The following is a 225,773-nucleotide window of genomic DNA, read 5'->3' as shown; positions in this document are numbered from 1 at the left end:
CGACCGACGACGAATCCGACAACCGCGGCCGCGACGCCGACCGCGACCGCGGCGGCGACCGCGACGCCGAGCGGTTCGGCGACCGCGAGGAGCGGCGGCCCGTCGGCGGCGAACGGGCTAGCGTACGGCGCCGGTCCGACCGCGCGGAGCAGCGTCCCGGCGAAGGGACCGTACGCGAGCAGCACCGTCGGGAGCGCGCCGCCGCCGGTCGCGGCGAACGCGAGCGCGCCCAGCGCCGTCACCGCGGCGAGTCCGCCGGCGGTTTCGGCGGCGCCGATCCCGACCGCGGCGGTCGCGTCGAAGGCGACGTACGACAGCGCCAGTCCGACCGCGCTCCAGACTGTCGCGCGCTCGAAGCCCGTCTCGCCGAGGAGGATCCGGCGTAGCGGCGCGGTGCCGGACTCGGGGGGTTCGGACCCGGCCGCGCCGCCCTCGGTCGCGTTCCCGTCGGTCATTCCGGTCGCGTCGCGCCCCGTCCCTCGCGGTCGGGGGTGAGGTTGCCGTGTTCGTCGATCTCTCCGGCCACGATCCGCGTCGAGGAGATGCGTTTGCCGTCCTCGGCCGCGACGTGGTCGACGATCTCCAGTTCGAGCGGGTCGTGGCCCCGCTCGGCGCGGATCTCGTTGATCCGCTCGCCGCCCGCCTTCGTCTCGGGGGAGACGACGAGCGCGTCGAACTCCGGCTCGACCGCGATGCCGGTCGGCTCGGTCAGCTTCCGGATCTCGTACTCGCGCCCGTGGCGCTCGGCTCGCGGGGCCAGCTCCGCTTCCAGGTCGCGCTCGCGCCGGTCGTAGGGACGGACGTACCGCTCGACGTGTCGGGTCTCCGGCGCTAAGTCGTCGGAAGTGAGTCCGACGGTAACGTCACCCAGCTCGAACGCCCGTTCGAACAGCTTGCGGTGGCCGTCGTGAACGGGGTCGAACGTACCCCCAGCGCGACGTTCATGTCTCTCCGTTGCGCGGGTCGAACTTAAATGGTCCCGAACCGCGGTCGGTCGGCGCTGAAGGGGGTCGCGGTCCGTCTCAGTTCTCGGATTCGCGGTCGTCCGCGTCGCCGCCCTCGTCTTCGTCCGCGTCGCCGCCCTCGTCTTCGTCCGCGTCGTCCTCACCGTCCGCGTCGTCGATCTCGGTTTCGTCCTCGTCGCCCTCGCCGTCGACGGAGATCTGAACCGGTTCGCTGTCGCCGTCGGGCGACTCGCCGCCGAGGCGCCGGTCGAGGTTGAAGACGGCGTTCAGCTCCGCCTGGACGTCGCCGACGACGCCGCGGACCAGCTCGCTCGGCGCGATGGCCTCGTACTCGTAGGGGTTGTTGCCCGCGCCCTCCGCCTTCCGCTTGCCCCGCTCGACGGTGCCCTCGTCGTGGAGTTCGGCGAGCGCCTCGCGGACGGTGCTGGGGTAGAGTCCGGTGCCGTCGGCGACCTCGTCGCTCGTGCTGTGGGGGTTGTCCCGGAGATAGACGTAGATGCGCGCTCGGGTCTCCGTGTCGAGGACCCACGCGAGCAGGTCGACGACGTTGTCGTCGAACCCCTTTACGGCTCGGTCGGCGCCCTCGCCGAGCCGCTCTTTCGTCTTCCGAAGCTCCTCGCGGGTCCGTTCCGTCGGCGACTCCTCCGCGTCGTCTCCCGGCTCGGCAGGTGAATCGTCCGTGGTCATGACGGAAACTGGGGGCTACGCGGGCAAAAGGGTTTCTCGTCGCTTTCGTTCCGACGGAACTTCCCGGCACGGGCGGCCCGCGCCGCCCCTCCCCCGGCGTCAGGCCCGGACGAGGAGGTCCTCTCGCAGCGCGTCGGCGCCCGACTCCTCGCGGATCCGGCGCTGGCGCGCGGCGCCGCTCTCCGCCTCGTACACCTCGCGGATGCCGTCGATTCCGAGTCGGTCGCACTCCGATTCGACGATCTCGCCCAGCGGGGTCGTCCCCTCGCCGTCGCGGTCGACGAACGAGGCGTCGTGGCCGTGCCGGATCGCGCGCCACTTGTTCTCGTCGAGCAGCTCGCGGCGCAGCGTCGTCGGGGACTCGCCGTCCTCGTACCGCGCCGCGTAGTCGACGACCAGCGCGCGGACGTACTCGACCAGGGCGAGCGTCACCTCCGGGTCGCGCTGCGCGTCGGGCGCGCGCACCTCCACGGTGCCGTGACCGGTGTGGGGGCGCACGTCGAACCACAGCTCGCCGCGGTCCGCGATGGAGTCCGTCTCGACCATCCGGCGCTCGTAGCGCTGGAACGCGTCGAAGTCGTCGAACGCAGAGGGAATCCCGGTGTTCGGGAGGTTCTCGAACACCTTCGCGCGGGCCGAGGCCAGCCCGGTGTCGAAGCCGTTCCAGAACGGGGAGTTCGCCGATACGGCGAGCAGCACCGGGCAGTGCCATCGCAGTCGGTTCGCGATCCAGACGGCCTTGTCCGCGTCGTCGACGCCGACGTGGACGTGGAGTCCCGCGGTCGTGTTCCGGTGTTGGGGGTACTGGATCCGATCGAGCTGGGCTTGGTATCGAGGTTTCTGAACGTGGTCGAGTTCGCGCCACTTCGCCGCCGGATGGAGTCCCGCGGCCGCGATGCCGTACCCGTCGGCGTCGGCGTGGTCGACGAGCGCCTCGCGGACGGTCGCGAGTGCGTCTTCGGCCTCCGACGGGTCTTCGATCAGTTCCGTTTGCGCCTCTATCGTACACTCGAACAGCTCGTGGTCGAACCCCTCCGGCACCGCCGCGGGCGGGTCGCGGCCGTACACGAGGTCGTCAGTTCCGGACGTGGGGTAGCCGTCGGCATCGACGATGTAGAACTCCTCCTCGATGCCGAGCGTCCCCATCCGGGAGAACGCGTCCCGCGAACCGAGTTCCATTACGCCTCTGTTCCGCCCGCGCGGTCTTATATGGATTGGAACCCGAAACGGAGCGCCGGTGTCGCGAACGACTATTTAAATGATTCGCGCAGTCGACTCGTCAACTTATAAACGGCGGGCGGTCGCGGTGGCGCGTGCCTGCGAGCGGCCGCCGAAGGCGGTCGCGAGCCAGCACGCGCGAGGGAGTCGGCGGTCCGGAGCGAAGCGGAGGACCGCCGACGAGGCTGGGGAGGCGTGAGGCTGCGGTGCTGTGCTGGGCGGGGCGGGACTCAAAGGGGCAGCCGTGAGGCCGCAGTAGGCGACGTAAGCACCGCAGCGAGCGAAGCGAGCGAGGAGCGCAACGAGCGTACTGCGGTCTCACGGCTGGGGCTTTGGAGGTGTTCGCCGCAGATCCGCTGTTCGCCATTTATAAACGAGCGGCTGGGGCTTTGGAGGTGTTCTCCGTAATCGGGTCTCCGTACTCACCGCGACAGATTGTAACGCCGGCACTCTCCGTCACAAAACCGAGCACAAAAAACGAATCAACGACACCGCGCTTCAACTATCGAAAACGAGTCGGCGGCGCGCGGTCACGCGCCAGATTCCCTCGCCCGACACGGTCCTCGCTTACCCAAGGACGTACCGGAGCGCCGGGAACTTCTCGACGAGCGCCTGCCCGCCGACCTCGATCCGCTCGATGTAGGCGTCCAGCCCGAGGACGCGGCCCGCGCCGAACGCAGCGACCGTGAGGAACACGATCGCGTACACCAGCGTCGAGTCGAACAGGGCGAGGACGTCGCCGCTCCACCCGCCGAGGTAGAACAGCGTCATCTGTAACGCCCCGCCGAGCGCGGCCAGTCGGACGAACGCTCCGGCAATGAGCGCGAGACCGATGAGCAGCTGCGTCGCGGGCACGAACACGTTGACGAACTCCATCAGCGCGGCGTTCGAGGCCATCGCGCCGAACAGCCCGCTGACCGGACTCGCGGGGTCGACGTTCGCGAGGTAGCCCGCGGCGTCGAACGGCCACTCCGAGACCTTCCCGAGACCCGCGAACAGGATCATCCCGCCGATGGTCGCCCGAAGCAGGACGATGAACAGCGCCGACAGCGAGTGCGCCTTCCCCAACAGCGTGATCCCGCCGATCTCTCCGCCGAACTCGTTCGTGTTTTTGGTGGACATTGTGTCTCTCCTCACTTACGGATACGCCGGATAACTGTATAAATCGAGAAGCGAGTTCCCCGTCGCTGGGACGGATTCGACCGGTTCCCCTCATCCGCAGGGTCTTTAAATACTACCCGCCGAACGTCATCGGTCTCTCCCTGTTTCCGTCTCCTACCACGCCTCGCCGCTCGCCAGGTCCACGTCGCCGTCGCCCTTCTCGGAGGGGCAGACGTCGGCGAGCGCGCAGTCCGCGCAGTCGGGGTTGATCGCGGTCCACGTCGCACGGCCGTGGTCGATCATGAGGTGCGTGAACTGCTGCCAGTCGCTCTCGGGGACGATGTCGAGCAGGTCCTGTTCTATCGCCTCCGGGCGCTCCTCCTCGGTGATTCCAAGCCGGCGCGTGAGTCGCTGGACGTGGGTGTCGACGACGATTCCCTCCACAACGTCGTGGCCGTGCTGGAGGACGACGTTGGCTGTCTTGCGGCCCACGCCGGCCAGATCCGTCAGTTCCGACATCGTGTCCGGGACCTCGCCGTCGTGCTCTTCGGCGATGTCCGCGCACGCCGAGCGGATGTACTTCGCCTTGTTGTTGTAGTAGGTGATCGAGTTGATCGCCTCCGCCAGCTCTTCTTGGGGCGCGTTCGCGTACTCCTCGGGCGTCTCGTACGTCTCGAAGAGGTCGGCACACACCTTGTTCACGCGCTCGTCCGTACATTGTGCCGAGAGGATCACGGCGATCAGAAGCTCCAGCCGGTTCGAGTAGTTGAGCGAGATGGTCGAGTCGGGGTACTCCTCGTACAGTCGGTCTAAGACCTCGCCGACCTGCTCTGCCCGCGAGTCGAGTGGCGTTCCCATACGGATCCCCTCCGGCCGGGCGACATTGAACGATCCGACTGCGGGCGTTCTCCCGTCGACGAAAGCGGACGACGGATTCCCCGGCCGAGTAGTAAGACAGTTACCACGCGCCGCGTTTGAGGGCGTATGGACGTACTCGACGTCGCGGCGCGCGCGACCGACACCGGGCCGGTGTGCGACGCCTGTCTCGGCCGGCTCGTCGCCGACCGGAGCTTCGGGCTGTCGAACGCCGAGCGCGGGTCGGCGCTTCGGGTGTCGCTCGCGCTGCGCGACGACGAGGACCACGAGCCGGTCGAAACGGCAGAGTGTTGGGTCTGTGAGGGGCGCTGCGCCGAGTTCGACGAGTGGGCCGACCGCGCCGCGAAGGCGGTCGAGGGTGTCGAGTTCGCCACGTACAACGTCGGCACGCGCCCGCCGCCGCTGATCGAGGAGAACGAGGCCCTGCTCCGCGCGGACGCCGGTCTCGACGAGGACGCGGGCGAGCCGTTCAAATCTGAGTTCAACCGCGAGGTCGGCAAGCGGTTCGGGCGACTCACCGACATCGAGGTCTCCTTCGACCGGCCCGATATCCAGTTCACGATCGATCTGGCCGACGACGAGGTCGACGCGAAGGTGAACTCCACGTTCGTCTACGGCCGGTACCGCAAGCTGGAGCGCGACATCCCGCAGACCGAGTGGCCCTGCCGGGAGTGTAAGGGGTCGGGCCGGCAGGGCGCGGACCCCTGCGACCACTGCGGCGGCTCCGGCTACCTCTACGACGACAGCGTCGAGGAGTACACCGCGCCGGTCGTCGAGGACGTGATGGACGGGACGGAGGCGACGTTCCACGGCGCGGGCCGCGAGGACGTCGACGCCCTAATGTTAGGCACCGGCCGCCCGTTCGTGGTCGAGGTCGAGGAGCCGCGCCGGCGCCGGGTGGACACCGACCGCCTCCAGTCGGACATCAACGCGTTCGCCGACGGCGCGGTCGAGGTCGAGGGACTCCGGCTCGCGACCTACGACATGGTGGAGCGCGTGAAGGAACACGACGCCGCGAAGCGCTACCGCGCGCAGGTGACCTTCGACGCCGACGTCGACGCCGACGCGCTCGCCGAGGCGGTCGCCGAGCTGGAGGGGGCGACCGTCGAGCAGTACACGCCGAACCGGGTGGACCACCGCCGCGCGAGCATCACCCGCGAGCGCGACGTGTACGAGGTGACCGCCGAACGCGACGACCCGCGCCACGCGACCGTCGAGATCCGCGGTGAGGGCGGTCTCTACATCAAGGAGCTGATATCGAGCGACGAAGGCCGGACGGAGCCGAGCCTCGCCGGCCTGCTCGGCGTCGGCGCCGAGGTGACCGCGCTCGACGTGCTCGCCGTGGAGGGAGAAGACGAGCCGTTCGAGCGCGAGGAGTTCTTCCGAGAGTAATGCCAGTCTTCCGGGAGTAATGCCAGTCTTCCGGGAGTGACGCCCCGAGGCTCCCGGCGCTGGGCCTCGCGGCGCGAGCGCTCGGCCGGAACGGGACCGGAACCAACGGGATTTATCTGACGAGCGTCAGACGTTCGCGTATGAACGGGAGCGACGCCGACGGTGGGAGCACCCGAAACGGCGGGACCCGAAACGGCGGCGCCCGCGGTGGGTCGAGCGAGTCGACCGCGAGCGGCGGTTCCGCCGCGGTCGACTCGCTCGCGGTCGGCGACTCCGTGATCGGACCCGCGGTCGACGACGCGGGCGACGTCGCCGCCGCGGCCGACGTGTCGCTGAACGGCGCCGACCGCGCGGAGCGTCCCGACCGCGTCTCCTCGGTCCTCGTCGCGGTCGGTCCCGGCCCGCACTCGGGAGCGACCGTCGACGTCGCGCGGGAGATCGCGGCAGCGACCGACGCGTGGCTCGAACTGTTCCACGTCGTCCCCTCGGACGCGGCGCTCGCCGACGCCGGACCCGACGAGGACGCGAGCGGAACTGCCGCCCCCGCCGACGGTCCCGGCGACGCGGACGGCACCGACTACGTCGCGGCCGGCGAGCGACTCCTCGACGCGGCCGAGGACAGGCTCGGCGGGTTCGACCGCGCCGACCGGTGGCTCGTCGAGGACCGGACCGCGGCGGGCGCGGTCGTCGAGCAGTCGCCCTACTACGACCTGGTCGTCGTAGGCGCGCCGACGACGGGGACGGTCGGCCGGTTCGTCTTCGGCTCCACGACCGACACGGTCGTCGGCGACGCCGAGGTCCCCGTCGTCGTCGTCGAGGCCGACGGGTCGACCGCGCTCGACGCGGAGTAGAGAGTCAGCCGGCGTCCCGGTCTCGCGGTTTCTCGTCTGTCCTTCCCGCTCTCCTGTGTTCTCGTTGCGTGTTACCGATTCTCGTCTCGGCGACAGCGTTAAATTAGTGTACACACTTGTACATCACAACGCGGAATACTACATCGGTGGACACAATGAATCTCAACGACACGGTCGAGCGCGTGACGGACGGGACGGATCTGACCCTCGAGGAGGCGCGCGAGGCCGCGCGGCTCGTCTTCGAGGAGGCGACGGAGGCCCAGATCGGGGCGCTACTCGCCGCGCTCCGCACGAAGGGCGAGACCGAAGCCGAGATCGCCGGGTTCGCGCAGGGAATGCGCGACGCGGCGCGCACGATCGAACCCGAGCGCGAGCCGCTCGTCGACACCTGCGGCACCGGCGGCGACGACTACGACACGATCAACGTCTCGACGACCGCGGCGATCGTCGCCGCGGGTGCGGGTGTGCCGATCGCGAAGCACGGCAACTACTCGGTCTCCTCCTCGTCGGGGAGCGCCGACGTGCTAGAGGTCGCGGGCGCCGATGTCGAGGCCGAACCCCCGGCCGTCGAGGCGGCGATCGAGGAGGACGGGATCGGCTTCATGCTCGCGCCCGTCTTCCACCCGGCGATGAAGGCCGTTATCGGCCCGCGAAAGGAGCTGGGAATGCGGACGATATTCAACGTGCTCGGGCCGCTCACCAACCCAGCCGGCGCCGACGCGCAGGTGCTCGGTGTGTACGACCCCGACCTCGTCCCCGTCATCGCGCGGTCGCTCGCGCACATGCCCGTTGAGCGCGCCCTCGTCGTCCACGGCGCGGGGATGGACGAGATCGGGATCCACGACGAGACGGTCGCCGCCGAGGTCGACGGCGAGGAGGTGACGGAGTTCACCCTCTCGCCGGCGGACCTCGGACTCGACCGCGCCCCGATCGAAGCCGTCGCGGGCGGCACGCCCGAGGAGAACGCCGCGGACCTCCGCGGGATCGTCGACGGCTCCGTGACGGGACCGAAGCGCGACCTAATCTTGGCGAACGCGGGCGCCGCCATCTACGTCGCCGGCGAGACCGAAACGCTCGCGGCGGGCGTCGAGCGCGCCGCCGAGGCGATCGACTCCGGCGCGGCCGCCGAGAAGTTCGCGGCGCTGTGCGGCGACGGCAAAGCGGTTGCGGAGGACGCGGAGGCGACGACGGCGGAGAGCGCGGGGACGACCGCGGAGGACGACGACTGATGGCGCGGGTGAAGATCTGCGGGATCGCCCGGGAGGCAGACCTCCGCGCGGCGGTCGAGGCTGGGGCCGACGCGGTCGGCGTGATCACCGAGGTCCCCGTCGACTCGCCGCGCGAGGTCGACCCCGCGAAGGCGGCGGAGCTGCTCGCGGACGTCCCGCCGTTCGTCACCGCGACGCTCGTGACGATGCCCGACTCCGCCGAGCGCGCGGTCGAGCTCGCCCGGACGGTCGCCCCCGACGCGATCCAGCTCCACGGCGAGTGGACCGTCGACGAACTGCGGTACATTCGGGCCGAAACTGAGCGCAAGGTGCTGCTCACGGTCGACGCCGACGACACCGCCCGCGCCGAGGAGTTGGACGGCGCGGTCGACGCGCTCGTCGTCGACTCCACCGACGACGCCGGCGCGGGCGGCACCGGCGAGACGCACGACTGGCACGCGACCGGCGAGCTCGCCGCGCGGCTCAATACTCCGGTCGTGCTCGCGGGCGGACTCACGGCTGACACGGTCGCCGAGGCGGTCCGCGTCGCCGACCCCTTCGCGGTCGACGTCGCCTCGGGCGTCGAACTCGAGGGGGGCCGGAAGGACCACAACGCGGTGGCCCGGTTCGTCGCCAACGCGGGTCGGGAGATGGAGCTGGCATGAGCGACGCGTCCCCTCCCCTCGACCGCTCGAAGGCCGAGTTTGTCGATCTCGCGGCCGACGCCGAGAAGCCGGTCGTCGTCCGGGCGTCGGTCTCGCTCGACGCCGACGTGACCCCGCTCGGGGCGTACGCGACGCTGGTCGGCGAGGGACCGTACGGGTTCCTCCTCGAGTCCGGCGAGAAGGTCGCCTCCAGCGACCCCGACGGCGCGTTCACGTCGGGCGGGAAGGCGGACAGGCACGCCCGCTACTCGTTCGTCGGCTACGACCCCGAGGCGATCGTCTCGGTCCACCCGGACCGCACCGAGGTGACCGAACTCGGCCCGGCGGCCGAGTTCGTCGGGGCTGGATCCGCCGGCGACGAGGGATCTGCCGGCGACGAGGGGTCCGCCGGCAACGAGGGGTCCGAGGCGACCGCTCCCGGTCTCGGTCCCGAAGCGGGCGACGCGGTCGACCGCGTCCGCGCCGCGTTCCCGGACGTGAGCCTCCGCGGGTTCCCCGACACCGACCGACAGATACTCTCCGGCGGGTTCGTCGGGTTCCTCGCGTACGAGGCCGTCTACGACCTCTGGCTGGAGGAGGTCGGCGTCGACCGCCCCGAGACCGAGTTCCCGGACGCGGAGTTCGCGCTCACGACGCGCACCGTCGTCTTCGACGAGAAGGAGGGCGGCGCCGAACTCGTTTTTACCCCGGTGATCGGCGTCGACGACGACCCGGGCGCGGTGTACGACGACCTCGTCGCGGAGGCCGAGCGCGTCGCGACCGAACTGCGCGCGGCCGAGCCGCCGGACCCCGACGGGGTCCGCGTGCGCGAGGAGTCCGCTGACCCGCGCGAGGAGTACGAGGAGGCGGTCCGAACCGCCAAGCAACACGTCCTCGACGGCGACATCTATCAGGGCGTGATCTCGCGCAGCCGCGAGCTCCGCGGCGAGGTCGACTCGCTCGGGCTGTACGCGGCGCTCCGCGACGTGAACCCCTCGCCGTACATGTACGTGCTGCGCCACGACGACCGGACTGTCGTCGGCGCCAGCCCGGAGACGCTCGTGTCGGTGCAGGGCGACCGCGTCGTCTCGAACCCCATCGCGGGCACCTGCCCGCGCGGGACCAGCCCCGTCGAGGACCGGCGGCTCGCGGGCGAGATGCTCGCGGACGGGAAGGAGCGCGCCGAACACACGATGCTCGTCGACCTCGCGCGCAACGACGTGCGGCGCGTCTCGGAGCCGGGGTCGGTCCGCGTCGAGGAGTTCATGAACGTGCTGAAATACAGCCACGTCCAGCACATCGAGTCGACCGTGACCGGGACGCTCGCGGCCGACGCGGACGCGTTCGACGCGACGCGCGCGACGTTCCCCGCGGGGACGCTCACCGGCGCGCCGAAGGTGCGCGCGATGGAGATCATCGACGACCTCGAAACGACGCCGCGGGAGGCGTACGGCGGCGGCGTCGGCTACTACGCGTGGACCGGGGACGCCGACTTCGCGATCGTGATCCGGACCGCGACGCTCGACGAGTCGGGCGACGACTCGATCGTCGGCGTGCGCGCCGGCGCGGGTCTCGTCGCCGACTCCGACCCGGCCGCGGAGTACGAGGAGACCGAACAGAAGATGGACGGCGTGTTGACCGCGATCGACCGGATCCGCGAGGAGACCGGAGAAGGAGGCGACGCGGCCGATCCGGGCGACGACGAACCGCTCGCCACCGGTTCGGAGGCGGAGCGATGAGGGTCGTCGTCGTCGACAACTTCGACTCGTTCACCTACAACCTCGTCGAGTACGTCTCCGACCAGACGGTCGACGGCGAGTCGGTCGGCGTCGAGGTGTTCAAAAACACCGCGTCGCTCGCGGAGATCGAGGGCGCGGAGCCGGACGCGGTGATCGTCAGCCCCGGACCGGGCCACCCGAAGAACGACCGCGACGTGGGCGTGACGATGCCGGTGTTGCGCAACCTCTCACAACGAGTTCCGACGCTCGGGGTCTGTCTCGGGCTGGAGGCGGCCGTCCACGAGTACGGCGGGACGGTCGGGCACGCCCCGGAGCCGGTCCACGGCAAGGCGTTCGCCGTCGACCACGACGGGAAAGGGGTGTTCCGCGGGCTGGAACAGGGGTTCCGGGCCGGCCGCTACCACTCGCTGGCGGCCACCGAGGTGCCCGACGCGTTCGCCGTGTCGGCCACCACGGACCACGACGGCGAGTCGATCGTGATGGGGATCCGGCACCGCGAACACCCGATCGAGGCGGTTCAGTTCCACCCGGAGAGCGTGCTGACCGGGTCCGGTCACGACCTCATCCGCAACTTCCTCACCGCCGTCTGAGGCGACGGCGCGTCAGGCCTCTTCGCTCGCCGACTCGTCGTCGCCTGGCCCGTCCTCGCTTCCCTCACCGTCGTCGCCTGGCCCGCCCTCACCTTCTTCCTCGTCGTCGAGCCCGCGCCCGGCGAGCCCTGCGAGATGGCCGACCTCGGGGATGACGATCTCGTCGATCCCGAGCCGGACCGCGTTCTCGGAGCCGGGGAGACAGAACACCGGCGTCGCGGAGACGACACCGGCGGTCGCGCGCGACCCGATCGTGCGCGTCCCGACCTCCTCGTAGGAGAGCCGACGGAACAGCTCGCCGAACCCGGGGAGCGGTTTCGCGAACAGCCCGCGGACCGCCTCGGGCGTGACGTCGTCCGGCGTGACGCCGGTGCCGCCGGTGGTCACCACCGCGTCCGTGTCTTTCCGGCGAGCGAGCCTGTCGACGGTCCCCTGAACGCTGTCGTAGTCGTCCGGAATCAGCTCGCGGACGGCGACTTCGTGGCCCGCCTCCTCGAAGGCGGCCGCGACGTAGTCGCCCGCCGGGTCCTCGTCCACGCCGCGCGACGACGACACGGTGACGACCGCGACCGCGACCGAGTCGACGTCGTGGTCGTGGTGGTCGTGGTCGGCGTCCCCGTCGTGGTGATGACCGTGGTCGGCGGCCTCGTCGTGGTCGGCGTCTCCGTCGTGGTGATGACCGTGTTCGTCGGCCTCGTCGTGGTCGTGCTGACGGCCGTGATCGTCTTGGTCGTGTCCGTAACTGTGGTCCTGACCGCTGTCGTCGGCCTCGTCGTGATCGGTCATGGCTCCGCGTTCGTCGCCCCGGTCAAAACACCTCCCGGTCGCGGGCGCCGCGATGGCTCCCTCCCGGCGACCGCGACAGTTCTCCGCCGGGAGTTCGCACCGACCGCGGTTTAGGGCCAGTCGTCGCGGGCCTGCTCCTCGGGCGCCTCGTCGACCGACTCCCCGGTCGCGAGCGTCCACCCCGCGGCCTCGGCAGCGTCCTCGACGTGGAGGAACTCCCAGCCGGTCGCGTCGGCGACCGCCTCGTCCTCGTCGTCGACCCCCACGAAGACGTGCCGGTCCGTGTCGAACTGCCCGCTGATGTTCTCCAGGCTCTCTTCGACGCCGCGCGGCCCCGAGAAGAAGTCCTGTCGCACCCGGTGTTTCCGCGTGAAGTTCGTGACGACGTAGGTCGGCTTCTCGCTGACGACACCGACGTACTCCGTCCACTGTCGGGCGTTGTTGAACACCGCGTTGGGGTCCGCGAGCGCTTTCAGCGCCTCCAACTCGAACGCCAGCGTCATGTCTGTGGATCCGCCGCTGTCCATGCGCCCCGCTTGCTCCCGGCCGGCGAAAACAACTTCGCTTCCGCGCGGGCGGCGACCTCGACGGCTCACCGAGACCCGAGCGCCGCTACCGCGGCCCGGACGTCGTCACCGCGACCGAACGAGGTAGTATTCGGTGAACTTCACCACGTCCCCGTCGCCGAGGTCGCCGGTCTCCGGCGCCGTCCACGGCTCGCCCGCCAGCTCCCGCACGACGCCCTGCTCGTCGTCGTCCAGCTCGTCGTAGTGGCGGACCCGCGCGTCGGACGGGACGCGACCGGTGCGGCGGAGCCGTACCTGTCGCCCGGTGTCTCTAAGTGACATGTGGTACCGTACACCACGATTAATCATAAACGTTTCGCGGCGCGCGGCGATTCGTCGGTCTCGTCCGGCTCACGGACGCGACACCCGGGTCTCGGCGGTCGTCGCACGAACGAAGGAGAAGCGAGACCGCGGTCCGCGATTACTGCTCGGTCGGGGCCGCCGAGATCGTCGACCGAGAAGCCGGGCTCCATGAGGCGGTCCTTCTGGTCGCTCACGTCGCGGCCCTCGCGCATCAGCTGCTTGAACGCGGACTGCGGCGAGAGGTCGCCGATGAGCACGCCGCCGACGACCTTCCCGTCCTTCAGAGCGACGCGGCGCCACTCGCTCTCGGCGGTGGTCGCCTCCACGGAGTCGTCACCGAGCGTCGGGTGGCCGAAGGAGAGGAACGGGAAGTCGAAGTGCGTGATCGAGTACGAGGAGACCCACTCGAACGCCTCGCTGCCGTACTCGACCATGTTCCGGGCGGCGATCGTCCCCTGCTCTTTGGCCGATCCCCACGAGCCGTTCTTCGCCTGCTCGCCGAGGAGCAGGTCGTTGAACGTCGTGATGTCGCCCGCGGCGTACACGTTGTCGACGTTGGTTCGCATGAACTCGTCGACGACGATGCCGTCGTCGAGTTCGAGCGGCGTGTCCTCGACGAGTTCGGTGTTGAAGTTCAGCCCGATGGCGACGCCCGCGAAGTCGCACTCGTAGCGCTCGCCGTTCGGGTCAACTGCGGCCTCGACGTGGTCGTCGTCGTCGACCTCGAAGCGGTCGACGCCGGAGTCGAAGACGGGTTCGACGCCGCGCTCGCGCATCGCCTCGTGCATGATCTCCGCGCCCTCCTCGGAGAGCGCGTAGCGCCACCAGTTGTCGCCGCGCATCAGGTACTTCGCCTCGACGTCCTGCGCGCCGCAGATGGCCGCGAAGTCGATACCGAGGAGTCCGGCGCCGACGATGACGCCCTTCTCGGCGCCCTCGACGCTCTCTTTGATGTTGCGGGCGTCCTGGAACGTCCAGAAGTGGTGGATCCCGTCGGCGTCGGCGTTCTCGACCGGGAGCTGCTGGGGGGTGCCGCCGATCGCGAGCAGGAGGGAGTCGTACTCGAAGGTTTTTCCCTCGTGGGTGTGGACCGCGTCGTTCTCGACGTCGATGTCCACGACGACGGTGTTGAGTCGGAGGTCGACGTCGTGCTCGTCGTACCAGTCCTCCTGGTGGATCGATATCGGCGCCTCGGGGAGCTTCCCTTTCGCGTACTCTTTGATCAGAATCCGGTTGTAGAGGGACTCCCCCTCGTCCGTGAGAACCGTGATCTCGGCGTCGGGCGCTTCCTCGCGGAGCGTCTCGGCCGCGGACGCGCCCGCGATACCGTCACCGACGATCACGTACGAATCGCTCATGCCCCGGCGTTCGGATTCATGGTTAATGTGGGTTGTCATCCGCGTCGGTACCGTGCGAAAGAGACTCACACTCGCCGGAAAAAGCGCACTGGGACCGCTCTCGCGTCGGACGCCGCGGCCCACTCGCCGACCCCCGCTACCGGTCAGTGATCTGCGCTGCCGGTGAGTAATCTGCGCCGCCGGTCAGTGATCCGCGCCGGCCGGCTCCGCGGGGAACTCCTTTTCGCCCGCCTCGATGGCGACGTCGAGCCAGTTCTCTGTCGGGACGAGCGGACACTCGTAGGCGTGGTTGTACGCGCACGTCGGGTTGTACGCCAGGTTGAAGTCCAGCACCCACTCGCCGTCGACGCGGTCCCGTTCCGGCTCCAGATCGAGGTAGCGGCCCGCGCCGTACGTCGCCTCGCCGCTGGTCGCGTCGCGGAAGGGCACCCAAAATCGGTCGTCGCCGTCGGTGGGGCGGTACGCCTGAAGCGTCGCCGACTCCCCGTCGACCTCGAACCGGAACTCCCCCCAGCGGCGGTACGTCTGCTCGCCGTCGGCGGTCGTCTCGACGGTGACGGTCTCCTTCTCGTCGTGTTCGTGAAGCGGGAGGACGAACCGGTACGCCGGGTCCGGATCGAAGTACGCCAGCCCGGGAAAGGCGTCGCCCCGCATCGAGACCGGCAGCGGCGACCGCGCCGACTCGCGGAACTGCTGGGCCTTCGCCCGTCGCTGTGCCTCCACCTGCCCCGCCCAGTCGTCGTCGCCCTCGCTCGATGCCATATCTACGTCGATATTGTTCGCTGAGCGCAATAACAGTTCCGCGGCGCGGCCGGGGGCGTGCACGGCCACGGTTCCGGTCGGGGGGCGCACACGGCCACAGTTCCGGTCGGGGGCGCGCACAGCTCGGTCGGCGTCGCGGGGGGTCGCGACGCCACAGATTCAAGAGCGTCCCGGCCCAACCGGACGTATGAAAATCCGGCAGAACATCCGCCACTGGGCCGCCAAGAAGGCGTTGACCACGCCGGTGGTCGGCGACGTCGCCAACGACAAGCTCGTCGACCTCCACACGAGCATCTTCCTCAACAAGGCCGACGAGGACCGACGCGAGGAGCGTCGCGACCACCTCGACAGCTTCTTCGACGCGACGATGGACACGTACGTCGCCGCCCTGGAGTCCGGGTTCCCGGAGGCCGAGGCCCGCGAGATCACCCACGTCCAGGCGAACTTCGACTTCTTCAACCACGGCTGGACGGAGATGATGGAGATCCCGGGCGACGAGCTGGAGGCGCACTACCGCCGGTACGACTCGTTCTTCTCGGAGTACGGGATCACGATCGATGACCCGCTGGGCGAGTTCCGCCCGCCCGAGGGCGTCGTCGAGGCGCCCGAGACGCCCGAGAAGCTCGACTCGCCGGAGTACGAGAACGCGCTGGCCGGCTTCGCCGACGACGTGTACGTCGAGACCGACGACGGGGAAACGATCGCCGGCGGCGACACGGAAGAGCCGGACGAGGTCGACGCCGCGACCGCGCCCGGACTCGACGAGGACGAGGCGAGCGCCTGACCCCGGTCGACTCGGCCGGTTTCCGCCCGTTCTGACGTCGGTCCGCGCGACCGCGGCGTCGCGTTCGTTCCCGGGCACGTTTATAATCCGCCGGAGAGACGGAGGCGTATGAACCGCGGGCAATCGTTCCTGCTTCTCCTCATGGGGTCGGTGGCGCTGCTGACCCTCTTCGTCATCCTCCCGTTCGTCGAGTACGTGATCGCCTCGGCGATCCTCGCGTTCATCCTCTACCCGTTCCACCGCCGGCTCACCCGGTGGCTCCGGAAGCGGGTCTCACAGCGGTTCGGAGAGATGCTGTCGGCGATGGTCCTCATCCTCTCGTCTATCGTCGCCGTCATCCTCCCGCTCGCGTACATCACGTGGGTGTTCGTCCGGGACCTCACCGCCATCGCCTCCGGGGAGACCGCGATCGACGTCGCGGCGATAGAAGCCGAGATCGCGGCGTACACCGGGCAGGACCCGGAGATCGGTGACGCGCTCCAGACTATCGGCGAACTCCTCGTCCAGACGCTGTTCGGCGGGTTAAGCGGCGTTCTCACCACGACGATACGCGCCTCGGTCGGGCTGTCGCTCGCGCTCTTCTTAGTGTACTACACCCTCATCGACGGCCCGGCGTTCGTCAGGTGGCTCCGGGATACGAGTCCGCTCCCCCGGACGTCACCGCCGACCTCGTCGACCGCGTCGACGTGATGACCCGCGGCGTCGTCATCGGCCACATCTCGGTCGCGCTCCTTCAGGCCCTCGTCGCCGGTCTCGGGCTGTGGGCCGCCGGGATCCCGAACGTGGTGTTCTGGACGTTCGTGATGGCGGTGCTGGCGCTGTTGCCGCTCATCGGCGCCTTCTTCGTGTGGGGACCGGCGGCCGCGTACCTCGTGATCATCGACGAGGTGACGGCCGGAATCTTCCTCGCGGTGTACGGCGTCGCGGTGATCGCGATGGTGGACAACTACGCCCGTCCGCTCGTCATCGACCAGCAGGCGCACCTCAACCCCGCGATCATCCTCCTCGGCGTGTTCGGCGGGATCTACTCGGTCGGGTTCACCGGTCTCTTCGTTGGTCCCATCGTGATCGGCGTGCTCGCCGCGACGCTGGAGACGTTCCGCGAGGATTACGACACGATCTGAGCGATATTTAAGCCGTGACGCGGCCAACGACGGCCATGGCGACGACAGCGACCTCCCGACTCCCGGACCGACGCGACGTCCTCCTCATCGCCGCCGCGGCGGTCGGAGTCAATCTGATCGGCGCGCTCGGCGTCCCGTTCACGGCCACGGAGAGCGCGTGGTTCGCGGCGCTGGAACTGCCGGGATTTTACCCGCCCGGCTGGGCGTTCGGCGTCGTCTGGCCGATCCTGTATGCGCTGTGCGGCGCGGCGGCCGCGCTCGTCTACCTCGCCGGGCGCGACGGCGCGGCGCCGACCGGACGCGTGCGGACCGCACACGCGCTGTTCGGCGTCCAACTCGCCGTCAACGTCGCGTGGTCGCCGGTCTTCTGGGGACTCGAACGCGCCGACCTCGGACTCGTCGTCCTCGCCGTCCTCCTCCCCTTGGTCGTCGCGACGATCCGGGCCTTCGACCGCGTCGACCGGCGGGCCGCGGCGCTACTGGTCCCGTACCTCGCGTGGGTCTGTTTCGCGACCGCGCTCAACTACGCCATCTGGGCGCTCAATTAGCGCTCGGCTCCCGACTCCGTCGCGCCGTCGACCGACGGCGGCCCGCGATCCAGTCGCTCGGCGACGAACCGCCGCTCGGCGCGGCTCAGTTCCCCGTCCGTCTCGCGGAACGCCGCCATTCCGTCGCGGTATCGCTCGGGGTCGACGCGCGCGGGTCTCGCGGTCGGCCGTGCCAGCTCTAACTCGGCGAGTCCCGTTCGCTCGCCCGTGTACCCGAAGCCGCACTTGTGACACGCCTCGTACGCGAACGGGTTGTTCACGGCGATCTTCACGCGGTCGAAGCCGTCGGCGGCCAGGTCGGCGACGGTCTCGTCTATCAGCCGCGGGCCGATCCCCTCGCCGCGCCGCGCGGCGTGAACCGTGACGTACCGCAGCCGACAGCAGTCGGGGTCGGTCCGGTCGGGTGAGAAGGAGACGGCCGCGATCACGTCCTCGTCGAACGCCTCGGAATCGACCGTGTCGGGGAGCGGTTCGTCGGGTTCCCAGTCCGGCGCGGCCGGGCCGCCGCCCGGCGTTCGAATCACCGACTTCCCCGGCCCCCCGACGACGAACTTCCCGGCGTACGCGAACGCTCGGTAGTCCAGCCGCAGGGTCTCGCCCTCGTCCGGGCGACCCACGAGCGCGTACTCCATGGGCGTCGTACGGCGGCGAGCGGCTAAATAGGGTCGGTGGCTCTTTGTCCGCCGCGACGCTCGTCTCGCCCATGTACGGACTCGGTGACGTGGACTTCTTCGATCGGGTGGCGCCGCTGTACGACCTCGCGATGCCGCCGGCGGACGGGGAGGCGCTGGCCGACGGTCTCGACCACGCGACCCGGCCGATCGACCGCCTCATCGACGTCGGCGGCGGGTCGGGACGCGCGGCGGCCGCGCTGACCGGCCCGCAGATCACGGTCGTCGACGCCTCCGTCGAGATGCTCTCGCGGGCGCGTCGCGGCCGCGGACTCGACGGTCTCGCCGCCGACGCGGGGCGGCTCCCGTTTCGGGACGGGGGCGTCGACGCGGTGACGATCGTCGACGCGTTCCACCACCTGCCGGATCACGACGTGGCGCTCGCGGAGGCGGCGCGCGTGCTCGCGCCCGGTGGCGCGCTCGTCGTCCGCGAGTTCGACCCCGACCACCCGCTCGGGCGGCTGCTGGCCGCCGGCGAACACGCGATCGGAATGGACTCGCGGTTCCGGACGCCGGACGACCTCGCGGCCGCGATGGACGCGGTCGACCTCGATCCGCGGATCGTCGACCGCGGCTTCGGCTACACGGTCGTCGGCGTTCGGCGCTGAGTCGTCGCGGTCGCGGTCGACGCCGAATCGTCCCCAGCGATCGTCGATCCGAAAAAGTCCGCGTCAGTCCTGCGTCCGGCCGTGCGGTTCCGCGCCGCGGGTCGGATCCGCGCTCCCGCCGCCGTCCCCGTCGTGGTCGTGGTCGCCGTGGTCGTGACCGCCGTCCTCGCCGTGGTCGTGGTCACCGTGATCGTGGCCGCCGTCCTCGCCGTGGTCGTGGGCGTCGTTCGACCCCGTCTCGCCGAGCACCTCGGCGCCCTCGCCGTCGATCATGTCCATGTTCTTGAGGTTATCCCGCTCTTCGAAGTCCTCGACCGCCTCCATCACGTCCGCCTGCGTGATCGTCATCCGGTCCTCGGTGAGCGCGCCGAGGACGGCCTCCCGAAGCACCATCCGGAGGTCGGAGCCGGTGAGTCCGCTGGTCCGGTCGGCGACCTCCTCGGGGTCGAAGTCGGCGATCTTCATCTCCTTGGTCACCACGCGGAGGATGTCCGCGCGCATGTCCCGGTCCGGCTTGGGGAAGTTGACGATCTCGTCGAACCGGCGCCACGCGGCGGCGTCGAGCTGGTCCGGGTGGTTCGTCGCGCCGATGAGGAGCACCTCGTCGCGGACCAGCGACACCTCGTCGATCGACTTGAGGAGGGTGTTGACCGCGCGCTTCAGGGCGGCGTGTTCGTCCGAGCGGCGGGTCTTCGCCACCGAGTCGAACTCGTCGATGAAGAGGATGGCACGGCGAGAGTCGCTTGGCGACCTCGAAGCTCTTCTCGACGTTCTTCGACGTCTCGCCGAGGTACTGGCTCGTGATCATCGAGAGCTTCACCTCGACGAACGGCAGGCCGAGCTCGTGGGCGAGCGCGCGCGACACGGTCGTCTTCCCGGTCCCCGGCGGGCCGACGAACAGCAGCTTCCCGATCTCGCGGAGGCCGATCTCCGCGAGGTACTCGCGGTGTTCGATCGCCTTGACGATCTTCTGTATCTCGCCCTCCTGGTCGCCGGTCAACACGAGGTCCGCCAGTGTCGTCTCGATCTCCTCGGGCGCGCGGACGTTGACGAGATCGAGCATCTCCCCGTCCTCGTCCTCGTCGAAGTACTCCGAGAGCAGCGCGTCGATCCAGACGCGGTCGGCCTGAACCGGCCGCACGTCCTCTCTGGCCTCCTCGCGGCTCACCGGCGCTTCGAGGTCGTCCGCGGCCTCCAAGGCCGAGACGATCGTCGGGTTCCCGGCGATCCGGTCGTCGTCCGCGCGGTCGCGGTACCACTCCAGTCCCATCGCGGGCTGGGTCAGCGAGATCTCGCCCGAGAACTCTGTGCGTTGGGTGAAGAGGAGGTCCGAGACCGCGTCCCACGGCCGTTCGACACCCGTCGCGGTGCGGGCCGTCTCGTCGGTCGCCTTCAGCGGTCGCTCCACACCGCCGGGGGCGTCCTCGGCGGCGTCGGCCGACCAGTACACCTGCCGGAAGCGCGGGGGCAGGTCGTTCTCGTCGAGGTCGCGGTCCTGCGTGTAGAAGTGCGTCGTCAACACGAACTCGACGACGTCGAGCGCCGGGTTACTCATCCGCGCGAAATAGCGCCGGGACGCGGTTAAGAGCGTCGAAGCGCCGCCGGGTCAGAGGGAAAACGACAGGGTGTGAACGAAAGCGACGATGGGGTGCGGGCGGAAGTGACGGGTGGCGGGGACGAACGGACGCCGTATCGAACCCTTATTAGCCCTGGTCCGCGACGTAACGCGCATGAGTTCCGAAGACGCGGCCGCGCCGGGAGACCCCGCCGGCGACGGCGCGAGCGAAACCGGCGGCACGAGCGACACGGACCACGAGAACGCGCTTCAGGACGTCATCGCCGTCGATCCCGACGACGTCGAGCAGGGGACCGTGAACCGGCTCGACGCCCACACCGGCGACGGGATCCGCCACCGCGCGTTCACCTGCCTCGTCTTCGACAGGGACGGCCGAATCCTGCTGGCCCAGCGCGCGCCGAACAAGCGCCTCTGGGACGGTCACTGGGACGGAACGGTCGCCTCGCACCCTGTCGAGGGGCAGTCGCAGGAGGACGCCACCGAACAGCGCCTCGAGGAGGAGCTCGGCATCTCACCCGACCAGTACGACGACCTCCGGGTGACGGACAAGTTCGAGTACAAGCGCTACTACCCCAACGAGGGCGTCGAGTGGGAGGTGTGCGCGGTGCTGAAGGTCACCCTCGACGACACCGCGCTCGACCCGGACGACGAGGAGATCGGCGGCATGCTGTGGGCCGACTACGAACACCTCCACGAGAACCCCGCGCTGTACCGACAGCTCCGCCTCTGTCCGTGGTTCGAGATCGCGATGCGGCGCGACTTCGCCTGAGCGGTCGCGTATCGCTCGCCATCTGAGATCGGGTCGCGACTCGATCCCCACCGGATCTCGCCGCGTCGAAGCAGCGAGTTGAAGGCGCTCCCGCGCCGCGATCCGGTATGACCGTCGTCGCCCTGCTGGCGAACCCGCCCCGCGAGGGGCTCGTCGGAACCGCGATCGCCGAGTCGACGCCGCTGTCCCCGCCGAGGCGGCCGACCTCTACGAGGCGCAGTTCCGCGACGCCGTCCTCGCGGTCGACCGCTCCGGCGGCGAGCTCCTCGTCAACTTCCCCGACGAGGACGACCTCCCGGCCGACCACCGGACCGAGACGAGTCCGGAGGCCGAACTGCGGACGCTCGTCGCGGACACCCTCGGCGGCACCGACGAGGTCCGCTTCGAGCGGCAGGTCGGATCCTCGTTCGGCGCGCGCGCCGGGAACACCGTCACGCACCTGCTTCGCGAGGAGGGCGCCGACTCCGTCGCGGTCGTCACTCCGACCGCGCCGCTGTTCTCGCGCACGCTCGTCGACTCGGCGGCGATGAAGCTGCGGACGACCGAGGTCGTGCTCGGTCCCTCGTCGAACGGCAGAGCGTACTACGCCGGCTTCACCGAGCCGATCGATTTCGACGGCGCGTTCGAGGCGCCTGCGCTGCCGACGCTCGCGGAGCGCGGCCGCGACGCGGACCGCTCGGTGGACTTCGTCGAGCCGTCGCCCTCGCTGGAGACCGGCGACGACCTGCTCGATGTGGTGCCGATGCTGCGGGCGCGGTTCGCGGCCGAGCGCGTGGTGCCGGACTACACCGCGGCGTTCGTTCACGAGAAGGGGCTGGACGTGGTCGTCGAGGACGGCGAGCAGCGGTTGGTCCGGACTGATCGGTCGGAGACGGGCGATGCGGTCGAGTTCGTCGGATCCGACACCACTTAGTCGACCGACGCCGAGCGGTCACGTGTGGTGGGATGGCAGAGTGGCCCATTGCGCCTGCCTTGAAAGCAGGTAGCCTCACGGCTTCCTGGGTTCGAATCCCAGTCCCACCGTAAGCGCGCAGCGCACTTTCGCGCTGCGCGCGCTTCGTGCGGGATTCGAAGCCTGCGAGCGACCGAAGAAAGCGACCGATCTGGCGTGAAACCGGGTTCGGTTACTACCTCGTCCCGTCCGTCGATCACGGCTGATTCTTCGTTCGCACGCTCTTGATGTCCGGAACCGCAACCACACCGCTGATCGCCCGAAACGACCGGTACGGCTCCCGTCAGGTGTCGCGTGGTATCATGTACCGCATTATCTTTAACAGCGTTCCGACACATGTAATGAACAGGTGATACAAGCATGAGCTACGAACTCGATCCGCTGCCGTACGATTACGACGCGCTGGAACCGCACATCTCCGAGCAGGTGCTCGAATGGCATCACGACACCCACCACCAGGGGTACGTAAACGGCTGGAACTCGGCCGAAGAGACGCTCGAAGAGAACCGTGAGAACCACGACTTCTCTTCGTCCGGCGGGGCCATCCGCAACGTGACCCACAACTCCTCGGGTCACATCCTCCACGACCTGTTCTGGCAGAACATGTCCCCGGAGGGTGGCGACGAACCCGAGGGGGCGCTGGCCGACCGCATCGAGGAGGACTTCGGCTCGTACGAGGCCTGGAAGGGCGAGTTCGAGGCGGCGGCCTCCGCGGCCGGCGGCTGGGCACTCCTGGTGTACGACACGTTCTCGAACCAGCTTCGCAACGTCGTGGTCGACAAGCACGACCAGGGCGCGGTCTGGGGCGGTCACCCGATTCTGGCGCTCGACGTCTGGGAGCACTCCTACTACCACGACTACGGTCCGGCTCGCGGCGAGTTCGTCGACAACTTCTTCGAGGTCGTCGACTGGGAGGAACCCTCCAGCCGCTACGAGCAGGCCGTCGAGCTGTTCGAGTAAGCGCGTTCGAGAGGACGCGTTACGCGCGTCGAGATCCGCATTTTTCGCAGTACGTTGCCCGATTAGTGACCGCTCTCTGTGTGGTGGTTGCCTTGTAACCAGCCGAGACGAACACCTCCAAAGCCCCAGCCGCGAGGGCGGCGCACGTTCGCTGCGGTCCTCAGTCGCTCGTTTCACTCGCTCCTTGCGGTCCTTGCGTCACCTGTGCCGCCCTCGCGGCTGCCCCTTTGAGTCCCGCCCCGCACAGCACCGCAACCGCACCTCACGCCTCCCCAGCCTCGCGGCTCCCTCCGCTTCGCTCCGGTCGCCGCGTCCCTCGCGTGTGCTCCTCGCGGGCCGCTGGCCCGCTCGGAGGCACGCGCCACCGCATTGGACCGAGTGTTGTCAGATTCGATTCGAGTCGTATCGGCAGCGTTTACGGACGCGGTTGCGTACCCTCGCGCATGCCCGAACCGAAGTCGACGTTCGACGCCACCTACCCGTGCGACTTCTACGAGCCCGCCGAGCTGTTCGAGCCGGATCAGATGTACACCGTCCCCGAGATCGGTCGCCTCCTTCAGGGATTGGAGCCGGACGCCGAGGTCGACCCGGACACCGAGGCGGTGCTGGTCGACTGGGCGGTCCCGTGGGTGATGGTCCACGCCGAGGAGATGGTCGTCGCCGAGCCGCTGAGCGAGGACGGCCCCGGGTACTACGGACTCGCGACGGAGGGCGGCTCGGACTCGGACACCGATAGCGACGCGACCCCCGCCGACGAGTCCGCGTGACCGGGGAGCCGTCGGATCCGCCGGTGTACCTCGTCGCCGGCGGTACGCGCGTCGACGCCGGGAAGACCACCTTCTCGGCTGGGCTGGTCGCCCACCTCGCGGAGCGCGCGGGCGACGCGGTCGGCGTCAAGCCCCGCGCGGGCAACGACTACTGGTTCGACCACGACGACTATCTGGTCGCGACGGATTCCGGCCGCCTCTACGGGAAGGACGCGCGCACCCTCGCGGCCGCCAACACCCGCACGCTGGCGGCAGTCGACGAGTCTTCGCCCTCCCCGTCGCCCTCGGCGGTCACGCCCGAGTCGATCAACCCCGTCCACCGGCTCTGGCGCCCGACGCCGGGCCGGACCGGGATGCTCGGCGACGCCGACCGCACCTTCCTCTGTGACCGCGTGACGACCGCGTCCGGGGCGCGGTTCGTCGTCAACAGCGCGGCCGAAGACGCGGGACTGCTCCCCGACGACCTCGTCGAGCGCCTCCCGCTCGCGGACGCGACTCGCGTGCGCGACGTGCCGGCGTTCAACGAGATGATGGCGGAGGCGCACCTCCCGGCGATCGAGCGGCTCGCGGCGCGGGTCGCGCGGACCCCGGTCCCGGTCGTCGTCGAGTCGTACGCCGACGTCGCCGGGACGCTCCCCCGCGACGGGCCGGTCGCGCCCGACGCGGTCGCCGTCGTCGACCCCGGTCGCGCACGGATCTACGCCGGCGACCGGTACGCGAAGGCCCGCGCGGTCGCCGCCGGAAGCCCGCGCGAGGGAAGCCGCGAGGAGCACGTCGACGCGGTGACGGAGATGATCGAACCGCTGGCGACCGTCCTGCTCCCGGCGCTGTCCGGCGACGTTCGGGGCGATCCCGACCGCGTGGCGACACGCTACGAGTCGGCGTACGAGACGCTCGTCGGCGCTGTCGAGAACTGAGGAACTGCTTCGTGCGGCCCGCGCTCAGGCGTTCCGCTTCGTGTAGTGTTCCAGCGCGGACTCGATCGACGAGAGGTCGGCGCTCACCCGGCCGTCGGCGACGCGCATGAACCCGGGCGTGTACGACGACGAGTAGTCGAAGATGCGGTTGACGGCGCGCTTGGGCGCTGAGACGGCGTTGAAGTCGGTGACCGTGTACACTCGGGTGGTCGGAAAGGCGGTCCAGAACGCCCCGCTCGCCCACCGGTCGTCGTCCTCGAACGTCTCGCCGATGCGCCCGGTCGCGACGTACTCGTCGTCCGCGTAAAATAACAGGAGGTCGCCCGCCTTCATCTTCTCGAACGTCGACCCGTTGCCGCTGTCGTCGTCGACGGCCCACAGGCGGGCCTCATCGAGGTCCGCGAGGGGTTCGGGTCGGTCCGGGTAGTCGGTGAGATCGACGGGGGACCGGACCGTTCGGTCGAAGTTCTCCGGGTCGATCGGGACCAGGAAGACGTTCTCGCTCATTGTCCTCCGTTTCGCCGGGAGGGGTTTAAACTCGTTCGTTGATGTGTCCGGTCTGAGGCCGTCCGGTCACCCCTCGTAGTCGGCGTACAGGCGGTCCATCCGCGCCGCCATCACGAAGTCGGCGCGCGTCAGCCCGCCGACCTCGTGGCTCCAAATCTCGATCCCGACCTCGCCCCACGACAGCGCAATGTCGGGGTGGTGCCACTCCTGCTCGGCGAGTTCGCCGACGTCGTTCGTGAACGCCAACGCCGTCTCGAAGTCCGGGAACTCGTAGCTCGCCTCCAGGTGGTGGTCGTCGATCACCTCCCAGGCGTCACCGAGTTCGTCGAAGTAATCGGCGTATTCGTCGTCGTCGAGCGGCTCCGCGTCGTCGCCGGCCGGCTCGACCGGCTCGTCCGCGAGCGGTAAGGACATACCCCGTGTTGGGCGACGAGCGGTTTGTACCTTCCGCGGGCGAGGGCCCGGCGCGGCCGACGAGCGAGACCTGACGAGCGGGGAGCAGGGACTCACCGGAACCGCGAGACCGCGTCGCGGACTACCCGTCGAAGCCGAGCGAGGCGCCCGGATCCGCGGTCGTCGCCGCCGCGACCGTCGCCGTCGCGACCGTCCCCGTTCGGTCCCGTCGCGCCCGGGTCGGATAGCTTCCAACCGGCCTTCGCTGCGGCCTCGTCGACCCGCAGGAACTCGTAGCCGGTCTCCGTCGCGACGCGCTCGTCTGCGCGGGTGGTACCGACGAACACGCACCGCGGCGCGGCGCTCTCCTCGCGGATGTCCGCCAGCGTACCCCACTTGTCCCAGTTCGTGAGCGCGTAGTCGTTCTCGATCCCGTGGTCGCGGACGAACGCCGCCACTTGGTCCCCCTCGTTCGCGACGATGCCGACGTGGCGGCTCCACCGACGCGCGTCGGCGAACGCAGCCGCTGGGTCTGCGAGCGAGCGCGCGGCGCCGAGCGAGAAGACGAGCGTCACGTCGCCGTCGCCGGGGTCCGTCGCGTCGATTCCCATCTCGATCGGACCCAGACGGTCGGCGCCCTAAACGCTGTGGGGAGGCTTTTGTCGGCACGACCCCTCGGTCCCGACGATGGAGTTCGAATCCACCTTCGGCACGGCCGGGCCGCTCCTCGGCATGGTCCATCTCCCGCCGCTTCCGGGCGCTCCCCGAGCGCCGGACGACGGAAGCGAGGCGATGCGCGCGGCGGTCGACCGGGCCGCGAGCGACGCGCGGGCGCTCGACCGCGGCGGCGTCGACGGGATCGTGATCGAGAACTTCGGCGACGCCCCCTTCTACCCCGACGAGGTCCCGCCGCACGTTGTCGCCGGCGTGACCCGCGCCGCGACCGCGGTCGCCGGCGAGACCAGCCTCCCGCTCGGGATCAACGTCCTCCGGAACGACGCCGAGGCCGCCCTCTCGGTCGCCGCCGCGGTCGACGCCGAGTTCGTTCGGGTGAACGTCCACACCGGCGCCCGCGTGACGGACCAGGGGATCGTTCAGGGGCGCGCCCACGAGACGCTCCGCCTGCGCGACCGCCTCGGCGTCGACGTCGGCGTCTTCGCCGACACCGACGTGAAACACTCGGCGCCGCTGACCCCCGAGGGCTACACCGCCGAGTCGTTCGCGGACACCGCCGAGCGCGGCCTCGCCGACGCCGTCATCGCCTCCGGCTCCGGGACCGGCGAGGCGGTCGACGCGGACGCCCTCGAATCGGTCGTCGCCGAGCGCGAGCGACACGGACTCGACACGCCCGTCCTCGTCGGCAGCGGCGTCACGCCAGAGACGGTCGCCGACCTGCTCGGTATCGCCGACGGGGCCATCGTCGGCACCGCCCTCAAGCGCGGCGGCGAGACGACCGCGCCGGTCGACGCCGACCGCGTCGCCGACCTCGTCGCGGCCGCCGACGCGGTACGGTGACGCTCACGGGTCCGATCCGGGTCACCGACTCCCGGCCGGCCCGTCCCCGCGCTCCGCGAGGAACGACTCGACCTCGCTCCGGGTCGGAAGCCCCGGCTGCGTGAACCGGGCGGTACAGTTGATCGCGGCGACCGCGGCCGCGAACCGCACGCCGGGAGCGACGCCGTCGCGGTCGGCGAGCGGCTCCGCGGCGGTCTCGGGCGATCCCCCCGCGATCCACTGGTCGATCAGCCCGGCGGTGAACGCGTCGCCGGCGCCGGTGGCGTCGACGGTCTCGACGTCGAACGCGTCGAACCGGGAGACCTCGCCGCCGGCGACCGCCGTCATCCCGTCCGCGCCGTGGGTGAGGACGGCGCGGGGCCACGTCGGTCCTCGGTGTCCCCGCGGGTGTGTCGCCCGAGTCTGCGCAGCCGCGACCCGCTCGACCGCCGATTCCGCCGAGCCGAAGAACGCGGGGGCGGCGACGCCGTCCGCGACGAACAGGTCGGCGCGGCCGAGGAACCGGTGGATCGTTTCCGGCTCGGTCCCGCGTCCGACCAGCTCCTCGACCGGGCCGGAGAGGTCGAAGACGAGCGCGGGCGGGTCCGTCTCCGGACTCTCAGCGGCACCCTCCCGGAGCGACTCGACCCGGTCGAGAACTCGTCTCGCGGCGCGATCCGGCGCGTAGGCGGTGAGGAACACCGCGTCGGCGTCGGCCATCGCGGCGAGCGCGTCGTCGTCCAGTCGGAGTCCGCGGAAGCTCTCGCCCGCGGTGACGATGGCGCGCTCCCCCTCCGGGTCGCGGAGGATCAGCGACCGCGTGTGGGGGTCGTCGCCGACCGCGACGTGGGTCGCGTCGACGCCGGTCTCGGCGAGGTACTCCAGCGCGCGTCGCCCGTACTCGTCGTCGCCGACGCGGCTGATCAGCCCCGGGTCGCGGCCGAGGCGGTCGAGCGCGACCGCGACGTTCGCGCCGACGCCCCCGAACGCGGACGTGACCTCGCGGGCGAACGCGCCCCCGTCCGGCTCCGGGAGGTTGCTGACCGCGTACCACTCGTCTATCGCCGCGGCGCCGACCGAGAGGATCGCGGGGGAGCCGCCGGTCCGGACCGCTCCCTCCGTCCTCGCGGCGTCGTCCCCGTCCCCGGAGTTCGATTCCGTCGTCACGGCTCGCCGAAGAAGGACTTGTGGACGCTCGTCGCGGCGTCGGCGGCGATCGGTCCCTCGACCGTCGTCTCGCCCTCGGCGCGCCGGATGACCTCTTCGCAGGGGATCGGCACCACGCCGCCCGAGAGTTCGGCCAGCGTCTCGCCGTCGACGCCGAAGACGACCCGATCGATCCCCGCGTAGTGGATCGCGGTCGCGCACATGGGGCACGGCTCCGTGCTGGCGTACATCGCACACGCCGCCGGCTCGTCGGCGTCGAGTTCGCGCGCGGCCCACCGCGCGAGCGTCAGCTCCGGGTGGGCGGCGACGTCGTCGCCGGTCCGGGTCTCGTTTCGGGCCTCGCGGACGACCTCGCCGTCGACGACGAGCAGCGCGCCGAACGGGGTGTCACCGGCCGCGACGGCGGCTTCGGCCAGCTCGATCGCTCGATCCACGTACTCGCGGTCGGTCGCGTCCGGCGGGAGGTCGGCCGCGGCCGGGTCGCCGAGCGCGTTCTCGTCGGCCATACGGGCACGTCCCGCCGCGGCCACCTAACGCTTCCTGCGGTCGTCGTCGGGCGGTCGCTCGCGGTCGCCGCCGGTCTCGGTTTCGCTCCCCTCACCCTTCTCGTCGGCGGGGGGTCCGGACCCCCGAACGTCGCGGAGGGCGTCGACCGCGTCGTCGGTGGCGGCTGCGGTCCGCGTCTCGGTCGCGGCCGCGGGGTCGAGTCCGTCGGGTTCGTCGGCGTCGCCCGCGTCGCTACCGCTCGATTCCGTTTCATCGCCCGATTCGGCCGCGTCGTCCGCCTCGTCGTCCGCGCCGAAGAGCCACGCGCGGACCGCGTCGATGAATCCCATTGGTCGGTGGTGTCGTCGTCAGTAGTTCTTGAACAGCAGCGCGCGCACGTCGTCTTTGGTTCGGGCGGTCTCGACGCTCCCGTCCGGCAGGTCGACCTCGTAGCGCGCGTCGCCGTCGGCCTCGCGCCACTTGTCCCCGTGGGTGTCGAGGAGGCTCATCATCGCGTCCAGCTGGCTGGCGCCGCCGTCGTTGCTGTCGTCGCTCGCGTTGTCGCCTGCGTCGGCGTCGTTCGTGTCGTTGTCGCTCGCGTCGGCCGACTCGGTTTCGTCGGCGTCGACCCCGTCGCGGTCGACTCCGGCGTCGTCGCCGTCGTCAGTCTCGTCGTCGTCGGGGTCGATGTCGACACGCGCGAACGGGTCGGCGGCGAGGGTCTCGGCCGCGTCGAGGATCGCGTCGACGAGTTCGGGCTTCGTCATTTCGCTGCGTCCCGTGATCTCGAAGGCGGCGCCGATGTCGGACAGATCCATCGGGTCGTCCGGCTCGGGGTCGCCGTGTCGTCGGTTCCGCGCCGCCAGCAGTTCTCGGGCGCGGTCGCGGTCGAAGGGCGCGTCGGGTTCGGTACCGCCCGCATCCTCGCCCGCCTCCTCGTCTCCGTCCGCATCCTCGCCGAGCGGCGGCGCCGCGAGGCGGTCGGGGTCGTCGACGGCGTCGGCGAGGTCGAGCAGGTACGCGAGCGCGTCCTCGCGGTCGACTGAGGCGTACGGGCCGGCGTGGGCCGCGGCCAGCTCCTCGCGGAGCGCTTCGATCCGGTCCGCGTGGTCGTCGGTGATGTCGAGCGTGGGCATGGTGTGGGTCCGATAGGGCGGTTACTGGTTCTCCTCGAAGCGCGCGAGCGCGTCCGCCCAGCTCTCGGCGAACTCCGGTTCCCCGGAGTGGTCGGCCTCGACGTCGGCGTAGCCGCAGTCGTCGCAGGCGACGGCGGTGGCGGCGCCAAGCGAGAGCGTCGACAGGTCGCCGCCGCAGCGGGGGCACTCGGGCGACACGGATTCTCGCGTCGAATGTCGTCGCCCGCCGTGAAAAACGCACGGGTCGGGTGGGGGACGCGGCGGCCGGGGGGTCGGCGAGGTCCCGCTCCGGTCGCCACCGCTCGGGGTAACAGTCATTACACTCGGCGGAAACGTTCGGACATGAGCGAAGCGGACGCCGAGAACGTCCTCATGGAGTACTACCGGCGGTACGTCGGTGACCCGGACCGAACGATTGACGTGTACGCCGGGTTCGGGCTGTTCTTCGCCGGTATCGCGCTCGGAGTGATCGGGGTCGTCGTGTTCCTCTACAGCGCGACGCTCGACCCGACCGCGCTCTCGACGTACGCGGTCCGCGAGGTCGCGGCCGTCGCGGGCGCGGTCGGTCTCCCCGCGCTGCTCTTCGGTATCGTCGTCCTCCTGCCGGTCGACCGCCGGATGCTGTACCTCGCGAGCGCCGGGGTCGCGGTCACGCTCGCCGGGGTCGGCGTGTTCACCTGGGCGTACCCGCACAACTGGAACGTCGTCGTCAACCCTGACTACAGCGCGCAGGTCGTCGCCGTCTACAGCGTCGGGCTGGTGGCGGTCATCGGCGCGACGGGCGGCGCCTTGGTCGCGCACCGCGTCGAGCGCGCGACGGGCGGGGCGGTCGCGAGCGGTGCGGGCGCCGGAGGCGGCGCCGCCGCGGGTGCCGGCGGCGAGGCGGGCGCGGGAGCGGCGGGCGGCGGCGAGGAAGTCACCGAGGAGTCGGTCCGCGCCGACATCGAACGCGAGCTGGAGGACGCGGAGCTGACGTGGGGCGGCGTCGAGCGATCCGAGACGCGCCGGCTGGAGCTGAACACGAGCGCGGTCGACGACGCCGACGTCGACACCGAGAAGCTCGCGGGGTCCGCGACCGAGACGCGAACGACCTCCGGCACGGTCAACGACGCCGTCTCCGAGCTACAGGGTCTCCAGGGCGGCGAGACGAAGACCGACAGCGGGCAAGGGACCGACGACCAGGCCGCGAAGCTCCGCGAACTGCGCGAACAGCAGCGGAAGGAGGCCGAGGCGGACGACGAGGACGGCTCGGTCGTCGACAAGATCAAGGGGTTGTTCGGCTGAATCAGGCTCACTGTGTTCGGTATTATTTATAAGAAGACGGCTCTGTCGAAATCCTCTTCTTCAGACAGATTCTCGCCTGAAACGTCTGGTCGATGAGAGTTGCGAATTGAATGACCATCCCACCGACATCTATATCAGTATGAACAAAGTATGAATAGGTATGCCCGAACACAAACGGAAAGTCGGAGATCGGGGGCAGGTGACGATTCCGAAGGAACTGCGGGACCGTCGTGGCATCAAAGGCGGTGACGAAGTTGAATTCGTCGAAGTGAATAACGAGATCATAATCAAACCGCCGACAGATGAAGAACGGCTTGCTGAAGGATATCGAAAGAGGGCCGAGCGGTCTCGTGAGTTGGCTGAAGAAATGGAAGAAGCATCCGCAGAAGCAACCGGGCATCTCGGTGACGCACCCGGCTGGAGCGAGTGAATTCTGGAGTCAAGTGTGCAGGTACGCCGCGGCGACATTGTCATCGTTGAACTGAATCCCACGAAAGGGAGTGAGCAGCAAGGAAAGAGCCGGCCTTGTGTTGTCATCCAGAACGATGTTGGGAATCAGTACTCACCGACAACCATCATCGCTCCGTTCACAACGCAGTACACGTCTGGAAACACGTACCCGTTCGAGGTGGAAGTACTGGCTTCGGATACTGCCCTCGATCACGATTCAGTGGCAGATCTCAGTCAAATCCGGGTTGTCGACATCGACGAACGTGTGAAAAAGAACATTGGATCTGTCCCGTCATCAGATATGGTAAAAATCGACTCGGCAATCAAAGAAAGCCTCGGCATTTGAGCGAAAAGTTTCGGCAGTGTATCGTCTGTATTGACCGAAACGGGGCCTGAATATATCACTTGCTGAGGATTTCAACAGAGCCGCTCTGTTGAAATCCTATTCTTCAGATATATTCTCGCCTGAAACAGCCGGCCAATGAAGCTGCGGATTTACCGAGACTGGAGTTGTTCGATGAATGTCACAGTTTGGTTCACCGTTCGCTCAAACCATGGCTTCTCGGTGAAAAAGAAGTGGTCGCCCGGTGGCGTGTGTAATTCGACATCCACACCAGCAATATTGAGTACGTCACGGTATGCCCGTGTTTCACGCATTGTGAGCCACTCATCGTCCTCCGCGAGATACAGCAGCGCCGGCGGATGTGCAGACGTGACGCGCTCTCGGGGGGACGCCTCACGGTATCGCTCGGGAATCTCGGTCGGTGATCCGCCCATGAAGTCTGCCGTTTCACCGTCTTTCTTCGCACCGAGTAGGTCATAGGGGCCATCGAAGCAGACGAGCCCATCGACTGTCGTTGCAGCGTCTTCGTATTCGTCATCGGGTGTCGACTCGCTCGTCGCAGTTGTCGCCGTTAACGCAGCGAGATGGGCACCAGCTGAGTGACCACAAAGCACTATTTGACGTGGTATGGTTCCAAACGGCTTCTCGGACCGAACCCATCGGACTGCACTTTTGACGTCCAATAGGGCGGCGGGATACGTCGCCTCACCGGATAGCCGATAATCAATCGTCAATGCGGGAAACCCCCGCTCGGCAAGGGCACGGCACCGGTCGTCGAAGAACGACCGGTCGCCACGATTCCAAACGCCGCCATGAACACAGATGAGGACTGTCTGTCTCCACTCATCGTCAGCTGGTAGAAACATGTTTGCAAGAAGTTTACGTTCAGGGGTTTGTTTGAACTCGATATCTTGCTTCGCAGTTAGTTCATTCATATAGTTTCTAATGAAATGACTGACATAAAATCCCACCGAGTGGTCGGCTAAATGGCCAAGCAAGTTCCATCGCGTGAGCAAGCGAGACCTCCGGTCTCGCCCTGTTCCTGCTCGCTTCGCTGCGCGGGCAGCGACTTCCGTGCTCCCGCTCGCTCCGTTCGCGGGAACGCACCTCACACCTCCCCAGCCTCGTCGCGGCCGCTTTTAAGCGGCCGCGACTCCCTCGCGCGTGCGGTCGCCGGACTACGTCCGGCTGCCAGAGGGACCGAAGGTCCCTCGCTGTTCGCCCCGCGGTGTGGCGCTCACCGGCACGCAGGGAGGCGCGACGCGCCTCTTACAGCCGGCGGCAGAGCCGCCGGCGACGCCACCGCACCGTGTTCATTTATAAACGCTCGCGATTCCATCACGCCGACGGCCGTCGCTCGCCCATTTATATAGTTCCCGCCGCGTAGTCCGAGCGTGTCCCGCGTCACCGTCAGTATCGACCCGCACGTCCACTCCGAAGGGAGCTACGACGGCCACGAGCCGGTCGAGCTGATTCTCGAACACGCGGCCGAGATTGGACTCGACGCGGTCGTCATCACCGACCACGACGTGATCCGGGAGTCGAAACGCGCCGCGGAAATCGCCTCGGAGTACGGGCTGATCGGCATTCCCGGCGTGGAGGTGTCGACCGCGCACGGCCACCTGCTCGCGATCGGCGTCGACCGGATGCCGCCGCGCGGCCGCCCGTACGCGGAGACGGTTCGGAAGATCCACGAGCAGGGCGGCGTCGCGGTCGTCCCCCACCCCTTCCAGCGCTCGCGCCACGGCGTCCGCCAGCGCAACATCCCGACGCCCGGCTCGGCCGACGAGACCGCCGACGGGACCCGGAAACCGGACCGAGGCTCCGACCGCGCCGATCCGGTCGCCGAGACCGGCGGCGTCGAGACGTCCGGCGCGGTCGACGAGGTCGACGCGATCGAGGTGTTCAACGCCTGGCTGTTCACGGGGTACCGAAACCGTCGCGCGCGGCGGTTCGCGGCCGAACACGGCTACCCCGGAATTGCCGCCAGCGACGCCCACCACCTCCAGTACGTCGGTCGGGCGTTCACCGAGCTGGGGATCGAGGGCCGGGAGTCGCCGGACGAGGTCACCGCGGACGACGTGCTGACGGCGATCCGTCGCGGCACGACGACCGTCGACGGCCGGGGCGCGCCGATCCGGATGGCGGCGAAACACTACGTCGGCGCCGCCGGGCGCCGGTCGGCGTACTACGCCCGGACCGGCGCGGTCCGGGGCGTTCGAGCCACCAAGCGGACCGCGGTCGATGGGGCGGTGGCCGCGAAGGTCGCCGCCCTCCAGTCGGCCCACCGCACCCGGCGGCTCCTCTCGTGGTTCGCCTGACGGGACGAGTCGAGAGGCGGTCCGGGACCCGGGAGCGCCGGCGGCCGCGAACGAGAGAGGGTTTTTTCCTGCGGTCTCGAAACGTCCGAGCATGAGCCACGACAGACCTGCCTCCGGGTTCGGGCGGCGAACTCGGGCGGACGGCGGCGGGGCGGCCGAACGGACCGACGCGCGGACGCCGCGGTCCGGTCTGACCGCGGGCACCCACGCTGGCGGCGCGGCCGCGGGGGGCACGGACGCATGATCGAGGGGTCCGACCGCCTCGCGTCGAGCGAGGCCCGAGAGACCGCGCTCGAATGTGTCGAGGCCGGCATCGAGGCCGGCCACCCGAGGACGGTCGTCCGGGAGGCCGTCGCGCTCGACGGGACGGACCTCCGGATCGCGGACGCGACCTACGACCTCAGCGAGTACGAGGAGGTCGTCGTCCTCGGCGGGGGGAACGCCGCGGCGCACGTCGCCGCCGCGCTCGAACGCGAGCTCGGCGACCGGATCGACCGCGGCGTTGTCGTCACGGACGACCTCACAGCCACGGAACGCGTGACGGTCCGCGAGGGGGACCACCCGATGCCGAGCGAGCGCGGGGCTGACGGGACTCGAGAGCTGCTCTCCGCGGCCGACGCCGCGGACGCTGACACGTTCGTCTTGGCGGCGATAACGGGCGGCGGGAGCGCGCTCATGGCCGCGCCCGCGGGGCGCGTCTCGCTGGCCGCCCTTCGGGACACGACCGACGCCCTGCTCGAGAGCGGGGCGGACATCCACGAGATCAACGCGGTCCGCAAACACCTCTCGGCGTTGAAGGGCGGTCGGCTCGCCCGCCGCGCCGCGCCCGCGACGGTCGTCTCGCTGGTCCTCAGCGACGTCGTCGGCAACGACCTGAGCGCCATCGCGAGCGGACCCCTGGTCCCCGACGAATCGACGTTTGCGGACGCGCTCGCGGTGCTCGAACGGTACGGGATCGACGCGCCGGACGCCGTCCGGACCCGTCTCGAACGCGGGGCGGCCGGCGAAATCGACGAGACTCCCGCTCCCGGCGACCCCGCGTTCGACGCCGTCTCGACCCACGTCGTCGCCGACGGGATGGCAGTCCTCCGGGCGGCCCGGTCGGCGGCGGCCGAACGCGGCTACGAGACGCTGGTGCTCTCCTCGCGGGTCCGCGGCGAGTCCCGGGAGGCGGCCACGACGCACGTCGCCGTCGCTGAGGAGGTCCGGGCGACCGGGACGCCGGTCTCGCCGCCCGCGGTGCTGCTCTCCGGCGGCGAGACGACGGTGACGGTCCACGGCGACGGGACCGGCGGTCCGAATCAGGAGTTCGCGACGAGCGCGGCGCTCGACCTCCGCGGCGACGGTCCGGACGCCGGCGTTCGGGGGAGATCGCAGTGGCCGCCGTCGACACCGACGGGATCGACGGCGCGACCGACGCGGCGGGCGCGCTGGTCGACGGAGCGACCGTCACGGATCCAGACGCGGCCCGCGAGGCGCTCGCCGACAACGACGTGTATCCGTATCTCGACGCCCGCGACGCCCTCGTGCGGACGGGCGCGACCGGGACGAACCTGAACGATCTGCGGGTGCTGGTCGTTCCCTAAAGGACCAGTCCCGCGGCGTTCCGGAAGACAGCGATCCAACAGTTGAACGCACACGGGTCGCGACCGATGTGTGGCGCCGCGGCACGTTCCGATCACCGCCGGACTCCGCCGGGGACCGCGCCCCGCGAAGGTCCGGGCTTTTTGCCCGCGGACGCGAAATTCACCCCCATGAGTCACGACAGACGCGAGTCCGGATTCAAGCGGCGGACCCGGGTCGCGGACGCGAGGGCGGCGCTGCTCGACGCCGTCACGCCGCACGACCGGACGGAGACCGTCCCGGTCGAGGCGGCCGACGGCCGGGTCGTCGCCGAACCGATCGACGCGCCGGCGCCGGTGCCGGGATACGATCGGGCCGCGATGGACGGGTACGCGGTCCGCGCGAGCGACACCTTCGGTGCCGGCGACCGCTCGCCCGCCGTTCTGACCGCTAAGCCCGCTGAGACCGACGCGATCGCGCCCGGCGAGGCGGCCCGCGTCCACACCGGAAGCGCGGTGCCCGAGGGAGCGGACGCGGTCGTGATGATCGAGCGGGTCGAGGCGGTCGGCGACGAGGTGGAGGTGTTCGACGCGGTCGCGGACGGCGAGAACGTCGGCGAGGCTGGCGAGGACGTCGCCGACGGCCAGCGCTGCTTCGAGCCGGGCCACGTCCTGCGGCCCTCCGACCTCGGTCTCCTGCGCTCGGTCGGTCTCGATCAGGTCCGGGTCAGAGAGCCGCCCGAGGTGGCCGTTATCCCGACCGGCGAGGAGCTGGTCGAGTCCGACCCCGGTCCCGGCGAGGTGATCGAGACGAACGGACTCACCGTCTCGCGGCTCGTCGAGCGCTGGGGCGGCGCGGCGCGCTACCGCGACGTCGTCACCGACGACCCGGACGCGCTGCGGGAGGCGGTCGCGGCCGACCTCGACGCCGACGTGGTCGTCACCACCGGCGGCTCCTCGGTCGGCGAGCGGGACCTTATCCCCGAGGTCGTCGACGAACTCGGGGAGGTGCTCGTCCACGGCGTCGCGCTGAAGCCCGGCCACCCGGTGTGTCTCGGCCGCGCCGAGGGGACGCCGATCGTCTCGCTGCCGGGGTACCCGGTCGCGCTGATCGTCAACGCGGCGCAGTTCCTCCGGCCCGCGACGAAACGGGCGGGCGGCACCGACGCTGAGCCGTTCCCGAGGCGGCGCGCGACGCTCGCTCGGAAGGTCGCGAGCGAACCCGGCGTGCGGACGTTCGCGCGGGTGACGCTCTCGGACCCGGACGGCGACGGGGCGTCGTCCGAGGAGGGAGTCGACGCGCTCCCGACCGCGACGCCGACCCGCGCGAGCGGCTCCGGGATCCTCTCCAGCGTCGCGCTCGCAGACGGCTGGGTCGTCGTCCCCGAGCCGCGGGAGGGACTCGACGCGGGCGAGACCGTCGACGTGGAGCTGTGGGAGGTGACGCCGTGAGCGACCGCAAGGAGTTCCGCGACCTCGCGACGCCCGCGGCCGCCCACGAGGCGATCGCGTCGCTCGACCTCTCGCCGGCGCCGGAAACGGTCCCGCTGCGGGAGGCGCGCGGCCGCGTCCTCGCCGAGCGGGTCGACGCCGCCATCGACGTGCCCGGCTTCGACCGCGCCTCGATGGACGGGTACGCTGTCCGCGCGCGCGACACCTTCGGCGCCGACGAGGCCGACCCCGCCGAACTCGACCTCGTCGGCGCGGTCCACGCGGGCGCGGCGCCAGACGTCGCGGTCGAACCCGGGACCTGCGCGGAGATATCGACAGGCGCGGTGATGCCCGACGGCGCGGACGCGGTCGTGATGGTCGAGCGGACGGACGAGATCGGCGCGGGCGATTCTGAGTCCTCACGGATCGCGGTCCGCACCTCGGTCGCGCCCGGCGACCACGTGATGACCGCCGGGACCGACATCGCCGCCGGCGCCCGCGCGCTCGGTCCCGGAACGCGGCTGACGCCCCGCGAGATCGGCCTGCTGTCGGCGCTCGGCGTCGACGAGGTCCCGGTCCAGGGACGCCCGCGGGTCGGGGTCGTCTCCACCGGCGACGAACTCGTGCGGCCGGGCGAGGAGCTCGACCCCGAGCGCGGCGAGATCTACGACGTGAACTCGACGACGATCGCCGCGGGCGTCGAGGAGGCGGGCGGCGAACCCGTCCTCTACCCCCACGCCGGCGACGACTACGACGAGATGGAGCGGCTGCTCCGCCGGGCGGCAGACGAGTGCGATCTCGTGCTCTCCTCGGGGTCGACCTCGGCGAGCGCGGTCGACGTGATCTACCGCGTGATCGAGGCGCGCGGCGAGCTGCTCCTCCACGGCGTCGCCGTCAAGCCCGGCAAGCCGATGCTCGTCGGGCGGCTGGATCGCGGGGGAAACGACGCGACAGGAGGCGATCGCGCCGGCGAGTCGGCGTACATCGGACTCCCCGGCTACCCGGTGTCCGCGCTCACCATCTTCCGGACGTTCGTCGCGCCCGCGATCCGCGAGGCCGCCGGCCAGCCGGAGCCGGCGACGGCGACCGTCGAGGGGCGGATGGGCGTCGGCGAGCGCTACGGCGAGGGCCGCCTGCGCCTGATGCCGGTCGGCCTACTCGACCTCGACGAGGCCGCGACGGAGGGGGGTGACGACCGCCCGCTCGTCTACCCGGTCGACAAGGGGTCGGGCGCGACGACGAGCCTCGTCGAGGCGGACGGGGTCGTCGCGGTCGACCCGGACACGGAGTACCTCGATGTCGGCGAATCGGTCTCCGTCGACCTGTTCTCGCCCGACGTGCGCCCGCCGACGCTGCTCGGCGTCGGCGAGGACGACCCCGCGCTCAACCGCCTGCTCGACCGGCTCGCGAACCCCCGGTACCTCGACGTCGGATCTCGGGAGGGACTCCGGCGCCTCCGCGACGGCGTCCCCGACGTCGCCGTGACCGCGGGACCGACCGACCGCGACGTCGACGCCGCGGAACTCGGCGGTTGGAGCCGCGAGTGGGGACTCGTCGTGCCCGACGGGAACCCGGAGGGAGTGGGCGGGCTCGCGGACCTCGTCGACCGCGACCTCCGCTTCCGGAACCGCCCGACCGTCTCGGGACTCCGCCGGAGCCTCGACGCGGCGCTCGACGACCTCGCGGGCGAGCGCGACGCCGACCGCCGCGCGCTCGCGGAGCGGATCGACGGCTACGAACGAACCGCGAAGGCGTTCGAGAGCCCGATCCGCGCCGTCGTCGCCGGCGACGCGGACGCGGGACTCGGTCTCCGCGAGACGGCGGACCGGATCGGCTGCGGGTTCGTCCCGCTCGGTGAGCAGTCGGTCGTCGTCCGGGCCGCTTCCGACCGCGTCGACCGCAGGCCGGTCGCGGCGCTGGCGGCGGAACTCGGCGGTGGCGCCGACGCCGACATCGACGCCGAGGAGGCGGGCGCGGCCGATAGCGCGTCCGACGGCCGGCCCGACCTCGACGCGATCCTCGCCGACCTGCCGGGCTACTCGCGGAACAGTCGGAACGAACCCTGACCGACGACGACCTCGGAGCGATCTTCCTCGGTCTCGCCGTCCCCCTCGGCCGCTTCGCCCCCGTTTCCGGCCGTGGTGACGGTCATCTCGCTGACCCCGATCGAGCCGCCGGCCCGCACCACCTCGGCCTCTGCGCGGAGGTCGCCGTCCGCGGGCCGGAGGTAGTTCGCGTTGAGGTTCACGGTCGCCACGCCGCCGGCGAGCGGGTCCTCGAACGTCGTGCGCTGGGCGACGCCGCCCGCCGTGTCGATCAGCGTCGCCGCGACGCCGCCGTGGATCGTCCGCCCGTCCGCGTTCGTGAGCTTGTCGTCGAAGGGGATCGAGAGGACGACGCGCCCGCGCTCGATCGTCTCGACCGACGTGTTCAGCCACGAGAGGTAGCCGTGTTCGTCCTCCAGCTTCTCCTCGACGTACGCCGTCGCGGCCGACGGGAGCGGATCCATCTCGGCGATCTCCGTGCGGTCCATATCTCGGAGATATCCCGAGACGGCTTGTAGCCCCCGCAAACGCGAGACAACCGGCGATCGATTGACGGTCTCGATCACCCGACGCCGAGCCGGATCGGGTCGTCGCTGGAGACAACCGCGACCGTCACCGACTCCCCGATGTCGAACTCGCTGTCCGGGCAGACGACCTTGACGCCGACCCGGTCGGCGCGCGCCGCGAACAGCGACAGCCCAACGACGCGCTCGCCGTTCGCGAGGACGTCGACGGGCGCCCACTCGACGCGCGGCGCGCCCGGTTCCGACCCCGCCTTCCCGCCGTGTCCGGCCGCGGTTCCGATTCGGGTCCCGAGGAGGGACAGCGAGTCGCCCGCCCCGGCGGACTCACCGACCGCCCCGAACGTCCCGCCGCCCGCGTAGTGCGTCAGCCCGCCGTCGAGCGGGACTCCCTCGTCGCTCGCGAGCGCCGCGAACGCCGGGCCGGACTCGGACCGACCCGGGTCCGCGCGCCGCGGCCCGTCGAGGACGACGTGCGCCGGGGCGCGCTCGACGACGGTTCCGGTCCCGTCCCACGCGACCGGCTCGACGGGGGCGTCGACGGCGACCGGGAGCGACCCGCTCGCCCTGTGCGGATCCGCGTCCGGCGGGCGGAAGCCGAGGTGGACGTGGTCGTCGACCCACCGGCCGAAGAAGCCGGAGCGCGTCGTCGGGCCGAGCGCGTCGCCGACGGCCACCCGGTCGCCGGGAGACACCTCGGGGATCACGTGGAGGAGCCGCGCAACGGTGCCGGGGGGAGCGCCGGCGCGGGCGCACCACTCGTCGGCGAGGTCGACGACGATCAGGTGGTCCTCGTCGGCCGCGTACGGGCGGTCCGGACAGCCGACGGTTCGGACCTCGCGGACGACGCCGGCGACCGGGGAGCGCCCGACGCCGTCGCCCGGGTAGAGGTCGACCGCCCGGCCGCGGTCGTGGGCGGGGTACGGGGAGTTGAACCGCGAGAACTTCTCGTACCGCTCGACGACGGCCGCGGGGAGCGAGACCGTCGCACTCGGCGGCTCCGACTCCCCGGTCGGCGTTCCGGTCACCCGTCCGCCGCCTCCATCCCCTCGATGGCGAAGCGCGCGCCGCCGGCGTCGGACTCGGCGACTGAGAGCGTCCAGCCGTGGGCCTCGACGATGTCGCCGACGATCGCCAGCCCCAGTCCGGTGCCGCCGCCGAGCGACACGCCGCGCTCGGTGACGCGCCCGCGCTCCCCGGGCGGGATCCCGGGACCGTCGTCGCCGACCGCGAGCGAGACCGCCTCGCCGTCCGACGCGATGGAGACGGTGACGGCGACGTCCTCGCCCGCGTGGTCGATCGCGTTGCGGAACAGGTTCGAGATCAGCTGTTCGAGGCGGTCGCGGTCGGCCAACGCGGTCGCGTCGCCGTCGACGGCCAGCGTCGCGTCCGCGGTTTCGAGCCGGGACCAGACGCGCCTGACCGTCGCGTCCAGCGAGACGCGGTCGAGGTCGTCGACCGTCTCCCCCGCCGTCGCCAGCGCGAGCAGCCCCTCGATCATGTCGTCCATCCGATCGTGGGCGTTCGCGGCCCGCTCTAAGGCGCCGTCCGGGTCGTCGCCGCGCTGGCGGGCCAGCTCGACGGCCGCGGACGCCGCGGCGAGGGGGTTCCGCAGGTCGTGGGAGACGACACCAGCGAACTCCTCGAGCCGCTCGTTCTGCCGTTCGAGTTCGGCCTCTCGCCGTTCGAGCGCCGCCTGCCGCTGTTCCCGCGCGGTCACGTCGCGGAGCAGGAACACGTGGCCGCGGTCGGTCCCGCGCGGGTCGGTTATCGGGTTCTCCTGGATGTCGAACTGGCGGTCGCCGATGATGATCGGGTGTTCGGAGCCGTCCTCCAGTCGCGGGAAGGCCTCCGAGAGCGACGAGCCGACCGCGTCGGGCGGGAGGAGCGCCTCGGCGGCCGGGTTGAGGTCGCGGATCCGGTCGTCCGAGCCGGAGACGATCACCGGGTCTTCGCATCACCTCGACGGCGGTGTCGCGCGCGACGACCGCGGCGTCCAGCGTGCCGAGCCAGAAGACGGTGCCGTACAGGAACACGCCGTGAATCACGAACGCCGTCGGCAGCCACGAGAGGTTCGCGTAGCTCCCGACGTCGACGAGCGTGGCGACGCTCGCCAGGAACGGGAACAGCGTGCCGAGCAGCACGACGAACGTCTGGAGCCGGTAGCGGTTTCCGGTTCGCTCGTAGAGGTCGACGACGAGGAGCGCGCCGGCGATGCACAGGCCGTACGCGAAGAGGACGAACGCCCAGCTCGCGGGACCGAGCCCGTACCCGAGCAGGGTGAACGGGCCGTCGGCGACGGGGGTCACCGAGCGCCGGGCCAGCCCGTGGGTCTCGCTCGACCATGCGAGTAGCACCCAGACGAACGCGGGCGTCGCGAGCGCGACGATCCGATTCTCCGTCCGCCAGCGGTCGTGCCCGGTGAACGCGAGCGCGAAGCAGATCCAGAGGACGGGGAGCGCCCCGAGGAGCGGCGTCGCTAGGTTGAGCGCGACCGTCATCGCGGTCTCGCCGGGTGCCGCGACCCGGAGGGCGTACAGGAGGGAGACGCCGCCCCCGCAGAGCAGGTAGAGCGCGACCTCGATCCCCCCGGCTCGTCGCGTTCCCGCCACGCGACCCGGCCGAGCCAGAGTCCGATGACCCCCGCCAGGAGGCAGGCGGTCAGGTACGCTCGGACCGGCAGCGCGCCCAGGTCGCTCATCGATACCTGTATCACTTTCAGGGCCGACAAAACTGTTGTGTCACGCGCCGACGAGCGCGGCGCGAGACGGGAGACCGCGACCGGCGACCGCCACAACCGGCGCAAAGTGCTTGTGCGCCCCCAACCTGGATCCGATCCATGCGCGTGTACAGGGGGATCTCTCCTCGCCCACGGCCGACCGCGCGCCCGTCGCGGACCTGCTCGCGTCGGCCGCGGAGGGCGTCCCGGCCGTGCGCGTCACCGCGCCGCCGCGACAGGTCGCGTTCGGCCGCCGCGACGCCCGCGAGGCCGGATTCGCGGAGGCGAAGCGCGCGGCGCGCGACGCGGGATTTCCGCCCGTCGAGCGGGACGTCGGCGGCCGCGCGGTCGCGTACACCGGCTCGACCCTCTCGGTCGGCGTCGCGGTGCCGACGGGCGACGGACGCGGGTCGATCGGGTCGCGGTACGAGGTCGCGGCCGAGACGCTCCGCGGCGCGCTCCGGGACCTCGGTGCGGACGTGGTACGTGGAGAGCCGCCGGACGCCTTCTGTCCCGGCGACCACTCGCTGCGGGTCGCGGGCGGCGGTGGTGAGGCGGGCGGGGCGGGCGTGACGGTCGGCGGGACCGGCGCGGACGGCGAGAGCGCTTCAGCCGGCGGAAAGGTCGCGGGTCTCGCGCAGCGCGTCCGCGCGGACGCGGCGCTCGTCGCCGGCGTCCTTGTCGTCTCGGCGGGGGACCCCGGTCCGATCGCGTCGGTCACCGACCCCGTCTACGACGCGCTCGACGTACCCTTCGACCCGGAGTCGGTCGGGAGCGTCGCCGACGCCGGCGGTCCGGACGACCCGGAGGCCGTCGCCCGCGCGGTCGAGGCCGCGTTCGTCGAGGGACCGTGGGGCGACGGCGAGCGCGAGATCGTCCGCGTCGACGGGGAAGACGCCTGAGCGCGGCGCGGCTCGCGGTTCCGACGTTTCGACGTGCTTTTTATGCGCGGGCATCTGGGTTCGCGCATGGCCGAATTCAAAATCGTCGTCGCCGACCCCGAGACCGGCGAGACGTTCCAGCGAGAGGTCGACGGACAGGACGCCAACCGATTCCTCGGTCGCGAACTCGGCGACGAGATCGGCGGCGACGCCGTCGGACTCTCCGAGCACACGATCGAACTCACCGGCGGCTCCGACGAGACCGGGCGCCCGATGCGCGAGGACGTTTCCGGCACCCGCCTGAAGGAGCTCCTCCTCGAAGGCGGCGTCGGCTTCGAGCCGTCCCGCGAGGGCGAGCGCAAGCGGATCACCGTCCGCGGCCGCGAGATCGACGACGACGTCGCGCAGATCAACGCGAGCGTCGTCGACGGCGACGGCGACGTGGCGGCCGCGTTCGGCGAGGGCGACGGGGACGACGCCGAAGACGACGAGTAACGGTCCCCGATGCCTCGCGTCCCCTCCGACGGCGAGGACGTTTCTTCGATCCGCGTCTCGCTCGCCCGGAGCGGCGGCACTCGTCGCCCCTGCGTCAGGCTCCCCGACGACGACGCGCTCGACGGGCGCGTCGAGTCCGGAACCTGTGAGGAACTCGGACTGGGCACGGGCGATATCGTTCGAGTCGCGATCGACCGCGAGGAGTACCACGCGCGCGTCGCGAGCGACTCGAAGGGGCGGCTCCTCCGTGGCGCGTTCGACAACCGGCGGCTCGCCCGCGAGGGCGGCGAGGGGACGAACCGCCTCGTCGAGTGGCTCGACGAGAACGGCCGGGAGCCGGACGACAGCGTCGTCCTCGACGTGGTGGTTCCCGGCGAGCTGTACGGACTTCGGATTCCGGGCGAGCGGACCGTCTACGACGCGAACCGGGGGCCGCGGTCGTCGCTCGCGGACATCGCCCGCGACGTCGACGAGTAGCGCAGCCGGGGCGACCGACGCGGCTCGCGCCGGTCCGCTCGTCCGACACCGCCGAGTCAGGCCGGATCGCTTATTCTCGCTCGGTTCCGAACTCGACTCATGCAGGAGGTCGACGCGGATCTGACGGCGCTCGACCGCGCGATCATCAACGGGTTCCAGGGCGGCTTCCCGGTCGCGGAGCGCCCCTTCGACGCGGCGGCGGTCGCGCTCCGCGAGCGCGGCGTCGACGTCACGGGCCCGGAGCTGTGCGAGCGCGTCCGCGAACTCGACGAGGAGGGAATCCTCTCGCGGTTCGGCGCGCTCGTCAACGCCGAGGAGATCGGCGGCGCCGCGTCGCTCGTGGCGATCCGACGCGCCCGAGGACCGCTACGAGGAGATCGCGGAGACGGTCAACGAGTTCACCGCGGTCGCGCACAACTACGAACGGGAGCATCCGCACCTCAACATGTGGTTCGTCGTGAGCGTCGCGGACCACCCGGACCCGGACAAGGACGGGAGCGACCGCGTCGAGGAGGTGCTCGCGGAGATCGAGGCGGCCACGGGTCAGGAGACGTACAACCTCCCGAAGCTCCGGGAATTCCACGTCGGCGCGAGGTTCCTCGTCGACGGACCGGTCCCCGACGGCGACGTGGACCTGTCGGACCTCGGTCCCGAGGTGACCCCCAGCGACCGCGGGACGCTCACCCCCGACGAGCGCGACCTCGTCGTCGAGATCCAGGGCGGGCTGCCGGTGACGGAGACGCCGTACGCCGACGTGGCGGCCGCCCTCGACGCCGACGTCGACTGGGTGATCGAGACGGTGAAGCGGTTCGAGCGGGAGGGGAAGGTGCGCCGCGTCGGCGTCATTCCCAACCACTACGCGCTCGGCTACACGGAGAACGGGATGACGGTCTGGAATGTGCCGGAGGAGGCCCTCGACGAGGTCGGTCCCGCCGTCGCGGAACTGGACTTCGTCACCCACTGCTACGAGCGCCCCCGGCACGCGGGCGTCTGGGAGTACAACTTCTTCGCGATGACGCACGGCCGCACGGAGGCGGAAAGCGAGCGCCGGATCGCGGAGGTACGCGAGCTGATGGACGAGCACTGGGACGTCGGCGCCGACGACTGGGACACCCTGTTCTCGACGCGCATCCTGAAGAAGACCGGCATCCGCATCGCGGACCGGGCGGACAGCAACACGGCGTGACCCGCCGAACCCGGACCCCCGGAGGTGCGCCGTGACGCCGCTGTACCACGACTTCGCAGGAGAGACGGTCGTCGTCTTCGGGGGCGGCTCAGTGGGTGCGCGGAAGGCCCGCGGGTTCGACGAGGCCGCCCGGATCGTCGTCGTCAGCCCCGAGTTCGACGAGCGGCTGCGCTCGCTCGCGGACGGACGCGACGGGAACGGAGGCGGCGACGGGAACGAAGCGCCGGCGATCGAACTGATACGCGCCGCCCCGAACGCCGACGCCGTGGGCGACTGGATCGACCGGTTCGACCCGGCGCTCGCGGTCGCCGCGACCGACGACGCCGCGGTCAACGCGGCCGTGGAGTCGGCCGCGCTCGATCGGGAATCTTGGTCAACCGGACGGACGTCTCGGGCGGGCGCGATCCGGGAAGCATCGTGGTGCCGGCGACAGTCGAGGACGACCCGGTGACCGTGGCGCTCTCGACGGGGGGGACCAGCCCCGCGCTCGCGAAGGCGCTGCGGGAGCGGATCGAAGCCGAGATCGAGGGCGCCGGCGAGATGGCGGCGCTCTCTGGCGAGATCCGCGAGGAGCTAAAATCGGCGGGTATCGACCCCGAGAAGCGCCGGGAAGCGGTCCGGCGCGTTGTCAGATCCCGGGGGGTTTGGAAGGGTTTACAAAAGGGGAGATCCAACGGACGGCAAGAGGCCGACACCGTGATCGAGGAGGTACTCAATCGATGAGAGAGACGGGTGCGATCGCCGGCGTGAGCGTCGCCCACGCCGACGCGACCGTCGACGAGATCGAGGCCGCCGGCGGCGACGGCGTCCGTGCGACCGTCTCCGACCTGCTCGCTCGCGAAGGGGTCGAAGAGGCGTTCGCGGTACAGACGTGTAACCGCTCGGAGGCGTACGTCGTCACCGACCGGACCGTCGACGGGGCGACGGCGCTGTCGACGTTCGCGCCGGACGTGCGCGGCGGCGCGGTCCGCCGCCTCGACCACGAGGAGAGCTTGGAACACCTGATGCGGGTCGCGTCCGGGCTGGAGTCGCTCGTGCTCGGCGAAGACCAGATCATCGGCCAGCTGCGCGAGGCCTACGAGGAGTCGAAGTCCGCCGGCGGGATCGGTCCCGTCCTCAAGGACGCCGTGACGAAGGCGCTCCACGTCGGCGAGCGCGCCCGGACGGAGACCGAGATCAACGAGGGCGTCGTCTCGCTCGGCTCCGCGGCGGTCCGGCTGGCGGCGAGCGAGATCGACCTGACCGACGGCACCGCCGTCGTCGTCGGCGCCGGCGAGATGGGGACGCTCGCGGCCCGCACGCTCGACGACACCGCCGTCTCGGAGATCGTCGTCGCGAACCGCACCGTCCCGCACGCGGAGTTCGTCGTCGAGGAGGTCGACACCCCCGCGGAGGCGGTGTCGCTCGCGGACCTCCCCGCGGTCATCCCCGAGGCCGACCTCGTCGTCACCGCGACGGGCAGCCCGGACCTGATCGTTCACCCGTCGTACGTCGACGGCGCCGGGCGGGTCGTCTGTATCGACATCGCGCAGCCGCGCGACGTGGACCCGGCCGCCGGCGCCCGCGAGGGCGTCACCGTCTACGACATCGACGACCTCGAAGACGTCACGCGCCGGACCCGCGAGAGCCGCGCGCAGGAGGCCCGCGACGTCGAGGCGATCATCGACGAGGAGCTGGACCGCATCCTGGAGGCGTACAAGCGCAAGCGCGCGGACGACGCCATCTCGTCGATGTACGCCGGCGCCGACCAGGTGAAGGCGCGCGAGCTCGACCGCGCGATGTCGAAGCTGGAGGCGCAGGGCGGCCTGACAGACGAGCAGCGCGAGACGGTCGCGGACCTGGCGGACGCGCTGGTCGGCCAGCTGCTCGCGGCGCCGACGCGCTCGCTCCGGGACGCCGCCGGCGAGGACGACTGGGAGACGATCCGGACCGCGCTCCGCCTGTTCGACCCCGAGTTCACGTCAGAGGCCGAGGGACCGGAGGAGGCGGATATTACTGACGCCGCGGCCGGCGGTCCCGACGCGGCCCCGGACTCCGTGGCTGAGGAGCTTGACGACTGAGTTCGTTTATAAGGGGTTGACAGCGGATCTGCGATGAACGGTTCCGATGCCCCAGTCGCTTGTTTATAAATAGCTGCTGGCGGATCGACGGAGAAAACCTCCAAAGCCCCAGCCGGGAGGCCGGCGCACGCTCGCTGCGCTCCTCGTCACTCGCTCCGCTCGTTCCTGCGGTGCTTGCGTCGCCTGCGCCGGCCTCCCGGCTGCCCCTTTGAGTCCCACCCCGCTCCGCACAGCACCGCAGCCTCACGCCTCCCCAGCCTCGTCAGTCGCCTCCGCTTCGCTCCGGCGACTGACTCCCTCGCGCGTGCGACTCGCGGCCTGCGGCCGCTCGTCGGCACGCGCCGCCGCACCGCGATTCATTTATAAACGGTCATCGGTGGAGTTACAGATCAACCGCATCTGCGACTCGATTTGATCCCGACGGACCGCCGCGCTTTATTCCCCGCCCGGTCCACGGTCCGGTATGAAGCTCTCCGAGTACGTCGACCGACTCGACGACGAACTCGACACGGCCGCGTACGCCGACGTCGACGCGAGCGCGAACGGGCTACAGGTCGGTCCGGACGACGGCGAAATTGAACGCGTCGCGTTCGCGGTCGACGCCGCGCAGGCGACGATCGAGACCGCGGCGGACGCGGGTGGAGACGTCCTCGTCGTCCATCACGGGATCTGCGGGGCGGCATCGAGCGCGTGACGGGGCGCACGCACGACCGGATCGCGGCCTTGGTCGAGAACGACATCGCGCTGTACGTCTCCCATCTCCCGCTCGACGGCCACTCGGAGCTGGGCAACGCCGCCGGCGTCGCCGACGCCGTCGGCCTTTCAGGGCGGGAGCCGTTCGGCGAGATCGGGCCGGTGACGATCGGAACGGTCGGCGAGACGGCGGCGCCGCGGTCGGCGGCGGCGATCCGCGAGACGCTCGACGGGTTCGACGGGCAGCCCGACGGCGAGGCGTCGCCGACCGAGGTGCTCGACTTCGGACCCGAGGAGATCGAGCGCGTCGCGGTCGTCACCGGCTCCGGCGTCGACTGGCTCGACGAGACGGTCGCGGCCGACGCGGACGCGCTGATCACCGGCGAGGGGAAAGGGAAGGTCTACCACGAGGCTCGGGAGGCCGGTCTCACGGTGTTCCTCGCCGGCCACTACGCCACGGAGACGTTCGGCGTCCGCGCGCTGGAGTCGCTGTCGAGCGAGTGGGGGCTGGAGACGACGTACGTCTCGCACCCGACGGGGCTGTAGGCCGCCGCGAACGGTCGCGTCCGAGCGCCCGGCTGGGGGCCCGTCACCGCCGAACGCAACCCTTACCGCCCGCGTCCGCGCAGTCGGGGTATGCGCGATCACTTCGAGATCCGGGACCACGACGCCGCCGGGCGGATCGGCCGGCTAGCAGGTCCCCCGCGCCGACGTCACGGTCGAGACGCCGGCGCTCCTGCCCGTGGTCAATCCCAACGTGCTCACGATCGAGCCGGAGCGGCTCGAATCGGAGTTCGGCGCGGAGATGCTGATCACGAACTCCTACATCATCCGCAGCACCGACCGCATCCGCGACCGCGCGGTCGACGAGGGACTCCACGAGTTCCTCGGCTTCGACGGCGCGATCATGACCGACTCCGGCTCCTTCCAGCTGGCCGAGTACGGCGACATCGACGTGACGACCGCGGAGATCATCGAGTTCCAGCGGCAGATTGGCAGCGACGTGGCGACCCCCGTCGACGTGCCCACGCCGCCCGACGCCGACCGCGAACAAGCTGAGCGGGAGCTGGCGACCACGCAGCAGGCGCTCGCGGACGCCGAGGACGCCGAGACCGGCGAGATGCTCGTCAACGCGCCGGTTCAGGGGTCGACGTATGCGGACCTCCGCGAAGATGCGGGGAGGCACGCGGCCGCGACCGACCTCGACGTGTTCCCGGTCGGCGCGATGGTGCCGCTGCTCAACTCCTACCGCTACGCCGAGACGGTCGAGGCGGTGCGCGCGGCGAAGCGCGGGCTCGGCCCGGGCGCGCCGGTCCACCTGTTCGGCGCCGGCCACCCGATGATGCTGGCGCTCGCGGTGGCGGCCGGCTGCGACCTGTTCGACTCGGCCGCCTACGCGCTGATGGCGCGCGACGGCCGCTACCTCACCGTCTCGGGGACCGAACACCTCGAAGAGCTCGACTACTTCCCCTGCTCGTGTCCTGTGTGCGCTGACCACACGCCGGCGGACCTCCGCGGGTTCGACGACGCGGAGACGGAGCGGCTGCTCGCCGAGCACAACCTCCACGTCACCTTCGAGGAGCTGCGCCGCGTGAAGGAGGCGATCCGGTCGGGGACGCTGCTCGAACTGGTCGACCGCCGCGCCCGCGGCCACCCGGCGATGCTCGACGGGTACCGCGCGCTGCTCGACCACGCCGACGAGCTGGAGCGCACCGACCCCGGCTCGAAGGACGCGTTCTTCTACACCTCCCACGAGGCGGCCCGCCGCCCGGAGGTAGATCGCCACCAGGACCGCCTCGCTCGGCTGGCGGCGCCCGAGAAGCTCCTCCTCACCGAGTCGAAGGCCCCCTCCGATCACGAGTACGACGCCGTGTGGCGCGTGAAACCCCCGTTCGGCCCGTACCCGCCCGCGCTCTCGGAGACGTACCCGCTCACCGCCGAGGTGCCCGAGCGAACCGACGACGCGGCGCAGGTCGCGGCCGCAGAGGGGGTCGTCGCGCTCGCGTCGGCCAACCCCGAGACGGCGCTCACGCTGGGGCACGACGCGTGGTGCGAGCGCGCGCTCGACCGGCTCCCGGACCGCGTCGAGACGGAGAACCTGCGGACGCTCGGCTGACGAGCGGGGCGCTGGCGGCGGGAATCCGTCGCGGCAAAAACCGCAGCCGTGACCGTTTCGACCGCCGGTTCGGCGGCGTCGCGCGCCTCAGTCCCGCCGGTGACCGAGCGGCTTCTTCTGGTCGACCTCGACCTCGACGTGGATCGAGTCGGGGAAGTCGCGCCCGACGACGTCGCGCGCGATGTCGTCGGCCCCGTGGATCTCCATCGAGCGCCGGTACACGTCGTAGCGCCACGGCGAGAACTCGTCGCCGGGCGAGAGGTTCTTGTACAGCGGGACGGTGACGGTCTCCGAGGGAGTCGCGTGCGGGCCTTTACACTCGGCGCCCTTGCGTTCGAGCGTCTCTTTGAGTTCCTGGACGGTCTCGGCGAGCACGTCGCGGTCGCCGGACGCGAAGTCGAGTTTCGTGACGAAGGTCATGGCTGGGGGTCGTGCGCAAATGGCCGCCCGAGCGGTAAAAACGCATCTACCCGCGGTCGGCGCGCGCGATCGACCCGCGAATCTCGTCCGCAGACCGGTCGACGCCGCCGAGTCGCTCGGATCTGTTCGGAAGTCCGACACGCTCTTTAGGGGTGATCGCTTACCTGCGGCTAATGACGGTCGAAGCGACCAGTGCCGGAGCTATCCTCTTCCGCGACACCCGCGGCGAACGGGAGTACCTGCTCCTGAAGAGCCGACCGGGGACTGGGAGTTCCCCAAAGGCGGGGTCGAGGGGGACGAGGAACTCCAGCAGACGGCGATACGGGAAGTCGGCGAGGAGGCCGGGATCGAGGATTTCCGGCTGATCGACGGCTTCCGCAAGGAGTACGACTACGTGTTCGAGGCGAACGGCAAGACCATCCACAAGACGGTCCACCTGTTCATCGCCCGCTCGTTCGAGGCGAGCGCCGAGCTCTCGAAGGAACACCGCGACCTCCAGTGGCGCGACTACGACCAGGCGCTCAACACGATCACCCAGGACGGTCCCCGCGAGATCTTAGAGGAGGCACACGAGTACCTCGACGAGCGGAAAGACGAGGAGAACGGCAAGTACGTCTGATCGGGATGCTGGGGCGGACCGCGGTCGACGACCGTCCCGTTCCCGAGCGGTTTCCTTTTGTCGGCCGCCCACAACGGTTCGACCAGTGACGCCCGACGCCGAGTTCGGCTACGAGCTTCTCGTCTGCCGGTACGCCGAGCTTGCTTGGCACCCGAGCGAGGGGCACCGACCGGCTATCGTCGCCCGCCAGCTCGGAACGCAGGAGCGCCGCTGGGACACGGTCGTGATCGAAGTCGATCCGGAGGCGTTCGAACGGCGGCGCGCGTTCGGCGACCGGACCATCGACTCGGACCTCCTCCACGTCGTCCGGGGCGCGCCCGCCGAGTGGGCGTGGTACCGCGACGCGCTGCCCGACCCCGGCTACCCGTGGCGCTACGTCCGGCAGGCGGTCCACCGCGCAGCGGGCCGGGACCTGATCGAGAAGCGCCGCCGGAACAACCGGATCCAGCTTCGCCGGGTGCGACCGTACCCGAACTGGGTCGAGCGGATCGTCGCGGTCGAGAACAAGCCGGACCTCGACCGCTCGGCGGCCGATCGGCTCGCCGATCAGCTGGACCACGACATCGAGACCGGTCTCGCCGACGAGGCGTGGCTCGCGACCGAGACGACCGGCGAGCGCGTCGAGCCCGCGCTGCTCCGCGAGATGCCCGTCGAGGCCGGGATCCTCGCGACCGACTTCTCCGCGGGCGTCGACGCCGACGCGGCCGACGTGGCGTGGCATCCGAGCGACCTCTCGCCCGCAGACCACGAGCGCCGCGACGCCGAGACCGAGACGCTGCGGCTGGAGATCGCGGAGCGCGCTTACGGGAAGGGGTGGCGCTCGTACCACGACACGATGCGGCCCGACTGTCGCCACTTCGAACTCCGACGCGAGGGCCGCGCGCTCGTCCCGCACTGCGCGGCGAAGGGGAAACTCCCCACCGCGCGGGAGTGTTCCGGCTCCTGCTCGGAGTTTTCCCCGAACCCCCCCAGTGGCGAACGAACGGGTGGCCGATTGAGGGCGGTCCGGGGAAGGGGTTCAAACGGGTATTGGCCCGGCGGCGGGAGCGCGAACGAGTTCGGGCCGAAAACGTTGAGTGAGCGGCGGCGCCACCCCGTCGTATGCGGTTCCCGAACCCGTCGCTCTCCGAGTACGCGCTCAACACGGTCGTCGTGGTCCTCACGCTGGCGGTCCTCCAGTACACCGGGTGGCTCTCCGACGAACCCGCCGGACTCGAGCCCGCGCTCCTGGCCGTCGTCGCGGTGACGTTCCCGGTCTTCTCGTACCTGATCGCCCTCGTCGGGGCGAACGTGTGGTCGACGACGGAGTGACCGCGCGACCGCGCCGACGCGCTACGCCAGCGCGGCCGCCAGCTTCTCGACCGGGTGGGCCGGCTCCGGCACCTCGCCGGGACCCTCCTCCAACTGCGTCCGACAGGAGGTGCCGGGCGCGACGAGGGCGTCGCCGTCGCTGGCCGAGACCTGGTCGAACAGGGTCTCGCCGATCGCTTTGCTCATCGAGTAATGCTCGGCCTCGTAGCCGAACGAGCCGGCCATCCCGCAACAGGAGGAGTCGAGCGGGTCGACGCCGTAGCCGGCGCGCCGCAGCACGCCGACGGCGTGGTGGTCCTTCTTCGTCGCCTTCTGGTGGCAGTGGCCGTGGTAGGTGAGCGACTCGGTCGGCGCGTCGAGGGGGAGCGCCTCGTCGAGGCGGAAGGCGTCGACGTACTCCATGACTCCGTAGGCGTTCTCCGAGACGGCCGCCACGTTGGCGTCGGGCACGTCGCTGGCCCCGCCGTCGAGCAGGTCGTGGTAGTCCGACTGGAGCATGACGGCGTCGGAGGGTTCGACGACGACCACGTCCCAGCCGTCGCGGACGTCGGGCGCGAGCGTCTCCACGGCGTCTTTCGCCGTCGCGCGCGACACGTCGAGCATCCCCTTCGAGTGCGCGGGGCGCCCGCTGCCGTCCACGTCCGGAATCGCGACGTGGCAGTTCGCGGCCTCCAGTACGCGCACCGCCGCCTTTCCGGCCGCGGGGTTCGTGTAGGTGGTGTACACGTCGGGGAATACGAGCACGTCGCGGTCGGCCTCCTCGCGCGGGACGCGCGCACCGTCGCGCGCCTCGAACCAGTCGGTGAGCGTCTCCGAGCGGAAGGTCGGGAGGTCCCGCTCCCTCGCGATCCCCAGCGCCTTCTCCGCGAGGAGACCGCTGCCCGGAATCTTGTTCGGGAGGTTCGAGAGAGGCGCGAGCTTCGAAGCGAGCGGCGCGAGCGACTCGAAGTGGCCGAGCAGCCGCGTCCGAAGGTCGATCCCGTGTTCCTCGTGGTGGGCGTGCTCGACTTCCGCCTTCAGCTTCGCCATGTCGACGCCGCTCGGGCAGTCCACCTTACAGCCCTTACAGCCGACACAGAGGTCCATCACCTCGGTGACGAACTCGTCGTCGGTCGGGTCGTCCGGAAGCTCTCCGCTCATCGCCCCGCGGAGGGTGTTCGCCCGGCCGCGGGTCGCCTGGATCTCCTCCTCGGAGGCGCGGTAGGTCGGGCACATCACGCCGCCGGTGGTCTCCTGCGGGCCGCGACAGCCCCCGCAGCCGTGACAGAGCTCCACCATTCCCTGCATCCCGTTGTCGATCGCCCACTCCATCGCGGGGTCGAAGCCGGCGTCGTACTCGTAGTCGTCGTCGAACCGGAGGTTCTCGCGCATGTCGAACTCGCCGCAGACGTTCCCGGGGTTGAGAAGCCAGTCGGGGTCGAAGGCGGTCTTCAGCTCGCGGAAGGCGTCCCAGAGGTCGTCGCCGTACAGCTTCCGGTTCCACTGGGTCCTGGCGCGGCCGTCGCCGTGCTCGCCGGACACCGAGCCGCCGAGCCGGACCACCGCGTCGGTGACGCGGTCCGCGATGTCGACCATCGCGTCGACGTCGTCAACCTCTTTCGTGTTGATCAGCGGGCGGATGTGTAATACGCCCGGCCCGGCGTGCGCGTAGAAGGTGGCGAACGTGTCGTTGTCCGCCAGTATCTGCTGGAACTCGCGGGTGTACTCGGGGAGGTGTTCCGGCGGGATGGCGCAGTCCTCGATGAAGGAGATGTGCTTCTCGTCGGTAGTACGAGAGAGGAGGATCGGGAGGCCCGCCTTGCGCATCTTCCAGAACCGGTCGCGCTCGTCGGGGTCGTGGGCCTCCAGCGCGTCGACGGCGCGGCGCGGGTGGCTCGTCGTCTCGGCGGCGCCCGGGGTCGGGTCGGTCTCGGTGTCGACGCCGGGACCGGGTTCGTCTCCGCCGGCGCCCGCCCGGTCCGCGATCAGGTCCGCGACCTTCCGTTTCCCCTCGGCGTCGCTGTCGGCGTAGAACTCGACGAGCAGCACGGAGTCGGTCCCGTCGGGGAGCATGTCGACGACGTCCGCGAACTCCGGCGTGTCGGCCGCGAGGCCGAGGAGCACGTCGTCCATCACCTCGACGGCGGCGGGGTCGTGTTCGAGACACGCCGCGACATCCTCCATCGCGTCGAGGAGGTCGTCGTAGGTGAGCAGCGCCACCGCCTTCGTCTCGGGGATCTCGACGAGCGAGAGGGTCGCCTCGGTGACGGTCGCGAGCGTCCCCTCGCTGCCGGCCATGAGCCGGCCGAGATTGACGACGCCCGCCTCGCCGTGCTCGCCGCGGTACTCGGCGAGCAGGCGGTCGAGGTTGTAGCCGGAGACGTTCCGCTTCAGTTCCGGGAACCGCTCGTCGATCCGGTCCGCCTCCTCGTCGAGGATTCGCACGATCTCGGCGTGGATTCGAGGTAGCAGGTCGTCGCTGTCGGGGTCCGCGGACTCCCGCAGTTCCTCGACCGCGACCTCGCCGAACGTCGTCACGGTGCCGTCCGCGAGGACGACCTCCAGCTCCTCGACGTAGTGGTCGGTCTTCCCGTACTTCAGCGAGTGGGAGCCGGTGGAGTTGTTGCCGATCGCGCCGCCGACCGCGGACTTGTCGCGCCACGCCGGGTCGGGCGCGAACTTCAGGCCGTCCGACTCGACCGCGGCGTTGAGGTCGCCGACGTACGCGCCCGCCTGAACGCGCGCCGTCTTCGCGTCGGGAGCGGTCGACACCACCGCGTCCATCTCGCCGGTGAGATCGAGGACGACGGCCTCGTTGACGGTCTGCCCCGCGAGCGAGGTGCCGCCGCCGCGGGGGAGGACGGGGATCCCCTCGGCGAAGCAGTACTCGTGGACGGCCGCGACGTCCGCGGTCGACTCCGGGATCACGACGCCGATCGGGGTGACCTCGTACGCCGAGGCGTCGGTCGCGTACAGCCGCTTCGAGTAGTCGTCGAACCGCACGTCCCCGTCGACGCGGCGGTCGAGCGCGTCGACGAGCTCCGGCCGCTCCACCGCGCCGCCGGCGTAGTCGAAGTCCCCGCCGTCCGTCGGGTCCGGCTCCGGGGTGTTAGTCGCCATGCGAATCCCTCGCGGTCGAGCGATGAAAAAGCTCCTGCCGTGTGCCGACGTCGCGGGAATTCGCCCGTTCCAGCCGCGTCGAACGGGACCGTCTCGGCGCACACTTCTGCGCTCCGAGAACGGCCGCAACACCAATATGATGGCCGGCGAACGGACGATCATGACACTCGCAGACGCGTCGACGTTCACCGGTCGGCTCGACGAGATCGGGGTCGCGGTCTCCGCGGGATCGCCGGCGGAGTGCGCGGCCATGATCGACGCGGCCGCGGGCGAGCCGGCGGTCGGGGTACCGCTCGCGCGCTCGGGACCGGACGCGTTCGCGGACTCGCCCGCGACGCTGCCCGACCGGGTTGACACCGACCCTGCGACCGCCGACTTACGCGCGGCCCACACCGGCGTCACCGCGGCGTCGCTCGGCGTCGCCGAGTACGGGAGCGTCGCGCTCGAAGCGGACGCGGCCGGGACGGAGCCGGTGAGCCTCTTCGTCGACCGCCACGTGGTCGTCCTCCGCGAGCGTGACATCGTCCCGGACATGCCCGACGCCTTCGACTGGCTCGGCCCGCGGGCGCGCGACGAGTCGGTCGACGTGGTGTTTGCGACCGGTCCGAGCGCCACCGCGGACATGGGCGGCCTCGTCCACGGCGCGCACGGGCCGAAGGAGGTCCACGTCGTCCTGTTGCGCGACGGCGACGCGGCCGACGACGCGAGCGACGCGGCCGGGAGTAGCTCGGTCGACGGGACGGAGGGGGACCGATGAGCAGCGACGCCGACCCCGGCGGTACCGCCGAAAGCGCCGGGACCGCGGAGGCGAGCGACATCGACCGAGAGACGAAGGCCGAGCGGATCCGCGGGCTGCTGGCGACGGAGGGGGACGCGGTCGCGGCGAACACCCGCGGGTTCAACGAGGGGCGCTACGAGTCGACCGGTCGCCTCGAGGGCTACGAGGCGCTGAAAGCGGAGGCGCGCTCGATAAAGGAGGACGCCATCGAACGGCTCCCGGAGCTCATCGACGAGGTGAGAGAGACCGTGGAGGCGAACGGCGGCACGGTCTACCTCGCGGACGACGCCGCGGACGCGAACCGGTACATCCGGGAGGTCGCGGCCGAGCGCGACGCCGAGCGCGCGGTGAAATCGAAGTCGATGACCTCCGAGGAGATCGAGGTGAACGACGCGCTCGCCGAGGATGGCGTGGAGGTCGTCGAGACTGACCTCGGGGAGTGGGTGCTCCAGCTGGCCGACGAGGAGCCGTCGCACATCGTCGCCCCGGCGATCCACAAGTCCCGCGAGGGGATCGCGGAGCTGTTCGCCGAGCGGTTCGACCTCGACGACCCGCCTGAGACCGCCGAGGAGCTCACGATGTTCGCCCGCGAGCGGCTCGGCGACCTGATCGAGGACGCCGACCTCGGGATGACCGGCGCCAACTTCATTGCGGCCGACTCGGGCACCATGCTGCTCGTCACCAGCGAGGGGAACGCCCGGAAGACGGTGACGGCGACCGACACCCACGTCGCGGTCGCGGGCGTCGAGAAGCTCGTCCCGACCGTCGAGGAGTTCTCCCCGTTCGTCGAGCTGATCGGTCGGTCGGGGACCGGTCAGGACGTGACCTCCTACATCTCGACGCTCACGCCCCCCGTGGACTCGCCCGTTCCCAACTTCGAGGACGACGCGACGCCGCTGGCCGCCGATCCAGACGGCGCTGCGTCCGACCGCGAGTTCCACCTCGTCTTGATCGACAACGGCCGGCTGGCGATGCGCGACGACGAGACGCTGAAGGAGACGCTGTACTGTATCCGGTGTTCGGCCTGCTCGAACGCCTGCGGGAACTTCCAGAGCGTCGGCGGCCACGCGTTCGGCGGCGAGACCTACTCCGGCGGCATCGCCACGGGCTGGGAGGCCGGCATCGAGGGACTCGACACCGCCGCCGAGTTCAACGACCTCTGTACCGGCTGCTCGCGCTGCGTCCCGGCCTGTCCCGTCGGCATCGACATCCCGTGGATCAACACCGCGGTCCGTGACCGGATCAACCGCGGCGAGGCGGACCCGAGCCAGCTCGACTGGGCGTTCGAGGAGCTGGTCCCCGACGAGGAGCCGGGCGGCCTCGATCTGGCTACCCGGCTGGTCGGCAACTACGCGACGCTCGCGAAGCTGGGACACGAGACCGCGCCGGTCGCGAACCGGCTCGCGAACGCCGGTCCCCTGCGCGCGCTCGCCGAGCGCGTCGTCGGGATCGACCGCCGCCGCGATCTCCCCGAGTTCGCGCGCGAGTCGCTCGTCGACTGGTTCGAAGCCCGGGGCGGCCCCGCCGTCTCCGAGGCCGAGGCGATCCGCGAGGCCGTCGTCTACCCCGACACCGCGACGAACTACGTCGACGTCGAGCGCGGGAAGGCGACGGTGCGCGCGCTGGAGGCGCTCGGGGTCCGCGTTCGGGTGCCGGATCTCCCCGGCAGCGGACGTCCCCCGCTCTCGCAGGGGATGATCGCGACCGCCGAGGCGGCGGCCGAAGACGTGTACGCCGGGCTGGCGCCACACGTCGACGCCGGGCGCGACGTGGTCGTCATCGAGCCGAGCGACCTCGCGACGTTCCGCCGCGAGTACGAGCGGTTCCTCCCGAGCGAGTCGTACGAGCGGCTCGCGGACGCGAGCTACGACGCGATGGAGTACGTGTTCGGCCTGCTGGAGGCGGGCGGCGACCCGGCGGCGCTGCGCGCGCCGAGCGAGGGGACCGGGCCGGTGGCGTCCGGTAAGCGCATCGCGTACCACCCGCACTGTCAGGCCCGCACGGTCGAAGTGGGCGAGTACGCGACCGCGGTGTTCGAGCGCCTCGGCTACGACGTGCGCGTCTCCGAGACGGAGTGTTGCGGGATGGCCGGCTCGTTCGGCTACAAGACCGACTACTACGAGCTGAGCATGGACGTGGGCGAGCCGCTCCGCGAGCAGTTCGGCGACACCGACCGCACCGTCGTCGCCCCCGGCACGTCCTGTACCGAGCAGCTCGACGCCCTGCTGGACTCGTCCCCGCGACACCCGATCGAGGTGATCGCGCCGCGGGAGTGACGCGGGAAAACAGGAGATGGCGGCCGACGCGCGGGAGGGTGAGATGTCCGACGCGCGTCGTTCGACAACGAACGCTTATTAGGCGCGCTCGTGACCGTATCGAGTATGAACGCAGCCCCCGAAGAGATCACGTCGCTGGTCGGTCGCGAGGTGTACTCGAGCAACGGCGTCTTCGTCGGCGAAATCGAGGACATCCAGCTCGACCTGGACGCCCGGGCCGTGACCGGACTCGCGCTCGTCGAACTCAACCACGAGCTGTTCGCCGGACAGGTCGGCGGCTCGACCGGCGTCATCGTCCCGTACCGCTGGGTCCGCGCTGTCGGCGACATCGTCCTGGTCAACGACGTTATCGAGCGCTACGACACCGGCGAACAGGACGAGGAGTCGGCCGAAATCGAGGCCCGCTCGGAGGCTCGGTGAGCGGTTCGGACGACTCCGTCGCCGCTCGCCGCCGGCTCAGAAGGGAAGGGCGTCGCGGAGGCTGGCGATCACGCCGCGCTCCTCGCGGCGCGCTTCGTCGAACACCGGATAGAGCGCGTTGAGAAACGCCGTCTCGTTTTCGAACTCCTCCTGTGGCACGCGGTCGAGGGCGTCCGAGAGCGTGATAGAGCGCCCCTGCGCGTCGTAGGGGACCGCCTGATCGCCGAGCGCGTCGCGTAGCTCCGCGGCCGTCGCGGGAAACGACACCTCCGCCTCGTCGAGCCGAGCGTCGAGCGCCGCGATGCCGAACTCGATCGCCTCCGGCTCTTCCGTATCGCCGCCGCCGGGTGGCCGTGCTGCCATCGATGCGACCTACTCCCTCCGGCCGCTTGAAACTCCTGTTCTTCTCACTCGGCTCTGTTGAAATCCTCAGCGAGTGATATATTCTGCTCCGGTTGCGGTCAATACAGCGTCTCCACCAACCACTACGCACAGGATAACGAGCAGCAGCCGCGGCTCTTGTTGTGGCGTTGAGGCGAACGAACTATCCGGGTAGCACTTCTACACACGGGCATAAATGGTGAACAGAACCCGCCGGGAGATGCTTTCGCTGGTGGCCGCAGGGTCGCTCGCGCTCTCCGGGTGCGTCACGTCCGAGTCCCCGCCGCCCGGTGTCGCGGTCGAGGACATCGAGTTCGAGAATTACTCGCCAGAGTCTCGAACGTTCGAGTATCAGGTCAACCGCGGCGACGAGGTGGTCGTAGATTCGAGTGTCACCGTGGAGCCGGAACCGGTGGACGGCGACAACGAGGGGTATTGGGCGACCGAAGTCGTAGAACACGAATCCCTCCACGATCGGGCGGTCTACACGTTCCGGGTTCGACTCGCCGGTGACGACGAGTGGCGGCTCGAATTCACCTTTGACGGCGAGGACTACACGTGCCTGTCACTCCAAGCCAGCGTGAACACGCGCGGCGGCATGGCCGTGTCTAGCGGTGAAGTGCCGGCGTCGCGGTGCGAGGCGCTGACATCCAAGCCAGAATAGAATCACCAGAAACGCGTCCGCCAACCACCTCTCACTCTGGTAACTAAGCAGCTCTCATCGACCGGCTATTTCAGGCAAGAATATGTCTGAAGAATAGGATTTCAACAGAGCCTCTCACTCCGGAACGGACTCGGTCGGCGGGACCGCGTCGACGACGGCGAGTTCGACCCCGTCCCCGGAGCGATCGAACGCGGCGACGGAGTCGTCGTCGTACGGCGGGACGGCGACGAGCACCACGGCCGCGAGGTCGTCCGTCCGCGACACGCCGAGGAAGCCGTCCGGGTGCGAGAGGAACCGTGCGCCGCCCTCGCCGGCCGGCGTGCCCAGGTCGACGCCGAACACGGAGCTGACGGATCCGCCAACGGACGGCAGCGTGAAGTGGGTCACGACCGGCGTCTCCGGGTCGAGGCCGAGGTCGGTCTCGAACTCGCCGGCGGGCGTCGCCGAGAGCCGGACGTTCACCTCGTCGGGGTCCTCGCTCGCGGCGCGCTCGCGGAGCACGGTCAACAGGTCGCGGGTGACGTAGATCACTGTTCGCTCCGGGCTACGGGACGGGACGGCAAAAGGACACGCACGGGTCGGCCGGTGGGAGAAGGGGTATCCGTCGCCGAGACGGGCGTCTCGCCCGCGTTCAGAACGGCAGCGCGGACCGAAGGGTCTTCGCGTACAGCCTGGGGGCCTTCCCCCGCGAGTTCGAGAGGGCGTCCTCGACGGCGACGGCCGCGCGCTCGTGGACGCCCACGCCGTGGCCGACGAGGACGCGCTCGGGATCGAGACCGGAGAGCGCGGTCGTCGGCGGCGTGAGCCGAAGCACCGGGTGGACGCCGAGGCGCTCGCGGTCGCCGCGGAAGAACGACCCCGTGCCGAGCGACTCGGGGACGATCAGCGTCTCCCCGTCGAACAGGCCGACCTCCTGCCACGGCGGGAGCGAGGAGTCGCGGATCCGGATCGCCTCGAAGCCGGTGTCGGCGAGCCGCGAGCCGAACCGCTCGATGTCGACGTCCGGCCCGAGCTCCTCCGCGACGCCGGACATCCACTCGGGGACGTACACCGGGACGCCGTGGCGCTCGGCGAGTTCGCCGCTGTCGCGCACGTGGCGGTCGAGTCCGACCACGACGCCGGCGACGGTCCCCAGCTCGTCGAGCAGGTCGTCGACGCCGGGCGCGTCGACCGGGTCGACCACCCACACGTCGTCCGCGTCCGTCTCCTCGTTCGCGACCGCGAACGCGTGGCTCGCGCGCTCCATCGCCTCGTCGGGGTACGCGATCCAGCCGACGCCGCCGTCGTAGCGGTCTATCTCGTGAAGGTCCGGCTCCTCGTCTCTGGTGCTCATACGTCCTCTTCGGCCCGGATCCTTGTTAACCCGTCTCTGACGGAACGCCGATCCGGCACCGCCCTACTCGTCGGGCCACTTGATCGAGCAGCCGCGGGAGGGGCGGTCCGGAATCTCGACCTCCTCGCCCGCGAGCACGGCGTCGACCGCGTCGCGGACGTAGAACTCCGTCGGCTCGTCGTCGGGGTTGAGGGCGTCGTCGAGCCGGCCGTGATACCGCAACCGCCACGCGCCGTCTTCGCGGCCGAAGAGGAACGGGTCGGGCGTACACACCGCGTCGTAGGCGGCCGCGACCTCGCCGGTCTCGTCGCGGAGGTACGCGTCGTACGCGACCGTCCCGTCGGCGACGCGCTGACGCATGGTCTCGAAGGAGTCCTCGGGGTACTCGTCGGCGTCGTTGGGGTTGATCCCGACGACGGCGAGGTCGTCGTACTCGGCCGCCAGGTCGTTCAGCAGGTCGATCTTCGCCTTCGCGTACGGGCAGTGGTTACAGGTGAACACGACGAGCAGCGCGTCCGTCTCGAAGTCGTCGAGCGCGTACGTCTCTCCGTCCGCGCCGGGCAGTTCGAAGTCGGGAGCGGCGTCGCCGCGGTCGAGCGCCGAGTCGGATTCCATCTGAACCATACGCGAGCGTACGAGCGGGAACGGAAAAGGCGTTGCGCGGTGCGCTCAGTCGAGCGACGCGCTCCGACCCGCGGCGACTGATCTGCTCCGCGGCAACTGATCTATCCCGCAGCGAGTTAGTACTCGATCGCCGCTGAGTAGCGGTTCAACAGGAGGACGACGCCGGCGCCGACCAGCGCCGCCAGCGCGAACCGCGGCGCGGCCGATCGCCACGACTCGCCGCTCTCGACCAACGTGTCTCCCGTCTCGATGAGCGGCGCGCGGAGCGCGCCGACGACGAGGCTCACGAGGAACGCCAGCGTCGCCTCGCGAGCGCGGGAGAGCGCGTACCGGACCGCATGCGCGATGGTGACCAGTCCGACGACGCCGCCCGCGCAGAACGCGGCGACGACCGGCGCGGTCTCGACGATTCCGTCAGTCCCCCGACCCAGCGCGAGCGCGACGACGCCGTCGACGAACCGGCCCACCGTCCCCGCCATGTAGTCGTACTGGCCGAGGACGATCAGCAGTAGCGAGCCGGAGATCCCGGGGAGTATCATCGCGCTGACCGCCACCGCGCCGGCGACGGCGACGACGGGCAGGGAGCTTTCGACCGCGGCGGAGGCGTACCCGGACGCGAGGAACGCGGCCGCAAATCCGCCGAACGCGGCCGCCTTCCGTCGCGGCGTCGAGAGGTCGACGTCGGCGAAGAGCACGGCCGCGCTCGCGGCGATCAGCCCGAAGAAGAACCCGTACGTCGCGACCGGGCGGGTCGCGAGCAGGTAGTCGACGCCGCTCAACACCGCGACGACCGCGGTGCCGATCCCCGCGCCGAGCGCAAGGAGGAAGCCGGCGTCGAGCTCGCGGAACGCGGTCCGCGCGTCGGCGCGGCTCGCCGGGCGCACGCCCGCGAGTATCCGCCGGAGTCGCGCGGGGGTCGCGGCCGTGATCGCGGCCACGAGCCGCTCGTAGATCCCGACGATGAGCGCGATCGTCCCGCCGGAGACGCCCGGCACGGCGTCGGCGCTCCCCATCGCCACGCCTTTCAGATACAGTGTCGCCCACTCGCGAAACTCGACCATCTTCGTACGTCGAAAAGCGGAGCGGCGGTAATGAAGGGCCGGGATCGGGCGCCCGCGTCGGCCGCCGTCTCGGGGACCGTGGTCAGTTCGGTGCGGTCGCGGTCGTCGCGGCCGGCTCGACCCCGATCAGCGACCCCGCGTCGGTCGAGTTCGTCGAGTTCCCGCCGTCGCTCCCGCTGCCGTCGTCGACCGGACACTCCGCGTCACCGCTCGGGCAGTCGATGATCTGCTCTTCGAGCTCGACCGTCGCGGCCGAGTCGTCAGCGCCGACGACCTGGCCCTCGGTGACCTCGACCTGTCCGACGTGCTGGGTGGTGTAGAGGTCGTCGCCGGTCGTCTGCTCGGTGGTGACGTTGTACGGTCCGGTCGCGCGGACGCTCGTGTTCGTGTACCCGTTCTCGGGACCGAACTCGTCGTAGCCCGTCGTCGAGTACGGGAGCGTGAGCTCGAAGCTCCCGTCGTCGTCGGCGGTCGCGTACTGCGTGTACTCGAACGTCTGCCCGTTCGGCTTCTCCATCTCGACGGTCGCCTCGACCTCTTGGCCGGGTTCGGCGCCCGACCCCTCGACCGTCGCGCCCGGCACGCGTTCGAACGTCTTGACGAAGTCGTCGAAGCGCGCGGTCCGGAAGGACGCGTCGAACATCGACCCGAGGTCGACGCCGAAGCGTTGTGAGAGGATGGTCGCCTGCTGCGCGTACGACGACCGTCCGAAGGACTCCGTCGCGTGAACCAGCCGGTAGTGTTCGAGCGCGTCGAGCCGCTCCGAGGGAACGCCCATGACGCCGCCGACCTGTGCCGAGCCGTCCTCCTCGACGTACGACTGCGCGGCAGAGAGGTTGTCGAACCGCTGGATCGGCTCGCCCTCGCTCGGGAGGACCTTGATGTCGACGACCTCGCCCGCGTTGGTCTCCGCTTCCTGCGGCTCCCAGTCGAGCACGACCGGCTCAGGCTCCACCGCGCTCCCGTAGTGCTGGTACAGCCGGATCATCTGGCTCTCGTGGTAGCGCTGCGTCCGTATTTGGAGCGCGGCCTGGAGCCCGCCCTGCTGGCCGTCCTGCCCCTCGACCTGCTGGTAGAGCAGCTCGTTGAAGTCGTTGACCGTCTCGTTACCGCTGTAGAAGGTGACCGGGGCGTTGAACTTGGAGTTCGGCGACGCCATCTGCCAGTCGACCATCACGTAGCGGGTGTCGTTGCCCTCGGTGCTCTGGCTTGCGAGGATCTCCGCGGCTTCTTCCTCGTTCGGCGCGAGGAGGTAGTCGGCGGCATCGCCGGCGTTCTGCTGGAACGGGTTGGCGTTCGGGATGCGCTCGGCGCGCGTGGTGATCCAGTGGCCGTAATCCCACCACGACTGGACGCCGTAGGCGCCCTCCGGGTACTCGAAGTCGCCGTCGGCCGGGCGCTCGTAGGTGCCGTACAGCTCCATCGGGTTGTCCGCTCCCTCGAGTTCGCCCGGCTGCGGGGTCTCGTCGTTCATCCACTGGAGGCTCTCGTCCCATTGGACGACGCTTCCGGGGTCGCTGGAGTTGCCCGCCTGCCAGACTGGGGTGGCGACGCCGACGAGGGGAACGATGAGGACGGCGAGTACCGCGACCACCGTCAGCACCTGCCACCCCTCGATCTCGCGGAGCGCGTCGAGCGAGGTGAGATCGAGCGCGTCGAGCGCCACCTGGAGGAAGTACGCCGTCCCGACCGCGACGATGACGGCGAGATAGTAGTTGAAGCGGCTCTGCGTGAATGCCGCGCTCCCGATGAACGCCGCCCACACGACGAAGTACAGCTCCTCGGTGTCGTACTCGACGAGGAGCGTCGCGCCGACGAGGAAGGCCGCGGCGACGAGGAGACCGATCACCTGCCAGCTCACGCCGATGACGCCGCCGATGGCGCTGTACAGCTGCGGGACCGCGTAGACGGAGCCGACCACGGCGAGCGCGGCCGGGATGTAGAGGGTGTGGTTCGTGTCGTCCGACAGATACAGCGGGCGGGCCAGGATGTAGAGGACCGCTGCGAGTGCGAGGAAGAAGGCGAGGCCGTACTGCGAGAGGACGAAGTTCGAGAATGCGGCGTCTTGGAGCGGCGGTGTGGCTTCACCGATGGTGCGGAACTGCGCGGTGGCGCTGAACCCGACGGTGTTGAGGAGATTCCCGACGAGCGTCGACCACAGCGACGGGATCGCGAGCCAGACGAAGCCCGCGGACGCGAGGATGAGTCCACCGACAGCAGGCGGGTAGGTCGTCGCGTCGATGTCGCGGAACTCCCACTGGCGCGCGAGCCACGCGAGGAAGGCGGCGCCGACTGCGACGCCGAGCGGGAGGACGACCTGGAGCAGGGAGTAGCCGGTCGGGTCGAATCCGAACTGGTTCAGCGGGACGACCTGCATCAGACCCGTGACTGTCATCGCGACCGCGCCGGCGAACGCGACCGGTTCCGGACTCTTCCCGTGGTAGGCGTCGCTCGTGATCTTGATCGCGAGGAAGATCCCCGTGAACCCGACCATCAGGACGCCGGGCTGCCACGTCCAGAGGTAGAGTCCGAGCGCGACACCGGCCGCGACCGCGTACGTGACGGGGCGTTTCAGGGCCTCCCAGTCCTGATCCACGACGAGCTCCCACACCGGCTTCTCTCGCTCCGCGACGCCGAAGGCGACGAGGAACGCGAGGACGGCGGTGCTCTGGAAGAGGACCTCGGCCGCGCTGTGGTCGGCGAAGCCGACGAGCGAGTACCGGAAGAAGGTACCCGAAAACAGCGCGAGGGTCGCCGCGCCGGCGAGCGCGGGAACGCGCTCGGTGAACCGACGCGCGATGAAGTACGTCGGGATCGCAACGAGGGCGCCCATGATCGGGGCCATCACGAGCATGACTTCCTCGGTGCTCCCCATGATCGGGCGAGCGATCCAGACGCTGACCGCCATGATGTGGTCCCAGAGGGTACCGTATTGCCCGACTTGGGCTCCGTACGGGAACCCTGTCCACGGATCGAACGGAAGCGTGTTCGGCCAGTTCTCCATGAGGTAGGTCGTTTCTCTGAGGTGGTACCACGCGTCGTTGCCGCGGAAGTACACTTCGCCGTCGCGGACGAAGTTGCTGTACGACCGGATCCGCGTCCACAGCATGACGGCGAACACGCCGACGAGCACTGGGACGTGGAACCAGCGTTCGAGAAGGTCGAGCGGGGACGAACCCGAACCCTCGGACGAGTCTTGTTGCTGGCTCATTACAAAATGCCACTGTGAAAACGCGCTTAAGGCTTGTTATATACGCGGGCGATTCCGAGCCGTCGGCCGCGGGTCCGTCACTATCCGCGTGGGTTTTTATCCTCCAGGCGTCAAGCGCGACGCATGAGTCCATTCGCGGCCGTCGCCGGCGTGCTGCTCGTGGTGACGGCAGCCCCGTACATCGCGTTTCTCGGGCTGTACGCGTGGCTGCGTCCGTCCGGATCACCGGCGGAGAAGTCCGAGTCCGAGCCTCCGGTCAGCGTCGTCCTCCCGACGTACAACGAGTCCCGGATCGTCGAAGCGAAACTCGACGACCTACTGGCCTTGGACTACCCGATGGAGAAGGTTGAGCTGGTGGTGGTCGACTCGTCGACGGACGAGACCCGAGAGATAATCCGGGACTATTTCGCGGAGCTGGAGGCCCCGGAGCTCACACTAATCGAGGAAGACGAGCGTCGCGGGCTCGCGCCCGCGCTCAACGAGGCGTACGAGGCGGCCGAGCGCGAGATGGTCGTGAAGACCGACTGCGACTCCAAGCTCCCGCCGGACGTCCTTCGGGAGGCGGCCGCGAACCTCGCGGACCCCGAGGTGGACGCGGTCACGGGACGTAACGTCGAGGTTCTCGGCGGCAGCGGCGTGGAGTCGGAATACCGGGGCGTTCAGTCGCACATCCAACGGCTGGAGTCACATCTCGACTCGACGCTGATCTTCCACGGGCCGTTTTCGGCGTTCGAGAACGACGCGCTGTGCCCGATCGATCCGAACTCGCTCGCCGACGACACCGAACTCGCCCTGAAGATCCGTCGGCAGGGCGGGCGCGTGATATTCGATCCCGCGGTACAGTACAAGGAGGCGAGTCACTCGGAGTTCGTCAAGCGACGCAAGCAGAAGGATCGACGTGCGATGGGGCTGATCCGGCTGTTGGTTCAGCATCGCGACGCGCTCGGGCGGTACGGGAGTTACGGACGAGCGGTGTTGCCGTTCAACTGGTGGTTCATGATCGTGTCGCCGTGGTTGTTGGCGCTGACGCTTGGAGTCGGGACGATCTCCGCGGTCACGACGGTCGGCTTGGCGGGATTCGCGTTGCCGGTCGCCGTAGGGCTGTTCACGTATCTCGGGCAGAAGGACGCGCTCGGTCCGGCACAGGCGCTGTATTCTTTGTTTGACACGCAGGTGTCGCTGCTCCGAGGTGGGATAGATCTACTGCGCGGGAAAGGAGACGGGACATGGGAAGTGGACGCGGAACTCAGGGAGATTTACGAATGAGAAGGAAAGAAGCAGGAGATGACGAGGATGTGGACGAGACCGCTGATGCGGACCCAGGATTGGTTGGCGCTGAGTCATTCGAGAGCATTGCCGTCGCACACGGGAATTACCTCGAACGCGGCGGTGCCGAACGCGTCTCAAACGAGCTCGCACGGCTCTTCGACGCACCTCTGTATTATGGCTTCGGGGATCCCGATTATTTACCCACCGACGTGGAGACGACAAGCCTATTCAACGGCTCGCCCGCCTCCTTCCTGAAACGGAACGTCCTCACACGGGACCTCTACTACGCGTGGGCTGCCCAGCGCCTCCCCGAGCTAACCGAGTACGACACGCTTGTCCTCTCGAAGAACGAACTGTCGTGGTATGTCCCCGAGGACGAACAGACGATCGTACACTACATCCACAGTACGCCGCGTACGCCATACGACCTGTTCCAGCAGCACGGTGAGGGTTCGATAACCCGTCTCTATGCCTTCCTCGCTCGGACGCTGTTCCTGCCGAACACGAACTACCCAGACCGCTTCGTCGCCAATAGTGAACTCGTTGCGCGGCGGGTCCAGCGCTACTGGGGCGTCCCCAGCGAAAAGGTAAGTGTCGTCTACCCGCCGGTCCCCGTTGAGGAGTACGAACCCCGTGAGCGAGCGGACTACTACCTGACGTACTCCCGGCTCATCCCAGAGAAGCGAATCGATGCCATCGTCGACGCCTTCAGCGGATTAGACGCCGAACTCGTCGTTGGCGGTGCGGGCGGGGAGCGGGACGCCCTAGAATCTCGCGCGCGAGAGAACGTCACATTCGTTGGCTACATGGACGAGACCGAGAAGAAACGTCGCCTCGGTGAGGCGAAGGCCCTGCTATTCAACGCAATGAATGAGGACTTCGGGATGATTCCCGTTGAGGCCTTCGCGAGTGGCACCCCGGTCCTCGGGGTCGCGGAGGGGTACACAAAGTACCAGGTCCGGGACGGTGAGAACGGCTACACCCACGGCCCCAACCCAGCAAGCATTCGCGAGTCGATAGCACGTTTCGAACAGAGGGGTGTCGCGTGGTCCTCTGCGCAGATCCAGACCTTCGCCGAACGCTACAGTGCGGCGGCGTTCCGCGACGGGATGCGCGAGGCCGTTGCGCGCGCTCAGGAGGATTCCCAGGTGGAGGTTCCGGACGTGGAACCAGAGAGAATGTCCCACAGTCGAACTGAAGACTCCGATAGACACAAATAGGCTGACGTAATAGCTACCATATATGAGATCTCTCAATTTCGTGACTTACAATGACATTCGCTGACTGGGTACGTGAGAGTCGTAATCGGCTTCACCACGACGGGCTTCGGACGGGGAGCGCTGCCTCAGCACAGGAGTTCTGGGCGGGCACTCTCGGTAGGGTCGGACAGGTATGGAACTACGGCACGCCAATCTGGGAGCGCGAATGGGACGTGTTGCTGGTCTTCGACGCCTGCCGGGTTGACCTGATGAGCGAGGTTGCCCGAAGCGGGGACTACGATGTGCTTGACGGCTTTGACCCTGAAGCCGACGCGATGGACTCGGTTGCGTCTCGCTCGCCGGAGTGGATAGCCAAAACCTTCGATCCCAAGCGATGGGAGGATGACCTCGCAGAGACGGCCTACGTGACGGCAAACCCTCATTCGCGGGACGTCCCCGACCCGAGCGCGCTGGCTGAACTTGACGAGGTCTGGAAGTACGGCTGGGATACGGAGTGGGGTGTCGTTCCCCCCGAAACGATGACCGACCGAACTATTGCTGTCGCGCGTGAACATAACGGCCCGGTAATCGCACATTATATCCGAGCCCCACCTTCCGTTTCGCTCGCTTGTGGACGAACACCCCGAGTGGTTCAAGTTCGAGGTCGGCCTAGACAATCCTGCCGAGGCGACGTTCAAGACGCTCTGGCGCCGTCTTCGGGACGGCGAGGTCGACGAGGGCCTCATCTGGGATGCGTACGTCGATAACCTCCAGTGGGTTATGGACGAGGTGAAGACGCTCAAATCGAACCTTGACGGTACTTGTATCATCACCGCGGACCACGCTAACGCGATGGGTGAATGGTGGTGTTACGGTCACCAGAGCACGGCGCCGCTGAAGGCCATGAAACGCGTTCCGTGGATACCTTTCGAGGCCGCCGACGAGGGAATCTACGAGCCGAGCGTCACTGTTGAGGACGACCGTGTCGGTGACGAGAAGATACAGGAACGACTGCGGGACCTCGGTTACGTGTAGATGACGCTCACGGACTGGCTTCGCGACACGCAGACTCGGATGAACAATCTCGGCCTTTGGCGCGGTCTCTCGGCGTCCATCAACGAGTTTTGGGTCGGCGGCCTCCGCCGATTAGGCCATCACTGGAATTACGGGGAGCGCATCTACGAGCGGGAGTGGGACGTCCTTATCGTACTTGACGCCTGTCGTGTTGACCTCCTGCGCGAGGTGGCCCGAGAGAGCGAGTATGCCTTCATCGACCCTTCCTTCGAGACCTTCACGTCAGCCGGTTCGATGTCAGCAGAGTGGATGGCAAAAAACTTCGATCCCGACGAGCGCAAAACTTTAGAGACAGCGTATGTCTCAGGAAACCCGTTCACACGGGATTTAGACCCCGACCGCTTCGCCCTGCTGGACGAGGTGTGGCGTTACGGCTGGGATGACAAGTTTGGCGGTATAAAACCCCGTCCAGTTACTGACCGGGCGATCGCCGCGGGCCGGGAGATCGACACCGACCGGTTGCTTGTACACTACCTCCAACCACACGTTCCGTTCCGGTCGCTTCAGGACGTCGCTATCGACTGGGGCAACCCTGAAGAGAACTTTGGGGTCAAAGACGGGGTGGCGGGAGACGAGCGCGGACCGTGGCAGCAATACCGTGACGGGGATCTCTCCCGGAAGCGCCTCTGGGACGCGTACCGGGACAATTTGGAGTGGGTGTTAGCGGACGTGGAGATCCTCCTCTCGAATTTGGACGCCAAAACTGTGGTTATCACTGCGGACCACGCTAACGCGATAGGCGAGTGGTGGTGTTACGGCCACCCTGATTACGCGCCGATACCGGCACTAAAGGAGGTTCCGTGGGTCGTCACGAGCGCGACGGACGAGCAAACCTACGAGCCCAGCCTCGAAGCACCGACGAGGGAGAACGAGAAGATGGATATCAACGAGCGACTCGCCGCACTCGGCTACAAATGACGCTCCGGGACTGGACTGCCGAGACCGCCGCGAAAGTCGACGCCTATGGGCTTCACCAAGGAGTGCGTTCGGGACTCTGCGATTTCTGGGGTGGCGCCCTTCGCCGGGGGTGTCATGCGCTCGGTGTCGACACAGGCGGAACAAATATCTACGAGCGCGAATGGGATGTGTTGGTTCTTCTTGACACCTGCCGGCCTGACGTACTCACGGAGGTCGCCCACAAATACCCGTTTCTCCCGGAGTCGGTGCCGACGCTCTCTTCCGTCGGCTCAACTTCTTGGGAGTGGCTCCACGATACGTTCGACCCGGTTTATACAGACAAAATCGCGAACACCGCCTATGTAAGTGCGAACGCGCACACCGACCGCTTTGGCGACGAGTTCCAAGTCAAGACTAGAGTGTTCCACTCCTTCGACGAGGTGTGGCGTTACGGCTGGGACGATGAATTCGGCGGCATTCCGCCCCGGCCAGTGACAGACCGGGCAATCGCGACGGGCCGGGAAACCGACGCTGACCGGCTCGTTATTCACTATATCGCAACCTCACACGCCGTACCGCTCTCTCGATACGGCCGCAGATACCGATGTCGTGGCTCCGGGTGACGCGGACCTCTCCGTCTGGGACCTCCTCCAAAGCGGAAGTATTACACGGGAATCGGCGTGGCAGGCATACCGAGACAACTTGGAGTGGGTATTAGGGGACGTGGAACTCCTTCTCTCGAATCTGGACGCCGAGACCGTCGTGTTGAGCTCTGACCACGGAGAGGCGTTCGGGGAGTGGGGTCTTTATGGGCATTACCGCCACGTGCCGGTCCGTGCCCTCCGTGAGGTCCCGTGGGTCAAAACTTCTGCGACCGACAAACAAACATACGAGCCAGCGCTTGAACCACCCGAGAACACCAACGACGTAGGCGACTCAGACGTCAAAGAACGATTAAATGCACTGGGGTACAGGTGATCCTATGAAGCCCGCACTTCTCGTTACTGTCGACTCCCTGCGATACGACCACTACCGGTTCATGCCGGCGACGAAGGCGTTCTTGGGTGATACGCACCCAGCCACATTCGCGACGAACACCGCGACTCCCTCCTGCTTCCAGTCGATCATCGGAGGTATTTATCCCGGTGAAGCCGGCGTCACACCCGAAGAGAGCTTCGTTCCGAAGCTTGAGTACGGGCACAAGATGGGTGTCTCTACCAACCACTTTCTCTCCGCGCGCTACGGCTACGACGCGGACTTTGACCGTTTTATTGAGCCTGATCGTAACGGAAAGTCATTAAAAGACCGGGTTGCGGCGAACATGACGCCCCAGAGCACCGTATACGGTATCGCCTCACGGGCGTACAACGCTTATCAGAGCCTCCGGGGGACAGTCCAAGAGGCCTCCCGCGACTACCGACCCGCGGCCGAGGTCATCGACGACCTGTTGGAGAGCGTCGCGGCGGAGGCGCCAGACGGCGACTGGTTCGGCTGGCTCCACTTCATGGAGCCTCACCACCCGTACAACCCAGACGACGCCCCAGTCTCGCGGACGGAGGCCCAGCAGGTCACCCGCCGCCTGCTTGACGGCCGCGGGAGCGAGGCAGACGCCGAATTAGGGCGCGAACTCTACCGGGGCGAGGTCGAGGAACTCGACGACCGCCTCGCGCGACTCTGGGACGCGGTGCCCGATGAGACGCGAGTGTTGTTCTGCGCGGACCACGGCGAGTTGCTGGGCGAGTACGGCGAATGGGGCCACCACGCGACGATGTGCCCCGAGATACTTCGCGTGCCAGCCGCCGGGCGGAACCTACCCGCCGATCTTGCTGATAGTGAGGTCCGGAGCCTCGTGGACATTCCATCGGTGTTTTTGGGTACTGAACACGGCGACGGCGCTCTCTCGCGGGACACCGCGTTCGCTGCGTCGAACGGCAGCCACGCTGCGATGAACGCTCAGCACTTCGCCAACGCCGAAAGTGTCCGCACCCTCGACGGTGAAACAGTAACGGATCGTGATCTTGAACTGGCGTTAGAGGAGTGGGCCGCTACCGCAGCAGAACCCGTCTCTAAAGACCAACTCCCCGAAGAGGACCTCGAAGCGCTGGGCTACAAGTAGCGCATGGCGGACAACACTGCCGACCTTGACTTAGGTAGCGAAGCCCTCTCGTCGGTCGCGGCGAAGTTTACGATGTCCGGGTTGGGATTCGTCGGGGTGGTGTTATTTGCTCGCGTCCTCGGCCCCGCGGGGACGGGCCAGTACTACTTCGCGCTCGCGATAGCGCTCCTCCTCGTCCGTGTTGACGCCGGTGTCGGCGTTGCGATAAAAAAACGCGTTAGCGAGGTGGATGCGGATCCCCGCCCGTATCTGGCAGTAGGGATGGCCTTCCACCTCGCGTGGGTCGTCGTCGTCGCGACTGCTACGCTTGCCGTCGCGCACTATACCACGTTTCTGTCAATGACGCCGCTCGTCGTCGCAGCCATCGTAGCTGTGCTCGCCACAGTCGGGCTTTTCCAGATACTCAATCGCTTTTACGCCGGACTGGGATACCCGAGTCACTCGCTGTGGGCCGACACCATCCGGAGCGTGCTCACGCTCGGATTCCAGCTCCCACTGCTATTCGCTGGCTACGAGGCATTTGGCCTGCTTGCTGGCCTCGCTGGTGGGACGCTCATCACAGCTCTCGGAGTGTTTGTCGCTGCGGGCGTCCGGCCCGTACTCGAAGGGTTCGGCGACACCGGCGAGGATCTCTTCGCCTTTGCGCGCTACTCTGTGCCGACCGCCGTCGTTGAGGACTTCTACAAGCGTGTCGACGTGATCCTCATTGGCTTCTTCGCGGGCGACGCGGCGGTGGGGTTCTACGAGACGGCGCTCCGGATCGTCACGCCGGCCCAACAGCTCTCGGGAAGCATCTCGAACGCGCTCGGCGTGAAGGTGAGCGGACTCACCTCGCTCGGCCAAGAAATAAGGGAGGACGTAGTGAACACCGTCGCCTACTCGGGGCTACTTATTCTCCCGATGTTCTTCGGTGCGCTGGCGATGCCAGCAACACTAATGCGTACCTTTTTTGGGTCCAGCTTCGGCGCTGGCGGAGCCGCGCTCGTCGGCGTGGCCGGCTTCTTCGTCTTCTACATCTATCAGGACCCGTTCGCGACGGCACTTGAAAGCTCTGATCGGCCGCAGTTCGTCTTCTGGCTCCGGTCAGCGGCACTACTTATCCACCTTCCGCTCGCTGGTATGCTCGGCTACTATTGGGACGGCCTGCTGGGGATCATCGCGGCAACACTTTCTGTCGAAATCGTGTTATTTTTCGCTTATCAATACGTGAGTAAGAAACAGTTGGGCGGTATCATTTTTCCCCGTCCGCTGTGGGCACAGCTTGGGAGCGCAGTAATGATGTACGTCGCTATCATCGCCGTCAGACCCCTAATCTTACTGTCATGGTGGCTCCCGGTCGTCGGGATCGTTGGCTTCGGCGCTGTCGTCTACTTCGGTACATTGACCGCTCTCAGCCCGCACTTCCGACTCACGCTCGGTAATGTTCTACTTCCCGCCCTCCAACGAATCGAGGAGCGTGTCGCGTGATCTCGGAGGGCAGTCAGTCGGCGCGTCGAACATGCCTCCGTACGCGCTAATGCGATGACGAGCTGGTTGGCAACAGACCCCTTCACAGTTCGGAACTCTCAAATGGGTCGACGGTGACACGACCGACAGGAACACGCTTTCATTATTAATGAAATGAATATGTAACAAAATAAACAGAGGCAAGTCTGAAGAACTTCGGGAGCGTGTACTCGTGAAAACTCGAAAGTCGTCGGCTCGTTGAACGGTTCTGATCGCGTTGTGGTAGCATCGCCGACAGGAGCGCAAACGCCGCTGGTACCGAACATACACGCGGTCACCGTCACCTCAAAAGATCTTCGGAGTCTGAACCCGGATTCCAAGCCAGAGAGCAGATCGAGACCTGCCTGCGACCGGCCGTCAACGGCGACGATGCCGATACCGCGGTAACGGTGCCGACGAACGACGGCGACATCACGACCCAGGCGTGAGCGGTCCGGATCGTCTCGTTGATGCCGCCTTCGCTCGCTGGCTCTCCTCCTCTAAGCCGACCGCTGACGCTGGCCGCTTTTCTCCGCCGCTCCTCTCTCGAATCGACCACCGATACCCGAATGCGTCTCTCGCGTCGCGGGCCGCCACCACCTTTTGTGCGTTCCATCCCCGGTGAGGGTGATGAACAGGTACGAAACGCGACGCGGGGAGGGAGCGTAAAGTGGACCAATTTCCCACCGGTACGCTCTCGCCGCTCGTGGGTCGCGTCGACTCGGTGTTCGTCAGTTACGGATACGATATCTGGCCGCCGATCGAGGGTATCGACGCCAGCGTCCCCGGCTACGGTGGCTTCTCCGACCTCGATACTTTCTACGGAGAGATCCGGAGCGCCGCCGAGACCATACTTGTGGTCGACCTGTCCACCACACCGGTGCGGCGGTCGCCCCGGCCGACGACGCGGTCGTCCCCTACGTCGACGGGAACTCTCGTAGGAACCCGGGATCGGCCGGGGCTGGCGCCGTGGTACGGATCGCCGACCCGCCGAGCGTTCCGCCTCTCAGGTCGATATCAGTATCGATTGTAACGGCACCGCGATCGAGTCGCTTTCGTTGCGTACGAGTCCACGGCCGCGACCGTTTCCCTCGGTAGGCGCCCCAGGGAAATCGAAGCGCTAAACCGTCGCCTCTGAGGACACACGACCATGCAGGACAAACGCGTCCTCGTCACGGGCGGGGCCGGGTTCATCGGCTCGAACCTCGCGAACCGCCTCGCGAGCGACAACGACGTGATCGCGGTCGACGACACCTATCTCGGCACGCCGGAGAACCTCGATTCCGATGTCGAGTTCGTCGAAGCCTCCGTCGTCGACGGCGAGTTCCCCGTCGACGTCGATGTCGTCTTCCACCTCGCCGCGCTCTCCTCGCGGAACATGGACGAGAGCGACCCTCAGCGCGGCTGCCGCGTCAACGTCGAGGGGTTCGTCAACACCGTCGAGCGTGCCCGCGAGGCGGGCTGTGACACCGTCGTCTACGCCTCCACCTCCTCGATCTACGGGAGCCGCACCGAACCCTCCCCGGTCGACATGGACGTCGAGGCGCGCACCGCCTACGAGGCCTCGAAACTCGCGCGCGAGCGCTACGCCGAGTACTACGCGAACCACCACGAGATGAACATGGCTGGCCTCCGGTTCTTCTCGGTGTACCAGGGCTTCGGCGGCAACGAGGAACATAAAGGCGAGTACGCGAACACGGTCGCGCAGTTCGCGGACGCTATCGCGAACGGCGAGGCCCCGGAGCTGTTCGGCGACGGCACCCAGACGCGCGACTTCACGCACGTCTCCGACGTCGCCCGCGCCTGCGAGCTGGCGGCCGATCACGAGCTGACGGGCGTGTACAACGTCGGCACCCAGGAGGCGTACTCGTTCAACGAGATGGTCGCGATGATCAACGACGCGCTCGGCACCGACATCGACCCCGTCTACATCGAGTGCCCCTTCGACGGCTACGTCCACGACACGATGGCCGACTACTCGACGTTCCACGAAGCGACCGGCTGGGAGCCGGAGATCTCCTTCGAGGAGGGCGTCGAGATGGTGTGCGAGCCGTACCGATAGGCCGTCTCTGGCGCTTTTCAGGCGGTCTTTTTAAAATATGGAGGGTCGGCCTGCCTGCTGACCGACGACGGGAGTACGTGTCGCAGATCGGTAGCGGCGATTTGGCATTTAAATGGTCGTGAGCCGCAGCGGCGATAGCTTATAAATAGCGGCCGATGGCGCGTGCCTGCGAGGCCGCTTTGCGGCCGAGCAGCACCGCGCGAGGGAGCGGTGAGCGCTCGAAGAGCGCGAACCGCGAGGCTGGGGAGGTGTGAGGTGCCGTGCGGGCTGTGCGGGGCGGGACTCAAAGGGGCAGCCGCGAGGGCGAAGCACGCCGCAGCAAGCACCGCAACGAGGGAGCGAGAGCGACCGAGTGAGGAGCACAGCAAGGCGCGCGAGCCGTCGCGGCTGGGGCTTTGGAGCATTCACCGCGGCAGCGCTGGTCACTTATAAAAACCGACAGCGATACCACGCACCAACTTATAAACGACTGATCAGTCGCAACGATACACCCACTTCCGTTATCGATCGCTCCCGTACTGTTCGAGCGCCTCGCCCCGCTCGTCGACGACGTGAGGAGCTTCGTCCGCCGCTCCGTCGTCGTCGACTTCCTTGAGAATCGTGTAGAACCGCCACTCGTCGCCGTAGTCGTACAGGTAGCAGATCCGATCGCGCTCGTCGAGACCGAGCCGGTCGGCCATCTCGCCGATCGTAGTCTCGCCGGCATTGTACGTCGTCTCGTCCGTCCGGACCACCGTCGGCTCGGTCGACTCGTCGAACTCCTGCGGTGATTGAAACTTGGCGTCGCTCTGCCAGTACGCCTCGGCCGCGCCGATGAATCAGAGGTGGCTCCGATCGAGCCCCATCGCGTCGTTGATCGTCGCCTGAAACTCGTCGAGCGTGCGGCCGCCTCCAACGACGACGTCTCGCCAGCGGCCAGTCGGGTCCGGATCGAACTTGACGCGGAAACGATATGCGGTCATCGCCGATCTGACTCGCGCGAACGCAAAAGAAGGTCGGGTCCCAGAAGGGGGTCGGAGGGTCAGTTCCCGGCGGCCATCACATGTAGCCGAGGTCGCGCAGGCGCTCCATCAGGTCTTCCTTGTCCTGGGCGCGGCCGGCGCGCTCGGTCGTGTCCTCGAGGTTCTGGAGCCACGCGGGCTCTTCGGTCGTCTTCTCCGTCGAGACCTCGCTGCCGAGCGAGCGGAACCCGGCGAAGTACTTCGGCGAGATGGGCACGTCCTCTTGGGTGACCCCCTCGGGGAGGTCGTCGTCGGCCTGCGGGATGTACCCCTCGTCGGGGAACGCCGCGACGGTGTCCGGCACGACGAAGTTCCAGAACGCCTCCCACACGTCGGCCTCAGCGAACTGGAGGATGGGCTGGATGCGGTCGTGCGGCGGGAAGAGATCGGGGTCGTGGCGGGGCGAGAAGAACGTCTCGTCGGCGCGGGCCTCCTGTTCGTCCCAGCGGACGCCGGAGATGACGCCGTCGATGTCGTACTCCTCGAGCGCGTCGTTGAGCGCGACCGTCTTCAGCAGGTGGTTCCCGACGTAGGTGTCCAAGAGGAACGGGAACGTGTCCTCTTCGAACTCCAGGATCTCCCGGATGTGGTGCTGGTTGTGCTCCGAGAGCGCGTCGACGGGGATGTCGTCGCCCGGTTCGAGACCGTGCTCGTCGACGTACGCGCCGACGTCGTCGTTGCGGGCGTACACGAGGTCGATCTCCCACTCGTTGGCCCAGTGTTCGACGAAGTCGGTGATGTCGTCGAAGTGCTGGAAGTGGTCGATGAACACCGCGGTCGGCTTCTCGTAGCCGTACTCCTCGGCCACCTGGTTGATGAAGTACAGCGTCAGCGTGGAGTCTTTCCCGCCGGTCCACATCACCGCCGGGTTGTCGTACTGTTCGAGACCGCGGCGGGTGACCTCGACCGCCTTCTCGATTTTGTGCTGGATCGACGGGTAGTCGTCGGGACTCTCGCCCTCGCCGTCGGTGTAATCGACGTCGACGCTCGCCGGGAAGTCGTCGCTCATACGCCGAACCCGTCGGCGCGAAGGGAGATATGCCTTCTGAATCTCGGCCGCGGGCGACCGCCGACGCGAGCGCCGTCGCCGCCGCGGTCTCGTGGAACACAAGGGATATGTCGGCCGCCGCGGAATCAGCGGGCATGGGTCTGTTCGACCGGCTCCGCGGCGACGACGACGGCCGCGTCGTCTTCCTCGGAATCGACGGCGTACCGCTCGACCTCGTCGAGGATCATCCCGACGTCTTCGAGAACCTGACCGACGTCGCCGAGACCGGCTCCGGCGGGCGGCTGGAGAGCATCGTTCCGCCGGAGTCGAGCGCCTGTTGGCCGAGCCTCACGACCGGGAAAAACCCCGGCGCCACGGGCGTGTACGGCTTTCAGGACCGCGAGGTCGACTCCTACGAGACGTACGTCCCGCTCGGGCGCCACGTGAAGGCGACCCGGCTGTGGGACCGCGTCACCGACGCCGGCCGCGACGCGACCGTCCTCAACGTCCCCGTCACGTTCCCGCCGTCGAACCGGGTCCAGCGGATGGTCTCCGGCTTCCTCTCGCCCGACCTCGACGCGGCCGCGAGCGACGAGTCGGTCCGCGAGACGCTCGACGGCTTCGACTACCGCATCGACGTCAACGCCAAGCTCGGCCACGACGACGACAAGACGGAGTTCATCGAGAACGCGTACGCGACGCTCGACGCCCGGTACGAGGCGTTCGACCACTACCTCGCCGAGGACGATTGGGACCTCTTTTTCGGCGTCTTCATGAGCACCGACCGGGTGAACCACTTCCTGTTCGGCGACTACGCGAACGACGGCGAGTACGCCGAGGAGTTCCTCGAGTTCTACCGGCGGCTCGACGGGTACATCGGCGAGATCCGCGACTCGCTGGACGACGACACCACGCTGATCGTCGCCTCCGACCACGGGTTCACGGAACTCACCCACGAGGTGAACTGTAACCAGTTCCTCGCCGACGAGGGGTGGCTCTCCTACGAGGACGCCGACCACGACTCGCTCACGGACATTGACGACGAGACGCGCGCGTACTCGCTCATCCCCGGCCGGTTCTACCTCAACCTGGAGGGTCGCGAGCCGAACGGCGTCGTTCCCGAAGCGGAGTACGAGGAGACGCGCGAGGAACTCATCGACGACCTCGAATCGCTCACGGGTCCCGACGGCCGGCAGGTGTGCAAGCGGATCGTGAAAGGCGAGACCGTCTTCGACGGCGACCACGACGAGATCGCCCCGGACCTGGTCGTCATCCCCGCGGACGGGTTCGACCTCAAGTCCGGCTTCTCGGGCAAGGAGGCGGTGTTCACCGAGGGCCCGCGAAACGGGATGCACAAGTTCGAGAACTCGCTTTTGTACGCGACCGATCCCGACCTCGATCTGACGGACGCGAACCTCTTCGACGTGACCCCGACCGTCCTCGACCTGCTGGACGTCGACGTCGACGCCGAGTTCGACGGCGAGAGCCTGCTGGGTTGACGCGTCGCGGTCGGCTCGCTCGCCCGACCGATTTCAGTTCTACCCGAGCGGCGACCACCGCCCGCCCGGTGTCGCGCGGAACCCGTACGCCGTGTCGCCGTCGAGGGCGACCAGCCGCCCGCCGATCGCGAACAGCTCCTCCGGCTCGACCCCGTCGGGGAACGGCGCCTCCCACCGTACCGCTCCGTCGGCGCCGACGGCGACCATCCGCGCCTCCGTGTCGTCGTTGAAGCCGCCCTCGGTCTCCGCGAGGTACGCGCCGGTCGCGTCGGCGGCGAGGTGGTTCGGGAGAGGTTCGACCGCTCGAACACGACCTCGCCCGCGGCGACGTCGACTGCGGTCAGCGTCCGCCCGCGCGAGTAGTAGAGTTGGCCCTCTCCGGACGGGACCGCGGTCGGGCGGGCGCTCGGAGCGCGCGCGTCGAGCGCGAACCGACGGTCAAGGGCCCGGTCGTACCCGGTGAACGACGCGCCCGGAGCCCCGGCCGCGACGGCCCCGTCGACGGCGACCAGCCACTCGTGGGTGGCGGCGACCGCGCGCTCGGCGATCCGATCGCCGCCTCGATCGTATCCGACGATCGCTGCCTGACCGCCACCGACCGCCGCGTCTCCGGGAACGAGCGCCCACACGGTCTCGCCGTCGACCGCGGCGCGCGACATCGGGTCGGCGACCGCTCCGACGCTTTCGCCGGTCCACAGGTCCGGGACCGCGAACGCCGGATCGCCCGTTTCCGCGTCGACGACCGCGATCCCGCTCGGCCCGACCGCGACCGCGAGCGCGTCGCCGGCACGGACGCCTCGCAGGGTCGGGCCGGTCCCGTCCGCCCCGTCGGCCGTCCCGTCGTCCCCGGAGTCGGCCGCGAGGAGCGACCCGGCGTCGACCCGCCAACGGACCGGGTCGTCAGTCGATTCCCCCGTCGAGCCGTCCCCCGCGGCGGGACCCGTCTCGGTCGAACCGCCCGCTGACGGTCCCCCTCCCGATAGGTCGACCGCCGTCAGTCGACCCCGTTCGAGCGGGAGGTAGGCGGCGTCGCCGCCGACCGCGGGCGTGCCGGTCACCTGCCGTTCCGTCTCGCCGACGCTCCGGTGGGTCCCGTCGGGCGCGAGGACGGAGACGGCCGCGTTCTCGACGTCGCGCCAGACCTCCTCCTCGAAGTCGTAGTCGCGCCCGGACTGGTTCTCGACGGTGACCAGTCGGTCCCCGGCCACGAGGTGCCGTCTGTCGGAACCGAACGCGAGGCTCCCGGTCCGGATCGACTCCTCCCACGCGAGGTCGCCGCCGCCCGGGACGTAGCCGCAGCCGGCGGTCGCGGCCGCGAAGGCGGTCGCGACGCCCGCGAGGAACCGCCGCCGGGTCGGCGGCGGCGACGAGGGGCGTTCGTCGCCCGTCACGCCTCCTCACCCGCCAGCTCGCGGAGCCGCGCTATCCGCTCTCGGGTCGGCGGATGCGTCTCGGGGAATACGTCCGTGCTGACCAGCTCCTTGTCGCCGAACGCCCGGGCCTCCAGCGGCGCGAGGTACAGCGCCTCCGCGCCGCCGTCGAGCTCGCGGAGGTCCCGGTCGGGCACCTCGGGCATCGCCTCGTCGACGGTCCGGAGCGCGCTCGCCAGCGCGGCGGGCGAGCCGGTGATCTCCGCGGCCCCGCGGTCGGCCGCGTACTCACGGTATCGCGAGAGCACGCGGTGGATCAGGACGCTCCCGACCCAGAACATCGCAGAGACGGTGAGCGTCAGCAGCGCGCTGACGGTGATCACGACGAGACCGACGGCGAGCGCGCGCCCGTCGCGGTCGCCCCCGCCCCCGCCGCCGCCGAATTGGAGAAGCTTGAACAGGCCGTAGAGGACGTAGAAGGCGAGGGCGGCGACGTAGTAGGTGACCGTCGGCAGCACCCACGCGACCGTCATCAGGCTCGCGTCGCGGTTCGCGAGGTGCGACAGCTCGTGGGCGAGCACGGCGTCCAGCTCCTCGCCGTCGAGCCGGTCGAGGAGTCCCGTCGTGACGACGACGGTGCCGTCGCCCGACGTCCCGACCGCGAACGCGTTCGGGAGCTCGGTTCGCTTGACGGCGATATCTGGGACGGGCACGTCGGCCTGCGCGGCCAGCCGCGTCACCGCGGCGCGGAGTTCGGGGTACTCGTCGGCCGAGACGCGCCGCGCGCCGACCGAGCGCAGCACGGTGTCCGGCCCGTACCGGTACTGGACGGCGAGTCCGCCGAGGACGACGACCGCAAGGAAGACGGGGTCGACGTACACCTCGCCGGTGTAGGGGCGCTCGTTCGCCCACTCCAACAGCGGGAGACCGACCGCGTTGATCAGGAAGACGAACACGTACACGAACGCGAACGGGAGCGCGACGACCAGCGCGGTCGCGACGAGCATCCGGATCCGGAGCCCGCGGTCGGCTCCGAACCTACCGGATCCGCCGGACGCGCCGGGACCGCGGGAGTCGCTGGCGCCGTCGGCGGACGCCGACCGCTCGGCGCTCCCGAACGAGGGGATGGAGGGCGACATCGGGTGTCGATCGACCGGTTCGCCCCCGGCGGTTAAATGCCCTCGGTCGGCGTCGAACGCCGCGGCCGGAGGAATCCGACGCCCGTCCGGGTCAGGTGGTTCGACCCGCGGTTCGGACACCGGTGAGTCACGCCTACCGCCCCGCAGCGGGGGTCCGGTCCGAGAGGGCGCGGTAGAACGCCACGGAGTAGGTCGCCCACAGCGCGCCGAGGACCCCGGTAACGACCACCACGCCGACACCGGCGCCGACGGCTCCCGCCGTGCCGACCTCGACGGTCGGGACCCACGCCGGGGCGTTTTCGATCGCCGGCGCCGGTGCGAGCGACAGCGACGCGACGGCGACGAGGAGACCGAACGCGGAGGCGCCGGCGGTCAGGAGAACCGTGTACAGGAGGGTGACGCCGAGGTTCGACCGCACGACCCGGACGCTGCGGCGGAACGCGGCGACGAGTTCGGCGTCGTCGACGACGACTGCGTGCGCGTAAAACTGGATCAGAAACGTGACGAGCAGGTACGCGCCGAACAGTCCGACGGCGATGATCGCGAGCACCGCAACGAGCGTCACGTCCTCGGCGGGGACGACGAGGAATCCGGAAGGCTCGCTGAGGAGGTTGCCGGCGACCCCGAGGAGCACGCCGACGAAGGCGAGGAAGCCGAACGCGAGGCTCACGCCGAGGACCGCGAGGTACGCAACGAGCAGCGGCAGGTAGTGCTCCTTCCCCGCCGAGACGAGCGTCGCGAGGCCCGTCTTCCGGTCGAGCGCCTCGTCCGCCATCGCGAGCAGGCCGCCCTGGAAGAAGGGGGCGACGAGGAGCAGGATCCCGAACGTCAGCGCCGACACCGCCGCCGAGAGCTCCGGGCTGGCGGCCGGTCCCACGAGGAGATCGGGGAGCTGTGCGAGCGCGAACAGGGCCGAAACCCCGACGAGAACGGGGTTCTTCGCGACGGCACCGACCGCGGGTCGGATCGAGCGGAGGGCTGGCATGGGCGGTCGTTCTCGCGGGGAACGCTTAAAATCTCTCGACGCCGCGGCGACGCTCGCCGTCGCGGCAGACCTCGGCCGCGTTTTCCGACCATACTTACTTCCGAGGGTCGAACCGATCGTATGGTGAGACCGGGCGGAGGTTCGCGGTCGGCGGCGGAATCGGCGTCGCGATCCGGGCCGGGACCGGGGAGTCCCTCGACCAGCGGGCGCGTCGAGTGGCTCCTCGTCGTCGGCCTGCTCGCGGTCCCGATAGCGGTTGTTCCGGGCGGCGGCGACGTCCCGACGCTGGTGAGCCTCTGGGGGTTCGTGACGCTCGGCGTCGACGGGGGCGGCGTCGGTGGATACCCGGTGTGGACGTACTTCCTCGACCAGCCGCGCCCGTTCGCGACGCTCCCGCCGTCGATCCGGGCGTGGCCGCTCGCGGTCGGCTTCCACCTGCTCGCGGCCGGTAGCGCCACGAGCGGGGTCGCGCTCGGCCGCGAGGACCGTCGGGTTACGGGCGGACTGCTCGTCCTCGCCGCGGCCGCGACGCTGTGGGTGGCGGCGGGGCTGGGCGTGCGTTTCGGCGTCGGCGCGACCGCCGGCTGGCTCTCGGTCCTCCCGGTGGGCGCGGTCGCGACCCTCGTCGTCGGTCTCGACGCCTACGGCCGCGACCTCCGGCGCGTGGCGGTCCGCTGATCGCGATCTCGGGCGACGGCCGCCGCTGCGACGGCCGCCGGCCCGGTGTCCGCCGCCCCGGCGTCCGCTCCCGGTCCTTTATGAGTCCGTGTGCGGTTGCGAAACGCATGACGACGCTCGCGACGGTCCTCGGCGTGACAGGCGTCGCGGGGCTGGCGACCGGTCTCGGAGCGCTCCCCGTGTTCTTCCGGCACCGCGTGACCCATCGGGTCTACGACGCCGCCCTCGGGCTGGCGGCGGGACTGATGGTCGCCGCCAGCGTGTTCGGTCTCGTCATCCCCGGGATGGAGGAGGGGACGCTCCGCGCGGTGATGGTGGGGGTCCTCCTCGGCGGATTCGCGCTGCTGGGCGGGAACTACCTCATCCCCCACCTCCACGCGGAGTACCGGGAGTGGTTCGCGGAGGGCGGCGCGACCGACGACGACGTCGCCGTGATGGAGGCTCCGGCAGAGGATCCGGTCGCCGAAGCGACCGGCCGAAGCGATGAAAGCGACGCCGACGCCGGGACGGCAGCGGACGACGCCGGGATCCTCGCCGAGCGCGAGACCTCGCTCCGGAAGGCGCTGCTCATCGGCGGGGCGATCACCCTCCACAACGCGCCGGAGGGGCTGGCGATCGGCGTCGCGTTCGCGTCCGGGTTAGAGGAGGTGGCGCTGCTGCTCGCGATTGTCATCGGTCTCCAGAACGTTCCGGACGGCTTCGCGTTCGCGGTGCCGATGGCCGAGACGGGGATGCCGAACCTCCGAGTGGTCTGGTACACCACCCTCTCGGGGGTCGTCCCGCAGGTCGTCGCCTCCGTCTTCGGCTACTCGCTCGTCGGACTCGGCGCCGGGCTGTTCCCGGTGTCGTCTGGGTTCGCGGCCGGCGCGATGCTCGCGGTCGTCTTCCGGGAGCTGATTCCCTCCTCGCACGGGCACGGCCACGCCGACGCCGCGACCGGCGCTTTCCTCGTCGGCTTCGTGTTGCTCGTCGTCGTCGACGCCGTGATCGTCGTGTAAGTCGCACGGACGCGCGACGCCTTTTCAAGGCGGTACGCCCTGTCTCCGCCCATGTCCACGACCGTCTCGACGCCCGACGCCGACGAGCCCTGCGCGTACTGCGGCTCGCGGATCTTCGACCACGATCCGATCTGCGTGCGCGACTGCGACGACGGCTGCGGCTCGCCCGCCTACTTCTGTAACTACGCGTGCCTCGCCGCGCACGTCGACGAGAACGACCTCACCGCGGGGAACGCCTGCGAGTGGTCGCCGGGGGAGTGAGGATCAGATCGCGTTCCTCGGTCACGCTTCGTCCTCGCCGTAGTACTCGTCCGTCGTCGACGCCGAACTCGCCGCCCGCTGCGCGGCGAACGACGCGAGTCGCTCGTCCTCTGCGATCGCCCAGTACCGACCCCGATGGCGGACGAGTCCGCGGTCCTCAAGTCGCGATAGGACGGCACCGACACTCCCGCGCTTGATCCCCGTCTCCTCGTGGATCTCGGTCTGCGTGAACGCCTGGTCGTCGTGCTCGGCGAGGAAGGTGAGGACTCGATACGGTTGGGTCCCGGGGGCGACGTCGAGTGCCGCCTCCGGTTCGTCGTCGAACGCGTCGATACCGATCGGCATGCGTTATAGTCTGTAATATTCTGTAATAAACCTGTGGGCAAATCAATGACTTGTCGGCTCTCGAACCAGTTGCCACCGCGAAAAGTCGCTCCGAATCCGCTTCGCCCGCTACTCGTTCTCCGGGCTGCTCGGGTGGTAGTCGGTGTCGTACTGGCCCGGATTCCCGTCCACGCGGTCGGGGTTGATCCGGCCGGCGAGCAGCATGAAGTCCAGGACGGTACAGTAGAGCATCGCCTCGACGACGGGGACGGCCCGCGGCGGGAGGACGGGGTCGTGGCGGCCGACGACCTGTATCTCCTTCTCCTCGCCCGTCTCCCAGTCGGCGGAGCGCTGCTTCTTCGGGATCGAGGTGGGCGCGTGCCACGTCGCCTCGCCGTAGATCGGCTCGCCGGTCGTGATCCCCCCTGAAGCCCGCCGTGATCGTTGCCGACGGGGACCGGATCGCCCTCCTCGCTTGCGACGTGGTCGAACGACTCGCCGTCGTCGAACGTCCAGTCCTCGTTGCGCTCGCTGCCCGTCACGTTCACGGCGTCTTTCCCCAGCCCGAACTCGACGCCCGTCGTCGCGGGAATCGAGAACATCGCCTGCCCGAGCCGACTCGGGAAGCCGTCGAACCGCGGGGCGCCGAGTCCGCGGGGACGCCGCGGCACTCGAAGTAGATGGAGCCGCCGATGGAGTCGCCCCGCTCCTGGTACTCCTCGATTACCTCCTGCATCTCGGCGGCGGCCTCGGGGTCAGCACAGCGCACGTCGTTCTCCTCGGAGCGTTCGAGCAGCTGCTCGAAGCTCACCGCGTCGGCCTCCACGTCGCCGATGCGGTTGACGTGGGCTTTGATCTCGATGTCGTGGTCGGAGGCGTCGAGGATCTGCTCGGCGACCGCGCCGGCCGCGACCCAGTTGACGGTCTCGCGCGCGGAGGAACGCCCGCCGCCGCCCCAGTTGCGCGTGCCGAACTTCGCGGAGTAGGTGTAGTCGCCGTGCGAGGGGCGCGGCGCGGTGACGTACGGCTCGTACTTCCCCGAGCGCGCGTCCTTGTTCTGGATCACCATGCCGATCGGCGTGCCCGTGGTGTATCCGTCCTGGACGCCGGAGTTGACGACGACCTCGTCCGGCTCGCCCCGGGAGGTGGTGATCATCGACTGTCCCGGCTTGCGCCGGTCGAGCTGCGCCTGGATCGCCTCCTCGTCGAGTTCGACGCCCGCGGGGACGCCGGAGACGGTGACGCCCATCGCGTCGCCGTGGCTCTCGCCGTAGGTCGTCAGCTGGAAGAGTCGGCCGAACCGGTTCCCGTTCATACCCGCACGTGTGGCCGGGGGCATATAGGGGTTGCGAATCCGCGCAACGTGGCAACCGGGGACGAGTCGGCCGGCCGCGACGGGCGCCCCGTCGCGCGACCGATGGGGGTATGTAACTCGGCCTCGTTTGTGTGGGCGTGCGCGACCGCCTCACCTCGGACCTCGGCGTGTACGCCCTCTCCGGGCTGTTCTCGCTCGTCGTCTTCGCCCTCGCCCTCGGGATCCTCTCGCGGACGCTCCCCGGCGGGCTCGCGAGCCGACAGCTCGGCGGGCTGATCGTCGGCTACCTGCTGTTCGTCGGCGTGTACACGACGGCGTGGTTCATCTACACCGGGATCGACAGCCGCGAAGAGGTCTGACGGCCGAGACGGAGGTCTCACCGACCGGATGAACTGGCGCGAGGTTCTGCCTGCCGAACCGTTTTCACGCCGCCCCGCGAGGGGGCGCGTATGAGTCGGGACACCATCGCCTTCGGCGTCGACGACCGCGGGGTCGCGACGATCACCGTTGACCGACCCGAACAGCTCAACGCGCTCACCGCCGAGACGCTGGAAGCGATCGAAGAGGCGCTCGACGAGGCCGCCGCCCGCGACGCGCGCGTCCTCGTACTCGCCGGCGCGGGCGACGAGGCGTTCGTCGCGGGCGCGGACATCTCGCACATGGTCGACCTGTCGACGCCAGAGGCGCAGGCGTACGCCGAGCTGGGCCACCGCGTCGCGGACGCGATCGAGGTGTTCCCGGCGCCGACTATCGCCGCGGTCGACGGCTACGCCTTCGGCGGGGGCTGTGAACTGGCGCTCGCCTGCGACCTGCGGGTCGCTGCCGAGAGCGCCGTGCTGGGACAGACCGAAATCGACCTCGGGATCATCCCGGGCTGGGGCGGCACGCAGCGACTCCCGGCGCTGGTCGGCGACGAGGTCGCCCGCCGGCTGATCTTCCTCGGCGAGCGGATCGACGCGGCGGAGGCGGCCGAGGTCGGCTTCGTCGGCGAGGTCGTCGCGGACGACGCGTTCGACGACCGGATCGACGAGCTGGCTGGCGAGCTGGCCGCGAAGCCCGCGACCGCGCTGCGCGCCGCGAAGGAGGCGCTGAACGCGGCCGGCGACGGGTCGGCGGCGACGGGGCTCGCCCTGGAACGCCGGGCATGGGCCGGCCTCTTCGGCACGCACGACCAGCGCGAGGGGATGGCGGCGTTCTTAGAGAAGCGCGAGCCGGAGTTCGAATAGACGGACCTCCGACCGAACCGGATCTGTTGTGCGGTGGCGCGTGCCTGCGAGGCCGCCCTGCGGCCGAGCAGCACGCGCGAGGTCGCCGGCGCTATGCGCCGGCTGCCAGAGGGACCGAAGGTCCCTCGCTGGAGTCAGTCGCCGGAGCGAAGCGGAGGCGACTGACGAGGTTGGGGAGGTGTGAGGTGCGGTGCTGTGCGGGGCGGGGTGGGACTCAAAGGGGCAGTCGTGAGACCGCCGTAGGCGACGTAAGCACTGGAAGGAGCGAACGGAGTGAGCGACTGAAGCGCGCAACGAGCGTACGGCGGTCTCGCGACTGGGGCTTTGGTGGTGTTCGTCGCGGATCAGCAAGCATCTACGTATAGCCGGGCGGCCGGGTGTTGAGAGATTATCCACGCGGCGACTACTCGTCCCTAGTTCCGTGCGATCGCGCTCCACGGAGCCCGGGGATCGCCACGCTTTATTAATCCGCCCGAGTACCCGCGACATGGACCAGTTGCGGCAGTCGCTCCTCGACGCGCCGATCATCGAGAAAGGCGAGTACCAGTACTTCGTCCACCCGATCAGCGACGGCGTCCCCATGCTCGAACCGGAGCTGCTCCGGGAGATCGTCATCCGGATCATCCGGAAGGCGGAGCTGGAGAACGTCGACAAGATCGTCACCCCCGCCGCCATGGGGATCCACATCTCCACCGCGCTCTCGTTGATGACCGACATCCCCCTCGTGGTCATCCGCAAGCGTCAGTACGGTCTCGACGGCGAGGTCCCGCTGTTCCAGGAGACCGGCTACTCCGAGTCGGAGATGTACATCAACGATGTCGAGGAGGGCGACCGCGTGCTCGTGCTCGACGACGTGCTCTCGACGGGCGGCACGATGAAGGCCATCCTCGACGCGCTCACCGACGAGGTTGGCGCGGAGGTCGTCGACGTCGTCGCCGTGATCAAGAAGGCCGGTCCCAACGAGCTGGACGACACCGACTACAACGTGAAGACGCTGATCAACGTCACCGTCGAGGACGGCGAGGTCGTGGTCGTCGACGCCCAGGGCGACGAATAAGTCGGAATCCGTAGATCAGTTGGGGACTCCGCGAAAGTTCCACTCGTGCTTTTATAAGTAGCCAACAACGGACCGGCGGTGAACACCTCCAAAGCCTCCAGCCGCTCGTTTATAAGTGGTTGTCCGTGAGTCGGCGGCGAACTCCTCCAAAGCCTCCAGCCGCTCGTTTATAAACCCCGCGCCGCCCCCTCGTCGCTGCCGGGCGCGGGCGCCTTTTATATAGCGGTCACGAAGGATCGGGCACAGATGACTAACGCGTTGTTCGTCGTGAGCGAGGAAGGCTACTGGGCCGAAGAGTGTATCGAGCCGCTGACGACGCTAGAATCGGAGGGTATCGACGTGACCGTCGCGACCCCCTCCGGGTCGCCGCCGGTCGTCGACGAGCGCTCGCTGGACCCCGAGGCTGCGGGCGGCGAGGAGCGAGTCGCAGAGCTTCGCGAGGTCGACGAGGAGCATCCCGGACTCAACGATCCGGCGCTGGTCGCGACGGTCGACGCCGCCGACTACGACGCGGTCGTCTTCCCCGGCGGCCACGGCACCGTCTGGGACGTGAACCAGGACCGCCACGCCCGCCAGCTGCTGCTCGACGCGGTCGCGGGCGAGGAGGGCGTCGCCCTCGTCGTCTGCCACGCGGTCGGCATCCTGGCGTTCACGAACGAGGCCGACGGGACGCCGCTCGTCGAGGGGCGCTCTATCACCGGGTTCCCGAACGAGTGGGAGGAGGACATCGTCGACGAGAACGACGTGATGCCCGACGGGCGGAAGCTCCCCTACTGGGTCGAAGACGAAGTCGTCCTCGCCGGCGCCGACTTCGACGCCGAACTCGACGCCGACACCAGCGTCACGGTCGACGGCGACCTGCTCACCGCCCGCGGCCCGGGCTCGTCGGCGGCCGCGGCCGCGACGCTGCTCGACGAACTGTAGGCGGTTCGGTCGGGACGCCGGCCCCGGATCGCCCGGCCCCGGATCGCCCGGCTACCGGATCGCCCGGCTACCGGATCACGAACGCCGGCTCCTCGATCCGCTCGCTCTTACACTCCGGACACCGCGACGGCTCGTTGACCGGGTCGTCGAAGCGGTCGAACCCGCACTCGCGGCAGGTCGGCGGGGCGACGAGGAACTCCTCTCCCTCGTCGCCGGCTCCGTTGCTTCCGGGCTCCTCGCCGTCCGCGACCGACCGCGAGACGTGTTCGAGGTGTTCGTACACGACGGGCGTCGGCAGCGACAGCGCCGCGGCAAGGTCGCTCGCGGTCCGGGGTTCCTCACGGAGCGCGTCCGCGATCCGCTGACGGGTCGTCTCCATGCGCGGGCTTCGGAGCCGACGGGGAAAACCGTCCGGCCTCGGACCGACGTCGAAACCCGTCTCCCGGAAACCCGTCTCCCGGAACGCGGGTGGGCACAAGAGGTATGTCATCGGGGCGAGACAGGAGACGTATGAAGGCAGTCGTACTCGCGGGGGGTTACGCGACCAGGCTCTGGCCGATCACCGAACACCGGCCGAAGATGTTCCTGCCGGTGGGAGAAGGAACCATCATCGACGAGATATTCGAGGACTTGGAGGCCGACGACCGAGTCGACGAGGTGTTCGTCTCGACGAACGAGCGGTTCGCCGACACGTTCGCGGAGTACCTCGCCGACAGTCCCTTCGAGAAGCCGACCCTCTCGGTCGAGGAGACGGTCGAGGAGGACGAGAAGTTCGGCGTCGTGGGAGCGCTCGAACAGCTCGTCGAGCGCGAGGACGTCGACGACGACCTGATCGTCGTCGCCGGCGACAACATGATCAGCTTCGACCTGTCCGACTTCGCCGACTTCTTCGAGGACAAGGGGACGACGACGCTCGCGGCCTACGACGTCGGCAACCGCGAGCGCGCGAAGTCATACGGACTCGTCCAGTTGGACGGCGACGAGGTGATCGACTTCCAGGAGAAGCCCGATGATCCGGAGTCGACGCTCGTCTCTATCGCCTGCTACGCCTTCCCCGCCGAGACGCTCCCGAAGCTCACGACCTACCTCGAAGACGGCGAGAACCCCGACGAGCCGGGCTGGTTCCTCCAGTGGCTCCAGCGGCGCGGGGCGGTCCACGCGTACACCTTCGACGGCGCGTGGTTCGACATCGGCACCCCCGAGAGCTACCTCGACGCGGTCGAGTACGCGCTCGACGGCGGAACGCTCGTCGCCGACGACGCGACCGTCGAGCGGACCGACCTGGGCGACGTGGTCCACGTCATGTCGGGCGCGACGGTGACTGACTCGGCGCTCGACCGCACCGTCGTCTTCGAGGACGCGACGATCACCGACTCCGAGATCCGCAACTCCGTGATCGACACCGGCGCCAATCTGGAGGGCGTCGACCTCTCGGGCGCGCTGATCGGTTCGCACACCTCGATCACCGAAGGCGACGAGTTCTAAGCTCGCCGCCCGCGGCCGGCTTCCTGACGCGCTCAGTCGCCGCCCTCGCTCGCCTCCGTGTCGGCCCGCTCATCGGTCCCGACCTGTACGTGCGTGTGATGGTAACAGTCCATCGCGGGGTCGCCCTCGTCGGTCACGGGGTGAAAACAGACCCGCTGGTACCGCTCGTTGTCCAGGAGGTTCGCGACGAAACCCCCGGTGTGCCGCGACACCGAGTCGTATGGGGCGCCGCAGGCGGGACAGGTCGCCGGCGGATCGTCGGGAACGTACATGACGCGTCGCTGTCTCGGTTCCGGCTTCGATCCGGAAAACGCCCGCGCTGGCGGTTACGAGCCGTTCGAGCCGTCGCCGCTCCCGCCCTCGACGCCGAGCGCGTCGAACAGCTTCCGGCGGACCGCCTCCTCGGTGAGGTGGAGGAGCGTGTCGCGGTTCTCGCCGCTCGCCTCGATACCGGTGAAGATGCCGAGCGGAATCTCCAGCGACCCCTGCGTCGAGTGGCCGGCGGCGTCGCCCATCTCGGAGAACGCCTCGTCGAGGACGTTGCCGATGTTCAGCCGGATGTCCTTCGAGCGGGCCGCGAGGTAGATGTTGTCGTCGGCGATACCCAACACGGCCGTCGTCGTGATCCCCTCTAAGTTGAGCAGGTGTTGGGCCGCCTGCGCGAGTGCCTCGCGGTCGCGGATGAACCCGGCCGTCGAGAAGAGGTGGCTCCCCTGAACCTCCCGGTTCTGGATCGCCTCCGCGAGCACGTCCAGCGTCTCCGGACTCATCGACGGCGACTCCACCTGTTCGAGCGTGTCGTGGTTCGCGAACGGGTGGAGGTAGGCGGCCGCGGTCAGGTCGGCGGGCGTCGTGTCCCGCTTGAAGTCGAGCGTCTCGGCGCGGATCCCGTACAGCAGCGCGGTCGCGACCGCCTCCGAGGGCGACTGGTCGAACTCCTGGAGGTACTTCGTGAGGATCGTCGACGTCGAGGAGACGTTGGTCCGCACGTCGACGAACCGGGCGTCGAACGGCACCTCCGTCTCCAAGTGGTCGAGGTAGATGTCGATCTCGACGTCGAAGTCGAAGCTCTCGTCGGCCGATTTCGCGAGGTCGACGGCCGCGACGGTCCCGTACTCCGACAGGTCCGGTGCCTCGGAGCGCGCCAGCAGGTCGATCCCGAGTAAGTTGACGAACGCCCGGTTCTCCTGGTGGCCGACGTCGCCGGAGTAGACGATGTCGGCGTCGACGCCGAACGCCTCGGCGATGGCCTGGAGCGCGGTCGCGGACGCGATCGAGTCGGGTTCGGGGTTGTCGTGCGTGAGGATCGCCATCCGGTCGCCGCCCTCCTCGATGATCTCCGCGAGCTGGCGGGCCATGTACTCCAGTTCCCCCGTCTCCAGCGACTGGAGCGCGCTGTCGGCGATCACCGTCGAGGGGTTGATCACGACGTCGGCGCCGCGCTCCCGTAACTCGTCCTCGCTGACGGGGTCGGAGGCCCGGACGACGACGTAGTGGTCGCCGCCCGTTTCCCGCACCGCCGAGACGGCCGCCTTGTTCGCTTCGACGTCGCTCGCGAGGATCAAGACGATGTCGCGGTCGCCGAGCTCGTCGACGACGTCCGGCTCGGCGATGTCCTGGACGCGCGCGTTGAGGTCCTGGTCGCGGAGCGCCTCGACCCGGCTCTCGTCGCGGTCGAGGATGAGGACATCCTTGCCGCGCTCGGTCAGTTCCTCCGCGACGGCGTGGCCGACGCTTCCACAGCCGAGGATGGCGTATCGGGTCCGCGCGGATCCGGATGCCCCACTACTCATTGGAGGGATTTCCGCGGCACGACACTTAACGAGTGCGCTCTCGCCGTCGCGGGACGCGAGGAGGTCGCGGAGTCAGTCGGTTTCGGATCAGTGGATCGCCGTCGAGCCGAGTCGGTCCCGTCGCTCTCGTGCGATTCGGGCGCCGACTCGGAGACGCCGGCGTGGTCGAATGAAAAGGCCTTTTACCGTGACCAGGATACGAACTCGTGAGGGCCGGTAGCTCAGTTAGGGAGAGCGACGGACTCTTAATCCGTCGGTCGCGTGTTCAAATCGCGCCCGGCCCGTTCTTAAATCGCAGAGCGACAGCGACGCGAAGGCGTGACGACAGCACGACGACGGCGCGACGACAGCACGACGACGGTGCGGTACCGGAGACGAAGCCACGGGGAGCAGCCGACGGATACTTGTACGAACGCCGTTCAGACCGTCGATATGGCAGGACGCTACGGCGACATCGACTACTCGAAAGCGACGAAACGCGCGTTCGCGGTCGGCGCGGTGCTTTTCACGTTCGGAGTGGTCGCTGACGTGTACCTCCGTTCCACGGGTGCGGCGGTCCCGGCGTGGGAGCAGACCTTGCTCGTCGAGGCCGAGATGTTCGGCGTACTGGTGATGCTCCTCGCGCCCTTCGTATTCGGAATCCTGCTCCCGCTCACGGAGTGAGACCGACCGTTCGGGAAGCCGGGCCGCACCGAACTACCGCGGCGACGTCAGTCGCGGCTCGCCGGCGGTTCGATCACCGCCCCGCACTCCGGACACACCTCGTCGGCACACGAGACCGCGAGGTCGCACTCCGGACAGAACCGGCGGTCGCAGGCGGACTCGCCCATACGGGCACGTCTCTCGGACGCCACATAAGCCCGACGGCGACTCTCCGTCGCCCGTGCGGAGACGTTTCGAATCGTAACCCCTTTTGAAGCGGTACGCGCCGATCCGGTGTGAGCAACGCGGACGACGGCAACGGGGCGGACCGATCGCAGTTCTGGGCGCTCTACCTCACTCGATTCGCGGAGGGGTTCGGGTTCATCACGCTCATCACGCTGTTGCCGACGTACATCAACACGCTCGACCCGCAGGCGACGACGGTGCTGGGTGTCACGGTCTCGGCCGGGTTCATCATCGGGATGTACACCACCGGCTTCACGCTCGCGCAGACGGTCGCCGTGGTTCCGCTCGCGTGGGCGGGAGACAGATTCGACAAGCGGCTCGTGCTGCTCTGCGTTCTCAGCGCCGGTGCGGGCGTGTACACTCTCTTCCCGCTCGCTGACTCGTCGGGGTCGTTCATCCTCGTCCGCGCGCTTCAGGGGCTCGTCGTCACCGGCGCGGGGCTGATGACGCTCTCGCTCGTCGGCCAGCTCGCCGACGTCGGCACGCGGGCGGACAAGATCGGGAAGGCGAACGCCGCCTCCTTCGCGGCGTCGATCCTCGGGTCGCTCGGCGCGGGCGCCATCTACGACGCCGTCGGATTCGGGCCGGTGTTCACGCTCATTACGGCGCTGATGGTGATCGCGTGGCTCGTCACGTGGGGGATGCTCGACGCCGACCCGACGCGGATCGAGGGGTTCCCGTTCTCCGATCTGGCGGTGAACCGCAAGATCCTCACCATCTCGACGTTCCGCGCGCAGTACGCCTTCGCGGTGACGATGGTGCGGACGTGGATCCCCATCTACGCCGGCACGGAGATGGCCGCGGGCGGGCTGGCGGTCGGCGCGACCGCGGTCGCGGTGACAGTCACCGCCGAGAAGGCGACGAACATGGTCGGGCAGCTGTTCACCGGTCGGCTCTCGGACGCCTACGGCCGGTCGCTGTTCGTCTTCGCCGGCGGCGGCGCCTACGGCGTGATCGCGGTCCTGATCCCGTTCTCCCCGGCCGCCGGCACGGCGCTCGGCGCCGACGTGACGGTCCCGATCCTCGGCCAGCTACCGCCCGCGTACCTCCCGTTGGTGGCACTCTCGGGGCTGCTCGGCGTCGCCGACTCCTTCCGGGAGCCGGCCAGCATGGCGCTGTTCGCCGACGAGGGCACCGACGACGGCGGCGTCGCCTCCAGCTTCGGCATCCGCGAACTGGTGTGGCGACCCGGCTCCGTAGCCGGGCCGCTGATCGCCGGCTGGCTGATGGTCGAGGTGAGCATGGGGTCGGTGTTCTACGTCGGCGGCGCGTTCGCGATCACCGGCGTGCTCGCGTTCCTCGCGATCCTCACGCGGGATCACGGGCGCGCGGCGCTGACGACGTGGTAGGGCGGCGCGTGACAAGCCGAGGGGCGGAGGTAGCGGCCTACCGTTTCCGGAGTGCGGCCCGGTAGTGCGGGCCGTCTCCCGACCCCTCGCGGTCGATTGCCGCTACCTCCCAGCCGGTCCCGATCGCCGCCTCGCGGAGTCGGTCTGGCGAGAACAGCCTGAAGCGGAGCGTCGGGTCCCGCTCCCCGTCGTAGGCGAACCACATGACGCGGCCCGCGAGTCCCGGCGTCGGGTCCTCACGGTAGCCGAGGAGCTCCGCGGCCGCCGAGTGATTCGGGTCGTAGCAGTCGACGACGGCGGTCGCGTCGGGCGTCGTCACGAACGCGAGGGCGCCGAGGAACGCGGAGAGTCCGCGCATCGATCCCGCCAGGCCGATCTGCGTCCCGATCGCGAGCGCCGACGCGAACCGGTCGCGCTCGAACGCCTCCCGGAGGGCGAACATGTCGCCCTCGCGGGCGTCCGCGACGCCGCGCTCGCGCATCGTCTCGACGAGCGCCGGACTGCTCTCGATAGTGACCGTCTCGTACCGCTCCTGAAAGCGCAGGGCGTGGCGGCCCGCGCCGGCGCCGAGGTCGACGAGCGGGCCCTCCAGCCGCGACGCCAGCCACGATCCCGCGTCGCTCTCGGGATCGAACTCGGTGAAGTAGAAGTCCTCGATCGGATGCTCGCGCGTCTCCTCGCCGTCGCCCTGGCGGAGCGGCTCCATCCGCTCGCCGCGGTGGTGATCCCGGATCGCGCGTCCGAACGCGTCGGTCATACCGCTACGGTCGCTCCATCAATTAAAAAACGAGGGTGAGCGTCGGTACCGAGGGACGACCCGGCGGCGATCGGTTCCGGCTCAGATCTTCAGTTCGGGTCTCGGTTGGAGTCCCGGATCAGGCTTTGTGGCCCTGCGCCGCAAGCGCGTCCTCCAGCGCCGCGAGGACGTACTCGACGTTCTTCGGCCGGGCGGAGTAGCCCATACAGCCGATCCGCCAGATGTCGCCCTCGAGGGCGCCGAGACCGGAGGCGATCTCCAGGTCGTACTCGTCGAGCAGGTGGTCGATGACGGCGCCGTCGTCGACCCCGTCGGGGACGCGGACGGCGTTCAGGCTCGGGAGCCAGTACTCGTCGGGGGCGTTCATCTCCAGTCCCAGATCCTGAAGGCCCGCCTTCAGGTCGCCGGCGACCCGGCGGTGGCGCGCCCACCGCTCTTCGATCCCCTCCTCTGCGACGAGGCGGAGCGCCTCGCGGAGCGCGTACACGTTCGTGATCGGCGCGGTGTGGTGGTACGAGCGGTCCTCGCCCCAGTACCCCTCCAAGAGGGAGAGGTCGAGGTACCACGACCGCGGCCGTTCCTCGCGGTCGAGCACCTTGTCCATCGCGCGGTCGTTGAGGGTGAGCGGACTCGCCCCGGGCGGACAGGAGAGGCACTTCTGGGGTCCGGAGTAGGCGACGTCGACGCCCCACTCGTCGACGCGCAGCTCGACGCCCCCGAGCGAGGTGACGCAGTCGGCGATCACGAGCGCGTCGTGGTCGTGCGCGATGTCGGTCAGTTCGGGGACGTCCGGTTGGCGGACGCCCGTCGACGTCTCCGCGTGGACGAAGCCGAACACGTCGGGCTGGTGTTCGTCGAACGCGCGCTCGACGTCGACGGGGTCGAGGGGTTCGCCCCACGGGGCGTCCACCTCGACGACCTCGCCGCCCGCGCGCTCCGCCATCGACTTCATCCGGCCGCCGAAGTAACCGTTCGTCGGGACTAACATTGTGTCGCCCGGCTCGACGAGGTTGCCGATGGCGGCCTCCATCGATGCGGAGCCGGTGCCGGACACCGGAATCGTCCACTTGTTGTCGGTCCGGAAGGTGTAGCGCAGCAGCTCCTGGACCTCGTCCATGATCTCGACGAACGAGGGGTCGAGGTGGCCGACGAGCGGCGTGCTCATCGCCCTGAGTACGCGCGGGTGGACGTCGCTCGGCCCGGGACCCATCAGCGTGCGGTCCGGGGGTGTCAGCTCTCCGACCTCGGGCGGTCGCTCGTCGGTGCCGAGTTCGGCGTGCCGGTTTGACATGCGTTCAGTTCCGGCGAGCGTCGGCAAAAACCCGACGGAACCACCGCGTGTCGTCTCGGCGGGAAGATCGACGGACCCGAGCGCAACGGACGCGTGTCGGCACACCACCGCCGCTACCGAGACCCTGCCCGGCGATCCGCGTCACCTAAACCGCCGCGACGCGTACTCCGTTCCATGTCCGGCCCCGCGCGCGACTCGGCATCGGAGCAGGACCTTCAGACCGTCCTCGATCGGATGGCGGACGGGTTCTTCGCCCTCGACGCGGACTGGACGGTCACGTACGCGAACGAGGAGGGACGCCGAATCCTTCGGACCGCCATGAGCGACGACGCGGTCGGACCGGAGGGAGCGGTGGAGGGATGCCACCTGTGGGACTCGATCCCCGGGTCCGAGGGGACGGAGTTCTATGACCAGTACCACCGCGCCATGGCGACCCAGGAGCCGGTCTCGTTCGACTCCTACTCCGAGCCGCTGGACACCTGGTTCGAGGCGCGCGCGTTCCCCGCCGACAGCGGTCTCTCCGTCTACCTTCGGGACATCACCGAGCGGCGCAACTTAGAACAGCGACAGCAGGAGAGCCTCCGCGCGATCCAGCGGCTCTACGCGGTCTCATCGGACCACGACCGCACGTTCGAGGAGAAGGTCGAGGCGATTCTGACGCTCGGCTGCGAGTACCTCGACGTGCCGAACGGGTTCCTCACTCGGATCGAGGACGGGATCCAACACGTCGAGGTGTCGCACGCCGAACACCCCCTGTTACAGCCCGGAGAGACCTGTCCGCTCGACGAGGCGTACTGTAAGCGGACCATCGAACGCGACGAACTGTTAACGGTCGTCAACGCCTCCGAGGAGGGGTGGGCCGGCGACCCCGCACACGAGACGTTTGGACTGGAGACGTACATCGGCGGGAGAGTCGAGGTCGACGGCGAGCGGTACGGGACGCTCTGCTTCGCCGCGACGACGCCCCGCGGCGAGCCGTTCACGGACACGCAGCGGACGTTCGTCGAGCTGTTGACGCGGTGGGTGAGCTACGAGCTCGAACGCCAGCGCGCGGCGGCGCGGCTCGAACGCGAGCGCGACCGTCTCGACGAGTTCGCGAGCGTCGTGAGCCACGACCTCCGAAACCCGCTCACGACCGCGAGGGGCCGGGTCGACCTCCTCGCCGAGGAGTGCGACAGCGAACACATCGAGCCGGTCGAGCGGTCGCTCTCGCGGATGGAGACGCTCATCGAGGACCTGCTCACGCTGGCGCGCGAGGGGGACGCCGTCGACGATCCGGGTCCGGTCGATCTCGTCGCCCTCGCGACCGACGCCTGGAAGACGACAGACAGCGGGAGCGGAACGCTCCGCACCGCGGTCGACGAGCTGGATATTTTGGCCGACGAGGCGCGGCTCAGGCAGCTCTTGGAGAACCTGTTCCGAAACGCCGTGGAGCACGGCGGCGAGAACGTGACGATCACGGTCGGACCGCTGCTGGACGGCAGCGGCTTCTACGTGGCCGACGACGGGACGGGAATCCCCGAAGCCGAGCGCGAGCAGGTGTTCGAGACCGGGTTCACGACGGACCCCGAGGGGACCGGGTTCGGCCTGAACATCGTCGCGGAGATCGCCGACGCGCACGGCTGGTCGGTTCGGGTCGTCGAGTCCGAGGAGGGCGGTGCGCAGTTCGAGGTCACCGGCGTCGAGCCGGCCTGATCGCACCGTCGCGGAGGCGGTCCGCGCGGGCCGCGTCGAGCGTCACTCGCCGTCGACGAAGTCCGGCTCCGTCCGCTTCTCGTCGCGCTCGTCGACGAGGTGGTCGACGAAGTCGTCGAGTTCGACGTCGCCGCGCTGGTCCTCGAAGCGGTCGCGGACCGAGACGGTGCCGGCCTCCTGCTCGTCGTCGCCGACGATCACCATGTACGGGAGCCGGTCGTCGTGGCCCGCGCGGATCTTCGGCCGACGGTCCAGTCGCGGTCCTCGACCTCGACGCGGAAGCCCGCGTCCTCCAGTTCGTTCTTCACTCGGTGGGCGTAGCCGAGGGTCTCGTCGGAGACGGGGAGGATCCGGACCTGCTCCGGCGCGAGCCACAGCGGGAAGTTGCCGTCGAAGTGTTCGATGAGGACCATGAAGAAGCGCTCGTAGCTCCCGTACAGCGCCCGATGGATCATCACGGGCTGGTGGTCCTCGTTGTCCTCGCCGGTGTAGGTCAGATCGAACCGGTCGGGCATGTTGAAGTCGAGCTGGACGGTCGGGCCGTCCCAGACGCGCCCGAGGGCGTCCTCGAAGCCGAAGTCGATCTTCGGCCCGTAGAAGGCCCCGTCGCCCGGCTCGACGTCGTAGTCGTAGCCGCCGGAGTCGAGCACGTCGCGGAGCTGCTCCTCGGCGGATTCCCAGATCTCGTCGCCGCCGACGGACTTGTCGGGGCGGGTCGCCAGCGCGACCTCGACCTCCAGGTCGAGGGTCTCGACGACCTCGAAGATCATCTCGATGACGGACTCGATCTCCTGACGGATCTGGTCGGGGCGGACGAACAGGTGGCCGTCGTCGATGGTGAACGACCAGACGCGCGACAGGCCCGACAGCTCCCCGCGCTGCTCTTTACGGTACACCTTCCCGTTCTCGAAGTAGCGCTGCGGGAGGTCGCGGTATGACCACGACTGCTGGTCGAAGATGGTCGCGTGGCCCGGGCAGTTCATCGGCTTGAGACCGTACTCCTCGTCGTTGACGTCGAGGAGGAACATGTCGTCCTTGTAGTTCTCGTAGTGGCCGGACTGCTTCCACAGCTCCGTCCGGAACACGTGCGGCGTCTCCACCTCCTCGTAGCCGTTCTCGCGGTTGAGCTCGTTCGCGAAGTCGGACAGCTCGCGGAGGACCGTCTTCCCCGGCGGGTGATACAGCGGCAGGCCCGGCCCGGTCACCGTCGGGATCGAGAAGAGGTTCATCTCCTGACCGATTTTCCGGTGGTCGCGCTCCTGGGCCTGCTCGCGCAGTTCGAGGTACTCCTCGAGGTCGGACTCGCTCGCGAAGGCGGTGCCGTACACCCGCGTCAGCGAGTCGTTCTCCTCGTCGCCGCGCCAGTAGGCGGCCGACACCTCGAGCAGCGTCGCGGCGCCGATCTCGCCGGTCGACTCGACGTGGGGTCCCTGACAGAGGTCCTCCCAGCCGTCCTGGACGTAGAAGGTGACCTCCTCGCCGTCGGCCTCCTCGTCGAGTATCTGTCGCTTGTACTCGTTGTCTGCGTAGGTCTCCTTCGCCTCCTCGCGCGACCGGACCTCGCGCTCGATGTCGTAGTCGGCCGCGATTATTTCGTCCATCTCCGCTTCGATGGCGGCCAGATCGTCCTCGTCGACGTCGACGTCGGTCACGTCGTAGTAGAACCCGTCGTCGGTCGCGGGACCGATCGTCAGCGTCGCCTCCGGGTGGAGCCGCTGGAGCGCCTGCGCGAACACGTGGGCCGCGGAGTGGCGCAACACCGTGAGGTACTCGTCGGACTGGTCGGTGACGATCTCGATCCGCGCGCCGTCGTGGACCTCGGCGTACTTTTCGACGAGTTCGCCGTCGATCTTCCCCGCGACGGTGTCGCGACCGAGCCCGGGGCCGATCTCGAAGGCGACGTCCTCGACTGTCGACCCCGCCGGTACGGTCAGCTCTGATCCGTCCGGCAGGACGACCGTCACCTCGGCCTCCGCATCGGTCTCGCTCATACAGAGTCGGAGCCGGACGACGGTCATAAGTGTGTTCGATCCGCGGCGCGGAGTCACACGGTCAGACGGTCGAATCGGTCCGCCACGACGGTCCCCGCGAGGTCCCGGTCCCGGCAAGCCACGCCGCCGCCCGGGATCCCCGGATCCGGAGGAAGCGATGGCAACACACAAATCCCGCGGCAACGTTTGCCGGGCTATGACCGCTCATCGGGAGCCCCTGTCGTCGGTGTTGGAGACGATCGGGGAGACGCCGCTCGTCGACGTCCACGACGCGCCGGACGCGGTGCCGGTGTACGCCAAGCTGGAGTCGTTCAACCCCGGCGCGAGCATCAAGGACCGCATCGGGAAGTACATGCTCGAACGCATGCTGGAGCGCGGCGACGTGGGCGAGGGCGGCACCGTGGTCGAGCCGACCGCGGGCAACACCGGGATCGGACTCGCCGTCGCCGCCAAGCAGCTGGGACTGAACGCGATCTTCGTCGTCCCCGAGCGCTTCTCGGTGGAGAAACAGCAGCTCATGCGCGCGCTCGGCGCGGAGGTCGTGAACACGCCCAGCGAGGACGGGATGGGGCTGGCGATCGACCGCGCGCATCAGATTGCCGAGGAACTGGACGACGCCGTCGTCCCCCAGCAGTTCTCGAACCCGCTCAACGCCGAGGCGCACTACGAGACGACCGCCCCCGAGATCGACGCGGCGCTCGACAGTGAGGTGGGCGCGGTCGTCGCCGGCTGCGGCACCGCCGGGACGCTGATGGGGATCGCCCGCTACTTCCGAGAGCGCGACGCCGACACCCACGTCGTCGCGGTCGAGCCCGCCGGCTCCGCGTACCGCGAGTTCCTCGGCGAGGACGTGGAGCACGAGGCGTACAAGACCGAGGGGATCGGCACCCACGACACCGAGCGCAACGAGCTGTTCGACCCCGACCTCGTCGACGAGATCGTCGCGATCGACGACCGCGATGTCCACGAGGAGATGGGGCGGCTCGCGAGCGAGGAGGGCCACCTCGTCGCCTCCTCGTCTGCCGCGAACGCGATCGCCGCGAAGCGGGTCGCCCGCGAGATCCGCGACGGCGAGATCGACGCCCCGCACGACGCGGTCGCCACCGTCTTCCCGGACTCCTCCGAGCGCTACCTCTCGAAGGGCGTCTACCGCTCGTTCGAAGAGTGGGAGGGGTGATGCGTGCGAGAGCGCGCCATTATCGGCAGCGATCCGACATTTAAATAGTATCTGAGCGACGGCGACGATATCTTATAAAGGAGGGCGGTGGCGCGTGCCTGCGAGCGGCCGCCACCGGCGGCCGCGAGTCGCGAGGGACCGAAGGTCCCTCTGGCAGCCGGCGCGTAGCGCCGGCGACAGCACCGCGCGAGGGAGTCGGTGGTCCGGAGCGAAGCGGAGGACCGCCGACGAGGCTGGGGAGGCGTGAGGTGCTGTGCGGGGTGGGACTCAAAGGGGCAGCCGTGAGGCGGGCGCAGGCGACGTAAGCACCGCAGCGAGTGAGCGGAGCGAACGAGCGAGGAGCGCAACGAGCGTGCGCCCGCCTCACGGCTGGGGCTTTGGAGGTGTTTGCGGTGGATCCGTTGTCAGCCATTTATAAGCGAGTGGCTGGGGCTTTGGAGGTGTTCGCGGCCGCTCCGCTATCATCTACTTATAAACAGCCGGCAGCGACACCGATATAATTTATAAACAACCACCATGTCGATCCGATTCACCGACTACCCCAACGATCGAGACGCACGCTTCGGCGACCAGCTGTTTCGGACGAATACCGTTAGAGAGAATTTCAGCAGACCCACTGCCGCTTACCCGCGCAGCCGACCGTGTTCAACTTTGATACAGCGGTCCTGGACCACGTCGATCCCGTCGGCCTCGGCGGCGGCCGCGGCCGCCTCGTCGTGGCTGATCCCCAGTTGGAGCCAGGCCGCGCCGGCGTCGCCGCGAGCCGCGTGCCGCTCGCGGACGGCGTCGAGGACCGCCGGCACCTCTTCGCTCGGGCGGAACACGTCCACGAGGTCGATGTCTTCCTCGACGTCGCCGACCTCGTCGTACGCCGGCTCACCGAGGACCTCGTCGGCGAAGGGGTTCACCGGGATCACGCGGTACCCGTGTCGCTGGAGATAGGCTGGCACCTCGTGTGCGGCCTTCCCGGGCGTCGTCGAACAGCCGACGACCGCTATCGTCTCGGCGTCGAGCAGGCGGTCGAGTCCGGCGTCGTCCGTGATGGGCATGGCTCCTCGTTCGGTCGCGACGCGATTAAGCGGATCCCCCGGTCGTCGCGCGGGGAGAAAGCGAGAGGACACGGAGCGGACTGCCGCCCCTCCCGTCAGGGGAGCCGAATGTCGGGTTCGCCGTCCTCTGTGACGGTGATGATCCCGTCGAACAGCTGTTTGAGCGTGTTCATCGCCTGGTCGTCGTGCGCCGTCGAGTCGATGCTGTACAGCCCCAGCCCGTCGACGCTCTGGACCCGGCCTGTGAACACGTGGAGGAAACGGAACACGGTCTGGAGGTCCGAGTACATCAGTAGCGTCGACAGCGAGTGGACCATCACCCGGTTCCGCTCGATACCCCGGTCGCCGAACGCCTGGAGGAACTCCGAGAGCTTGATCCCGATGCCGGTCATGTCCACCGGCGAGGAGGCGTACTTGATCCGGTCGGACTCACGGATGTCGCCGCCCTGCTGGCGGGTGACGCAGTCGACGACCGCGACAGGCTTGCCCTCGTAGGGCGTCCGCTTCTCGTAGTCGCGAAGCACGCGGTCGGCGCCGTCCTTCGTGGTGACGACGATGGCGCCCTCGTCGCGGTCGGTCCCCGCGGCGAGGATGTCCATCATGATCGACCGCTTCCCGCTGAGCGGGGGACCGGTCAACAGGATGTTGGTCCCGGGTTCGACCTCGGCGTCGAAATGCGGCGTCAACTCATACATGGACGCACCTCGGGGGCGACGTCGTCGGCGCGGACGGCTCGTTCGGCCGCGAGGCCGTACGACCAGGACTCATCTACTACCGAAACATGCCCGCTCCGAATAATATTCTTTTTGATCGCCCCTCGTAAGCCGACGCCGCGTCTCCGCGCGGTCCCGCGTCGGCTCAGCCGCCGGCTCCGATCGCAGGACCGGAATCGTGCGCCGTCGCAGGGACCGGACGTATCACATCCGCGAATCGACGGAACGGCGGTAACGTGGACAGACTCGCTGACTGCGCGGCGCCGATTTCGAATCGCGGGACTTAACACGCTCTCGGAAGTACGCGGAGGTACGGGCGCTTAGCTCAGTTTGGACAGAGTGCTTGGCTTCGGACCAAGTTGCCACGGGTTCAAATCCTGTAGCGCCCACTTACTTACGGTCCGTTTCGCGACTAATACGAATTCTCTCGTAGCGACTCGCTACGCTACGGAATCAGCCGAATCGGTTCCTTCCGAACCCGGCCCTAAAATCGGGTTCCATACGTCACCGATCGCGACCCCTTCGCGTCGGGCGTTCGACCCGACAAACAGCGAGGTGGTGTTCGCATGATGGACCACCGGGTTGAGCCGGACGAGTCCGGGGTCTGTCTGGAGTGCGGGTCGCACCTCCCGCCGCGGTTCGGTCGAGTCCACGGCGACGACGACGGCCGCGCTCACCGTTACCCCCATCTTCATGAGCAGGTGATGGCATTGTACCGTCATGGTAAGCGCGGCGTCGCCGCTCTCGGAACCGCGCGTGTTGGCGCACGCGAAGCGCCGCCTGTACCCCGACGACGCCGACGACGGGTACGCGGTCGTCGATACCCAGTTTTCGTCCGACCGGTGGCTCGCCGACGAGTCCATCGATCCGGCCATCACGGACGAACTGGCGCCGTTCAACCACGTCCGGGTCGGCTCCGGCTACCCCGACCTCGTCGGCGTGCGGCTGCTAAGCGACGAGCTACTGGCCGTGGACCGACTTGGCGACGACCCGCCGCTGGTGGTCGTCGAGGCGAAGGGTCACACGAACCGACGCGACGCCGACGTCGAGCGCGGAATCATTCAGGCGTACGACCGGCTCCACGAGGCGAACGCCGCGTACGTCGCGGCCCCGGCGAATACGGTCTCGCAGTCCGCGCGGACCCTGGCCCGGGAGCTGAACGTCGGCGTCCTCGGCGTGGCCCCCGACGGCACCGTGGATCCGGTCGAAACCCCTCGCGTGGTCGGGAACCGAACGACGACCGAGACGACGGCCATCCGATTTCAGGCCAGCGCGCAGGGCGTCGCCGGCAAGTCGTTCGGCCTCAACCACCCGAAGAACTACCTCGCGTACCCCCTCGCGGCCTCCCACGAGCGTGACACGGAGCAGGTCCTCGCGGAGCACGTCGTGCGCGCCACCGATGACGCCCGGACGGGGGCGGCCTTCCTGAACCTCATCGACGACCAACCCGCCGCTACTCGGCTGACACCCCTCGGCCGGGAGGTCGTCAGATTCGCGCTACGGGAGTACGGATCGGTCGAGGCCGCGATAGCGAAATTCGACGACTGGAAGCGCTCGCGGGAGCGCTTCTGTGACCTGGCGCCGAAGTGGGGCATGCTCACCAGGCGCGTCGTCTACGACTATCCGGCGACGCAGCTGCTCGTCGAGGAACTCCAGCACATACACGAGGACGGGATCAGCGAACCGAGCCTCCCCGAGGTCGTCGAGTACCTCCACGAGTTGTACCCGTCGCTCACGGTCGAACTGTTCGTCCGCGGGGACGACGACGTCCGGAGTTGCGTCCTGAACGCCGACGGGGAGTTACAGCGCGAGCTCCTCACCGACGGGAACGTCTACCATTCCTCCACCGTGTTCCAGCTGAAGGCCATGCTGTACCACGCCGGAATCCTGACTTCACGGGGTGCGGAACCGTCGAACCTGGACCCGGCGGCCGACGTGTGGGCGTTACGTAACCCTGTGTAACACGATTCGGTCCCAGTTCTAGGACTCACCCCCAAGCGTTATTACACAACACACGAATTATGAATTGTATGTCAAAAACGGCCGAGGGGCCTGAGCGCGCCGTTAACGGCCTTCTGTCGGTGGCCCAGCTGTTGGAGGAGCCACGGCTGGCGCGGCTGTACACGTTCGTCCTCCGTGAGGGAGGCGTCACGATCGACGGCGTCGTTGACGCGTTGGAGATGCCGCGGACGACCGCGTACTCGGACACGGGCACGCTCGTTGAGCTCGGGGTATTGACGCGAGACGAAGAGCAGAAGACGCACGTCTATTCGGCGGTCCCGATCACGCTGACCGTCGACCTCGACAGGGACGAATACACGGTCACTCCGACCCTCATCGAAGCGATCGGACGCGCACCCCGCGATCGGGATCTCGATCTCCTGCTCGAAAAGCACGGTTTGGGAAAGCTCGCGGCCGCACTAACGTACGCGATCCCCTACGCCGAAGGCGAGATGTCAGAGCGCGTCGCCGCCCGCGAACTCGATCTACAGCCCGCGTTCGCTATCGCTATCTTACAGGCCCTCCGAGAGGTCGTCCTCGACATGGAGTCGGTCGACCCGTACTTCGAGGACATCCGGAGTGCCCGCGAGCGACCGCCCGAGACAGCGGACTGACGGCAGCAGCGATGAGTGAAGAATTCGCTCCGATACGGGCGGACGTCCTCTGGGTCGCGGATACCGGGTTGTTCGTCGCCTGTGGCCGCCAGCAGAACAACAAGTACACCGCGCTGGAGCAGTTCGCCCGACGGAACGACATCACGTTGGTGATTCCACAGCGCGTGTACGGCGAACTCGGCGGCGCACCGGATCGGAGTACACCGGGCCAGACCCCGATCAACAGCGCGATCGACGCGGGTTGGGTGGCGGTCGCTGAAGAACCGGACTACACGAACAGTACCGTGTCGCAGGTGATGGACGACGTGCGGACGTTCATCGCACGGTCGTCGAACCGACGGGAGGATCAGATTGAGAAGGCAGATACCGCACTCGCGGCAGTTGCGGCGGAACGTCTCGACACGGGCGACGGGGAGTTCGCGTGTATCGTGACAACCGATATCGACGCTGGTGAGGGGATCGTCTCTGTACTCTCACGAAACGGGTTCGACGATCGCGTTCAGTTCAAGAATGGATTCGAGTTGATCGAGGAGATCACCTAAGTAAGACGACCGAAGCGGTGTCCCCGCTATCTTTTTGTGACTCGTCCGGTTCCCGGTAGTCGTGCCTATCCGGAGAGCGAAACGTGCGGAGTCACTCTACGCGGAAGTCGCCGAGTACGACCTCGTCATCACACCTGACGCCCCGCTCGCGAGCGCGATCAACCGCCGCCTCGACCGCCCTCACTTCGGAACGTTCGCGACCACGCCGCGCCGCCTCGCGGCCGGGCGGCGCGAGCAGGCGGAGGACCGTCACGCGTTCCTCAAACTGGTCACGGAGACCGACCACGACTGGAAGGCGGTCGCGTACGCCGTCGGGAACGTGCTCCAGTGTTGGGAACACCAAGGCCGTCTCGACGCGATCTTAGAGTACGACGCCTACGTCGACGACGCGACCCGCGAGGTCGTCGAGGTCATGCGGACTCTCCGAACGACGTCGAAGCGGCTCAGCGAGTACGCGATCGACGGGGATCGAACGACCGACGGGGATCGGTCGACCGACGGGGATCGGTCGACCGACGGGGATCGAATGGCCGACGGGGATCGGTCGACCGACGACGATCGATCGATCGCCGTCGTCGGCTACGATCAGCTGACCGCCTTGGAGCGCAGCGTCCTCCCGGACGCGTTCGACCGCGTCGATCTGTTCACCGACGAGGCGTTCGACTACCCGCCGTTTCACGTGTTCGAGTCGGCGACCGACATCGTCACGGCGCTACTCGACGCGGTTTCGACGCGCAACGCCGACCGTGTCGCGGTCGTCCTCGACGGCGAGGGACAGTACTCCTCGCTCGTCGAGTCGGCGCTCGAAGCGGCTGACATTCCGTTTTACGGCGGTCCGGGGTTCGTCGACGACTCGCACCACAGGGCGTTCGTTCGCCTCCTCCGGCTCGGCTTCGGGGGTTCCGAGACGACCGTCGGCGACGTCCGCCCGCTGCTCGCGCAGCTGGGCGTCGACGTTCCGATGGCCGACCGCGACAGGCGGCTGTCGGCGGTCGACGATCCGGGCGTCGAGTGGCTGCGGACGTTCTGTGACGGTATCGAAGACCGGACGTTCGCGGGCGCGCTCGACGCGTACGCGAGCGAGGCCGGCGTCGAACTGGAACGCTTCGACGCGGAGCTACGGGAGCTCGGACTCGCCGACGAACCCGTGACCGCCGGGGCGGTCGACCGCCTCGCCTACTACCTCCAGACCTACGAGGTCCCGGTCAACAGGGACAACGAGGGCGTCCTCCTCGCCGACGCGAAGTCCTCCGCCTACGTGGACCGGCCCGTCGTCTTCCACCTCGGGATGGGCGAGGAGTGGACGCACTCGGCCCCGAAGCGACCGTGGGTGGACACCGAGACGCAGTTCGAGCGCTACGTCGGGGACTTCCAGCGCTTGCTCCAGAGCGGCGAGCGGCGGTACTACCTCGTCCGAGACTCGGCCGGCGGGGAGCCGGTCACGCCCTGCCTCTACTTCGGCGACCTCCTCGACGAGGAGTTCGAGCGGTTCAGCGACCTCGACTCGGTCGAGCATCGACGTCGACCGCGCTCGAACGGCGTCGGCTTCGACCGCCGGCCGCTCGGGGTCGACGCCGAGACGGTCGAGACGGTCAGCCAGTCCGCCCTCAACAGCTACGTCAACAGCCCGCGGGACTACCTCTTCGGGCGGCTCCTCGACTCGCCGGATCGGGAACGGTTCGTCGAGGGGAACCTCTTCCACGACTTCGCGGAGTTCTACGTGAACCACCCCGGCGTCGTCGCCGACGCCGACACCGACGACCTCGTCGACGCCATGCTCGGCGAGACCGAGGCGTTCTTCTCTGCCTCGGACGAGACCCTCCGCCGGCGGACGTACCGCATCGGGCTGGAGCTGATCGCGGAGTACCTCGACGACGAGGGACCGGCGTCGGACGACTTCCTCACGCCGGCGTCGGGGTGGGGGACCAACTTCTTCGCGGAGCACTTCGACGAGCCGGTCGACTCGCCGCTCACCGAGCGCTGGTTCGAGGACGACTCCCTCGGCGTCAAGGGGAAGATAGACCTCGTGCGCTCACCCACCCAGCTCCTCGACTACAAGAGCGGCCGCAAGAAGCGACCCACGCAGGTCGTCAGGGGCGCGGCGACCGATCCGCCGGCGGACGCGCCGAACTTCCAGGCGGCGTTATACCTGACCTACTACCGGACGCTCCGCCCGGACGAGCGGCTGGAGTTCACGTTCTTCCACTTCCTCGACCCGATTGACGACGTGGTCGCGGGCGACGCCGACCTCGACGACGCGCTCACGACCGTCTCGTACCACCCCGTCTCGTTCGACGAGTACGTCGGCTCCCGGGACGCCTACGAGACGCTGCTCGACGGCTACACGGACTGCCGAGAGACGTTCGACGACCTCGGCTATCAGGGCTACGTCGACGCCGTGGCGGATTTGTCCTTCCCCGAAACGACGGACCGAGACGAGCTGCGCGCCTCCGAGTTCGCCGAGCGGTTCACGGCCGCCGTCGACGTCGGAACGTCCGGGGCAGTCGACGCCGAGAAGGGCGCGGATCAGGCGATCCGAGCGCTCAACGGCGTCCGCAAGCGGGCGTTCTTCCGCGGGGACCTGGACGCGTTCGAGTCGTTCGTCGACGAGCGCCTCGACGAGCTGAACCGCCGGCGGGCCGGCGAGGAGCGCTTCCCGGTCGAGGGGCTGGCGGGCGAGCCGAACTACCGGCGCGTGGACAACCGCGACCTACTCTTAGAGGGTGACCGATGACCGAGCCGACGCCGAACGACCGACAGCGGGAACTCATCGAGAGCACGGAGGGGGTGTACCTCGTCGACGCCGGTCCGGGGACCGGGAAGACGTTCGCCATCGCCCGTCGCTACGGACGGATTGTCGACCGTCCCGGCGTCGAACCGGCAGACGTCCTGCTGGCGACGTTCACGCGCAGCGCCGCGACGGAGATGAAAGAGCGGATCGTCGGCCGCAGCGCGTACGGGCTGCGGGAGCTGGCCGACGCGCCGATCCGGACGTTTCACTCGCACTGTCACGAGATCCTGCGGGAGCACGGCTACGCCGCGCCGACGCACCTCGGACTCGACGAGCGGATCACCGGCTCCACGCGGGTCGTGGACGACGAGCTGATCGAGTCCGAGCGGTTCCGCGAGTTCTTCGGCGGCTTCCGCGACGACCACCCGGAGCACGCCGAGTTCTATCGGGTGCTCTCCGAACCGGGCGAGCTGCTCGACCTGATACGGGAGCTCGCGTCGAAGGGGATCTTCCCCACGACCGACGGGTGGTATCGGGACGGCGAGGCGCACCTCGACGGCGACTTCGAGGCGTTCAAAGAGCGGTTCGACGCCGCGAATCAGCCCCGCAACGACGGCCGGAAGCAGTCGCCGTTGCGCGAGGACCTGAGCGGCTTCGGGCGGGACAAGGCGTACCTCCCGGACGCGCCCTCGAAGTCCGAGCTGCGCGGCGGCCGCGGGACGAAGCGGCTCGACGACGACGTGGCGAGGGAGGTCTTTCACGAGGACCGCGAGAACCTCAAGTCGTTCGTTCACGACGCGTACGTCGAGTACCTCCGGTTCGCCCTGCGCCGCAACTACCTCACGTTCGGCTTCCTCCAGCTGTTCGCGTTCGTGCTCCTCCGCGAGGACCCGCGCGTCCGCGAGGCGGCGCAGTTCGAGTACGTCATGGTCGACGAGTTCCAGGACACCAGCGAGATCCAGTTCAAACTCGCCCTGCTGCTCTCCGGGACGGACAACTTCTGTGCCGTCGGCGACTGGAAACAGAGCATCTACTCGTTCCAGTACGCCGACGTGCGCAACATCCTCGACTTCGAGGAGCGGATCGAGCGGTTCACCGCGGACCTCAACGACGACGCCGACCGGATCTCGCTCGACGCGACCGACCTGACCCGGATCGAACTGCGGGAGAACTACCGGTCGACGGCGTCGATCATCGACCTCTCCGAGCGGGCCATCGAGACGCCGGCCGCGAGCGGCGAGGAGGTCGACGCGCCGCTCGACGAGGTCGTCGAACTCTCCTCGAACGCGGCCTTCGACAACACCGTCGTCGAGGGGATCCGTCACGAGGACGAACACGAGGCCGTCCTCTCGAAGATCCAGGACATCGTCGGCGACGACGACTACGCCGTCGAGGACGAGGACGGCGACCCCCGGCCGCCGGAGCACGGGGACATCGCGGTGTTCACGCGGACGCGGGACTACGGCCGGGAGCTCCTCGACGTCGCCGACGAGTACGACTTCCCGATGGCGTATGACGGCGGGATCGAGCTGTTCCGGACCGACCCGGCGAAGCTGCTGCTCGCGTGGCTCCGGATCCTCGAATCGGACGCCGACCGGGGCTGGGCGGTCGTCCTCGAACGGGCCGGATACGCGTTCGACGAGATGGCTCACGCGCTGGAGACGGAGTCGTACCCCGACGACGCGGTCGCGTTCCGCGACGCGCTCCGCGAGCTGGAGTCGGTCGGCGCCGTCGCGCGTCGCGTCCTCGACCGCTACGGGTACACGGGCGACACCGCGGACCTCCTCCTCCACACGATCCAGTCGATGTACGACTCCACGACGGCCACTCGCGGCGAGCTGCTCCGGTTCGTCGAGCGCGGCGTCGAGACGGGGACCACGGTCGATCTCAGCGCGAACGCGGGCGACGACGCGGTGACCGTCCAGACGATTCACACGGCGAAGGGGCTGGAGTACCCGATCGTCGTGATGGCGAACATGAACGAGGGGCGGTTCCCGCCGCGGGCCGGCGGATCGAGCGTCATCGAGTACCGGGACCCGGTCGGACTCCGGCTGCGAAAGCGCTACTCCGAGGTGCGGGACTACCCGCACGTGTACGACAGCTGGCGGCACGACGTCCTCCGGCGCTGTCTGCCCCGAGAGTACGACGAGGAACGCCGGCTGCTCTACGTCGCGGTCTCTCGCGCGAAGAACCACGTCGTGTTCGCGGCCGGCGAGGAGCCGAACGCGTTCCTCGACGCGCTGCCGGTCGCAATCGAAGAAACGGACGCGAGCGTCGAGCCGGTCGAGCGGGGCGAGCCGGCCGACGCGGAGCTACCCTTCGCGGTGACGGCGCCGGACGGCCCGATCGGCCACACTCCGCACTCGCTGATGGACGAGTCGGTGTTCGAGGCGGCCGGCGAACGGATGGAGACCGGCACCGAGCCGGAACCGGAGACTCGGGGCATGGACTTCGGATCGCGCGTCCACGACTTCGCCGAGGCGTACGCGCTCGACGACGACGTGACGCCGTCGAACGACCACGAGCGACGGATCGTCGCGTTCCTCGACGACCTACCGGGCGAGCTACACGTCGAGGAGCCGGTCACGCTCCCGATCGACGTCGACGGCCGCCGGGTCACCGTCTCGGGGATCGCGGACCTCGTCCACGAGACGGCCGATCGGGTCGACATCGTTGACTACAAGACGGACTCGACGCGGCGCGCACAGTCGGAGTACGAAAAGCAGCTCAGCGTCTACTACCACGTCCTCGACGAGTGGTTCGCCGACAAGGCGGTCACCGCGAGCCTGTTTTACACGACCAACGGGACGCGCGAACGGATCGAGCCGCTCGAATTCGAGGAGCTGCGCGCGCTCGTTCGAGAGACCGAACCGGATCTCGACTGACGGTCTCTCACCCGACCGCGTGGATTTTTGACGACGCGAACCGGACGTCGCGTATGGCTCCCGTCCCCGTACCGCGTGGCCGCGTCGGAGTCGACGACCGTGACCCTTCCGCGACCGCGGGGGACGACCCGTGACGGACGACCGGGGGGCTGTCGACGCCGAGGCGGAAGAATCCGGACCGCTGGACGCGTTTCGTCGGTTCTTCGCGCTGGAGCGGGACGTGCTCGTCCTGTCGGTCGCGATGTTCGCGTTCAGTCTGGGGTTCCAGATGACGAACCGGTTCCTCCCGGAGTACATGGTCGCGCTCGGAGCGTCCGGGTTCGTCGTCGGACTCTTCGGCACGTTCGGCAACGTCATCTCGGCGATCTATCCGTATCCGGGCGGCGCCGTCTCGGACCGGATCGGGTCGCGGTACGCGCTCACCGTCTTCGGGCTGCTGTCGACCCTCGGCTTCCTCGTCTGGCTTGTCGCGCCCGGCGTCGGCGCAATCACCGTCGCGGGCGTCGCGGTCGAACCGTGGGTCTGGATATTCGTCGGGCTGGTCCTCGCACAGGCGTGGAAGTCGTTCGGACTGGGCGCGACGTTCGCGGTGGTCAAGCAGGCGACCGACCCCTCGCGGCTGGCCGCGGGGTTCGCCAGCACGGAGACGTTCCGGCGGACGGCGTTCCTCGTCGGGCCGGTGCTGGCGGCCGTCCTCATCGGGCTGCGCTCGGAGTTCGCCGTGAGCTTCCGGTTCGTCCTCGCGGTCGCGGTCGTCTTCGGTGTCCTCGGGACGCTCGTCCAGCACGCGCTCTACGACGCGAGCGACGACTCCTTCGGCGACTCGTTCGCGGGACTCGATGGGATTCGGCGAGACCTCCGCGAGATGCCGGAACCCCTCCGCCCGCTGCTCGTCGGCGACACGCTCGTGCGGTTCGCGAACGGGATGGTGTACGTGTTCTTCGTGCTGGTGGTCACGCAGTTCTTCGAGGTCGGGCTGGACGCGACCGTCGCGCTCGCCGGCTTCTCGTACGACGTGAGCCTCTCGCCGCAGGCGTTCTTCGGCTACCTCCTCGGCGTCGAGATGCTCGTCGCCTTGCTGATCATGGTCCCCGCCTCGAAGCTCGCGGAGCGGGTCGGACTCAAGCCGGTCGTCGCGGTCGGTTTCGCCGTCTACGCCCTCTTCCCCGTCGTGTTGATCTACGCGCCGGCGCTCGCGGGGTCGGCGCTGCCGCTCTCGGCGGTGATGGTCGCCGTCTTCGCGTTCTCCGGCCTCCGCTTCGCGGGGCTGCCGTCGCACAAGGCGCTGATCGTCGGCCCGGCGGAGCGGGGTACCGGCGGCCGCGTCACCGGGACGTACTACCTGCTCCGGAACACAATCGTGATCCCGAGCGCGGCCGTCGGCGGGTACCTGTGGGACTTCGTCAGCCCCGAGGTCGCGTTCACCGTCGCGGCCGTCATCGGCGTCGTCGGCACCGGCTACTTCCTCGCGTTCGGCGAGGAGTTCGAGGCGTACGCCTAACCCGGTTTCAAACCTCAGTCCGCCGCCTCGCGATCGCCGCCCTCGGTGGCTTGCTGCCGATCCGGGAGCGCCCCGTCGTACCCCTCGGGGACGTACGGACAGAGCGGGTCGCTGCCGGTCGGGTCGCCCGTGGCCGCGTACGCTCGCGACCGGCTCCCGCCGCAGACGTGGCGGAACTCGCAGGCGCCGCACTTCCCCGAGAACCCGTCCGGATCGCGGAGCGACTCGAAGAGGTCGGAGTTTCTGTAGACGTCGACGACCGACCGCTCGCGGACGTCGCCGGCCGACTCGGGGAGGAAGCCGGACGGGTACACCTCGCCGGTGTGGCTGACGAACGCGAAGCCGCGCCCGGCCGTGACCCCGCCGCGTCGCTGGGCGGCCCCGTCGGTCTCGCCAGCCTCTGCCCGCTGGATGCCCACCCGCCGGTAGAACGGCGCCTCGGTGGTCTTGACGCCGAAGCGCTCCGCCTCGGACACCTCGTGGAGCCACGCCATCGCGTCCTCGGCGCGCTCGGGCGAGACGGGGTCGAGGACGCGCCCGCGACCGACCGGGACGAGGAAGAAGACGCTCCAGAGGACGGCGCCGAGGTCGCGGACGCGGTCGCGGATCGCGGGGAGGTCGTCCGCCGTGTCCGCGCAGACGGTGGTGTTGATCTGGAGGGGGATCCCGGCGTCGCGGGCGGCGTGTGCGGCCTCGACCGTGTCCTCGAAGCTCTCCTCGCCGCGGAACGCGTCGTGGCGCTCGCGGGTCGACCCGTCGAGGCTGAGCGCCATTCGCGCGATCCCGGCGTCACCGAGGTCGCGGACGCGCTCGGGGGTGAGCGACCGGGTCCCGCTCGGCGTGATCGTCATCCGGAGGCCCAGGTCGTCGCCATGTGTAACCAGCTCCGTGAGGTCGTCGCGCGCGAGCGGGTCGCCCCCGGAGAGGACGACCAGCTGCCCGTCGCCGAACTCGGCGGCGTCCGCTAGCAGTCGCTTCCCCTCCGCGGTCGTCAGCTCGTCGGGATGCCGCTGCGGTTGCGCGTCGGCTCGGCAGTGCCGACACGCGAGTCCGCAGGCCTGCGTGACCTCCCAGACGAGGACCAGCGGCCGCCGGTCGGTGTCGAGGTCGTCGAACATCGCTTACTGTCGGCTACGATCCCGACCCGTTTGGGGTCGTTCCCGAACGTGTTCCCCAGCGGTAGCAGTGAGCGATAGCGGGAGTGAATGTTGTAGTTCGGTGGCAGTGATGCGATATTTAAATGGTACTGAGCGGTTGCGACGATCATTTATAAACCGATGCGGTGGCGCGCCCCGGTGAGCGGCCCGCAGGGCCGCGAACCGCTGGTGCGAGGTCGCCGGCGCTACGCGCCGGCTGCCAGAGGGACCGAAGGTCCCTCGCTGGAGTCAGTCGCCGGAGCGAAGCGGAGGCGACTGACGAGGCTGGGGAGGCGTGAGGTGCGGTCGCTGTGCGGTCGGGTGGGACTCAAAGGGGCAGTCGTGAGGCCGCAGTCAATAATTTATAAGCGAGCAGGTGGGGCTTTGGCGGTGTTCGCCGCAACAACGTCGTCCGTTTATAAGCAAACCACGACGATACTGCTCGGCTATTTATAAGCAACTGCGTGCCCAACATGATTCGCCCGCTCCCGCAACCGATCGGGGCTCACTCTCGGACACCCGACCGCCCTGAAACCGTCGGTCGCAGTCCCTCAGGTCGCGGTCGCGTCGCCCGCGGCCGCGTCGCCCTCGCCGGCTCGCTCGTCCGAAACGTCCTTTTCCCCGTCAGCCGGCCAGATCGCGGTGACGACCGCGTCGGTCGCGTCGGTCTCGACCGCGGCGTACGCGAACCCGCGGTCGTCGAGTCGCGGGAAGAGGAACTGCGGCGTGCGGTCGTTGTACTGGACCAACACGTCGTCGTCGCCGAGCGTCTCCACGCGTTCGAGCGTCTCGCGAAGGGGTTTCGGCGGCCCCAGTTCGCGGACATCGAGGGAGACGGTCTCCCCGCCCGTCGGCGCGTCCGTCCGCTCGGTCACCGCCCGCTCGACCGCCGCCGGATCGCCGGGTTCGGAGCTCATGTTTCAACAGACGAACCCGACCCACGGGTCGTTTGTGACGAACATGTTCCGGCCGTCGCGGAGCCGAAGGTACTTCCACGCCGGGCGCCGAACTACGGGCATGGCACAGGCACGCCTCCGCGTGGACATCCCGGACGGGCCGTGGGTCGGCGATGTCTCGCGAGAGTACCCGGACGCGCGGTTTCAGGTACTGACCGCGACGCCGGACGACGGCGCCGGGTTCGCGCTGGTCCGGATCACCGCGGACGACACCGACCCGATCCTCGACGCGGTCGAGGACCACGACACGATCACCCACTCGTCGGTGATGGCCGAGGACGACGGGATGGTCACCGTTCAGGTCGAGGCGCTCGTCCCGCTGTTACAGATGGTCGCGCGCAAGGCGGGCGTCCCTATCGAGATGCCGGTCGAGATCCGCGACGGCGTCGCCCGCGTCGACGTGACGGGCGACCACGAGCGCGTCGCGGAGTTCGGCGACGCCCTCCGCGACATCGGCGCCGACTTCGAGGTCGAGTACGTCCAACAGCGCGTGAACCCCGGCGGGTCGCTCACGGAGCGCCAGCGCGAGGTCCTCTTCGAGGCGGTGGACCGCGGCTACTACGACGTGCCCCGGGAGACCACGCTCACCGAGGTGGCCGACCACGTCGGCATCGCGAAATCGACGTGTAGCGAGGTGCTCCAGCGCGTCGAGCGCACCATCGTTCGCGAGTTCGTTGACGACCTCCCGCGGCGCCCGATCGACTTCGAGTCGCCGGACGACGACGGTATCGAGCGGATTCAGTAACGCGACCCGCGGCGAATCGGTAACGCGGTCGGAAAACGGCCGAAAACAACCGCCTGACGATCGGTCGATACTTCTCAGAGTCGACGGCGACGGACCAGCCGCGCCGCGAGCGCGACCGGAATCACGCACCACGCGACGAGCGACGCCGCGAGCGCGACCGTCGACAGTCCGCTCCCGGCGAGGACGGCGGTGAACCCGCCGCCCGCGGTGGTGCCGAGTCCGCTCAAGGCGAGCACGCGGAACGCGCTCACCGGGTTCGACAGCACCAGCGCCGACAGCGCCGCGTCCGGCAGTTCGGCGGCCGCGACGATCCCGAGCGCGAGCAGGTCGTGGCCCAGCACGAACCAGACCCACACGAGCAGCGCCGCGCCGAGCGCGTGGGTCTTCTCGCGGGCGACGGTCGACAGCAGGGTCGCGACCGCGAGGAACGCGGCCCCGACGGCGACGGTCCCCCCGAGGAACCCGAGGAACCCGGGCAGCGCGCCGACCCCGAACTCGCGGACTATCAGGGCGCCGCTGAAGGCGAACCCGAGAACCGTCGCGCCCGCCAGTACCGCCAGCCGCCCGAGGTACGTCCCGGTGACGACCTCGCTCCGGCGGACCGGCAGCGAGAACACGACCGCGAGCCACCCCTCGTCCTCGCGGCCGACGATCGCGTCGTACCCCAAGGCGAGCGCCGCCAGCGGGACGAGGTAGGCGGCGAGGCTCGTCAGCGACGCGACGACGCGCTCCGCGCCCGCCGGCCCGACCGCGGAGCCGCTGAACGTCATGAGTACGGCGCCGAAGACGGCGAACAGCCCGGTGAGCGCGAGCGCCCACCGACTCCGGACCGCGAGTCGATACTCCGTGACCGCGACGACGAAGACGTGCCGGAGCGCACCGCGGGCACCCTCGCTCGTCTCGGTCTCGGCCGCTTCGGCCGTCGCCGTCGCTCCCGACTCACCGGTGTCGACGTCCGTCCCGCCGTCGAGCGCGCCGACCGTCGCCGTCGCGTCCGGGTGGCCGCCGTCGGGACGGGTTTCGCCCTCCGGCTCCTCGACCGGTCGATCGGTCGGGTCGCTCATGGCGCCACCTCCTCGGAGTCCGCCTGTGCGTCGTGTGTCGCGTCGCCTCCGATCGCCTCGCGGAACGCCGCCCGGAGGCCGTCGCGGTCGCGGCCGGACGCGGTCTCGGGTCCGGGGTCGCCATCGACGCTGTTCCCCGTCTCCGCGTCTGCGGCGAGTTCGTCGACCGACCCCGCCGCGCGCACTCGGCCGTCGTGGAGGACGGCGGCGCGGTCGCAGAGCCGCTCGACCTCCCCCAGCACGTGCGAGCAGAACACCACCGTCGCGTCGGTCTCCGCCGTTATCTCCCCGACGATGGCGTGGAACTCGTCGACGCCGCGGGGGTCCAGCCCCGCTGTCGGCTCGTCGAGGATGAGCACGTCGGGGTCGGGTAAGAGTACGGTCGCCAGCCCGAGCCGCCGCTGCATGCCGTTCGAGTAGCCCGAGACACGGCGGTCGGCCTCCTCTTGGGTCAGCCCGACCCGCTCGATCGCCTCGGCGGTCCGCCCGTCCTTCGGGAGTCCGCGGATCGCTCTGTGAACCCCCAGAACCTCTCGCCCGGAGAGTCCGTCGGGGAATCCGACGTGTTCGGGGAGGTAGCCGACGCGCTCGCGGACCCGCCGCCCGGCCTCGGTCACGTCGGTGCCGCCGACGCTGACCGTCCCGGCGTCCGGCCGGTCGTGGCCGACGAGCAGCCGGAACAGCGTGGACTTCCCGGCCCCGTTGGTGCCGATGATCCCGAACGTCGAACCGCTCGGGACCGAAAGCGAGAGCCCGTCGAGGGCGGTCACGTCCCCGTACGTCTTCCGCACGTCTGTCGCGTCGATTCTCATGGTGTGTCCTCCGTGTCCGCGGTTCGGTTCGCGGCGCGGGTCTCGCCGTCGCCGCCGTCGACGCCGCCCGCCGCGTCGCTCGTCCCGTCGCCCGCCGGCTCGTACGCCCGCCAGTCGTGGTTCGGCTCGACGAGCGGCCGGCGGTCGACCACCCCGGGCGTCTCGACCACCGGGAAGGAGCTCTCGGCCAGCCGCACCGCCTCGAACGCCGGGCTGTTCGCGAACGCCGCGGCCTGCGGGTAGTCGTCGACGAGGTTCTCGACGATCCCGATCGGTCGGTGGCGGATCTCGCTCACGCCGTCGCCGTCGCGGTCGGCGACCCGGGCGCCCGACCAGTAGTTGCCGCGGTCGGTGCCGTTCCACGCGACGAGCGAGTTCCGCGCCGTGCGGACCGCGCGCTCGTTGCGGACGAAGCTGTTGCCCGCGACGACCTCGCTCCCGCTCTCGGCGGCGCTGTGGATACCGACCCCGTTGCGGTAGATCAGGTTGTCGACGAGCCGGTTCCCCTGCGCGTTGTAGAGGTAGAGCCCGTTCCGGTTCGCGACGAGGTGGTTGCCGGCGACAGTCGAGTCCTCGATGTCCTTGGCCATGATCCCGTGTCCGCTGCTGTCGTCGTTGCGCAGGGCGGTGTTGTTCCGGACGGTCAGTCCCTCGCTCACCATCAGCGCGTAGCCGACGCCGTTGTCGGCCGCGACGTTGTCGACGAGGCGGTTGTCGTCCGAGTACATGTAGTGGACCCCGTACCGCGTGTGGCGGATCGTGTTGTTCTCGGCGAGCACGTCCGTCGCCCACGAGAAGTATATCCCGTCGCGGGTGTTCGTGATCTCGCTGTCGCGGACGACGGTCCCGTCCGTCTCGTACAGGTGGATCCCGTTGCCGCGGTCGGTCACCGGGTAGACGTCCTCGCGGCCGTCGATCCGCACGTCCTCGATGGCGGCCTCGTCGGCGCCGTCGACCCAGATCCCGTACGCCGTGTCGGTGATCCGGACCGACTCGATCCGGGCGCGGTCGCCCGCGACGAAGACGCCGGCGTCCTCGGTGCCGAGGTCGCTGCCGGAGCCGCGGACCCAGACGCCGGAGACGGTGACGTTCTCGCCGCTCACGGTGAGCACGCGCCCCTCGCCGCCGCCGTCGATCACGGCGCCCTCTTCGCTCGCGACGATCCGCAGGTCGTCGACGCTCGCGTTCACGCGCTCGTTGAACCGGCCGTCGAGGACGACCGTCTCGCCCGGCTCGGCGGCGTCGACCGCCGCCCCCGCAGACGCGAACGACTCGCCGTTGACCGTCGCGGTCCCGTCACGGTCGGGCGCGGTCACGCCCGTCGCGGCGAAGTCGGTCGCGACGTCGAGTCCGGGAGCGCCCGAGGCGTTCGGGGCGGCGGCTGCGTCGCTCGCGTCCGCAGCGCCGCCCGCACCGCCGCCGCCCGCGCCGGCGACCGGGAGCGCGACCGCGACCGCGGCCGCGACGCCGACCACCGCGACGACGGCGGCCGCCGCGAGGAATCCGGCTTCCAAGCGGTCATCCGACATGGTCACCACCGCCAACGTCGCGGTCTCGGTCGGTCTCTCGGGTCGACTCGGCGTCGTCGCGGTCGCGCTCCCTGTCTGCGCTCTCATCTCCCGTGACGCGTTCGCGGATCGCGCCGGGGAGCGCAACGGCCAGCGCCGGGAGGTCGCTCACGGTCGCCTCGATGTCGCGGGCGAGGTACGCGGTCGCGAGCAGCAGGACCGCGAGGACGGTCATGTACCCGCCCGGGCCGAACCACGCGAAGCCGCTGATGTTGGCCACCTCGTAAGAGCCCAGAAGCGGCGGCGTGAACGACTCGATGCCGCGCAGCGGCGCGTCCGGGTCCAGCGAGTGGCCGGCTTGGTAGAGCCGGTACTGGATGAACGCGAACATCCCGACGAAGACGGTGATCGTCCCGACGAGCTGGGCGGTGAGTCCGGCCTTCAGCTTGCGGACCGTCGGCGCGAGCGCGACGAACGCGCCCGTCAGGGCGAGACCGACGAACACGACCGGTCCGAGCAGCCACTCGGGGACGTCTATCGCCGCCTCGTTGACGGGGTAGTTCGGGTCGATGAACACCGGGTCGGGGTAGTAAAAGCCCGCGTACTTGTTGAGCCCCTGTACCTCGGCGAAGTCGCCGCCCAGACGCGGGTAGGCGTACAGCTCGATGAGCAGCTCCTGACCGGGGTACTGCGGCGCCGTGAGCGTGATCTGCCACACCGGGACCAGCAGCGCGCCGACGAGCAGCGCCGCCGCTGCCAGCGGGAGCGCGCGTCGGATCTCGGTCAGCCGCGCGAGCGACGAGTTCATGGCGTTACTCCTCCGGTTTGACGATGAGCCGCGAGCGCATCTCCAAGTGCAGCGCGCTGCAGAAGTGCGCGCAGTAGACCCAGTAGACGCCCGGCTCGTCCGCGGTGAACGTCGCCTTCCGCGTCTCCTGGGGAGCGACCCGCATGTGGACGTCGTGGTCGGGGATCGCCACCGAGTGGAGCATGTCGCTCGTGGTCTCGATGTTCGTCACCTGCATCTCGATCTCGTCGCCCTCCTGGACGACCATCTCCTGGAACCCGTAGTGGTTCCGCGTCGAGTACATCTCGATCTCGACGCGGTCGTCGCCGACCCGCTCCATCGTCTCCTCGCCCTCGGCCGTGTGGCTGAGTTCGAGGTCCTCGGGGTCGTAGACCGACTTCGGATCGATCTTCGATTTGTGACAGATCGACGCGTCGTGCGGCTCTGCCTGCGCCGGCGAGTCCTTCACCAGCTCCATCCCGTTCTCGTCGTCGCCGATGTAGATCAGCTGGTCGTTCTCCGGGTGCTGCGGGCCGACCGGGAGGAACCGGTCCTTCGAGAGCTTGTTCAGCGAGACCAGCCAGTCGCCGGCCGGGTCCTCGGTGTACGACTCCGAGGCGATGAGGTGACCGGGGTTGTAGTGGACGTCGATCTTCTCGATCACCGGGCTCTCCGAGCGCGCCTCGGCCTCGACGGCCTCCTCGATGTCCCACTTGACGACCTGCGAGTCGATGAACAGCGTCGTGTACGCGTGGCCGCGCCCGTCGTAGGCCGTGTGGAGCGGGCCGAGCCCGAGCTTCGGCTGGCCGACGATGGCGTCGGCGGGGTCGTCGACCTCGTCAATCATGTCGATGTCGATGATCGACGCGGTCGGGTCGAGCTTCCCGCTGATGATGGCGTAGTTGTTGTCCGGCGTGACGCTGACCCCGTGCGGACTCTTCGGCGTGGGGATGTAGGTGACGATGGGTTCGTCGCCCTGATTGAGCGGGCTGTCCTTCCGCCCGTCGACGACCGGAACCCCGTTCAGCATCTCGTAGTTCCCGGCCTCGACGGCGGCCTCGATCCGGGGGATGTCGAAGGCCTTCACGTCGTCGCGGTCGGCGCGAGTCATCCCCGACTCGGTCGCCGCCTCCTCGGTGTTGTACGCGCTCGTGAAGAAGTACCGGCCCTCCTTGCTCCCGTCCCCGTTGTCCATATTGCCGTCGATGAGGACCTCCCACTCGACGTTCATGTTCTCGGGGTTGATCGCGGCGAGCACGGAGCCGTACGAGTCCGGGTCTTCGAGGTCGCCGGTCCCGTCGTTGGGGACGGGAGTTCGGAACTCGCCGACGCCGAAGATGAGGTCGGTGTCGGGCAGCTGCGCACAGGCGCCGTGGGTCCCCTGCTGGTTGGGGATGTTGACGATGGCGTCCGTCTCGAAGTACGTCAGATCGATCCGAGCCATCCGGCCGTTCGCCTTGTCGTTGACGTACGCGAACCGGCCGTCGTAGTCGCCGTCGGTCTGGCTGATCCGCGGGTGGTGGGTGTCGCCCCACGTGTAGCCGCCGGCGTCTTCGAGCATCTGCTTGCTCTCGTCGTCGAAGCCGTAGCCGCGCGAGGCGTCCGGGTTGAACACCGGGATCCGGATGAGTTCGCGCATCGACGGCAGTCCGTACACGCGGACGTCGCCGGCCTGCCCGCCGGAGAGGATCGCGTAGTACTCGTCGTGTTCGCCCGGCGGCACGGAGTTGTCGACTCCGCTCGCCGAGGCCGTCCCGTCGACGCCGTCGTCCTCGCTCAGCAGGCTGGTACAGCCCGCCAGCCCGCCGAGCGCGCCGGTCGCAGCGCCGGCCTTCATGAAGTCGCGGCGACGGACGCCCGGAAGCATCGAGTCGAACCCGTCGGCCGAGCCGGTCGTCTGGTCGCTCGATTCTTCCGCGTCCGTGGACCGCTGTGTGTCGTTCGACATGGGTGAATCCGCGAGCGGCGATTCCCTCGCGACAGGCGGACGTTGCGGACTCCGGTATATAGCTCGCCAAGCGGCTTGCTGTACGGTAGGAAGCGCGCGAACACGTTCGGCGATCCGCGTCTGCGTTTCGATGTCGTGAGAACGCGGTTCGGGTTCTCCCGGTTCGCTACCTGCGAAAAACGGCGAAAAAATCGTTCGCGTCGCGAGTCGGTGCGGGGTTCCGTCACGTCCGCGACGGCCGTGCGGTTCGGTCGCCGGACGTCGTCACTGAACGACGACGGCGCCCTTCATCCCGACCGAACGGTGGGGCGTACAGACGTACTCGTACGTGCCCGTCTCTTCGAAGGTGTACTCGAAGGTGAACCCCTCTTCGAGGGAGGACTCGCTCTCGAAGTCGCCCGACTCGGCGGCGACGTTGTGGCTGCCTCCCTCGCCGGTCCACTCCCAGACGACGGTCGTGCCGGTGCTCACCGCCACCGCGGCCGGACCGAACGCGAGGCCGCTCCCCGCGCCGACCGAGACGGTGACCTCGTCCTGACCGGTGGCGTCGACGGTCTGCTCGTAGTTGTTGGCGCCGTCGAACCAGCCCCCGTAGTCCGGCTCCTCGCTGAGGTACTGGGTGTCGCCGCCACCGGACCCTCCGGAGCCGCCGTCGCCGCCGTCTCCGCTGTCGCCGCCGTCGGAGCTGTCACCGCCGTCGGACCCGTCGGAGCCGTCGCCGCCGTCGCCGCCGTCGCCGCCGTCGCCGCCGCCGGAACAGCCGGCGAGCAGGAGCGTCGCGCTCGCGGCGGTCGTCGCCTGTACGAATCGCCGTCGATCGAGTGTGGTGTCGTCGGTCATGTGTTCGGTCGTCGGTTGGTCGCGTGTGGTTGTAACGCCCTGCGCGTCGCTTCGTCCGGCGAGAATCCGACGAACATGTTCGGCGCCAGCTGCCGCCGGAGGTCGCGCCGGATCCGCGAGCTGCCGGTCGCCTACTCGTCACCCCGCGGGGCCAACACGATCAGCGCGGTGGCGTCCTCGCGCGCGGTGGGCTGGACGCTCCGCTCGCCGTCGAACCGGAGCAGCTCGCCCGCCTCGACGCGGTGGCCCTCGCCGTCGAGGGCGACGTCGAAGGCGCCCTCCAGCGCGTGGAACAGCACGTCCCTGTCGGGGTGGTCGTGTTCCGCGACGCCCTCCCCCGCCGGCAGCGAGAGCCGGACGGTCTTCGGCTCGCTGCCGGGGAGCACCTGTGCGGCCGGCTCGCCGTCGATATCGTCGATCCGTACCGTCTCCGGCTCGCTCGTCGACGCCGCCTTCGGTAGCTCGGCGACGAACCGCTCGGGCCCCTCGCGCTCGACCGCGTACGCCTCGTCGTCGAACGCGGGGACCTCCGCCGACAGCTCGTAGTAGAGCGGCTTCGGGTCGTGGTCGTTGACTATCGTGAGCGACTCGCCCGGCTCCAGGTCGTCGAACGCGTCGTGGATCCGGTCGTGTCGCTCGTTCGGGGGAATTTCCCTGACGTCGAGTTCCGGCATCACGTCTCACCGTCCACGCCGCAGCCGCATGTCGGGCGGCGCGAACACGTTCGGGATCGGCGCGATCGAACGAGATCGCAGAGGGGATCCGCTCGTCAGCCGTCGGCGAGGAGTCCCGCGATCCGATCGCCGATCCGCTCCATCGTCGCGTCCGAGAGGCCGTGGCCGTCGCCCGGGTCGATCCGACACTCGACCGCGGCGCCGGCGCGCTCGAAGACGCGCGCTGTCGCCCGAACGCGGCCCGCGGGGACGTACGGGTCGTCCTCGGTGCTGTCGAGCGCGACCGGCGTCTCAGCGAGGGGGCCTCCCCCGTCGCTCCCCGGCCCCACGCCTCCGCCTCCCGACCCCTCGCCTCCCGACCCCTCGACCTCGCGCGAGTCGAGGTCCTCTCCCGGCAGCGCGGCCGAGACGACGAACGCGCCGCCGAATCGGCGGGGGCGACGCCGGAGGAACTCGGCGACGACCGCGCCGCCCTGCGAGATGCCGACGAGGACGACGCGCTCGGGCGGGACGCCGGCGTCGCGCGCGACGCCGACCGCGCTATCGACGCAGTCGACCGCCGAGGTCAGCGATGGCTCGTTGGCCGACAGCGGCGCCTCGTGCGGGGCCGGAAACCACGTCGACCGGACCGCGCCGGGCGCGAGCAGGGTCGCACCGGAGCGGTAGAACTCGTCGGCGAGCCGGATCAGCCCCTCCGCCGTGCCGCCGCGGCCGTGGACCAACACGACCGCGACCTCGGCGGCCGCGACTGGGGCGCCGCCGGTGACGAGCGTCGCGTCCGCGTGCGGCCCGGAGACGCCGGGGATCCGGCGGCTCATCGCGACGAATCCGCGCCTGTGTTCCCTTTCTCCGGTCCCGACATCTCGAACGCCGGCAGCTGCGACTCGATCAGCTCGCGGTCGTCCTCGAACCGCGGCGGGAGGTAGAGATCCGTCGCGTGCCCCGTCGCGTCCGGGTCGGCGAGTCCCGGGCCGGGCGGCCCGTCGGCGGTCGGCGCCTCGGTCGCGAGTTCGACGAGGAGGCCGCCGGGACCGCGGACGTACAGCGAGTGGAAGAAGTGCCGGTCCTTCACGCGCGAGACGTCGTAGCCGCGGTCGCGGAACAGCTCGTGCCACTCCAGCAGCGCCTCGCGGTCCGCGACGCGCACCGCGGCGTGGTGGAGCGTCCCCGGCCCCTCCCGGAGGTACGCGGCGTCGCGGTCGAGCAGGTCGACGACCGTCGCGCGGTCGCCGGGCGCGCGGTACCGCACCCGGTCGCCGGACTCGGCGTCGTACTCGAAGCCCAGCGTCTCCAGCACGCTCGCGGTCCCGTACGGGTCCGCGGGGAGCGCGGTCACTCCGCGGAGTCCGCGGATCGCGTGTTCGGCCGGGACGGGACCCTCGGTCCACGGGTCCGACCCGCTGCGCTCAGTCCTGACCAGTTCGACCCGCGTCCCGGAGGGGTCCGCGAGCGTCAGCCCGCGGTCGCCGAAGCGCGCGTCGGGGTCGAGCGGTCCCGCCTCCACGCCGCGGTCGGCGAGGCGGTCGCGCCAGTAGCCGAGCGAGTCCGGCGGCACCGCGAAGGCGACGGTCTCGTAGCCGGGTTTCCCGGTTCGACCGGGGTCTGCGTTCGGGTCCGGAAAGACGGTGAACACGGAGCCGGGCGAGCCGGTCGCGTCGCCGAAGTAGAGGTGGTACCGGAGGATGTCCTCGTAGTTCACCGTGCGGCGGAGCAGGCGGAGTCCGAGCGTCTCGCCGTAGAAGGCGGTGTGCGCCTCGGGGTCGCCGACGATCCCCGTGACGTGGTGGAGTCCGGGGGTGTCAGAGAGCATGGAAGCAGATCCGCGCCCCGCGGGAAAGTCGGTGTCGGTGGGGGCGATCACCGACCCCCGAGATCAGGCCCTCACGAGAGCCATAGCAGCCGCAGGTTGCTCGCGGTGAGGTACGTCCCCGTCGCCGTGAGCAGCACCGGCGGGAAGTAGTACAGCAGGCCGTCGCCCTCGCGGGCGCCCTCGACGCTGATCCAGAGCATGATCAGGTAGACGACGATCTTCAGCGCGACCAGCCCGGAGAGACCGAACGACTCCAGCGCGAACCGCACGACCGGGTTCGCCTCCGCTATCGTTGGAACGTACCGGAGGAACGCGATAGTGGAGACGATGTCGCCGACGCCGTACGTCGCGGTCGCCGCGATCCACAGCCAGTAAAACTCGTTGGGGCGGCGGCGGTAGGCGGGACGGCGACGGGACCGGTCGTGGGATCGAACCACGATCAGAGCTGTCGGCCGAACGACGTGAATCTGCCGGTCCGCGGCGGCGCGACCCGACCGGCGCGGCGGCTCAAACCCCGGCCGCCATCCAGCCGACTTAAGAGGGATCGCGCCGTCTCGCCGGCCGTGACGGAGCCGCCGACCCGCGACGAGAAGCTGGAGCTGGGCGTCGAGCTGCTGGCCCACCTCGAACGCGAGGAGCTGGACCTCGCCGCGGCGGTCGACCGGATCGAGACGATCACGACCAGCCCGGCGCTTACCCGCGACATCCTCGACGCCGCCGAGAAGCGCGGGGTCATCGACCGCGACGGTGCCCGCCTCCAGATCCTCCGGGGCGGCACGTACGTCGAGTACGACAGTCAGGTCGTCGCCCGCGAGGGCGACTTCGAGTGCCGGCGGTGCGGCGCCTCCGTCTCCACCGGCCATTTCGTCCGGTTGGACGCCGGCGAACTCGGACCGTTCGGCTCCTCGTGTATCCGGAAGGTGACGGGGAGAGAGTCCGAGTCGGAGTGACGTTCGGTCGAACCCGCCGGAGTATTTACGCCGGAGACCGAAGCGGCGGTAATGACCGCGCCGAACCGGAACGTCCTGTGGGCGAACGCGCTCGTCGACGAGCTCGTCGCCGCGGGCGTCGACGCCGTCGTCGCCTCGCCCGGCAGCCGCTCGACGCCGCTGACCGTCGCCGCCGCGGGCCACGACGAGCTCCGCGTGTTCTCGCAGCTCGACGAGCGCTCCGCCGCGTACTTCGCGCTCGGACGCGCCCGAAGGACCGGCCGCGTGACGCCGCTGATTCTGTACCTCCGGCACCGCCGCCGCCAACTACCACCCGGCCGTGATGGAGGCGAGCGAGGCCCGGGTTCCCCTCCTCGCGCTCACCGCCGACCGGCCGCCCGAACTGCGCGACTCCGGCGCGAACCAGACCGCGGACCAGGAGAAGCTGTACGGCGACGCCGTCCGATTTTACAAGGACCTCCCGGAGCCGGCCGCGAACGACCGGGCGCTCCGGTCGCTGCGCACCACCGTCGCCCGCGCCGTCGCGGCCGCCGAGGGTGCCGATCAGGGACCGGTCCACCTCAACGTCCCGTTCAAGAAGCCGCTGGAGCCGACGCCGGTCCCGGACGACGTGCCCGAGGACCTGCCGGAGGCGGCCGAGCACGGGCGCGACGGTCCCTACGTCGACGTGACGTCGGGCGCGCCCGAGCCGGGCGACGACGAGCTGCGCGCGCTCGCGACCGAACTGAGCGGGGCGGACCGCGGGCTGATCGTCGCCGGGCCGGCCGATCCGCCGGGTATCGATCCGGAGTCGGTCACGGCGCTCGCGCACGCGACCGGGTTCCCCGTGCTGGCCGACCCGCTCTCCGGGCTCCGGTACGGCGGGCACACGCGCGTCGCCTCCGTGATAGGGAGCTACGACGCGTACCTCTCGGCCGACCTCGCGGGCGGTGAGAGCGACGCGGGCGACGCGGGCGACGCGGGCAACGTCGCGGGCGCGGACGGGTCGCACGGGTGGGCCGACCCCGACGTGGTTCTCCGGATCGGCGCCTCCCCGACCTCGAAGCGGCTCCGGAAGTACCTCGCCGGAACGGGCGCCGACCAGTATCAGGTCGACCCCGCCGGGCGCTGGCGGGAGGCGGAGTTCGCCGCGACCGACCTCGTCGTCGCCGAGCCGAGCCGGCTCTGCGCCCGCCTCTCGCGGCTCGTCGCGGGCGGGAACGGGGACCCCGACTGGCGCGCCCAGTGGGAGGAAGCGGACCGGACCGCCGAGGCGGTTCACGCCCGCGAGGCGGACGCGGCGGGCGAGGCTGACTCGGACGCGACGGCCGACGAGACCGCGGACGACGAGTCGACCGCCGGCGACGGCGGGACCGAGGCGGGATTCCACGAGGGCGCCGCGCTGCGCGCGGTCGCGGGGGCGCTCCCGGACCCGGCGACGCTGTTCGTCTCGAACTCGATGCCCGTCCGCGACCTCGACCGGTTCGTCGGGCCGACGACCGCGAACGTCACCGCCCTCGGCAACCGGGGCGTCTCCGGCATCGACGGTATCGTCTCCAGCGCGCTCGGCGCGGGCGCCGGGACGACCGACGACCTCACGCTCGTCGTCGGCGACCTCGGCTTATACCACGACTCGAACGGCCTGCTCGCGATCGGCCGCTGCGACGTCGACGTCACCGTCGTCGCGATCAACAACGACGGCGGCGGCATCTTCCACAAGCTCCCGATAGCAGCGTTCGAACCGCCGTTCACCGAGTCGTTCGTGACGCCGCACGGGCTGGATTTCGAGCCGCTCTCGGAGCTTCACGGGCTGGAATACGCGCGGATCGACGCGCGCCCCGACGCGCTCGCCGACCGCGGCGAGAGTCCGGCGGAACGCGCGGCGGCGGTCGCGGACGAACTCTCCGCTGCCGTCTCGGAGGCTCACGAGGCGGCTGGGTCACACCTAATCGAGGTCGAGACCGACGCCGAGGCGAGCCACCGCACGCGCGAGCGACTGGCGGGCGCGGTCGAGCGCGCGGTCCACGGCGACACGGCGGACTCGGCGTGATCAGGGCGGGGTCGGCGTTGTCAGGGCGGGGTCGGCTCCGGTCCCTCGCGGCGGCTGGCGCCGAGCGTGACCCCCGCGTAGGCGACGACCGCGAACTGGATCCCGATGCCGAGGCTCGCGCCGAGCGCGAAGACGGCGGTGATGACCGGGCTGCGGTCCGGACCGAGGTACGAGAGGACCGCGGCCGACCCGACGAGGAACGAGACGGCCGCGCTCGCGCCCGTCGCCAGCGCCGTCGACGTCGCGGAGACGTCCGCGTCCCGCACCCCCGACGCGAGCGCGACGCCGAACAACAGGCCGTATATCAGGACGAACGCGGCGAACTGAGCGCTCATGAGGTACACCGAGAGCGTCTCGGTCGAGGGGAGCGAGACGGGCGACTGGAGGATGATCGGCGAGAGCCGTCTGATTCCGCTGACCGCGAACGCGACGACCGCGGCGACGACCGGCGGGAGGGCTGCCGTGCGCATGTCCGAGACCCGAATCCGGATTCACTTATAAAATACGATCCGGACGGTGGCTTCACTCCACGTCGACGACCGTCTCCGCGCGCACGTCGCGGTCGGTCGCCGTCACCTCGCCGACGATCCGGTACGTTCCCGGGGGCGGGTTCCGCCATTTCCCCTCGTAACCGACCGACTCGCCGGAGGCGACTGTCTCGCTGCCGAGCGCCTGCGTGAACATCTGTCCCGCGCCGTCCCGCCAGACGGGATCCGTTCGATCCGCGTCCGGGCCGTCCGCGTCCGGGCCGTCCGCGTCCTCGCCCGCCGGGTACGCGGTGAACTCCGCGCGCTGGCCGGTCCGGAAATCGAGCGTGACGGGTTCCGGACCCGGGTTTTCGATCCGCAGCGAGAGCACAACCCCGTCGTCGGTCTCGGTCGCCGCGAGCGTCGCGTCGAGCATGGCCGCGTCTGCGACGCCCGCGAATAAAACTCCTCGGCGGTCGGGGTCCCGTCTCGCTTGCGACTCCACGAGCGCGACGGCCGACGACGCCTATAAGCCTCGCCTCCCCCTACCGCTCGGCGTGCAGGTCGTCGGCTACGAGACGGACGTCGCGAGCGACTCGCCGGACGCGGACGGCGACTCGGAACGGGATCCGATCCCCGAAGCGGACGGGCCGGTCGGCGGCGGACTCTACGTCGCGAGCGGCGGGAGCGTCGACTACGTGGACGCGAGTCCGGGTACCGAACTCGCCTTCGGACTCGGCGAGCGCCGCTGCGCGGGGACCGTCCACGACGGCGACCACATCGCCTGCGACGCCGGAGACGCGCCCTACTGCGACGACCACTCGCACGTCTGGGTGTGCGCCCGGTGTACCGGGACGTGCCTGAAAGACGAGATGGACTGTCATGAGACGCACGCGATGTACCTCGCCGCGTTCGCGCCCGACGTGTTGAAGGTCGGCGTCACCCGCGAGTGGCGCCTCGGGACCCGCCTTCGCGAGCAGGGCGCGGACCGCGCGGCCCACGTTCGAACCTTCCCGAACGGCCGGATCGCCCGCGAGGTGGAGGCGGAACTGGCCGCCGGCGACGACCTCGTCGACCGCGTTCGCGTCCCGACGAAGCTCGACGGGTTCGGGCGCGCCGTCGACGAGGCGGCATGGGAAACGCTCCTCGACCGGTTCGACCCGATCACGCGGTTCGACTTCGACTACGGTCTCGAACTCGACGACCGCCCCGTCGCCGAGACGATGGCCGCGGGGACGGTCCGCGGCTGGAAGGGGCGGGTGCTCGTGCTCGACCGCGGCGGGTCGACGTACGCGGTCGACGCGCGCGACCTGGTCGGCTACGAGCTGACCGACGCGGTGCCCGAGCGGGAGCTACAGTCGAGCCTCGGGGCGTTCGGCGGGTGACGGGGGGCGTTCTGGAGGTCCTCTTCGGCGACCCGTTCGCCGTCATGAACACGGTCGGACTGGTCGCGTTCGCGCTGGTCGGCGCGAGCAAGGCGGTCCGCGAGGAGTTCGACCTCTTCGGCGTCGCGGTCGTCGGGCTGGCGATGGCGTTCGCCGGCGGCGTCACCCGCGACCTCCTCGTCGCGCGCGTCCCGCTGGCGCTGCGCTCGCCGGTCGAGATCCTCCTCGGACTCGTCGGCGTCGCGCTCGCCGTCGGGCTGAGCGCGTGGCTCGCTTCTCCCGACGAACACCCGGTGACGCTCGTCGCCGACGCCGTCGGTCTCGCCGCGTTCGCCACGACCGGGGCGATCGTCGCGACGGACGTCGGGGTGTCCGCGTTCGGCGTCGTCGCCGTCGCGACTATCAACGCCGTCGGCGGCGGCGCGCTCGCCGACATCTTACTCGACCGCGCTCCCTTCATCCTCTTCGAGGACTTCTACGCGAGCTGCGCCGTGTTTGGCGGGATCGCGTACTGGCTCGTCGGCACGCTCGGCGCGCCCTCGGGCCTCGCGGCCGCGGCGTGCGCGGCGGTGACGGTCGGCCTCCGGCTCGTCGCCGTCGCTCGCGGGTGGCGACTCCCGACCGCGAAGGGGTTCGGCGACCGCTTCGGTGGCTGATCTCCTCAGCGACCGAAGCCCTCGACGGCGACGACCCGGCGGACGCCGAGGTACGCGGCCGCGGCGATGACTGCGTACGCGACCACGAGGACGCCCGTCGTCGCGTCCGCGCTGTCGATGGCGAGTCTCGCCACCGCGTTCGCGGGACCGCCCGCCATCGCCGTCGCCCCGCCGAATAGGACGAGAACCGCGACCGAGTAGAGCAGCTGCGCCGCGCGCCTGTCGGGCGCGACCGCCGAGATGCCGACCGCGACGGCGACGACCAGCGTCGTCAGCGCGGTCATCAGCGCTAAGATTGGTCCGACGTTCGCGACGGCGGTGCCGTTCGCCTCCAACAGGAGAAGCCACAGCAGGGCCTGTCCGGGGGCGATCCCGATCGCGGCGGCCGCCTTCCCGTCGACGATTTCGGCGAGCGTGACGGGCGCGACGCGGAGCAGTTCCATCGTGCCTTGGTCTAACTCCTCGGTGATCGAGTCGACGACGAGCGACCCCGAGATGAACACCGGGAGGAAGACGAGGACCGGGATCAACACGGTGTAGGTGAACGAGAAGTACGGGCTGGTCTCGCCCCGGTCGGGGAGCGGCAGCGGCGACTCCTCGAGGTACGAGGCCCGTTGCTCGCGCTCGTTCAGCTCGTAGGTCCGCAACAGGTCGCGCAGCTGCACCACGATCACCGTCGTCTCCACGGTGGCGTCCGGGGCGGTGACGGCGGTCGACACCCGCCCCGACTCCGTGTGGGTCGCGACCACCACCGCGTCGGCCGCGTTCCGCTCGAAGGCGCTTCTGGCTGCGCTCGCGTCCGCGTACTGCGTGACGGAGGCGCCGGGGACCTCGCTCGCGGCGCGCTCCAGGTCGTCGACCGCGTCGCCCGCGGCCGCGACCTCGATCTCCGCCCCGTCGAGCGCGCCCGGGTCGTACATCGAGACGAGTCCGACGACGAGGAACGACGAGAACATCGCGATGAAAAGCTGGATCCCGATCGCCAGCAGGATCGTCTTCTCGGCGCGCAGCCCCGCCAGCTCCCGCCCGGCGATCGTCAGGCGGCTATCCAAGGCTCACCACCCCGACGTTGTACGCAGCGTGCCCCAGCGTCGCCAGGGTCAGCGCCACGGCGTACGCGGTCCGCCCGCGGCTCGCCCCGACGCTGGCGACGCTCGTCGTGACGACGTGGAGGACCAGGGGCGCGAAGAACAGCGCTGCCAGCGCGAGCGGCGGCAGCCCGGAGAGCCCGGTCACGTCGCCGAAGGCGGCGCGACCGAGGAACAGGTCGGTGAGTCCGACCGCCTGGACGACCGCGGTGACCTTCTCCGCGAGGAAGAACCCGGTCCCCGAGGCGAGTCCGACCGCGAGCGCGACGCGAAGCGTCCCGTCGCCGTCTCCGACGCCGTCACCATCTCCGATGCTGTCACCGTCTCCGACGCCGTCGGTCCGCCCGAAGACGCCGCGCTCGAACCCGGCGTAGAGTCCGACGCTCTTCGCGACCTCCTCGATGAACGCGATGGTCACGAGCAACACCGGGATCGACACCGTGACCGGCAGCGCGAACAGCACCGCGACGGCCAGCAGCTCCGCGACGAACACGAAGGGGATCGTACAGGCGGTGAGGAGCGCGACCGAGCCGAGCGCGCGGAGCCGGTCGCGGTCGAGGACCCCGCCCCCGACCGCCCCGGCGCCGGCGGGCATCGCGGAGAGCCGCACCGCGAGCGCGTCGAGGAACTTCCGCGTCACGGGCTTTTGCGAGAACATGTCCTCCTCGCGGTAGACGCCCAGCCCGAGACCGAACAGCAGCGCCGCCCCGACCGCCATCGGCGCGGTCGAGAAGAGCACCTCGCCGGCCGAGACGGCCTCGTCCTGGAGGTCGAAGACGACGAGCGTCAGCGGCGAGACGAGCGCCACGGGCGTCACGTTCGTGAAGATGGCCGGTACGAACGCGTAGGTGGTCAACAGGACGCTCACGCCAACCGTGACGAAGGTGAGCTCCTTGAACGAGCGCGCGAACATCGCGCCGACAAAGGTGGCCCCGAGGAACGCCGCCGCGATCGGCGCCACGGCGACCACCGAGAGCGCTCCGCCGCCGACCGCGAGCGCGATGAGGGACGTGACGACCGCGGCGGCCGCGGCGTACGGCAGCGTCTTGCCGGCGACGATCTCGGCCGGCGACAGCGGCGTGACGAGCAGCGGCTCCCCCCGGCGGTTCGTCCGCTCGTCGAGGATAGACGAGCCGTACGCCTGGATCAGGAAGTTCATCGGAACGAGGAAGGCGAACGCCAACAGCAGCGAGGTGAACGGGAAGGGGGGCGTGATCGAACCCGGCGAGCCGACCGTGTCGGCCCCGAAGGCGCCGCCGCCGATCGACGGCACCGCGAAGCCGCCGTCGTCGCTCGATTCCGCGTCCGCGTTGCCGGAGTCGGTGTCGCCGACACTGCCGGGACCGTCGGTCGCGTCACCGTCTCCGTCCTCCGAGTCGCCCGTCGTTCCGTCGTCGCTCCCGCCGCCGGTCCCGTCCTCCGAGTCGCCCGTCGTTCCGTCGTCGCTCCCGCCGCCGGTCCCGTCCTCCGAGTCGCCCGTCGTTCCGTCGTCGCTCCCGCCGCCGGTCCCGTCCTCCGAGTCGCCCGTCGTTCCGCCGTCGCTCCCGCCGCCGGTCCCGTCCTCCGAGTCGCCCGTCGTTCCGCCGTCGCTCCCGCCGCCGCCGAGCGTCGCGCCGTCGTCGAACCCGGTCGTCCGGCCGACGTACCGGAGCGTGACGGTGACGGGGAAGGCAGCGGTTTGATTCGGTTCGGCGCGCATCAGCCGCTCGTTGTGCGACTCGACCGCCTCGCGGACCGACGCTGCCGCCGCCTCGCCCTTCTGCGTGTCGGTCGCGCGGACGACGACCTCCTCGACGTCCGCGCCGTCGATCGTCCCGTCGTCGTCGGAGCCGGGGCGGATCACCGTTACCACGACCGCGTCCGCGGAGTCGCCGAGCGACGCCGTTTCGGGCGAAACAGGCCGAAGCGACGCCTCCTCGTCGATCGCGTCCGCGTACGGCGACCCGGGATCGACGCCGACTCGGTAGACGTCGCGGTCGACGTCGAGACCGGCGACGCCGGTCGCCACGCCGACGCCGACGACGCCGCCGGCGACGAGGAGGAGCGCGATTCCGGCGGCGAGAGTTCGACGGTCGACGCCGCCGGACGCGCGGGCCGACTCCCACCTGGCGACCCGGAGAACGCGGCGGACGCCGACCGCGAGCCGTCGGAGAACGCGGCGGACGCCGGCCGCGCACCGCCGGGCGACACGGCGGATCCGATCGGTCACTCGGTCGCCTCCGTCGTCGACGCGGCCTTCGTCCCTCCGCTCTCTCCGGCGTCCTCGTCGTTCGCGGATTTCCCGGAATCGCCGCCGAGGTCGCCGGTGTACCGGCCGGGCATCGGCCGGCCGACGATGTCGAGGAACACGTCCTCGAGGCTCGGCTCGCGGCTCCGGATGTCGACGACCTCGCCGCCGGCGTCGGCGACGGCCTCGCGGACGGCCGCGACCGCGTCCATGCTCGGGACCGCCGTTCGGAAGCGGTCGCCGACCTCCTCGGTGGTCGCGTCGAGGTCGGCGAGCGCCGGCGTCGCGGTCGGCTCGGCGTCCGTGAACACGCGGTAGGTCGTCTCGCCGTGTCGCTCGCGGATCCCGTCGACGCTCCCGCGGGCGACGATCCGTCCCTCGTTCATCACCACGACGCGGTCGCAGACCGACTCGACGTGGTAGAGGTTGTGCGCCGAGAAGACGACGGTCTTGCCCGTCTCGCGGAGCTCGCGGGTGAACGCCAGCACGGAGTTCGTCGTCACCGGGTCGAGTCCGGAGGCCGGCTCGTCGTACACCAGCACGTCCGGGTCGTTGACGAGCGAGCGCGCGATGGCGACCTTGCGTTTCATCCCCTTCGAGACATCCCCGAGGCGGCGCTCGCGGTGGTCCAGTTCGAGTCGGTCGAGCGCGGCGTCGATCCGGTCGTCGGCGACCTCCCGGGGCACGTCGTAGAGGTCGGCGAAGAAGCGGAGGTACGACAGCGCGGTCATCTCCTCGTACAGCGGCGACTCCTCAGGTAGGAACCCGAGGTGGCGGCGCATCTCGGGGTCCGAGGCGTCGAATCCGGCGACGGTCACCTCGCCGGCGGTCGGCTCGACGAGTCCGGCGAGTATCTTGAGCGTCGTCGTCTTCCCGGCCCCGTTCGGGCCGACGATCCCGAACACCTCGCCGTCGTCGACTGAAAAGTCGCTGTCGACCACGGCCGCGAAGTCGCCGTAGGTCTTCCGCAGGCCCGACACCTCGATCATGCGTGCGGCTCCGCCGGCGGCCGGGTTAAACCCACGCCCGTGGTTATCGGTGGCGAGAACGATGCTCGTCGCCGCCGAGTCGCCCCATCGGGTTTCACCGCCGGTAGCCTTACGGCGGGGCTTCGAGAACACGCTCGGTATGAGCGATCGACGGGGAGTTAGCGGCGGGCGCGACGACGCGCCGGACGACGCCGGCGGGGCCGCCGCGTCCGATCACCCGGGCGAGCGGGCCGAGGACGCCGGGTCCGAGGATCGGAGCGACCGCGTCGCGGACGCCGCGTCCGAGGGTCCGGACGGCGACGCCGCGATCGATCCGGCGGTCGCGGCGACGACCCGCGAGGAGCTTCACACCACGTTCGACTACCAGGTCGAGCGGCTCCGCGAGATCGACAACAAGGCGATCGAGATTCTGAAGGCGAACCTGCTCCTCATCGGGATCGTCGTCACCGGCGGGTCGATCGTGGTCCAGACGACGGTGGACCTGGCCGCCTTCCTCAACCCCTTCACCGTGGTCGGCGGCCTCCTCCTGCTCGCGTCGACCGGGCTGGCCGCGGTCACCTACACCGCCTCCGACCTCCGCGGGGGGCTCGACCTCAAGGCCGTCGATAGGGTGATCGCCGCGGAGCGCGGCGACGGATCGCGGGCCGCGACCGACCCCGAGTCCGGCGCGCCCGCTCGGCCCGAAGTGGACGCCGAGTTCGACGAGCGACTGCTCCGGAGCTACGCCGAGTGGATCGACTACAACGCCCGCGTCACCGCGGTCAACGACCTGCTCGCGACGGTGACGGTGTTGTTGATCTTCGTCGCCTTCGTCTACGTGACCGCCGGCGTCGTCGTGGGCGCGGCGGGACTCACGGCCGTCGAATCGTGGACCTCGTTCGCTGTTCTCACGGCCTTCTCGGCCGCGTTCACGTGGGTCTCCGCCCACATGGACCACCTCGGTCCCGAGACCACCCACCCGGCGGCGTCGTTCGCGGGGATCCCGCTCTCGAAGGGCGGAGACAGGCAGCAGGCGTGGTCGTCGCTGCGGGCGATGCTCGGTCGGGCCCCCACGGAGGCGGAGGAGCTCGGCATCGAGACGGTCGAGAGTCCGGTCGAACGGAGGGGGGACCGTGACGCCGAGGACCCGGATCGAGAGACGTCCGATCGGTAGCGAGCTTTGACCCAAACCGGTAGCGAGCTCGAACCCAAATTCGCCCTCGAACGCGACGAACCGGTCGGTACTCGAACCGCGAAGACGGAGAGAAAGCCGCGAAGTTCGGCGCGTTACTCCTCTTCTTCCTCTTCTTCGACCGGTCCCCGTCCTCGTTCCCAGACGGCGTCCGCGGAGGTGTCGTTCGGCGCTGTGTGCGAGACGTCTTTCATGGTGTCGCGATCGCTTGCCATATTGACTCCTGCTACCTCGGAACCCCGTATTAACCCTTCGTGAAAAGAGATAATGAGTCCTGATACCATATTAGGAATTAATACAGAGCGGTGCGCCCGCGACTCGATCGATGAACGAACCGCGAATTGTCGGAGACATAGGCGTCTAAAACCGAACGACCGTACGGAATCAATTGGAGACTCACGACGATGAAGCGCGCCGACTCCGGAACGTCGAACGTGCTCGGCAATTCCGGCCGCGCCGATCGGACCGCGGTGGTCAGGGAGGGAGCGACGCCCGTCGAGTCGGGCGGCTGCGGCGGACCGGGACGCGAGTCACTCGAACCACTCAGTTCTCGTACCCCTCCTCGAACGGGTCGATGACCTCGCTGCCGAGATCGTCCTCGTCGCGGGCGAACCCCGGTCCCTGCGTCGCGAGTTCGAAGACGAGTCCGTCGGGATCGGTGAAGTAGACGCTCTTGAAGTAGGTGCGGTCTTTCACCTCGGAGACGCGGACGTCGTTCTCGCGCAGGTGCTCCTGCCACTCGCGGAGGGTCGCCTCGTCTTCGACGCCGAACGCGAAGTGGTGGCTCGCGCCCGGGCCGGGGGTCCCCTGCGAGTCCGGGTACTCGAAGTAGGTGACGGTGGTCCCCGGCTCGCCCTCGGGCGTCGACGAGAAGTAGTAGTGCGGCGTCCCGGGGTCGTCGTAGTTCTGGGTCCGCTTGACCGTGTGCCAGCCGAGGACGTCCTCGTAGAACGCCGCGGTCTCCTCGATGTCCGTACAGATGTTCGTGACGTGGTGGAGTCCGGTCGTCGGCGGCGGGTTGCTCATGTGCTCGGCGTCGCCGCCGAGACGGTTAGCCGTTCCGGCGGTCGGGTGTCCGCGCCGTCGGCCGCGATCCGGCGACGGCCCCGTTAGCGTCGCCTCAGAACAGGCCGATACCGACCGCGTACGGCCACGCACTGCCGCCGACCGCGAGCAGGGCGAGCGCGGCGCCCGCGCCGTAGAGGTTCTTCAGGAAGCTCGTCATCTCGTTCTGCTTCTCCTCGGGGTCGTCCAGCGACCAGAAGTCGTGCCGATCGTCACGGCGGAGACGAGCAGGAAGAAGGCGAGTGCGCCGGCGGAGACGACGGGGTACACGCCCGCCGCGACGCCGAGACCGCCGAGGACGAGGACGGCGCCGGATGCGATCACCGAGAACTGCGGGGCCGGAAGCCCCTTGAACTCGGCGTAGCCGGTCATCGTTTCGAGGTCCATGAAGTGGTTGAGACCCATGAACGCGAGCGTGGCGCCGAACAGGATCCGGCCGAGCAGGAAGAGCTCCCCCGCGAACGGGGTGTCGAACTGGAGCGGTAGCGTCGTGATTTCAGCTAACATCGTGTAACCTGCTATACGGACGTAACCTATTTATCGCTTCCCGGACAATACGGTTAGTAGGTAACACCGATGTCATCACAGGATCTTTCGGCGGCGGAGGCGGCGGCTGACGCGGCGGAAGCGGCTGACGCGGCGGAAGGAGCGGACTCGACGGCGGAGAACGGACCGGTCGACGCGGCGACCACGCCGGAAACTCCCTGTCCGGTCGTCGACTCGCTCGAACAGATCGGTTCGCGCTGGCGGCTCGTCGTCCTCCACGAGCTGTTGAACGGCGAGGCACGGTTCAACGAGCTCAAACGCGAGACCGACGCGAACGCCCGCACCCTCTCGCGCGTGCTCGACGACCTCCAAGAGACCGGCTTCGTCGACCGGCGGCTGGAGGAGGACTCGCCGGTGGCGACGTACTACAGTCTGACTGCGAAGGGCGAGTCGCTCGCCCCCGTCTTCGAGGAGATCGACGACTGGGCCCACGAGTGGCTGGCCGAGTGCGACGCGTAATATCTGGTCAACGGTAATGCTGACCGTTTATAAGTGAACCTCGAACTCGTGGCTGTCTATTTATAAATCGTTGCTGGCGGATCGATCTCGAACACCGCCAAAGCCCCAGCCGCGAGGGCGCAGTACGCTCGTTGTCGCCGAAAATCTCCGATTTTCGGGATGACGAGAGAGCTTCGCTCTCTCGAACCACGCTCCTCGCTCGCTCCGCTCGCTGCGGTGCTTACATCGCCTACTGCGCCCTCGCGGCTGCCCCTTTGAGTCCCACCCCGCACAGCACCGCAACCGCGTCCTCACGCCTCCCCAGCCTCGTCGCTCACGCCCTACGGGCGTTCGCGACTCCCTCGCGCGTGCGGTTCGCGGCCTGTCGGCCGCTCACCGGCACGCGCCACCGCCCCACTTATAAATGAGCGGCACAGGCGAGCGCATCGACTTATAAATCGTATCGCCTCGTCTCGTGGCCGCCGTGTTTCGGGGCCGCCGTGTTTCGGGGCCGCCGTGTTTCGGGGCCGCCGCGTCTCGTGGCCGCCGCGCCGCTCTCACACGTGCCGTCGCGCGAACGCGTACAGGTCCGGGAGCACGTACGTCACCCCGCCCACCGCGAGAGCGATCACGAACGGGAACCCTCACGGGCTGTACCCGTCGAGCCGTATCGACCATCGGAGCAGTCCGGCGGCGTCCACGAGCGGCTCTACGAGGTACACGCTCGCACCGACCGCGGCGGCCGCCGGCGACGCCGCGGAGAAGTCGGTTTCGGACGACGACGGATCCGATTCCCTCACCGCCGATTTTCTCACCGCCGATTCCCTCACCGCCTGATCTCGAACCCGTCTGCGCCCTCCGGCTCGCCGTACTCGACATCCACGTCGTCGACGTCTGCGGCCCGGCTCCCGGTCTCGCACCACGCGACCATGTCCCGAACGTCGCCCTCGGGACCCTCGAAGGCGGCCTCGACCCGTCCGTCGTCGAGGTTCCGCACCCAGCCGTCGACGCCCTTCTCGCGGGCCGTGTCGCGGGTCGTCGCCCGGTAGTAGACGCCCTGAACGCGACCCGAGACGAACACGTGTGCGCGAACGCGGTCGGTCATCGCCCGACGTTGGGACCGCGGCCCGCTTAAACGCCCCGCCCGCAACCGACGCCTACTAACTCCCGGGCGCCAAGGTGGTCGACATGGACCTGTTCGGAACCGCCGGGATCCGCGGCGGCGTCGAGGACCGCGTCACGCCGGCGCTCGCGCTCGCCGTCGGGCGAGCCGTGGGCGCCGAGATCCGGAGTCGAGCCGACGGATCGGCCGACGAATCGCCCTCCGAATCGACTTCCGAGTCACCCCCCGAGCCGACGGTCGTCCTCGCCCGCGACGGGCGGGTGACCGGCCCGGCGCTCGCGGCCGCGATGGAGGCCGGGCTGGCCGCCGGCGGCGTCGCCGTTCGCCGCGCCGGCCGGCTCCCAACGCCGGCGCTCGCACACGCCTCGCAGGGTCGCTACGGCGTGATGCTCACCGCCTCGCACAACCCGCCGACCGACAACGGGATCAAGCTGTTCCGCGACGGCACCGAGTTCGACCGCGACGCGGAGCGCGCCGTCGAGTCGCGGGTCGCCGACGAGGAGTCGGTCGCCCGGTGGGACGAGTGGACCGAGGCGACCCGGATCGACCCGCTCGGCGACTATCTTGCCGACGTGCGCGAGTACGCCGCGGAGTTCGGCGCCGACCTCGACGGCCTCCGCGTCGCGGTCGACTGCGGCAACGGGATGAGTGCGCCCGCGACGCCGACCGTCCTCCGCGAGCTCGGCGCCGACGTGGTCACGCTCAACGGCAACGTCGACGGCCACTTCCCCGGTCGCGGGAGCAAGCCGACGCCGGAGACGCTCGCCGACCTGCGCGCGTTCGTCGCCGACGCCAACGAGGGAGTCGCGGAGCCGGGCCGTCCGACGAACGACGGGAGCGACGGCGACGCCGACGGCGAACGCGGCGATGGCGACGACGGCGGAGCGGACGAGGCGGAGGGGTTCGCCTTCGCCATCGGTCACGACGGCGACGCCGACCGGATCGTGATCGTCGACGCCGACGGCGAGGTCGTCCACGAGGACACGGTGCTCGCGGTGCTCGCGGAGCGGTACACCCGCGAGAGCGACGCCGCCGACCCGGTCGTCGTGACGACGCCGAACGCCTCGGGTCGGATCGACGAGCGCGTCCGCGAGGCGGGCGGCCGTGTCGAGCGCGTGCGCCTCGGCGCGCTCCACGAGGGGATTGCCGCGGTTCGGGAGGCGGCTGCGAACCCGGACGGAGCGGGCGGCGACGACACCCGCGTCGTCTTCGCGGCCGAGCCGTGGAAGCACATCCACGTCGGCTTCGGCGGGTGGATCGACGGCGTCACCTCCGCGGCGGTGCTCGCGCGGCTCGTCGCCGACGAGGGACTCGACGCGCTCCGCGAGCCGGTCACCGAGCGGCCGTACCGGAAGGTGAGCGTCTCCTGCCCCGACGACGCGAAGGAGTCGGCCATGGACCGGCTGGAGACGGCACTCCCCGGGGCGTTCCCCGACGCCGCGGTCGACACCGACCACGGCGTGCGGCTGGAGTTCGACGACGCCTCGTGGACGCTGGTGCGTCCCTCCGGCACGGAGCCGTACGTCCGCGTGTACGCCGAAAGCGACGACGTCGATCGGCTCGTCGCCGAGGTCGAAGACGTGGTCGAGGACGCGATCGCGGCGGCGTAGCCGACGGCCGATCCGGCCCCGAGCGCCCCCGAGATCATCGACAGGGTGTCGATCCCGGCGACTCGCGCGGCGACCCGCACGTCGACCCGTTCACAACCGTGAAAAATCCGGGTTCGTGGATCAAAATGGCGTAGTCGACGGAGAATTCACCCGGAATACGGCCGCTTCTTTTCACGAACGTGTCACCTCAGTGCTGCGGGAACGACGAATTTATGCCGTGTTCCGACGGGGATACAGACGAGATGGCATCCGACTTCGATCGGCGGCGGTTCATCAAGGCGGCAAGCGCAGCGGGTCTCGTCGGCCTCGCCGGGTGTAGCGGCGGCCCGAGCGGCGACGGGGGCGACGGGGGCGACGGCGACGTGCCGGCGCGGGTCGGCATCGTCTACTCCGACGGGGGGCTGGGCGACAACTCGTTCAACGACGCGGCCCAACAGGGCATCTTCCAGGCCGAAGAGGAGTTCGGCATCGAGTACGACGAGTCGGAGCCGGACGGCGCCGGCGAGTTCGAGCAGTTCCAGCAGCAGTACGCCGGATCGACGGACCCGGCGTACGACCTGGTCAGCACCATCGGGTTCAACCAGGGCGACGCGCTCGCGCAGACCGCGCCCGAGTACCCCGATCAGGACTTCATGATTGTCGACACCACGGTCGACGAGCCGAACGTCGCGAGCTACCTGTTCCGCGAGCACGAGGGCTCGTTCCTGATGGGCGTCCTCGCAGCGCGCCTGACTGAGACCGAGTTCTCCGCAGGCGCCGGCGAGACGGACCCGGACTCGACGAACGTCGGGTTCGTCGGCGGTTTGGACAGCCCCGTGATTCGCCGGTTCCAGGCCGGCTTCGAGGCGGGCGTCGACTACGCGTCCGACGACGTCGACGTCACCACGAGCTACGTCGGCAGCTACAGCGACCCCACGGGCGGACGGGAGGCGGCGCTGTCGATGTACCAGAGCGGCGCAGACATCGTCTACCACGCCTCGGGCGCGACGGGCGTCGGCGTGTTCCAGGCCGCGCAGTCGGAGGGGCGGTTCGCGTTCGGCGTCGACCAGGACCAGTCGGTTTCCGACGAATCGTTCGCGGACGTGATCCTGGCGTCGATGGTGAAACGCGTCGACACCGCGGTGTACGAGTCGATCTCGAACGTCATCGACGACGACCACCAGGGCGGGTCGACGACGGCGCTCGGCCTGGAGTCCAACGGCGTGGAGTGCGTCTACGGGCAGCAGATCGGCGACCAGGTGCCCGACGAGATCACGACCGCGGTCTCGGACGCGCGCGACGAGATCATCGCCGGCAACATCGACGTGCCGGAAACCACGAGCAACTGAGCGGTGCGGCGTCGGCCGACTCAACCGCGGGACGGCGGCGGATCGCGGCGTCTTCGCGGCGACCATAGCCGACGCGACCTTTTCGACGGTTTGGTCGGCCGACCGACAGTACAGGGGTCGTCAGACCGAAATCCGCGAGTTTTTAGGCTGCGGTGCGGAGTTACGGGTGAATGAACCCGGCGGTCCACTTGGACGGCATCACGAAGCGATTCCCCGGGGTCGTCGCGAACGACGACGTCGATCTCGAGGTGGAGCGCGGGAGCGTCCACGCCCTACTCGGCGAGAACGGGGCCGGCAAGACCACGCTGATGAACGTGCTGTACGGTCTCTACCAGCCGACCGAGGGGACCGTCCGCCTCGACGGCGAGCCGCAGTCGTTCGACTCGCCGCGGGACGCGATCGACGCCGGCGTCGGCATGATCCACCAGCACTTCATGCTCGTCGACCCGATGACGGTGTGGGAGAACGTCGTCTTGGGCAACGAGCCGAAGACGTGGGGCGGCCTGCGCGTCGACAGGGCGGCGGCCCGCGAGGCCGTCGTCGAACTGAGCGAGCGGTACGGGTTCGACGTCGATCCGGACGCGACGGTCGCGGACGTCTCGGTGGGCGAACAGCAGCGCGTCGAGATCCTGAAGGCGCTGTACCGCGGCGCCGACGTGCTCATCATGGACGAGCCGACCGCGGTGTTGACTCCCCAGGAGGTCGAGGAGCTGTACGGCGTCTTCGAGGAGCTGACCGAGCAGGGCAAGACGATCATCTTCATCTCGCACAAGCTCGGCGAGGCGCTGTCGGCGGCCGACGACATCACCGTCCTCCGCGACGGCGTCAACGTCGGGACGGTCGCGGCCGCAGACGTGACCCGCGAGGAGCTCGCGGAGATGATGGTCGGTCGAGAGGTGTTGATGGACCCCGCGACGCCGCCCCAAGAGACGGGCGACCGGGTGCTTGAGGTGACCGGTCTCAGCGTCGAGGACGACCGGGGCGTCGAGGCGGTCTCCGACCTCTCCTTCGAACTTCGCGCCGGGGAAATCTTGGGCGTCGCGGGCGTCGACGGCAACGGCCAGTCGCAGCTCGTCGAGGCGATCACGGGGCTGCGCGAGTCGTCGTCCGGGGACGTCCGCTACCGCGGCGAGCCGATGGCGGGCAAGACGCGCCGCGACCGGATCGAGCGCGGAATGGCGTTCATCCCCGAGGACCGACAGGAGCGCGGGCTGGTGATGTCGTACGACCTCACCGAGAACGCCATCCTCGGGAGCCAACACGATCCGCCGTTCGCTCGCGGCGGGCGGCTCGACTGGCGCGCCTCGCGAGACCACGCGGAGTCCGTCATCGAGCAGTACGACGTCCGGCCGCCGGACGCCGAGGCGGAGGCCGAGTCGCTGTCGGGCGGGAACCAGCAGAAGTTCATCGTCGGGCGGGAGTTCGAACGCGACCCGGACCTCGTCGTCGCGACCCACCCGACCCGCGGCGTCGACATCGGCTCGACGGAGTTCCTCCACGACCGGCTGCTCGAACTGCGCGCCGAGGGGAAGGCCGTCCTGCTGGTGTCCTCGAAGCTCGACGAGGTACAGGGCCTCTCCGACCGGCTCGCGGTGATCGGACGAGGGAGAGTTCACCGGGATCGTCGATCCCGCGACCGTGACGGAAGAGGAGATCGGCCTGCTGATGGCCGGCGAGTCGCTCGACGACGAATCGGTCGAAGGGGCGGCGATCCACGACGACGCGGTCGACGGCGCGGACGACTCGCCGGGCGACGAGATCGACGGAGCGGCCGGCGGTGACGAGGGGGTGGACGCGTGAGCGACTCCGATCCCGACACCGACAGCTCCCCGTCCGTCCTCGCTCGGCTGGTCGCGCCGTTCGTCGACCGGAGCGTCGCGGAGCGCCTCGTCATCAGCGTCGCCGCGATCTTCCTTTCGATCCTCGTCGGGTTCGCGATCGTGCTCGTCTCCGGCCGGATCGCCGAGTGTTCGACCGCGGCCTGGACGTTGCCGTTCACGGGGATCGGGTTCTGTTACGACCCGGTCGAGGTGTACGTCGTGCTGTTCAACGGGGCGCTCGGCTACCCGTTCGCGGTCGGCGACCCCGGTCTGTTCAACCCCGGGTGGTCGCCGTTTAACCTCTCGTTCGGGCTGACGCTCTCGGAGACGACGCTGCTGATCTTCACCGGGCTGTCCGTCGCCGTCGCCTTCCGCGCCGGGCTGTTCAACATCGGGACGCAGGGACAGCTCGTCGTCGGGGCGCTCGCGACCGCGCTCTCGGTCCTGGCGCTCGCGCCCCTGCTCCCCGCGGGCCGGGTCGCCGGAGTCGTGCTGATCGTCGTCGGGACCGTTGCCGGCGCCGTCGCCGGCGGGCTGTGGGGAGCGATACCCGGCGCGCTCAAGGCGTACGCCGACGCCAACGAGGTGATCACGACGATCATGCTCAACTTCGTCGCCGCGAACGTCGCGTACGTGCTCGTACTGGAGGTGTTCCGCGCCGAGGGCTCCTCGGTGGTCGCCACCCGCTACGTCCCCGAGTACGCGCAGCTCCAGCCGTGGCTGTTCCCCGCCTCCAGCGACTTCGCGCTGATCGCGCTGCTCGGTGGCGTCGGCTTCATCGGCACGCTTTACTACTTCGTCGAACACTCGTCGCTCGGGTACGACCTCCGGACGAGCGGGGTTCAGGCCGCCGCGGCCGAGTACGGGGGCGTGAACGCGAAGCTCACGACCGTCCGAGCGATGACGCTGTCGGGCGCGCTCGGGGGGATCGGCGGATCGGTGTGGGTGCTGATGTCTGAGGGCCGGTGGATGAATTCGATCCCGGATCTCGGTTTCGACGGGATCACCGTCTCGATCCTCGCTGGGAACAACCCGATCGGCGTGCTGCCGGCGGCGTTCCTCTTCGGGGTCCTGAAGGGCGGCGCCTTAGAGATCGGCTTCCGGACCGACGTCCCGACGGAGCTCGTCGCCGTGTTGCGCGGGCTCATCATCCTCTTCGTGGCGATGCCGGAGTTCTTCCGGATAATTGGTCGGTACGCGGGCGTCGGCGGCGCAGGCGGGACGAGCGATGCGGGCGGCTCGGGGTCGACGGAGCCGGACGAGCCCGCCGGCGGCGACGGGGGTGAGACCGATGCGTAACCCGCTCTCGCCGGCGTCGCTGCTCCAGAGTGCGGGCGAATCGAGCTACGTGCGTTCGCTGGTCGTCGGTACGGTCGGAGTGCTCGCGCTGCTCGGGGTGTTCGGCGTCGCGTTCCCCGGCTCGCTTGCGGGCGACCTCGCCGGCATCGTCTTCTCGACGAGCACCGGGGCGTCGACGGCGCGGTTCGCGGCGCCCATCGTGCTCGCCGGGCTCGGCGGCATCTTCGCCGAGAAGTCGGGCGTCATCAACATCGGGCTGGAGGGACTGTTAATCATCTCGGCGTTCGTGTCGGTGTACGCCGCGTCGGTCGTCGGCGTCGGGAACGCCGTCCTCGGCGTCCCGGCGCTCGGGATCGCGTTCCTCGCCGGCATCGCCGCGTCGACGTTCCTCGCGGGGGTGTTCGCGGTCGTCTGTATTGAGTTCAAGGCCGACCAGATCATCGCCGGACTGGCCGTCTGGCTCATCGCCTTGGGGCTCGCGCCGTTCATGTCAACCGTGTTCTTCGGCGGCGTCAACACGCCGAACCCCGGCGTGATCATCGAGTGGAAGTTCTCCGCGACGCTAGTGATCCTCGCCACCGTCGGCTCGTGGTGGCTGCTGAACCAGACCGCGTTCGGGAAGCACCTCCGAGCGGCGGGCGAGAATCCGAAGGCGCTCGACACGGTCGGCGTCTCCGTCTCGAAGGTGCGCTACGCCGGCGTCCTGCTCTCTGGCGTCCTCTCCGGGGTCGGCGGCTCGGCGCTGGCGCTGTCGATCGGTCAGTTCGTCGGCTCTGGCGATACGATGGTCCAGGGGAAGGGGTTCATCGCCATCGTCGCGTACCTCTTCGGCAACTACAACCCCCTCGGGACGCTCGGTGCGGGCGTGCTGTTCGCGGGCCTCGACGCGATGGAGATCCGGCTCCAGCAGCTCGGCTACGCGGTCCCGGACACGCTGGTCCAGACGATCCCGTACGTCGTCGTGATCGTCGTCCTCGCCTTAGTCGGCCGGACGCAGATCCCCGAGGCCGCCGGGGAGCACTACGAGACGGAGGAGTAGGCCGCTTCGGGGCGTCACGCGGCGACCCCGAAACGGTTCGGCTCCGACTTCGGACCGGGCGAACGGCCGCCGGCTGCGGGAAATGCGTCGCCTCTGAGCCGACCGAAACGGGAGCAAAGAGTTTTGCCGGGGGCACGACACGCTCCGGTAATGGATATCGACGAGTACGACGTCGTCGTGGCGGGCGCCGGCACCGCCGGCTGCTACGCCGCCGCGACGATCGCGAACGAGGGGCTCGACGTCGTCATCGTCGAGCGGAAGGACGCTGAGGAGGCCGGCCACATCGCCTGCGGCGACGCGCTGAAGGGCGCGGACGCCTTCCCCGAGGCGATCCCGAAAGACCGGCTGGAGCCGGCGTTCACGAACACCGGCGTCGACCACGGCCGCTTCGAGATCCCCCAGGAGGACACGATCCTGGAGATCCCGGTCCCCGGCGAGCTCGCCGTCATCGACCGCTGGGAGTACGGCCGCCAGATCATCACCGGCGCCGAGGACGCGGGTGTCGACTTCCACTACGACACGGTCGTCAACGACGTGGTCCAAGACGAGACGGGGCGCGTCACCGGGCTTCGCGCGGTGCGAAAAGGCGATCCCGTCACGTACGCGGCCGATGTCGTGATCGACGGCGCCGGGTCGCTCTCGCTGCTCCAGGACAAGGCCGACTTCGAGGGGACGACGTTCGACACGAACGTGCGGTACTCGCAGTTCTGCTCGGCGTACCGCGAGATCGTCGAGGTGCCGGAGCCGGTGGAGTGGGACGACGCCCTCGTGTTCAAGGCGACCGACCGCGCCGCGGGCTACCTCTGGTACTTCCCGCGGACGGCGACGGAGATCAACGCCGGGCTGGGCTTCCAGATGACCGAGGAGCCGATCGAGCTGATCGAGTCGCTGAAGAAGGATCTCCGGGACCGCCCCGAGTTCGAGGGCGCGGAGGTCCGCGACAAGCTCGGCGCCGCGCTGCCGACTCGCCGCCCCTACGATTCAGCGGTCGCGCCGGGGTACATGGCGGTCGGCGACGCCGCGGGCCACGTGAACCCGACGACGGGCGGCGGCATCGCCGGCGCCGCGTACGCGGGCAAGTACGCCGGCGAGCAGGCGGTGAAGGCGATCTCGGACGGCGACGTGAGCGAGGAGAACCTCTGGCGGTACAACACCCGCGTGATGGACCACTTCGGCGGGCGCTACGCCGGTCTCGACGTGTACAACGTCCTCTCGACCGCGGTCGACGTGGACGACCTGATGGGCCTGCTCGCGTCGCTGCCGGGCGAGAAGCTCGCGGAGGCGCTGTACGAGGGGTCGACATCGATGTCGTTCGGCCTGAAGGTGAAGGCCGCGGTCAAGAGCTTCGGCTACTGGGGGACGATCCGGAACTTCTACCAGACGAAGTCGCTGGCGGACGAGCTGCTCGGCCACTACGACGAGTACCCGACCAGCCCCGCCGCGATGGCCAACTGGACCCGCGAGCGCGACGCCATCATGGACCGCGTGTACGAGACGACCGGCGCGGACGCGAAGTACTGAGGCTGTGAGCGACTACCGACTCACTACCGTCGAGACCGTGCGCGAGCAGGGTTCGTGGGCGTTCACCGCCCGCGAGGGCGACGCGGACCGCGAGGTGTTCCTCGTGCCGTGCGCGGACGAGCCGGACGGGGGCGCGGGGGACGGCGACGGGTCGGACGACGGTGAGGAGCAGCCCGTCCGGGCGTGGATCAACCGCTGTACCCACGAGGACCAGCGGCTCTACCGCGAGGGGATCGGCGCCGTGACGCGGGGCGGATCCGTCGTCTGCCCGAAGCACGGCTCGGCGTTCGACACCTGCGAGGGTTCCTGTGACAACGGCGAGGCCGCGGGGACGACGCTCCGCTCGATCGACGTCGACGTGCGCGACGGCGCGGTGTTCCTCACCGACGACGACCTCACGTACCTCTACGAGGGGTTACCCGACGACGAGGGCGACGGCGACGGGCCGGCGTCGAGTTCGCACTTGACGTTTTAACTCAAGAACGGTCCGGGAGACGAGTTCGTGATCGGGTGTTCCTATATTCTAGCTTTGTTACGACCGTCAGAACTGAGATATCATACCTCGGTACGGTCAGTACAAGTGAGTCACAGATCGATTAGTACAGAGCGTGTAGTCAGCACACCGATCTATCTTACACCGAATCTCTATTGTATCAACTGTTTAGTGTGCCTCTCTCAACTTAGAGTGTAATATAAGTGCTTCTGACATTATGGTGAATATATGGTTGAAAGAAAAGGGATCGATCTGAACAAAGCAGAGGAGCGACTTAAAGGATTCTTGAATAACCATAAGCACCCAATATTTGAATCCATTCACGCAGTTGACGAAGATGGTAATAGGATCCCTCAAGATGAAGCGTTCGAAATCACTGACACTTTCCACCCTCTCAGCCATTTCATTCTATTTCCACGCCATCCTGCACATGCTGATATTGAAGTAATGAGAAAAATCGCGCGACATCTCTGTGACCTCGTACTTATCCCCCATAATTCAGTTGTATCCCGTGATCACTCCTTGTACTGGACCTTTACAAGAAATATGTTATTACGCTGTAGTCAAGAAAAAGATAATTTCAGCATATTTCAAGAAGGCAGAAGCGGTCCAGTAGGCGATTTTCATACGATGGTGGAAATAGCTTCTTTGCCGTGGCGCTTGGAATCCGTTAATGAGGGTCTAGCCGAGGAACTACAGAATAGTAATCTCTTCCAATATAATCTTGAGCATATTAATGTTCTTAGCCAGCTTGGTCCATCTTCATTAGCTCTCTTAGAGGGATTTGTGTCAGATCCAACGGTATTTGATAGTGATGGATGGCTGAAAACTGAAACAAAGAAACGTCCTTGGCGTCCAGACCCTCTGCCTGGTGTCCCTTGGAATTACCATGACAAGATATTGTACTGGAAAGAATATGATTCGAATGAAACCACTCGCAAAACTCTTGAAAAAATAAATGATCTCACTAGGTACAACAATGAATGGTTAAAGAACAAGGCAGGAATAGGAGGAAGAGATGAAATTGGTATAGAAGATGGATCAACAGAGAACTACTTACATGTACTTACAGGACAAAGGAATTATACAATTCATGGGCATGGTAGTGGATTTTCTATAACTCCTGTTGCTATCAATCTACTCTGTTTGTATATTTGGGATAATATGCCGTCTGAAATATACGATGAAGTTGTTAATAATATCAGTGGTGGATTAGGTGATTGGGATGATGAGAAACTGGATGATTAATTTTATCACGTCAATAGCAAATTCACATATTATCTGACATACCGAGGAGTTTCCATGTAGATACGCACTCTTCGTCGACCAGCTGTTTCAGTCGATAATGTCTGAAAAGGGGGCTACATCAGAGCTCAAAGTAGCAATGGCCGCTTCGCGGTGACGTCCATCAAAACCTAGTCCGCTCCCTTATAAATGACCGATCGACACCGACACCACCGAAGCCCCAGCCGTGAGGCGGGCGCACGCTCGCTGCGGTCCTCGTCGCTCACTTCGTTCGCTCCTGCGGTCCTTACGTCGCCTGCGCCCGCCTCCCGGCTGCCCCTTCGAGTCCCGCCCCGCTCCGCACCGCACCTCACACCTCCCCAGCCTCGTCGGCCGGTCTCCGCTTCGCTCCGACCGGCCGACTCCCTCGCACGCGCTCCTCGCGGCCGCCAAAGGCGGCCGCTCCGAGGCGCGCGCCACCGCCTTCCTTTATAAAATCTGTCGCGGCCGCTTTTAAACCGGTCAGAAAACCGCTCCAGACCGACGCCGGTTCAGGCGATTTCGTTCCTAAAACCTGTGGGTTTCGGCGCTGGAGTTCGCTACGGCCGCGTCTCGGCGACCCGCCGGATCGCGCCGGCGATCACGTCGATACCGATCGCGATGTCCTCTTCGACCACGTCGAAGTCGCTCGTGTGGTGGCCGCCGGGGTGGTCGGTGCCGACGCCGAGGTAACAGGCTAGGCCGCCGTGCTCCTGAACGCGGTTCATCAGGTACGTCGCGTCCTCGGAGCCGCCGAGGTCGTCGCTGTCGACGATGCTCGTGACGCCCGCCACGTCGCCCGCGGACTCGCCGACGAGTTCGGCGAGCGCGTCGTCGCTCGTCGCGCTGGGCGCCTCGCCGAGCGTCGACACCTCGACCTCGCAGTCGTGCATCTCGGCGGCCGACGACAGGATCCGGTCGGCGTGGTCGGACATGTACTCGGCCAGCTCCGTCGTCTGTCCCCGAAGCTCGCCCTCGATGTGCGACTCCTCGGGGATGATGTTCGTCGCGGTGCCGCCACCGACGAGACCGGCGTTCACCCGCGTCGGACCGTCGGCGTGCCGCGGGATGGCGTAGAGGTTCTGGACCGCCGCCGCCATCGCCTGAACCGCGTTCCGGCCCTGCTCGGGGCGCGCGCCGGCGTGGGCGGGTTCGCCCTCGAACTCCGCGAGCAGGTGTCGCACCGCGAGGAACCCCTCGACGCCGCAGACGACCTCCCCGGAGGGGTGATCGAGACCGACGTGGACCGCGTAGAGGTAGTCGATGTCGTCGAGGTGGCCCGACTCGGCCATCGGCTTGCCGCCGGCGACCTGCTCTTCGCCCGGCTGGAAGAACACCTTCAGCGTGCCGGAGAAGTCGGAGTCGAGGACGGCGTCGAGCGCGCCGAGTCCCATCGTCGCGTGGGCGTCGTGGCCGCAGGCGTGCCGATGAACCCCTCGTGTTCGGAGCGGAACCCCTCCCCGGCCGGGACGTGGTCGCCCGACTCCGACTCCGTGATGGGGAGACCGTCGATGTCGACGCGCAGGCCGACTACCGGGCCGTCGCCGCGCTCGACGACCGCGACGCAGCCGGTGTAGCCGCCGGAGAGCTGTTCGAGTATCTCGGGGTCGGCGCCCGCGTCGCGGGCCTGCCCTTCCCACTCGGCCAGCTCGTCGTCGTCGGGGACGTTCAGTCGCTCGTCGGTCGCCAGCGCGTCGCGTCCGACGTGGAGTTCCGTCAGGTCCCGCTCGCGGAGTTCCTCGACGATGCGGGCGGTGGTGTAGAACTCGCGCCACGCCGGCTCGGGGTGGCGGTGGAGGTCGCGGCGGAACGCGCGGTACTCGTCGTTGTCGAGAGCGCTCATACCCGTGGGTGGCCCGGGGACCGCTTAAACGATCGCCTGTCGGCCAGCGACGGGGACCGCCGAAACTCGCCCGACTGCGGTCGGCTCAGTCCCCGGTCGATCCCATGCGTTCCGAGTAGTCCCACGCGTGGAGCCGCTCCGGCGCGATCCGGATCTCGACCTCCTCGCGGTCGGGTCGCAGGAGCCGGTCGCCGGTCGCGTTGTCGGTCCCGCCGAGGTACTTCGTCAGCAGCGACCGCAGGAGTCGCTTGTCGTCGTCGGGCACCACGGTCGCGCGACCGCGGCCGCGGACCCCCTTGTACGGCGGGTCGTTCGTCGACACGTCGAAGGAGACGTGATCGTCGTGGTCGACGAACTCGACGAGGTCGGCGCTCGCGCTCGTCGCACAGCGGATCGCGCCCGCGGGGCCGTCCGATTCCGCTTCCGCGTCGCCCCCGACTCCGGCGTCGGGGTCCCACGCGAACCACAGCGAGACGATCCACGGGTGGTCGCTCGGCGTGCGGCAGCCGAGGCGGACCGGGACGCGGGCGTCGGCGAGGAACTCGTCGACGCGGTCGCGGTCCCACGGGCCGGTCGGGTCCATACAGATCCGTCGGTCGCGTTCCGCCTAACAGTTGCGGCGGTCCCCGGCGGAGCGCATCGATTGGAACGTCGAGACGTCGGCGCTCATGCCGCCGACACGCCGAGCGTGATCGTCGTTCCCGTCTCCTCCGCGCTCGCGCCCGCGTCGTCCTCACGAACCGTCTCGATCGAGAGCCACCCGTCGAACGCGTCGGCGGTCGCGCGCACGATCCACAGCCCCAGCCCGCTCGCGTGCTCCAGTTGGGTCTCGGGGTCGCGGCCGGTTATCACCCGGCTCTCCGACTCGTGGATGCCCGGCCCGTCGTCGCCGACGGCTATCTCCACGTCGCCGTCGCGCTCGCGGGCCGACAGCGAGACCTCGCTCGCGCCGTGATCGACCGCGTTCGTCGCCAGCTCCTCGACCGCCGTCGCCAGCCGGTCGTCGGCCAGCGCGGCGACGGGGTCGGCGTCGACCTCGACCGTCACCGCGCCCGCCTCGCGGGCCGCGTCGGCGGCGTCCTCGACGACCGCGTCGACCTCGACGGGGCCGCGCTCGTCAGGCCGGCGCTCGAAGGCGGCCTGAAGCCGCTTCGCGTCCTCCGCCAGCCCCCCGATCACCGACGCGCTGCGCGCGACCATCTCGGCCGACTCGCGGAGGTCGGGGTCGTCGACCCCCTCGGCGACGAGCGACGCGTGTCCGCCCAGCACGGTCGTCTCGTTGCGGAGGTTGTGTCTGATCACACGGTTGAGCACCGAGAGCTTCCGCTGTTCCTTCGCCAGCTGCTGGGCGCGCACCCGTCGGGCGTCGTAGACGCCGATGATCACGTGCGCGACGGCGCCGATCGCGAGCACCTTCGCGACCGAGAAGGTGGGCGCGACGAGCGGCGAGCCGAGCGCCGCCTGGTACTGGAGGATGCCGAGCATGATCCCGCCGAGGACCGTGATCCCGAACAGGTTCCACACCGCGATCCGGACCGCGTTCTGCGTGGAGAAGGAACTCCGGAACAGCAGGCCGCCGACGGCGATGAGCGCGACCGAGAGGACCGTTCCGAGGACCGAGAGCGCGACGCCGATCGGGGGTTCCCCGCCCGACGCGAGCGGCGTCACGTTCGGGACGAGGAGCGCGAACCCGGTGAGCGAGACGAACGCCGCGGCGGCCGCCCGTGTGAGTCCGCCCTCCGGGCGGCCCTCGGCGTAGTCCGGATCGGCGATTCCGAGGGTCACCAGCAGCTCTTGGAGGCGATTCCTGCTCGCGTCCCGCGTGTCGAACCGACGGCTCATTGGACGCGGAGACGAAGCGACGACACAAAACCGTTGGCGCGCGGCTATCAATCGGTGGAATCGACCTCGACGGTCGACCGCGACCGTCCCGCGGCGACCGTCCGGGCCGCGGAGTCCCGCCGACCGCGGAACACAAGAGAATTGACCGTCCCCGCGCGAGTGGTGGTATGACCGACTACTTCGAGGTACACGAGCGCGACGGCGCCGCCCGCCTCGGGGAGGTCCGCCTCGCCGACCCCGTCACGACGCCGGCGCTCGCGGACCCGTTCCTTGACGACGCCGGCAGCCTCTGGGCCGGCGACCGCGAGGTGCCCGACGGCGACGAGGACGCGCTAACGGTGCTCCCCCACCGGTCGTTCCCGGCCGGGACCCGCGACGAGGTGCGCGAGTCGTTCGCGGTCGAGCACCCCGACGCCGACTTCCCCTCGGCCGCGGTCGTCGACAGCCGGAGCGCCCGCGACCTCGGCGCCGACGCCTACCTCCTCTCCGACGCGCAGGGGTTCGTCGGCCACGGCGAGGCGTTCCGGGACGCGGTCGTTCGGGCGAAAGAATCCCTGCCGCCGGACGCCGCGCTCGGTCTCTCCGGCGTCGCCACGCCCCGGAACGTCGCCGTCCTCGCGTACGCCGGGGCCGACCTCGTCGACGCGACGCTCGCGCGGACGAAGGGCACGCAGGGGATGTACCTCACCGCCGACGCGGAGCACTTCCTCGAAGACCTCGACGAACTCCCCTGCGCCTGCCCCGCCTGCGCGAAACCCCGGGGCGAGTTCACCCGCGCCGACTGCGCCGACCACAACGTCAACGCCCTGCGCGCCGAACTCCGCCGCGTCCGCGAGCGGATCCGGAGCGGCCGCCTCCGCGATTACGTCGAGGGACAGGCCCGCCACGAGGGGTGGCTCACGGCCGCGTTCCGCGAGTTCGACGACCAGTGGGGGTACCTGGAGGAGCGGACCCCGCTCATGCGCGACGCCGAGGTGACGGCGGCCTCCGCGGAGACGCTCGACCGCGTCGAGATCCGGCGGTTCGCCGACCGCGTCACGAGCCGCTACCGCAACCGCTTTTCCGACCAACCGCTCGTGCTGGTCCCCTGTTCGGCGACGAAGCCGTACAGCGACTCCCAGAGCCACCGCCAGTTCCACGACGCGATCAAGTGGCGCGGCCACACCGTCTCGATGACCTCGCCCATCGGCGTGGTGCCGCAGGAACTGGAGACGACCTACCCCGCCCAGCACTACGACTCGGTCGTCACCGGCGACTGGAGCGAGGACGAGATTTCATTCGTCGCGGAGGTCCTGCGGCGGTACCTCGAGCGCAACGACTACTCGCGCGTCGTCGCGCACGTCCCCGAGGACGGCTACCGCGAGATCTGCGAGCGTGTCGAGCGCGACCCCGCGGTCGACATCGACTTCGAGTACACCTGTGTCGACCACCCGACGACCGACGAGTCGCTCGGCGAACTGAACGCGGCGCTTCAGGGCGAGCCGGCGTACAGCAAGCGCGAGCGCGAGCACAACACGGTCCGCGCCATAGCCGACTACCTGCTCGGCGACGGCGCGGGCGACGACCTGTTCGGCGGGCTCGGCGCCGCCGGCGACGGGGCCGGGGCGTACGGCGGCGAGGCCGACGTCCGCACCACCGGGCGCTACCCCAAGCTCCAGGTGTGGGGCGACGACCCCGACGCCGGCCGCGAGGGCGAGCCGGGCGAGCAGCTGGCGACGATGGTCCCGCAGTACGGCACGCTCTCCTTTACCCTCGCCGGCGCGCGCCGCTGGGTCGAGAGCGACGCGCCGACGAAGCGGGTCGAGATCGACTCGTTCGTCCCGCACGGCTCCGTCCTCGCGCCTGGCGTCGTCGACGCCGCCGACGAGATTCGAGTGGGCGACGAGGTCGTGATCGAGGGCCCGAAGGCGTTCGCGGTCGGCCGCGCGGCGATGTCCGGCCCGGAGATGGCGGGGTCGACGCGGGGGGTCGCGGTCGAGGTCCGGCACGCCGACGAGAAGTGACCGAGCCCCGAGAGAGGTAGATCGACCAACCGGTCCGAACCGGACACCGACTCCGATGGATTGACCCCTTGAGACGGTCTCCCGTCTCGTCCGAGAGGGACGCCGGACGACGCGGTGACGGTCCTACGCGCGGTTCTCCTCGACATACTCGCGGGCCGCCTCTCGGATGACGTCCTCGGGGCCTTCGACGCATTCGCGTCGGAGGTCGGGGTACTGCCCGTCGAGCTCGCGAGTGACGTACCCGTCGAGGTCGGCGACCGCCTCGACCGGCATTCCGTCGAGTTTCTCCGAGAGGAGGCTGGCGACGGCACGGCTGACCGCGCAGCTCCGGCTCTCGAAGGCGATCTCCTCGATGCGCCCGTCAGCGACGGCGACGTGGAACTCGCCGTCGTCGCCGCAGGTCGTCTCCTCGGAGGACTTCACGAACGTCGGGTCGGTGAGGGCGCCCGAGTTGCGGGGGCGGTGGTAGTGTTCGCTGATGAGGTCGTGGTAGCGGTCGGAGGCGAGGTATGCGTCTCTGTCGTCGCGGGCGGTGTCGACGACGTCGAGGAGGCGGTCGACGTCCGCACGGGTGTTGTACACGTAGAACGACGCGCGAGCGGAGCCGGGGACGTCGAGTCGGTCGTGGAGCGGCTGCGTACAGTGGTCGCCGGCGCGGATGGCGATACCTCGATCGTCGAGAAGGCTGGAGAGGTCGTGGCCGTGGACCCCCTCGACGTTGAACGAGACGAGGCCGGTGCGCTCCTCGCCGACGCCGGGACCGTACGTCTGGACGAACTCTCGGTCGCCGAGTTCCCGGAGCAGGTACTGCGCGAGGTCGTTCTCGTGGTCGCGGACGGCGTCCATCCCCAGCTCCGCGAGATAGTCGACGGCCGCTCCGAGCGCGATGCCCTCCGCGATGGGCGGCGTGCCGGCCTCGAACTTCCAGGGGAGTTCGTTCCACGTCGAGTCGGTAAGCGTGACGTTTCGGATCATCTCTCCGCCGAACAGGAACGGATCGAGCTCCTCCAGGATCTCTCGTTTCCCGTACAACCCGCCGATGCCGGTGGGACCGGCGAGCTTGTGGCCGCTGAACGCGAAGAAGTCCGCGTCCATCGCCTCCACGTCGACGGGGCGCGTCGGGGCGGACTGGGCGCCGTCGACGACCGCGTACGCGTCGTGGTCGTGTGCGAGAGCCACGAGGTCCGCGACGGGGTTGATCGTCCCGAGCACGTTCGAGACGTGGGGCGCGCAGACGACCGCGGTGTCGTCGGTGACGAGGTCGCGGGCGGCGTCCATGTCGAGGTGGCCGTCGGCCGTGACGGGGACGTGGCGGACGGTCGCGCCCGTGCGCTTGGCGATCTGCTGCCAGGTGACCAGCGAGGCGTGGTGGTCCATCTCCGTCACGACGATATCGTCGCCCTTACCGAGGTGCCGGCCGAGACCGTACGCGACGAGGTTGATGCTCTCGGTGGTGTTCTTGGTGAAGACGATCTCCTCGCGGCCGTCCGCGCCGAGGAAGTCGGCGACGCGGTCGTGTGCCCGTTCGTAGGCGAGCGAGGCCTCGTGGCTGAGCTCGTGGATCCCCCGGTGGACGTTCGCGTTGTACCCCGCGTAGAACTCCTCGAAGACGTCGTACACTTGCCGGGGTGTGTGCGTTGTCGCGGCGTTGTCGAGGTAGGTGAGTGGGTGCCCGTTTACCCGTCGGTCAAGCACGGGGAAATCCGCACGTATCGCTTCGGCATCGAAACTCATGTTACTACCAAGAGATCAGTTCTGCTTAAATAAATCCCAGATGATATTGGTACTCAATAACGCGGTCGACGGCGGCTACATGGCCGACGAGATCGTCCACTTCCTCCCCGACGCCCGCGCGTACGACTACCCGCACGAGGACGGCGACCCGAGCCTCGAGGACGTGAGCGGCGTCGTTATCGGCGGAAGCGAGGTCGGCGTGTACGACGAGCCCGACCAGCCGTGGATCACGGCCCAGAAGCGGTTCGCGCGCCGACTCGTCGAGGAGGGCGTCCCGACGCTCGGTATCTGTTTCGGCCATCAGATTCTGAACGCCGCCCTCGGCGGCGAGGTCGTGGACAGCGGGACGGCCCGCCTCCGGCTCCACGACGCCGATCTCGACGCCGACGATCCGCTGTTCGACGGCGTCGAACCGACCGTGCCCGTCCTTCACTCCGACGTAGTGACCGAACTCGGCGACGGGATGGAGGTCATCGGGCGTGCGGACTACTACGAGTACTTCGCCACTCGACACCGTGACCGGCCGGTCTGGTCCGTCCAGTATCACCCCGAATTCACCCCTCGGATCGCCGACGAGTACGACGGCTGGGAGGCCGCCGACAGCTCCTTCGAGGACTCCACCGCCACCCGAACGCTCGCCAACTTCGCGGACCTTGTCGAGTCGTCCGGGAGCGAACCGTAGTGTACAATCCACTTCTTCGGTGCGGCATCCGCAGATAACTCGCTCCCAAAACGACGGTACGACGAGTCAGCGGCTCAGTCGTCCGCGGTCGCCTCGGGCCGGTACGCCTCGCTGATCTTCTTCCACTTGCCCGAGCGGAACCGCAGGTAGTTGATCGCGGCGGGGATCGTCGTCTCCGCCATGAACGCGAGGTACAGCCCCCAGATACCGATCGCGGGGAGCGCGACCTGTGGGAGCGTGAACCCGACGAACGGGATATCTATGAGCGGGGTCGCAAAGCCGACGAGCGGGACCTCTACCGCCGGGATCGTGAGGACATCGGGGACCGTTATCGCCGGCGTCGCGTCGTGTGCGCCGACGTACGCGAGGGGTATCGACACGCAGAACATCCCGAGGAACTGGCTCGCGAAGGGGATCTTGGTGTCGCCGGCGGCGTCGAGGGGACCGGCGGCCCCGCCGGAGACGCCCTGGAAGATCACCGCACAGCAGGCCGCGTACACGAGGTCCCTCGCGATCGGGATCTCGGGGCTGGTTGGCGACTGGGCGAACAGCGAGACGATGTCGGTCGCGAAGACCGCGATCAGCACCGCCGAGACGGCGTACGTCGCCACCGAGAAGCGGATGATGTCGCGGGCGTACGCCTCGGCCTCGTCGGGGCGCTCGACGCCGAGCTCCTGGCCGACGAGGCTGGAGGAGGCGAGACCGAACCCCCAGCCGGGAGTGTTCATGATCCCCCAGATGCGGCGCGCGATGACGAACGCGGCCACGGTGTTCTGGCCGAACACGTCGAGGATGGCGAGCATGGGGAACTCCGCGGCCGTCCAGACGAGGTTGCGCGCGCCGACGGGCACCCCGATCTCGACGAGGTCGCGGAGCATGTCGGGGTTGTGGTAGGAGCCGGCTGGGTCGATCGCGACCGGGAACTCGCCGACGAGCGGGGCGCTCCCGCGGACGAGACCGACGGTGAACCCGGCCACCGCGAGCACGTTCGAGAGGACAGTGCCAATCGCGGCGCCCTCGACGCCCCAGCCGAAGCCGAAGATGAACAGCGCGCTGAGGACGATGTTCGCGACCGCGCCGCCCGCCCGGACCTGCATCGCGGTGTAGGCGTCGTCGCAGCCGACCAGCACGCGGCTGCCGACGAGGTTGAGCGCGGCGAACGGGACGCCGAGACCGACCACGCGGAGGTAGTCGGCGCCGTAAGCGATCGCCGCCTCGTTGCTGCTCAGGACGTCGATGAAGGCGGGCGCGTACAGCCAGAAGGCCCCGCTGACCGGGACGCTGATCGCGATCACGAGGAGGACGCTCGACCGGACCGCGTCGCCGAGCTCGACGAACGCCTCGGCGCTGTAGCGCTGGGAGACCAGGGCGATGGTGCCGCCGGCGACGCCCCCGCCGAGCGCGAACGCGAGCCCCCAGTAGGGACCCGCGAAGCCGACGCCGGCGACGGCGCTCGTGCCGACGGCGACGCCGACCATCGCGACGTCGACCGCGTTCTTCGACATCCGGGCGATCCCCGTGACGATCCGCGGCCACGCGAGGTCGGTGGTCCGGACCACGCGGTGGCGGTCGATCAGCCCGGCCTTCGCGAGGGCGAAGCCGATGTATAAGATCAGCAGGCGGAACGGGTTCGGAAGGCCAGCGACGTATGAGATCAGCGCACGGAGGGATTTCGGAAGGCGAGACACGGCAGGTGCGCTCCTTTTCCGCTGGCGATTAAAGGGGTTTCGTCACGCGGCAGACGGTTCCGGATCGCGGGGTCGAGGCCTCCGGATTGCGGGGTCGAGGTCTCCGGATCGACCCGCGGTCAGGCCCCGGAGACCAGGTAGACGGCCGCGGCGGCGAAGACGATTCCGAGCCCCTTGCGGGCGGTGAACGACTCGCCGAGGAACAGGAACCCGATCACCGACGAGAAGACGAGGAACATCGCGAAGATGGGCGTCACGACGCTCACCGGACCGAGCGACAGCGACCGGTACAGCGCGAGGATGCCGATCCCGAGGAAGAGCCCGGCCGCGAGCACGTGCGCCAGCTTCGGCGACGCGAGGTGCGTCGTGAACCCCTGCCCGGTGTACGCGATCACGCCGACCGCCATGGCGACGAGCAGGGTGTTCGAGACGACGACGGCGACGTCGCTCGGGATCGCGTTCGGACCGGTCGTGGCGACGCGCATCAGCGGCGAGACGAGCGCGTACGCGCCCATCGCGAGCAGCGCGTACGGGAGATATGTCGTGGCCGTAGCGTCCATATCTCGGGGACGCCTCCCGGCGACAAGTGCCTATCGACCCGCGTTGGGCATCGACCCGAGCACCCCCCACTCGTCGTCGGCCGATTCGTCGCCGAGTGTCGGTTCCCCGCGGCCGCCCCCGGTCGATTCCGACCGATCGACCGGGACGCAGACCGTCACCGCCGTTCCCCGCGGGTCGCGCTCGTCGAACGAGATCCGCCCGCCGAGATGGTCGACGCCCCACTTGACGATCCACAGCCCGATCCCGCTGCCGTGTCGCAGCGGCGTTTCCGTGCCGCGGTCCAACACGTCGTACTCGGCGGGGTCGATTCCCGGGCCGTCGTCCGCGACGGTGACCTCGACCCACCCGTCTGCGACCGCCGCGTCGATCCGAACCCACGGCGACTCCGCGTCGTTGTGGCGGACAGCGTTCGAACAGAGGTTCTCCAGGACGACCCGCAACACGACCGGCACCCGAACGTCGGGCACCGAGCCGACCTCGATACGGGCGTCGGGATCGACGCCCCGAACGTCCGCGACGACCTCGCCGACGACCTCCGGGAGCGGCGCCGACTTCGCTTCCTCGGTCGGATCGAACAGCTCGCCGGCGGTCCGGGTGCGCTCGCTGAGTTCGAGCATGCGTCCGGCGCTCTCCTCGATGACGGAGAGGGCGCGTTCGTCGGTCGGGTCCGCCCGCAGCTGCTCGGCGTACCCCTGTATGAGGTTCGTCTCCGTCCGAACGTCGTGTCGGAACACGCGGTTGAGCACGTTGAGGCGCTGCTGCTGGCCGAGGTACGCGCCCACGTCGTGGAAGGCGATCACCCGGGCGGTGGTGCGCCCGTGGTCGTCCACCACCTCCCGGACCGTCGCCTCGTACGGTCGCTGTCCGTCGCGTCCGACGATCGGGATCGCCCGCGGCTTGTCGGCCTCGCCGGCGGCGAGTTCGCGGACCGCGTCGTACTTCGGAACGACCGCCGCGGCGGCTTCACCGATCGCGTCGCGGCGGTCGATGCCGAACGTCTCGGCCGCGCTCTCGTTTAAGTCGACGAGGTAACCCTCGGTGCCGACGACGAACACCGGGTCGTGGAGCTGCTCGAAGACGAGCTGGCGCGCGCGGCGACGCGGGGCCGGCGCGAGCGTCAACAGCCGGAACCGCGAGAGCGCGAAGAGGTACGCCACCCCGGAGACCGCAAACACCAGCGGCGTGGGGTCGAGTCCGGGGATCGGGATCGCGCCGGTGAGATACGCGACGCTGCCGGCCCACGGCGCGGCGGTCCCGACAAGCAGGGCGGCGCTCTGTCCGCGGAACGGACGGGCCTCGTCCCGGATCAGCTGAAGTAGGGGGATCGATCCGACCGCGCCGAGGAGGTACGTGTAGCCCGCGATGATGTAGTACAGCGGTCCGGGAGCGACGTCGAGGAACGTCCCGACCGCGGTCTCGCGCACGACGCGGTCGACCGCGAGGAGGTTCCCGGGGTCGCCGGCGGCGGCGACCGCGACAGTGGCGACGGGAACGATCGACACCAGCGCAACCGAGAAGGGAGTCACGTAGCGGTCCCGGCCCGTGTACTCCAGCGCGAAGAAGAGCCACCCCACGGGAATCGCGACGACGCCGACCCACTGAACGTCGTACCACAGCGCCTTCGCTGGTAGCGTCGCCGCCTCGAGTTCGAAAACGAGGAACGTCGCCCACCAGACCTGTCCCGTGAGGAGGACGGCGAGCCACGTCGCGCCCGGCTCCGGACGCTCTCGCCATGCGAGAATCGCCGCCGCTAACCCGACCGTCACGGCGACGAGGAGCGCGATGGACAGCGGACTCAGCGCGGCCATGGCGTTTTTTACGGTTATTGGCGTTATAACTTATCGGGTCGGAGAATTTTATGTAAAAATCGTCGACGCGGCTCCTCGGCGGCGGACGTCGCGGCCCTACCAACCGAGCGCGAGGAGAACAGCGCCCGCGACGAGGTAGCTACAGTCCGGCGCGACGCCGAGCGCAGCGCCGCCGAGCCGGTCGGCCAGCGCGGTGACGGCCACGGAGACCGCGAGGCCCGCGGCGAGCGCGACGAGGACCGGTCGCGGCGCGGCGCCGGTCGCGGAGACAACCGCCAGCAGTCCGGCCGCGAGCGCGTCGACGCCGAGCAGCACTCGTCGCGTTCCGCCGACGCCGTACGCGACCGGGAGCGTCGAAACACCCCGCGCGGCGTCTGCGGCGACGTCTCTGACGTTCGGGACCTCGACGTCGACGAACGAGCGGAGGGCGACGTACGCGAAGAGGAGCGCGACCGTCGGCGTCCCGACGGCATCGACGGCGACGCCGCTGAACGCGAGGGGGGCGGCGACGACGGCGACCGCCCACGCGAGCGCGACCGCCGCGGAGTTGAGGAGGAACACGTCCTTCAGCCGCGGGACGGAGACCGCGGCGAGCGGCGCGGCCAGGTTCCCGACCGCCGGAAGCCAGTCGGATGCGTACCCTATCCACACCGCCCCCGGGACGAGGACGAGCGCGAGAGCGGAGGGACCGGCGACGACCGCGAGCGCGACCGCCGCCCCGTAGCTCACCGCGGCGGCCGTCATCAGCTGATCGCCGTAGCGTAAGGCGATCCGCGCCCGCGTGGGCGTCGACCCCATGTCGCCCTCGGCGTCGGCGACGTGGTCCGCGGCGTACACCGCGAACGCCACGAGTCCCACCGCGACCGGCGCGGTCGACCGCGGGACGCCGAGCGCCGCCGTCGCGATCGCGACCTCGACGGCGGCGACGAACGCGGTGAACGGCGCGCCCGCGGCGAACGCGGCGATCCCCCGGAGCGCGCTCGCGTTGGAGATTGTTAGTCGTAAACGAGACTGCTCTGCCGTGCCGTCTGTCGTCGACGGGCTGGTCGGTTCGTTTGCCATGACTGTGTTCGCCACCGTCCGGCGGCGAACACCCGGAATGGGGGACCGAAACGTATCTATCCACGCCGCACAGCGTTAATAAAATCAGAATTTCGCTGGTATCAGATCGTCCGAGCCGTCGCGGCCACGGAGCGGGTTCGGGCTTCAGTACGCTTTTGACCCGAGCGGCCGATCGCTCGCGTATGGACGGAACCTTCGACCACGTGATGATCCGCGTCGAGGACCTCGACGAGAGCCTCGACTGGTACCAGACCCACCTGAACTACGAGGAGAAGGGCCGCTGGGAAGCCGACACGTTCACCAACGTCTTCCTCGGTCCCGAGGACGTCCACGAGGACGGCGCACTCCTCGAGCTCACGTACAACCACGACGGCCGGAGCTACGAAATCGGCGACGCGTGGGGCCACATCGCGGTCCGCGTCCCCGAGGACGCGCTCCAGGAGTCGTACGACCAGCTGATGGCGGAGGGCGTCGAGGACTACCGTGATCCCGAGTCGTGCGGGAACCGCTACGCGTTCGTGAAGGACCCCGACGGCCACGAGATCGAGATCGTCAAGCGCGACCACGGCGCGAAGTGGAGCATCGACCACACGATGATCCGCGTCGAGGACGCCGACGAGGCGCTCGGCTACTGGACCCGCAAGTTCGAGTACACCGAGGTGCCCGGCCGCTGGGAGGCCGACTCCTTCTCGAACTACTTCGTGGCGCCCGAGGACACCCCGGAGGAGGCGATGAAGCTCGAACTCACGTACAACTACGACGGCCGCGAGTACACGATGGGCGACGGCTGGGGTCACGTCGCGGTGCGCGTCGACGACCTCGACGAGGCGTGGGACGACCTGATGACCCGCGAGGCGCCCGACTACCGCGACCCCGCTTCCTGCGACCACAACTACGCGTTCACGAAGGATCAGGACGGCCACGAGGTCGAACTGGTCACTCGGGACTGATCGACTCCGGAGACCGACCGCGGCCGCGTCTCTGGACGATTACGCGGACTCGACGCCGGTGATCTCGAAGCGCGCCCCGCCCGCCTCGCTCTCGACGACGCGCACGGACCACCCGTGCGCGTCGGACACCTGTTCGACGATCCGCAGCCCGAAGCCCGTCCCCGACTGCGACGTCGAGTAGCCGGCGTCGAACACCTCCTCGCGCCGGTCCGGTTCGATCCCCGGTCCGTCGTCGGCCACGTAAAACCCGTCCGGCAGCGACCCGACCGTGACCGTCACGCCGTCGCCGCCGTGTTCGACCGCGTTTCGCATCAGGTTCTCCAACAGCTGTCTGAGCCGGCTCTCGTCCGCGACGATCATCTTCTCGGCCTCAGCGCGCAGCGTCGCGTCCCTCGTGTCGACGGTCCGCCAACAGGAGCCGACGACCTGCCCCAGATCGACCGGTTCGGCGTCGGTGACGGGAGCGCCGTCCCGGGCGAGCGTGAGCAGGTCGTCGATCAGCGCGGTCATCCGCTCGTGCGCGTGCTCGACCGCCGCCAGGTGCTCGCTGTCGCACTCCTCGCGGGCGAGTTCGGTCCGCCCTCGCGCGACTTCGAGCGGGTTCCGGAGGTCGTGGGAGACGACGCCGGCGAACTCCTCCAAGCGGTCGTTCTGTCGCTCCAACTCGGCGGTCCGCTCGGCGAGCCGGCGGGTGCGCGCCTCGGCCTGGAACGCCGTCTCGGCCGCGGTCGCGAGGATTCCAGCGAGGTACTCGTCGACCCCGTCGAACACCCCCGGCTCCGTCTCGCCGATCGCGATCGTCCCGTACTCGCCGATCGGGACGATCAGCAGGCTGCGGAGCGCCGTGCCGGCGTCGAGCGCGTCGGTCGTCAGAATGTCGTCGTACATCCGCGGCTCGCCCGTCTCGAAGACCGCCCAGTTGAGGCTCTCCCCGTCGGGCGTGAACGTCTCGCGCTCCGGGAGCAGCGCCTCAGCCTCCGGCGAGACCGCCGACGGCACCAGTCCGCCCGCGGCCTCGTCGTGAACTCGGACGGTGACGATCGAGAATCCCAGCACGTCGGTCGCGGCCTCGACCGCTCGCTCGGCGATCTCCGCCCGCGACTCCGCCCGCACGAGGGTCCGCGTGGCGCCGTGGAGCCGCTCGACGCGGCTCTCTCGCTCGATGCGGTCGAGCGCGGCTTCGAGGTGGCCGGAGAGGATCTCCGCCACGAGGACGTCGGTGTCGGTGAACTCGCGCGGCTCCGGGGAGGAAACGACGAACAGCCCGTGATCGCCGATCGGGCGCAACACCAAGCTCTCCGCGGGCGAGGACTCGTCGAGCCGCTCGTACGTCGAGAGTTCGTCGATCACGACCGACTCCTCGCCTCGAAAGGCGTTCCACGCCAGCGCCGCCCGCGTACCCGGCGGCGCGTCGCAGTCGTAGGACGGCTGCGTCTCGAACAGCGCGGGTACCGATTGGCCGAGCGCGGCCGGTTCGAGGCGGTCCCCGTCCTCGGTGCGGAGGTGGATGCCGCTCAGCCCGGCGTCGATCAGGTCGTCGATCGCCTCGACCGCCAGCTCGGCCGCCTCCTCGGTCGTCCGGGTGTAGTTGAGTTCCCGCGTCCACTCCCGGAGCCGGGAGAGGGTTCGCTCGCGCTCCTTCCGCGCGGAGACGTCGCGCGTGGTGACGACGTACCCCTCGATCCCGTCGGTGTCGATCCGCTCGCTGCCGACGGACTCGAGCCAGCGGTACTCGCCGTCCGCCGTCCGGAAGCGATACTCGGCGGTCGGGGGATCCCCGTCCCCGTCGAGCTCGCCGAACGCCGCTTCGACGGCCTCCCGGTCCTCCGGGTGAATGTAGTCCAGGGACCGTTCGCCGAGCAGCTCCGACGGGGCGTAGCCGGTCACGCGCTCACAGGAGGGGCTCAGGTACCGGAACCGCCAGTCGCTCGATAACACCGCGACCACGTCGCTGGTGTGTTCGATGAACGCCCGGTGTCGGTCGCGGTCGGCGTCGTCACGGACCACGCCGACGAACTGCCGCTCCCCGTCGACGGTGAACTCGCCGTACGACACGGAGACGGGTATCTCGCTGCCGTCGCGGTGGAGCGCTTCGAACCGAACGTTCGACCAGTCGATACCCCGTTCGCCGGTGTCGAGGTAGCGCTCGACCGCCTCGTGGTGCTCTTCGTGGTACCGTTCGGGCATCAACGTCGTCAGGGGTTCGCCCTCCAGCTCCGCCGGCTCGTAGCCGAACACGGACTCGACGGCCGGGTTCGCGAACCGGATCACGCCCTCGGTGTCGATCGAGACGATCGCGTCCGACGCGCCCTCCGCGACCGCGCGGAACTGCTCGACTGCCTGCTCGGCGTCCCGCTCGGCCCGGCACTTCTCGACGGCCTCGACGATCCGGTTCGCCAGCCGCTCGTACCGCTCCGTTCCCCCGCGCTTCTGGAGGTAGTCGGTGACGCCGGCGGAGATGGCCTCGCTCGCGACCTCCTCGCTGCCCCGTCCGGTGAAGAGGATGAAGGGCAGATCCGGGCGCCGCTCGCGCACCGCGTCGAGGAAGTCGAGCCCGTCCAGTCCCGGCATCTCGTAGTCGGAGACGACGCACTCGACGTCGCGCTCCGCCAAGGCGTCGAGTCCGGCGTCCGCGTCTGGGGCCGTCTCGACCGCGATCCGGTCGTCTTCGCGCTCCAGAAACGAGGCGGTGACCGCGCGCAGGTCCGGATCGTCGTCGACGAGGAGGACCGAGATGCGGTCGGACATACGTCCCGAGTACCGACGAACCGGATATAACCGTTTTGGCGGCGTCGGTACCTGCTGTCGGTACCGGTCGTCCCGGCCGGGCGAGTCGGTTTGGGAACTGACGTGTGCCTTCCAGTCTCACTCGCCGTCCACAGGGCGGAAGACGACGAGTCGCTCGCCGTCGGTGACGCGCTCGCCGACGCCGACCGCGACCCGGTCACCGATTTCGACCTCGGGCGTCGCGTCGCTTCCGCGGTCGCCGTCGCGGACGATCCCCGTCAGCCGCGTCGGGCCGAAATCGACCACGGCGGTCGCGTACGGCGCGTCGTCCGCGAAGCGTGGCGAGGGGACGTGGACGACGCTGTACGTCTCGACGGTCCCCACCTCGCGGAGGGGTTCCCGCGAGAGTTCGGTGGACCCGCACTCGGGGCATACCCGGCGCGGCGGGAGCGACCCGTGGCCGTCGGGGCAGACGAGCGCGAACCCGTCTCCGCCGGCCAGCGCGTCGAGCCACTCGGCGTACTCGCGGTCCGTCGGCGGCGAGGCGTCCGCCGCCGCCCCGTCGTCGCTCATTCCGCCACCTCCAGCACGTGGACGACCGCGCTGGCGACGGTTCCGCCCGCGTTGTGCGCGACGCCGACCTCGGCGTCCGGGACGTGCTCGCTGTTGGGGTGGTCGCCGCGGAGGAGCCGAGTCAGCTCTGCGATCTGGGAGCCGCCGGTCGCGCCGACCGGGTGCCCCTTCGCCTTCAGCCCCCCCGAGAGGTTCACCGGGAGGTCGCCAGCGGCGGTCGTGACCCCCTCGCGGGCCGCCGAGATCCCCCCTCCCGGCTCGAACAGCCCCAGCGACTCCACCGCCAGCACCTCGGCGATGGTGAAGCAGTCGTGAACCTCCGCGACGTCGACCGCGTCGGCCTCGATTCCGGCGTCGGCGTAGGCGGCGTCGGCCGCGTCGTCCGCGGCGGGCGTCCGCGCGAGGTGCTCGCGGTCGCCGAGCGCCATCCGGTCGGTCCCCTGTCCGGTCCCCGTCACCGCGACCGACGCGTCGAGGTCGTGGTCGGCCGCGTACTCCTCGGAGACCAGCACGAGCGCGCTCGCGCCGTCGGTGATCGGACAGGCGTCGTAGAGGTGGAGTGGCTCCGCGACGGGCGGGGCGTCCATCGCCTCCTCGACGGAGACCTCCTCGCGGTACTGGGCGTACTCGTTGGGCACGGCGTTAGCGTGGTTCTTGGCGGCGACGTGCGCGAGGTCCTCGCGGCTCCCGCCGTACGCGTCGAAGTAGGCGTTCGCCATGAGCGCGTAGGCGCCCGGGAACGTCACGCCCGCCCGGACCTCGAAGAAGTCGTCGGCCGCGATCGCGAGCCCCTCGGTCACCTCGTCGGTCGGGAGGTTCGTCATGCGCTCCATCCCGCCCGCGAGGACGACGTCGGCGTCGCCCGCCGCCACGGTTCGGACCGCCTCGCGGACCGCGACGCCGGCCGACGCGCACGCCGACTCGTACCGCGTCGCCGGACACCGGACCCCCGCGGCCTCGGCCATCAGCGGCGCCTGATGGCCCTGATGCTCGGCGAGCGCGCCCATGAAGTTCCCGTAGTTCAGCTCCTCGACGTCGTCCCTGTCGACGTCGGCGTCCTCGAACGCCCGCAGCGCGGCCTCGCCGAACAGGTCGCGGCCGGTGCGCTCCGGGTGGCTGCCGAAGCGCGTCAGCCCGACCCCGGCGACGCGTACGTCTGTCATACACGAACGATGATCGGGGATGCGGTTTAGCTCTGCCGGAAGCGGGGGTTTCGCTCGGTCGACGAGAGCGATCGACCGCGGAGAAAAGGGATTGAAGTCGCCGTGCGCTTCCGTTTAGCCAATGTACCGCAGGTCGTCGTCCGGCACGGCCGGTCCCTCCTGCATCTCGCGGATCTTCCCGACGACCTCCTCCATCTCTTCGGCGCGGTCCTCTAAGCTCTCGTAGTCGACGGACATGTCGAGGACGGTCTCCAGCGTCTCTAGCACGGCGCGCGCGCTCTTCGGGTCGACGAGGTAGCCGCTCGTCTCGCCCATCAGACAGGCGGCGTCGAACCCGCGGCGACCGCCGAGTCCCAGCACGAGTCCGGAGACGCCGACGATGCCGCCGGCCGGCTCGTCCGCGCGGAACTCCACGCCGGCGTCTTCGAGGTCGTCGACGAGGTCGGCGTCGGAGACCGCGCCGAGCACCGTGTACTCCTCGACGAGTTCGCCGGTCGGGACGCCGCCGAGCGCGAACGCCCGGTCGGCGCCGAACTCCTCGGCGATGTCGAGGAACGTTGAGGTCAGCTTGTAGTGGCCGGCGTTCGACCCGGCCTGGTGGTCGCCGGTCAACACGAGCAGGTCGGCGCCGTCGGTCTCGACGGCGTGGAACTCCGCACAGGTCAGCTCCGCGACGCCCCCGTCATCGACGCTCACCTGCGGCGGGAACTCCGTGGCGTACACCCGGCGGACCAGTTCCCCGTCGAACTCCTCCAGCAGGTGCTCGGCCGCGAGTTTCCCCACGTGACCGACGCCCGGCAGCCCCTCGATCAACACCGGGTCGTCCAGCGCCGGCGTCGCGACCTCGTCGATCTCGATATCTTCCATACCGTGCCCGTCCGGGCGGCGGTCACAAGAGCGTGGCTATTCCGGTGGCTCCCGTGGTCGATCGGTACCCGGAAACTCCGCCGCCGGTGCCGCCGAGCGTCGAACGCCTACTCCGAGTCGCGTCGCCGCGCCCGCCGGCGGTACTCGCCGTAGGGGTCCTCGGGACCGAACGGGGCCGGCGCGCTGTTCTCGGTCGGGCCGTCGCACTCGGGACAGCGGTCGCCGAGCGCGTACACCGGCCGGTCGTGAACGGTCTCCCAGTTCGCGCAGACGCGGATATCTGATTTCACGGGAAGAAGGGGTCGTGTCCTCGGCCGCTCGCGGTTACTCGTCGTCTTCGCGCCGCTCGCGGTGGAACTCGCCGGCGCCGCCGGCGGTCTCGATCGACTCGCGGGCGCGCTCGGCGGCGGATTCGAGCTGCGCCTCCGCCGTCTTGTAGTTCGGCGCGCGGACCTTGATCCGGTACTCGGGCGATCCCACGTAGCCGACGTCGAGCTCGACGCCGTCCGGGATCTCGCCGTTCCCCTCGGCGGCCGCGAGCGCGTCGCGCACGTCGTCGACGCCGTCGGGGGCCGCCGACTCGAGGTCGACGTACCCCGTCACGTCGACGTACGGGACGGAGACGTTATCGCGGGCGGCCGTGACGATCGCGTCGACGGTGTCGTCGTCGACGTCGACGTCTTCGAGCGCCTCGTCGCCGCTGATCGCGGCCGCCTCGAAGGCGTCGTAGAGGCTCTCGTACTCGACGAGAAGGGCGTTGGCGACCGCGGTGTAGCGGTCGTCGTCGACGTCCTCGCCGAGCGCGATGAGCATCCAGTTGTCCGCCTTCTGGGCGTTCTTCCAGTCCTGGATCGTCTCCTTGCGCTGGTGCTCGTTGACGTCTTTGATCGAGAGGTCGATCTGGTTCGACGACTCGTCGATCTCCAGCACCTTCGCGACGACCGTCTGTCCCTCGCGGACGTGGTCGCGGACGTTCTTGATCCAGCCGGAGGCGACCTCGCTGATGTGGCAGAGACCGCGCTTGTCCTCGTACTCGTCGAGGTCGACGAACACGCCGAAGTCCGCGATCTCGTCGACGTCGCCGACCACCAGCTCGCCGGGTTCGGGCCAGCCGCTGTACTTCATGACGGAGCGGTGAGGCGGTTACCGCGCCTCAACGGTTTCGACGATCTCGCCGTGAAGCTCCGCCTCCCCGCCGGTAGGGGTCGCGAGGGTCGTGCCGCAGACCGCACACGACACCGTCGAGGAGGCCTTGCCGAAGACGACCTGTTCGTTCTCGCAGTCGCCGCAGGCGACGCGGTGGAAGTCTCCCGCCATGCTTACTCCTGGAACGTGAGACGGCCGGCGCGCCATCCCTCGCGCATGTGGGCCTTCCCGCAGTCGCCGCAGCGGTACTTCAGGTGGGTCTTCTTCGTCGGCTTGTCGCCACCGGGCACCTTCGAGTACCCGCCGGCGTTGCCGATCGTCGCGAGCGCGCGGCGTCGCTGCCGAGCGTCGCGTTTCATTCCGGTCGCGCGACCCGATCGAACCTTCTCCACCTCGTGCTCGTGGTGGGAGTCGCAGTGGGGGCAGTACGTGTTGAAGCGGCGTGGCATTTCCATGGATATCGACCTTGAAACGCGGTTCGTCGCCGACGCTTAAAACGGGTTTGGTCTGGGCGCGCGCGAGTCGGCGCGTTCCCCGGTCTCGTGCTCTCGCGGCTACGTGTCTCCCGTTCGTCCCTCCCACTCCGCGACCGCCCGCACCGGCGACCCGTCCCCGTCGCGAAGCCGGAGCGGGAAGGCGGACAGCCGGAATCGGGTCGGGAGGTCGTCGAGTTCACAGAGGTTCTCAACGATCGGGAGCGAGTCGCCCAGTAGCACGTTGTGAGCGGGAGTGCCGTCGGGTTCGTCGCCTCGCGCGTTCGAGGGAGGGTCAGCGTCGCCTCCCGCGCTCGGCGTCGGATCCGGTCCGAACGTGTCGAGACCGACAGCGACGCCCGCTGCCCGGCAGCGCTCGGCGGCCGCCGCGGTCAGGTACGGGTGATCGCGGTACCGGTCGGTCCCCCAGTGCGAGGCCCAGCCGGTCCGGAGAACCAGGAGGTCGACCTCGGCGCCGAGCGCGGTCGGTTCGGGCAGCGCCCCGGGTTCGATTGCTTCCCGCGGCTCCAGCGGTCGGAGGTCGACGAGGCGGGCGTCGAACGCGAACGACCCGACGCCGAGTTCGTCGACCGTCTCGCTGCCGGGAATCGTGTGTCGCGGCGCGTCGACGTGCGTTCCCGCGTGGGTTCCGGTCCGGAGTTCGCTCGTCGCGTAGCCGTCGGTCTCGTGGGTCGCGTCGGGCGCGAGCGTCACGTCGGGGTCGCCCGGGTAGGTGGGCATGCCCGTCTCGATCGGTCGCGAGAGGTCGCGGAACACGGCCGTCGGTCGGGCCGCGGCGCGGTTAAGTCGGTCGCCGTCGCTCGCCCTGCGCCGGGGGTAGTCGGTCGCCGTCGCCCGCTGCGGTTCCGCGGCCCGAACGTATTTCCTCGGTCCGCCGCTGTGTCGGTTCATGTCGGAACTGCCGCTGGACGCGTACTACGATCTGACCCAGATCGGCGAGGTCGCCGTCTCACCGACCGGCGACCGCGTCGCCTTCACCGCGACCGAGTACGACCAGGCCGCCGACGAGGCGGTCTCCTCGCTGTTCGTCGCCCCGACCGACGGCTCCCGCGAGCCGCACCGGCTGACGAGCGCGTCGGGCGCCTCCGCGCCGACGTGGGGACCGGACGGCGACCGCCTCGCGTTTCTGGCGGCCCGCGAGCGCGACGCCGAGCGACGGGTCGGCTGGCGCGACCGAGACGAGGAGGGGGACGCCGAGGACGCCGCGGACGACGGGGAAAGCACCGAGGACGACGAGGAGGGCACAGAAGACGAGGACGACGAACCCCTCGCAAACGGCGACGAGGAACCGAAACCGCAGGTGTGGGTGTTCGACCTCGCGCTCGGCGGCGACGCCCGGCAGGTCACGGAGCGCGACGAGGGCGTCGCCGGGTTCGACTGGTCGCCCGACGGCGACCGACTGGTGATCGAGTCGCGCGACCCGACCGACGAGGAGTCTGAGTACCTCGATCAGGTGCGTGAGGAGGACGGTCCCATCGAGACGACCCGGCTCCAGCACAAGGTGAACGGTGTCGGCTGGACCGACGACGTGACGCGGTACCTGTTCGTCGTCGACCTCGACGACCCCGAGAGCGACCCCCGCCGACTCGACGACGCGTACGGCGGCGGGGCCTTCGAGGACCTCGCCGGGATGGACCCCGCGTGGGGCGAGGGCGGCCGGATCGCGTTCACCGCCTGTCGCCTCGACCGCCCGGACGACACCACCGTTCGCGACCTGTACGTCGTCTCGCCCGAGGGCGGCGATGCGGAGCGGCTCACGGGCGGCGACCTCTCCCACGGCGCGCCGGCGTGGCGCCCCGACGGGAGCGGGATCGCGACGGTCGCGAGCGACCCGGAGGACCCGCCCGCCCCGGCGGAGGTGTACCTCGTGGACGAAAACGGCGGCGGGGCCGCTTCGCTCACCGCGGACCTCGATCGAACGGTCGCCCGCGGCGGAGAGCCGATGTGGGTCGACGGCGCGATATACGTCCGGATCGCGGACGAGAGCAGCACTCGCTTGGCCCGCGTCGAGACCGATGGCACGACGGAGCGCGTCTTCGAGGCGCAGGGGCGCGACCGCGCGATGGCCGCCTTCGATGTCGCCGACGACGGGGAGACCGCGGTGACGGTCCTCTCGGACCCGGAGGACGGGAGCGACCTGTACGCGGTCGATGTCGACGACCTCGACGCGGGGACCGATGGGGGCCGCGCAGGTGACGACGCGTCCGCCGAACCGGACTCCTTCCGGCGGCTCACCCGCGTCAACGAGTCGCTCGTCGACGAGTTCTCGATGCCGGAGGCCCGCCGCGTCGAGTGGGAATCCGACGGCTGGACGCTCGACGGCGTGCTCTACCACGACCCGGAGGTCGATCCGGAGGACGGCGACCACCCGCTGGTGGTGGCGATCCACGGCGGCCCGATGTCGTACGACGAGCCGGTGTTCAGCTTCGGCCACGCCGCCCTGACGAGCCGGGGCTACCTCGTCTTCCGCCCGAACTACCGCGGCGGCACCTCCCGCGGTCGGGAGTTCACCGCCGAGTTAACCGGCGCGTGGGGGACCGCCGAGGTCGACGACATCGCGGCGGGCGTCGAGTCGCTGGCGGAGCGCGGCTGGGTCGACCCCGACCGCGTCTTCGGCCACGGCTTCTCCTACGGCGGCATCGCGCAGGGGTTCCTCGTCACGCAGGAACCGGAGCTGTTCGCGGCGGCGGCGCCGGAGCACGGCATCTACGACCTCCGGTCGGCGTTCGGCACGGACGACACCCACGTCTGGCTGGAGGCGGAGTTCGGTCTCCCGTGGGAGAACCCCGAGGCGTACGACGCGTCGACCGCGGTGCTGGACGCCGGGAACATCGAGACGCCCCTGCTGGTGATGGCGGGCGGCGAGGACTGGCGGTGCCCCTCCTCGCAGTCGGAGCAGCTGTACGTCGCGGCCCGCAAGCAGGGGATCGACGCGGAGCTGGTCGTCTACCCGGACGAGCACCACAACATCGGCGACCCCGACCGCGCGATCCACCGGCTGGAGAAGATCCTCGACTGGTACGAGACCCACGACCCGGCCGTCGAAGTCGAGGACGACGACTGAGGCGCGGCGAGGTAGTTCGGCCGATGTCTCCGGCTTTAGTGTTCGACGAACTCCACGAGCACGCCGCCCGTCGATCGCGGGTGAAGAAAGGCGACCTCGTGGCCCCACGCGCCGGGACGCGGCTCCTCGTCGACGAGGTCGATCCCGAGGTCACGCGCGTCGTCGAGCGCGGCCGGGAGGTCGTCGACCGCGAGCGCGACGTGGTGAACCCCCGGTCCCTCGCGGTCGAGGTAGTCGGCGATCGTCCCGCCGGCGTCCGGTTCGAGCAGCTCGAAGTAGCCGCCGCCGTCGAGTTCGAGGAAGACGACGCGCATCCCGTCGAACGTCTCCTCGTGGGCGACCGGGGCGTCGAGCAGGCCGCCGAACAGGTCGGCGAGGGCGGTGGCGTCGCGCGTCGCGACGCCGATGTGATCGAAGCGCATGGCGACACGTCGCGGCGCGGAGCACATAAATGACGGCGGGCGTCGCGACGAGGTCGGAAGACGGGACCGACGGCGTCGGACCGCTCCGACGGTCGCGGAACCTGGGTTCGCCGATGGAAAGAGTTGGGTATCCCGGGAGACAACTGCGACGCGGGACTCCGCGTGAGCGATCAGAACACCGACACGGCGTTAGAACAGAAGTCGTCGCGGACGATCCTCGACTCCATCCTCGACAGCGCGCTCCACGAGCTGAACCGGGAGCGGTCCGGGCTGCTCCTCTCCGGGCTGTCCGCGGGACTTGACATCGGCTTCGGCCCGCTGATGATGGCGGTAGTGCTGACGCTCTCACCGGGGGGTTACGGGGACTTGGGGACCGAACTGCTGCTCGCAAGCGTCTACTCCATCGGCTTCATCTTCGTCATCCTGGGCCGCTCGGAGCTTTTCACCGAACACACGATGCTCGCCGTGATCCCCGTGTTGGACGGACAGGCTTCCCTCGGACAGCTGGGTCGGCTCTGGGGGTTGGTGTACGCCGGGAACGTCCTCGGCGGGCTGTGTTTCACCCTGCTCGCCGTGCTCTTGACCCCCGGACTCGGCGTCGTCGAGCCGGCGGCCTTCGAGGCCATCGCGCACAAGCTCGTCAGCCACGACCTCCAGTGGCTGTTCGTCGGCGGGATCTTCGCCGGGTGGCTGATGGGGCTGCTGGCGTGGCTCATCACGGCGGCACAGGAGACGACCGGTCGGCTGCTCCTCGTGTTAATCGTGACCGGCACGATCGGGATGCTCCATCTCCCCCACTCGATCGCCGGCAACGTCGAGGTGCTGTTCGGGCTGTTCACCTCGCCCGCGATCACGGTGGCCGACTACCTCTCATTCCTCGCGCTCGCGACCGTCGGCAACGCCGTCGGCGGCGGGATATTCGTCGCGGCGCTGAAGTACGGGCACGTGGTTCGCGGAGCGAGCTGAGCCGCGGCGCCCCGCGACCGCCCCGTCACCGCCCCGGCTTGTACTCGCCGAACTCGTCGCGGAGCACGTCCGAGATCTCCTGGACCGTCGCGTACGCCTTCACGGCGTCGACGACGTGGGGCATCACGTTCTCGGTTCCGCGCGCGGCCTCGCGGAGTCCCGCGAGCGCGTCGTCGACCGCGTCGTCGTCGCGGTCGGCCTTCACCTCGTTCAGGCGGTCGCGCTGGTTCTGTTCCTGGTCGGGGTCGACCTCCTCGAGGTCCATCTCCGGCTCCTCGTCGACCTCGAACTCGTTGACGCCGACGATGATCCGCTCGCCCTCCTCGATCTCCTGTTGGCGCTCGAAGGCGACGTCCTGGATCTGCCGCTGGACCCACCCGCTCTCGACGGCCTCCAGCATGCCGCCGCGGCGGTCGACCTCCTCTGAGATCTCGAACGCCTCCTCCTCGATCCCGTCGGTGAGGTCCTCGACGTAGTACGACCCCGCGAGCGGGTCGATCGTGTCGGCCGCCCCCGACTCGTGGGCGAGGATCTGCTGGGTGCGGAGCGCGGTGCGGACGGACTTCTCGGTCGGTAAGGCGAGCGCCTCGTCTTTCCCGTTCGTGTGGAGGCTCTGGGTGCCGCCGAGGACCGCGGCGAGCGCCTGATACGAGACGCGGACGACGTTGTTCTCGATCTGCTGGGCGGTAAGCGTCGAGCCGCCGGTCTGGGTGTGGAACTTCAGCTGCTTCGATTTCGGGTTGTCGGCGTCGAACCGCTCGTCCATGATCTGCGCCCACATCCGGCGCGCGGCGCGGAACTTCGCGGCCTCCTCGAAGATGTTGTTGTGGGCGTTGAAGAAGAAGGAGAGCTGCGGGGCGAACTCGTCGACGTCGAGACCGGCGTCGATCGCGGCCTCGACGTACTCGACCCCGTCGCCGAGGGTGAAGGCGATCTCCTGGGCCGCGGTCGACCCGGCCTCGCGGATGTGGTACCCGGAGATGGAGATGGTGTTGAAGCTGGGAGTCTCGGCCGCGCAGAACTCGAAGATGTCCGTGATCAGCCGCATCGACTGCTTCGGGGGGTAGATGTAGAGGTTCCGCGCGATGTACTCCTTCATGATGTCGTTCTGGATCGTCCCGCGGAGCTGGTCGCGCGGGACGCCCTGCTTGTCGCCCATCGCGACGTACATCGCGAGCAGCACCGCGGCGGGGGCGTTGATCGTCATCGACGTGGACACCTCGTCGAGCGGGATGCCGTCGAAGACGGTCTCGAAGTCGTCGAGGGTGTCGATGGCGACGCCCGACCGGCCGACCTCCCCCTCGGCCATCGCGGCGTCGGAGTCGTACCCCATCTGCGTCGGGAGGTCGAACGCCATCGACAGCCCCGACGACCCCTCGTCGATGAGGTACTGGAAGCGCTCGTTCGTCTCCGCGGCGGTTCCCATCCCGGCGTACTGGCGCATCGTCCACAGGCGCCCCCGATCGGATCGTCGAGTAGACGCCCCGGGTGTACGGCTCCTCGCCGGGGTAGCCGAGATCCTCGCGGTAGTCCGTCTCGGCGTCGGCGGGCGTGTACAGCGGGTCGACCTCCTGGCCGCCGGTGTCGGTAGTGAACGTCTCCTCGCGCTCGCCGAACCGGTCGACCGTCTCGCCGTAGGTGCCCGCCTCCCACGACTCCTTGGCCTCCCGGATCGCGGCGAGTTCCTCAGGGTCGTACATTACTAAATCGGTCGACCGAGCGGGACTTAACAGTTTTCAGGCCCGGGTCGGTGCGGCGGGCGGGAGCGGAGCGGATCGACCGTGGCGATTCGGCGCGCCCGGCCCGCCGATCCGATTTAAGTGTCACGCGTCCGAGACGCTGGTATGGACGTGCTCACGGAGCCCGCGCGTCGCTTCCTCGCTGCGACGGCGCCGGAACACACCGAGATCCAGGCGGAGATGGCCGACCTCGCGGACGAGTGGGGGTTCCCGATCATCGGTCCCGAGGCGGGGGCGGTCCTCCGCCTGCTGGCGCGGCTGACGGACGCGGACCGCGTCTTCGAGTTCGGTTCCGGGTTCGGCTACTCCGCTACCTGGTTCCTCCGGGGCGGCGCCGAGCACGTGGTCTGTACCGAGTTCGACGCCGACGAGGCCGAGCGCGGCGCCGCGTTCGCCGCCGACGGCGGCTACGCCGAGAGCGTCACCTTCGAGGTCGGCGACGCGATGGAGACGGTCGACCGCTACGACGGACCCTTCGACGCGGTCCTGATCGACCACCAGAAGGGCCGGTACGCCGACGCCTACCGGACGGTCCTCCCGAAGGTCCGGTCGGGGGGCGTGATCGTCGCCGACAACATCGCGCGCGGCCCGATCGACTTCGAGGCCCTCGTCGCGCACTTCGAGGCGGGCGAACCGCTCCCGGACGCCGCGGTCGACGAGGAGACACGCGGCATCGGCGAGTACCTGGGGACCGTCCGCTCGGACGACGCCGTCGAGACCGCGGTCCTCCCCGTCGGCTCCGGGATCGCCGTCTCGACGGTCGTCGGGTGAACTCGAACGAAACGGTTATCATGTCGGATTGGAAACACCATCATAGATGAGCGGAGGGACCGGAGCCGACGGGACCGACGCCGGACGGGAGCGACCGATTGTCCGCGTCCTCGTCGTCGACGACGAACCCGAGTTCGCGGACGAGACGGTCTCGGCGCTGGAACGGCGCCGCGATCGGATCGACGCGGCGACTGCCGAGAGCGCGTCGTCGGCGCTCGACGCGCTGTCGTCGTCCTCGTTCGACTGCGTCGTCTCGGGGTTCGAGCTGCCCGAGACCGACGGGGTCGAGCTGCTCGAAACCGTCCGCGAGCGACACGGCGACCTCCCCTTCGTGCTGTTCACCGGAGCGGGGTCCGAAGCCGTCGCCAGCGCCGCGGTCTCCGCGGGCGTCGACGAGTACGTCCGCGGGGAGACGCCGGACCGGTACGACCGGCTGGCGACCGCCGTCGACGAGGTCGTCCCACGCACGCGGAGCGAGCGCCGGATCGCCGAGCACCTCGACCGGATCTCCGACGCGTTCTGCGAGGTCGACGGCGACTGGCGGGTGACGCACCTTAACGACCGTGCGACCGACATGATCGACCTCGACGCCGACGAGCTCCTCGGAGAGCGTATCTGGGACCTCTTCCCGAGACCGTCGGCACGGACGGCGAGGCGACGCTCCGCGAGGCCGCGGCGACCGGCGACCCCGTGCGGTTCGAACAGTACGTCGACCGGCTCGGGGCCGACCTCGCCGTGAACGCGTATCCGACCGGCGACGGTCTCGCGCTGTACTTCCGCGACGTGACGGAACGGCGGGAGCGCGAGCGCGAGCTCCGAGAGCTCTCAGAGCGCCTCCAGCTGGCCGTCAAGGGGGCCAACGTCGGCGTCTGGGACTGGGACGTTCAGACCGACGAGGTCCGGTTCGACGAGCAGTGGGCGGCGATGCTCGGATGCGATCGCGAGGAGATCGAGTTCGATCTCTCCTCGTGGGAGGACCGCGTCCACCCGGACGACCTCAGCTCGGCGTGGGGCGCCATCGAGACCCACTTCGCCGGGAAGACCGACCTCTACCAGTGCGACTACCGGATGCGGTCGAAGTCCGGCGAGTGGAAGTGGATCCGTGACCGCGGCCGTGTCGTCGAGCGGACCGACGACGGCGAGCCGCGTCGCGCCGTCGGTATCCACATCGATGTCACCGAGGAGAAGGCGCGCGAGCGGGAGCTGGAGCGGTACCGTCGCATCGTCGACGAGCTGCCCGAGTCCGTCTGCGTCTACGACGCCGACGGCCGGTTCGCGCTCGTCAACGACCACGCCGCCGACGTGTACGGCACCGCTCCCGAGGCGCTCGTCGGAGCGGAGAGCCGCCTCGTCGAGCGGATCCGAGCGGAGAGCGACGGCGACCCGTTCGAGGCGCTCGTCGACGGCGACCGCGACTCGCTGACCGGAACGAGGGAGCTCGATCTGCCGACGAAGTCGGACGCCATCGTCGACTACGCCCTGACGCGGCTCGTCATCGACGGCGAGTTCGACGGGGTGCTCGGTATCTCCCGCGACGTGACCGACGAGCGGCGGCGACAGCGGCGGCTCGAACACACCTCCGCGCGGCTGGAAGCGCTGTTCGAGCGCTCCCCGGACATGATCGACATCCACGACGAGGCGGGGGAGATCGTCGACGCCAACCGGGCGATGACGAACGAGCTGGGGTACGACCGAGACGAGGTCGTCGGCATGGACGTGTGGGAGGTCGACGACGGACTCGATCCGGAGGAGGGCGTTCGGCTCTGGGACGGCCTGGAGATGGACGAGACGGTTCGGCTGGAGACGTCGTTCGCCCGCGCCGACGGCTCGACGTTCCCCGTCGAGGTCCACGTCAGGCGTATCGACGTTCGCGGCGAGGACCGCTTTCTGGCGAGCAGCCGCGACATCTCCGAGCGCAAGGCGTACGAGCGCCGCATCGAACGCGAAAACGAGCGCCTAGACGAGTTCGCGTCGATCGTCTCACACGACCTCCGGAACCCGCTCAACGTCCTCTCCGGGTACCTCCGGCTCGCCCGCGAGACGGGGACCGACTCGTACTTCGACCGCTGTGAACGCGCGCTCGACGAGATGGAGCGGCTGATCGACGACGTGCTCGCGCTCGCAAAACAGGGCGAGACGGTCGGGTCGTTCGAGCGCGTCCACCTCGGCGAACTGACCGCCGCGTACGGCGACGAGGCGTTCGGCTCGACCGGCGGCGAGGACCCGTTCGGGGGGATCGAGGACACGGAGGGCGGTGCGGAGGGACCGCCGATCGAGATCGCGGTCGAAACCGACAGCGAAATCTGCGCCGACCCCGGGCGCGTCCGCCAGCTCCTCGGGAACCTGTTCCGGAACAGCGTGGAACACGGCTCCACGGACAGTGGCGCGGAGCCGGCCGACGCCGACGAACACGGCGTCGAGCGCGTCGTCGTCGGCGACCTGCCCGACGGCTTCTACGTCGAGGACGACGGACCGGGGATCGATCCGGACCAGCGCGACAGGGTGTTCGAGAGCGGCTACACCACCTCCGAGACGGGCACCGGCTTCGGTCTCTCGATCGTCCAGCGCATCGCCGAGGCGCACGGCTGGGAGGTCGCGGTCACCGAGGGCGACCGCGGCGGCGCCCGCTTCGAGTTCACCGGGATCGACCGGCCGGAGTCGACCGCCGAGGAGGCGGAGTCGACCGCGGGAGAGGTCGAGTCCCGGGACTGAGCGATCGAGCCGCGAGCGAAAAGACGGCGGAGCCTGCGGTCCGGCTCAGAACGCGCCGGGGTAGACGCTGATGTCGGCGTGGAGTCCCTCGCGGAGCGCGCTGTGGACGTGACAGATGCCCTCGGCGCGCTCGGCGATGTCGGCGGCGGTCTCGTCGTCGAGGTCGGTCTCGACGTGGACGTCGAACGCGATCGATTCGAGGTCGTCGTCCTCGTCGAGTTCGGCGCTCGCGTCGATCTGGATCTTGCCCAGTTCCTCCTCGCCGCGCTGGCTCCCGCCGACGCGGAACGCCGGAAGGTAACAGGAGGCGTACGTCGCGACGAGCGTCGCGTTCGGGTTCGGTCCCGTCTCGTCGGTCGCGTCGATCTGGAGGTCGAACTCGCCGACCTGGCTGGTGCTGGCGTACCCTTCTTCGGAAACGGTGGACGTCTCGATATCTGCCATAGTCGAGTGTTGGTTCGGTCTCGCGCGGATAAAGGCTATCGGCATCGGCACGTCGAGGACGCACCGAGCCGCGGCGCGACGCCGGTCGGTCGCGGTCAGCGACGCGTCAGTCGTCTGTTCGCGGCCGCCGCCGCGTCAGTCGTCGCCCGGCGCGTCCGCCGTCATTCCGGTCGCGCCCCGGAGGTCGGCCTCGATCGCCTCCAGGGTCCGGCCATTGGTCTCGGGGACGGTGCGGTAGGTGAACAGCAGCGCGACGACGCTACAGGCGCCGAACAGCCAGAACGTCAGCGGCGTGCCGATCCCGTCGAGCAGCACGGGGAACGACAGCGTCACCGCGAGGTTCGCGAGCCAGTTGGCGACGGTCACGATCCCCATCGCGCTCCCGCGGACGGCGAGCGGGTAGATCTCGGAGATCAGCAGCCAGAACACCGGCCCGAGTCCGATCGCGAAGAACGCGACGAACGAGATGAGCGTGAGTGTCGCCAGCCAGCCCAACCCGCCGGTCGGATCGGCGAACTGGAAGACGAGCCCGGCGACGGTGAGCGACCCGATCATCCCGCCGGTCCCGACGAGCAGGAGCGGGCGTCGCCCGACCCGGTCGACGAGGAGGATCGCGACGACCGTCATCACGACGTTGACGGTGCCGATGAACACCGACGCGAGGATCGACTGCGAGCTTCCGAACGCGGTCGACTCCAGGATCGTCGGCGCGTAGTACATCACGGCGTTGATCCCGGTGATCTGCTGGAAGATCGCGAGCCCGAGACCGACGATCAGCGCCGGGCGCATCCACGGGCTGAGGAGGTCGCGGACCCCGCTGTCGGACTGGGCCTCGACGGTGGTTTCGATCTCCGACAGCTCCGACTCGATGTCGCCGTCGCGCGTGCGACGGAGGACCGCGCGGGCCTCGTCGGTCCGGCCCTGTTCGTAGAGCCACCGCGGGCTCTCGGGCATCCGGATCATCCCGGCCGCGAGCACGACCGCGGGGATCATCCCCGCGCCGAGCATGATCCGCCACGACCCGGAGCCGGAGAAGGCGTAGTTGACGAAGTACGACGAGAGGATCCCTACGGTGACCATCAGCTGGTTCAGCGACGTGAGACCGCCACGGACCGAGGGCGGCGCGATCTCGGAGATGTACAGCGGACCGACGATCGACGCGAACCCGATGGCGATCCCGTCGATCATCCGTCCCGCGACGAGCACCTCGACGGTCGGCGCGACCGCCATGAGGAACGAGCCGAGGAAGAACACCCCGGCGGAGACCAGGATGAATCGCTTGCGACCGATGCGGTCGGATATCTGTCCGCCGACGGCCGCACCGGCGGCCGCGCCGACCATCGCGCCGCTAACGACGATCCCCTCCACTAGGGGACTCAGCTCGAAGGTGGTGTCGATGAAGAGGATGGCACCCGAGATGATCCCCGTGTCGAACCCGAACAGGAGTCCGTTGAGCGCTGCGAGCGCGGAGACGATGTACACGAACCGTCCGCCGTCCCCCCGGATCACAGCCCGCATATCAGCGGTTGACATGGTGTACCAATTCGGTCCTAACCAACTTTTATTTAGAAGACTTTTGGTTTATTATTAATTTAAATACATCCAATATATTTGTGCTGACAACGATATACGAAATCTACACTCAGCTACCTAATATTTATTCAGATTCGAATAGTATTCTACAACCGGTCGCCGGCGATGTCGCCTCGCCGCGTCGAACGGAGACCGCACGCGGACCTCGCGCTCCGCGATCACGTCGTCGCCTCGAAAAAGCGACCGTCGCCGCGCGTCGCGCCAGCCGCGTCGGATCAGACTGGCATCCGGAGCGTCGCCGCGCTACTCGAGCGTGTACGTCTCGTCGCCGTCGAGGACGACGGGCTCGGCTGCGGCGCCCGCGGCCTTCACCTCGTTAACGAACTCGCGCGTCTCGATCTCGATCGGCCCGAACGAGTCGTAGTCCGATCGGGAAGACGACGTCGGCGCCCACCCAGTCGGCGGCGATACCGGCGCCCGCGGGACCCATCGTGAAGTGGTCACCGGCGGGCAGCGCGGCCGCGTCCGGTTCGAGGTACGGCGCGATCACGTCGACCATCTCGGACATCAAGCCCGTGTCGCCCGCGTGGTAGAACGTGGTACAGTCGGCGTCGGACTCCTGGGTCGGCTTCTTGTCGCCGATGACGAACCCGGTCGGCATCCCGGCGGAGGTGCCGTACCCGGTGTCGATGCCGTTCGAGTGGTCCGCGCGGACCATCGTCACCCACGCGTCGCCGACCTCGACGGTGCCGCCGATGTTCATCCCGCCGGCCGGGAGCGTGTGTTCGTGGCCGAAGTTCTCCTGAACGTAGCTGGTCAGTTCCGGGGTCGCGACCACGGTGGCTCCCTCGAACCGGTCGGCGTCGGCGATGTGGTCGGTGTGCCCGTGGGTCAGGAGGAGGTAGTCGGGGTCCAGCTCCTCGGGGTCGACGTCGGTCTTCGGGTTGTCGAAGAACGGGTCGATGAGCAGCTCCGTGTCCTCGACGACGACGTGCCACGTGGAGTGGCCGTGCCAGGTGAGTTCCATGGTTCGTTCGGTACATCTCGGCGAGCGGTAATAAAACTCGACGCCGCAGAATCCGTCGCCCGGCGGCGAAAGCAATTAACCGGGACGAGCGCGAACCCTCGGGTGAATGCCCTCCGAGACCAGCGATCCGGACGGTCCCTCCGCCGCGTGTCCGGCCTGCGGTGAGGCGGTGCCCGCCGGGGCGAGCTTCTGTCCCGACTGCGGCGCCGACCTCGGCGACCCCACCGACCCCGCGTACTGCGCCGAGTGCGGCGAGGCGTTCGACGACGACGACCGCTTCTGCTCGAACTGCGGCGCGTCGCGGTCGGGCGGCGGCTCGACCGCGGTCGCGTCCGACCCGTCGACCGACGCATCGCAGCGGTCCGGCGGCGCGGACTCGTCCCCGTCGCGTTCGTCGTCGTCTCCGGGAGAGAGTCTGCGCTCCTTTCGCCGCCGGGTTCAGGACCACCTCGACGCCGGGTGGGAGATCGAGCGGGACGACGGCGACCGGGTCGTCCTCGTCGACAGGGGGATCGGCTCCGTCGGCGTTCACATCCTCCTGTTCGTGTTCACCAGCGGGATCGGGAACCTGCTGTACGGCTGGTGGCACTACTCCAAGCTGGCGGAGCGCCGCCGGCTCGTTCGCGGCGACGAGACGCCCGCGCGCGCTCCCACTTCCGGTCGCGAGGGAGAGACGTGGGTGGAGATCGTCTCCGCGTACATGATAACTGCGTTGCTGCTGCTGATCGGTGGCCTGATCACGTTCCTCGCGGCGACGAGCAGTTCCCCGCCCGCTGCGCTGATCGGACTCGCGTTCGCCGGACTCGGACTCGGCGTGGCCCCGCCGGTGCGCCGACGGCTCGACCGCCGGCACGGGATCACCAAGTTCGGCCGACAGAAGACGGTCGACCATCGAGTTGTTCGCCCGCCGGAGTCCGTCGACGAGACCTGCGTCGTCTGCGGCGAGGAGTTCGAGCGCGGCCTCGTCAGGCGGCGCCGAGACGAGACGGTCGTCGCCGGCGTTCCGGTCCGCACCCACTCGATGCGCCACAACCACTACTGCGCCGACTGCGCGCGGTCCGAGGTGTTCGGCGACCGCGTCGGCGCGCCGTCGCTCGACGAGCTCGCGGACGACACGGGCGCAGTCGACGACGGAGATTCGGGCGCAGTCGACGACGGAGATTCGGGCGCAGTCGACGACGATGTCGCGGATGGTTCGGCCCGGGAACCGACGGGCGATCCGTCGGACGGGGCGACCGACTCGGTCCGCGAGGCGACCGACTCGGCCGAGTGATACGGCGGGGGCAGGACCGCCATCGTCGTCGATTGCCTCTCCGGGAACCCTTTTCGGGCGGCCGCCCAATCGCACTCGTATGTACCGCGCACGGTTCCGCGACCCGGCCGGATCGATCCGCGAGGGCGAGTACGACCCGGCGACCGACACGGTCGCCTTCGGCGGCGACGAGTACGCGTTCTCCGACCCCGCGATCGACGTGCTCGCGCCGACCGACCCCTCGAAGATCGTCTGTATCGGCCGCAACTACGCCGACCACGCCGCCGAACTCGGCAACGACGTGCCCGACCGCCCGATGCTCTTCCTGAAGCCGCCGAACGCGGTGGCGAGCCACGGCGACACCGTGACAGTCCCCGCCGGCAAAGACCGGATCGACTGGGAGGCGGAGTTCGCGGTCGTGATCGGCGAGCAGTGCAAGGCGGTCGACGCCGAGGACGCGATGGACGTGGTCGCGGGATTCACCTGTATGAACGACGTGTCGAACCGCGACGACCAGAACCGCGAGCAGAACTGGGTGCGCGGGAAGGCGTTCGACGGCGCCGCCCCGCTGGGTCCGGTCCTTGCGACGCCCGACGAGGTGCCCGCCGACGCGAGCGTCGAACTCCGCGTCAACGGCGAGACGAAGCAGTCGAGCGACCGCGAACACATGATCTTCGACGTGCCGACGCTGATCGAGGAGATCACGACGTACCTCACGCTCGAACCCGGCGATGTCATCGCGACGGGCACCCCCGAGGGCGTCGGCGCGCTCTCCGACGGCGACACCGTCGAGGTTGAGATCGAGGGCGTCGGCACCCTCGAACACGACGTTCGCGTGCCCTGAGCGCCGCGGCGGTCGCCCTCGCTCGCGGCGCTGAGCGGGCCGACCCGGTCGGCCGCCAAGACCACGCTTAAGCCCGCCGCCCTCCGACTCCCGGGCATGCGACCACGGGATCTCTCCGATCACTCGCCGTACGTACCCGGGCGGGGCGTCGAGGAGGTCGCCCGCGAGCGCGGGCTCGACCCCGACGACCTCATCAAGCTCTCCTCGAACGAGAACCCGCACGGCCCGAGTCCGGCGGCCGTCGAGGCGATCCGCGAGCACGCCGACCGGGTGAACCAGTACCCGAAGTCCTCGCACACGGACCTCACCGCCAAGCTCGCCGAGAAGTGGGGCGTCGACGACGAGCAGGTGTGGGTGTCGCCGGGCGCCGACGGCTCGATCGACTACCTCTCGCGCGCCGCCTTGGAGCCGGGCGACGAGGTGCTGGTGCCGAGTCCCGGCTTCGCCTACTACGCGATGTCGTCGCGGTACCACCACGGCGAGGTGACCGAGTACGACCTCTCACCCGCCGACGGGTTCGCGCAGGACGCGGAGACGGTGCTGAGCGCGTACGGCGGCGAGCGGATCGTCTACGTCACTTCGCCGCACAACCCCTCCGGCTCCACGATGCCGCTCGACGAGGTCGAGGCGATCGCGGACGCGACCGCCGAGGAGACGCTCGTCGTCGTCGACGAGGCGTACGGGGAGTTCGCCGACGTCGACAGCGCGATCCCGCTTGTCGACGAGCGCGACGACGTGGCGGTGCTTCGTACCTTCTCGAAGGCGTACGGTCTCGCCGGACTCCGGATCGGCTACAGCGTCGTCCCCGAGGCGTGGGGGGAGGCGTACGCCCGCGTCAACACGCCGTTCGTGGCGAACGAACTCGCCTGCCGGGCCGCGCTCGCCGCGCTCGACGACGACGAGCACGTCGAGCAGTCGGTCGAGACGGCCCGCTGGGCCCGCGAGTACATCGCCGACGAGCTGGACGCGCCGACCGTCGACTCCGCGGGCAACTTCGTGCTCGCCGCGGTCGGCGACGGCGAGCGCGTCGCTGAGGCGGCCCAGGAGCGCGGCGTGATCGTCCGCGACTGTACCTCGTTCGGACTCCCAGAACACGTCCGGATCTCGACCGGCACCCGCGAGGACACCCGCGAGGCGGTCGAGCTGCTCAACGAGACGCTGGCGGACCTCGAACTCGGTGTCCGCGCGTGAGCGACCGTTCTGACTCTGCTGACAGCGCCGACCGCGGTCGCGCCGACCGCGTCGCGGTCACGGGCACTCCCGGCACGGGGAAGTCGACCGCGACGGCCCTGCTCGAAGACGGGTACGACGTGATCCACCTCAACGACCGGATCAAGTCGGACGACGACCTCTGGACCGAGCGCGACGACGACCGCGACACGCTCGTCGCCGACCTCGATGCGGTCGCCGAGGAGCTCGGCGACTGGTCGGGCGTCCTCGACTCGCATCTCGCGCACCGGTTCGACGTGGACCGCGTGGTCGTGTTGCGCTGTCACCCGGAAAAGATCGAATCCCGGCTCGAAGCCCGGGGCGAGTCGCCCGAGACCGCCGCGGAAAACGCCGAGAGCGAGGCGCTCGACGTGATCCTCTCCGAGGCGGTCGCCGAACACGGCGCCGAGAACGTCTACGAGGTCGACGCCACCGACAGCGACCCCGAGGAAGTCGCCGACGCGATCCGGGCGGCGATAGACGGGGAGCGAGAGCCGAGCGCCGGCACCGTGAACTTCATCGATTATATATGAGCCGGCCGCGAGCGTCGGAACGTTAGATGACCCTCGACCAGTACCGCTCCGTGGCGGACCGCCTGCTCGGCCCGTGGGTGTCGGCGGCCGACAGGCTGGGTCTCTCGCCGGATCAGGTGAGCGTGATCGCCTTCCTCGTCGCGGTCGCGGCCGCCGGCTCCTTCGCCGTCGGGTCGGCCCCCCTCTACGCGGTCGGCGCGCTGCTCGTCCTCCTCAACGGCTGGCTCGACGTCGTCGACGGGGCGCTCGCGCGCCACCAAGGGGTCGCCTCCGACGGCGGCGACTTCCTCGACCACGTCCTCGACCGCTACGCCGACGTGGCGATCATCGCGGGGTTCACGGCCGGCGTCGAGGCGTACGCGCTCGGCTTCGCCGCCGTCACCGGCGTCCTCCTCACCTCCTACCTCGGCACGCAGATCCAGGCGGTCGGCATCGGCCGCGAGTACGGCGGGCTCCTCGGCCGGGCGGACCGCCTCGCGCTGGCGGGGATCGTGGGCGTCGTCGCCGCGGTGTACCCGTCGCCGATCGCCGCCGGACTGAACGTCGTCGGTCTCCTGCTGGCGCTGTTCGCCGTCGTGGGACACCTCACCGCGGTCCAGCGGTTCCTCGGCGCGTGGCGGGACCTGTAGGCGGTTCGGGAGTCCCGGAATCTGAACGCGGAGCCGAACACATTCGGACGAGAGACCATCCCCCTGTGGGCGCGTCCTCGATCCGAGAGATGGCCACCGAAATCGACCTGCGAGACCGGCCGGACGAGGAGGGCCGAGAACGGCTCCGCGACGCGCTCGACGCGGCCGAGACGGGTGAGGAGCTTCGTATCGTCGCCGACCGCGACGTCGACGTCGACCTGATCCGATATCAGATCGACCGCGGCCGCGACATCGAGTGGGAGTACGAGCAACCCGACGCGGAGACGCGCGAGGTCGGCGTCGTCGACCGCGGCGAACTCGACGGCGGGGCGCTGGGAACCGCCGACGTGCGCGACCTGCTACCGCAGCGCCGACACGAGGTGCTGCTCGCGGCGTTCGACCGCCTCGAACCGGACGAGGGGTTCGTGCTTGTGAACGACCACGACCCGAAGCCGCTGTACTACGAGCTCCAGTCGACCTACGGCGACGTCGTCGGCTGGGAGTACGCGAGCCGCGAGTCGAGCGAGTGGCGGGTCGAGATCCGGAAGACCGACGAGTCGACGGCCGCCGACTCGGACGCGTTCACGCGGTACGACGTCCGCGAGATCCCGAAGCCGGACCGTCACGAGACGATCCACCACCGCTACGGGATGATCCCCGACGGCGAGACGATGGAGATCGTCGCGCCCCACGAGCCGCGGCCGCTCCACGGGGAGTTCCGCGAGCGTTACGGCGACGCGTTCCGCTGGGAGGTGGTCGAGAAGGAACCCGGTCGGTGTCGCGTCCGGATCACGAAGACCGACGGGTCCGCCGCCGCGAGCGACGAGGCAGAGCACGAATCGGCGGCGGCCGACGACGGGACAGCGGCGTCGGGAGGGAGCGGTGGAGGTGCGGGCGCAGGCAGCGAGCCGCCTGAGGCCACCCGGAAACTGGACGTGCGCGACCTGCCGCCGGCGCAGCGTCACGAGGAGATATTCGACGCGTACGCCTCCCTCGGCGACGGTGACGGGTTCGTGCTGGTGAACGACCACGACCCGAAACCGCTGTACCACCAGTTCGAGGCCGAGGCCGGTCCCGAGTTCCACTGGGAGTACCGCAAGCAGGAGCCGGGCGAGTTTCGGGTGCTGATCGGAAAGAGCGAGGCCGGCGCTGAGGGTTCGCCCGTTTCCGAGGAGACGAGCGCCCCGTTCTGACCGATCCTCCGAATCCCGATCAGAACGGTGCGTCTGTCGAGCGGCTCTGTGCGCTCGCCTCCCCCGTTCCCCCCATCGGATTCGATCCGACGCCGACACGGTCGTCGGACTCGGACTGTACTTCGCCCGTTTCGAGGTATGCCTCCTCGAGCTCTACGAGGCGGTCGTTCACCGCCTCGCTCTGGTTGTCGCATCGGGGCCGCGCGAACCCGGACGAGGTCGTACTCGTGGCGGTCGGCGAGCCCGTTCCACGCGCGGAACGATCCGATCGTCAGCGTGTGCGTCTGCGGGCAGAACGGCGTCGTCGGCGTGAACTCCGCGCGGAGGACGCGGTCGAGGTCCCCTTCCTCGGGACCGTCGCCTCCGAAGGCGTCTCCGTCGACGTCGGCGGGACCAACGGCGTCCGCGGGGTCGCCGCGCTCGACGGCGTAGCGGAACCCGGCGTTCCCGTGGCGCGTGTCGAGGTTCAGCCGCGCGAGGTTGTAGTTGAACGTCATGTCGTACACCTTCCGCTCCTCGAAGCAGTCGCGCGTGAGCCGGTGGAACGCGAGGTGGTCGACGCCGTCGAGCACGTCGTGACCGTCGAGGAACTCCCCCGGCCGCGGGAGGTTGTCGGCGACGAACTCGTCGTACCCGTCGAACAGGTCGTCGTCGTCGGACCCGAAGGGAGACGGAAAACTGGGCATACTCGACCATCGTCTCCCGCCGGGGTATCCCTGACCCCGCAGATGTTCGGGCCGGCCCGGTTGTCGTCTCGGCGCGCCCCGCGAACATCACCGCCGAGACGAGGGAACGATTTAAAAGTGTCCGGTCGGAACGGGAGGTATGCCCACTTTCGAGCTGAACCTCTCGGACGACGTGTACGCGGAGTTTCAGCAGCTGGCCGACGAGGAGTTCGTCTCCGAGGAGCAGGCCGCGGAGGACCTCATCGCCTCCGGCATCGAGGCGTACAACGTGAGCGTCGTCGACGACGAGCCCCGCGACGAGATGCTCGACGGCGCCGAGAACAACATGTTCGACACCGCGGAGGACCCGGGCAGCATCGAGGACGACCGGCTGTAACGAACTCGGTCTCCCCGCCGGCCGGGGGCCCGGCGCGCTCTTTCTTCGACGCATCGCTCGTGACGCCGAGCCGCGGCTGTGCGAGCGCGACGGCGGTCGCCTCCGTACCGCATCGACGGCACAGCCGAAACGATTAAACCGTCTTCCTGAGAAATAGTAAGCAAACAGTAAATACAAATTCTCCGACACTATTTTCCGGGCGGAGCGGCTATCCGTGAGCGATGGATCCGAAAGAGGACGGCATCTCGCTCGATCCCGATCCGCGGTGGGAGGACCGATACGAGTCGGTGCGCGAACGAGTCGAGACCGTGTCGGACGACCGACTGCTCGACGTGTTCCACATCGGAAGTACCGCCATCCCCGACGTCCCGGGCAAGCCCGTGCTGGACGTCATGCCGATATACGCCGACACCGGCGGTATGCGGGCCGCCGCGGAGGGGCTCGCCGCGGCGGGGTTCGAACGCGAACACGACGACGACGACACGGTGGTCGTTATTCGGCGAGAGACGGACGGCGTCGTCGCCGTGCGGATCGGACACCGTCGACGCGGACCAGTGGCGGCCGATGCTGCTGTTTCGCGAGTACCTGATCGACCACCCGAGGGCGCGGGCGGAGTACGCCCGGGTCAAGCGCGACGCGGCTGCGAAACACGGCGACGACATGACGGCGTACACCGAGGCCAAGTTCGAGGTCGTTCGGTCCCTGACGCGGGAGGCCCGCGAGGCGGGCTACGAGGAGCGGCTCCCCGCGTTCGAGTGATCCGGAAGGCTGTCCCGAGGCCGACGTGGAGCCACCAAGCGATTTCCGCCCGACTCGTCCGCGGGACTCCGCGGAGTCGACGACCTCGAACCGGTCAGTACCCCAGCCCCAGTAGCCGGTTCGCCGACAGCGTCGCCAGCCCGAGCGCCATCACGCAGGCGAGCAGCCCGAACGCGACTGCCCAGCCCGCGGCGTCCGAGACGGTGCCGACGACGACGCTGCCCGAGGCGCCCGTGACCATGTACGCCGTCCGGACGAGTCCGAAACCGGCGCCGCGCTCGGCGTCGGACAGGAGATCCATGAACCGCGACTGGACCGGCGCGCCCCACGACATCGCGAGCCCGACGAGAGCGACGCCCGGAACCACCGCGGGGAGTCCCAGGTCGAGCGTCGCGGCCGCGACGAGCGTCCCGTAGCCGAGGACGCCGGCCCCCATCGTCACCATCGCGGTGGCGTCGCGGCCGATCCGGTCGGACACCGACCCGGTCACCGGCTGGGTGCCGCCGTGGACGACGAAGTACACCGAGAACAGGAGCGCCGACAGCGCGCTCGACAGGCCGGTTCCGAACTCCAGGAACGTCGGAAGGAAGGAGGCGGTCGCCTGCCACGTGAACGCGCCCATCGTCGCCAGCGCGGTCGTGTAGAGGATCCGCGGCCGCGAGAGCAGTTCGACGAGCGGCCCGAGCGCGAACCGCTCGCCCATCGGCTGGTCGGGACGGAGGGGTTCGGTCGGACGGACCCGCCACGCGAACAGGAGGAACACGGGGACCGCGACGGCCGCCCCGAGGAGGACGCCGGCGCGCCAGCCGTACCGCGATCCGACCAAGGCGGCGGCCGGCGGCGCCGCCAGTCCCGCGAGCGGTCCGCCGGCGACGTGGACGCCGACCGCCCGGCCGGTGTCGTCGAACTGCCGCGTGAGGAACGTCGTCGCGACCGAGTAGTGGAGGCCCGCGCCGACGCCGAGCGCGGCCGCGAACAGCGCGAACGCGACCATCGACGGCGACGCGGCGAGGAGCACCGACGCGACCGCGGTGGCGCCGACCGCGGTGAGGATCACGCGGCGCTCGCCGTAGCGGTCGCCGAGGACGCCGGAGGGGAACTGCGCCAGCGCGTACGTGAGCCACATCCCGCTGAGCGCCAGCCCGACTGTGCCGTTGGTCACGTCGAACTGCGCCGTGATCTCCGGGACGAGCGGGCTGACGACCAGCCGCGCCACCATCGTCCCAGTGAACGCGAGCGTACAGAGCGCGAGCGCCGTGTGTTCGTACCGCCAGTTCACGGTCGCGGATGCGCCCCGAAATAAAAAGGGGGTTCCGGTTGCGGCCCGGTTGACCGGCTGTCCCGGCCGGCACCGTCGGCGGCGTTCCGCCGTCGGATCGCGGTTCGACCGGTCGAGCGGGAGCCTCTCTTCGCCTCGCAGCAGTTACTCGTCGACGATTCTCTCGATCCCCTCGCTCACCTGAACGACCATCGCCGCCTGCTGTTCGACCGCGGCGGTGATCCCCTCCGTCTCGTCGCGAATCTCCGCGGCGTTGCCGGCGGTCTGGTCAACCATCGCCGCGATCTCCTCGGTGCTCGCCGCCTGTTCGTCGGTCGCGGTCGCGACCTCCTCGATCCCCGAGGAGAGCTCCGTCGTGGAGTCGTCGATGTCGGTGAGCTTCTCGGCCGCCTCTTCGACCTCCTCGCGGCCGTCTTCGACCGCCTCGGCGTTGGCGTCGAGTTCGTCGACCGCCCGATCGGTGTGGCGCTCGATAGCGTCGACGAGTCCCTCGATCTCGCCGGTGCGTCCCTGAGACTCCTCCGCGAGCGACTTCACCTCCTCGGCGACGACCGCGAACCCCGAACCCGCCTCGCCGGCGCGTGCGGCCTCGATCGAGGCGTTCAGTGCCAGCAGGTTTGTCCGCTCGGCGATGGCGTTTATCGCGTCGACCATCTCGTCGATCTCAGAGACGGTCTCCTCGATCGCCTCGACCCGCTCGGCGAGGTTGTCGGAGGTCTCGTCGATCCGGTCCATGGCCCGCCGCGCGTCCGCGGCCGCCGAACGGCCCTCCGCGGTGAGGTCGTTCACCTCTTCCGACTCGCTGGCGACTTCCTCGGCCGAGGAGGCGACCTCCTCGACCGCCGCACTCATGTTCGAGACCTCGTCGCTCACCTGGACCATCCCCTCGAACTGCTCGGCCGAGAGCCCGGCGATGTCGCCGGTGCGGTCGGCGACGTCGACGGCCGAGTCGTGGAGCTCGTTTAGTCCACTCGCCGCCTCGCGAAGCGCCGCCTCGCGCTCGGCCGAGAGGTCGCCGGCGTCGACGTCGTCGACGTCCGCTATCCCTTCGCTCAGCGTCTCCGCGACCGCGTCGGTCGCATCTCCGACGTCGCCCGCGTCGTCCATCGACGCGGCGACGTCGTCCGACACGCCGCCCGTCGTCCCGTCGCCGACCACGGTGCCGTCGTCGGCCTCGGTGCCGACCCCGCCGTCCGCCGCGACCGTCGACCCGCGAGGCTTTCCGTCGGATCCCTCCTCAGTCGGCGTCTCTGATTCCGCGTCGCTCGCGTCTGCGTCGTCACGTCCCGTCGATTCGCGAAACCTGTCTCGCATCTAAGCCATAAACGGGCGGTCGGAGTATAACGATTCGGCTACGATTCTCAGCGCTGATTCTGCCGGGTCGTCGCGCGCTCGGCCGGATATCGGATCGGTCCGCGTCGACCCGTCGACAGCGGTCAGACGACGAACTCGATCGGGTAGTCGGTGAGGTTCTCGTAGCCGTCCTCGGTGACGACGATGAGGTCCTCGATCCGGACGCCGCCGATCTCGGGGTCGTAGAGTCCAGGCTCGACGGTGATGGCGTGGCCCGGCTCCAGCTCCTCGCCGCCGCTCGCGAGCCGCGGCGACTCGTGGACGTCGAGACCGATGCCGTGGCCGGTCGAGTGGATGAACCCGGTCTCCGTCTCGGGGTCGGTCCGAAAGGTGGGCTCGCCGGCCTCCTCGTACACCTCGCAGGCGGCGGCGTGGACGTCCTCGCCGGTCGCGCCCGGCTCGACCGCGTCGAGCGCGGCGTCCAGCGCGCGCTCGGTGAGTTCGTACCACTCGCGGACCGTCTCGCTCGGCTCGCCGACGCAGAACGTCCGCGTCATGTCGGCGTTGTACTTCGTCGCCTTCGAGCGCGGGAAGATATCGATGATGATCGCCTCGTTCGCTCGCAGCGGCCCCGACCCGCGGTCGTGCGGGTCCGCGGCCTGCGCGCCGCCGGCGACGATCGTCTCGTCGAGCGCGCAGCCGTGTCGCAGCAGGGTCACCTCGATCTCCTCCGCCACGCGCTCGCTGGTGAGCGGCTCGCCCTCGTGGAGCAGGACGCCCGGCTCCGCGTCGCCGACCTCGGCGTCCTCGCCCGCCACGTCGGCGCCGGCGATCAGCTCCTCGGCAGCCCGCATCGCAGCCTCGTTCGCCCGCTGGGCCTCGCGGATCGCGTCGATCTCCTCCTCGGTCTTCACCGCACGAACCGTCTGAAGCCGGTCGTCGGCGTCGACGGAGACCTCGATCCCGCGCTCGCGGAGGGCGTCCGCGGTGCCGACCGGGCCGCGCGGCGGCATCGAGACGGAGTCGACCCCCTTGTCGCGGACGAACTCCGTGTACATGTCGTTGCGGGCCTCGCGGCCGCCGTACTCGTAGTCGTAGTCGGCGTGACGCTCGACGGTGTCGGCCGTCGCCTCGGCCTTCGCGCGGCCGTACTCCAGCCCGCTGACGAGGACGTGGACCTCGCCGTCGGCGTACAGCGTGAGGAATGGGTCGGGACCGGTGAACCCGGAGAGGTACAGCTGGTTGGCGTCCTCCTGCGAGGCGTCGATCAGGTAGCCGTCCGCCTCGAGGTCGGCGAGTCGGTCGTCGAGCCGCGGTCGGTTCATACCACTCTCTGTTCGGCCGACGCTCAAAGCGGTTGTCCTCGCGGAACCGCGAGCGACCCTGATTGCCGCGACAGCTCGCGAAACGCCTATATACTACATCCCCGCTCAGACCGCGTCAGTTTCGCGCTCGTCCGTGCTCCGCTCGACCCATCGCCAATTCCGAATTGTACAGGGTTGTACACGCCGTTTTCGGCCGTGTCCCTGAGTCACCAGACACGGAAACGTTTAAGTATTTGGGTCACTTACCTAAGGGTGAGGAAAACACCGAGAATCGTCTCTCGGTTTCGTTGTTCCCTCCACGTACCAAACCAATGAGCGAGAACCTTCGAACGTACACGACAGAGACCGTCGACGACGAGAGCGAGACCGAGTCGGAAAGCGAGGAGGAGGAGCTGCGGTGCCCGGAGTGCGGCGGACAGTTAGCGACCGACACGGAGCACGGCGAGACCGTCTGCGTCGACTGCGGACTCGTCGTCGAGGAGGACGAGATCGACCGCGGGCCGGAGTGGCGCGCGTTCGACTCCAAGGAGAAGGACAGCAAGTCCCGGGTCGGCGCCCCGACGACGAACATGATGGACGACAAGGGGCTGTCGACGAACATCGGCTGGCAGGACAAAGACGCCTACGGCAAATCGCTGTCCAGCCGCCAGCGCGAGAAGATGCAGCGGCTGCGGACGTGGAACGAGCGGTTCCGCACCCGTGACTCCAAGGAGCGCAACCTCAAGCAGGCGCTCGGCGAGATCGACCGCATGGCCAGCGCGCTCGGACTCCCCGACAACGTCCGCGAGACCGCTTCCGTCATCTACCGCCGCGCGCTTGACGAGGACCTCCTTCCCGGCCGCTCCATCGAGGGCGTCTCGACGTCGTCGCTGTACGCCGCGGCCCGGCAGGCGGGGACGCCGCGCAGCCTCGACGAGATCGCTGCCGTCTCTCGGGTCGAGAAGGACGAGATCGCGCGGACGTACCGCTACGTCGTCCGCGAGCTGAAGCTGGAGATCCAGCCCGCCGACCCCGAGAGCTACGTCCCGCGGTTCGCCTCCGACCTCGGCCTCTCCGACGAGGCCGAGCGACGCGCCCGCAGCCTCCTCGACACGGCGAAAGAACAGGGGATCCACTCCGGGAAGTCGCCGGTCGGACTCGCCGCGGCCGCCGTCTACGCCGCCTCCCTCCTGGTCAACGAGAAGGTGACCCAGAGCGAGGTCAGCGAGGTCGCGAACATCAGCGAGGTCACCATTCGGAACCGGTACCACGAGCTCCTCGAGGCCGAGGACTCGGTCGCGCTGAACTGACGCGCCCTCGGCTTTCGGGCGTCGTGACGTTCGGAGTCCGTTCCGTTTTCAATCGCCCTTTTCGCCGTCGTCACCCTCGCCGTCCCAGTAGTCCACGTCGTCGCCGATCCGGTAGTACCCCGACAGCGACCGCTCCTCGCGGCCGCCCGGCGGCGAACCGACGTACACACCGAACTTCTCCGAGTCCGGGTACACGGTCACGTCCGGCTCGCGCATCGTCGAGACGACGAGGTACCGAAGCGGCTCGTCGCCGTCGTTGACCACGCGGTGCGCGCCCGTCTCGTCGGCGGGGAACGCGGCGTACTCTCCGGGGCGAAGCGGGTGCGTGTCCCCGTCGAGCCGGAGAGTTCCCTCGCCCGCGAGGACGTACAGGGCCTCCTCGTTGGCCGTGTGATGATGGTACGGCCACGAGCGTTCCCCCGCCGGAAGCTCGTAGAGACTACATCCAAGGTCCTCGCTCCCCGCGGCCGCGCCCAACTGTTTCCGTCGCCACTCGGCGTCCGCGTCGTCCGGCGTCGTCCACGACAGATCGTCCGCGTTGATCGGTGGCATACCCGCAGGTCACACAGGCTCGACAAAGGCGTTCGGGCGGGGCATCGACGGCCCGTCGCGCCGCCGGCGGCGCGAGCCGAAACCGCGAAGGCGACGCGTCGCCACCCGCGGACATGGAGACGACGCGTCACTTCACGGCGACGACGTACATCGTCAACGACGGGGCGACCGCGCTTCACGAGCACGAGCGGCTCGGGATCAGGCTGCCGCCCGGCGGCCACGTCGACCGCGACGAACTCCCCCACGAGGCGGCGCGCCGCGAGGTCCGCGAGGAGACGGGGTTAACTCCGGAGCTGGTCGCCGCGGAGTCACAGATTACGGGACCGAACACCCGCGGACTTCCGGAGCCGGCCCACCTCATGCTCCACGACATCAACGTCCACGAGAACGGGTCGGTCGGCCACCAACACGTCGATCACCTCTACTACGCGCGGGTCGACTCTCGCGAGATCGCCCCCGACGGCGACGACGAGGTCGACCCAGAGCGCTGGCGGTGGTACACGTCGTCCGAACTCGCTGCGAGCGACCTGCCGCAAGACGTCGTCGACCTCGGCCGAGAGGCGATCGCCGCCGTCGCGGAGCGCTGAGCGGGCCGGGTGGTCGAGGGCTTCGGTCCCGGGCCGTCGGGAGCGTCTCCCGGCCGCGGCACCGCCGTCTCCGGGTTCGAATCTGCGGATCCCGGCGTCAGACGGCCGTCTCACGCTCCGGAAGGTATTTGGGTCGGTGTTGGCGACGTAAACGCAAGGATGGACGCACAGCGAAGGGAAGCGATCACCGAGTGGGACGACCGCTCGTTCTCCGACGGGTTCGGAGGACTCGGCCGGGTCGTCAGCGACGGGTTTTCCGGCGCGGCGACCGACGGGACCGGCTGGCTGTTCCTCGTCGACGGGAAGGTCGTCGGCGTCGTCGACGGGACGCTCGACGACTTCGCCGACGCCTCGGGGACCGTCTACCGGGCCCCGGACGGCGCGCTCCCCGTGCTCTTCGCGATGCAGGAGCTGGGCGGCGAGCCACGGGCGAAGTACTACACCAACGACACGCCGCTGCGTGAGGCGGACCAGAAACTCTCGCAGGGGGGGTTCACCGGCTACATCGAGCTGTCGGAGAACGTCCTCTCCGGCGACTACTACGTCGCCTACACGGGCGGCGAGTCGATGGCGGCGGCGTACGTCGGCAACGCCAGGCGGCTGGAGACCGGCGACGAGGCGTTCGACCTCGCCGTCGACGAGGTCGGTATCTACACGGTGTACGAGGTCGACCTCGACGTCCGCCCGCTCCCGGACGGCGACAGCACGGGTGACACGGGCGCCGCCGCTCCGACCGATCCGGCGGACTCGGCAGAGGCGACCGACCAGACCGATTCGGGTGCCGCGAGCGACGCGGACGAAGGGCCGGCCGACGAGACGGGGGACCTCGGGAACGCCCCTGAGACGGCTGGCGACGACGGAGCGGAGGCGGAAGGCGGGGACGCCGATACTCCCGCGAGCGCGGCCGACCCCGCCCCGAGCGCCGGTCGAGACGACGACCCGAGCGCCGGTCGGGATCCCGATCCGACCGGGTCGTCCCGGCACGGCGATCCGGCGACGGCGGACCGATCGACCGGGACCGACGACGGTAGCGTCCCGGACGACGGTCCCGACGCGGACGGCGAGTCCCCGGACGCCGATGAGGGAGCGGGACCGAACGCGGTCCAGATCGGAGACGCTGACGCCGACGCCGCCGGCGGCACCGCAGCTCCGGACCCTGCCGACTCGGACGCCCCAGACGCGCCCGACTCCGAGGACGTGTTCTCGGAGGAGGCGGAGTGGCGGGAGCAGAAGTCGATCCCGGCGCTCGACCCCTCGGAGGCGGGCGAGGAGACCCAACCGGGCGACGACCGACGTGCCGCGTCGTCACAGCGCAAGCGGCCAGCCGATCAACGCGGCCGGTCCGAGCGGAACGAGTCGGGAACGAACGGCGGGTCGCCGTCGCCGCGCTCGACCGCGCAGTCGGCGTCGGCGCCGTCTGCGGTCTCGAAGCGCGACGCGGGCGGAGACGCGGCGGGGAGCGCGGACCCGGAGCGACTCCGGAAGCTCGAGGCGGCCCTCCAGGAGACCGAGACGGAGCGCCAGTCGCTCGCCGACGAGCGCGACCGGCTGGCGGCCGAACGCGACGAGGTCGAGACGGAGCGCGACGAGCTGGCCGACGAGGTCGAGCGGCTCGAAGCAGAGACGGAGGACCTCAGGGAGGAGCGCGACCGGCTCCGTCGCGAGCTCTCGAACGCGAAGGAACGGCTCCCGGACGCGGAGCGGACGCTCACCCCGGCGGAGGCGCGCAGCGGGACGAACCTGTTCATCAGGTACGACTCGAAGGAGGGAGCGACGCTGGCCGACGCCCACGAGGGGAGCGTCGACCGCGAGGCGCTCCGCGAGAACCTCCGAGTCGAACACCACACGAGCTTCGAGTCCGACGGGGTCGCGGTGGACGGGCGACCGTTCGAGGAGTTCCTCGAGGACACCATCGAGTACGGATTCACCCGCTGGCTCGTCGAGGACCTCCCGTTCGAGGTCCGCGGCACCGGCAACGAGGGGACGCTCCGGGACCTCTACGACGCCCTCCCGGAGGTCGACCGCGCCGAGATCGGCGGGACGGTGTCGATCGAACTCCGCGAGGGCGGCGAGGAGACCCGCGAGCAGCGGACGTTCGACCTCGTGTTGCGCGACCGGATGGGCCACCCCCTCTTCGTCGCCGACCTGAACGACAGCCGGGACCCGACGCCCGAGGGGACGCTGGAGTCGCTCGTCGAGAACGGGCGCGACATCGCGTCCTCGAACGAGACGTTCGCCGGGGCGTTCGCGGTGACGGAGAGCTTCTTCGAGCCGGGCGCCTTAGAGACCGCGAGCGACGCGGTCGGCGGCGGCCTGTTCAGCCGGTCGAAGCGCGCGAGCTTCGTGAAGCTCTCGCGCAAGCAGGGGTACCACCTGTGTCTCGTCGAGGCGCGCGACGGCGGGTTCCACATGACGGTCCCCGACCTGTAGGCGTCGCCGACCGTTTCGGATTCGCGGCTGCGCGCGGAGAGAAAACACGGTGCCTACTCGGCGAGCGAAATCGAAAGCGGCGTCAGTTCTCGAGTTCCGCGGCGTCGTCGATCCGCATGGAGCCGAGCTTCTCGACGGTCTCGTCGAGCTTCTCGTCGAGTTCGTCGACGAACTCGTGGGTACGCTCCGTGGTGATCGCGCCCTGGCTGGACGGCTCGATGAGGTTCTCCTCTTCGAGGACGCGCAGCGAGTAGCGGACCTTGTGGTGCGGGTAGCCGGTCTCGTTCGACATCTTCACGATACCGATCGGTTCGTTTTCGATGACCATTCGCAGGACCTGGAGGTGACGTTCCAGCATGTCTACCTCCTTCTCTAATCGATCTATCATGGCACATGTTAACTCGTCATGCCCCCGTTTAAAAGTTGCTGTCGGCGGCCGGGGAGACCGCGGCGGCCGCGACGGATCGAGTGATCCGACGCTTTGACGTGCCAGTAGTTAACGTGTTCGATCGCGGCACGACGGACGGAGCCGAGTCAGCGCGGACGGCGGCGAGGCGGGCGCCGCCGGTCGAAATCGAGACAATACACGAACGAGCCTATCGACAACTACGCGTTTATCGTGTGATCCACAAATGTGGTGTTCTCGCGGTCGCAGACCGTAATCTGTTTTACCCCCCGCAGGAAATCGGCAGGTCGTATGACACTCACCATCGTCGGCTCCCAGCTCGGTGACGAGGGCAAGGGCGCGCTCGTCGACCGGTGGGGAGGGGACGCGGACGTCGTAGTCCGTTATCAGGGCGGCGACAACGCCGGCCACACCGTCGTCGAAGGCGGCGCGGAGTACAAGCTCTCGCTGGTTCCCAGCGGCGCGGTCCGGGGGACGACCGGAATCCTCGGCAACGGCTGCGTCGTCAACCCGAAGACGCTGTTCACCGAGATCGACGACCTCCGTGAGCGGGGGCTCGACCCGGACGTGCGCGTCGCCCGCCGCGCGCACGTCATCATGCCGTACCACCGGGTGCTGGACGGGATCGAAGAGGAGGTCAAGGCCGACGACGACGCAGGCGACGAGGTCGGCACCACCGGCCGCGGCATCGGCCCGACGTACGAGGACAAGGCCGGCCGCCGCGGGATCCGGATCGCGGACCTGCTCGACCCCGACGTGCTCCGCGAGAAGCTGGAGTACGCGGTCCCACAGAAGCGCGCGCTCGTCGAGGACGTGTACGGACTCGACCTCGCGGACGACGACGACCGCGCCGCGGCGTTCGACGTCGACGCGCTCCACGAGGAGTTCGCCGCGATCGGCGAGCGACTCGCCGACGAGGGGATGACCGTCAACTGCTCCGACTACCTCCACCGCCGGCACGCGGCGGGCGACGAGATCCTCTTCGAGGGCGCGCAGGGGACGCACATCGACGTCGACCACGGGAACTACCCGTTCGTCACCTCCTCGAACCCGACCGCCGGCGCCGCGTCGGTCGGCTCGGGGCTCGGCGTCACGAAGGTCGGCGACGGCGAGGTCGTCGGCATCGTGAAGTCGTACCTCTCGCGGGTCGGCGAGGGACCGATGCCGACCGAACTCGACGGCGACGGCGACGAGGAGGCGCTCGCCGACGAGATCCGCGAGAAGGGCGGCGAGTTCGGCACGGTCACCGGCCGCCCCCGCAGGATCGGCTGGCTCGACCTCCCGATGCTCCGCCACGCTGCGCGCGTCTCCGGGTTCACGGGCGTCGCGGTCAACCACGTCGACGTGCTCGCCGGCCTCGACGAGCTGAAGGTGTGTACGGGGTACGAGCTGGACGGAGAGACCATCGACACCGTTCCCACCACGACCGACCGGTGGGAGCGCTGCGAGCCGATATACGAAACCCTCGACACGTGGCAGCCGTTCGACTCGGCCGCCGTCGCCGAGGCCGGCTACGACGCCTTACCGGATGCGGCCCGCGAGTACCTGGAGTTCCTCGCCGACGAGATCGACACCCCGGTCTACGCCGTCGGCGTCGGGCCAGACCGCGAGGAGACGGTAGAGCTGACGAACCCGTTCGAGGAGTAAGGTCGCGCCGAGAGCTCCAGATCCGACCGCGGCGTGCGGACGAATAGCGCGGACGACCGACGCTTTTGAGGGTGAAACGCAAACCGCCGGCATGGCCCAGCCCTCCGACGGCCCGTCGGCCGACGCGCCGTCCTCGCCGGAACCGATCGTCGAACGCACGTTCTCACACCTCTCGCGGCTGCTCCCGCTCGCGCTCGTCCCGCTCGCGACCGCCCTGTTGAACGCGAGCGACCTGCTGGCGGCGTCGCGGACGAACGGGGTTTCGATCCGAGCGTCGTTCCCCGTCTACCGGTACGACCTCTGGAGCTTCGTCGAGTCGCCGACCGGGGGCGGGTTGTCGGTGTCGGTCCCGTTCGGCACCGTGGAGTCGCTTCCCCTTCTCGTCCCGCTGCTCGGCGCGTACGTCGTCGTCTCGGGAGCGCTGAGCGCGGGGTACTTCGGCGCCATCGCCGAGGGAATCACGACAGGGAGGTTCGACTTCGCCGCGGGCGTGCGTCGGTTCGGCGTCCGGATGGTACTCTTGGAGGCGATCGTCATCGTCGCGCTGGCGGCGGTGTTCCTCCCGCTGCTCGTCGTCCCGCCGCTGTTCGTGGTCGCGCTCCTCGCGGCGCTGGTGATATCTTACCTGTTCTTCCCGACGGTGTACGTCCTCGCCTTGGAGGACCGCGGCATCGAGTCCGCGGCCCGCCGGGCGCGCGAGCTCACCGCCCGCCACCAGCCGCTCGGGTTCTTCCTCTTCGTCGCGGTCGTCACGGCGGTCTGTTCCGTCCCCCTGAGCCTCCTGACACACGCCGGACCGGTCGGCGCGCTGACGGCCGCGGTCGTCGCCGCCCCCCTCGGGCTCGCGTTCAACGTCGGGACCGCGCTGAAGGTCGCCGAGATGGCCGAGGTCGAGACGGTGGAGTGACCGGTCGGTAGCCGGTGAGTCGCCCGGTTCTTACTGCGGATCGATCTCGTTCAGCGCGGCGCGGTCCTCGTCGCTGAGCGACAGGTCCGCGGCCGCGAGGTTGGATTCGAGGTGGTCGACGCTCGACGTGCCCGGGATCGGCAGCGTCACGTCGGAGTGGTCGAGGAGCCACGCGAGCGCGACCTGTCGGGTCGTCGCGTCGCGGCGCTCCGCGACCTCGTCGAGCGCGTCGGCGGACTCCTCGTCGTCGACCGCGTACATCGGTCCCCACGGGATGAAGCCGACGCCGTGGTCTTCGCAGGCGGCCAGTACGTCCTCGTCGTCGCGGTGGCCGACGTTGTAGCGGTTCTGGACGGTGGCGATATCGACGATGTCGGTCGCCGTCTCCAGCTGCTCGACAGTGACGTTCGAGAGGCCGACGTGGGCGATCTGCCCGGCGTCTTTCATCTCTGCGAACGCGTGGACGGACTCCTCGAAGTCCGTGTCGGGGTCCGGACGGTGGTACTGATACAGGTCGATCGTGTCGGTTCCGAGCCGGTCGAGGCTACACAGCACCTGGTTCTTCAGGAAATCGGGGTCGCCGTGGGGGAGCCAGTCGCCCTCGCGGTTGCGGAGCAGGCCGGCCTTCGAGGCGACGACCACGTCGTCAGGGTCGCCGAGCGCCTCCCCGATCAGCCGCTCCGAGACGCCCGGCCCGTAGGAGTCGGCGGTGTCGACGAAGTCGATGCCGAGGTCGACGGCCCGTTTGAGTACTTCCTTCGCCTCGTCCTCATCGTCGGGGCGGCCGATAATATCTTCGCCGGTGATCCGCATCGCGCCGAAGCCGAGTCGGTTGACGGTCAGTTCGCCGCCGATGTCGAACGTCTCGCTCCCGTCGGTTGTGTTCGAAGCCATGGGCGAACGTTCGCGTGCCACGCGGAAAGCCGTGGGGATGGCGGAAGGGGACGTGAAGGAGAGGGAAGAAACGCGCTCAGGGAGGGAGGTATCGGTCGTACACGTTTCGGCGGTGACCGACGGCCTCGACGCGGATGAGGTCGGCGCCCCGATCCCAGGTAACGATGGCTCGGTAGTCGCCGGCTCGCAGCTTGTAGTACGGGTATCCGGAGAGCGGTTCCAATCGCTGCTCGGTCCACTCCGTCGCCTCGTCGACTTTGTTCATGATACGATCGGCGGCCTGCGGATCGAGGGATTCGAGATGAGTAATTGCCTGCTCGGTGTATTCGACCTCAGTCATCCAGGTCCAGTCGCTCGCGGGCCTCCTCGGCTGATACCGTCTCGTCGCGTTCCGCCTGCTCCCGGCTCTCCGCCAGGTCCGACAGCGTCTCCTCGGACAGCGTCATCGACGGGTCCACCCAGTCGCGTAGGGCGTCGCGGATCGCCTCGGACTTGCTCGCGTACCCCCGTCGCTCCCACTCCTCGTCGATCCGGTCCAGTAGGGACTTCGGCACCCGAACGTTGATCTTCTCCATCCGGTCGTCGCCGGCGTTCGCGTCGGTGCCCATATTATGTGATACAGTGGTATCACTGAAAAGGATTCGGGGCGAGTGTGACCTCGGTGTGTCGCGTCTCGGTCTCCGCCCGTGTTGCGTCCGTCGCTACTCATAAACCGCCCCCGCGTAATTTACGGGCATGGACGCCGAGCGCGAGGTACTCGACGTGTTGGCGCGGAACGCCCGCGAGGACATCGACGACATCGCGGCCCAGACGGGTCTCGACGCGGCGGCGGTCGCGGACGCGATCGACGCGCTGGAGGCTGACGGCGTCGTCCACGGCTACCAGGCCGTCGTCGACTGGGACCGCGTCGACGAGGGGAAGATCCGCGCGGTCGTCGAGATCAACGTCGAACTCGACCGCGAGACGGGGTACGAACAGGTCGCGGATCGGATCGCGAAGTTCCCCGCGGTCGACGCCTTACACCTCGTCTCCGGCGACTACGACTTCGCGGTCGAGGTGCTCGGCGAGAACATGCAGGACGTCTCCGAGTTCATCTCCGAGCAGGTCGCACCCATGCCGGAGGTCACCCAAACGGTGACCCACTACATCATGGAGACGTACAAGGACGGCGGGATCCGGTTCGAGGACGGCGACGACGACGACCGCCTCTCCGTGTCGCCATGAGGCTGTCGGACCGCGCGCGCACCCTGCCCGAGTCGGGGATCCGGAAGTTCTTCGAGCTGGCGGAGGCGCGCGACGACGTCATCTCGCTGGGCGTCGGGGAGCCGGACTTCTCGGCGCCGTGGACGGCCCGCACCGCCGCGATCGACTCGCTCGAACGCGGGAAGACCTCCTACACGTCGAACCGCGGGATGGCCGCCCTCCGCGAGCGGATCGCCGACCACCACGAGCGCTACGACCAGTCGTACGAGCCGGAGTCCGAGGTGCTCGTCACCACCGGCGCGAGCGAGGCGGTCGACCTCGCGTTCCGCGCGCTGGTCGATCCGGGCGACACCGTCGCGGTCCACGAGCCGACCTACATCTCCTACGGCCCGGGGATCGAACTCGCGGGCGGCGAGCAGCTGACGGTTCCGACCCGCGCCGAGGACGACTTCGCGCTCACGCGGGAGTCGCTGGAGGCCGCGGGCGCGGCCGAGGCCGACCTGCTCGTACTCTGTTACCCGAACAACCCCACGGGCGCGACGATGACCGACGAGGAGTACGCCGAGGTCGCGGCGTTCTGCCGCGACAACGACCTCCGGGTGGTCGCCGACGAGATCTACGCCGCGCTCACCTACGGCGCCGACCACGCCTCGATCGCGACCCAGCCGGGGATGCGCGAGCGCACGGTCGTCGTCAACGGCTTCTCGAAGGCGTACGCGATGACCGGCCTGCGGCTGGGGTACGCGCTGGGTCCCGCGGAGGCGATCGACGCGATGAACCGGATCCACCAGTACACGATGCTGTCGGCGCCGACGACCCCGCAGTACGCGGCTATCGAGGCGCTCGACCGCTGCGACGACGAGGTGACGGAGATGGTCGAGGAGTACAACCGCCGCCGCCGGCTGGTCGTCTCCCGGTTCAACGAGATGGGTCTCGACACGTTTGAGCCGGGCGGCGCGTTCTACGCGTTCCCCGAGTGCGGCGGCGACGACGAGGCGTTCGCGGAGGCGCTGCTGGAGGCGCAGGGCGTCGCGGTCGTCCCCGGGTCCGTCTTCGGCGAGGGCGGCGAGGGGCACCTCCGCGTCTCGTACGCCACCTCGATGCGCGAGCTGAAGGAGGCGACCGACCGGATCGCGACGTTCGTCGAGGACCGATGACCGAGTTCGTCGTGGACCGATGACCGAGTTCGTCGTGGACCGATGACCGGGTTCGCGGGAGGACGATGATCGACAGGATCTGGCACGGCTGGACCACGCCCGGGGACGCGGACGAGTACGAGCGGCTGCTCCGCGAGGAGATCCTCCCCTCGTTCGCGGACGCGGACAACGACGGGTATCGCGGCGCCCGCGTCCTCCGGCGCGAGGCCGACGACGGGGAGGTCGAGTTCGTCACGATCCTCCGGTTCGACTCGATCGAGTCGGTGACAGAGTTCGCGGGCGAGGCGTACCGGGAGGCGCACGTTCCGCCGGCGGCCCGCGAGCTACTCGAACGATACGACGGCCGCGCGCGACACTACGAGGTGCGCGAGGAGCGCGAGTACTGAGTGGGGAGTCCTCTGCGCTACCGCGCGAACGCGCGACCTGTAAACGAACAACTCCTCTCGAATTCATCACCGTTCGCCAACGATTATCACGTTCGATCCGGATCGACTGGGTATGGAGTTCCAGCTAACGGACGAACAGAAGCAGCTGCGCGAGGAGGTACGGAAGTTCGCCGACGAGGAGATCCGGCCGGTCGCGACCGAGTACGACGTCGACGAGGAGTACCCCCACGAGGTCATGGACAAGGCGGCCGACATGGGGCTGCTCGCGCCGCACGTCCCGGTCGAGTACGGCGGCATCGGCTACTCCTCGCTGGAGAACGCGATCCTCACCGAGGAGCTGTTCGCGGCCGACCCCGGGATCGGTCTCTGTATCTCCAGCGCCGGGTTCGGCGCGGAGGCCCTGATGGAGTTCGGGACGGAGGACCAGAAGGAGCGCGTCCTCCCCGAGGTCACCGCGGGCGACGCGGTGATGGGGTCGGCCATCTCGGAGCCGCAGGCGGGGTCGGACGTGACCTCGGTCGCGACGCGGGCGGAGAAGGACGGCGACGAGTGGGTGCTCAACGGCTCGAAGATGTGGATCACGAACGGGACCGTCGCCGACTACTTCGTCGTCGTCTGCGAGACGGACCCCGAGATCGACGACCGCTACTCGGGCTACTCGCAGATCCTCGTCGAGGCCGACCGCGACGGGCTCACCCGCGACAAGATCACCGGCAAGCTCGGGATCCGGGCGAGCGACACGGCCGAGCTGCGCTTCGACGACGTGCGGGTGCCCGAGGAGAACCTCATCGGCCAGCGCGGGATGGGGTTCCTCCAGCTCATCCAGTTCTTCGACGAGACCCGGACTGCCGTCGCCGCGCAGGGCGTCGGCATCGCCCGCGGCGCGGCCGAGCGCGCGCTGGAGTACGCCGAGGAGCGCGAGCAGTTCGACCGCCCGATCAGCGACTTCCAGGCGATCAAACACAAGCTCGCGGAGATCGGACACGAACACCGAGGCCGCCCGCTGGCTCACCTACCGCTCCGCGTGGGCGGTCGACAACGAGTCGGGCGACCTGACCGCGCTCGCGTCGATGGCCAAGGAGTTCGCCTCACGGACCGCGGTCGAGGTCGCCGACGAGGCGGTCCAGGTCCACGGCGGCGCCGGCTTCGTCAACGACCACGACGTGGAACGGCTCTACCGCGACGCGAAGATCACCCAGATCTACGAGGGGACCACCGAGATCCAGAAAAACATCGTCGCCCGCGAGCTGCTCGACGAGGGGATGTGAGGTCGGGGACGATCGGACCGTAAGTCGGTATCAACCGGTACGTAAAAGCTACGAGGGAGCGTACGCACCCGGCATGAGCGACCACGCGGGCACCGAGCCGGGCGACGGGGCGGACGCCGAAACGGGCGAGGATGTGATTTTCAGCCCGGGCGACGAGGTGGACCCAGAGGAGCGTCTCAAGCGCCAGCGCGACGACCTCCGACTCCTGAACCAGGTGATGCGCCACGACATCCGCAACGACCTCCAGCTCGTCGGGGCGTACGCCGAACTGCTCGACGACCACGTCGACGAGGAGGGGGAGGCGTACCTCGACGTGATCAAACGGAACACCCAGAGCGCCGTCTCGCTCACCACGACCGTCCGCGACCTCGCGGAGGTGATGCTCCGCGACGACACCGAACCGAGCCGCGTCTCGCTCGCTCGGGTCCTCTCACAGCAGGTCGAGGAGGTCCGCTCCGCCTACTCGGAGGCCGTCTTCACCGTCGAGGGGTCGTTCCCCGAGGCGGCGGTCGTCGGCGACGAGATGCTGAGCTCCGTGTTCCGGAACCTCCTGCGGAACGCGGTCCAGCACAACGACGAGACCCCGCCGAAGGTGACGGTGTCCGCGTCGGTCGAGGCGGCCGACGGCGCCGCCGAAGTGCGGATCGCGGACAACGGGCCGGGAATCCCCGAAGACCAGCGCGACGAGGTGTTCGGCAAAGGCGAGAAGGGACTCGACAGCCCCGGTGCCGGGATCGGGCTGTACCTGGTCCGGTCGCTCGTCGAGATCTACGGCGGCGACGTGTGGATCGAGGACAACGAGCCGAAAGGCGCCGTGTTCGTCGTCCAACTGCCGCTCTGTGAGGAGTGACGATCAGCAGACTCGACGCTGATCACTTATAAAGAACAACGCGGTGGCGCGTGCCTGCGAGCGGCCGACAGGCCGCGAGCAGCACGCGCGAGGGAGTCGGCCGACCGAAGCGAAGCGGAGGGAGGCCGACGAGGCTGGGGAGGTGTGAGGTTGCGGAGCGGTTGCGGTGGGGTGGGACTCAAAGGGGCAGTCGCGAGGATAGCGCAGGTGACGTAAGGACCACAACGAGGGAGCGAACGAGGTGAGCGACCGAGTGAGGACCGCAGCGAGCGTGCGCTATCCTCGCGACTGGGGCTTTGGAGGTGTTCACCGCCGATCCACCGGGACCTGTTTATAAATGAGCGACTGGGGCTTTGGAGGTGTTCACCGCCAATCCACCGGGACCTGTTTATAAATGAGCGACTGGGGCTTTGGAGGTGTTCACCGCCGATCCACCGGGACCTGTTTATAAATGAGCGACTGGGGCTTTGGAGGTGTTCACCGCCGATCCACCGGGACCTGTTTATAAATGAGCGACTGGGGCTTTGGAAGTGTTCACCGCCGAGTCACTAACAGCGATTTATTCGTCGTCGTACTCCATCGCGACCGAGTTGATACAGAACCGCTTGCCGGTCGGCTCGGGACCGTCGTCGAACACGTGGCCCAGATGGGAGTCGCAGTTCGCGCACCGGACCTCGGTGCGGCGCATCCCGTGGCTGGTGTCGACCGTCGTCGTCACGGACTCCTCCTCAGCGGCGTAGAAGGCGGGCCAGCCGCAGCCGGACTCGAACTTCGTCTCGGCTTCGAAGAGGACGGTTCCACAGGCCCGACAGCGGTACTCCCCGTCGTCGGGGTGGTGGTCGACGTACTCGCCCGAGAACTTCGCCTCCGTGCCGCTCTCGCGGAGCACGCGGTACTCCTCCTCGGAGAGCCGTTCGCGCCACTCCTCGTCGGTCAGTTCGTCGGGGTCGGTCGGCGTCGAGCCGTCGGCCGCGTCGCGCTCGCCGGTTTCGCTCATACCACCGATACGCGCCCCACGGGCAAGGGGGTTGCGGCGGGCGCGCCCCCGCGCCGCCGACCCAACTGGTTTCACCACCGCGCCGGATCGGTCCCCATGGCGCGCGAAGTCACGCACGAGGAGCGGGGTCCGGCGGTGCTCGACGAGTCGGATATGGGCGACGACGACCTCATCTACGTCTGTCGGTGCGGCCTGTCGGACGAGAAGCCGCTCTGTGACGGGTCGCACAACGCGACGACGGACGAGGCGGACGGTGTCGTGTACAAGTACGCGAACGACGACGCTGACGGCGAACGGCGCGCGATCGGCGAACTCGACAGCGGGGACGAGTAGCGGGGATCGCCGTCCGACAGCGGCGGTCGCGCCTACAGCACGCCCATCTCCCCGAGCCGCTCGGGGAGGTAGGTGTCCGTGACGAAGTCGAGGCCGCGGCTCGCGAGCGACTGCTGTTCGGACTTCTTGCCGATGTCGAGCTGGAGTTCGATCTGCTCTTCCCAGTAGTCGGTCTGGAAGCGCGGGTCCTCCAGCTCCGATTCGAGGGCGTTCACGTCCGAGTCCGAGAGCGGGTCCGAGGGGAGGTCGTACTCGACGATGTCCTCCGGTTGGATCCCGATGAACCGCGCCTCCGGCGTCGCGAGGTACTTCGAGAGGTGCGCGGACTTGATCGACCCGTACGCGACGGAGCCGTAGATCCGGTAGGACCACGGGTCGCCGTCCGTGAACACCACCACGGGGAGGTCCAGCTCGTCGCGGAAGCGCTTCGTCAGCCGGCGCGTCGCGCGCGCGGGCTGCCCGCCGAGGTGGACGACGAGGGCGTCGTGCGCCTCGTCGAACCCGTTCTCGACGAGCCGGTCGCGCATCCCGCCGGTCTCCACGCAGAGGACGAACTCGGCGTCGTTGTCGAGGAACTCGATGGTGTCCGGGTTGTTGGGGATTCGGTACCCCCCCTGCCCGACGTCGAGCTGACAGTGGATCTCGCGGTCGCCGCGGTTGGTCTGCTCGCGGATCTCCAGCGGTCCCATCACCTTCGCGCCCGACTCCTCCGGGCGCATGTGGAAGTCCTCGCGGGTGACGCCCGTCACGATCTCGAAGTCCTCCACGAGGTCGTTCGACTCGTCTTGGCTGTTGAACTGCGCCTCGTCGTTGTCCCACGACTCCGAGAGGTAGTACAGCTCACGCAGCGTCGACGAGCGGTCGTCGTCCAGCTGGTTCGCAAGGAACTCGATCGTGAAGGCGGCCTTCAGCAGCTTGCGCGCGCCCCGCACCGAGTTAGCGCTACGCGTCGAGGTGCGGTCGCCGTAGGTCCAGACGCCGCTCTCCTCGTCGTACTCGATGTTGCTCTTCGTCCGCGTGGGGAGCGTCATCTCCGGGATATTCCCGGCCGCGAACTGGTCGTAGAAGTCGGCGGCCAGGTCGATCAGCTCGTCTCGTGCGTCGCTTTCGGTCGTCATTTATGCGTTCACCGTGAGTTTCTCCGTCTCCACGCCGCCGACGCTGACCTCGAACTCGGGGTCGCCGTCGACCGCGTACGTCAGTTCCCGCTCGTCGCCCGATGGCACCTCGGGCTTCCACTGGACGAACCACTCGCCGTCCATGTCCACCACCGTCCCGTCGGAGAGGTCGGTCGGCTCCGCCGAGACGATGTCGGTGATCTCAAGCGCCTCGTTCACGTCCGAGTGGTTCTCGACGACGAGCGTCACCGTCTCGCCGTTCACCTCGCGCTCGACGCTGACGTTGTTCATGATCCGCGCCAAGGCCCCGTCGATGTCGGGGCGCGACCGTCCAGTCACCTCCGAGACCTTGTCGGCCATCTCGGGGAGTATCCGGCCGAGCACGTCCTGTTTCTCCCGGCGCTGTTGCATCGAGCGCCGCTTGTTGAGGAACGACTTCAGCTCGCGGGCCGCCTCCCGAACCGCCAGCTCGATCTCGTCTTCGATCTCCGGGACGTTCGCGAGCGCGTCCTTCGACTCGCTCGTGAACGGGACGTTGGTGGAGGCGACGTGGATCGAGATGACTGCGGGACCGCTCGGCATCCCGGAGCCGCCGGGCTGGTCCAGCCCGTAGTTGCGCCACCCGATGTTCTTGATCACGTCCGTCGTCGCGCAGGCGCCGCGCTGGTAGACGAGCGGGACGCGGTTCGCGAACCGGAGCAGTTCGACCGACCCCTCCGCCGGGATCGACCCGCCGTAGGCGATGCCGGCCTCGACGATGAACGGGTCGCCGCCGTGGACGTCGGCGTCGCGGGTCGCAGCCGCGTAGAAGTCGGCGTCGTACTCCTTCCGCAGGCCGGCCTCGACCAGCTCCGCCGTGATCGGCGCGAGGCAGTCGGTCGGCGGCGCGAGGATGTCGGTCGTCCGCATCGCCTCGAGCAGGTCGGCGGCGGCGTCGCGGTCGCCCGCGATCGACTTCACCTTCGGCGGGTCGTCCGGAACGGTCCGCGCCCGCGACCAGAACGCCTCGACGACGTTCTCGCGGGCCGTCTCGCCGAACGTCGCGTCGCGCTGCTCGGCGACGAACGAGGCCGCGTCCGCGACGAGGCGGTCGAGGTCGTCGCGGGTGATCCGGAACGCGTCGCCGTCGAGGTTCTCGAACCGGCGCGCGAGCGCCTCTGCCATCGCCTGGACCGCGGCGTCGTCCTTCCGCGTCGACGTCGCCTCGTCGACGAGGGCGTAGACATCGGGGACGAGCGGCGACTCCTCGGTCTCGTCGGCGTCACCCGTGTCACTCTCGCCCGGATCGGCGGCCGCGTCCTCCTCGGCGCCGAGACCAGTGACCGCCCGCCACGCGGCGTCGACCGCGTTCTCGCGGACGGTCCCGCCGAACGTCTTGCCCGTGTCGCCCTCGACCGTCCCCGCGGTGTTGTCGACGATTTCCGCGAGTTCGGACCGGGTGAGGCGGTCGTTGTTCGAAACCGTCTCGGCGACCCCCTCGGCGAAGGCGGTCGTCGCGTCCTTGCCCTTGTTGGCGACGGCGTCCGCGACCGCGCTCGCGACGTCGCGGTCGTCGTGGGTCCGGGGCGGCGACCACGACAGCTCGCGGCCGTAGTAGACATCGCGGAAGTTGTCGATGACGCTGTCCGCGGTCTTCTTCCCGACCCGCGTGAACTCCTCCTGGAGGAACCCCGACACGGAGTACGACTCGGTCGCCTCCAGCATCTTGATCAGCGACCCGAGTTCGACGCCGTGCGGGTGCGGGCGGATTTCCTTCGTCTCCGCGGGCAGCTCGTCGGTCGCGCGCTCGAACTTCAGCGGCTCGTCGAGCCCCGGCTCGCGCAGTTCGATCCGGGCGTGGGGGTTGACGACCGCGGTGTGTTTCACGTAGTCGTGGAGCTGTTGGCGGGCGCGCATGTTCGCCTCCATCTCCAGCTCGATCCGGGTGCCGTGCGGACGGTCCCACGTCGTCTCCTCGTCGGCTTGGATCTCCGGCTCGTTCGTGTCCGTGTCGATGATCAGCTCGAAGTACTGCGCCCGCGACTGCCCCTTCGGGCGCGAGGTGATCTTCGCGGGCTGGCCAGAGGTCAACTGAGAGTACAGCACGGCCGCTGAGATCCCGATCCCCTGCTGACCGCGGGACTGCTCGCGGGCGTGGAACCGGCTGCCGTACAGGAGCTTCCCGAACACCTTCGGGAGCTGTTCCTTCGTGATGCCCGGCCCGTTGTCCTCGATGACGAGCCGGTAGTAGTCGCCCACCTCCTCGATTTCGATGTAGATGTCGGGGAGGTAACCGGCCTCCTCGGTCGCGTCTAAGGCGTTGTCGACCGCCTCCTTGACGGCGGTGACGAGCCCGCGGGCGCCCGAGTCGAACCCGAGCATGTGCTTGTTCTTCTCGAAGAACTCGGCGATGGAGATCTCGCGCTGGCCCTCGGCCAGCTCCTCCGCGATCCCCTCCTCGTCGCCGATCGTCGACTGGAAGGACGTCATTCGGTACTCCATCCTACCTCCGAGGCACCTAAAAACGCACCGGCGGCGCGGTGAAAGTGTATCTCCGCGTCAGACGGCGTCTCGTCGCCCTGTTCGAGAGTGTGTCGCACGAAAAGGCAACGTCCGATCCCGCCGACAGGTTTCTCCCCGTGACGCCCCTTCTGTACCCTATGACAGAGTGGACGGCCAAAGAGATGCCGCGGCTGGACGGGAAGACGGTCGTCGTCACGGGTGCGAACAGCGGGCTGGGGTTCGAGGGGACCCGCGCGTTCGCCGCCCGGGGCGCGACCGTCGTGATGGCGTGCCGGAGCGTCGAGCGCGCCGAGGCGGCGGCCAGCGAGCTCCGCGCCGACGCGGGGGGCGCGGTCGACGGCGACCTCGACGTCCGCGAGTGCGACCTCGCCTCCCTCGACTCGGTGGAGGCGTTCGCAGACGACCTGAGCGACGACTACGATGCGGTCGACGCGCTCTGTAACAACGCCGGCGTGATGGCGATCCCGCGGAGCGAGACCGAGGACGGCTTCGAGACGCAGTTCGGCGTCAACCACCTCGGCCACTTCGCGCTCACCGGGCGGCTGTTCGACCTCCTCGAAAAGGCCGAAGGGATCGACGGCGACGCGCGCGTCGTCACGCAGTCGTCGGGCGCCCACGAGCAGGGCGAGATGGACTTCTCCGACCTCAACTGGGAGAACTCGTACGGCAAGTGGAAGGCGTACGGGCGCAGCAAGCTGTCGAACCTGCTTTTCGCCTACGAGCTCCAGCGCCGCCTCGACGCGGCGGGCGACGAGAGCGACGGGAGCGACGGGAGCGACGACCCGGGGATCCGCAGCGTCGCCTGCCACCCCGGCTACACGGACACGAACCTCCAGCTGCGGACCGCCGCGGAGAGCGGCAACCCCCTCATGAAGGTCGGGATGAAGGCCGCGAACCTGGTGCTCGGACAGGACGCCGCGATCGGCGTCGAACCCATGCTGTACGCGGCGACGACGGACGTCGACGGCGGCGCGTACGTCGAGCCGGGGGGCCTGATGAACATGCGCGGGCACCCGACCGTCGGCCGGTCGAACGACGCCTCCTACGACCGCGAGGACGCCCGGAAGCTCTGGGAGTACTCGACCGAGGCGACCGGCGTCGAGTTCCCGGTTTGATCGTTCGAGGAGGCTAGTGTAACGTCCCCTCCCGGACGTGATCGTCGTGCGCGAACAGCGCGTAGCCCACGTCGACCGCACGGTAACCCGTCTCGGCGTAGCGGTCGAGGTTCTCGGCGACGAACGCGGCGAGGTCGTCCCGGACCGCGCGGGAATCGTCGGTAGCCTCGTGGAGGTCGTCTGCGACCATGCGGAACGCTCCTCGCTCGGCGACCAAAACCGCGGCGCCGCCGCTCGGGGCGTGAATATACGGGAACGCGTTTCGAGAGCTGTCCGAGTTCGTCGGTAGCGGATGCCGCCGGACGAGCTACAGCCGAGTGAGGTTCGTCGCGCGCGGACCCTTGTCCGCCTCCTCGATCTCGAACTCTACCTCCTGTCCCTCCTCGAGGTCCGGGCCGCCGACGTCTTCCATGTGGAAGAACACGTCCTCGTCAGCGTCGTCAGTCTCGATGAATCCGTAGCCGCCGGTGTCGTTGAAGAAGTCGACCTTGCCTGTCGCCATCGCATCCTAACCGTCTCCCGACGTGGTCATAAGTGTTGTGTGCGCCGCTTCCGAGTGGCAAGACCGAACCGAATTCGGTCAGTCCCCGGATTCACTTTCGATTCCAAAATACGGGGCGGCGTAGGCTTTGGTTCCGAATGGGAAAACGCACTAAGGGAGTATCCCGTAGTACAACACAAGATGAGCACCAGAACCACCCACCTCGACATCACGGGGATGAGCTGCGCCAACTGCTCGGCGACCGTCGGCGACGCCGTCGAGTCGCTCGATGGGGTCTCGCGGGCGGACGCGAACTACGCCACCGACGAGGCGACCGTCGAGTACGACCCGGAACGGACCTCGCTCGCGGCGATCTACGACGCCATCGAGGACGCGGGCTACGGCGCGGTCTCCGAGACCGCGACCGTCGCGATCACCGACATGTCGTGCGCGAACTGCGCGGACGCCAACCGCGAGGCGCTCGAAGGCGTCTCCGGCGTCATTGACGCCGACGTGAACTACGCGACCGACGAGGCGCAGGTGCGGTACAATCCCGCCGACACGTCGCTTTCGGCGCTGTACGATGCCGTCGAGGACGCGGGCTACTCGCCGGTCCGCGAGGGCGAGGGCGACGGCGAGGAGTCTGACGGGGAGGGCGGCGACTCCGACGAGAGCGCGCGCGACGCGGCCCGGAACGCCGAGATCCGTAAACAGCGCCGACTGACGCTGTTCGGCGCCGCGCTCTCCGCGCCCCTACTCTTCTTCCTCGTCGATAACCTCCTCCTCGGGGGCGCTATCGTGCCGGACGGCGTCTTCGGTCTCGATATTCACTGGGTCGCGTTCGCGCTCGCGACGCCGGTCCAGGTCGTGCTCGGTCGGCCGTTCTACGTGAACTCCTACAAGGCGCTCGTCACGAACGGCCGCGCAAACATGGACGTGCTGATCGCGTTGGGTTCGACGACGGCGTACGTCTACTCCGTCGCCGTCCTCCTCAACGCGGTCTCCGGGAGCGTCTACTTCGACACGGCCGCGCTCATCCTCGTCTTCATCACGCTCGGCAACTACCTCGAGGCCCGCTCGAAGGGACAGGCCGGGGAGGCGCTCCGGAAGCTGTTGGAGATGGAGGCTGACACCGCCACCCTCGTCGACGAGGACGGGACCGAGCGGGAGGTGTCGATCGACGACGTCGAGGTCGGCGACCGGATGAAGGTCCGCCCCGGCGAGCAGATCCCGACCGACGGCGTCGTCGTCGAGGGGCAGTCCGCCGTCGACGAGTCGATGGTGACCGGCGAGTCCGTCCCCGTCGAGAAGACCGAGGGCGACGAGGTCGTCGGCTCCACCATCAACGAGAACGGTCTCCTCGTCGTCGAGGCGACGAAGGTCGGCGCGGACACCGCGCTCCAGCAGATCGTCCAGACGGTGAAGGAGGCGCAGTCCCGCCAGCCCGAGATCCAGAACCTCGCGGACCGGATCTCCGCGTACTTCGTGCCCGCGGTCATCGCGAACGCGCTGCTGTGGGGGATCGTCTGGTTCGTCTTCCCCGAGACGCTCGCCGCATTCGTCGATTGGCTCCCGCTGTGGGGCCAGGTCGCGGGTGGTCCCGCGCCGGTCGGCGGGACCGTCTCGGTGTTCGAGTTCGCGATCGTCGTGTTCGCCTCGTCGGTCCTGATCGCGTGTCCCTGCGCGCTCGGGCTGGCGACCCCGGCTGCGACGATGGTCGGAACCACCATCGGGGCGCAGAATGGCGTCCTGTTCAAGGGCGGCGACGTGCTCGAACGCGCGAAGGACGTCGACACCGTCGTCTTCGACAAGACGGGGACGCTCACGAGAGGCGAGATGGAGCTGACGGACGTCGTTGCGGTCGGCGACGGGACGCTCCCCGACGGCGGCGCGCTCGCCGAGGGCGAGGACGCGGCCGCGACGGACGACGACACGGACGGGGCCGCCGCGACCGCCGCTCGGGCCGACGAGGACGAGGTTCTCCGGCTCGCCGCGAGCGCGGAGCGGGGCAGCGAACACCCGCTCGCCCGCGCCATCGTCGACGGCGCCGAGGCGCGCGGACTCGACCTCAGCGACCCCGAGGCGTTCGAGAACGTCCCCGGCCACGGCGTCAAGGCGACCGTGAACGGCGACGAGGTGCTGGTCGGCAACCGGAAGCTGCTGCGAGACAACGGGATCGACCCCTCGCCTGCCGCGGAGACGATGGAACGCTTAGAGAGCGAGGGGAAGACGGCGATGCTCGTCGCCCGGGTTCGCGCCGGCACGGATGACGGGGAGCTCCTCGGCGTCGTCGCCGACGCGGACACGGTGAAGCCGAGCGCGAAAGAGGCGGTGAGCGAACTCCGCGAGCGCGGGGTCGACGTGATGATGATCACGGGCGACAACGAGCGCACGGCCCGCGCGGTCGCCGAGCAGGTCGGGATCGCCCCCGACAACGTTCGCGCCGGCGTCCTCCCCGAGGACAAGTCCGACGCGGTCGAGGAGATCCAGGCCGACGGGCGCCGGGCGATGATGGTCGGCGACGGCGTCAACGACGCCCCGGCGCTCGCGGTCGCGTACGTCGGCACCGCCATCGGCTCCGGCACCGACGTGGCCATCGAGGCCGCCGACGTGACGCTGATGCGCGACGACCCGCTCGACGTGGTGAAGGCGATCCGCGTCTCGGACGCGACGCTCCAGAAGATCAAACAGAACCTCGTGTGGGCGCTCGGCTACAACACGGCGATGATCCCGCTCGCGTCGCTGGGACTGCTCCAGCCGGTGCTCGCGGCCGGCGCGATGGCGTTCTCGTCGGTGTCCGTGCTGACGAACAGCCTCCTCTTCCGCCGGTACGACCCCGACGGCGACTACAGGCTCCTCGGATTCCTCCGGCGCTGATCGGGAGTCGACCGCCGCTCCCGCCCGCTTCCCGCCGCCGTCCCGAAGCCCCAAGACGGCCCGGCGCGTACGCCGGCGTATGTCGACCCTCCTCGTCGTCGGCGGCAGCGGCTTCATCGGACGTGACGTCTGTCGGTTCGCCGTTCGCGACGGACACGAGGTCCGCAGCGTCTCGCGGAGCGGCCGCCCCGAGGTCGACGAGGCGTGGGTGGATTCCGTCTCGTGGACGAGCGCCGACCTCTTCCGCCCGAACGCGTGGCGCGACCGCCTCGACGGCGTCGACGCCGTGGTCCACTCCGTCGGGACGCTCACCGAGGCGGCGACCGATGGCGTCAGCTTCGAGCGCGTCAACGGCGACGCGGCGATCCTCGCGGCGCTGGAGGCCGAGCGCGCCGGCGTCGACGCGTTCGTCTTCCTCTCCGCGGCCGCGAAGCCGCCGGGTGTCCGGAACGCCTACCTGACGGCCAAGCGCCGCGCCGAGGCGTCCATCGCCGACCTCGACCTCGACGTCGTCACCCTCCGGCCGGGACCGGTGTACGGCGAGGGACAGCCCCATCTCCCCGGCGTCGCCGACCGCGTCCTCCGGTTCGTCGCGAGCGCGCGCCCCATCGCGTCGCGGCTCGGCGAGGCGCGGCCACTCTCCGTCGACACCGTCGCTCGCGCGACGTACCGCGCCGCGCTGGACCCGGGCGAGCGGCTGCTCGACGTCTCCGACATTCGCGACCTCGCCGGGTGAGCGGCGGGGAGATACCTGACCGTAAAAGCCCGTCAGCGCGCGCTGCGCTCCTTGGCCATCTCCAGCGAGATGAAGAAGCCGAAGTACGCCGGGATCCCCGCGACCATGAACATGTACAGCACCCACTGCGGGGCCGTCGAGAAGGCGACGTTGTACAGCGACGACGCGATCCCCACCCAGACGAGCGCGAACAGCAGGTCCTGGAGCATCCCGGTGCCGTTCTCGCTGAGCACGTGCCGGGCGCGGTCGGCGACGCTCGGGTCGGTCGGCTCGTCGTCCGGCGTCTCCGCGGCGTCCGTGTCGGGCATGAAGTGAGTGTGTGCGGGGGGTTACGTCGGTGTTGCGGAATCGCGCGGCGTCAGTCGCGCGACGAAGCGATCCGTCGGTCGACGAGGAAATCGACCCGTCGGGCGCTCAGTCCTCGTCGAGGTAGTCGACGACGAGGACGGGGACGTGCGTCGAGCGCAGGGTGCGCTCCGTGACGCTGCCGAGCAGCGCCCGGCGCACGCCGGCGCGCCCGTGACTCCCCATCACGATCAGGTCGATGTCGTGGTTCTCGGCGTAGTCGGCGATCACCTTGTGCGGTCGACCGCCCGAGACGTGTTCGACGACGTCGACGCCGCGTTCGTCGCCGCGCTCGGCGACCACGCCGGTCGCCTCGTCCGCCTGATTCTTCAGTTCGTCCATCTCGTCGAACCGACCCTGCTTGAGCCGGTCAACCTGTTCGGTCCCGAGACTGAAGTTCACGGAGTCGATGTCGACCACGTACAGCGCGTGGACCTCGGCTCCGTACTTCGCCGCGAGGTCGAGCGCGTGGTCGACGGCGGCCTCCGCGACGTCGCTTCCGTCAGTGGGTACGAGGATTCGGTCGTACATTATCGCTCCTCCTCCGTGGTCGCGTCGTCCACTGCGCGGTTCCCGTCGGCGCCCGCGTCGTCTACTGCGCGGCCGCCATCGGTCGCAACGTCTTCACCGCCGTCAGCGGCGACGACGTCCTCGGCGGTCTCCTGCTGCCCCATCGGCTCGGGGCTGTGACACTGCCGGACGATCCGCTTCGTCTCCAGCGACGGTTCGTCGGTCGCCATCGAGACGACGATGGTGACCGCGAACACGATCGGGAGCGTGATGAGCGCCGAGCCGATGGCGGGCATCCACTGCGCCAGCCCCGCCGACAGCGGCGCCTCGAGCGACCCGATGTACGTCGGGACGATCTGGTTGATCATCGGGATCGACCAGAGCGTCAGCCCGGTCGTCATGCCGGCGAGCGCGCCCTGTCGGTTGGCGTTCTCCCACCACATGCCGAGGAAGAACATCGGGAACAGGACGGAGCCGGCGAGCGAGAACGCGTAGCCGACGAGCGCCGCGATCGAGGACGCGGGGTTGAGCGCGGCCAGCGTGGTCAGCGCGCCCAGCGCGACGATCGAGAGGCGGCCGACGAGGATCTGCTGGCGCTGCGTCGCGTCCTCGTTGATGATGTTCGTGTAGATGTCGTGGCTGATCGCCGAGGAGCCGGCGATGAACAGCCCGGCGACCGTCGCAATGGCCGCGGCGATACCGCCCGCTGCGACGATGCCGACGAACCACTCCGGAAGCCCGGACAGCTGCGCCGCCAGCACGACGATGACTTCACTGGCCGCGCTGGTCATTCCGGGATCGCCGTACGGGTCAGGGTAGAGACTGGTCCCGAACGCCGCGAACGCCGGGGCGCTCCAGTAGAGGATACAGATGAAGAACAGCCCCCAGACCGTCGACCAGCGGGCCGTCCGTTCGCTTTCGACCGTGTAGAACCGGACGAGCACGTGCGGGAGCCCGCAGGTGCCGACGATGAGCGAGAACGTCGTCGCGACCCAGAGGTAGTAGCTCGACGAGGCGAACGGCTCGGAGAACTCGCTGCCGAGCTGACTGATCAGCGCGCCGTACTCGAGCTGCGGCAGCACCGTCGAGTAGCCGTTGGTGTAGCCGACGACGAACAGCCCGACGACGAACGCTAAGATTAGGATGACGTACTGGACCGCCTGGTTCTTCGTGGCGCCCAGCATCCCGGATAGCGTCAGGTAGGCGACGGTGACAACCATCATGGCGACGACCATCACCTGATACCCGTCGAGACCGGGGATGAGACCACCGTAGTTACCGAAGATGTACAGACCGACGAGCGCCATCCCCTTCGCCTGCCCGATGGCGTAGACGAAGCCGATGAGGAACGTCGTCACCGCCGCGATGGCGCGTGCGGTGTCGGAGTTGAATCGGTCGCCGACGAAGTCCGGCGCCGTGTACTTCCCGAACCGGCGCAGCTGCGCGGCGAGGAAGATGAGCAGGATGAAGTACCCCGTCGTCCAGCCGACGACGTACACCAGCCCGTAGAACCCCGCGAGCGCGATGGACGCCGCCATGCCGAGGTACGACGCGGCCGACATCCAGTTCGCCCCGATCGCCATCCCGTTCTCGACGTTCCCGATGGACCGACCGGCGACCCACATGTTCTCGGTGTCGGCCACGCGGAAGACGAAGCCGATGGTGAGAAACAGCCCCAGCATCCCGATCACGAGGATCGACGGACCGAGCTTGAACGAGATGTCGAGGGACTCCGGAAGGAGGTCGCTCTGTAGGAGGAGCGAAGCGCCCGTCATTCGTCGACCCCTCCGTCGGTCGCGGCGACGTCAGTGTGCTCGATACCGTACTTGTCGTCGAGCGCGTCCCGCTTTCGCGAGTACCAGAACGCTAAGATTAGCGCGCTGGTCGGCGCGCCGAACGCGACGAGGAAGTAGTGGAGCGGGAAGCCTAAGATCGGCATCGTCTGCGTCATCGGACCGGGCGCGAGCCGCGTCAGAGTCACCGGTCCCCACACTGCGAGGACCCAGATGGCGAATCCCGTCCAGACGATCCGGAGGTGGTCGCGCATGTACGGCGTGCTCGGACTCAGGATATTCACCTCCGCTCCGAGGTAGTCGGTGTCGTTGTGCGCCTGTGCGGCTCCCGTGGAGGCGACGCCGCCGTCGGTGGCCGCGTCGTCGGTTGCGCGGCCACCGTCAGTGGCCACGTCGTTTGTTTCGCGGCCACCATCAGTCGCCGCGTCGTCTCGTTCGCGTGAGGTATTATCTGTCATGTTTTGGTGTGTGTCGGGTTCGTTTGTATTGTATTTTCGTGATGTTTGTCGTCGTGTCGTCCGTCGTGGTCGTGAGTGGAACGGATCGAAAACGGTTCGCCGAGCGTTACTCGGCGTCGGCCTTCTGTTGGATCTCCTCGACGATCTCGGGGTTCCGAAGCGTGCTCGTGTTCCCGATCTCCTCGCCGTCAGCGATGTTCTCCAGCAGGCGACGCATGATCTTCCCGGACCGGGTCTTCGGCAGGTCGGGGGTGAACACGACCTGCTCGGGCCGCGCGATCGGACCGATCGCGTCCTCGACGCCCGCGACGATCGCCTCGCGGAGCTCGTCGTTGCCCTCGTAGCCGTCCTCGGTCGTCACGTAGGCGTACACCGCCTCGCCTTTGATGTCGTGGTTCCCGCCGACGACGGCGGCCTCCGCGACGCCCTCGACGCCGACGATGGCGGACTCGATCTCCATCGTCCCCAGCCGGTGGCCGGAGACGTTGAGCACGTCGTCCACGCGCCCGAGGACGGTGATGTAGCCGTCCTCGTCGATCTTCGCGCCGTCCTCCGGGAAGTACACCCAGTCGTCGGGGTCGTCGCTGTCGGTGTCGGAGTACTCCGCCCAGTACTCCTCGATGTAGCGCTCGTCGTTGTTGTACAGCGTCCGGAGCATGCCGGGCCACGGCTTCTCCACCGTGAGGTAGCCCGCCTTCCCCGGCTCCACCTCGTCGCCCAGCGTGTCGAGGATCTGGACGTCGAGTCCCGGCAGCGGCGGTCCGGCCGCTCCGGGTTTCATGTCCTTCACCCCGGGCAGCGTGGTCACCATCATCCCGCCGGTCTCGGTCTGCCACCACGTGTCGACGACGGGACACTCCTCGTCGCCGATGTGCTTGTAGTACCACTTCCACGCGCGCGGGTTGATCGGCTCGCCCACCGTGCCGAGCAGCCGCAGCGACGAGAGGTCGTGGCGGTCCGGGAACTCCGCACCCCACTTCATGAACGCCCGAATCGCGGTCGGAGCGGTGTACAGCTGGGTTGCCTCGTGCTCCTCGACGATCTCCCAGAGGCGGTCGCGCTCCGGGTGATCCGGGGTTCCCTCGTACATCATCGTCGTGGTGCCGAGCGCGAGCGGCCCGTAGACGATGTAGGAGTGCCCCGTGATCCAGCCGATGTCGGCCGAACAGAAGTACGTGTCATCCGGCTTGATGTCGAGGACCGACTGCGAGGTCCACGACACCCACGAGAGGTAGCCGCCGGTCGTGTGTTTCACGCCCTTCGGCTCCCCGGTCGTCCCCGAGGTATACATCAGGAACAGCATGTCCTCGGCGTCGCGCGTGACCGGTTCGACCTCGGCGCCCTCGTGTTCGGCCACGAGGTCACCGTAGTCGATCTGGTCGTCGCCGAGTTCGTGACCAAAGTCGTCGCCGTTCGGCCCGAGCCGGTCGACGACGACCGTGGTCGTGTCGTGCTCGACGCCCGCAAGCCCCTCGTTCGCCTTGTCGAGGTGGTCGAGCGGGTCGCCGCGGCGGTAGTAGCCGTCGCAGGTGACGAGGTGCTCCGACTCCGCGGAGTTCATCCGCGTCGCGAGCGCGTCGGCCGAGAACCCGGCGAACACGACGCTGTGGGGCGCGCCGATGCGCGCACACGCCAGCATCGCGATCGGCAGTTCCGGGATCATCGGCATGTACATCGTCACCACGTCGTCCTCCTCGACGCCCTGCGCCCGGAGCGCGGCCGCGAACTCGTTCACCTCGCGGTGAAGCTCCTCGTACGTGTACGTGCGGTCGTCCTCGTCGACCGGCTCGCCCACCCACTCGATGGCGGCCTCGTCGCCGCGCTCGTCGAGGTGTCGGTCGAGGCAGTTCGCGGACGCGTTCAGCTCGCCGCCCGTGAACCACTCGTAGAAGGGCGGGTTCTCGTCGTCGAGCACCTGGTCGTACTCCGTT

The 225,773-nt window shown here is 69.2% G+C and carries 199 protein-coding genes, 3 tRNA genes and 28 pseudogenes (2 of these 230 only partly in view); 118 read left to right on the top strand and 112 right to left on the bottom strand.

The features are described 5' to 3' along the window. The 6 genes and pseudogenes from ACODNG_RS02575 to nth all read right to left on the bottom strand — a co-directional run. A protein-coding gene (locus ACODNG_RS02575; protein ID WP_434522312.1) for a hypothetical protein crosses the window boundary here: on the bottom strand, positions 1–455 show its 5' portion. It extends 13 nt beyond the left edge of the window; only the first 455 of its 468 coding nucleotides appear in the window; it begins with the start codon at positions 453–455; the stop codon falls past the left edge of the window. Beyond that, a pseudogene (locus ACODNG_RS02570) lies at positions 452–945 on the bottom strand (phosphopantetheine adenylyltransferase). Before ACODNG_RS02570 ends, ACODNG_RS02575 begins: the two are co-directional and overlap by 4 nt. Positions 946–1,022: 77 nt before the next feature. Then, complete coding sequence (locus ACODNG_RS02565; RefSeq protein ID WP_434522311.1) at positions 1,023–1,652, bottom strand: helix-turn-helix domain-containing protein; 630 nt, start codon at positions 1,650–1,652, stop codon at positions 1,023–1,025. A gap of 99 nt (positions 1,653–1,751) precedes the next feature. Further along, positions 1,752–2,831, bottom strand: coding sequence for a glutamate--cysteine ligase (locus ACODNG_RS02560; protein ID WP_434522310.1), 1,080 nt, complete (start codon positions 2,829–2,831; stop codon positions 1,752–1,754). 606 nt (positions 2,832–3,437) lie between these two features. Beyond that, positions 3,438–3,992 (bottom strand): DoxX family protein, encoded by a 555-nt coding sequence (locus ACODNG_RS02555; RefSeq protein WP_434522309.1) that lies wholly within the window; start codon positions 3,990–3,992, stop codon positions 3,438–3,440. Between the two features lie 153 nt (positions 3,993–4,145). Continuing rightward, a complete protein-coding gene (gene nth / locus ACODNG_RS02550) occupies positions 4,146–4,829 on the bottom strand; it encodes an endonuclease III (protein WP_434522308.1) in 684 nt (227 codons plus the stop codon). A 126-nt stretch (positions 4,830–4,955) separates the two neighbouring features. On the opposite strand from nth, the gene ACODNG_RS02545 reads away from it, so the two are divergent. The 6 genes from ACODNG_RS02545 (at position 4,956) to trpG (ending at position 11,271) form a co-directional block, all read left to right on the top strand. Further along, a complete protein-coding gene (locus ACODNG_RS02545) occupies positions 4,956–6,239 on the top strand; it encodes a tRNA pseudouridine(54/55) synthase Pus10 (RefSeq protein WP_434522307.1) in 1,284 nt (427 codons plus the stop codon). 140 nt (positions 6,240–6,379) lie between these two features. Continuing rightward, positions 6,380–7,090, top strand: coding sequence for a universal stress protein (locus ACODNG_RS02540; RefSeq protein WP_434522306.1), 711 nt, complete (start codon positions 6,380–6,382; stop codon positions 7,088–7,090). 155 nt (positions 7,091–7,245) lie between these two features. Further along, positions 7,246–8,319, top strand: coding sequence for an anthranilate phosphoribosyltransferase (gene trpD / locus ACODNG_RS02535; RefSeq protein WP_434522305.1), 1,074 nt, complete (start codon positions 7,246–7,248; stop codon positions 8,317–8,319). Continuing rightward, positions 8,319–8,963 (top strand): phosphoribosylanthranilate isomerase, encoded by a 645-nt coding sequence (locus ACODNG_RS02530; protein WP_434522304.1) that lies wholly within the window; start codon positions 8,319–8,321, stop codon positions 8,961–8,963. Before trpD ends, ACODNG_RS02530 begins: the two co-directional genes overlap by 1 nt. Next, a complete protein-coding gene (trpE, locus tag ACODNG_RS02525; protein WP_434522303.1) occupies positions 8,960–10,681 on the top strand; it encodes an anthranilate synthase component I in 1,722 nt (573 codons plus the stop codon). Before ACODNG_RS02530 ends, trpE begins: the two co-directional genes overlap by 4 nt. Continuing rightward, positions 10,678–11,271, top strand: coding sequence for an anthranilate synthase component II (trpG, locus tag ACODNG_RS02520; RefSeq protein ID WP_434522302.1), 594 nt, complete (start codon positions 10,678–10,680; stop codon positions 11,269–11,271). Before trpE ends, trpG begins: the two co-directional genes overlap by 4 nt. Positions 11,272–11,283: 12 nt before the next feature. Here trpG and ACODNG_RS02515 read toward each other — a convergent pair whose 3' ends face one another. The 5 genes and pseudogenes from ACODNG_RS02515 to ACODNG_RS02495 form a co-directional block, all read right to left on the bottom strand. After that, a complete protein-coding gene (locus ACODNG_RS02515; protein WP_434522301.1) occupies positions 11,284–12,057 on the bottom strand; it encodes a MogA/MoaB family molybdenum cofactor biosynthesis protein in 774 nt (257 codons plus the stop codon). Positions 12,058–12,167: 110 nt separating this feature from the next. Next, complete coding sequence (locus tag ACODNG_RS02510; RefSeq protein ID WP_434522300.1) at positions 12,168–12,584, bottom strand: DUF7124 domain-containing protein; 417 nt, start codon at positions 12,582–12,584, stop codon at positions 12,168–12,170. A gap of 105 nt (positions 12,585–12,689) precedes the next feature. Beyond that, positions 12,690–12,905 carry a hypothetical protein gene (locus ACODNG_RS02505; protein ID WP_210113954.1) on the bottom strand — a complete coding sequence of 72 codons (216 nt, stop codon included), beginning with the start codon at positions 12,903–12,905 and terminating at the stop codon, positions 12,690–12,692. Positions 12,906–13,060: 155 nt separating this feature from the next. Beyond that, positions 13,061–14,284: pseudogene (locus tag ACODNG_RS02500) on the bottom strand (NAD(P)/FAD-dependent oxidoreductase); the annotation flags it as partial. A 183-nt stretch (positions 14,285–14,467) separates the two neighbouring features. Continuing rightward, positions 14,468–15,046 (bottom strand): DUF1684 domain-containing protein, encoded by a 579-nt coding sequence (locus tag ACODNG_RS02495; protein ID WP_434522299.1) that lies wholly within the window; start codon positions 15,044–15,046, stop codon positions 14,468–14,470. 187 nt (positions 15,047–15,233) lie between these two features. Here ACODNG_RS02495 and ACODNG_RS02490 point away from each other — a divergent pair, with 187 nt between their 5' ends. The 3 genes and pseudogenes from ACODNG_RS02490 (at position 15,234) to ACODNG_RS02480 (ending at position 17,502) form a co-directional block, all read left to right on the top strand. Further along, positions 15,234–15,830 carry a DUF6149 family protein gene (locus tag ACODNG_RS02490; RefSeq protein WP_434522298.1) on the top strand — a complete coding sequence of 199 codons (597 nt, stop codon included), beginning with the start codon at positions 15,234–15,236 and terminating at the stop codon, positions 15,828–15,830. A 108-nt stretch (positions 15,831–15,938) separates the two neighbouring features. Then, positions 15,939–16,954, top strand: a pseudogene (locus ACODNG_RS02485) (AI-2E family transporter). A gap of 35 nt (positions 16,955–16,989) precedes the next feature. Then, positions 16,990–17,502, top strand: coding sequence for a TspO/MBR family protein (locus tag ACODNG_RS02480; protein WP_434522297.1), 513 nt, complete (start codon positions 16,990–16,992; stop codon positions 17,500–17,502). On the opposite strand, the gene ACODNG_RS02475 is transcribed toward ACODNG_RS02480, so the two are convergent. Further along, complete coding sequence (locus tag ACODNG_RS02475) at positions 17,499–18,134, bottom strand: GNAT family N-acetyltransferase (RefSeq protein ID WP_434522296.1); 636 nt, start codon at positions 18,132–18,134, stop codon at positions 17,499–17,501. The two genes, ACODNG_RS02480 and ACODNG_RS02475, sit on opposite strands and share 4 nt — an antisense overlap. Positions 18,135–18,205: 71 nt before the next feature. Here ACODNG_RS02475 and ACODNG_RS02470 point away from each other — a divergent pair, with 71 nt between their 5' ends. Further along, on the top strand, positions 18,206–18,781 hold the full coding sequence (locus ACODNG_RS02470; RefSeq protein WP_434522295.1) for a class I SAM-dependent methyltransferase: 576 nt from the start codon (positions 18,206–18,208) through the stop codon (positions 18,779–18,781). A gap of 63 nt (positions 18,782–18,844) precedes the next feature. Here ACODNG_RS02470 and ACODNG_RS02465 read toward each other — a convergent pair whose 3' ends face one another. Continuing rightward, the gene (locus ACODNG_RS02465) at positions 18,845–19,174 is read right to left on the bottom strand and encodes a hypothetical protein (protein ID WP_434523044.1); all 330 of its coding nucleotides are present in this window, start codon (positions 19,172–19,174) and stop codon (positions 18,845–18,847) included. A 183-nt stretch (positions 19,175–19,357) separates the two neighbouring features. After that, positions 19,358–19,844: pseudogene (locus ACODNG_RS02460) on the bottom strand (ATP-binding protein); the annotation flags it as partial. A 667-nt stretch (positions 19,845–20,511) separates the two neighbouring features. Here ACODNG_RS02460 and idi point away from each other — a divergent pair. From idi to ACODNG_RS02430, 6 genes and pseudogenes are all read left to right on the top strand, one after another. Further along, on the top strand, positions 20,512–21,126 hold the full coding sequence (idi, locus tag ACODNG_RS02455; protein ID WP_434522294.1) for an isopentenyl-diphosphate Delta-isomerase: 615 nt from the start codon (positions 20,512–20,514) through the stop codon (positions 21,124–21,126). A 107-nt stretch (positions 21,127–21,233) separates the two neighbouring features. Next, a pseudogene (locus ACODNG_RS02450) lies at positions 21,234–22,039 on the top strand (DUF2064 domain-containing protein). A 26-nt stretch (positions 22,040–22,065) separates the two neighbouring features. Continuing rightward, positions 22,066–22,149, top strand: a tRNA-Ser gene (locus ACODNG_RS02445). A 289-nt stretch (positions 22,150–22,438) separates the two neighbouring features. Further along, positions 22,439–23,038, top strand: a complete 600-nt coding sequence (sod, locus tag ACODNG_RS02440; RefSeq protein ID WP_434522293.1) for a superoxide dismutase — start codon at positions 22,439–22,441, stop codon at positions 23,036–23,038. 443 nt (positions 23,039–23,481) lie between these two features. Then, positions 23,482–23,805, top strand: coding sequence for a DUF5827 family protein (locus ACODNG_RS02435; protein ID WP_434522292.1), 324 nt, complete (start codon positions 23,482–23,484; stop codon positions 23,803–23,805). Further along, positions 23,802–24,722, top strand: a complete 921-nt coding sequence (locus ACODNG_RS02430; RefSeq protein ID WP_434522291.1) for an ATPase — start codon at positions 23,802–23,804, stop codon at positions 24,720–24,722. The genes ACODNG_RS02435 and ACODNG_RS02430 overlap by 4 nt, the downstream gene beginning before the upstream one ends. Before the next feature lie 24 nt (positions 24,723–24,746). On the opposite strand, the gene ACODNG_RS02425 is transcribed toward ACODNG_RS02430, so the two are convergent. From ACODNG_RS02425 to ACODNG_RS02415, 3 genes are all read right to left on the bottom strand, one after another. Next, the gene (locus ACODNG_RS02425; protein ID WP_434522290.1) at positions 24,747–25,229 is read right to left on the bottom strand and encodes a hypothetical protein; all 483 of its coding nucleotides are present in this window, start codon (positions 25,227–25,229) and stop codon (positions 24,747–24,749) included. A gap of 66 nt (positions 25,230–25,295) precedes the next feature. Then, positions 25,296–25,643, bottom strand: coding sequence for a 4a-hydroxytetrahydrobiopterin dehydratase (locus ACODNG_RS02420; protein ID WP_434522289.1), 348 nt, complete (start codon positions 25,641–25,643; stop codon positions 25,296–25,298). 92 nt (positions 25,644–25,735) lie between these two features. Then, entirely contained in the window at positions 25,736–26,233 is a 498-nt protein-coding gene (locus ACODNG_RS02415) for a DUF7124 domain-containing protein (protein ID WP_434522288.1), read from the bottom strand. Between the two features lie 76 nt (positions 26,234–26,309). On the opposite strand from ACODNG_RS02415, the gene ACODNG_RS02410 reads away from it, so the two are divergent. Further along, entirely contained in the window at positions 26,310–27,137 is an 828-nt protein-coding gene (locus ACODNG_RS02410; RefSeq protein ID WP_434522287.1) for a BtpA/SgcQ family protein, read from the top strand. A 21-nt stretch (positions 27,138–27,158) separates the two neighbouring features. Here ACODNG_RS02410 and ACODNG_RS02405 read toward each other — a convergent pair whose 3' ends face one another. Genes ACODNG_RS02405 through ACODNG_RS02385 form a run of 5 tightly spaced genes read right to left on the bottom strand, consistent with a single transcriptional unit; the run spans position 27,159 to position 30,103 of the window. Next, a complete protein-coding gene (locus ACODNG_RS02405; protein ID WP_434522286.1) occupies positions 27,159–28,283 on the bottom strand; it encodes a carbohydrate kinase family protein in 1,125 nt (374 codons plus the stop codon). Then, positions 28,280–28,789 carry a nucleoside deaminase gene (locus ACODNG_RS02400; protein WP_434522285.1) on the bottom strand — a complete coding sequence of 170 codons (510 nt, stop codon included), beginning with the start codon at positions 28,787–28,789 and terminating at the stop codon, positions 28,280–28,282. Before ACODNG_RS02400 ends, ACODNG_RS02405 begins: the two co-directional genes overlap by 4 nt. Positions 28,790–28,813: 24 nt before the next feature. After that, complete coding sequence (locus tag ACODNG_RS02395; protein ID WP_434522284.1) at positions 28,814–29,119, bottom strand: hypothetical protein; 306 nt, start codon at positions 29,117–29,119, stop codon at positions 28,814–28,816. Positions 29,120–29,137: 18 nt separating this feature from the next. Then, positions 29,138–29,905, bottom strand: a complete 768-nt coding sequence (locus ACODNG_RS02390) for a hypothetical protein (RefSeq protein WP_434522283.1) — start codon at positions 29,903–29,905, stop codon at positions 29,138–29,140. Between the two features lie 21 nt (positions 29,906–29,926). After that, positions 29,927–30,103, bottom strand: a complete 177-nt coding sequence (locus ACODNG_RS02385) for a hypothetical protein (RefSeq protein WP_209543921.1) — start codon at positions 30,101–30,103, stop codon at positions 29,927–29,929. 144 nt (positions 30,104–30,247) lie between these two features. Here ACODNG_RS02385 and ACODNG_RS02380 point away from each other — a divergent pair, with 144 nt between their 5' ends. The 3 genes from ACODNG_RS02380 (at position 30,248) to ACODNG_RS02370 (ending at position 31,985) form a co-directional block, all read left to right on the top strand. Continuing rightward, the gene (locus tag ACODNG_RS02380) at positions 30,248–31,189 is read left to right on the top strand and encodes a DUF7139 domain-containing protein (protein ID WP_434522282.1); all 942 of its coding nucleotides are present in this window, start codon (positions 30,248–30,250) and stop codon (positions 31,187–31,189) included. A gap of 160 nt (positions 31,190–31,349) precedes the next feature. Then, on the top strand, positions 31,350–31,619 hold the full coding sequence (locus ACODNG_RS02375; protein ID WP_434522281.1) for an AbrB/MazE/SpoVT family DNA-binding domain-containing protein: 270 nt from the start codon (positions 31,350–31,352) through the stop codon (positions 31,617–31,619). A 15-nt stretch (positions 31,620–31,634) separates the two neighbouring features. Beyond that, positions 31,635–31,985, top strand: coding sequence for a type II toxin-antitoxin system PemK/MazF family toxin (locus tag ACODNG_RS02370; RefSeq protein ID WP_434522280.1), 351 nt, complete (start codon positions 31,635–31,637; stop codon positions 31,983–31,985). A gap of 149 nt (positions 31,986–32,134) precedes the next feature. Here the strand turns inward: ACODNG_RS02370 and ACODNG_RS02365 are convergent, their stop codons facing one another. After that, a complete protein-coding gene (locus ACODNG_RS02365; RefSeq protein WP_434522279.1) occupies positions 32,135–32,917 on the bottom strand; it encodes an alpha/beta hydrolase in 783 nt (260 codons plus the stop codon). Between the two features lie 459 nt (positions 32,918–33,376). Between ACODNG_RS02365 and ACODNG_RS02360 the strand changes: the two genes are divergently transcribed. The 5 genes and pseudogenes from ACODNG_RS02360 (at position 33,377) to ACODNG_RS02340 (ending at position 39,362) form a co-directional block, all read left to right on the top strand. Then, positions 33,377–34,303, top strand: a complete 927-nt coding sequence (locus tag ACODNG_RS02360) for a CehA/McbA family metallohydrolase (protein WP_434522278.1) — start codon at positions 33,377–33,379, stop codon at positions 34,301–34,303. Positions 34,304–34,394: 91 nt separating this feature from the next. Then, the gene (locus ACODNG_RS02355) at positions 34,395–34,547 is read left to right on the top strand and encodes a hypothetical protein (protein ID WP_434522277.1); all 153 of its coding nucleotides are present in this window, start codon (positions 34,395–34,397) and stop codon (positions 34,545–34,547) included. Further along, positions 34,544–35,889: pseudogene (locus ACODNG_RS02350) on the top strand (glycerate kinase type-2 family protein). Before ACODNG_RS02355 ends, ACODNG_RS02350 begins: the two are co-directional and overlap by 4 nt. Positions 35,890–36,057: 168 nt before the next feature. Next, the gene (locus tag ACODNG_RS02345; protein WP_434522276.1) at positions 36,058–37,317 is read left to right on the top strand and encodes a molybdopterin molybdotransferase MoeA; all 1,260 of its coding nucleotides are present in this window, start codon (positions 36,058–36,060) and stop codon (positions 37,315–37,317) included. Continuing rightward, positions 37,314–39,362 carry a molybdopterin biosynthesis protein gene (locus tag ACODNG_RS02340; protein WP_434522275.1) on the top strand — a complete coding sequence of 683 codons (2,049 nt, stop codon included), beginning with the start codon at positions 37,314–37,316 and terminating at the stop codon, positions 39,360–39,362. Before ACODNG_RS02345 ends, ACODNG_RS02340 begins: the two co-directional genes overlap by 4 nt. Here ACODNG_RS02340 and ACODNG_RS02335 read toward each other — a convergent pair. The 3 genes and pseudogenes from ACODNG_RS02335 to ACODNG_RS02325 all read right to left on the bottom strand — a co-directional run bounded on the left by ACODNG_RS02335 (position 39,332) and on the right by ACODNG_RS02325 (position 42,563). Beyond that, a complete protein-coding gene (locus tag ACODNG_RS02335; protein WP_434522274.1) occupies positions 39,332–39,829 on the bottom strand; it encodes a PaaI family thioesterase in 498 nt (165 codons plus the stop codon). The two genes, ACODNG_RS02340 and ACODNG_RS02335, sit on opposite strands and share 31 nt — an antisense overlap. A 74-nt stretch (positions 39,830–39,903) precedes the next feature. After that, positions 39,904–40,890, bottom strand: a complete 987-nt coding sequence (locus ACODNG_RS02330; RefSeq protein WP_434522273.1) for a hypothetical protein — start codon at positions 40,888–40,890, stop codon at positions 39,904–39,906. Next, positions 40,887–42,563: pseudogene (locus tag ACODNG_RS02325) on the bottom strand (histidine kinase N-terminal 7TM domain-containing protein). The gene ACODNG_RS02330 and the pseudogene ACODNG_RS02325 overlap by 4 nt, the downstream one beginning before the upstream one ends. 138 nt (positions 42,564–42,701) lie before the next feature. Between ACODNG_RS02325 and ACODNG_RS02320 the strand changes: the two are divergent. From ACODNG_RS02320 to tgtA, 8 genes and pseudogenes are all read left to right on the top strand, one after another. Further along, positions 42,702–43,483: pseudogene (locus tag ACODNG_RS02320) on the top strand (lipoyl protein ligase domain-containing protein). A 66-nt stretch (positions 43,484–43,549) separates the two neighbouring features. After that, positions 43,550–43,957 carry a 30S ribosomal protein S6e gene (locus ACODNG_RS02315; RefSeq protein WP_434522272.1) on the top strand — a complete coding sequence of 136 codons (408 nt, stop codon included), beginning with the start codon at positions 43,550–43,552 and terminating at the stop codon, positions 43,955–43,957. Between the two features lie 9 nt (positions 43,958–43,966). After that, positions 43,967–44,434, top strand: a complete 468-nt coding sequence (locus tag ACODNG_RS02310; RefSeq protein WP_434522271.1) for a DUF7112 family protein — start codon at positions 43,967–43,969, stop codon at positions 44,432–44,434. A gap of 99 nt (positions 44,435–44,533) precedes the next feature. Further along, positions 44,534–45,620 (top strand): annotated as a pseudogene (gene ahbB, locus ACODNG_RS02305) (siroheme decarboxylase subunit beta). A 31-nt stretch (positions 45,621–45,651) separates the two neighbouring features. After that, positions 45,652–46,343, top strand: a pseudogene (locus ACODNG_RS02300) (precorrin-2 dehydrogenase/sirohydrochlorin ferrochelatase family protein). Continuing rightward, on the top strand, positions 46,340–47,680 hold the full coding sequence (gene hemA / locus ACODNG_RS02295) for a glutamyl-tRNA reductase (RefSeq protein ID WP_434522270.1): 1,341 nt from the start codon (positions 46,340–46,342) through the stop codon (positions 47,678–47,680). Before ACODNG_RS02300 ends, hemA begins: the two are co-directional and overlap by 4 nt. A gap of 463 nt (positions 47,681–48,143) precedes the next feature. Then, positions 48,144–48,919 (top strand): annotated as a pseudogene (locus ACODNG_RS02290) (Nif3-like dinuclear metal center hexameric protein). A 90-nt stretch (positions 48,920–49,009) separates the two neighbouring features. Continuing rightward, positions 49,010–50,489, top strand: a pseudogene (gene tgtA / locus ACODNG_RS02285) (tRNA guanosine(15) transglycosylase TgtA). An 87-nt stretch (positions 50,490–50,576) separates the two neighbouring features. Here the strand turns inward: tgtA and ACODNG_RS02280 are convergent. After that, a complete protein-coding gene (locus ACODNG_RS02280) occupies positions 50,577–50,909 on the bottom strand; it encodes a 30S ribosomal protein S10 (RefSeq protein ID WP_434522269.1) in 333 nt (110 codons plus the stop codon). Positions 50,910–51,082: 173 nt separating this feature from the next. Here ACODNG_RS02280 and ACODNG_RS02275 point away from each other — a divergent pair. From ACODNG_RS02275 to ACODNG_RS02265, 3 genes and pseudogenes are all read left to right on the top strand, one after another. Continuing rightward, positions 51,083–51,528 (top strand): annotated as a pseudogene (locus ACODNG_RS02275) (bis(5'-nucleosyl)-tetraphosphatase). A gap of 85 nt (positions 51,529–51,613) precedes the next feature. After that, positions 51,614–52,608: pseudogene (locus ACODNG_RS02270) on the top strand (DUF5787 family protein). 21 nt (positions 52,609–52,629) lie between these two features. Beyond that, positions 52,630–52,839 (top strand): hypothetical protein, encoded by a 210-nt coding sequence (locus ACODNG_RS02265; RefSeq protein ID WP_434522268.1) that lies wholly within the window; start codon positions 52,630–52,632, stop codon positions 52,837–52,839. 21 nt (positions 52,840–52,860) lie between these two features. On the opposite strand, the gene ACODNG_RS02260 is transcribed toward ACODNG_RS02265, so the two are convergent. Continuing rightward, the gene (locus ACODNG_RS02260; protein WP_434522267.1) at positions 52,861–55,938 is read right to left on the bottom strand and encodes an FAD-binding and (Fe-S)-binding domain-containing protein; all 3,078 of its coding nucleotides are present in this window, start codon (positions 55,936–55,938) and stop codon (positions 52,861–52,863) included. Between the two features lie 160 nt (positions 55,939–56,098). On the opposite strand from ACODNG_RS02260, the gene ACODNG_RS02255 reads away from it, so the two are divergent. The 3 genes from ACODNG_RS02255 to ACODNG_RS02245 all read left to right on the top strand — a co-directional run bounded on the left by ACODNG_RS02255 (position 56,099) and on the right by ACODNG_RS02245 (position 59,412). Then, positions 56,099–56,695: an LUD domain-containing protein gene (locus tag ACODNG_RS02255; protein ID WP_434522266.1), complete on the top strand. Its 597-nt coding sequence runs from the start codon at positions 56,099–56,101 to the stop codon at positions 56,693–56,695. Further along, positions 56,692–58,992, top strand: coding sequence for an LUD domain-containing protein (locus tag ACODNG_RS02250; RefSeq protein WP_434522265.1), 2,301 nt, complete (start codon positions 56,692–56,694; stop codon positions 58,990–58,992). Before ACODNG_RS02255 ends, ACODNG_RS02250 begins: the two co-directional genes overlap by 4 nt. Positions 58,993–59,097: 105 nt before the next feature. After that, complete coding sequence (locus ACODNG_RS02245; protein WP_434522264.1) at positions 59,098–59,412, top strand: PRC-barrel domain-containing protein; 315 nt, start codon at positions 59,098–59,100, stop codon at positions 59,410–59,412. A 36-nt stretch (positions 59,413–59,448) separates the two neighbouring features. On the opposite strand, the gene ACODNG_RS02240 is transcribed toward ACODNG_RS02245, so the two are convergent. Beyond that, positions 59,449–59,775: a hypothetical protein gene (locus ACODNG_RS02240; RefSeq protein WP_434522263.1), complete on the bottom strand. Its 327-nt coding sequence runs from the start codon at positions 59,773–59,775 to the stop codon at positions 59,449–59,451. A gap of 214 nt (positions 59,776–59,989) precedes the next feature. Between ACODNG_RS02240 and ACODNG_RS02235 the strand changes: the two genes are divergently transcribed. Then, a complete protein-coding gene (locus ACODNG_RS02235) occupies positions 59,990–60,457 on the top strand; it encodes a hypothetical protein (RefSeq protein ID WP_434522262.1) in 468 nt (155 codons plus the stop codon). Between the two features lie 114 nt (positions 60,458–60,571). On the opposite strand, the gene ACODNG_RS02230 is transcribed toward ACODNG_RS02235, so the two are convergent. The 5 genes from ACODNG_RS02230 to ACODNG_RS02210 all read right to left on the bottom strand — a co-directional run bounded on the left by ACODNG_RS02230 (position 60,572) and on the right by ACODNG_RS02210 (position 66,686). After that, positions 60,572–60,988 (bottom strand): hypothetical protein, encoded by a 417-nt coding sequence (locus tag ACODNG_RS02230; protein ID WP_434522261.1) that lies wholly within the window; start codon positions 60,986–60,988, stop codon positions 60,572–60,574. Between the two features lie 100 nt (positions 60,989–61,088). After that, on the bottom strand, positions 61,089–61,790 hold the full coding sequence (locus tag ACODNG_RS02225; protein ID WP_434522260.1) for a hypothetical protein: 702 nt from the start codon (positions 61,788–61,790) through the stop codon (positions 61,089–61,091). 63 nt (positions 61,791–61,853) lie between these two features. Then, entirely contained in the window at positions 61,854–62,414 is a 561-nt protein-coding gene (locus ACODNG_RS02220; RefSeq protein ID WP_434522259.1) for a thioredoxin family protein, read from the bottom strand. A 116-nt stretch (positions 62,415–62,530) separates the two neighbouring features. Beyond that, complete coding sequence (locus ACODNG_RS02215) at positions 62,531–63,475, bottom strand: DUF368 domain-containing protein (RefSeq protein WP_434522258.1); 945 nt, start codon at positions 63,473–63,475, stop codon at positions 62,531–62,533. 82 nt (positions 63,476–63,557) lie between these two features. Further along, entirely contained in the window at positions 63,558–66,686 is a 3,129-nt protein-coding gene (locus tag ACODNG_RS02210) for an oligosaccharyl transferase, archaeosortase A system-associated (protein WP_434522257.1), read from the bottom strand. A 123-nt stretch (positions 66,687–66,809) separates the two neighbouring features. Here ACODNG_RS02210 and ACODNG_RS02205 point away from each other — a divergent pair, with 123 nt between their 5' ends. The 10 genes from ACODNG_RS02205 to ACODNG_RS02160 all read left to right on the top strand — a co-directional run bounded on the left by ACODNG_RS02205 (position 66,810) and on the right by ACODNG_RS02160 (position 76,788). Continuing rightward, positions 66,810–67,952 carry a glycosyltransferase gene (locus ACODNG_RS02205; protein ID WP_434522256.1) on the top strand — a complete coding sequence of 381 codons (1,143 nt, stop codon included), beginning with the start codon at positions 66,810–66,812 and terminating at the stop codon, positions 67,950–67,952. Then, on the top strand, positions 67,949–69,175 hold the full coding sequence (locus tag ACODNG_RS02200; protein ID WP_434522255.1) for a glycosyltransferase: 1,227 nt from the start codon (positions 67,949–67,951) through the stop codon (positions 69,173–69,175). Before ACODNG_RS02205 ends, ACODNG_RS02200 begins: the two co-directional genes overlap by 4 nt. A gap of 609 nt (positions 69,176–69,784) precedes the next feature. Further along, positions 69,785–70,189, top strand: coding sequence for a hypothetical protein (locus tag ACODNG_RS02195; RefSeq protein ID WP_434522254.1), 405 nt, complete (start codon positions 69,785–69,787; stop codon positions 70,187–70,189). Continuing rightward, positions 70,190–71,146, top strand: coding sequence for a hypothetical protein (locus tag ACODNG_RS02190; RefSeq protein WP_434522253.1), 957 nt, complete (start codon positions 70,190–70,192; stop codon positions 71,144–71,146). Beyond that, positions 71,143–71,748: a hypothetical protein gene (locus ACODNG_RS02185; RefSeq protein WP_434522252.1), complete on the top strand. Its 606-nt coding sequence runs from the start codon at positions 71,143–71,145 to the stop codon at positions 71,746–71,748. Before ACODNG_RS02190 ends, ACODNG_RS02185 begins: the two co-directional genes overlap by 4 nt. Next, complete coding sequence (locus ACODNG_RS02180) at positions 71,735–72,103, top strand: hypothetical protein (RefSeq protein WP_434522251.1); 369 nt, start codon at positions 71,735–71,737, stop codon at positions 72,101–72,103. The genes ACODNG_RS02185 and ACODNG_RS02180 overlap by 14 nt, the downstream gene beginning before the upstream one ends. Positions 72,104–72,107: 4 nt before the next feature. Next, positions 72,108–73,241 (top strand): sulfatase-like hydrolase/transferase, encoded by a 1,134-nt coding sequence (locus tag ACODNG_RS02175; protein ID WP_434522250.1) that lies wholly within the window; start codon positions 72,108–72,110, stop codon positions 73,239–73,241. A gap of 3 nt (positions 73,242–73,244) precedes the next feature. Further along, entirely contained in the window at positions 73,245–74,708 is a 1,464-nt protein-coding gene (locus ACODNG_RS02170; RefSeq protein ID WP_434522249.1) for an oligosaccharide flippase family protein, read from the top strand. A gap of 724 nt (positions 74,709–75,432) precedes the next feature. Beyond that, positions 75,433–75,759, top strand: a complete 327-nt coding sequence (locus tag ACODNG_RS02165) for a hypothetical protein (protein WP_434522248.1) — start codon at positions 75,433–75,435, stop codon at positions 75,757–75,759. A 117-nt stretch (positions 75,760–75,876) separates the two neighbouring features. Then, positions 75,877–76,788 (top strand): NAD-dependent epimerase/dehydratase family protein, encoded by a 912-nt coding sequence (locus ACODNG_RS02160; RefSeq protein ID WP_434522247.1) that lies wholly within the window; start codon positions 75,877–75,879, stop codon positions 76,786–76,788. 500 nt (positions 76,789–77,288) lie between these two features. Here the strand turns inward: ACODNG_RS02160 and ACODNG_RS02155 are convergent, their stop codons facing one another. From ACODNG_RS02155 to ACODNG_RS02145, 3 genes are all read right to left on the bottom strand, one after another. Then, positions 77,289–77,522: an IS1096 element passenger TnpR family protein gene (locus ACODNG_RS02155; protein WP_434522246.1), complete on the bottom strand. Its 234-nt coding sequence runs from the start codon at positions 77,520–77,522 to the stop codon at positions 77,289–77,291. Between the two features lie 84 nt (positions 77,523–77,606). Next, positions 77,607–77,750 (bottom strand): hypothetical protein, encoded by a 144-nt coding sequence (locus ACODNG_RS02150; protein ID WP_434522245.1) that lies wholly within the window; start codon positions 77,748–77,750, stop codon positions 77,607–77,609. A 76-nt stretch (positions 77,751–77,826) separates the two neighbouring features. Continuing rightward, positions 77,827–78,798 carry a phosphoadenosine phosphosulfate reductase family protein gene (locus ACODNG_RS02145; RefSeq protein ID WP_434522244.1) on the bottom strand — a complete coding sequence of 324 codons (972 nt, stop codon included), beginning with the start codon at positions 78,796–78,798 and terminating at the stop codon, positions 77,827–77,829. Between the two features lie 134 nt (positions 78,799–78,932). Between ACODNG_RS02145 and ACODNG_RS02140 the strand changes: the two genes are divergently transcribed. After that, positions 78,933–80,276, top strand: coding sequence for an alkaline phosphatase family protein (locus ACODNG_RS02140; protein ID WP_434522243.1), 1,344 nt, complete (start codon positions 78,933–78,935; stop codon positions 80,274–80,276). 39 nt (positions 80,277–80,315) lie between these two features. On the opposite strand, the gene ACODNG_RS02135 is transcribed toward ACODNG_RS02140, so the two are convergent. Then, the gene (locus ACODNG_RS02135) at positions 80,316–80,483 is read right to left on the bottom strand and encodes a hypothetical protein (protein WP_434522242.1); all 168 of its coding nucleotides are present in this window, start codon (positions 80,481–80,483) and stop codon (positions 80,316–80,318) included. A 161-nt stretch (positions 80,484–80,644) separates the two neighbouring features. Between ACODNG_RS02135 and ACODNG_RS02130 the strand changes: the two genes are divergently transcribed. After that, a complete protein-coding gene (locus ACODNG_RS02130; RefSeq protein ID WP_434522241.1) occupies positions 80,645–81,241 on the top strand; it encodes a hypothetical protein in 597 nt (198 codons plus the stop codon). Between the two features lie 422 nt (positions 81,242–81,663). Here the strand turns inward: ACODNG_RS02130 and ACODNG_RS02125 are convergent, their stop codons facing one another. Further along, positions 81,664–82,785, bottom strand: coding sequence for a M48 family metalloprotease (locus ACODNG_RS02125; RefSeq protein WP_434522240.1), 1,122 nt, complete (start codon positions 82,783–82,785; stop codon positions 81,664–81,666). 133 nt (positions 82,786–82,918) lie between these two features. Beyond that, positions 82,919–83,770 carry a hypothetical protein gene (locus ACODNG_RS02120; RefSeq protein ID WP_434522239.1) on the bottom strand — a complete coding sequence of 284 codons (852 nt, stop codon included), beginning with the start codon at positions 83,768–83,770 and terminating at the stop codon, positions 82,919–82,921. Positions 83,771–83,890: 120 nt separating this feature from the next. On the opposite strand from ACODNG_RS02120, the gene ACODNG_RS02115 reads away from it, so the two are divergent. From ACODNG_RS02115 to ACODNG_RS02105, 3 genes are all read left to right on the top strand, one after another. Continuing rightward, entirely contained in the window at positions 83,891–84,448 is a 558-nt protein-coding gene (locus ACODNG_RS02115; protein ID WP_434522238.1) for a TIGR04206 family protein, read from the top strand. A gap of 107 nt (positions 84,449–84,555) precedes the next feature. After that, positions 84,556–85,446 carry a ZIP family metal transporter gene (locus ACODNG_RS02110; protein WP_434522237.1) on the top strand — a complete coding sequence of 297 codons (891 nt, stop codon included), beginning with the start codon at positions 84,556–84,558 and terminating at the stop codon, positions 85,444–85,446. Positions 85,447–85,497: 51 nt separating this feature from the next. Then, entirely contained in the window at positions 85,498–85,707 is a 210-nt protein-coding gene (locus tag ACODNG_RS02105) for a hypothetical protein (RefSeq protein ID WP_434522236.1), read from the top strand. 21 nt (positions 85,708–85,728) lie between these two features. On the opposite strand, the gene ACODNG_RS02100 is transcribed toward ACODNG_RS02105, so the two are convergent. Together ACODNG_RS02100 and aroC are read right to left on the bottom strand one after the other, a co-directional pair. Continuing rightward, the gene (locus tag ACODNG_RS02100) at positions 85,729–86,052 is read right to left on the bottom strand and encodes a MarR family transcriptional regulator (RefSeq protein ID WP_434522235.1); all 324 of its coding nucleotides are present in this window, start codon (positions 86,050–86,052) and stop codon (positions 85,729–85,731) included. Between the two features lie 108 nt (positions 86,053–86,160). After that, positions 86,161–87,346: pseudogene (gene aroC, locus ACODNG_RS02095) on the bottom strand (chorismate synthase). 137 nt (positions 87,347–87,483) lie between these two features. Between aroC and ACODNG_RS02090 the strand changes: the two are divergent. The 4 genes from ACODNG_RS02090 to ACODNG_RS02075 all read left to right on the top strand — a co-directional run bounded on the left by ACODNG_RS02090 (position 87,484) and on the right by ACODNG_RS02075 (position 90,553). Next, positions 87,484–87,705, top strand: coding sequence for a hypothetical protein (locus ACODNG_RS02090; RefSeq protein ID WP_434522234.1), 222 nt, complete (start codon positions 87,484–87,486; stop codon positions 87,703–87,705). 90 nt (positions 87,706–87,795) lie between these two features. Then, a complete protein-coding gene (locus ACODNG_RS02085; RefSeq protein ID WP_434522233.1) occupies positions 87,796–88,572 on the top strand; it encodes an enoyl-CoA hydratase/isomerase family protein in 777 nt (258 codons plus the stop codon). Positions 88,573–89,059: 487 nt separating this feature from the next. Then, entirely contained in the window at positions 89,060–89,629 is a 570-nt protein-coding gene (hpt, locus tag ACODNG_RS02080; protein WP_209543748.1) for a hypoxanthine/guanine phosphoribosyltransferase, read from the top strand. Positions 89,630–89,875: 246 nt separating this feature from the next. Continuing rightward, a complete protein-coding gene (locus ACODNG_RS02075) occupies positions 89,876–90,553 on the top strand; it encodes a DJ-1/PfpI family protein (protein WP_434522232.1) in 678 nt (225 codons plus the stop codon). Positions 90,554–90,620: 67 nt separating this feature from the next. Here ACODNG_RS02075 and ACODNG_RS02070 read toward each other — a convergent pair whose 3' ends face one another. Beyond that, positions 90,621–90,932: a transcriptional regulator gene (locus ACODNG_RS02070; RefSeq protein WP_434522231.1), complete on the bottom strand. Its 312-nt coding sequence runs from the start codon at positions 90,930–90,932 to the stop codon at positions 90,621–90,623. Between the two features lie 131 nt (positions 90,933–91,063). On the opposite strand from ACODNG_RS02070, the gene ACODNG_RS02065 reads away from it, so the two are divergent. Further along, entirely contained in the window at positions 91,064–92,038 is a 975-nt protein-coding gene (locus ACODNG_RS02065) for a sugar phosphate nucleotidyltransferase (RefSeq protein WP_434522230.1), read from the top strand. 32 nt (positions 92,039–92,070) lie between these two features. Here the strand turns inward: ACODNG_RS02065 and ACODNG_RS02060 are convergent, their stop codons facing one another. Next, positions 92,071–92,310 carry a hypothetical protein gene (locus ACODNG_RS02060; protein ID WP_434522229.1) on the bottom strand — a complete coding sequence of 80 codons (240 nt, stop codon included), beginning with the start codon at positions 92,308–92,310 and terminating at the stop codon, positions 92,071–92,073. A gap of 54 nt (positions 92,311–92,364) precedes the next feature. Further along, positions 92,365–93,831: a DHH family phosphoesterase gene (locus tag ACODNG_RS02055; RefSeq protein WP_434522228.1), complete on the bottom strand. Its 1,467-nt coding sequence runs from the start codon at positions 93,829–93,831 to the stop codon at positions 92,365–92,367. 210 nt (positions 93,832–94,041) lie between these two features. Here ACODNG_RS02055 and ACODNG_RS02050 point away from each other — a divergent pair. From ACODNG_RS02050 to ACODNG_RS02040, 3 genes are all read left to right on the top strand, one after another. Beyond that, a tRNA-Lys gene (locus ACODNG_RS02050) sits at positions 94,042–94,115 on the top strand. A 148-nt stretch (positions 94,116–94,263) separates the two neighbouring features. Continuing rightward, on the top strand, positions 94,264–94,494 hold the full coding sequence (locus ACODNG_RS02045; protein ID WP_434522227.1) for a hypothetical protein: 231 nt from the start codon (positions 94,264–94,266) through the stop codon (positions 94,492–94,494). Between the two features lie 275 nt (positions 94,495–94,769). Further along, positions 94,770–96,068, top strand: coding sequence for an MFS transporter (locus tag ACODNG_RS02040; protein WP_434522226.1), 1,299 nt, complete (start codon positions 94,770–94,772; stop codon positions 96,066–96,068). Positions 96,069–96,105: 37 nt separating this feature from the next. On the opposite strand, the gene ACODNG_RS02035 is transcribed toward ACODNG_RS02040, so the two are convergent. Together ACODNG_RS02035 and ACODNG_RS02030 are read right to left on the bottom strand one after the other, a co-directional pair. Beyond that, positions 96,106–96,825: a class I SAM-dependent methyltransferase gene (locus ACODNG_RS02035; RefSeq protein ID WP_434522225.1), complete on the bottom strand. Its 720-nt coding sequence runs from the start codon at positions 96,823–96,825 to the stop codon at positions 96,106–96,108. A gap of 118 nt (positions 96,826–96,943) precedes the next feature. Then, entirely contained in the window at positions 96,944–98,116 is a 1,173-nt protein-coding gene (locus tag ACODNG_RS02030) for a pyridoxal-phosphate-dependent aminotransferase family protein (protein ID WP_434522224.1), read from the bottom strand. A gap of 174 nt (positions 98,117–98,290) precedes the next feature. Between ACODNG_RS02030 and ACODNG_RS02025 the strand changes: the two genes are divergently transcribed. Then, a complete protein-coding gene (locus ACODNG_RS02025) occupies positions 98,291–99,811 on the top strand; it encodes an ATP-binding protein (protein WP_434522223.1) in 1,521 nt (506 codons plus the stop codon). 42 nt (positions 99,812–99,853) lie between these two features. Here ACODNG_RS02025 and thrS read toward each other — a convergent pair. Then, positions 99,854–101,802: pseudogene (gene thrS, locus ACODNG_RS02020) on the bottom strand (threonine--tRNA ligase). Between the two features lie 196 nt (positions 101,803–101,998). Here thrS and ACODNG_RS02015 point away from each other — a divergent pair. Continuing rightward, on the top strand, positions 101,999–102,979 hold the full coding sequence (locus ACODNG_RS02015; protein ID WP_434522222.1) for a PLP-dependent cysteine synthase family protein: 981 nt from the start codon (positions 101,999–102,001) through the stop codon (positions 102,977–102,979). 623 nt (positions 102,980–103,602) lie between these two features. On the opposite strand, the gene ACODNG_RS02010 is transcribed toward ACODNG_RS02015, so the two are convergent. Next, positions 103,603–104,028 (bottom strand): CoA-binding protein, encoded by a 426-nt coding sequence (locus ACODNG_RS02010; RefSeq protein ID WP_434522221.1) that lies wholly within the window; start codon positions 104,026–104,028, stop codon positions 103,603–103,605. 95 nt (positions 104,029–104,123) lie between these two features. Further along, positions 104,124–104,723: an RAD55 family ATPase gene (locus tag ACODNG_RS02005; protein ID WP_434522220.1), complete on the bottom strand. Its 600-nt coding sequence runs from the start codon at positions 104,721–104,723 to the stop codon at positions 104,124–104,126. Positions 104,724–105,055: 332 nt separating this feature from the next. Here ACODNG_RS02005 and ACODNG_RS02000 point away from each other — a divergent pair. From ACODNG_RS02000 to ACODNG_RS01965, 8 genes and pseudogenes are all read left to right on the top strand, one after another. Next, a tRNA-Arg gene (locus ACODNG_RS02000) sits at positions 105,056–105,130 on the top strand. Between the two features lie 177 nt (positions 105,131–105,307). Continuing rightward, positions 105,308–105,412 (top strand): annotated as a pseudogene (locus ACODNG_RS01995) (DUF7563 family protein); the annotation flags it as partial. 49 nt (positions 105,413–105,461) lie between these two features. Further along, complete coding sequence (locus ACODNG_RS01990) at positions 105,462–106,703, top strand: hypothetical protein (protein ID WP_434522219.1); 1,242 nt, start codon at positions 105,462–105,464, stop codon at positions 106,701–106,703. 68 nt (positions 106,704–106,771) lie between these two features. Further along, the gene (locus ACODNG_RS01985; RefSeq protein WP_434522218.1) at positions 106,772–107,356 is read left to right on the top strand and encodes a DUF7437 domain-containing protein; all 585 of its coding nucleotides are present in this window, start codon (positions 106,772–106,774) and stop codon (positions 107,354–107,356) included. Between the two features lie 11 nt (positions 107,357–107,367). After that, complete coding sequence (locus tag ACODNG_RS01980) at positions 107,368–107,898, top strand: hypothetical protein (RefSeq protein ID WP_434522217.1); 531 nt, start codon at positions 107,368–107,370, stop codon at positions 107,896–107,898. Between the two features lie 61 nt (positions 107,899–107,959). Then, positions 107,960–110,632: a PD-(D/E)XK nuclease family protein gene (locus ACODNG_RS01975; RefSeq protein ID WP_434522216.1), complete on the top strand. Its 2,673-nt coding sequence runs from the start codon at positions 107,960–107,962 to the stop codon at positions 110,630–110,632. Beyond that, a complete protein-coding gene (locus ACODNG_RS01970; protein WP_434522215.1) occupies positions 110,629–113,514 on the top strand; it encodes a UvrD-helicase domain-containing protein in 2,886 nt (961 codons plus the stop codon). The genes ACODNG_RS01975 and ACODNG_RS01970 overlap by 4 nt, the downstream gene beginning before the upstream one ends. Before the next feature lie 130 nt (positions 113,515–113,644). Continuing rightward, positions 113,645–115,015 (top strand): MFS transporter, encoded by a 1,371-nt coding sequence (locus ACODNG_RS01965; protein WP_434522214.1) that lies wholly within the window; start codon positions 113,645–113,647, stop codon positions 115,013–115,015. A 14-nt stretch (positions 115,016–115,029) separates the two neighbouring features. Here ACODNG_RS01965 and ACODNG_RS01960 read toward each other — a convergent pair whose 3' ends face one another. Together ACODNG_RS01960 and ACODNG_RS01955 are read right to left on the bottom strand one after the other, a co-directional pair. Beyond that, positions 115,030–116,133, bottom strand: coding sequence for a radical SAM protein (locus ACODNG_RS01960; RefSeq protein WP_434522213.1), 1,104 nt, complete (start codon positions 116,131–116,133; stop codon positions 115,030–115,032). Positions 116,134–116,702: 569 nt separating this feature from the next. Continuing rightward, on the bottom strand, positions 116,703–117,068 hold the full coding sequence (locus ACODNG_RS01955) for a DUF2249 domain-containing protein (RefSeq protein ID WP_434522212.1): 366 nt from the start codon (positions 117,066–117,068) through the stop codon (positions 116,703–116,705). Positions 117,069–117,168: 100 nt separating this feature from the next. On the opposite strand from ACODNG_RS01955, the gene ACODNG_RS01950 reads away from it, so the two are divergent. Then, entirely contained in the window at positions 117,169–117,852 is a 684-nt protein-coding gene (locus ACODNG_RS01950; RefSeq protein ID WP_434522211.1) for a helix-turn-helix domain-containing protein, read from the top strand. Positions 117,853–117,926: 74 nt separating this feature from the next. Here ACODNG_RS01950 and ACODNG_RS01945 read toward each other — a convergent pair whose 3' ends face one another. The 10 genes from ACODNG_RS01945 to ACODNG_RS01900 all read right to left on the bottom strand — a co-directional run bounded on the left by ACODNG_RS01945 (position 117,927) and on the right by ACODNG_RS01900 (position 127,732). Further along, complete coding sequence (locus ACODNG_RS01945; protein ID WP_434522210.1) at positions 117,927–118,916, bottom strand: ABC transporter permease; 990 nt, start codon at positions 118,914–118,916, stop codon at positions 117,927–117,929. Beyond that, on the bottom strand, positions 118,913–119,728 hold the full coding sequence (locus ACODNG_RS01940) for an ABC transporter ATP-binding protein (RefSeq protein WP_434522209.1): 816 nt from the start codon (positions 119,726–119,728) through the stop codon (positions 118,913–118,915). The genes ACODNG_RS01945 and ACODNG_RS01940 overlap by 4 nt, the downstream gene beginning before the upstream one ends. Beyond that, the gene (gene nosD / locus ACODNG_RS01935; RefSeq protein WP_434523043.1) at positions 119,725–121,257 is read right to left on the bottom strand and encodes a nitrous oxide reductase family maturation protein NosD; all 1,533 of its coding nucleotides are present in this window, start codon (positions 121,255–121,257) and stop codon (positions 119,725–119,727) included. The genes ACODNG_RS01940 and nosD overlap by 4 nt, the downstream gene beginning before the upstream one ends. After that, a complete protein-coding gene (locus tag ACODNG_RS01930; RefSeq protein WP_434522208.1) occupies positions 121,247–122,044 on the bottom strand; it encodes a hypothetical protein in 798 nt (265 codons plus the stop codon). The genes nosD and ACODNG_RS01930 overlap by 11 nt, the downstream gene beginning before the upstream one ends. Before the next feature lie 4 nt (positions 122,045–122,048). Continuing rightward, positions 122,049–123,971 (bottom strand): TAT-dependent nitrous-oxide reductase, encoded by a 1,923-nt coding sequence (gene nosZ / locus ACODNG_RS01925; RefSeq protein WP_434522207.1) that lies wholly within the window; start codon positions 123,969–123,971, stop codon positions 122,049–122,051. Positions 123,972–124,235: 264 nt separating this feature from the next. Continuing rightward, positions 124,236–124,811, bottom strand: coding sequence for a halocyanin domain-containing protein (locus tag ACODNG_RS01920; protein ID WP_434522206.1), 576 nt, complete (start codon positions 124,809–124,811; stop codon positions 124,236–124,238). Between the two features lie 131 nt (positions 124,812–124,942). Beyond that, a complete protein-coding gene (locus ACODNG_RS01915) occupies positions 124,943–125,485 on the bottom strand; it encodes a DUF2249 domain-containing protein (protein WP_434522205.1) in 543 nt (180 codons plus the stop codon). Between the two features lie 95 nt (positions 125,486–125,580). Next, positions 125,581–126,303: an alpha/beta hydrolase gene (locus ACODNG_RS01910; RefSeq protein WP_434522204.1), complete on the bottom strand. Its 723-nt coding sequence runs from the start codon at positions 126,301–126,303 to the stop codon at positions 125,581–125,583. Continuing rightward, entirely contained in the window at positions 126,300–127,295 is a 996-nt protein-coding gene (locus ACODNG_RS01905; protein ID WP_434522203.1) for a VOC family protein, read from the bottom strand. Before ACODNG_RS01905 ends, ACODNG_RS01910 begins: the two co-directional genes overlap by 4 nt. A 71-nt stretch (positions 127,296–127,366) precedes the next feature. Continuing rightward, positions 127,367–127,732, bottom strand: a complete 366-nt coding sequence (locus ACODNG_RS01900) for a hypothetical protein (RefSeq protein WP_434522202.1) — start codon at positions 127,730–127,732, stop codon at positions 127,367–127,369. Positions 127,733–127,858: 126 nt separating this feature from the next. Here ACODNG_RS01900 and ACODNG_RS01895 point away from each other — a divergent pair, with 126 nt between their 5' ends. Both ACODNG_RS01895 and menD read left to right on the top strand, forming a co-directional pair. Continuing rightward, positions 127,859–128,245: a DUF5830 family protein gene (locus ACODNG_RS01895; RefSeq protein ID WP_434522201.1), complete on the top strand. Its 387-nt coding sequence runs from the start codon at positions 127,859–127,861 to the stop codon at positions 128,243–128,245. A 51-nt stretch (positions 128,246–128,296) separates the two neighbouring features. Continuing rightward, a pseudogene (gene menD / locus ACODNG_RS01890) lies at positions 128,297–130,274 on the top strand (2-succinyl-5-enolpyruvyl-6-hydroxy-3-cyclohexene-1-carboxylic-acid synthase). A 20-nt stretch (positions 130,275–130,294) separates the two neighbouring features. On the opposite strand, the gene ACODNG_RS01885 reads toward menD, so the two are convergent. Then, a complete protein-coding gene (locus ACODNG_RS01885) occupies positions 130,295–130,744 on the bottom strand; it encodes a hypothetical protein (protein ID WP_434522200.1) in 450 nt (149 codons plus the stop codon). Positions 130,745–130,796: 52 nt separating this feature from the next. Further along, positions 130,797–131,177: a BsuPI-related putative proteinase inhibitor gene (locus ACODNG_RS01880; RefSeq protein WP_434522199.1), complete on the bottom strand. Its 381-nt coding sequence runs from the start codon at positions 131,175–131,177 to the stop codon at positions 130,797–130,799. A gap of 121 nt (positions 131,178–131,298) precedes the next feature. Here ACODNG_RS01880 and ACODNG_RS01875 point away from each other — a divergent pair, with 121 nt between their 5' ends. Next, on the top strand, positions 131,299–132,126 hold the full coding sequence (locus ACODNG_RS01875; RefSeq protein ID WP_434522198.1) for a DUF2797 domain-containing protein: 828 nt from the start codon (positions 131,299–131,301) through the stop codon (positions 132,124–132,126). Beyond that, the gene (locus tag ACODNG_RS01870; protein ID WP_434522197.1) at positions 132,123–132,782 is read left to right on the top strand and encodes a trimeric intracellular cation channel family protein; all 660 of its coding nucleotides are present in this window, start codon (positions 132,123–132,125) and stop codon (positions 132,780–132,782) included. The genes ACODNG_RS01875 and ACODNG_RS01870 overlap by 4 nt, the downstream gene beginning before the upstream one ends. A 5-nt stretch (positions 132,783–132,787) precedes the next feature. On the opposite strand, the gene ACODNG_RS01865 is transcribed toward ACODNG_RS01870, so the two are convergent. The 3 genes from ACODNG_RS01865 to ACODNG_RS01855 are packed head-to-tail and all read right to left on the bottom strand — an operon-like array spanning position 132,788 to position 137,086. After that, positions 132,788–133,834 carry an ABC transporter permease gene (locus ACODNG_RS01865; protein WP_434522196.1) on the bottom strand — a complete coding sequence of 349 codons (1,047 nt, stop codon included), beginning with the start codon at positions 133,832–133,834 and terminating at the stop codon, positions 132,788–132,790. Next, positions 133,827–136,079 (bottom strand): PrsW family intramembrane metalloprotease, encoded by a 2,253-nt coding sequence (locus ACODNG_RS01860; protein ID WP_434522195.1) that lies wholly within the window; start codon positions 136,077–136,079, stop codon positions 133,827–133,829. Before ACODNG_RS01860 ends, ACODNG_RS01865 begins: the two co-directional genes overlap by 8 nt. Next, on the bottom strand, positions 136,076–137,086 hold the full coding sequence (locus ACODNG_RS01855) for an ATP-binding cassette domain-containing protein (protein WP_434522194.1): 1,011 nt from the start codon (positions 137,084–137,086) through the stop codon (positions 136,076–136,078). Before ACODNG_RS01855 ends, ACODNG_RS01860 begins: the two co-directional genes overlap by 4 nt. A gap of 139 nt (positions 137,087–137,225) precedes the next feature. Here ACODNG_RS01855 and ACODNG_RS01850 point away from each other — a divergent pair, with 139 nt between their 5' ends. Next, complete coding sequence (locus tag ACODNG_RS01850) at positions 137,226–138,239, top strand: hypothetical protein (RefSeq protein WP_434522193.1); 1,014 nt, start codon at positions 137,226–137,228, stop codon at positions 138,237–138,239. Positions 138,240–138,800: 561 nt separating this feature from the next. Here the strand turns inward: ACODNG_RS01850 and ACODNG_RS01845 are convergent. Together ACODNG_RS01845 and ACODNG_RS01840 are read right to left on the bottom strand one after the other, a co-directional pair. Next, positions 138,801–139,283: a VOC family protein gene (locus tag ACODNG_RS01845; protein ID WP_434522192.1), complete on the bottom strand. Its 483-nt coding sequence runs from the start codon at positions 139,281–139,283 to the stop codon at positions 138,801–138,803. A 94-nt stretch (positions 139,284–139,377) separates the two neighbouring features. Then, positions 139,378–139,829, bottom strand: a pseudogene (locus tag ACODNG_RS01840) (DoxX family protein). Between the two features lie 69 nt (positions 139,830–139,898). Between ACODNG_RS01840 and ACODNG_RS01835 the strand changes: the two are divergent. Continuing rightward, on the top strand, positions 139,899–140,327 hold the full coding sequence (locus ACODNG_RS01835) for a winged helix-turn-helix transcriptional regulator (protein ID WP_434522191.1): 429 nt from the start codon (positions 139,899–139,901) through the stop codon (positions 140,325–140,327). A gap of 623 nt (positions 140,328–140,950) precedes the next feature. Here ACODNG_RS01835 and ACODNG_RS01830 read toward each other — a convergent pair. Beyond that, positions 140,951–141,136, bottom strand: a complete 186-nt coding sequence (locus ACODNG_RS01830; protein ID WP_434522190.1) for a hypothetical protein — start codon at positions 141,134–141,136, stop codon at positions 140,951–140,953. Continuing rightward, complete coding sequence (locus ACODNG_RS01825) at positions 141,133–141,411, bottom strand: acylphosphatase (RefSeq protein WP_434522189.1); 279 nt, start codon at positions 141,409–141,411, stop codon at positions 141,133–141,135. Before ACODNG_RS01825 ends, ACODNG_RS01830 begins: the two co-directional genes overlap by 4 nt. 83 nt (positions 141,412–141,494) lie before the next feature. Here ACODNG_RS01825 and ACODNG_RS01820 point away from each other — a divergent pair, with 83 nt between their 5' ends. From ACODNG_RS01820 to ACODNG_RS01785, 8 genes and pseudogenes are all read left to right on the top strand, one after another. Continuing rightward, positions 141,495–143,039, top strand: coding sequence for a phosphomannomutase (locus tag ACODNG_RS01820; protein ID WP_434522188.1), 1,545 nt, complete (start codon positions 141,495–141,497; stop codon positions 143,037–143,039). A gap of 242 nt (positions 143,040–143,281) precedes the next feature. After that, complete coding sequence (locus ACODNG_RS01815; RefSeq protein WP_434522187.1) at positions 143,282–144,367, top strand: BMP family lipoprotein; 1,086 nt, start codon at positions 143,282–143,284, stop codon at positions 144,365–144,367. A gap of 170 nt (positions 144,368–144,537) precedes the next feature. Then, positions 144,538–146,167: pseudogene (locus tag ACODNG_RS01810) on the top strand (ABC transporter ATP-binding protein). Further along, positions 146,164–147,486, top strand: a complete 1,323-nt coding sequence (locus tag ACODNG_RS01805; protein ID WP_434522186.1) for an ABC transporter permease — start codon at positions 146,164–146,166, stop codon at positions 147,484–147,486. Before ACODNG_RS01810 ends, ACODNG_RS01805 begins: the two are co-directional and overlap by 4 nt. After that, entirely contained in the window at positions 147,479–148,525 is a 1,047-nt protein-coding gene (locus ACODNG_RS01800) for an ABC transporter permease (protein ID WP_434522185.1), read from the top strand. The genes ACODNG_RS01805 and ACODNG_RS01800 overlap by 8 nt, the downstream gene beginning before the upstream one ends. Positions 148,526–148,675: 150 nt before the next feature. After that, complete coding sequence (locus ACODNG_RS01795; RefSeq protein ID WP_434522184.1) at positions 148,676–150,046, top strand: geranylgeranyl reductase family protein; 1,371 nt, start codon at positions 148,676–148,678, stop codon at positions 150,044–150,046. A gap of 4 nt (positions 150,047–150,050) precedes the next feature. Next, positions 150,051–150,521, top strand: a complete 471-nt coding sequence (locus tag ACODNG_RS01790) for a Rieske (2Fe-2S) protein (protein ID WP_434522183.1) — start codon at positions 150,051–150,053, stop codon at positions 150,519–150,521. 246 nt (positions 150,522–150,767) lie between these two features. Continuing rightward, positions 150,768–151,787, top strand: a complete 1,020-nt coding sequence (locus tag ACODNG_RS01785) for a hypothetical protein (RefSeq protein WP_434522182.1) — start codon at positions 150,768–150,770, stop codon at positions 151,785–151,787. 575 nt (positions 151,788–152,362) lie between these two features. Here ACODNG_RS01785 and ACODNG_RS01780 read toward each other — a convergent pair. The 3 genes and pseudogenes from ACODNG_RS01780 to ACODNG_RS01770 all read right to left on the bottom strand — a co-directional run bounded on the left by ACODNG_RS01780 (position 152,363) and on the right by ACODNG_RS01770 (position 155,487). Next, positions 152,363–153,645: pseudogene (locus ACODNG_RS01780) on the bottom strand (amidohydrolase). Between the two features lie 85 nt (positions 153,646–153,730). After that, positions 153,731–154,228, bottom strand: a complete 498-nt coding sequence (locus ACODNG_RS01775) for a pyridoxamine 5'-phosphate oxidase family protein (RefSeq protein ID WP_434522181.1) — start codon at positions 154,226–154,228, stop codon at positions 153,731–153,733. 83 nt (positions 154,229–154,311) lie between these two features. Next, positions 154,312–155,487, bottom strand: coding sequence for a sensor histidine kinase (locus tag ACODNG_RS01770; RefSeq protein WP_434522180.1), 1,176 nt, complete (start codon positions 155,485–155,487; stop codon positions 154,312–154,314). Between the two features lie 167 nt (positions 155,488–155,654). On the opposite strand from ACODNG_RS01770, the gene arcS reads away from it, so the two are divergent. Then, positions 155,655–157,490 carry an archaeosine synthase subunit alpha gene (arcS, locus tag ACODNG_RS01765; protein WP_434522179.1) on the top strand — a complete coding sequence of 612 codons (1,836 nt, stop codon included), beginning with the start codon at positions 155,655–155,657 and terminating at the stop codon, positions 157,488–157,490. A gap of 123 nt (positions 157,491–157,613) precedes the next feature. Here the strand turns inward: arcS and ACODNG_RS01760 are convergent, their stop codons facing one another. Further along, positions 157,614–159,224 carry a SufS family cysteine desulfurase gene (locus tag ACODNG_RS01760; protein ID WP_434522178.1) on the bottom strand — a complete coding sequence of 537 codons (1,611 nt, stop codon included), beginning with the start codon at positions 159,222–159,224 and terminating at the stop codon, positions 157,614–157,616. 40 nt (positions 159,225–159,264) lie between these two features. On the opposite strand from ACODNG_RS01760, the gene ACODNG_RS01755 reads away from it, so the two are divergent. Beyond that, positions 159,265–159,906: a type 1 glutamine amidotransferase gene (locus ACODNG_RS01755; protein ID WP_434522177.1), complete on the top strand. Its 642-nt coding sequence runs from the start codon at positions 159,265–159,267 to the stop codon at positions 159,904–159,906. A gap of 74 nt (positions 159,907–159,980) precedes the next feature. Here ACODNG_RS01755 and ACODNG_RS01750 read toward each other — a convergent pair whose 3' ends face one another. The 4 genes from ACODNG_RS01750 to ACODNG_RS01735 all read right to left on the bottom strand — a co-directional run bounded on the left by ACODNG_RS01750 (position 159,981) and on the right by ACODNG_RS01735 (position 165,025). Beyond that, positions 159,981–161,594: an MATE family efflux transporter gene (locus ACODNG_RS01750; protein WP_434522176.1), complete on the bottom strand. Its 1,614-nt coding sequence runs from the start codon at positions 161,592–161,594 to the stop codon at positions 159,981–159,983. 119 nt (positions 161,595–161,713) lie between these two features. Continuing rightward, positions 161,714–162,154, bottom strand: coding sequence for an EamA family transporter (locus ACODNG_RS01745; protein ID WP_209543597.1), 441 nt, complete (start codon positions 162,152–162,154; stop codon positions 161,714–161,716). Positions 162,155–162,184: 30 nt separating this feature from the next. Beyond that, a complete protein-coding gene (locus ACODNG_RS01740) occupies positions 162,185–163,963 on the bottom strand; it encodes a histidine kinase N-terminal 7TM domain-containing protein (protein ID WP_434522175.1) in 1,779 nt (592 codons plus the stop codon). A 96-nt stretch (positions 163,964–164,059) separates the two neighbouring features. Continuing rightward, entirely contained in the window at positions 164,060–165,025 is a 966-nt protein-coding gene (locus ACODNG_RS01735) for a hypothetical protein (protein WP_434522174.1), read from the bottom strand. A 182-nt stretch (positions 165,026–165,207) separates the two neighbouring features. Here ACODNG_RS01735 and ACODNG_RS01730 point away from each other — a divergent pair, with 182 nt between their 5' ends. Next, positions 165,208–165,975, top strand: a complete 768-nt coding sequence (locus ACODNG_RS01730) for a VOC family protein (protein ID WP_434522173.1) — start codon at positions 165,208–165,210, stop codon at positions 165,973–165,975. 39 nt (positions 165,976–166,014) lie between these two features. Here the strand turns inward: ACODNG_RS01730 and ACODNG_RS01725 are convergent, their stop codons facing one another. The 9 genes from ACODNG_RS01725 to ACODNG_RS01685 form a co-directional block, all read right to left on the bottom strand. Further along, positions 166,015–168,723 (bottom strand): PAS domain S-box protein, encoded by a 2,709-nt coding sequence (locus ACODNG_RS01725; protein WP_434522172.1) that lies wholly within the window; start codon positions 168,721–168,723, stop codon positions 166,015–166,017. Between the two features lie 117 nt (positions 168,724–168,840). Next, complete coding sequence (locus tag ACODNG_RS01720; protein WP_434522171.1) at positions 168,841–169,275, bottom strand: Zn-ribbon domain-containing OB-fold protein; 435 nt, start codon at positions 169,273–169,275, stop codon at positions 168,841–168,843. Next, positions 169,272–170,438 carry a thiolase domain-containing protein gene (locus ACODNG_RS01715; protein ID WP_434522170.1) on the bottom strand — a complete coding sequence of 389 codons (1,167 nt, stop codon included), beginning with the start codon at positions 170,436–170,438 and terminating at the stop codon, positions 169,272–169,274. The genes ACODNG_RS01720 and ACODNG_RS01715 overlap by 4 nt, the downstream gene beginning before the upstream one ends. A 114-nt stretch (positions 170,439–170,552) precedes the next feature. Beyond that, positions 170,553–171,305 carry a proteasome assembly chaperone family protein gene (locus ACODNG_RS01710; RefSeq protein ID WP_434522169.1) on the bottom strand — a complete coding sequence of 251 codons (753 nt, stop codon included), beginning with the start codon at positions 171,303–171,305 and terminating at the stop codon, positions 170,553–170,555. A 107-nt stretch (positions 171,306–171,412) separates the two neighbouring features. Then, positions 171,413–171,595 (bottom strand): RNA-protein complex protein Nop10, encoded by a 183-nt coding sequence (locus tag ACODNG_RS01705; RefSeq protein WP_209543574.1) that lies wholly within the window; start codon positions 171,593–171,595, stop codon positions 171,413–171,415. Between the two features lie 34 nt (positions 171,596–171,629). Continuing rightward, entirely contained in the window at positions 171,630–172,430 is an 801-nt protein-coding gene (locus tag ACODNG_RS01700; RefSeq protein ID WP_434522168.1) for a translation initiation factor IF-2 subunit alpha, read from the bottom strand. Between the two features lie 18 nt (positions 172,431–172,448). Further along, positions 172,449–172,622 carry a 30S ribosomal protein S27e gene (locus ACODNG_RS01695; protein WP_004595868.1) on the bottom strand — a complete coding sequence of 58 codons (174 nt, stop codon included), beginning with the start codon at positions 172,620–172,622 and terminating at the stop codon, positions 172,449–172,451. Between the two features lie 2 nt (positions 172,623–172,624). Continuing rightward, on the bottom strand, positions 172,625–172,906 hold the full coding sequence (locus ACODNG_RS01690; protein ID WP_004595867.1) for a 50S ribosomal protein L44e: 282 nt from the start codon (positions 172,904–172,906) through the stop codon (positions 172,625–172,627). 99 nt (positions 172,907–173,005) lie between these two features. Further along, positions 173,006–173,701, bottom strand: coding sequence for a cyclase family protein (locus ACODNG_RS01685; protein ID WP_434523042.1), 696 nt, complete (start codon positions 173,699–173,701; stop codon positions 173,006–173,008). A gap of 133 nt (positions 173,702–173,834) precedes the next feature. Between ACODNG_RS01685 and ACODNG_RS01680 the strand changes: the two genes are divergently transcribed. Continuing rightward, complete coding sequence (locus ACODNG_RS01680; RefSeq protein ID WP_434522167.1) at positions 173,835–176,009, top strand: S9 family peptidase; 2,175 nt, start codon at positions 173,835–173,837, stop codon at positions 176,007–176,009. A gap of 35 nt (positions 176,010–176,044) precedes the next feature. Here the strand turns inward: ACODNG_RS01680 and mce are convergent, their stop codons facing one another. Next, positions 176,045–176,431: a methylmalonyl-CoA epimerase gene (gene mce, locus ACODNG_RS01675; protein WP_434522166.1), complete on the bottom strand. Its 387-nt coding sequence runs from the start codon at positions 176,429–176,431 to the stop codon at positions 176,045–176,047. Positions 176,432–176,593: 162 nt separating this feature from the next. On the opposite strand from mce, the gene ACODNG_RS01670 reads away from it, so the two are divergent. Beyond that, entirely contained in the window at positions 176,594–177,397 is an 804-nt protein-coding gene (locus tag ACODNG_RS01670; RefSeq protein ID WP_434522165.1) for a formate/nitrite transporter family protein, read from the top strand. Between the two features lie 25 nt (positions 177,398–177,422). Here the strand turns inward: ACODNG_RS01670 and ACODNG_RS01665 are convergent. After that, a pseudogene (locus ACODNG_RS01665) lies at positions 177,423–179,097 on the bottom strand (acyl-CoA mutase large subunit family protein). A gap of 144 nt (positions 179,098–179,241) precedes the next feature. On the opposite strand from ACODNG_RS01665, the gene ACODNG_RS01660 reads away from it, so the two are divergent. Next, a complete protein-coding gene (locus ACODNG_RS01660; protein ID WP_434522164.1) occupies positions 179,242–179,907 on the top strand; it encodes an O-methyltransferase in 666 nt (221 codons plus the stop codon). Positions 179,908–179,953: 46 nt separating this feature from the next. Beyond that, positions 179,954–182,619: pseudogene (locus tag ACODNG_RS01655) on the top strand (PAS domain S-box protein). Positions 182,620–182,664: 45 nt separating this feature from the next. Here the strand turns inward: ACODNG_RS01655 and ACODNG_RS01650 are convergent. The 3 genes and pseudogenes from ACODNG_RS01650 to ACODNG_RS01640 all read right to left on the bottom strand — a co-directional run bounded on the left by ACODNG_RS01650 (position 182,665) and on the right by ACODNG_RS01640 (position 185,623). Then, positions 182,665–183,063 (bottom strand): OsmC family protein, encoded by a 399-nt coding sequence (locus ACODNG_RS01650; protein ID WP_209543550.1) that lies wholly within the window; start codon positions 183,061–183,063, stop codon positions 182,665–182,667. Between the two features lie 135 nt (positions 183,064–183,198). Further along, positions 183,199–184,596, bottom strand: a complete 1,398-nt coding sequence (locus ACODNG_RS01645; protein WP_434522163.1) for a sugar porter family MFS transporter — start codon at positions 184,594–184,596, stop codon at positions 183,199–183,201. Between the two features lie 303 nt (positions 184,597–184,899). Next, a pseudogene (locus ACODNG_RS01640) lies at positions 184,900–185,623 on the bottom strand (metal-dependent hydrolase). Positions 185,624–185,729: 106 nt separating this feature from the next. Between ACODNG_RS01640 and ACODNG_RS01635 the strand changes: the two are divergent. The 6 genes from ACODNG_RS01635 to ACODNG_RS01610 all read left to right on the top strand — a co-directional run bounded on the left by ACODNG_RS01635 (position 185,730) and on the right by ACODNG_RS01610 (position 191,283). Next, on the top strand, positions 185,730–186,896 hold the full coding sequence (locus ACODNG_RS01635; protein ID WP_434522162.1) for a zinc ribbon domain-containing protein: 1,167 nt from the start codon (positions 185,730–185,732) through the stop codon (positions 186,894–186,896). A gap of 79 nt (positions 186,897–186,975) precedes the next feature. After that, positions 186,976–187,719 carry a fumarylacetoacetate hydrolase family protein gene (locus tag ACODNG_RS01630; RefSeq protein ID WP_434522161.1) on the top strand — a complete coding sequence of 248 codons (744 nt, stop codon included), beginning with the start codon at positions 186,976–186,978 and terminating at the stop codon, positions 187,717–187,719. A gap of 96 nt (positions 187,720–187,815) precedes the next feature. Beyond that, positions 187,816–188,910: a histidinol-phosphate transaminase gene (gene hisC / locus ACODNG_RS01625; protein WP_434522160.1), complete on the top strand. Its 1,095-nt coding sequence runs from the start codon at positions 187,816–187,818 to the stop codon at positions 188,908–188,910. Further along, on the top strand, positions 188,907–189,461 hold the full coding sequence (locus ACODNG_RS01620; RefSeq protein ID WP_434522159.1) for an adenylate kinase family protein: 555 nt from the start codon (positions 188,907–188,909) through the stop codon (positions 189,459–189,461). The genes hisC and ACODNG_RS01620 overlap by 4 nt, the downstream gene beginning before the upstream one ends. Positions 189,462–189,487: 26 nt before the next feature. Further along, complete coding sequence (locus ACODNG_RS01615; protein ID WP_434522158.1) at positions 189,488–190,090, top strand: CDP-alcohol phosphatidyltransferase family protein; 603 nt, start codon at positions 189,488–189,490, stop codon at positions 190,088–190,090. A gap of 89 nt (positions 190,091–190,179) precedes the next feature. Then, positions 190,180–191,283 carry a DUF2249 domain-containing protein gene (locus ACODNG_RS01610; RefSeq protein WP_434522157.1) on the top strand — a complete coding sequence of 368 codons (1,104 nt, stop codon included), beginning with the start codon at positions 190,180–190,182 and terminating at the stop codon, positions 191,281–191,283. Positions 191,284–191,302: 19 nt separating this feature from the next. Here the strand turns inward: ACODNG_RS01610 and ACODNG_RS01605 are convergent. Continuing rightward, positions 191,303–191,969: pseudogene (locus ACODNG_RS01605) on the bottom strand (hypothetical protein). 139 nt (positions 191,970–192,108) lie between these two features. Between ACODNG_RS01605 and ACODNG_RS01600 the strand changes: the two are divergent. The 3 genes and pseudogenes from ACODNG_RS01600 to ACODNG_RS01590 form a co-directional block, all read left to right on the top strand. After that, complete coding sequence (locus tag ACODNG_RS01600) at positions 192,109–192,345, top strand: hypothetical protein (protein WP_004595847.1); 237 nt, start codon at positions 192,109–192,111, stop codon at positions 192,343–192,345. A gap of 221 nt (positions 192,346–192,566) precedes the next feature. Next, positions 192,567–192,836: pseudogene (locus tag ACODNG_RS01595) on the top strand (GrpB family protein); the annotation flags it as partial. A 64-nt stretch (positions 192,837–192,900) separates the two neighbouring features. Next, a pseudogene (locus ACODNG_RS01590) lies at positions 192,901–193,104 on the top strand (GrpB family protein); the annotation flags it as partial. Between the two features lie 94 nt (positions 193,105–193,198). On the opposite strand, the gene ACODNG_RS01585 reads toward ACODNG_RS01590, so the two are convergent. From ACODNG_RS01585 to ACODNG_RS01575, 3 genes are all read right to left on the bottom strand, one after another. Beyond that, entirely contained in the window at positions 193,199–194,383 is a 1,185-nt protein-coding gene (locus tag ACODNG_RS01585) for an MFS transporter (protein ID WP_434522156.1), read from the bottom strand. 144 nt (positions 194,384–194,527) lie between these two features. Then, a complete protein-coding gene (locus tag ACODNG_RS01580) occupies positions 194,528–195,697 on the bottom strand; it encodes a methyl-accepting chemotaxis protein (protein ID WP_434522155.1) in 1,170 nt (389 codons plus the stop codon). A 122-nt stretch (positions 195,698–195,819) separates the two neighbouring features. Beyond that, the gene (locus ACODNG_RS01575) at positions 195,820–197,001 is read right to left on the bottom strand and encodes a M24 family metallopeptidase (RefSeq protein ID WP_434522154.1); all 1,182 of its coding nucleotides are present in this window, start codon (positions 196,999–197,001) and stop codon (positions 195,820–195,822) included. Positions 197,002–197,312: 311 nt separating this feature from the next. Between ACODNG_RS01575 and ACODNG_RS01570 the strand changes: the two genes are divergently transcribed. Then, a complete protein-coding gene (locus ACODNG_RS01570; RefSeq protein ID WP_434522153.1) occupies positions 197,313–198,290 on the top strand; it encodes a transcription initiation factor IIB in 978 nt (325 codons plus the stop codon). A 48-nt stretch (positions 198,291–198,338) separates the two neighbouring features. Here the strand turns inward: ACODNG_RS01570 and ACODNG_RS01565 are convergent, their stop codons facing one another. Further along, positions 198,339–198,842: a cupin domain-containing protein gene (locus ACODNG_RS01565; protein ID WP_434522152.1), complete on the bottom strand. Its 504-nt coding sequence runs from the start codon at positions 198,840–198,842 to the stop codon at positions 198,339–198,341. Positions 198,843–198,955: 113 nt separating this feature from the next. Between ACODNG_RS01565 and ACODNG_RS01560 the strand changes: the two genes are divergently transcribed. Next, positions 198,956–199,429: an NUDIX hydrolase gene (locus ACODNG_RS01560; RefSeq protein WP_434522151.1), complete on the top strand. Its 474-nt coding sequence runs from the start codon at positions 198,956–198,958 to the stop codon at positions 199,427–199,429. 159 nt (positions 199,430–199,588) lie between these two features. Further along, positions 199,589–201,859: a DUF7527 domain-containing protein gene (locus ACODNG_RS01555; protein WP_434522150.1), complete on the top strand. Its 2,271-nt coding sequence runs from the start codon at positions 199,589–199,591 to the stop codon at positions 201,857–201,859. 82 nt (positions 201,860–201,941) lie between these two features. Here the strand turns inward: ACODNG_RS01555 and ACODNG_RS01550 are convergent, their stop codons facing one another. Beyond that, complete coding sequence (locus tag ACODNG_RS01550) at positions 201,942–202,247, bottom strand: hypothetical protein (protein ID WP_004595838.1); 306 nt, start codon at positions 202,245–202,247, stop codon at positions 201,942–201,944. 309 nt (positions 202,248–202,556) lie between these two features. Here ACODNG_RS01550 and ACODNG_RS01545 point away from each other — a divergent pair, with 309 nt between their 5' ends. Continuing rightward, positions 202,557–203,912, top strand: a complete 1,356-nt coding sequence (locus ACODNG_RS01545) for an adenylosuccinate synthase (RefSeq protein WP_434522149.1) — start codon at positions 202,557–202,559, stop codon at positions 203,910–203,912. Between the two features lie 91 nt (positions 203,913–204,003). After that, positions 204,004–204,819, top strand: coding sequence for a hypothetical protein (locus tag ACODNG_RS01540; protein ID WP_434522148.1), 816 nt, complete (start codon positions 204,004–204,006; stop codon positions 204,817–204,819). A 30-nt stretch (positions 204,820–204,849) separates the two neighbouring features. Here ACODNG_RS01540 and ACODNG_RS01535 read toward each other — a convergent pair whose 3' ends face one another. From ACODNG_RS01535 to ACODNG_RS01525, 3 genes are all read right to left on the bottom strand, one after another. Then, entirely contained in the window at positions 204,850–205,713 is an 864-nt protein-coding gene (locus ACODNG_RS01535; RefSeq protein WP_434522147.1) for an aldo/keto reductase, read from the bottom strand. A gap of 76 nt (positions 205,714–205,789) precedes the next feature. After that, positions 205,790–206,053 (bottom strand): type II toxin-antitoxin system RelE family toxin, encoded by a 264-nt coding sequence (locus ACODNG_RS01530; RefSeq protein WP_434522146.1) that lies wholly within the window; start codon positions 206,051–206,053, stop codon positions 205,790–205,792. Then, complete coding sequence (locus tag ACODNG_RS01525) at positions 206,046–206,321, bottom strand: ribbon-helix-helix domain-containing protein (protein ID WP_434522145.1); 276 nt, start codon at positions 206,319–206,321, stop codon at positions 206,046–206,048. Before ACODNG_RS01525 ends, ACODNG_RS01530 begins: the two co-directional genes overlap by 8 nt. A gap of 127 nt (positions 206,322–206,448) precedes the next feature. On the opposite strand from ACODNG_RS01525, the gene ACODNG_RS01520 reads away from it, so the two are divergent. From ACODNG_RS01520 to ACODNG_RS01500, 5 genes and pseudogenes are all read left to right on the top strand, one after another. Then, positions 206,449–206,937: an Lrp/AsnC family transcriptional regulator gene (locus ACODNG_RS01520; RefSeq protein ID WP_434522144.1), complete on the top strand. Its 489-nt coding sequence runs from the start codon at positions 206,449–206,451 to the stop codon at positions 206,935–206,937. Continuing rightward, positions 206,934–208,073, top strand: a complete 1,140-nt coding sequence (locus ACODNG_RS01515; protein ID WP_434522143.1) for a pyridoxal phosphate-dependent aminotransferase — start codon at positions 206,934–206,936, stop codon at positions 208,071–208,073. Before ACODNG_RS01520 ends, ACODNG_RS01515 begins: the two co-directional genes overlap by 4 nt. A gap of 65 nt (positions 208,074–208,138) precedes the next feature. Continuing rightward, the gene (locus ACODNG_RS01510) at positions 208,139–208,459 is read left to right on the top strand and encodes an antibiotic biosynthesis monooxygenase (RefSeq protein WP_434522142.1); all 321 of its coding nucleotides are present in this window, start codon (positions 208,139–208,141) and stop codon (positions 208,457–208,459) included. A gap of 112 nt (positions 208,460–208,571) precedes the next feature. Beyond that, positions 208,572–209,727, top strand: a pseudogene (locus ACODNG_RS01505) (acyl-CoA dehydrogenase family protein). Between the two features lie 73 nt (positions 209,728–209,800). After that, positions 209,801–210,577, top strand: coding sequence for a sensor histidine kinase (locus ACODNG_RS01500; protein ID WP_434522141.1), 777 nt, complete (start codon positions 209,801–209,803; stop codon positions 210,575–210,577). A gap of 559 nt (positions 210,578–211,136) precedes the next feature. On the opposite strand, the gene msrB is transcribed toward ACODNG_RS01500, so the two are convergent. Continuing rightward, positions 211,137–211,574: a peptide-methionine (R)-S-oxide reductase MsrB gene (gene msrB, locus ACODNG_RS01495; RefSeq protein ID WP_434522140.1), complete on the bottom strand. Its 438-nt coding sequence runs from the start codon at positions 211,572–211,574 to the stop codon at positions 211,137–211,139. Positions 211,575–211,670: 96 nt separating this feature from the next. Between msrB and ACODNG_RS01490 the strand changes: the two genes are divergently transcribed. Beyond that, the gene (locus ACODNG_RS01490) at positions 211,671–211,907 is read left to right on the top strand and encodes a CDGSH iron-sulfur domain-containing protein (RefSeq protein WP_434522139.1); all 237 of its coding nucleotides are present in this window, start codon (positions 211,671–211,673) and stop codon (positions 211,905–211,907) included. 32 nt (positions 211,908–211,939) lie between these two features. Here the strand turns inward: ACODNG_RS01490 and ACODNG_RS01485 are convergent, their stop codons facing one another. Both ACODNG_RS01485 and ACODNG_RS01480 read right to left on the bottom strand, forming a co-directional pair. Next, positions 211,940–213,025 carry a DNA topoisomerase IV subunit A gene (locus ACODNG_RS01485; RefSeq protein ID WP_434522138.1) on the bottom strand — a complete coding sequence of 362 codons (1,086 nt, stop codon included), beginning with the start codon at positions 213,023–213,025 and terminating at the stop codon, positions 211,940–211,942. Then, positions 213,026–215,494: a DNA topoisomerase VI subunit B gene (locus ACODNG_RS01480; RefSeq protein WP_434523041.1), complete on the bottom strand. Its 2,469-nt coding sequence runs from the start codon at positions 215,492–215,494 to the stop codon at positions 213,026–213,028. It lies immediately after the preceding gene. Positions 215,495–215,664: 170 nt separating this feature from the next. Between ACODNG_RS01480 and ACODNG_RS01475 the strand changes: the two genes are divergently transcribed. Next, on the top strand, positions 215,665–216,642 hold the full coding sequence (locus ACODNG_RS01475) for an oxidoreductase (protein WP_434522137.1): 978 nt from the start codon (positions 215,665–215,667) through the stop codon (positions 216,640–216,642). A 13-nt stretch (positions 216,643–216,655) separates the two neighbouring features. On the opposite strand, the gene ACODNG_RS01470 is transcribed toward ACODNG_RS01475, so the two are convergent. Both ACODNG_RS01470 and ACODNG_RS01465 read right to left on the bottom strand, forming a co-directional pair. Next, entirely contained in the window at positions 216,656–216,832 is a 177-nt protein-coding gene (locus tag ACODNG_RS01470; protein WP_434523117.1) for a hypothetical protein, read from the bottom strand. Between the two features lie 117 nt (positions 216,833–216,949). Beyond that, positions 216,950–217,144, bottom strand: a complete 195-nt coding sequence (locus ACODNG_RS01465) for a cold-shock protein (RefSeq protein ID WP_004045866.1) — start codon at positions 217,142–217,144, stop codon at positions 216,950–216,952. A gap of 180 nt (positions 217,145–217,324) precedes the next feature. Here ACODNG_RS01465 and ACODNG_RS01460 point away from each other — a divergent pair, with 180 nt between their 5' ends. Continuing rightward, positions 217,325–220,000 carry a heavy metal translocating P-type ATPase gene (locus tag ACODNG_RS01460; protein ID WP_434522136.1) on the top strand — a complete coding sequence of 892 codons (2,676 nt, stop codon included), beginning with the start codon at positions 217,325–217,327 and terminating at the stop codon, positions 219,998–220,000. Between the two features lie 79 nt (positions 220,001–220,079). After that, on the top strand, positions 220,080–220,736 hold the full coding sequence (locus tag ACODNG_RS01455; protein WP_434522135.1) for an NAD-dependent epimerase/dehydratase family protein: 657 nt from the start codon (positions 220,080–220,082) through the stop codon (positions 220,734–220,736). A gap of 32 nt (positions 220,737–220,768) precedes the next feature. Here ACODNG_RS01455 and ACODNG_RS01450 read toward each other — a convergent pair whose 3' ends face one another. From ACODNG_RS01450 to acs, 5 genes are all read right to left on the bottom strand, one after another. Continuing rightward, positions 220,769–221,044, bottom strand: coding sequence for a hypothetical protein (locus ACODNG_RS01450; RefSeq protein WP_434522134.1), 276 nt, complete (start codon positions 221,042–221,044; stop codon positions 220,769–220,771). Between the two features lie 106 nt (positions 221,045–221,150). After that, positions 221,151–221,612, bottom strand: a complete 462-nt coding sequence (locus ACODNG_RS01445; RefSeq protein WP_434522133.1) for a universal stress protein — start codon at positions 221,610–221,612, stop codon at positions 221,151–221,153. Then, entirely contained in the window at positions 221,612–223,366 is a 1,755-nt protein-coding gene (locus ACODNG_RS01440; protein WP_434522132.1) for a VC_2705 family sodium/solute symporter, read from the bottom strand. The genes ACODNG_RS01445 and ACODNG_RS01440 overlap by 1 nt, the downstream gene beginning before the upstream one ends. Next, positions 223,363–223,842, bottom strand: coding sequence for a DUF4212 domain-containing protein (locus ACODNG_RS01435; RefSeq protein ID WP_434522131.1), 480 nt, complete (start codon positions 223,840–223,842; stop codon positions 223,363–223,365). The genes ACODNG_RS01440 and ACODNG_RS01435 overlap by 4 nt, the downstream gene beginning before the upstream one ends. Positions 223,843–223,948: 106 nt before the next feature. Beyond that, positions 223,949–225,773 carry the 3' portion of an acetate--CoA ligase gene (gene acs, locus ACODNG_RS01430; RefSeq protein WP_434522130.1) on the bottom strand. Its footprint extends 170 nt past the window's final position, so only the last 1,825 of its 1,995 coding nucleotides appear in the window; its start codon lies beyond the right edge, outside the window; its stop codon occupies positions 223,949–223,951.

It is taken from the genome of Halorubrum sp. AS12 (assembly GCF_051122765.1).
Taxonomy (GTDB): domain Archaea; phylum Halobacteriota; class Halobacteria; order Halobacteriales; family Haloferacaceae; genus Halorubrum; species Halorubrum trapanicum.
The sequence above is the reverse complement of the archived record's forward strand: the minus strand, read 5'-3'. Positions and strand labels throughout refer to the sequence as shown.

Bases quoted from the DNA above. Each gene is read 5' to 3' on its own strand.
- ACODNG_RS01815 (WP_434522187.1), top strand. From the start codon at position 143,282: ATGGCATCCGACTTCGATCGGCGGCGGTTCATCAAGGCGGCAAGCGCA.
- ACODNG_RS02315 (WP_434522272.1), top strand. From the start codon at position 43,550: ATGGCCGAATTCAAAATCGTCGTCGCCGACCCCGAGACCGGCGAGACG.
- nosD (WP_434523043.1), bottom strand. From the start codon at position 121,257: ATGTCGGATGACCGCTTGGAAGCCGGATTCCTCGCGGCGGCCGCCGTC.
- ACODNG_RS02190 (WP_434522253.1), top strand. From the start codon at position 70,190: ATGACGCTCACGGACTGGCTTCGCGACACGCAGACTCGGATGAACAAT.
- ACODNG_RS02030 (WP_434522224.1), bottom strand. From the start codon at position 98,116: ATGTCAAACCGGCACGCCGAACTCGGCACCGACGAGCGACCGCCCGAG.
- ACODNG_RS01580 (WP_434522155.1), bottom strand. From the start codon at position 195,697: ATGCGAGACAGGTTTCGCGAATCGACGGGACGTGACGACGCAGACGCG.
- ACODNG_RS02065 (WP_434522230.1), top strand. From the start codon at position 91,064: ATGAAGGCAGTCGTACTCGCGGGGGGTTACGCGACCAGGCTCTGGCCG.
- ACODNG_RS02515 (WP_434522301.1), bottom strand. From the start codon at position 12,057: ATGACCGATCACGACGAGGCCGACGACAGCGGTCAGGACCACAGTTAC.
- ACODNG_RS02335 (WP_434522274.1), bottom strand. From the start codon at position 39,829: ATGGACCGCACGGAGATCGCCGAGATGGATCCGCTCCCGTCGGCCGCG.
- ACODNG_RS02170 (WP_434522249.1), top strand. From the start codon at position 73,245: ATGGCGGACAACACTGCCGACCTTGACTTAGGTAGCGAAGCCCTCTCG.
- ACODNG_RS01725 (WP_434522172.1), bottom strand. From the start codon at position 168,723: ATGTCCGACCGCATCTCGGTCCTCCTCGTCGACGACGATCCGGACCTG.
- ACODNG_RS02135 (WP_434522242.1), bottom strand. From the start codon at position 80,483: ATGGTCGCCGTCGGCGCCGACGGAGCGGTACGGTGGGAGGCGCCGTTC.
- ACODNG_RS02205 (WP_434522256.1), top strand. From the start codon at position 66,810: ATGAGTCCATTCGCGGCCGTCGCCGGCGTGCTGCTCGTGGTGACGGCA.
- ACODNG_RS02435 (WP_434522292.1), top strand. From the start codon at position 23,482: ATGCCCGAACCGAAGTCGACGTTCGACGCCACCTACCCGTGCGACTTC.
- ACODNG_RS02010 (WP_434522221.1), bottom strand. From the start codon at position 104,028: ATGCCCATCACGGACGACGCCGGACTCGACCGCCTGCTCGACGCCGAG.
- ACODNG_RS01695 (WP_004595868.1), bottom strand. From the start codon at position 172,622: ATGGCGGGAGACTTCCACCGCGTCGCCTGCGGCGACTGCGAGAACGAA.
- ACODNG_RS02420 (WP_434522289.1), bottom strand. From the start codon at position 25,643: ATGTCCTTACCGCTCGCGGACGAGCCGGTCGAGCCGGCCGGCGACGAC.
- trpG (WP_434522302.1), top strand. From the start codon at position 10,678: ATGAGGGTCGTCGTCGTCGACAACTTCGACTCGTTCACCTACAACCTC.
- ACODNG_RS01510 (WP_434522142.1), top strand. From the start codon at position 208,139: ATGATCGACAGGATCTGGCACGGCTGGACCACGCCCGGGGACGCGGAC.
- ACODNG_RS01460 (WP_434522136.1), top strand. From the start codon at position 217,325: ATGAGCACCAGAACCACCCACCTCGACATCACGGGGATGAGCTGCGCC.
- ACODNG_RS01455 (WP_434522135.1), top strand. From the start codon at position 220,080: ATGTCGACCCTCCTCGTCGTCGGCGGCAGCGGCTTCATCGGACGTGAC.
- ACODNG_RS02545 (WP_434522307.1), top strand. From the start codon at position 4,956: ATGGACGTACTCGACGTCGCGGCGCGCGCGACCGACACCGGGCCGGTG.
- ACODNG_RS02505 (WP_210113954.1), bottom strand. From the start codon at position 12,905: ATGTCACTTAGAGACACCGGGCGACAGGTACGGCTCCGCCGCACCGGT.
- ACODNG_RS02160 (WP_434522247.1), top strand. From the start codon at position 75,877: ATGCAGGACAAACGCGTCCTCGTCACGGGCGGGGCCGGGTTCATCGGC.
- ACODNG_RS01800 (WP_434522185.1), top strand. From the start codon at position 147,479: ATGCGTAACCCGCTCTCGCCGGCGTCGCTGCTCCAGAGTGCGGGCGAA.
- ACODNG_RS01885 (WP_434522200.1), bottom strand. From the start codon at position 130,744: ATGCGCACGGCAGCCCTCCCGCCGGTCGTCGCCGCGGTCGTCGCGTTC.
- ACODNG_RS02425 (WP_434522290.1), bottom strand. From the start codon at position 25,229: ATGAGCGAGAACGTCTTCCTGGTCCCGATCGACCCGGAGAACTTCGAC.
- ACODNG_RS01660 (WP_434522164.1), top strand. From the start codon at position 179,242: ATGGACGTGCTCACGGAGCCCGCGCGTCGCTTCCTCGCTGCGACGGCG.
- ACODNG_RS01910 (WP_434522204.1), bottom strand. From the start codon at position 126,303: ATGAGCCGCCGGATCCCCGGCGTCTCCGGGCCGCACGCGGACGCGACG.
- ACODNG_RS02105 (WP_434522236.1), top strand. From the start codon at position 85,498: ATGTCCACGACCGTCTCGACGCCCGACGCCGACGAGCCCTGCGCGTAC.
- ACODNG_RS01485 (WP_434522138.1), bottom strand. From the start codon at position 213,025: ATGACGACCGAAAGCGACGCACGAGACGAGCTGATCGACCTGGCCGCC.
- ACODNG_RS02215 (WP_434522258.1), bottom strand. From the start codon at position 63,475: ATGGTCGAGTTTCGCGAGTGGGCGACACTGTATCTGAAAGGCGTGGCG.
- ACODNG_RS01735 (WP_434522174.1), bottom strand. From the start codon at position 165,025: ATGGCAAACGAACCGACCAGCCCGTCGACGACAGACGGCACGGCAGAG.
- ACODNG_RS02150 (WP_434522245.1), bottom strand. From the start codon at position 77,750: ATGACCGCATATCGTTTCCGCGTCAAGTTCGATCCGGACCCGACTGGC.
- mce (WP_434522166.1), bottom strand. From the start codon at position 176,431: ATGCGCTTCGATCACATCGGCGTCGCGACGCGCGACGCCACCGCCCTC.
- ACODNG_RS01610 (WP_434522157.1), top strand. From the start codon at position 190,180: ATGGCCACCGAAATCGACCTGCGAGACCGGCCGGACGAGGAGGGCCGA.
- ACODNG_RS02540 (WP_434522306.1), top strand. From the start codon at position 6,380: ATGAACGGGAGCGACGCCGACGGTGGGAGCACCCGAAACGGCGGGACC.
- ACODNG_RS02200 (WP_434522255.1), top strand. From the start codon at position 67,949: ATGAGAAGGAAAGAAGCAGGAGATGACGAGGATGTGGACGAGACCGCT.
- ACODNG_RS02055 (WP_434522228.1), bottom strand. From the start codon at position 93,831: ATGAGTAGTGGGGCATCCGGATCCGCGCGGACCCGATACGCCATCCTC.
- ACODNG_RS02060 (WP_434522229.1), bottom strand. From the start codon at position 92,310: ATGTACGTTCCCGACGATCCGCCGGCGACCTGTCCCGCCTGCGGCGCC.
- ACODNG_RS02225 (WP_434522260.1), bottom strand. From the start codon at position 61,790: ATGAGCACCAGAGACGAGGAGCCGGACCTTCACGAGATAGACCGCTAC.
- ACODNG_RS02070 (WP_434522231.1), bottom strand. From the start codon at position 90,932: ATGGAGACGACCCGTCAGCGGATCGCGGACGCGCTCCGTGAGGAACCC.
- ACODNG_RS02530 (WP_434522304.1), top strand. From the start codon at position 8,319: ATGGCGCGGGTGAAGATCTGCGGGATCGCCCGGGAGGCAGACCTCCGC.
- ACODNG_RS01730 (WP_434522173.1), top strand. From the start codon at position 165,208: ATGGACGGAACCTTCGACCACGTGATGATCCGCGTCGAGGACCTCGAC.
- msrB (WP_434522140.1), bottom strand. From the start codon at position 211,574: ATGAGCGAAACCGGCGAGCGCGACGCGGCCGACGGCTCGACGCCGACC.
- ACODNG_RS01465 (WP_004045866.1), bottom strand. From the start codon at position 217,144: ATGGCGACAGGCAAGGTCGACTTCTTCAACGACACCGGCGGCTACGGA.
- ACODNG_RS01795 (WP_434522184.1), top strand. From the start codon at position 148,676: ATGGATATCGACGAGTACGACGTCGTCGTGGCGGGCGCCGGCACCGCC.
- ACODNG_RS02220 (WP_434522259.1), bottom strand. From the start codon at position 62,414: ATGGTTCAGATGGAATCCGACTCGGCGCTCGACCGCGGCGACGCCGCT.
- ACODNG_RS02510 (WP_434522300.1), bottom strand. From the start codon at position 12,584: ATGGACAGCGGCGGATCCACAGACATGACGCTGGCGTTCGAGTTGGAG.
- ACODNG_RS02395 (WP_434522284.1), bottom strand. From the start codon at position 29,119: ATGGGATTCATCGACGCGGTCCGCGCGTGGCTCTTCGGCGCGGACGAC.
- ACODNG_RS01535 (WP_434522147.1), bottom strand. From the start codon at position 205,713: ATGGCTTCGAACACAACCGACGGGAGCGAGACGTTCGACATCGGCGGC.
- ACODNG_RS01680 (WP_434522167.1), top strand. From the start codon at position 173,835: ATGTCGGAACTGCCGCTGGACGCGTACTACGATCTGACCCAGATCGGC.
- ACODNG_RS01530 (WP_434522146.1), bottom strand. From the start codon at position 206,053: ATGACTGAGGTCGAATACACCGAGCAGGCAATTACTCATCTCGAATCC.
- ACODNG_RS02085 (WP_434522233.1), top strand. From the start codon at position 87,796: ATGAGTCGGGACACCATCGCCTTCGGCGTCGACGACCGCGGGGTCGCG.
- ACODNG_RS01710 (WP_434522169.1), bottom strand. From the start codon at position 171,305: ATGGAAGATATCGAGATCGACGAGGTCGCGACGCCGGCGCTGGACGAC.
- ACODNG_RS01645 (WP_434522163.1), bottom strand. From the start codon at position 184,596: ATGTCAACCGCTGATATGCGGGCTGTGATCCGGGGGGACGGCGGACGG.
- ACODNG_RS01575 (WP_434522154.1), bottom strand. From the start codon at position 197,001: ATGAACCGACCGCGGCTCGACGACCGACTCGCCGACCTCGAGGCGGAC.
- ACODNG_RS02390 (WP_434522283.1), bottom strand. From the start codon at position 29,905: ATGCCCACGCTCGACATCACCGACGACCACGCGGACCGGATCGAAGCG.
- ACODNG_RS01785 (WP_434522182.1), top strand. From the start codon at position 150,768: ATGGTTGAAAGAAAAGGGATCGATCTGAACAAAGCAGAGGAGCGACTT.
- ACODNG_RS01920 (WP_434522206.1), bottom strand. From the start codon at position 124,811: ATGACCGACGACACCACACTCGATCGACGGCGATTCGTACAGGCGACG.
- ACODNG_RS01985 (WP_434522218.1), top strand. From the start codon at position 106,772: ATGTCAAAAACGGCCGAGGGGCCTGAGCGCGCCGTTAACGGCCTTCTG.
- ACODNG_RS01560 (WP_434522151.1), top strand. From the start codon at position 198,956: ATGGAGACGACGCGTCACTTCACGGCGACGACGTACATCGTCAACGAC.
- ACODNG_RS01715 (WP_434522170.1), bottom strand. From the start codon at position 170,438: ATGACAGACGTACGCGTCGCCGGGGTCGGGCTGACGCGCTTCGGCAGC.
- ACODNG_RS01740 (WP_434522175.1), bottom strand. From the start codon at position 163,963: ATGGCCGCGCTGAGTCCGCTGTCCATCGCGCTCCTCGTCGCCGTGACG.
- ACODNG_RS02210 (WP_434522257.1), bottom strand. From the start codon at position 66,686: ATGAGCCAGCAACAAGACTCGTCCGAGGGTTCGGGTTCGTCCCCGCTC.
- ACODNG_RS02310 (WP_434522271.1), top strand. From the start codon at position 43,967: ATGCCTCGCGTCCCCTCCGACGGCGAGGACGTTTCTTCGATCCGCGTC.
- ACODNG_RS01855 (WP_434522194.1), bottom strand. From the start codon at position 137,086: ATGATCGAGGTGTCGGGCCTGCGGAAGACCTACGGCGACTTCGCGGCC.
- ACODNG_RS02015 (WP_434522222.1), top strand. From the start codon at position 101,999: ATGACCGCTCATCGGGAGCCCCTGTCGTCGGTGTTGGAGACGATCGGG.
- ACODNG_RS02025 (WP_434522223.1), top strand. From the start codon at position 98,291: ATGTCCGGCCCCGCGCGCGACTCGGCATCGGAGCAGGACCTTCAGACC.
- ACODNG_RS02045 (WP_434522227.1), top strand. From the start codon at position 94,264: ATGGCAGGACGCTACGGCGACATCGACTACTCGAAAGCGACGAAACGC.
- ACODNG_RS01545 (WP_434522149.1), top strand. From the start codon at position 202,557: ATGACACTCACCATCGTCGGCTCCCAGCTCGGTGACGAGGGCAAGGGC.
- ACODNG_RS01500 (WP_434522141.1), top strand. From the start codon at position 209,801: ATGAGCGACCACGCGGGCACCGAGCCGGGCGACGGGGCGGACGCCGAA.
- ACODNG_RS02475 (WP_434522296.1), bottom strand. From the start codon at position 18,134: ATGGAGTACGCGCTCGTGGGTCGCCCGGACGAGGGCGAGACCCTGCGG.
- ACODNG_RS01775 (WP_434522181.1), bottom strand. From the start codon at position 154,228: ATGGACCCGACCGGCCCGTGGGACCGCGACCGCGTCGACGAGTTCCTC.
- ACODNG_RS02355 (WP_434522277.1), top strand. From the start codon at position 34,395: ATGAGCCACGACAGACCTGCCTCCGGGTTCGGGCGGCGAACTCGGGCG.
- ACODNG_RS02380 (WP_434522282.1), top strand. From the start codon at position 30,248: ATGAGCGAAGCGGACGCCGAGAACGTCCTCATGGAGTACTACCGGCGG.
- ACODNG_RS01850 (WP_434522193.1), top strand. From the start codon at position 137,226: ATGAGCGATCGACGGGGAGTTAGCGGCGGGCGCGACGACGCGCCGGAC.
- ACODNG_RS02120 (WP_434522239.1), bottom strand. From the start codon at position 83,770: ATGCCAGCCCTCCGCTCGATCCGACCCGCGGTCGGTGCCGTCGCGAAG.
- ACODNG_RS02110 (WP_434522237.1), top strand. From the start codon at position 84,556: ATGACGACGCTCGCGACGGTCCTCGGCGTGACAGGCGTCGCGGGGCTG.
- ACODNG_RS01835 (WP_434522191.1), top strand. From the start codon at position 139,899: ATGTCATCACAGGATCTTTCGGCGGCGGAGGCGGCGGCTGACGCGGCG.
- ACODNG_RS02365 (WP_434522279.1), bottom strand. From the start codon at position 32,917: ATGAATGAACTAACTGCGAAGCAAGATATCGAGTTCAAACAAACCCCT.
- ACODNG_RS02145 (WP_434522244.1), bottom strand. From the start codon at position 78,798: ATGAGCGACGACTTCCCGGCGAGCGTCGACGTCGATTACACCGACGGC.
- hpt (WP_209543748.1), top strand. From the start codon at position 89,060: ATGGACCAGTTGCGGCAGTCGCTCCTCGACGCGCCGATCATCGAGAAA.
- ACODNG_RS01820 (WP_434522188.1), top strand. From the start codon at position 141,495: ATGGACCTGTTCGGAACCGCCGGGATCCGCGGCGGCGTCGAGGACCGC.
- ACODNG_RS02115 (WP_434522238.1), top strand. From the start codon at position 83,891: ATGGTGAGACCGGGCGGAGGTTCGCGGTCGGCGGCGGAATCGGCGTCG.
- ACODNG_RS02185 (WP_434522252.1), top strand. From the start codon at position 71,143: ATGACGCTCCGGGACTGGACTGCCGAGACCGCCGCGAAAGTCGACGCC.
- ACODNG_RS02125 (WP_434522240.1), bottom strand. From the start codon at position 82,785: ATGTCGCCCTCCATCCCCTCGTTCGGGAGCGCCGAGCGGTCGGCGTCC.
- ACODNG_RS01825 (WP_434522189.1), bottom strand. From the start codon at position 141,411: ATGACCGACCGCGTTCGCGCACACGTGTTCGTCTCGGGTCGCGTTCAG.
- ACODNG_RS01950 (WP_434522211.1), top strand. From the start codon at position 117,169: ATGGCACAGGCACGCCTCCGCGTGGACATCCCGGACGGGCCGTGGGTC.
- ACODNG_RS02470 (WP_434522295.1), top strand. From the start codon at position 18,206: ATGTACGGACTCGGTGACGTGGACTTCTTCGATCGGGTGGCGCCGCTG.
- ACODNG_RS01990 (WP_434522219.1), top strand. From the start codon at position 105,462: ATGGTAAGCGCGGCGTCGCCGCTCTCGGAACCGCGCGTGTTGGCGCAC.
- ACODNG_RS01445 (WP_434522133.1), bottom strand. From the start codon at position 221,612: ATGTACGACCGAATCCTCGTACCCACTGACGGAAGCGACGTCGCGGAG.
- ACODNG_RS01980 (WP_434522217.1), top strand. From the start codon at position 107,368: ATGAGTGAAGAATTCGCTCCGATACGGGCGGACGTCCTCTGGGTCGCG.
- ACODNG_RS01930 (WP_434522208.1), bottom strand. From the start codon at position 122,044: ATGAACTCGTCGCTCGCGCGGCTGACCGAGATCCGACGCGCGCTCCCG.
- ACODNG_RS02140 (WP_434522243.1), top strand. From the start codon at position 78,933: ATGGGTCTGTTCGACCGGCTCCGCGGCGACGACGACGGCCGCGTCGTC.
- trpE (WP_434522303.1), top strand. From the start codon at position 8,960: ATGAGCGACGCGTCCCCTCCCCTCGACCGCTCGAAGGCCGAGTTTGTC.
- hemA (WP_434522270.1), top strand. From the start codon at position 46,340: ATGAGAGAGACGGGTGCGATCGCCGGCGTGAGCGTCGCCCACGCCGAC.
- ACODNG_RS01905 (WP_434522203.1), bottom strand. From the start codon at position 127,295: ATGCTCTCTGACACCCCCGGACTCCACCACGTCACGGGGATCGTCGGC.
- ACODNG_RS01690 (WP_004595867.1), bottom strand. From the start codon at position 172,906: ATGGAAATGCCACGCCGCTTCAACACGTACTGCCCCCACTGCGACTCC.
- ACODNG_RS02245 (WP_434522264.1), top strand. From the start codon at position 59,098: ATGAACGCAGCCCCCGAAGAGATCACGTCGCTGGTCGGTCGCGAGGTG.
- ACODNG_RS01570 (WP_434522153.1), top strand. From the start codon at position 197,313: ATGAGCGAGAACCTTCGAACGTACACGACAGAGACCGTCGACGACGAG.
- ACODNG_RS02005 (WP_434522220.1), bottom strand. From the start codon at position 104,723: ATGTATGAGTTGACGCCGCATTTCGACGCCGAGGTCGAACCCGGGACC.
- ACODNG_RS01515 (WP_434522143.1), top strand. From the start codon at position 206,934: ATGAGGCTGTCGGACCGCGCGCGCACCCTGCCCGAGTCGGGGATCCGG.
- ACODNG_RS01480 (WP_434523041.1), bottom strand. From the start codon at position 215,494: ATGACGTCCTTCCAGTCGACGATCGGCGACGAGGAGGGGATCGCGGAG.
- ACODNG_RS01955 (WP_434522212.1), bottom strand. From the start codon at position 117,068: ATGAGCTCCGAACCCGGCGATCCGGCGGCGGTCGAGCGGGCGGTGACC.
- ACODNG_RS02280 (WP_434522269.1), bottom strand. From the start codon at position 50,909: ATGACCTTCGTCACGAAACTCGACTTCGCGTCCGGCGACCGCGACGTG.
- ACODNG_RS01650 (WP_209543550.1), bottom strand. From the start codon at position 183,063: ATGGCAGATATCGAGACGTCCACCGTTTCCGAAGAAGGGTACGCCAGC.
- ACODNG_RS01755 (WP_434522177.1), top strand. From the start codon at position 159,265: ATGATATTGGTACTCAATAACGCGGTCGACGGCGGCTACATGGCCGAC.
- arcS (WP_434522179.1), top strand. From the start codon at position 155,655: ATGACCGACTACTTCGAGGTACACGAGCGCGACGGCGCCGCCCGCCTC.
- ACODNG_RS01600 (WP_004595847.1), top strand. From the start codon at position 192,109: ATGCCCACTTTCGAGCTGAACCTCTCGGACGACGTGTACGCGGAGTTT.
- idi (WP_434522294.1), top strand. From the start codon at position 20,512: ATGAGTTCCGAAGACGCGGCCGCGCCGGGAGACCCCGCCGGCGACGGC.
- ACODNG_RS01770 (WP_434522180.1), bottom strand. From the start codon at position 155,487: ATGAGCCGTCGGTTCGACACGCGGGACGCGAGCAGGAATCGCCTCCAA.
- ACODNG_RS02560 (WP_434522310.1), bottom strand. From the start codon at position 2,831: ATGGAACTCGGTTCGCGGGACGCGTTCTCCCGGATGGGGACGCTCGGC.
- ACODNG_RS02375 (WP_434522281.1), top strand. From the start codon at position 31,350: ATGCCCGAACACAAACGGAAAGTCGGAGATCGGGGGCAGGTGACGATT.
- ACODNG_RS02175 (WP_434522250.1), top strand. From the start codon at position 72,108: ATGAAGCCCGCACTTCTCGTTACTGTCGACTCCCTGCGATACGACCAC.
- ACODNG_RS02345 (WP_434522276.1), top strand. From the start codon at position 36,058: ATGAGTCACGACAGACGCGAGTCCGGATTCAAGCGGCGGACCCGGGTC.
- ACODNG_RS02260 (WP_434522267.1), bottom strand. From the start codon at position 55,938: ATGGCGACTAACACCCCGGAGCCGGACCCGACGGACGGCGGGGACTTC.
- ACODNG_RS01435 (WP_434522131.1), bottom strand. From the start codon at position 223,842: ATGACAGATAATACCTCACGCGAACGAGACGACGCGGCGACTGATGGT.
- ACODNG_RS02555 (WP_434522309.1), bottom strand. From the start codon at position 3,992: ATGTCCACCAAAAACACGAACGAGTTCGGCGGAGAGATCGGCGGGATC.
- ACODNG_RS02565 (WP_434522311.1), bottom strand. From the start codon at position 1,652: ATGACCACGGACGATTCACCTGCCGAGCCGGGAGACGACGCGGAGGAG.
- ACODNG_RS01525 (WP_434522145.1), bottom strand. From the start codon at position 206,321: ATGGGCACCGACGCGAACGCCGGCGACGACCGGATGGAGAAGATCAAC.
- sod (WP_434522293.1), top strand. From the start codon at position 22,439: ATGAGCTACGAACTCGATCCGCTGCCGTACGATTACGACGCGCTGGAA.
- ACODNG_RS02035 (WP_434522225.1), bottom strand. From the start codon at position 96,825: ATGACCGACGCGTTCGGACGCGCGATCCGGGATCACCACCGCGGCGAG.
- ACODNG_RS01960 (WP_434522213.1), bottom strand. From the start codon at position 116,133: ATGTTCGACGACCTCGACACCGACCGGCGGCCGCTGGTCCTCGTCTGG.
- ACODNG_RS01945 (WP_434522210.1), bottom strand. From the start codon at position 118,916: ATGAGCGACCCGACCGATCGACCGGTCGAGGAGCCGGAGGGCGAAACC.
- ACODNG_RS02490 (WP_434522298.1), top strand. From the start codon at position 15,234: ATGAAAATCCGGCAGAACATCCGCCACTGGGCCGCCAAGAAGGCGTTG.
- ACODNG_RS01440 (WP_434522132.1), bottom strand. From the start codon at position 223,366: ATGACGGGCGCTTCGCTCCTCCTACAGAGCGACCTCCTTCCGGAGTCC.
- ACODNG_RS01745 (WP_209543597.1), bottom strand. From the start codon at position 162,154: ATGGACGCTACGGCCACGACATATCTCCCGTACGCGCTGCTCGCGATG.
- ACODNG_RS01940 (WP_434522209.1), bottom strand. From the start codon at position 119,728: ATGAGAATCGACGCGACAGACGTGCGGAAGACGTACGGGGACGTGACC.
- ACODNG_RS01490 (WP_434522139.1), top strand. From the start codon at position 211,671: ATGGCGCGCGAAGTCACGCACGAGGAGCGGGGTCCGGCGGTGCTCGAC.
- ACODNG_RS01555 (WP_434522150.1), top strand. From the start codon at position 199,589: ATGGACGCACAGCGAAGGGAAGCGATCACCGAGTGGGACGACCGCTCG.
- ACODNG_RS02400 (WP_434522285.1), bottom strand. From the start codon at position 28,789: ATGGCCGACGAGAACGCGCTCGGCGACCCGGCCGCGGCCGACCTCCCG.
- ACODNG_RS02255 (WP_434522266.1), top strand. From the start codon at position 56,099: ATGACACTCGCAGACGCGTCGACGTTCACCGGTCGGCTCGACGAGATC.
- ACODNG_RS01880 (WP_434522199.1), bottom strand. From the start codon at position 131,177: ATGCTCGACGCGACGCTCGCGGCGACCGAGACCGACGACGGGGTTGTG.
- ACODNG_RS02240 (WP_434522263.1), bottom strand. From the start codon at position 59,775: ATGGCAGCACGGCCACCCGGCGGCGGCGATACGGAAGAGCCGGAGGCG.
- hisC (WP_434522160.1), top strand. From the start codon at position 187,816: ATGCGACCACGGGATCTCTCCGATCACTCGCCGTACGTACCCGGGCGG.
- ACODNG_RS02250 (WP_434522265.1), top strand. From the start codon at position 56,692: ATGAGCAGCGACGCCGACCCCGGCGGTACCGCCGAAAGCGCCGGGACC.
- trpD (WP_434522305.1), top strand. From the start codon at position 7,246: ATGAATCTCAACGACACGGTCGAGCGCGTGACGGACGGGACGGATCTG.
- ACODNG_RS01635 (WP_434522162.1), top strand. From the start codon at position 185,730: ATGCCCTCCGAGACCAGCGATCCGGACGGTCCCTCCGCCGCGTGTCCG.
- ACODNG_RS02415 (WP_434522288.1), bottom strand. From the start codon at position 26,233: ATGGGAATCGACGCGACGGACCCCGGCGACGGCGACGTGACGCTCGTC.
- ACODNG_RS01565 (WP_434522152.1), bottom strand. From the start codon at position 198,842: ATGCCACCGATCAACGCGGACGATCTGTCGTGGACGACGCCGGACGAC.
- ACODNG_RS02100 (WP_434522235.1), bottom strand. From the start codon at position 86,052: ATGCCGATCGGTATCGACGCGTTCGACGACGAACCGGAGGCGGCACTC.
- ACODNG_RS02075 (WP_434522232.1), top strand. From the start codon at position 89,876: ATGACTAACGCGTTGTTCGTCGTGAGCGAGGAAGGCTACTGGGCCGAA.
- ACODNG_RS01970 (WP_434522215.1), top strand. From the start codon at position 110,629: ATGACCGAGCCGACGCCGAACGACCGACAGCGGGAACTCATCGAGAGC.
- ACODNG_RS02495 (WP_434522299.1), bottom strand. From the start codon at position 15,046: ATGGCATCGAGCGAGGGCGACGACGACTGGGCGGGGCAGGTGGAGGCA.
- ACODNG_RS01540 (WP_434522148.1), top strand. From the start codon at position 204,004: ATGGCCCAGCCCTCCGACGGCCCGTCGGCCGACGCGCCGTCCTCGCCG.
- ACODNG_RS02465 (WP_434523044.1), bottom strand. From the start codon at position 19,174: ATGGTGCTTCGGGAGGCCGTCCTCGGCGCGCTCACCGAGGACCGGATG.
- ACODNG_RS01550 (WP_004595838.1), bottom strand. From the start codon at position 202,247: ATGATAGATCGATTAGAGAAGGAGGTAGACATGCTGGAACGTCACCTC.
- ACODNG_RS01470 (WP_434523117.1), bottom strand. From the start codon at position 216,832: ATGGTCGCAGACGACCTCCACGAGGCTACCGACGATTCCCGCGCGGTC.
- ACODNG_RS01845 (WP_434522192.1), bottom strand. From the start codon at position 139,283: ATGAGCAACCCGCCGCCGACGACCGGACTCCACCACGTCACGAACATC.
- ACODNG_RS02480 (WP_434522297.1), top strand. From the start codon at position 16,990: ATGGCGACGACAGCGACCTCCCGACTCCCGGACCGACGCGACGTCCTC.
- ACODNG_RS01615 (WP_434522158.1), top strand. From the start codon at position 189,488: ATGACCCTCGACCAGTACCGCTCCGTGGCGGACCGCCTGCTCGGCCCG.
- ACODNG_RS01720 (WP_434522171.1), bottom strand. From the start codon at position 169,275: ATGAGCGACGACGGGGCGGCGGCGGACGCCTCGCCGCCGACGGACCGC.
- ACODNG_RS02265 (WP_434522268.1), top strand. From the start codon at position 52,630: ATGCGGTTCCCGAACCCGTCGCTCTCCGAGTACGCGCTCAACACGGTC.
- ACODNG_RS01520 (WP_434522144.1), top strand. From the start codon at position 206,449: ATGGACGCCGAGCGCGAGGTACTCGACGTGTTGGCGCGGAACGCCCGC.
- nosZ (WP_434522207.1), bottom strand. From the start codon at position 123,971: ATGTCGAACGACACACAGCGGTCCACGGACGCGGAAGAATCGAGCGAC.
- ACODNG_RS01760 (WP_434522178.1), bottom strand. From the start codon at position 159,224: ATGAGTTTCGATGCCGAAGCGATACGTGCGGATTTCCCCGTGCTTGAC.
- ACODNG_RS01700 (WP_434522168.1), bottom strand. From the start codon at position 172,430: ATGAAGTACAGCGGCTGGCCCGAACCCGGCGAGCTGGTGGTCGGCGAC.
- ACODNG_RS01630 (WP_434522161.1), top strand. From the start codon at position 186,976: ATGTACCGCGCACGGTTCCGCGACCCGGCCGGATCGATCCGCGAGGGC.
- ACODNG_RS01915 (WP_434522205.1), bottom strand. From the start codon at position 125,485: ATGCCGGAACTCGACGTCAGGGAAATTCCCCCGAACGAGCGACACGAC.
- ACODNG_RS01450 (WP_434522134.1), bottom strand. From the start codon at position 221,044: ATGCCCGACACGGACGCCGCGGAGACGCCGGACGACGAGCCGACCGAC.
- ACODNG_RS02410 (WP_434522287.1), top strand. From the start codon at position 26,310: ATGGAGTTCGAATCCACCTTCGGCACGGCCGGGCCGCTCCTCGGCATG.
- nth (WP_434522308.1), bottom strand. From the start codon at position 4,829: ATGGGAACGCCACTCGACTCGCGGGCAGAGCAGGTCGGCGAGGTCTTA.
- ACODNG_RS02235 (WP_434522262.1), top strand. From the start codon at position 59,990: ATGGTGAACAGAACCCGCCGGGAGATGCTTTCGCTGGTGGCCGCAGGG.
- ACODNG_RS01475 (WP_434522137.1), top strand. From the start codon at position 215,665: ATGACAGAGTGGACGGCCAAAGAGATGCCGCGGCTGGACGGGAAGACG.